Genomic DNA, 229,028 nt, shown 5'->3' with positions numbered 1-229,028 from the left:
ACCGCCGAATTCAGCGTGGCGTAGAAATTGTCCGAGGTCGGCACGACCGAGCCGAGATATTTCTTCACCAGTTCCGGGTGCTCGCGGATGGCTTCCGAGATCGAGCAGAAGATGACGCCGGCCTGCGCCAGCTCCTTCTTGAAGGTGGTGACGACGGACACGGAATCGAACACGGCGTCGACGGCGACGCGGCCCGACTTGTAGACATTGTCGCTGGCTTCCTCGAGTTCCGACGCGTCGGTCTTCTGCACACCGGCGAGGATCTCCTGTTCCCTCAGCGGGATACCGAGCTTTTCATAGACCCTCAACAGTTCGGGATCGACGTCGCTCAGCGAGGTCGGTCCCGGCGTGCTCTTGGGCGCCGCATAATAGTGGAGGTCCTGGAAATCGATCTTCGGATAATGGACGCGCGCCCATTTCGGCTCGTCAAGCGTCACCCAGCGCCGATAGGCTTCCAGACGCCATTCCAGCATCCAGGACGGCTCGTCCTTCTTCGCCGAAATGAAGCGGATAATGTCTTCGCTCAGGCCCTTTGGGGCCTTGTCCATCGCGATTTCGGTCTGGAATCCGTATTTGTATTGGTCGACGTCGATCTTTCGGACCCGATCGATCGTGTCCTGCACTGCAGGCATTAGCGTTCTCCATCCACGCCGGGGTCAAGGCCCGGCAGTTTTCAAACTATGGCACTGCGAAACGAGCGCCTTAAAGGCGACCGACGCGGCGTAAGTTCCATATAGTGCGTCCCTGCCGGGAATTCACCCGGCCACCACAAGACGCACGGCTCTATCAGGCAAAAAAGCCTGCGTTTGTTTGCCGCGCTCAGGCGGCTTCGTCCCTGCCTGCGCGGCGTGAGGCAATACCGACCAGCGCTGTGCGGAACAGTTCGATATCCTCGGCGCTGGTTGCATGACCAATGGACACGCGCAAAGCGCCAAGGCTGTCATTGTATCCCATGGCTTTCAGCACATGACTCGGGCCGACCTTGCCCGACGAACAGGCGGAGCCGGCCGATAGCGCCACGCCGGCGAGGTCGAAGGCGATCTGCGCCGTCTCGGCCTTGATGCCGGCAATAGCGAAGAATGTCGTATTGGCAAGCCTCGGCGCCCCGGTTCCGAAGATTTCCGCATCCGGCACCAGCGTTTTCACGATGGCCTCGATCTCGTCGCGGCGGCGAGCGACCGCATCGATGCGCTTCAACCCGATCAGGGCTTCGCGCGCCGCCGCGCCAAAACCGGCGATCGCGGCCAGATTTTCGGTGCCGCCACGATGACCCTTTTCCTGGCCACCGCCGGCGATCAAGGGCCTTGGCATCATCAGGTCCGCGGCGGCGACGATGGCGCCAACGCCCTTGGGGCCGCCGATCTTGTGCGACGACAGAATCAGGTAATCGGCGTAACCCGCTGACATATCGAGCGGAATGCGGCCGGCTGCCTGCACGGCGTCGACGATCAGGACGCCACCCGCCGCCTTGACGATTTCGGCGATGCGCTCGACCGGCTGGATGACGCCGGTCTCGTTGTTGGCGGCATGGATCGCCACCAGCGGCAGGCCGTCCGCCTTGTCATGACCGCCAAGTGCCGCCGCCAGCGCGTCCAGCCTGACCAGGCCGTCGGCGTCGACGCCGATGCGTATTACCTGGGTTGCCGGAAAGCGCCCGCCGTTCAGCACACAAGGATGATCGGCCTCGCAGACATAGAGCCGGCTCATGCGGACAGTGCCGCGCCCCATCTGCCAATCCGGCGTCAGCAGCGTCGAGGCGGCTTCCGTCGCACCGGAGGTGAACACGACATGCTCGGCGCTGGCGTTGACCAGCAGCGCCACATCGCGCCTCGCATTCTCGATCAGCCGCCGTGCGGCGCGGCCCTCGGCATGGACCGACGACGGGTTGGCGGCGACATCGAGCGCGGCAATCATTGCCGTGCGCGCCGCGGCAAGCAGCGGCGCGCTGGCATTGTAGTCGAGATAGGCGCGTCTTCCGGCCATTTTCGCTTCAACTGGTCCCGTCAAAAGCCGTTTCGCGAGGATAACGCGTTATTTCCTTGAAATTGCAAGGCAAGACATCCTATTTACGCGGCGTGCGGCGTGGGTAGCCGAGCTATTGCGTTTCGGCCACCCAGTTTTGAACAATTCTAAACTAGCTTCTAGAAAGACGCTCGCCCTGCGTCAAGGCCTGAGGCCAGAGGAAGAGTTGTTCCGACGCCGGGCACTCATGCCATGTGGAGTATTTTATGCCTGAGGTCATTTTCACCGGTCCGGCCGGCCGCCTGGAGGGTCGCTACCAGCCTTCCAAGGAAAAGAGCGCGCCGATCGCCATCATCCTGCACCCGCACCCCCAGTTCGGCGGCACGATGAACAACAAGATCGTCTACGACCTCTTCTACATGTTCCAGAAGCGGGATTTCACCACGCTGCGCTTCAATTTCCGCGGCATCGGCCGCAGCCAGGGCGAATTCGACCACGGCACCGGCGAATTGTCGGATGCGGCCGCGGCGCTTGACTGGGTGCAGTCGCTGCATCCGGATTCGAAGAGCTGCTGGGTCGCCGGCTATTCGTTCGGCTCGTGGATCGGCATGCAGCTTCTGATGCGCCGGCCGGAGATCGAAGGCTTCATCTCGATCGCGCCGCAGCCCAACACCTATGATTTCTCGTTCCTGGCGCCCTGCCCGTCGTCCGGCCTCATCATCCATGGCGACGCCGACAAGGTCGCGCCGCCAAAGGACGTGCAGGGGCTGGTCGACAAGCTGCACACGCAAAAGGGCATCACCATCACCCAGAAAACCTTGCCCGGCGCCAACCATTTCTTCTCCAACGACGCGGACCTCCTGCTCCAGGAATGCGCGGACTATCTCGATCGCCGTCTGGCCGGCGAGTTGTCCGACCCGCGGCCGAAGCGGTTGAGATAGGCGCCAACAGCGAAGATATCTCCGCCATCTCGCGCCGGCTCCCCGGCAAGCCCGAGGACAGGCCTCGCTCGGTCGGATGGACGCAAAACCGGATTCCCCTTTTGCTGACCGCCTTTGGGTGCTAAACGCCCGCGTTCACCCATAACACGCCCAATCCGCTGCGGTTGGGCGCTTTCGGGAAAGAAAAAATGTCCGCCTTCAAATCCGATTTCCTGCGCGTAATGAGCGAGCGCGGTTTCATCCACCAGATTTCGGATGATGCCGGCCTCGACCAGCTTTTCGCCAAGGAAACGGTGACCGCCTATGTCGGATACGACGCCACGGCGACCAGCCTGCATATCGGCAATCTGATTTCCGCGACCATGCTCTACTGGCTGCAGGAGACCGGCCACCGGCCGATCGCGCTGATGGGCGGCGGCACCTCGATGATCGGCGATCCTTCCTTCCGCGACGACCAGCGCCAGCTTTTGACGCCTGAGGCCATCGCCACCAACATCGAGGGCATCAAGCGCATCTTCGGCCGCATCCTGCGTTTCGGCGACGGTGCGAACGACGCGATCATGGTCAACAATGCCGACTGGCTGATGAAGCTCAATTATGTCGAGTTCCTGCGCGATGTCGGCCGGCATTTTTCGGTCAACCGTATGCTGACCTTCGACAGCGTCAAGCTGAGGCTCGAGCGCGAGCAATCGCTCTCCTTCCTCGAATTCAATTACATGATCCTGCAGGGCTATGATTTCGTCGAGCTCAGCCGGCGCTATGGCTGCCGCCTGCAGATGGGCGGATCGGACCAGTGGGGCAATATCATCAACGGCGTCGATCTCGGCCACCGCATGGGCACGCCGCAGCTTTATGCCCTGACCACACCGCTGCTGACGACGTCGTCAGGCGCCAAGATGGGCAAATCGGCCAAGGGCGCAGTCTGGCTGAACGGCGATCTCTACTCGCCCTATGATTTCTGGCAGTACTGGCGCAACACCGAGGACGCCGACGTCACGCGCTTCCTCAAGATTTTCACCCGCCTGCCGCTCAGCGAGATCGCGCGGCTCGCCGCGCTTGGCGGCTCCGAGATCAACGAGGCCAAGAAGGTCCTGGCCACGGAAACGACGGCCATCGTGCACGGCCGCGAGGCGGCCGAGCAAGCCGAGGAAACCGCGCGCAAGACGTTTGAAGAAGGCGCGCTGGCCGAAACGCTGCCGACCGTCGAGGTCGGCAAGGCCGATCTGGAAAGCGGCGTCGGCATATTGTCGCTGTTCGTTGCCGCCGGGCTCGCCGCGTCCAACGGCGAGGCGCGGCGACACATCCAGGGCGGCGCGGTGCGGCTGAACGACCAGTCCGTGTCCGACGATCGCCGGTTGGTGACACTTGAGGATCTAGGTCCGGAACAGGTCGTAAAGCTGTCGCTCGGCAAGAAAAAACACGTCCTGGTGCGGCCGGTCTGACTAGCGCCTGATCCACCCCCTCTCCTGCTGCTGCGGTAGGAAGACTTCTCGATTCAGCCACATGCCCAAATTGCTGGATTTGGCAGCCCAGGAAGGATAGGCTTGGTTTTTGGTCCAAGCGATGGAACAGAGACTGGCCGCAATTCTGGCTGCCGATATGGCGGGCTACAGTCGGCTGATGGAGGCCGACGAACCCGGCACGCTCGCACGCCTTCGGACGCATCGCATAGAACTGCTCGACCCCGCCATCGCGAAGAACAAGGGCCGGATCATCAAGACCACCGGAGACGGCATGCTCGTGGAGTTCCAGAGCGTGGCCGACGCCGTGAAATGCGCCGTGGAAATCCAACAGCGCATGAAACGGCGCAATTCGGATGTGCCGCAAGAACGGCGTATCGAATTCAGGATCGGCATAAATCTCGGCGACATCATTTTCGACGATGAGGACATTTTCGGCGACGGCGTCAATATTGCCTCGCGCATCGAGCAACTCGCCGACGTCGGCGGTATCTGCGTGACCGCAGCGGTGGCGACCCAAATTGCCGACCGTCTCGAAATTACCATGGAGGACCTGGGCGAGAAGACGCTAAAGAACATCAGCCGCCCGGTTCGCCTCTATCGCATTGGGCTTGACAGTCCTGTCCTGCCAGAAGTCGGGGCAAAGCGATCCATCTCGAAACCTTCGATAGTGGTGCTGCCATTCAACAACATGAGCGGCGACCCCGAGCAGGAATTTTTCGCGGACGGACTGACCGAGGACATCATCACCGAACTGTCCCGCCACCATGAGCTGTTCGTCATTTCGCGCAATTCCAGCTTCGTCTACAAGAACCGCGCCGTGAATGTGCGCGAGGTGGCCGAGAAACTCGACGTCCAATACCTGGTGGAGGGAAGCGTCCGCAAGATCGGCGACAGGGTGCGCGTGACGGTTCAGCTCATCGACACGGCGAATGACGCCCATATTTGGGCAGACAAATATGACCGGAGGCTGGACGACATATTCGCGATTCAGGATGAGGTGACCGCGGCGATCTCAGCCACGCTGCCCGGTCGTGTCGAGGCGGCTCAGCGGGACCAGCTCGCGCGGGCGAAACCCGCAAACATGGCCGCGTATGAATGTGTTCTTGCTGCCAAGGTGCTGCATCACCGAAGCACGATTGCGGATAATGAACGCGCGCAAACCTTGATAGAAAGGGCCGTCGCGCTCGACCCCGATTATGCCCATGCCCATGCCTGGCGGGCCTGCATTCTTGGCCAGGCCTGGGTCTATAACTGGTGCCAAGACAGGGATGCCGTCTGGAACGAAATCATGGCAGCGCTGGACAGGGCGCTGGCGCTGGACGACAACGATGCCGATGTCCACCGCATCCTCGCCGCAGTGAACGTCAACAACAATGAGCTGACCACAGCGCGCTACCATCAAGAGCGCGCCCTCGCCCTCAATCCCAATTACGACCTCGTGGTGGTGCAGCAAGGCGAGTTGTTGACGTGGCTGGGGAGGCCGGAAGAGGGAATCGAATGGATCCGCAAGGCAATGCAGTTGAACCCGCACCATCCGGAGAGGTTCTGGAGCCATCTGGGCAAGGCGCATTTCGCCGCGCGCCAGTATGGCGAGGCGATCGAAGCTTTCATGCATCTGTCAACCATGGACTCGGTTCAGCACGCTTTCGCCGCTGCCTGCTACGGCTGGCTAGGCGACGAAATCGCCGCCGCGGCGCATCTACGCAAGATCAAAACGCTCGATCCCCAGTTCGACCTCGATTCATTTATCGCCACCCTGCACTATGCCCAGAAGCCCGATGTGCAGCACATCCGCGAAGGACTGCTGAAAGCCGGTATTGCCCACCTGTAGCCAGCCGGTAGCTGCGAACCGGATCCAATCGGGGGACAGGCAAAAAAGACCGCCCCCCAACACGATGCAGACCTTGCGGCATGACCGGACGACGGGCGGCTCAGGGTCACGGGCGTGAATTCGGCCGGGGCAAGCCAGAGTCCGCCCTAGGTCAAGACTCGGTCGCTCGAAATGATTGGGTTTTGACCTCAGCGGTACTCGAAGATCGACCTGAAAATTCCGGGCGCGATCACCGACAGCGGATTGACGTCCAGCTTCGGCTTGTTGGCATTGCCTCTGAGCCGGTAAGTCACGCCGATCAGCCCGCGATCGCGGCCATTGCCGAGCAGCGCGCCGAACAGCGGCAGTTCGCCAAAAATGCGGTTGATGCCGTAGACCGGCATGAAGGTGCCGGTCATGTCCATGTTGTTGTTCCGGTCATAGAGCGTGCCCTGGAACGTGGTGCCGATGCGCGGGCCGCGCAGCACGCCATTGGCCAGCTTCAGATAGCCGGCGCCCTTTTCGATCTCGGAAAAGCCGCGCTCGAACATCACTCTCGACGTGTCGATATTGGCTTTGACGGCCTCGTTGAGGCTGCGGCTGTCGCCGGCCGGCGTCGTCGATACCAGCGAGGCGAGTTTCGGCTCGTTGACCACGAAGAAATCATGCGAGTCGACCTGGCCCTTCATCGGCCCATCGCTTGGCCCGGCGAGCGCCAGGGTGATCGAACCGCCCTCCATATGCTCGTAGATGTTGAGAAACCGCAGGATGGCGCCGGCATCGGCCGACCGCACGTTGAGGGCGCGCCTGCCGGCGCCGGTCGCGTTGCTGATGCTGATGGCAGCACCCGAACTTGCCGTGGCGCTGACCTTGAGCCCGTTCACCCTCGAGCCGGCGGCGCTGTAGTCGAGCTTCAGGTTCGACAGCGTCTCGTTGTGGAAGCCGGTCAGCGAGTTGACATCGGCGCTGACCGAAATCGCATCGGAACCCGTGGCCTTGGTGGCGGTGTCGACATCGGACGTGAATTGCTTGATCAGCGAGCGCGCGTCCAGCGCGCTGCCGCTGATGTCGATCGCGTAGCCCTTGCCCGATCGTTTCACCGAAACGGCAACGTCGTCTCCCCGGTTCAGCTTGACGTTGCTGAACCGCGCCGAAGACAGGGCGCCGTTGACCAGCACCACGCCGCCATCGATCGAAAAGGTCTTTCCATTCAGGTCGAAGTCGGACAGCGTCGTGGTGTCGCCGGATTTGGCCATGACAAATGTGACATTGGCTGGAATGCCGGGGCCCTTGCTCCAGCCTGCCCAGGGAATGTCCAGCCTGGCATTGGTCAGGTCCGCCGAAACAGTCTGGCTGACCGTGTTGCCCGTGCCGCTCTTGTCGATCTCAACCTTGACGGTTCCGGAAAGCAGCTCCGACAGGCCAGGCATGGCGGCCGCACGTATCTTGTCGTCGAGCATCAGCGCCACTTTCCGGCTGCGTGGCGGTCCGCCATCCCTGAGCGGTTCGATCAGGTCGAGTTCGGCTGGAATGCCGTTGAGCAGCGCCTTGGCTGATATCACCGCCTTCTCGCGTTCGACCGTGATCGAACCATCCGCGTCCGTCACCGTCTGGTCTTCGAACGGCTTGCCCAGCGACAGGTCTTTGTAATCGAGCGTCACCAGCCAATCGAGTTTCGAGCTGTCGACGCCGCGCTGCAGCGGAATATCCGCCTTGACGTGGCCGGTCACCGTGCCGGACAGGTCGTCGGGCAGCAGGCCGACATGGCGCATGGCATCGATCGGCTCGTAGGAGGCGAGCTCGGCGATCGCGGACGCCTCCCCGGCAACATCGATATCGAGCGCGCCGATCACCGGCGGGCGGTTCGCCGCCTTGACCGTCATCGTGCCGTTGCTTGCCGCGACCGTGCGGCCGCTGGCCATATAGACGTTGCCCGACGACAAGGCGATGTCGACGTCATTGCCGTGGAATTCGACGACGCCGACGGCATCGCGTATCGGCGGAATGTGACCGGCTGTATCGAAGCGCGATCCTTCGACCTGGAAACGGCCGAATACCTCATCTGATGAAAGCGGGATGCCGTTGCCAAGGCGCCCGGGTACGACCTGGAACTGCAGGCTCGCGTCGACGACACGGCCGCCGAAAAGGTTTTTCAGCACCCACAGGCGAGCGTTTCGCGCCGCAAACCAGGGCCACAACTGCTTGACATGCGAGACCGGCATGTCGTGCACGTTGAAGGCTACAGATATGCCCGGCACCTTTCCCCTGGCGAACTCGACCGAAGCCGTGCCCAGCGCCTCGCTGGCGGACCCCGACCTGATCCCGATCTGCTCGGCCACCAGCTTGCGGCTGCGGGTCTGATAGACGCCGGCCACCCGGGCGATGAAATCGAGCGCAGGTTCGGAGGATTCCGAAGGCGCCAGCGTCGAGCCGTCGCTGGTCAGGTCGTAGCGATAGGACGGCTCCTCGCCTGCTGTTCCAGTCGCCGGCTTGGGCCCGATCGAACCGGCGAACTCGAATGTCGAGCGACCGGTCCTCACTTGCAGCCGGTCCACCTGGACCTTGTTGGCGCCGGCGACAAGCGTCGCAGCGAGATCGACATCGGCTGGAAGCATCCCGCGCGAACCGAGATCGAGCACGGAACCGGCGAACGACAACGAGGCCGTCAGCCGCGACGCGTTCTCGCCGGATCCTTCCGATCCCGCCAGCTTCAAGGCAATCGCACCAAGCGTCCTGCCCGGCGCTGCCGCAGCCTCGTCAAGCTGCGCTATCTCGACACTGGCATCCAACGCCGTCACACGCCGCGTCGTCGTATCGCGGCTGGCTGAGGCGGCGATGGTGAGTGCCCTGCCGTCGACAGCCGCGTCGGATGAAAACTCCATGCCACCCGGCCCCGACTGCGCAGCGGTAGCATCCGCGATCCTGACCAGTTTGACCAACCCGGCCTCGGGCGGAACGAGGTCGACATTGCGCAGCTCGATCCGGCGCATCTGCTCCTCGCGCACTGCATCAAGCGCGTGACCGATGCTGGCAAAGACCGTGGCGGCCAGCCTATCCGGATCGATGAGGCCGTCGTCATTGCGCAGCGCCGCCGTCCAGTCGCCCCCCGACGGCAGCGCCGACATCACGATGCGCGCGTCGGAAATCCTGGCACTGGTAAGCCGCACCTCGCCCGAAAGCAGCGGTATCAGCCTTACGCCGAAGCGGACACGGCCGGCATCGGCCATCGGCTTGCCGTCGGCGGTCTTGACGCTGACGTCGCTGACCTGCAGCGCAATGAAGCTCGATCCGTCGAGCGTGAGACGGGCCGGCCCGACCGCAACGTCGAGGTCGACGCCGGCCAATTTCTCGATGGCTGTTTCCGCTTCGGCCCGCAGCCGCTCGGCGCCGAAGCCGGACATGCCGATCGCATAGACAGCGGCGGTCGTCAGCAGCACAAGGGCCAAAAAGCCGGCAAACAGCCGCGCAAGAAAACCAACGCCGCGGCCTTGGCCGAGCGGCGGTATGCGGCACGCGGACGGGAAGGCCCCCAGGTCGGTGATTTCATCACGCCTGAATCTGATCTTCTCGTGCTGCGGCTGCTCCTGATCCACACAATTTTCCGTTGAACGAACTCGACCGTGGACGACTCCCGGTGCGACAATATATCGATGGGGCCTCGCGCGTAACCACAAACAAGGGCACCGATATGGCTGATCTCGACGTCGGCGACGTTGCGCCGCAGTTCGACCTTCCCCGAGACGGCGGCGGGTCGCTCAGCCTCGCGTCATTGCTGGGAAAGCCGGTCGTGCTTTACTTCTATCCACAGGACGACACCACCGGCTGCACCAATGAGGCGATCGGCTTTTCGCAGTTGAAGCCGGAATTCGAAAAGCTCGGCGCTGTCGTGATCGGCCTGTCGCCGGACAGTGTCCGAAAACACGACAAATTCAAGGCGAAATACGATCTGACCGTCGACCTCGTCGCCGACGAGGAGCGCAAAGTGATCGAAGCCTATCACCTGTGGGTCGAGAAGCAGCTCTATGGCCGCCGCTATATGGGTGTTGAGCGCGCAACGTTCCTGATCGGCAGCGACGGACGGATCGCCCGGATCTGGCGAAACGTTCGCGTCAAAGGCCATGCCGAGGCGGTGCTGGAGGCCGTGCGCGCGCTTTGACGTCAATTTCGGCTGTGGCCTGAACACGTCTGAAGCACGGGGCGCCGAAGCAATCCGGCTGCAACCCATGGGCTGCAAGCTGGGCGCCAGCAACCGACCGTTAACCTTAATGATGTGTAATGAGGCTTGTCGTTGGTGTCGTAACGAAAGCTTGGTCCTGTGAACGTAGCCAGTCAGTCAACGGTCTTTGGCAGGCGCAAGGAGCCCCATACGGTCATTATCGCCCGCGGCAACGAGATCAGGCATTTCACCATACGGCCATGGGTTGCCGCATTTTGCGGCTCCGCGCTGGCGGCGATGGCCATAGGCTATCTGCTGGCGACGTCCTATCTCGTGCTGCGCGACGACCTGATCGGCGCGACCACGGCACGGCAGGCGCGCATGCAGCAGGCCTATGAGGACCGCATCTCGGCACTGCGCGCCCAGGTCGACCGGATCACCAGCCGCCAACTGCTCGACCAGCAGCTCATGGAAACCAAAGTTGGCGAGTTGCTGGACCGACAGACCCAGCTCAGCCTGCGCCATGGCCGCCTCGGCCCGCTCCTCGAACGCGCCGAGAGCGATGTCGGAACGCCGCCTGCCACAGGCGCCGGCGCGTCCGCCATGCCGGATAAACGCGCCGAGGTGACCGACGCCCAGCCGCAGCCCTATGCGGTCGCCAGCCTCGGCGCCGACCCTGGCGCTGGCGATGATGCCAGGCCGTTCTCGCTGTGGTCGACCCGCTCCGATCCGCTGCCGAGCGACACGGCGGCCGATCGTGCCGACAGGCTGTTCGTGTCGATCAACGCCGCGCTCAAGGCGATAGAGAGCCAGCAGCTCACCCGCATCGCCACGCTCGCCGACAACGCCTACAGAAACGCCGATGCGATTTCTCAGGCGCTCGAGGCGGCCGGCCTGCCGGTCGACGGCGATTTCGGCGAGAGCGATGCCGGCGGTCCGCTGATACCACTCGACAGTTCGATGACGTTCGACAGCAAGGTAAGGGAACTCGACGAGGCGCTGGATGCGCTCGACCGGCTGAAGACGGAGGCGCGACGGCTGCCGCTCGCCAACCCTGCCCCCGGTCGCTCGGTCACCAGCCCGTTCGGCGTGCGCACCGATCCGCTGCTCGGCACCGCCGCGCTGCATTCGGGGATGGATTTCAGGGCGCCGACCGGAATGCCTGCCAAAGTGACGGCGCCCGGCGTCGTCGTCAAAGCCGGCTGGAACGGCGGCTACGGCCGCATGGTCGAGGTCGACCATGGCAATGGCTTTGCGACGCGCTATGGCCATCTCAGCAAAATCGACGTGACCGTCGGCAAGAGGCTCAACGCCGGCGACGTCATCGGCAAGACCGGCAGCAGTGGCCGCTCGACCGGCCCGCATCTGCATTACGAAGTCCGCCACAATGGCGAGGCCATCGACCCGCTGCGCTTCCTGAGGGTCGGCAAGAAGGTCGCTCGGTATCTTTAGTGGCTGCAGCCATCGCCCAGGCTGCAAAAGAGTGCCGTCGGAAAAAACTGCCGATCTCCCCCCTTGCGGGGGAGATGTCCGGCAGGACAGAGGGGGGTGCTGTCCCGCCGGCCTGTCAACCAATAGCAGGCGCGTTCTTGAATTGGCTTGGCGGTCAGAGGGCGACTAACTCGAAAATTGGCGATCCTTCCCACCCCCTCTGGCCTGCCGGCCATCTCCCCCGCAAGGGGGGAGATCCGCAGCTTCGGCGCTCTGCCCCGCACTTCGCCCCACTTTCTTTTTTGAATTCCATTTGACTGAATAAATATTCGGTGCGAACCTGTTGTCTCCCAGGGATGCAAGACATGGCGCTGCGGGGGACCAATCAGGAGTTTGGGCGGCCTTACAACAGGCGCATCGTCCTTGAGTCCATCCGCCTTCACGGTCCGATTGCCCGCGGCGACATTGCCAAGCGGGTCGGGCTCACCGTGCAAACGGTCTCGACCATCGTTCGCGAGCTGGAAGAACATGGCTACGTTCTGTCGATGCGCGAAGAGCCGCGGGGGCGCGGGCTGCCTCCGGCGACGCTGCGGATCAACCCGGAGGGCGGCTATGCCGTCGGCATCCACGTCACCCCGCTGGGTATCCATGCGGCGCTGATCAATTTGAGCGGAGACGTGATCGAGAGCGCCTACCGCGAGGCCCCCAACGCGACGCCAGACCATGCCTTCGATCAGATCGGCGCGATGGTGCTTGAATTGACCGGACCGCGGCCGGGCGGTCGCGTTCTCGGCATCGGCATGGCGCTGCCCGGCCCTTTCGGCGTCGAGTCGATGAGCTTTGTCGGCCCGACGACGATGACCGGCTGGAAGGACGTGGCGCTTCGGGAACGGCTGGAGGCCTCGACCGGGCTGCCCGCGTTTTTCGAGACCGACATGGCGGCCGCGGCAATGGGCGAGCGCCTGTATGGCCTCGGGACGGGGTATTCCGAATACTACTATCTCTATTTCGGCGTCGGTCTTGGCGGGGTCATGGTGCATGACGGAAGCGCGTTGCGCGGCGCCTGGGGAAATGCCGGCGAGATCGGACATATCCCTGTCGTGCCGGGTGGCGAGCCGTGCCCCTGCGGCAATCGCGGCTGCCTCGAACGATACCTCTCGCTCGAGGCGCTGCGGCGCCGGAACGTCAGCGACGCCGATTGGGTTGATGAAGTCGGGCCGATCTTCCGCAACGCCATCACCATGGTCGAGAACCTGTTCGATCCCGAAACCATCATCCTCGGCGGACTGGCTTCCACCGATCTGCTTGAACGGCTGGCCGGTTCGGTTGCCAGGCTTCCCAACTCGATCTCGGCGCGAAACGACCGCACGGCGCCGCGTGTCACCGTCGCACGCGGCGGCCAGCATGCGGTATTGCGCGGGGCCGCAGCACTTGCCGTCTCAGGCGTGCTTTCGCCACGCTTCGGCCAGATATTCACCGCCGAGCGCGAACGCGGGCGAGATATCCTGCAAGGCAAGGGGATCGCGGCATGAGCGCAGCTCAGCCTGGCATGAGCGAACCCCTGCTGGTGCTCGACAACGTCACCAAGAATTTTGGCGCGATCGAAGCGCTCAAGGGCATCAGCTTCTCGATCGGCAAGGGCGAGGTGGTGGCGCTTCTGGGCGACAATGGCGCCGGCAAATCGACACTGGTCAAGATCATCGCCGGCGGCCTGGAGCCGACCTCCGGCCGCATGCTGTTCGAGGGCAAGGAATTTCTCGCCAAATCTCCCGCCGAGGCCAAGGCGGCGGGGATCGAGACCGTCTACCAGGATCTCTCGCTTTGCACCAATGTCGACGTGGTGGCCAATTTCTTCATGGGCCGCGAGATCACCAGGAAATTTCTTGGCGTTCCCGTGCTCGACGAACCCGCCATGGAGCAGGTGGTCGAAAAGGCTTTGGCCAGCGCCGGCACGCGCATCCCTTCGCTCAGAACCAATGTCGAGCACCTCTCGGGCGGCCAGCGGCAGGCCATCGAGCTCAACCGGTTCGTGCATTTTGGCGGCAAGCTCGTGCTTCTCGACGAGCCATTCGCAGCACTCGGTGTCGAGCAGACGCGGCGCGGTCTCGACATGATCCGCCAGGTGGCGAGCCAAGGTATCGGCGTCGTCATCATCACCCATATCATGCAGCAGGCCTTCCAGGTCGCCGACCGGATCGTGGTGATACGGCAAGGCGTCGTGGCGGGCGATGTCGCGCGCAACAAGACTAGTCCCGACGCGGTGGTCGACATGATCACCGGAGAGACGCTCGCCGGTGCCGGACCGGCAGGCTGAGGGACGAATGAGGGGTCCGGCGCAAGAGGAGCGAACGACATGAAGAAAATACTTCTTTCCGTCTTCGGTATCCTGGCACTGGCCTTTGCCACGCTCACGCCGGCATTCGCCCAGTCCAAGGGCACCGTCTACTATCTGGTGCCGACATTGCTCGATGAATTCCAGACCGGCTCGGTGAGCGCTCTGGAGATGTTCCTGAAGCAGGTCGGCTACGAGATGAAGACGCTGAACGCCGACAACAAGACCGACGCTCAGCAATCGCAGATGAACGACGTCATTGCGCTCAAGCCGTCGGCGATCATTCTTGCTGCCGTCGATTTCAATGCGTTGAAGCCGTCCATCGAGGCGGCCCGCGCCGCCGGCATCCCGGTCGTCGAGTTCGATCGCCAGATCACCTCGACACCATCCGACTTCACCTCGGTGGCGGGTACGGTCGAGATCGGCCAGATTGCCGCCGACCAGGCCGAGAAGCTCTTGAAGGCGAAGCACGGGGCGGTGAAAGGCAAGATCCTCCAGGTGCTCGGCGATCCCGGCGACCCCTACACGCTCGACATCCAGAAGGGTTTCGAGGAGAAGATGAAGGCGTTCCCGGACGTCACGATCATCTCGGTGCCGGCCATGCAATGGGCGGCGGATGCAGCCGGAACCATCGTCAACGACCAGATGCTCGCCAACCCTGATATCGACCTGATCTTCAGCCACGCGGCGCATCTCTCGGTCGCCGCCGTCGCCTCGCTCGAGGCCGCCGGCAAGAAGCCCGGCGACGTCATGATGATGAGCTCGAACGGTGCGCCGGTCGGTCTCGACCTGATTCGCAAGGGCTGGCTCAACGTCGAAGTCGAGCAGCCGCTCTACGCTCAGGCCGCCGCCGTCGCCATGTTCATGGACAAGGTCGTCAACAAGCAGGAGATCAAGCCGGGCGAGTACGACGTGCTCGGCCTGAAGTCGACCCTGACCATCGAAGCCTGGGGACCGAATATAAAAATCCCGGGCGCTGCGATCACCAAGGAAAACGTCGACAACCCGGCCTTCTGGGGCAACATGAAGCCGCCCTCGGGCACCGTGAAGCCGGTCGAATAGCAAAGTCGCCCAGGGCTTCGGGCCGCGCTGGCCCGGAGCTCGAGCCCTTTGCCACTCGGCGCGTTCGAACGGACGCGCAGGGCAGACTGCAGCAATTTTTCAATCCGCGCATGATGCTTTCCGAGGATCGATGCGCCAGCCGGATCAGCACATGAACCCCCGCACGCGCCGCGCCCTCGAGTTCGTCCTCGACAACCTCGTCTGGTTCATGCTGGTCGTCGTGCTGGTGGTCTTCTCCATCGCCATTCCGAACTATTTCCAGCTCGGCATCTTCGCCAACATCATCGAGGCGTCGAGCGTGCTTGGCGTCATGTCGATCGGCCTGGCGCTGGTCATCATCACCGGCCACATGGACCTGTCGGTCGAATCGGTGGCGGCGCTCGGCGCCATGGCGGTCGGCATCCTGTTCTGCTCGGCGGGTATCGGCCTTGGCGTTCAATTGCACCCGGAATGGCTGATGGTTCCGGTTTCGCTGCTGATCGCCCTTGCTGTCGGCGGCATCATCGGCGCCATCAACGGCTACCTGGTTGTCAAGGTGAAGATGAGTGCCTTCATCATCACGCTGGCGTCCTACATCTGGGTGCGCGGCCTCGTGCTGGTCATTTCCGGCGGCCGCTCGGCGCAGGACCTTGCGCCGGCAATCCGCTGGTTCGGCATTCAGCGCCTGCTTGGCCTGCCGCTCACCGCCTGGATCGCGATTTCGTGTTTCGTGGTCTTCTCGCTGATCATGGCCAAGACCCCCTTCGGCAGGCATCTGATCATGATCGGCGGCAACGAGACCGCAACCTTCCGCGCCGGCATCCGGGTGAACCGCAACCTCGTCATCGCCTTCGTTCTCGCTGGCGCCATCGCCGGCCTTGCCGGCTGGCTGCTGGTGATCCGCACCTCCGGCGCCACCGCCAACCTCGGCGTCGGCCTGCTGTTCAATGCCTTCGCCGCCGTCGTCATCGGCGGTGTCAGCCTGAAGGGCGGCGTCGGCACCCTGCCCGGCGTCTATGCCGGCGTGCTTTTGCTGTCGGCCATCAACACGGCGATCAACCTCATGGGCCTGCCGGCCAACTTCACCCAGGTGATCCACGGCTTGCTGGTGCTTGCCGCCGTGCTGCTCGACGCGTTCAAGCAAACCATCCGCCAAAGACTGGCATGAGAAGGGGGCTGGCATGACCGGGCGTCTCGAAGACAAGGTCGCGCTGATCGTCGGCAGTGCGCGCGGCATCGGCAAGGGCATCGCACAACGCTTTGCCGAAGAGGGTGCCAAGCTGGTGCTGGCCGATACCGAGGTCGAGGCCGGGCAAGCGGCCGCGGACGAGCTTAGCGCTGCCTTCATCGGCACCGACATCTCGCAGATGGCCGAAGCCGAGGCCGCCGTTGCACTGGCGCTCGACCATCACGGCCGTCTCGACATCATGGTCCAGAATGCCGGCATCTATCCCTGGCAATTGCTGGAAAACACCAGTCCGGAGGACTGGGACCGTGTCATGGCAGTCAATTTGCGCGGCAGCTTCAATGCCGCCCGTGCCGCGCTGGTTCCGATGAAGGCCCAGCATTTTGGCCGCATGCTGTTCACCTCCTCGATCACCGGCCCGCACGTCACCAGCCCCGGTCACGGCCATTATTCGGCGACCAAGGCCGGCATCAACGGCCTGATCCGTTCAGCCGCTCTCGAATTCTCGGCCTATGGCATCACCGTCAACGGCGTCGAGCCCGGCAATATCCTCACCGAAGCCATCCAGCTGCATCGCGGCGCCGCCTATATCAAGAACATGGAGGACTCCATACCGCTCGGCCGCCTCGGCAGCCCGCGCGACGTGGCCAACGCCTTCCTGTTCCTGGCCTCGGACGACGCCAGCTACATCACCGGCACGACCATCATCGTCGACGGCGGGCAGCTGCTGCCCGAAGGCAAGGATTTTCGGCTGCTTCCGCCATGATTTTTTCGGCGCCGGTTTCGCCAGTCGTGCCGCGGCGCGACGAAACAAAGCTGCGCCCTGCCAATGCTTCAAGATCGGTTTACCCGAAGCTGGTAACAGCAACGGCGATCGTTTTCATGATCAAGCAAAGGGCCTGACCTTGCCGCAGCATCATAGCTCTCTTTTCGGCAACCTGAGCGAGTGCAACTGGAGATTGCAGCCCTGCCAACAGCTGACGTTCGGGAGCCAGGGCTCCGACGCCAGGAGCCCGGCTTGAGCATCGTTCGCGCCCTGGAAGGCGCCGACCTTCCGGCAGTCGCCGGCATGTTCCAACGCGTGCTGCGCAAGGAGCGGACCGAAGCGCCGGCCTCGCTCATCGACTATATGAGACGGTTTTATCTGGAGGCGCCGGGTTGCGGAGGCGATCTCCGCTCGCTTGTCCATGTCAACGACGCCGGCCGCATCTCCGGGTTTGTCGGCGTCCACGTATTGCCGATGCAGTTCAACGGCCGGCAATTACGCGCCGCCATTTGCAGTTCGCTGATGGTCGAGGATCATGATCGCGACCCGATGGCCGGCGCCCGCCTGTTGAAGGCTTTTCTGGATGGCCCGCAGGATATCTCGTTCAGCGAGACGGCCAACGATATTTCCACAAAATTGTGGACCCGGCTGCGCGGCGTTGTCCTGCCGCAATACAGTCTCGACTGGGTGCGCGTGATGCGGCCGTCGAGCTTTGTGCTCGGCCTTTCCGCCAGTCGCAAGAAGCTTGCCCGAATGCTCAATCCGTTTGCCCATGCCGTCGACCGATTTTATTGCAGGCGAATGACGTCCAGCGAACGACGCTGGTCCGGCGTGGCGGCAGACGGGGCCGGTCATGGCGCCTTTCGGACATCGCAAATCGACGGCGACGCATTTGCCAGGCTCGTCGAACCGTTGACCGCCCATTTCGCCCTGCGCCCGGCGTGGGCGAAAGGCCAGCTCGATCATATGCTGACCGACGCGGCACAAAAGCCGGATTTCGGCGAGCTTGTCTATGCTTCCGTGGCATCGCCGGTCGGCACCAATGTCGGCGCATTCGCCTATCACGCACGTGCCGGTGGAATCGGTCGCGTGCTGCAGATCCTCGCCCTCCCCGGCCAGGCGGGTTCCGTCATCGACTGCCTGATAGATGAGGGGTCGGTTCCGGCTGAGTGTGAAATGACACCCTAAGCGGCAAGGACACGCTTGCCATAGTCGCGAAGGTGGCCGGTAGGATCGACGTATCGATACAATGTCACCGGTTTGATCCCGAGTTCCTGGCAAAGTTCGGAGACGGCGGTGTCGCGATTTGCCATCGCGGCTTGCGCTAGCCGAACTTGGGCCTTGGTAAGGGCGAATTTTCTCCCGCCCTTTCGGCCTCTGGCGCGTGCGGCCTGCAGGCCGGCGATCGTTCGTTCGCGAATAAGTTCGCTTTCAAACTCGGCCAGGGCGGCGAAGATGCCGAAAGAAAGCCGCCCGGCTGGCGTTGTCGTGTCGATTTGCGCCCCTTGACCGGTCAAGACCTTCAGGCCGACACCGCGATCGGTGAGCTCGGTTACGGTTTTGACCAGATGATGCAGGCTGCGGCCCAGCCGATCGAGCTTCCAGATGACAAGCACGTCACCACTACGGAGTGCTTTGAGACAGGCCTCCAAACCGGGACGGTCATCTCTCGTGCCTGATGCACGGTCAGAATAGATGTGCTGTTCTGTAATGCCGGCACTGAGGAGCGCATCGCGCTGGAGGTCGAGCGACTGGCTTCCATCGGCTTTGGAGACGCGGGCGTATCCGATCAGCATGTTTCACAAACGAGTGTTTGAGGCATTGACGCGCAACCAGGTGCGATAACCATTGTGAATATACCTTATTCCATTTCACAAACAAGAATTCTCAATCCTTTCCTCGGGATAAAAAAGAAACATGGCTCATCGTTCCGTTCTGACTGATCGCCAACGCGCTACCCTCTTCGACCTGCCGACCGACGAAGTCTCACTTTTGCGGCACTACACTTTGGCCGACGACGATCTGGTCCATATTCGGGAACGGCGGCGTCCCGAGAACAGACTGGGATTTGCGCTTCAGCTTTGCGCGCTGAGATATCCCGGGCGGACGCTTTATCAGGGCGAGGTCATTCCTGACCAGGTTCTTGCGTTCATCGCCGCGCAGATCGGCGTGGCCGGCGACGCGCTGCTCAACTATGCCGTTCGCCGGCAAACGCGCCAGCAGCATATGGAGGCCTTGCGCGCTATCTACGGCTACAAGAATTTCGCAGGCCGCGGCGCACGGGAACTGAAAGAGTCGCTTGACGCGCAGGCCGAAGATTCCCGCTCCAATGAAGATCTCGCACGGCGATTTGTCGATGGATGCCGCCAAACTCAAACCATCTTGCCGGCGATTTCGATGATTGAGCGACTCTGCGCCGACGCCCTTGTGGCAGCCGAACGCCGGATCGAGATGCGGATTACCGATCGCCTCGATCAGCCGATCCGCGATCGGCTCGATATGCTGCTGACAGAAATGACGGAGGGCAATGTCAGCCGCTTCGTCTGGCTGCGCAGAACCGAACCGGGTGACAACTCTGCCTTGGCGAACCGTCTGCTCGACCGCCTTGAATTTCTGGCAGGGCTAGGATTGAAGCCACAGGTTCTCGATGATGTTCCGCCACATCGGATCGCCCGTCTGCGACGGCAGGGCGAGAGATATTTCGCCGATGGCTTGCGCGATATCGGAACGGAGCGGCGCCTGGCTATTCTTGCCGTTTGCGTAGTGGAGTGGGCCGCGGCGATTGGCGATGCTGTTGTGGAGACGCATGACCGGATCGTCGGCAAGACCTGGCGAGAGGCCAAACGGCTTTGCGATGGACGCGTTGCTGATGCCAAAACGGCCGTAACCGACACCTTGCGCGCCTTCTCCGGTCTCGGCACGGCAATGCTCGAAGCACGAAACGACGGCATTTCGCTTGAAACGGCGATTGCCACATCGCCAGGCTGGCCGGAGCTGGAGAAACTGGTCGCTACGGCATCTCAATTGACCGACACCCTTGCCGCCGATCCACTGGCTCATGTCATCCAGGGCTTTCATCGCTTCCGCCGCTATGCGCCGCGCATGCTGCGCTGCCTGGAAATACAGGCGGCAAGCGTGGCCGAACCGCTCATGCGAGCAATCGCCCTGATCCGGGAAAAGCGCGAAACACCGTCGCAACCGACAACTTTTCTGCGTCCCACATCAAAATGGAACCGCCATCTCAAGGCGCAGGATGACGGCGACCATCGCTTGTGGGAAGTAGCGGTCCTCTTCCATTTACGCGACGCGTTCCGGTCCGGCGACGTATGGCTCGCCCATTCCCGCCGCTATGCCGATCTCAAACAAGCGCTGGTGCCGATGTCGGCTGCTCTGGCCACAACAAGGCTGGCGGTCCCGTTCGAACCCGGCTCATGGCTTGCCGATCGCAAGGCCAGAATGGCGGATGGACTGAAGCGGCTGGCCAGAGCCGCCCGGAGCGGCACCATTCCGCTCGGCAGCATCGAAGACGGTACCTTGCATCTTGAACGGCTGACTGCGGCAACACCGCAGGACGCCGACGAACTGATCCTCGATCTTTACCGGCGCATGCCGGAAGTGCGGATCACCGACATTCTTCTGGATGTCGATGCGGCAACCGGATTTACGGAAGCCTTCACCCATCTACGAACCGGTGCTCCCTGCCAGGACAAGATCGGCCTTCTGAACGTACTGCTGGCCGAAGGGCTCAATCTGGGCTTAAGAAAGATGGCGGAAGCGTCCAATACCCACGACTACTGGCAATTGTCTCGCCTTTCGCGCTGGCATGTCGAAAGCGACGCCATCGACCAGGCGCTCGCCATGGTGGTCGCGGCTCAAGGCCGTCTGCCGATGGCCCAATTCTGGGGAATGGGAGCGACCGCTTCCAGTGACGGCCAGTTCTTCCCGACCGCGCGACAGGGCGAGGCGATGAATCTCATCAACGCCAAATATGGCAACGAACCAGGTGTAAAGGCATATACACACCTGTCCGATCAGTTCGCCCCTTTCGCGACCCAGCTCATTCCGGCGACCGTCAGCGAGGCGCCTTATATTCTTGACGGTCTCCTCATGAATGAAGCCGGCCAGCGTGTCCGTGAACAATACGCCGATACCGGCGGCTTCACCGACCATGTCTTCGCCACCGCCTCGATCCTGGGTTACCGGTTCATTCCGCATATCCGGGATTTGCCGTCGAAGCGTCTTTACGTGTTCAATCCTGCCGGCACACCTAGCGAGTTGCGCGGCCTCGTCGGCGGCAAGATCAGAGAGGACCTCATCGTCTCGAACTGGTCCGACATTTTGCGTAGTGCTGCGACCATGGTCGCCGGCATCATGGCGCCCAGTCAGCTGCTGCGCAAATTCGCTTCCTATCCGCGCCAACACGATCTTGCGCTCGCCCTTCGCGAGGTCGGCCGCATTGAGCGCACGCTGTTCATCATTGAATGGATCCTCGATGTCGACATGCAGCGTCGTGCGCGCATCGGTCTCAATAAAGGCGAGGCACATCACGCGCTCAAGAACGCCCTGCGGATAGGCCGGCAAGGCGAGATTCGTGACCGGACCACGGAAGGCCAGCACTATCGCATAGCGGGTCTCAATCTGCTTGCCGCCATCATCATCTACTGGAACACGGTTCATCTCGGGCGAGCCGTCCTGCAGCGCAGAAATACGGGGCTCGACGTGCCGCCGGAACTGCTTGCCCATATCTCGCCGCTCGGCTGGGCGCATATCCTGCTCACCGGCGAGTACCGATGGCCCAAGCCCACCAAGCGAGTTGAGGCCATCCTTCGCGCTGCTCCATGACAAAAACGGCCCGGCGCGAAAATCAATGTGGCGGAGTATCTTCGCCCACCGCGCGACCGAGAGTCGCGCCCTCTATCGTTTTTTGTGCGCAACTGGAGATTGCCCACTATCTTTGGGCCCGGGCGCGATTATGATGGCAGTCGATGCGGTTACGAGGGGCCTATGCATCGCACCGTCGCAAAGCTCGGCTTGACGCTGTTTCTCGTCGTAGCGACGTGGCCGGCTATTGCCGGCGAGGCGCAATCGCCAGTCACCTTCGTGCGCTCGATCCTCAATGCCCCCGCCAGCGAGATGAGCTTCGCCCGCACCAAAATCGCGGTCGACAGGTTCGCCGATCCGTCGATTAATGAAGCGGCCACGATTGCTGAACTCGACGGCATGGTGGCGATTGTCGGCAAGATGCTGTCCACCTTGCCGCCGGCCGAGGCGGCAACCGACATGGAAAAGATGAAGGCTCTGAGGGCGTTCATCTATGAGCCGGGACACTGGAACGATCAGAAACCGTTCCAGTACGATCTGGCCGATCCTTTCGGCCAGCAGTTCGGCGCGCAGATGCTGACGCGCTACCTTGCCACGAAAAAGGGCAATTGCGTTTCTATGCCGATGCTGTTCCTCGCCCTTGGCGAAAAGCTCGGCCTCGATCTCGCCCTCTCGACAGCGCCGCTCCATGTGTTCGTAAAGTTCACCGACCGAGCGACAGGCAAGACATGGAATCTTGAAACGACAAGCGGGGCCGGCTTCGCCCGCGACGAACACTATCGCAAGATTGCGCCAATGACAGACCAGGCGGTTGCCAATGGCGTCTATCTCAAGACACTGAATCGCCACGAAACACTTGCGCTGATCGCGACCGGCGCTCTCGATGCTCTGCTGGCGGCAGGCCGCTATGACGAAGCCATCGCCGTTGCCGATGTGCTGATCGAAGCCAATCCGGCCGATGCCTACTCGCTGACCAAGAAAGGCACGGCCTACTATCGGCTGCTCGAACGCGACTTCATTCGCAAATATCCGGCCGAGAAAGACATTCCGCCGGCAGAAATGCCGCGCGCCATTGAGCTTTCACGTGCCAATCAGGACGCCTTCGCCAAGGCAGAAGCGCTTGGCTGGCGCGAGCCGAAACTGAACTGAATACCGAATACCATTTGAAGAGGCAGGGGACTGAAAATGGGAGTTGGAAGGATCGTTCAACGCTTGCTGGCGGTCATGCTGGCGATCTCGATGACGGTCGCCGGCACGGCCGGCGGTTACGCCGCTTCGGCATTCAGACCACACTTGTTGCCACTTTCCAGCGGGGCTCAGGCTACTCCGGTGCGTTTCATATCTCCCGACACGATGGACCCGACAATGCCGGGGGTCGGAACAAACAGATACGCCTACGCCGAAAATGATCCTGTCAATAAAAGCGATCCAAATGGTCATATTTGAGGGTGGGTCGCCGGTGCGATAGTAGGCTACTTCGCTTCTACCACCGAAGCCAATACCCCCACCACGCCTGACGATATAGCGCAGACAAGTGAGACGGAAGCGTTGGCAAATATGGCGCTTGGCGCTGCGTCTGCTCCTACCGGCGGCGTCGCTTTGGGTATCGGCCAAGGCATGGCTAGAGCAAGCACCTTAAGGGGCCTAAGCTACGCTCAACGGACATTTAGCGAAACATTCAGCTCGTTCGGCAGAGCACAATATTCAAAATTGGCTGGAACGAAAATAAGTACGATTGATGACCTCGCCTCTGCGATAAAAAGTGGACAAGTAAAACCAAGCCAACTCTCGGTTGAAACCGGGAGAGTTAATGGAAAAGGGTATATTATGAACACCCGCACGGCGACTGCTTTGGAGCGCGCCAATGTACCGCGGTCACAATGGAATATTGTAGATAAGACGAAGGACAAGTACGCAATGGATCGATTGAGAGCTCAGCTTGAAAGAAACAACATACCTCCTGGGCAGACCATTTCTGCGCCAAAGAGCGAGAGTTCAGGTGCATCTGCCGGAAGTGCGAGTGCGTCTAACGGGAATTCGGGTGGCGGACTTCTAGGCGCAATAGGTCGTGCAACCGGTCTCTGGTAAGAGTAGGCAAGTCTCATGAAAGAATTCCTGCAATTGCCTTATGACTCAAGTGGGTATGGGGACTTTGGCGTCTCCTATGTCGGTACCGATGCGAGGGTGCATTTTAGGTATCGGGCCGGCGGAAAGGATCGCATTCCCGAATTGTATTTTGAGTTTTGCATACATATGTCGGTAAATGGCATTCTAAATAGCCAGAAGCAGCTTCCGTACGATGTTGTTCTGGCAGAAAATTATAAAAATGAGGAATATGAAGGATTCTCTAGATTTTTATTTATGCTAAGCGGGAGCGATTTTCAGTTCGAAATTATCGCCAAGAATTGTACTTTTGCAGAATCCACGGAGAAAAGCACGCTTGTCGAATGAAGACACGGCAATCTCGAATCGTCGCCGTCTTCATGACAAGAACATTGCCACAGTGTTGATGAGAACGTAGGTCTGCCTCCTCCAGAATGGACCCTATTATGGCAAGCTCGTCCTTGCCGCTTAGGGTGTCATTTCGCACTCAGCCGGAACCGACCCCAATATGTCCGACGAGGCGGGGCAAGAGACCTTTACTGATGGCATGACCGATGACTTGATCACCGACCTTTCAAAGGTTTCCGGCCTATTCGTAATCGCGCGAAACTCGACATTCGCTTACCGCGGCAAGCCGGTGAAAATCAGTCAGGTCGCGGAAGAACTTGGCGTGCGTTACGTTCTCGAGGGGAGCGTACGGCGAGCCGGCGAGCAGGTGCGAGTCAACGCACAGCTCATCGATGCCCTCACCGGCGGGCATGTGTGGGCGGACAGGTTCGATGGAAACGTCGCTGATATTTTTGCGATCCAGGACGTTTTTGTCGCAAAGATCGTCGAAGCGTTGAAGGTCAATCTCACCACCACCGAAAAAACGGAAATCGCCCGCGCCAAGCCGGACAACATTGCAGCCAAGGAAGCTTTCGAAGAGGGTTGGAGCCTTTATCTCCGTTACACCGCAAAGGACACAGCTGCCGCCATTACTTCCTTGAAAGAAGCAGCCGAATTCGATCCCGAATATGGCCGCGCTTATGCCGCCCTGGCGCTGGCCTACTTCCGCGTCGTTGAGTCACTCTGGGGTAAAGAACTCGGAAGGGACGAACCATATTTCTGGTGGGGAGCTCACGATTACGCAGAGTTGGCCCAGAAATATCCAACGTCACTGTCTTACACGGTCGAGGCATTGCGGGACGTCTATCAAGGTCTGGCCGAAGATGCACGCAGGAATGCCGGTCGAGCGATTGCTTTGGATCCCAACGACCCCGAGGCACACATCGCAACGGCTTGGGCGCTGACGATCTCAGGCGAACCTGCAGAGGCGCTGAATTTCGTCGCGACCGCCATGCGGCTCAACCCGAACTATCCAAGCCACTACGTTCTCGCGCGTGGATTGGCGCTTTTTGCAACGGGCGATCTGAAACAAGCGGCTGAGGTGCTCGGAGAAGGCGTCAGGCGAAACCCAGACGCAACTGCGCTCTTTCTACCTCTCAGTTCCGTGCTGGCGCAGCTCGGCCGCCGGGAAGAAGCCAGGCAAATGCTGGTGAAGTTCCGGCCCGGCATAGGCCAGAAGGGCCTCGAAAACATTCCCGACACCATACACCTCTCGTTCAAATGGGATTATGAACACGCAAGCGTCCGGGAGCGCCTGAATGACGGTGTCCGTATCGCTGCGCTGCCGCTGGACGTCACCGTTACGAGCCTGGAAGCAGAGCTTGAGACCGGCAATCTCTTTTCCCAGCAATATGCAGTAAAGCGACTGGGCTGGTTTGGACCAGCGGCAACACAAGCCGTTCCGGCTCTGGTTGAGGCGCTCAAGGTCGAGCATCTCCGCCGGGAGGCCATCGAGGCGCTGGGAAAGATCGGGCCTCCGGCACGGGCTGCGATACCTGCGCTCGTGGCACTCCAGAATGAAGCTCTGGTTGGCATTTACGCAAAGAACGCGCTGTCCAAGATCAGAGGCAATTGATGGACCCCGGATGCGCTCCAGGGACTTCCGCTTGTGGGCAACTCGGACCTGCTTGCGATGTCCGCTCCGGAGCCGCTGCTGGGGGACAAGGAGGCATCAAACGCGTGCAGCCCGCCATCCCAATTTATGAGTACACGGCCTAGGTGAACCACCAGCGTTCGGCGATCTTCAGCCCGTCCATCGGCCAGTTCGATGCCACCTCGCCATGGGCGAGAGCCTTGGTGTGGGCATCGACATAGGAGTTGAAGACCAGGTTCACCAGGCCGCCGTCGTCATGCAGCAATTGCTGCATTTCGGCATACATGCCGGCACGCTTGGTATCGTCGGTCTCCGATCGGGCGGCGACGAGCAGCTCATTAAAGCGCGAATTTTTCCAAGACGTTTCGTTCCACACCGCATCCGCCGCATAGGCGGTGGTGAACATCCAGTCGCACCCCGGCCGGCCGGCCCAGTAAGAGGCGAAGAACGGCTTCTTGAGCCAGACATTGTCCCAGTAGCCGTCATTGGGCTCCCTGATCACATTCAGGTTGAGCCCGGCGGCCCGGGCATGCTCCTGCCAAAGGAGGGCGGAGTCGGTCGCACCCGCGAAGGCGGCATCCGCGACCGACAGGTCGAACCGGGTGTTCTCGGCCCCCGCCTTCTTGAGGAGGCTCTTGACCATGTCGGGGTCGTAGACGTGCTTCGGCTGCGGATCGATCGCGAACTTGACGGTCGGTGCGATCGGATTGTCGTTGCCGACGGCGCCGTGGCCGAGAAACACCTTCTGCACGATCTCGTCGCGTTTGAGCGAGTATTTGATCGCATTCCGCACATCGGGATTGTCGAAGGGCGCCTTCTGGACGTTCATGACATAGACGTAATGGCCGTAGCCCGTCGTCTCCAAGATCACGAGATCGGGGTTCTGCTTCAGAATGTCGAGCGTCTTCAGATCGCAGCGATCCATGTAGTGGACCTCGCCGGTGTAGAGCGCGTTGGTGCGCGCCGTTACATCATTGATCGCCAGGCATTCGACACGGTCGAACCAGCCCTTGTCGGATTTGAAGTAGCTCGGGTTCTTGTTGAAGGTGGCGATGACGCCGGGCTCGAATTTCTCGAGCATGTAGGGGCCGGTGCGGATGCCCGACTCCCAGTCGACGCCGCCCTCTTTCGCCGGCATGACCGGGATGTCCGACATGATGTAGGGGAAGTCGGCATTGCCGCCGTCGAGTTCGAACACCACCGTCTCGGCACCGTCGGCGACGACATTCTTGACCGAAGCCAAGAGCGATTTCATCACCGAATTCGTGCCCTCGACGTTATGATGCCTGACAGAGGCCACGACATCGTCGGCGGTAACCGTCTTGCCATTGTGAAAGGTGGCTCCTTTCCTCAGTTTGAACGCCCACTTCTTGGCGCCGTCTGACGGCTCAAAGCTCTCGGCGAGGTCGGGGACCACGTTGCCCTTGGAATCGATCTCGGTCAGGCTGTTCGACAAGGTTCCAAATAGCGCGGTGCCGGTGAACCGGTTGACGTTGGTACTACCCGGGTCCAGTGAATCGGTGGCGGCGGCATCGCCGATGCCGATCTTCAAGGTGCCGCCCTTCTTGGGCTCGGCGCGCACCGTCTGGACGAACATCGCATTGGCGGCCGTGGCGGTAAGACCGGCGGCGAGGGCCAGCTGAACAAAGTCGCGACGCGAAACCCTGCCTTTCGCGGCAAGCTTGGCGGCCAACTTCAGTTTCGTTTCAAATTCCGTCACAGATGCTCTCTCCCTCGAACGGAAGATCATGCGTGACCCTTGGCGGCCCGAGAGACTTTAGGACGATAGCACAACAGGCATTCCCCAGCTAACGAGGAACCTCCGGCAGCGCACGGTCGGACTCGTGTCCTCTCGCTTGCTCCCGCGCGGACTTGGGCCTTGCCCGGGGCGGATGGATCGGTCGATATCCAGTTCGTTGGCTGCGACGGAAAGATTGCCAACTGTATTTCGATTACACCTGGCTGGAGTTACTGGGTCCGCCTCTATCACCCGCGCACGCAAATTTAGATCGCACATGGTATTCTCGGAGCCGAAGCTGATGAATTGATATGAGGATGTCGAATGTCCGCTCTTCCAAAGCTGCCCTGGAATCGCTTTCGCTAATGTCCGTTTCTGGCGCTACTTACCCGTTCAGGTGGCCGCTACAGTTGATTGCGAGCGACCCTGGGCAGTCTTTCGAAACGAACGCACAACAGAATCATCATTTGTTCTCGCTCAGCGTTGTTTGGCGTACCTTCAACGCGATGCCCTCCGCATGATCTTGCGTGATTGAACAATCAGGCTGCTTCGGCGTCCCTTCCGCTAAAATCGACTGCAGCGAAAGCCGCCTTCAGCACATCCGGTCCGGCGCCGGGCTTTGTCGCATCGGTCGAAAGAATCTGCCGGTAACGGCGCGCGCCGGGCAGGCCGTGAAACAGGCCGACCATGTGACGGGTGACATGGCCAAGCCGCCCGCCCCGTTCGATATGGCGCGCTGCATATTCCGCCATGGCATCGATCAGCGCGACAAAATCGAAGGTTTTGGGTGTGTCGCCGTAAAACGCCGCGTCGACGCCTGCCAGAATGCCCGGCGTGTGATAGGCGGCGCGGCCGAGCATGGCGCCATCGACATGATCAATGTGGTCAAGCGCCTCTTCAAGAGATTGAATTCCACCGTTGATGCCGATGAATTTGTTTGGATTTTTGGCCTTCAGCCGATACACCCTGTTGTAGTCGAGCGGCGGGATGTCGCGGTTTTCCTTCGGGCTCAGCCCTTCCAGCCACGCCTTGCGGGCATGCACCCACAGTGCGTCGGCGCCGGCCGCGAAAACCCCTTCCGCCAAGGTATCGAGCGCCGGCTCGGGATCCTGCTCGTCGACGCCGATGCGGCATTTGACGGTAACCGGAATGCTGACCGAAGCCTTCATCGCTGCGACGCAATCGGCGACCAGGTCCGGTGCTTTCATCAGGCAGGCGCCGAACGTACCCGACTGGACGCGGTCGGACGGGCAGCCGACATTGAGGTTGATCTCGTCATAGCCGAAGGCTTCGCCGATGCGCGCCGCCTCGGCGAGCTTCTGCGGATCGGAGCCGCCGAGCTGCAACGCCACCGGATGTTCCGTATCATCGAAGCCGAGCAAGCGCTCGCGCTCGCCGTGGATGACCGCGTCGGCGACGACCATCTCGGTGTAGAGCAATGCCCGGCGCGTCAACTGGCGATGCAGGAACCGGCAATGCCGGTCCGTCCAGTCCATCATAGGTGCGATGGCAAACTTCCTGCTTAAGTCGTTCATTACGTCACACTTTTTCTAGTCGGCCCAATGCCCATTGGACCGACCGATAAGAGGTTCCCATATCATATCCAAAAGCACGCTTAACAGGGACGGCAGCTTTGAGAAGCGGCGCTTGAGCCCGGATTTGTGATCGGCGTGCACGAAAGCGGCGGTCACCCCGAGGCGGTTTCCTCGCTGAGAAGGAAAGCGGGAAGCAGGAAATGTTGTCGCAAAAGTTGAGTTCTGCGAGTGTGCAAAAGTCAGTTGCAAAACCGTCCCTTTGATCGGGAGTTTTCGCGACAAGGGAAGGTCGCGAGAGGTGGTTTTCCCGTAGCCTCCCTCGATCGGAACGAGAGAAAGAAGCGCCATTTGCCGCCATTCAGGAGCCGCTCCAATCCTGCCATTCGTGCTACCACCAAATGCGACCCGACGCGATCATCAGCGATGGGTACGGTTCGGTTGAGGCATGCAAGCAGCTACGGGCCCATGACCGCCGTGAGCTAATCGACAGTTCGACTAAGTCCTGCTTGTCCGCGACCGCGCCGTTCCGGGAGTTCGGCTGCCCCTTTCCATCCGAAGACGCCGCAGGCCGGACGTTACCCCGGCGGCTATCGACCCTGGCCAGCCGGCGCGCGTCGCCGGGCGGTCGTTGGCGTGGCTCAGAATGGCTTCACCAGGAGCCGCGACGCTCCTCTGCGGACCAGTGATGATGTAGCAATCGCACACTCAGCGGCAACCTGTCCTCGCCCGATTTCGTGCCAGTGGCCAACCGCGCGAGCCACGGGTGCAGTGTTCATCTACGAACCTGAGCGGAAATTCGTTTGCCGAGGCCAGAGGTCTTAGCGTTGGCTTCCACACTAACGCTAATGGATCAGAATGGATGATTGCCTACCCCGAGGTCCCGGCGCTAGCCGATCGCACGCATCGATACGCAGCATTCAGCCGCCTTCCCAGGTAAATTTGTCCACGGGCTTGAAAAGCGTGTTGTAATTCGCTGTTAGATCAAGGCAGGAAAACAGGCATCAAAATGTCCTTCGAGCAACTCTGGAACAGCTTCTTTCTCCAGGTGCGGGATGCAGTCCATGCGGTGGCGTCGCCGTTCATCGTCTTGGCGCGGCAAGTTGGTCTGGAGCTCAACGCCGCCCAGGTCTGGATGCTTTTCTTCACCCTGCTGTTTCTGGGCTTTGCCCTGTCTTTTCTCTATGACGAATTCGTTCTTGTCCGCCGCGGCCGGCGGACAACCGGAACGGTCGTGGGAATCGATCCCGGCGACGAGTCGCCTGACCGCCCCATCATCGAATTCCATGACCAGTCTGGCCGCAAGGTGATATTTACGTCCTATCGTGGCGTCAACGCCAAGACCGGAACAATCGGGGCCCGGGTCGACATTGTCTTCGATCCTCTGCGTCCGAAACGGGCCCGCGAGGCGGACCTGACCGGTATATTGTCACTTTACTTTCTTTTTCTGGTGTTTTTCGTCGGCGCTATGGCCTTCGCGACAGTAACGGCCAAGGACGCTATCTACTAGCTAGCCAATTGGGAAATGTTGCTGAAGCTCGCCCTGCAAATGGCTCGAGACGACTTCGAGGATCGCCGCGAACGCCAGAGGCAAGGCATCGAGTTGGCTAAGGCGGGCGGGGAATATGCCGGACGCCAAGCTGATCTGGTGATGCACGAATCCATTATTGTCTTCCGGTCTGGCGGCAACAGTATCAGCAGGACGGCGAAGCTGACCGGCTGCAGCGAAGCGCAGGTGGCAGGACATGTTGTCGCAAAAGTTGAGTTCTGCGAGTGTGCAAAAGTCAGTTGCAAAACCGTCGCTTTGATCGGGAGTTTTCGCGACAAGGGAAGGTCGCGAGAGGTGGTTTTCTTCCGTAGCCTCCCTCGATCGGAATGAGAGAAAGAAGCGTCGTAAGCGGTCGTTGACCGTTAAACCGATAGGCCCGCCTTCCGAAGCCCATCAAACAGGCGTTCGCGAGCCGCCAAGTCTTTTGCTCGGAATTCCCTCGCCCAGTATTGGCGCCATTCATCCGAACTAACGCCCTTCGGTGCCCAAGGCAGTTCCGCGACCCGCCTGAGAAACGTATCTACCATTACGCTTGCTTCATCTGTCCGACCGAGTTGAGCGTATGCAGCCGCCATCCATGCATAGCACCCCACACTGGGTTGCAGCATTCGCCCGAATGCTATGACCGATCCGGGATAGTTCCCAGCCAGGTACTCGGCGACGAGTCGGGTCTCTAAACAACCGTCCGAAACCAAAGGGCTGCGCCGCAGTGCCTCGTTAGAACACGCCACCGCATGTTCCAGCTCACCTGAGCACACATAGAGCCATCCGTCGAAACAGTAATTGTAATAGTCGTTGGGGTTCAGTGCCAGCGCCTGGTCAACCTGTATTTTGGCGAGGTCAAAATCGCCCTTCACCTCAAAGTAGCTCCACGCCAACTCCAGGTGTGTCCGGCTATCATAGGGATCTAGTTCGACCGCCCGGCGGCTCAACTCGAATATCCGATCGGCCACAGCTTCTCGCGACACCGTCCACGGCGAATAATATTCCGCGTAGTATGATTGCGCTAGGTCGACATATGCAGATGCGTAGGTTGGATCAAGCTCAATAGCCTTCTCAAAGTGCATCCTCGCCTGCAGCACGTCGTCTTTAGAGCTGCTTTTGTTCAGGAAATACCTGCCGCGGAGCCAATGGTCGTATGCAGAAAAGCTTTCGGTCGGCCTCTGCAGCGCGCGCGCCCACTCGGCTCCTTCTACGGGGCCAGGCAAGCTCGCTACGATAGTGCGGGTGATCTCGTCCTGCACGCTGAAGATGTCCTCAACATGCCGATCGTAGCGCTCGGCCCATAGATGCTTGCCAGTGGCGGCTTCAACGAGTTGGGCTGTAACCCTGATTCGATCACGTGCTCGTCGTACACTTCCCTCAAGAATGTATTGAACCCCGAGTTCGCGTCCAATATCGCGTACGTTGACCGAACGGTTCTTGTATACGAATGACGAGTTTCGGGCGATGACACAGAACGAACGGAACCGGCTCAGCTCCGTAATGATATCTTCAGCGATGCCATCCGCGAAGTACCCGTACTCTGCGTCGGTGCTCATGTTGAGGAATGGAAGTACAGCAATGGAAGGTTTGTCGATTAGAGCTTCGGGCGCTGTGACCGGCACCCGCGGTGTGCCGCCAACGCGGTAGACACGCACTGGTTCGGAAATGTTCTTCAGCTTTTGCGTGCCGAGATCTTCGAAGTTCGCATCGACCTTGTTTTTGATGTAGTCGAATGCAGTGCCGGAAAGCAGGACGCCACCGGGCTCAGCGAGGCCTTCCAGGCGTGCTGCGATGTTGACACCGTCACCATAAAGGTCACTCCCCTCGACGATCACGTCGCCCAAGTTCACGCCGATGCGCAGCACAATGTGGCGAGCCTCTGGCAACTCACAATTCGCCTTGGCCATGTTGCGCTGCAATTCGATCGCGCACTGAACAGCCCTGACGGCGCTGTTGAACTCAATCAGGACACTGTCACCAGCGATCTTAAAGATGCGCCCCTGGTGGTGGGACACAAGAGGCTCCAACACCCGCCGCCGCCGAGCCTTGAGCGTCGTCAACGTGCTTGTCTCGTCCTGTTCCATGAGACGGCTAAATCCGACTACATCAGCAGCCAAAATGGCGGCGAGACGGCGTCGAGTGGGTTCTTCGGCCATGTGGGCGAGCGTCCTAGCGGGCTCGGCATGCATTCTATTTGCCCAGGAGTCTGGAGTCTATGTACGGCTGTAATCCCTAATGGGTTAGGAGTTCTGGTCCGGGCGAAGGCCTGCTTTCTGGTGACGTCTTGGCTCATGAAAGGCAGCAAAGGGTCACGAATGTGCACGAAAGCGACGAATGCCAGTTTGTCGGAAAGCTGACCACCCAGCGCGTCCCGATATCACTGGGATTTAGCCTGGCCATCGCCGCGCATCCTGCGGAGTCGCCGCTGCCGCATTTCCTGCGGTTTCCGCCGCGCAGGACGACAGATTGTTGCAGGCCCATGGCCAGGGCCGCACCTCACGGCGCCGGAGCGGAGCTACACTTCATCCTGTCGGCGGCCGACGAGCGCGAGAGGTGTTCAAGATGAAGTTTGCCTCCTATTGGCACGATACGTCGAAAGCCTTTGCCGGGGCGACCCGCGAAACCCTGTCAGGCGATTTCGAAGTCGCCGTAATCGGGGCGGGCTTCACCGGTCTCAATGCCGCGCGCAAACTGGCCAAGTCTGGCGTGAAGGTCGCGCTCATCGAGGCCGAGCATGTCGGATATGGTGCATCGGGGCGCAATGGCGGGCACCTCAACAGTGGCCACTTCGCCAGTTTTGGCGCCGCCAAGGCCCACTTTGGAGAGGCCAAGGCTCATCGGTTCTGGCGCTCCTACGACGACTCGATCGACATGATCGAAGCCATCATTGCGGAAGAAGGCATCGACTGCAGCTTCCGCAGAGGCGGCAAGCTCAAGCTTGCATCCAAGCCATCGCATGTGAAGGGGCTGCAGGCCATGTGCGAGGAGCTTCGCCGCGAAGTGGATCCCTCGGTGGAGTGGCTCTCACGTGGCGATGTCCGCAACGAACTGTGTTCGGAGGCCTTTCACGGCGCGGTGCTGTCACCCAAGTCGGCGATGATGCATATGGGCCAGTATGCCAATGGCATGGCGGAAGCCGCCGCTCGCCATGGTGCGACGATCTGGGAGCACAATCCCGTCCAGTCCTGCATCCGGGTGTCAGATGGCTGGCGGATCAGTTCGCCGACCGGCTCGCTCGCTGCCCGCCAGGTCATCCTTGCGACCGACGCCTATACGTCAGAGAATTTCGACTACTATCGGCGACGGATGATGCCAATTGCATCTTTCATCGTCGTGACGCGCCCGCTTACCCCAGAGGAGGTCGCGGCAACCCTGCCCGGCAATCGGAATTACACGAACTCGCTCAACATCGCCAACTACTTCCGGCTTACCCCGGACAACCGACTCTTGTTCGGCGGGCGCGCGAAGTTCTCGGCTGCCTCGAACCAGAAGACAGACGTGCGTTCCGGCGAGCTTTTGCGCAAGCAGATGCTCGATGTGTTCCCGCAACTGGCCGATGTCGAAATCGACTATTGCTGGGGCGGTCTCGTCGGCTGCACGCAAGACCGCTATCCGCGCGCCGGCACCGCCGATGGCCTGATCTACGGCATGGGCTATTCAGGACATGGCGCGCAGCTCTCGACGCTGATCGGAAATGTCCTGGCGGACATTGCAATGGGCCGCACGGATACCAATCCAATCGGCGGCATGGACTGGAATGCCGTCCCGTTGCATACCGGCAAGCCGTGGTTCCTGCCAATGGTGGGCACCTATTATCGGCTGAAGGATATGCTTGCCTGATCCCGCCGACAGGCCCAACTGGCCGACCGACACCGCCAATCTCGGCACGCTTTGAACCAGGACCTGGGAACCAGGACCTGGCCATCTGGTCAAAGGCATGAGGTCCAGGCCGTAGACTCATAAGCACGGAGCCACAGCCGCATTGAGGCAAGCTGGATCACAGCGAGGAAGTTTGCGGCGAGCTTGTCATAGCGGGTGGCGACGCGGCGAAAGTGCTTCAGCTTTGAGAAGAAGCGTTCGATCAGGTTGCGCTCGCGGTAGAGCCGCTTGCTGAAGCACGGCTTCCATTTGCGGTTGCTCTTGGGCGGGATGTTTGGCGTGGCGCCGTGCTCCCGGATCAGATCCCGGATGCGATCGGCGTCCTATGCCTTATCGGCCAGCACAATGGTGCGCGGACGAAGGTGATCAAGCAGGCGGTCAACGATCTGCCCGTCATGCGTCTGCCCTGCGGTCAGGCCAAGCCGGATCGGGGGCCCCTGGGCGTCGACAACGACGTGGATCTTGGTCGTGAGCCCGCCACGCGATCGACCGAGAAAATGATCTGGGCCCCCTTTTGCCGTCGCAGCCTGCTGGTGCGCCCGGATGGAAGTGCTGTCGATCATTTGGATGGCGCTGTCGTGAGCGGCGCTGATGGCATCCATCAGCCGGTCCCACACGCCTGCCTTCCGCCACCGCACGATGCGGTTATAGCAGGTGGTGCGTGGGCCATAACGCTCGGGCAGGTCTCGCCATGGCGCGCCGGATCGCAACACCCAGAAAATGCCGTTCAGCACGCGGCGGTCGTCAACGCGCGGCACGCCTCGGGGCTTGTTGGGCAGGAGTGGCTCGATCACGCGCCACTCGAAGTCGGTCAGTTCGTATCGGCTCATGGTGAGCCTGAATCAGAATCCGACGCGATATGAAAGCCGCCAGTCGGCAAATGCCTCAGAATCAAGCGTATTCTGCGTCTTGCCCGATAGCTGCCGCTTTATCCGGCCCATCCGCTCACCCAATCGCATAGACGTTACTGGTCTTAAGTAAGCGGTCAGCCGATAACGTCAGGCCTAAAGTTCCAAGGCATGAGCATTTCGATTTCGGATGCCGGCCAGCCTTGAGCGATGCGGGTCAAGGTCTGCGAGAGCCAGTCGAGCGGATCGACGCTGTTCATTTTGCAGGTTTGCAGCAAGGTGGCTACCGTCGCCCAGGTTCGTCCACCGCCGTGGCTGCCGGCGAATAGACTATTCTTTCGCGTGATCGTCTGGGGCCTGATTGCACGCTCGACGATATTGGAGTCGATTTCGATGCGACCGTCCATCAGAAAGCGTTCCAGCGCCTCCCGCCGGGTGAGCGCGTAGCGGATCGCCTCGGCGGTCTTGGATTTTCCGGAGACCTTGCCCAGTTCCGCTTCCCATAGATCGAAGAGGCTCGCGACAATGGCCACGGACTTTTCCTGACGTAGCGCGGCGCGGCTTCCGGCATCCTTGCCGCGGACCTCGTCCTCGACCTTCCACAATTCGGTCATGGCGATGATCGAATCCGTCGCGGCCTGCGAGACCCCGCTGATGTGCAGGTCGTAGAATTTGCGCCGCAGGTGAGCCCAGCACCCGGCGAGCCGGATTGTTTCATTGCTGCCGGCTTTGGCCCGTGCCTTGACCAGGTTGGTATAGGCCGAGTAGCCATCCACTTGCAGGATACCGCTGAATCCGGCGAGGTGGCGCGCCACGCAATCCGCACCTCTGCTGTCTTCAAAACGATAGGCAACCATTGGCGGACTGGTTCCGCCATAGGGTCGGTCATCCCGTGCGTAGGCCCACAACCAGGCTTTCGTGGTTTTCCCGGAACCAGGGGCAAGGGTGGGCAAGGTCGTCTCGTCGGCGAAGACCCTTTCGCCCTCCTTGATGCGCTCCAGTATGTAATCAGCAAGCATCTGCAGCTCGAAGCCCAGATGCCCCATCCACTGCGCCATCAACGACCGGCTGATCTCGACGCCGTCGCGCAGATAGATCGCCTCCTGCCGATAAAGCGGGAGGCCGTCGGCGTATTTGGAGACGGCGATATAGGCGAGCAGCCGCTCCGTCGGCAGCCCGCTTTCGATGATGTGCGCCGGCGCCAGAGCCTGGACCACGCCGTCACGGCCCCGGAAGGCGTATTTGGGACGGCGCGTGACGATGACCTGGAACTTCGGCGGCACGACGTCCAGCCGCTCGGATCGATCCTCGCCGATCAGAACCTTTTCAAGCCCCTCGCAGTCGGCCGGGATTTCCGGCTCGACGACCTCCTCGATGCGTTCGAGGTGGGCAGCAAAGCCCTTGCGCGGACGCGGGGCGCGCTTCGGCTTGTTCCCGACCGCGCGGTCGAGTTCGCTCCGGATTTCCGAAAGGCCGGTCTCGACCTCTTCGAAGGCAAAGGAGGCCTGCTCGTCGTCGATGGCCAGGCGTAGCCGCTCGGAACGCGTGCCATGTTGCGTGCGCTGTAAAACTTTCAGGATTGACGTGAGATTGGCGATCCGCTCGCTGGCGCTTTTCTCGACAGCTTTCAGCCGGGCGACCTCCGCCTCAGATGCTGCGATCCGAGCGTCGGCGACTGCGATCCGGGCCTCGCTTGCAGCCTGCTCGCGAGCCATGGAAAGGATCATCGCCTTCAGCGCATCAACGTCGTCGGGAAGGGCAAGACCCGGTAGAACCATGGCAAGCAACAGAGCACAAAAACAGCCGCTTTCCCAACCGTTCCAGCCGCATGATTCATCTTGCCGCAGGCCGGTTTCAGCCCGTCGATAACGGCCGCCTGACCCTGGCCGGACGAATCTTTTTCCAGTCCAGTCCGGCCAGAAGCGCCATCAACTGGGCGTGGTCGAGACGCATGCGCGCGGCCGATATCCCCGGCCAGCAGAAGCTGTGATCTTCCAGAGTCTTCGAATAAAGACAAACCCCGCTGCCGTCCCACCACACGATGCGAACCCGGTCCGCACGCTTCGAACGGAATACGTGAAGTGCCCCCGAGAATGGGTCCAGGCCGCCATCCCTGACCAGCGCCATCAAAGATGCCGCGCCCTTGCGGAAGTCGACCGGCTGGCACGACACGTAAACCACCACACCGGAAGCGATCATGCCTTACGAACCGCGCGGATGATCCTCGCCAGGCGATCGGGATCGACATCGCCGCCGGCGCGCACCACTGCGTCGCCAATGACGATTTCCACCGTGTCGCTGCCCACCGCTTCAAAGCGCGTGAACTTCGCCGGCTTGCTCGCTCCCTCCGTCAGTGGCGCAACCATGCCCGACGAAAGCGCCTTGCGGCGCCACGCATAGAGCTGCGAGGGGTCCAGCCCCTCGGAACGCGCAACCGCCGAGACATTGCCCCCTGGCGAGAACGCTTCGGCGACAAGCCGTGCCTTCTCTTCGTCCGACCGATGGCGCGGCTTGCGTCGGGACGGCACAGGCTCCGCCGTCAAAATCTCGAATGTTCGATGATGGCTCATACTGTCGCTCATAGGATTCTCCGCATGATTCATGCTGAAAATGAGCGATCAACCGCCTGCACGCTACGTGGGGACGCCTACGCGCTTACGGTCTTAATTGAGCGTAGCACGATGTAGGAGCGCAGGGCAGCAAGGCCCCCGCTCACCTTGATCAAACGGTCGATGAACTCGGCGAGTGCTTCCAGGTCGCGCACCGCGACCTTCATCAGCAGGTCAGCGTCGCCGCTTTGCATATAGCTTTCCAGCACCTCCGGCGCGTCGTTGATGAAGCGCCGAAACGCGTCGTTCTGCGCACCTTCGTGTGCCTGCAAGCTGATAAGCACATGCGCGAGCACGTCTAAGCCCAGGCGCTCGCGGTTCAGAATGGCAACGGTGCGCTCAATATAGCCTGCAGCGCGTAGGCGATCGAGACGGCGAGCGCATTGGCTAGGAGACAAGTGGACCCGCTCGGCAAGCTCGGCATGGGTGAGGTCGGCCACCTCTTGAATCGATCTCAAGATGCGTTGATCGTACACGTCCATGAACTCTCCTGTCAGAAATCCGCATGATTGAGGCGATGGGTGCAGAATTTTCCCGGTTTCGATAGTGCCGTCAAGGAACTTTGCGCGCAAATTGTGCGGTTCGTGCAGCAAGATTCGTTCACCTCAGCCCGATCGGAGTCTTACCTTGTTGCTCACGCCCCATCGAACTCGCCGCATTTGCCGGTGCCGCCACTCTGCTCGCTCTCGCGCCGGGACCGGACTTGCTGTTCGTGCTCACAGAAGGAATGTTGCGCGGGCGCCGCGCTGGCCTGGTCGGAACGCTCGGACTCTGTAGCGGGCTGATCTTCCATATCGGCGCGGTCACGTTTGGTGTCGCTGCCCTCGTGCAGGCTTCCCCAGCCGCCTTCGCCGCCTTGCGCTACGTCGGCGCCGCCTATCTTCTCTATCTCGCCTGGAAGGCGTTCTCGGCTCGCAATGCTGCACGTGTGAATGACGGTGGGGCGCCAGCCGCGCTCGGCGGTATCTATCGACGAGCCATCCTGATGAATGTCACCAATCCAAAGGTGGCGATCTTCTTCTTGGCCCTTCTACCGCAGTTCGCTCACCCTGAGCGCGGGAAGGTGGCAGTGCAGATGCTTATGCTGGGCGGCACCTTCATGGTCTGCTCGCTGCTCTGCTTCGCGGCGATTGCATTTCTTGCCGATCCGGTAGGCGCCTGGCTGCGGCAGTCTGCGTCGCGTGAAGCCAAACTCCATGTCACCGCCTCGCTCATCTTCGTCGCTTTGTCAGCTAAGCTTGTTCTGGCCTGAAGGCGATAAACATCGGCTGCCATACTAGGTGCCAAGAGACCGAGTTCAGCCCATTCCCGTTTATGCGTTCACGACCTAGCCTGCGACCTTGACGAGCGCCCGCTCCATGGCGGCAAGGAAGAGGTCGACATGCTCGGCCTGGCAAACGAGCGGCGGGCGCACTTTGAGCGAATCCTCATTAGCCCCTGTCGTGCTGACAAGGACGCCGTCATCGCGCAGTGCGTTCACGACATCCAGCGCCATTGCTCGCCGGCTTGCCGCCGGGGCGCCCTCAGGCCCGATGTCGACGCCAAAGAAGAGACCGGCGTTTCGGATAGCACGAACTCCATATGGCTGCTGCGCGATTTTCTCCAGCCCGGCTCGCAGGCGCTGGCTCATCGCAAGCGCGTTCTGGGGGATCTGGTCGCGCTGCAGGATCGTCAGCACGGCGTCCGCGGTCGCGATGCCAACCGTATTTCCGGCGAACGTGTTCGAGTAGCGAGCGGTGGCGCCAAATTGCTCCATCGGTGCTTTGCGACCAACGACCGCGCCAATTGGAAATCCGTTGCCCATCGGCTTGCCGAGGGTAACGAGATCGGGAACGATCCGGTGCCGTTCAAAGCCCCACATATGAGCGCCGGTTCGCCCAAAACCCGGCTGAACTTCGTCGGCGATGACGAGACCACCTGCCTCCCGCACCGCCGCAACTCCACTGGCAATGAAGCCAGGAGGATCGACCCACACGCCATCGCTGGAAAAAATACTGTCGATGAGCAGGGCCGCAACGCCGATCCCACGACGGTTCAGATCTACAATGGCCGCGCGTACTTGCGCCCCGAAAAAGTCCGCAGCTTGTGATTCCGGCACACCCGCCGGCCCCGGCAACGAGACCATGCGCACGAATGGGCTGAGCTTGACGGCGTCGCCCAGGTTCGGGGAAACCGCGGCGACAGCCGCGCTGGTGCCGTGATAGGCGTAGCTCGAGACGATCACGCCTTCATTGCCGCTCGCAAATCGCGCGATACGCAGGGCCAGATCGTTGGATTCACTCCCCGTGCAAGTAAAAACCACCCGGTCGAGCTCGCTTGGGAAAGTGTCGACCAGTCGCTCGGCATAGTCGACAAGTTTTGGCTCGAGATAGCGCGTGTTGGCGTTTATCCGGCCCGCCTGCTCAGCCATCGCGGCGTTTACTTCGGGATGGCAATGGCCGAGCGACGGCACGTTGTTATAGAAATCAAGATAGGCACGCCCGTCAGGGTCGTAGAGCCACATGCCTTCGCCGCGAACGAAGTGCACGGGCCGGCGGTACTGGAGCCGATAGGAGGCCGCAAGTACTTCGTCACGGCGAGCAATTAGCTCGGACTCGCGCCTCGGAAGGTCGGATTCGCCGGGCCTGTAGCGATTAGGCATGAGATCTGTGGACATGTGCTGCTGCCTATCTGAAAGAGTACCTTGATCAATTCGCGGTTCGTCTTTTGGCTACCGTGCCGGTCGAGCGAACCGAAATGCGTTACGGCTGATACGACGACATTGCCGCCAGGACGACCACCTCGCCCGATGCGACACCAAGAGGCGCCAGGATGGAAAGTCCGTGCTCGGCACGCGCGACATTCTTTTTGATGTACTGGGCATCGGCCGGAAAAAGGTGGGATCGCCAGTAGTTGACCAGGATCAACGCGCTTTGTCGCGCCCGCATCAGTCCGACGAGCAGTTTTGCTTCCAGTGCCGAAAGTGCAATGACAGAGGCGTAGCCGGCAATAAGATGCTCGGCTCCACCCAAAGGAAGTGTCGAATCCCTTACGACGTGACTTGCTGCGATCGCCAGGTCCTGGATCCTGGGGCTCCAGCAGCCATCGCCGAAATCGATGAAACCCATTCCCTCGCCTGTCACCATCATGTTGAACGGGCTGGGATCATTATGAGTTACCTGCCACGCCACGTCAGAGATTTGTGGCTCAACGAACTCCGCATACTCCGCCATCGCGACGCGTACGTTATCGGCAATGCTCCCGGATGGCAGGTATTGCTCCAATTCCATCAATCTCGACCAGCAACCGACATGCCAAAGAACGGGACGGTGAGCCGCGGGCACACTGACCAGCTCAAGAGCCAGGTCCAGCCGGGCAAGAGCACTGCCGGTTCGAAAAAGCAGGTCGGGAGTTGGCGTCGCCTGGTGCAGCGGAATGCCCTCGATCCGGGTCTGCAAGTACCCGCATGTCCCCTCTTGCTCAAACATCAACGCGCCGCTGGTCGTGCGGAGCACTTCGGGTGCAACGAAGCCCGTGAACCCTTGCAATCCGGCCATAGCGGCGGTTTGAAAACGAAAGCTGTCGACCGCCTCCGCTGTTGTCGACGTCTTGAGGATCAACCGGCGGCCGTCCGACAGGTTGACGTCAACGGTGCGCTCAACCTCGGAAGACAATGTCGCGATCGATCCCGTCAATCCGTAGTGGCGCTTCAGTAGTGCCGCCGACATGTCCGGTTCGGAAGCGCCCGGCCGCATCGCCAGGCTTGCGGCGGCAGCGCGAAAATAGGCTTCGGTTGAAGCTGCCGCGTAAGCCAGATGGTCGCGTCCTGCCGCCATAGAGCCATCGAGTTGACCTGCTTCTTCATCGGGAACCAGATCACCATAAGCACCCAATTCGAAGGTCCTCGCCTGTTGGGGATGGTTGTTCTTCATGCTTCTACAGATGGAGCGCTTCAGCGATGACGCTCCGCAGTTCCATTTCTCGCGGTCTTTGAGACGGCGCCGCTGGGCCGCCCTCGCAAAATGGGCGCGGTGCTCTGCCGTCTCCGGCCTATCCTCGCCCCTCAGAGTCCGAAAACGCCTGGCAGCTGCGTCACATCGCGGATTTCGGTGTATTCGTAAAAGGGATTGGCCGGCTCGTGGCCGCGATTGACCCAGACCTTGCTCTTGATCCCCAGATCATAGGCGGACATCAGGTCGTGGCGGAACGACGAGGACACATGCGTGATATCCTCCGGGCCGCAACCCAGCATGTCGAACATGTATTCGAACGCCTTGAAGTGCGGCTTGTAGGCACCCGCCTCTTCAGCGGTCAAGACGGCATGGAAGGGCGCACCGAGCTTTGCCACATTCGACGTAATCTGGGCCACCATGGAGTTCGTCAGGGTAACCAGCGGAATTTCCTTGGCCAGTTTGGCCAATCCCGCGGGGACGTCGGGATGCGGTCCCCAGGTCGGGATGCGGTTGTAGATCGTTTCGGCGTCTTCGGCGCGGAATGGCACGCTGTTGCGGCGGCAGGTGCGCTCGAGCGCATTGTGAACGACATCCGCATAAGGCTTCCAGTCCTGCATCACCTCGTCGAGGCGGTAACCCTGGAAGTTTTTGACGAATTCGTCCATGCGCGGCCCATCCAGAAGATGACCGAACAAATCCCTGGCGGCTTCCGCCATTTGGAAATTGATGAGCGTGCCGTGGCAATCAAACGTCACGTATTTCGGCCGGAAGCGATCCATGTCTTTGGTTCCTGTCAATCTGCCCTATCAGCCCAGCATAATCGCAGGCGTTTAGCAGATTGTGCGGCAATGCATGGTCATTCAGCAGAAGGCCCTTCGGTCGACCGCCAAACCAGCACGCCGTTTCACAGTGCTGTCTCTTTCGCCCCGCCAGCTGAACCGTGGGCTGGGCTTGGGAGACAGAGGAGCAGAAAGGGCCGCTTTCGGGAGACGAGAAAGTCCGCCTCAGCGACTGGGATGGGCGGGTAGGATGATTTGGTCGGCGGGAGCGCCGCGGTCATGATTCTGCAGTGGATCTATTGGGAGGGCGCGACGATGGGGCGCAGACCGACGCGCACAGCTGTTCTACGAGTTCCGGCTCGACGATCATCGATCACCTGCTGCGGAGCATCGATCGGTTCCTCGATCTGAACTGCGTCCGGCTCACAACGGATTCAAAATCGGCGCCGTAAATCTGTGACCGCCTCAGGGCTGAGGCATTTTACGGGCCTGTCCCCCAGCAGAAAAAAGAGCTTTGCTGTTTCTTCCAATTCCTCAAGCGCATATTGTGCCTCGTGCAATGTCCTGCCGGAGACGACGGGGCCATGATTGGCAAGAAGCAGCGCGTGATGCGATTTCGCCGCTAGACCAACGGCTTCGCCCAACATCTCGTCGCCGGGAGGATAGTAGAGAACAAGAGGCAGGGTACCGACCCGCATGACGTAATAGGCTGTCAGTGGCGGCAGCACATCCTCGTGATTGGTTCCATCGAGAACGCTTAAAGCGACACAATGGATCGAATGCGTGTGGATGACCGCACTGTCGCGTGGCCGCGCACAGTACATGCAGCGGTGCAGGAACGCCTCCTTGGTCGGCTTGTCTCACTTGACATGCGTGCCATCTGGCGACAGCAGCGACAAGCGGGCGGGATCCAGCCTGCCAAGCGAGGCATTGGTCGGCGTCGTCAGGGTGGAGCCGTCCGACAGGCGGGCGCTGATATTGCCGGTGGAGCCTGCCGTGAGGCAGCGCTCGAAAAGCGAGGTGGAAACCTCGCAAATCTGGTCGCGCAATTTCGTTTCTTCGGAAAGGACGGCGGCGTGCCGATCGTCTGCAGTGCGCGCATGCCTCCTCGCGACAGCATGAGGGCAAGGTCGGTTGCGCCGGTCAAATCGTCTGCGATTGCGCCGAGCAACATGAAACAATTCTCCCTCTTGAAGCGGTCAGGATGAAGTGTAGCTCCGCTACGGCGCTATGAAGTGCGGCCGAGGCATGGGCGCCCGCAACAATCAGCCTTCGTTGCGGCGAAAACCGCAGGAAATGTGGGGCGTCGCAAGCTGCGCAGGAGCCAAAGTCCCTTGTTAGCCGGCCGCCTCCTGGCCTGCCATGAAACGGGCTTGGCAGCCGAATTCGTTTGCTCGCAATCCGGAGTCAGCGGTTTCACTTGCCGGATGCCGGCGATATTTGGTGCAAAATACCGAAATGCCGCTGCAGTCAGTGCATTCTGCGGCACCGGTCGCCGATACTGCTATCTCTCCCTGATCGTCGAGGCTGCCATGTCCCCTTTAATCCACCACATCAGCAGCGATGAAACGCTGCCCAAGTCGGCGGACGTTGTGGTGATCGGCGGCGGGATTGTCGGCGTTCCGCCAACTTCAGCAACTTGATGGAAAACCACATGCCAGATCAAACCACGAGCGCCTCCGCCAGAAAGCTGGCTTTCATCCACACGGTTTCCGGTCTTGTTTCCGAGTTCGAGGGCCTCGCCAAAGAACACATGCCCGGCTGGAAGCCGTTCGCGATCCTCGACGAGAGCCTCCTGAGAAATACCATTGAGCGCGGGTTGCTAACCGATCTGACGAAACGAAGGCTTGCTACCTACGTATGGTCGGCAGTCGACGCCGGGGCGGATGCGATTGTCGTCACATGCTCGACTCTCGGACCGGCCGTCGATGCCATTGCGCCGCTTTGCCCAGTACCGCTGTTCCGTATTGATGAAGGCATGGCCAAAGCCGCTGTCGAGCATGGAAACCGCATAGGTGTCCTGGCGACCTTGTCGACAACGCTGGTGCCGACCGTGGATCTGTTGAAGCGCAAGGCACGCGAGGCGGGCAAGGATGTAGCGATCGACGATGTGCTTGTTGAGGGAGCGTTTCAACTCCTCGCCGGCGGCGACGTCGAAGCCCATGACGCGCAAATCCGCCTGGCTCTCGAAGAGCTGTCGCAGAAGGTCGATGTGGTCGTTTTTGCGCAGGCCTCGATGGCTCGTGCGGTGCGGGGCACGACCTACTGTCTTCCAGTTTTGACAAGCCCCGTACTTGGGGTTGAAAACGTGAAACGGCGTTTGGAGCGGTGAGCGCCCGCAACTGGTGATAGATCTCGCTTCTTGAGCCGACATCCACGCTGCGGCGACAGGCGCAGCGAGCCGCGCAGTCCTCACTCAACTGAATAACGATCCGCCCGGCCTATAGCCGTAGACGGCGCCAGCCGCGCCCTCTGCGCCTGCAAAAATGTCGCCTAGAAATAGCCGAGGATGGATTTGACCTCGAGATACTCCAGCATGCCTTCGATGCCATATTCGCGTCCGTTTCCGGACTGCTTGAAACCGCCAAACGGGGCGTGCGGATCCCAGGCCGGGTAGTTGAGATGAACCTGACCGGCGCGAATCCGCGAGGCAACGTCCCTGACGGCGTCCATATCCTCGCCCTGCACATGAGCTCCCAGGCCGTAGACCGTATCGTTGGCGATGGTGACGGCCTCTTCGACTGTGTCGTAGGGGATGATGCAAAGAACTGGCCCGAAGACCTCTTCCTGGGCAATGCGCATGCCTGTGCGCACGTCGGAAAAGATGGTCGGCTTCACATAGAACCCGACGCTCAGATCGTCAGCGCGACCCGACCCGCCGGTGAGGAGCCTGGCGCCCTCCGAAATGCCGACGCCGATCATGGTTTGGATGCGGTCGAACTGGGAACGGTTGGCGATTGCACCGTGGGTGGTGGCTTCTGAAAGCGGATCGCCGACGATGATCTGGGCTGCGGCCCGCTTGGCAATTGCCTCGATCTCGGACAGGCGCGCGCGGGGCACGATCATCCGCGTCGGGGCGCTACAGGATTGGCCGAGATTGCGGAAGGCGGCGGCTACGCCCAGCGAAACGGCACGATCGAGATCGGCGTCGGGCAAAATCACGTTCGGCGACTTGCCGCCGAGTTCCTGCGCGACGCGCTTGACCGTCGGCGCGGCGGCCTGGGCCACCGCGATGCCGGCACGGGTGGAGCCGGTAATGGAGATCATGTCGACATCCGTGTGGGAGGCGAGACCCATACCCACGCCTGGGCCGTCACCGTTGACGAGGTTGAAGACACCGGCAGGGAAGCCGGCTTCCTCTATCGCCTCGGCAAACAGCAGCGCGTCCAAAGGAGAGAGCTCGCTTGGCTTCAGCACGACCGTGCAGCCTGCTGCGAGCGCCGGCGCAACCTTGGCGGTGATCTGGTAGAGTGGCCAGTTCCAGGGCGTGATCAGCGCGCAGACACCGATCGGTTCGTGGGTGACGGCGGTGCGGCCGCGCTGCTCGACAAAGGGGAAGGTTTTCAGGACGTCGCCAGCGACCTGCACATGGGCGATCGCGAGCGGCACCTGCGCGGTGCGCGCGTATCCGATCGCCGCGCCCATTTCGAGGCTCAAGCATTGCGCAAGCAGTTCATTGCGCGCTTCGAGCAGCGCCTGCAGGCGATCAAGCAGACCCACGCGGTATCCCGGCCTGGTACGGCTCCAGGTGGTGAACGCCCGGCGGGCCGCTGCAACGGCCGCGTCGACGTCCCCGCTGTTTCCGAGCGGAAACTTGGCCACGACCTCTTCGGTGGCGGGATTCACGACGACGCCCTCGGCGGTGCCCTTCGGCTCGACCCATTGACCGTCGATGAAGAACTTGTCCAGGCGGCCGTTACGGGACAGGTGTTCGAGGGGCGACATCATGTGACAAGGTCCTTCATGCGGTAATAGGCGCCGAGGATCGGCAGGAACCAGGGACGCCCGAAATATCCAGGGATCGCCGGCCAGTCGAAATCCTTCCAGGGGTTCAGGTCGGGACCCCCGTCCATGACATCGGCCATGATGCTGCCCATCAGCGTCGACATCTGGGTACCGTGGCCGCTATAGCCCATGGAGTAGTAGATTCCGTTGCGCTCCCCGGCGCGCGGCAGGCGGTCGCGCGTCATGTCGACCATGCCGCCCCAGCAGTAATCGATGCGGATGTCGGCCAGTTCCGGATAGACATCGACCATCGCCGCTTTCAAGATCCGGCCACTCTTCTCGTCGGACTGCGGGTTGGATACTGCAAACCGGGCCCGCCCGCCGAACAGCATGCGATTGTCCGGCGTCAGCCGCCAATAGACGACGAGATTGCGCGTGTCGACGACATTGCGTCGGGTCGGCATCAGGCGCTCGAGTTGCGAGGGCGACAGCGGTTCCGTCACGACGAGGAAGGCGCCGACCGGCACGATCCGGCGGCGGATCCATCCGAGCGGACCGACCTGGGAAATGCCGCTCGCCAGCAGGACCTGCCGCGCGACGATCTTGCCTCGCGGGGTCTCGAACTCATGCCCGTCGGCGACCTTGCGCAGAGCCATGACGGGGGCGTTTTCATAGACCTCTGCGCCCCGCCGCGCCGCCGCGGTCGCCAGACCCCGGACGAAACGGCCGACATGCATGCTGGCGCTCTTGGGAAACAGCAGCCCACCATAGTAGCGGCTGGTGCCGACTTCGGTTCGCAGGTCGGCGCGCGCGATCATCCTCGTTCCGGGATCGACATTGGTCGAAAGGAGTTCCTGGCTGCGCGCCAGCACGTCGTAGTGCTCGGGCTTGGCGGCAAGCTTGAGCTTGCCGACGCGGGCGAAACTGCAGTCGATCTTTTCTTCCTGGACCAGCCGCTCGACCATATCGACGCCGGCGTCGAAAGCCTTGTAGAGCGCGTTTGCGGCCGGCTTGCCGTGCTTGCCGGCCATGATTGCATAGTTCTGGGCAAAACCATTGTTGCACATCCCGCCATTGCGGCCTGATGCGGCGTTGCCGATCGTTTCGGCCTCCAACAGCGCAACCCGGGCGCCCTTTTTGGCAAGGGCCAGCGCCGCGGATGATCCAGTCAAGCCGCCGCCCACAACTGCTGCATCGTAGTGGCCTTCGAGCGGTTTGGACGACCCATGATCGAACGGCTGAGACGTATCCAGCCAGTAAGAGGTAAGTTTCATTTTGCACAACCAGTGCGTCAGTTTGCATGGGCGCCATGCAAAGCGTAAAAATTTAAGCCCCTACCAGCCGCGAATCCGCTCCCACCGCGCTTCAATCTCGGGGCTCTCACCATTGACGACGCTGTAGAAGTCGTGCTGGGCGGCCATGGCGCAGGCATGGTTGGGCAGAATCCGGACCCGAGACCCGAGCGGCAAGTCGGGCATGGACTTTCCAGAACCGGCACGAATGGCGAGGATACCGTGTTCCTGGCTGGCCTGCGCCACGATCACATCTTCAAGCACCCGCCCCTTTTCGTCGCAGACCACGCCGTAACCCTGGTCGATCTTCTGGTTTGCGGTTCCGCGGTCGCGCGAAAGCGCCATCCACCCGGCGTCGACCAGCACCCATCCCTTTTCCGGCTTGGACCCGATCACCGTGGCCAACACCGAAATCGCGATATCGTCGATGGCACAGACCCCCACCCCGTGCTGGACGAGATCGAAGAACATGTAGACCCCGGCGCGCAGCTCCGTGACGCCTTCGAGGTCCTCGGCGAAATGCGCCGTCGGCGTAGAGCCGAGGCTGACGATCGGGCAGGCATGGCCGTGGGCGCGCAAGGTTTCGGCGGCGCGCACGGTGGCAAAACGCTCGTCCTCGGCTGCCTTGACCAGTGCATCGGCCGTGCTCAAGCCATAGGACTCGCCGGCATGGGCGAGGACGCCGACCAGCTTGGCGCCCGCTGCGACAACCCTGTTGGCCACCTGGAGCAGCTTGGGATCGTCCGGCTTCAATCCGCCGCGATGGTCGTCGCAGTCCAGTTCGATGAAGACTGATGGCGTTATGCCGGTGGCTTCACGCACGCCGGCCAGGGCGTCGGCCTGCTCCACGGAATCGAGCAACAGCTTCACATCAGCGCCGGTGCGGCGACAAAGCTCCATGGCGCGGACGGCCGAAGCCGGCGACATGCCGACTGCATAGGTGATGTCGCGAAAGCCGTGGCCGGCGAAATACTCCGCCTCGGCGATCGTCGAGACCGTGATCGGACCGGGTTCGCCGGGGAACACATGTCGGGCGACGTCGATGCTTTTGGCCGTCTTCATATGCGGGCGCAGCACCACGCCAAGCTTTCTGGCATGCTCGGCCAGGCGCTGGATATTGCGCTCGAGCCGCCCCCGGTCCAGAAGCAGCGACGGGGTGATGAGGGCATCGATCGTTTGGACCGCCTCACGCATCTTTACATTCGTCGTATCCATCGCTCCCTCTTCCTTAACCGAACGACTGATTTGCCACGGCATACATGCGGGCCGTCCCGTCGCAGGCGGGCCGTCGCCCCTTGACCATCGCAATCGCATCGCCGACACGGGCGAGGCCCAGGCTTTCCAGCCAGTCGCCCAATCCGTGTTCGGCATAGACGTCGATGCGCACGAATTGGCCGTGAAGCGTCGCAAGCTGGGCCAGGATCAGGAGTCGCGCGTCTTGGGCGCTTTCAGCAGCAACAGGGCCGACGACATAGCCGCGACCGAACCGCCTGGCGATGGCGTATCCTGCAATACGCCCCGCGCGTTCGATGACCAAAACACTGCCCGCTTCAGCGAGGCCAGCCACCATCGACGGCCGGGGCATGCCTGTCGCCCGTTCGTCGAGGGCCTGGATCGTCGCGAGATCAGAGACCGTCGCCTGACGGATGTCGTCGCGGGTACTCTGCGTCACGGCAACGGTCAGCGGGCCCTGGTGCTGAAGCACCGCGCCCCAGGCTGTGAAGCCGCGTCGCTTGTACAGCGCGAGCCCCTCTTGCGTCGAATTGAGCAGCACGTTGCGCCCGTCCATGGCCTGAAGCAACCCGTCAAACAGCCGGGAGCCGTTGCCACCGCCCTGCGCTGAGCCGGTGACTATGATCATCCCGGCAGTGGCATAGGCCTGTCCGTAATTCCAGGACATGGCAGTGCCGATCACCTGTCCTGCCCGCTCGAGGACCAAGCCATTGCCGACCGTCACGGCAAATTCCCAGTCCTCCTGGCGATAAGGCCAGCCCATCTCCTGCGACAGCTTCAGCGCGCCCGGCACATGGCGGGTCTCGAATTTCATCAGCTCGGTCGGGGCGCTGACGCTATCTCTGTCATGATCAACGGCCATAAGTGCAACGCTGTCGCTTGATCCAAAGCCAGATTGAAGTCGGACCTTAGAGTCGCGCCAGGCGGGCAGATTTGGCTGCTGTTTTGCCCTTTCAATTCAGCGGGATCATTCGTTTTGAGCCGTCTGTCGGCATTAACGTCAATGCAGTTTGAGACGCGGACGGACAACCCGGTTGACATGGCCGACCAGGATAAGAGCCAAGCCCTTGATCCAGCCATGTATGGCCACCAGGTGCATGCGGTACAAAGACACGTAGATCATCCTGGCCAGCCGCCCCTCGATCGCCATCCGCCCTCCGACGAGGTTTCCCATCAAGCTACCGACGGTGGAAAACCGGCTCAACGACACTAGCGAGCCCTTGTCCCGATAGACAAATGCTTCTGGCGTTTCCCCGGCAATCAAGTGAAGAATGTTGCGATAAGCCGTCGATGCCATCTGGTGGGCAGCCTGAGCTCGTGGTGGCACCGGGCCGCCCGCCCCTTCTGGCTTGAAAAAGCAGCAATCGCCGATAGCGAAGATGCGCTCGTCGCGGCTCGTTTGGAGGGTGGGAAGGACGACAAGTTGCCTGCTGCGCGCCACCTCGAGTCCGTCGAGCTCTCCTAAAATATTTGCCCCCTGCACTCCTGCAGCCCAGACGCAAATATCGGCGTGTATCTGCTCCCCGTTGGCACACCTCAATCCCTTTTCGCTTGCTTCGGATACAGCTGTCTTTGCGAGCACCCGGACGCCGAGGGCCTCAAGCTCCTGATGCGCGGCCTTTGCTAAGGCATCTGGGAGAGCCGGAAGAATCCGCGGCCCGGCCTCTATCAAAGTGACCCTCAACCGGGTCTCGTCGAAGATTTCCAGGCCATAGTGTCTGAGAGATGATGCAGCATTGTAGAGTTCAGCAGCGAGTTCGACGCCTGTCGCACCGCCACCTACGATAGCTATATCGACAAAGGCGTCGTCGGTAGGATCAGCTGACATTGTCCTGGAAACTCGAAGACAATGATTCAACAACTTCAATCGAAAGCGATCCGCTTGATGACGGTCTTCGAGGAAAAGGCAATGATCCTTGACTCCGGGAGTACCGAAGTCGTTTGAAACCGACCCGATTGCGATAACGAGGTAATCGTATCGGAGCCGATGTCGACCAACCAGTTCCGACCCGTCATCGTCGTAGATCGGCGCCACTATCACCTGCCGCGCTGTTCGATCAATGGCCTCCAACGAGCCGTAGAAGAAGCGGTAGCCCCACCGATGCCCGTGGCTGCGATAGCCAACCTCGTCAAGATTGGCGTCGAGCGATCCAGCCGCAACCTCATGAAGAAGCGGCTTCCAGACATGGGTGTGGTTCCGCTCGACAAGGATGATGTCGAAATCCTTACGGCCGAGCCGCGCTCCGAGCCATCGCACAAGCTCTAGGCCCCCAGCGCCACCGCCAACGACGACTATTTGAATCTTCATTTCGTGCTTGCCCGGTCGTAGACGAATGCTCCTCAGAAAGTATATACGCCTGTCAGCGGCTGGCGCGCCACCAGGTGATACGGTCCTGCAGGGCGTAGCCCTTGATAACGGCCGGGATGAACCACGGATTGCCACGATAGAGCGGGATCGCCGCAGGCGGTCGGAAATCGAATGCGGTGCGCGCCTGCTCGCCATGTCCCATCAGCTTGTGAGCCGCACGCGTGCCGACCCATGGCGCCCAGACCACGCCCGAACCGCAGAAGCCCGTGGCATAGACCACGCCGTCCTTCTCGAAGATCCTGGGCAGCATGTCGCGGTGCATCGCCACATTGCCGAACCAGCTATGCGAGAGGCGAACCTTCTCCAGTTCAGGGAAAAGCTCGACCAGCCCGTTGCGCAGGCGGAGCGTCGGGGCTGCCGGATCGCCTGCACGCGAGCTGTCGCGCCCGCCGAGCAGGATGCGTCTGCCGTCCGGCGAAGGGCGGTAATAGAAGCCAAGCTCGCGGCCCTCGCCCATCATCATCAGCTTCGGCATCAGGCGCGACATCACTTCAGGCGCGAGTTCCTCGGTGGCAATGATCCGGCTGCGAACCGGCACCAGCCGACGGCGCAGAAAGGGACTGGCGCCATCCGTGTAGCCATTTGTGCAGACCAGCACCTGCCGCGCCTGCACCGTACCGGCCGAAGTGGCGACGCGGAACCCGGAGCCATCCCTTTCAATCGAGGTCACGGGCGTGTTCGAATGCACCGCCAGTCCCGAAGCGAGCGCCACCCGCAGCAGTTCGGCATGGAACTTGGCCGGGTGCAGCCCACCGATGTCCATACGAACCGTGCCGCCGCGATAGAAGTCGGTGCCGACGTAGTTGCGCTGCTTTGCATATGGAACAGCGTAGGATTCGATTCCCAGTTTCCGCGCAAACGCCTCGGCGCCGCGGGCCATCTTCTCGTATTGTTCATATCCGATGGCGCCCTTGAACAGGCCAACCTGTTGAAAGTCGCAGTCGAGCTTTTCCGACTTGATGAAGTCGTAAAGGAATTCGCGCGCGACCTTGCCCTCGGCCTCGATCGCCATGGCTTTTTCTTCGCCGAAGCGCCGGGTGATCGTGGCGTAGTCCAGCCGGATGCTCCCGCTGGTAATTCCGCCGTTGCGCGACGAGGCCCCCTCGCCCGGATTCATCGCATCAAAAGCTGCAACCGAACGCCCCCCGCGCGCCAGCGCAAGCCCGGCCGAAAGCCCGGCATAACCGGCGCCGACGATCGCCACGTCGAGCTTCCTGGCCAGGGGCTGCGGCGGCAGCGGCATGACGGGCGCCGCTTCCCACCAGTAGGGTGTGCTCTTGTCGGCGACTTTGGGCTCGTGCACGTGACTGACTTCTCGTTGCGGTTTCAGGAGGCTGGGACGGTCCATGCCGGCGAGATCAGACACGGTCGTCCCGCACGTCGAGCGCATCGCGCAACCCGTCGCCGATGAAATTGAAACTTGTCACGGCGATGGTGATGGCGGCCCCGGGAATGATCGCCAGCCAGGGCGCACTGTCCAGGTACTGCTGGGCGCCCTCGAGCATGTTGCCCCAGCTGGGCAGCGGCGGCTGAATGCCATAACCCAGGAAGCTGATATAGGCTTCCAGGAGAATGGCGTGCGCGACGGTCAGCGTCGCGGCCACGATGATCGGGCCCATGGCGTTGGGCAGGATCTCGCGGAACATGATATGCGCGCCGCTAAGCCCCAGCATGCGCCCGGCCAGCACAAACTCGCGCTCGCGCAACGACCGCACCTCGGCCTCGACAATCCGAGCTACCTCCATCCAGCTGGTGACAGCGACGATCACGGTGACCATGGCCGGGCTCGGCTTCAGTGCCGCGGCCAGGGCCAGCAGCAGGAAGATCGAGGGGAATGACAGGAAGCCGTCGACCGTGCGCATCAGCGCTGCGCCGATCCAGCCGCCGCGGTAGCCCGCGATCACGCCGACGAGCGTTCCGATCATCGTCGACAGCAGCATGGCAAAGAAAGCCACCAGCAGTGAGGTCCTCCCGGCCATGAACAGTCGCGCCGCCACGTCCCGCCCCAAAGGATCGGTCCCGAGATAGTGGTCGCCGGTCAGCGGCGGTGAAAAGCGGGCGCGCAAATCGATGTAGAGGGAATCATAGGGCAGGAGATGAGGACCGAAGACGCATGCCAGCGTCAGGAGGGTGATCATCGCCACTCCCAGCAACGCCAGATGATGGCTCGTGAAACGGCGCACCGTGCGGCTGCGCCACCAGCGGCTTGGTCCTGCATTTGCGGCGAGAGCGGTCATTTCGGGTGCCTCCTGTTGGGCGTGAGGTTAGGCGCTCAACCCAGACGAATGCGCGGGTCGACGATCGCCACGGCAATATCTGCGATCAAGTTGCCCAGGATGACGAGGATGGCCGAGAACATCAGCAGTCCCATCACGACCGGGTAGTCGCTGTAGCCGAGGCTGTCCAGGAACAGTCGACCCATCCCCGGCCAGGTAAACACTGTCTCCGTCACCAGCGCGCCGGTCAGGATGCTGGGAAGCTGGACCCCGGCCAGTGTGATCATCGGCAAAAGCGCATTGCCGACGACGTGCTTCATGATGACTCGGCGCTCGCTCAGGCCCTTGGCGCGGGCGGTCTTGACGAAATCCTGGCTGATGGCGTCGAGCGTCGCCGTGCGCATGTAGCGGCTCCAGATCGCGACATGCACCAGCGACAGCACGATGCTTGGCAGGATCAGGTGATGCAGGTAGTTCAGGATCGAACCGTCGCCGATCGTGTACATGTTGCCTGCAGGCAGCCAGCCCAGCTGCAGGGAGAAGATGTAGATGCCGACGAGCCCGAACCAGAAGGTCGGGATCGACAGCGCGACCATCGCTCCGATCGTCGCCATATGGTCGAACAGCGAATAGCGGTGCGTGGCGCCACGAATGCCGATCCAGGTGCCGATGGCGATTGCGATGGCGGTGGACGTCCCCATCAGCAGCAGCGTCGCAGGGACGTGCCGGCCAATCACTGCCAGCACAGGCGCGCCGTCGCGGAAGGAGTGGCCCCAGTCGCCTTGGAGCAGCCGCCAGGCCCAGTCGAAATATTGCACCAAAAGCGGACGGTTCAGCCCCAATTGCTCTTTCAGGCGCTCGAGATCGTCCTGCGTCATGCCGGGATCGAGCCCGAATTGCGCCAGCGGCCCACCCGGCAGCAGGTTCAGGACGAGGAACCCGATGATCGAGACGATCAGGAGCAGGATGAGACTCTGTGAGAGCCGGTTGAGCAGGAAGCCACGCATTCATCTCTCCTCTTTCAAGATGGCGCCGATGACTGGCCGCCGCCGCGAGGCGGCGGCGGCGCCGTATGGATGTCAGGCCTTCCAATGCCATCCGGCGGCATGCCAGGATGCGACGCGGGTGTTGGAATTTGCCTCGAAACCCTCCAGCCCTTGCTTGCGGCCGAACACGTTGGTGTAGGCAAACAGAGGCAGGAACGGCAGATCCTGACGAACGATTTCCTGCACACGCAGATAGATGGCGCGGCGCTGTTCCCGATCGAAGGTGCGGGCGCCTTTCTCGAGCAGCGCATCGACCTCCGGGTTGGAGTATTGGCCGGTGTTCGAGCCCTTTCCGCCCTTGGCGACGATCGCCCTGGTGTGCAGCCGATTGGAAACGTCGGGGTCGCCCGCGATGACATTGGTTACACCGGAGATGGCTGACTCGAACTGCGATTTGAGCCAGAAATCGCCCCACATGACGGCGGCCGGTAGGTTCGAGATGGTCATCTCGACGCCGATCTCGGCGAATGTCTGCTGCAGGAACTGCTGCGTCTGCTCACGCAAATGGTTGCCGGAGGTGGTGGAGTTGGCGAACGACAGACGCACTCCGTCCTTCACCCGTATTCCATCGGCTCCGGGTACCCAGCCGGCCTCGTCGAGGATCTGGCCCGCGCGCTCGAGGTTGAACTCCTGTGCCGGCAGGTTCGGATTGTAGTAGTAGGAATTCTGCGGCATGAACGTCTCGGTGGGTTTGTGGACCCCGTAATAGAGTGCTTCGAGGATCGCCTTCCTGTCGATTGCCGCGTAGAGCGCCTGGCGGACCGCCGGGTCCTTGAATTGCGGCTTCTCAAGATTGAGATAGATCGACTCGACCGATGCCCCAGGCTCCAGCTTGACGATACGATCCGATAGTTGGCTGGCTTCCGCGTAGTGGTCGGCGGTTATGAATGCCTGGTCGACGAGATCGATGTCGCCGCTCTTGAACTGGGTGTAGAGCACCGTCATGTCTGGGATGTATTTGAAGACGAGCCGCTCCAAATAAGGGCCCTCCCCGGCATAATCCGCATTCGCGACGAGTTCGATATGATCGCCGGCAACGCGCTGCGCCCACTTGAATGCGCCAGTGCCGACAGGCGCCTGATTGAAGGCGGCGGCGTTCGGGTCGGCCTCTTTCTCGAGGATGTGCTTTGGAACCATGAAGGTTTCGGCGAGAAACGACTGGTAGGGGGCGAAAGCCTCCTCCATCCGCCAGGTCAGCTCGGTCGGCGAGACCACCTTGATATCGCGCACCAGCGAATGGCCCGCCGTTCGCCACGCGCGGAATTTCGGATTGGTGATGAGCTCAAGAGTGAATTTCACGTCCTCGGCCGTGAAGGGCTTGCCATCGTGCCAGCGGACATCGTCACGCAGGCGGATGCGCCACACAAGTCCGTCCTCTGAGATGCCGCCGTTTTTCTGGCTGGGCACTTCGACCGCAAGATTGGGCTGAAGAACGCCCTTGGGATCCATGCGAACGAGTGCATCAAACACCGAGAAATGCACAGCGTCGTCGCACTCGGTATGCGGCATCAGTGGATTGAAGACGGTGGGTTCCTGCGAAAATCCGACGACGACGCGGCCGGTTGGGCTCGTCGGCGGGTTCTGGGCGAAAGCGGGTTTGCCCAACAGATTGGGCGCAATGAGGCCTGCAGCCCCGCCTATCGCCATCAATCGCAGTGCATCGCGTCGCGAGTAGTTTGATTTGGTGTTTGAGCGTTCAGTCATTGGAATTCCCCTTGTTTTGGCGGTGTCCGCCGTGGCTATTATCCGTTTGCTGCAACCGGACGGGTCGTTCCCGGCTGCTCTCCAGGAATCGCCGCCACCAGCTCACGTGTGTAGGCTGATTGCGGGTCGAGGAAGATTTGCGATGGCGGTCCGCGTTCAACGATCCGCCCCTTCTGCATCACCGCGATTTCGTCGCAGATCTGGCTGGCGACGCGCAGATCGTGGGTGATGAAGATCATCGACACGCCGGTCTCCCGCTGGATCTGGTCGAGCAGCTGCAGGATCTGGGCCTGGATCGACACGTCCAGCGCCGACACCGCTTCATCGGCGATCAGCAGCTTCGGCTTGAACATCAATGCCCGAGCGATGCCGATGCGCTGGCGCTGCCCACCGGAAAATTCATGCGGAAAACGATCAAAGGCACCGGCATCGAGGCCGACATGGGCCAGGAGCGCTTTCGCCTCTTCACGCGCCTGGGCATAGGGCGTCCCGTGCGCGACTGGGCCAACGGTCAAGATGTGGCCGATCGTCGAGCGCGGGTTGAGCGAGGCGAAGGGATCCTGGAAGATCATCTGGACCCGCGGCCGCAGCGGGCGGAATTCGGCTTCGGAAAGCTTGGCGATGTCGCGGCCCTCGAACAGAATCCCGCCGCCGTCGCTGTCCAGCAGCTTGATCAAAAGCCGACCAAGCGACGATTTGCCGGAACCGCTTTCGCCCACAACGCCCAGCGTGCGCCCCGGCGCCAGATCGAACGACACCTCGTTGACCGCGGGCACGACGCGCTGCGCGCTGAACAGCGAACTGCCGCTGCGGTAGGTCTTCATCAGGCCTTCGACCTTCAGGATCGGCGCTTTGTCGGCCGTCTCCAGAGGAACCCGGTCCTCACCGGTCAGATGCGGGACGGCTGCGATAAGACGCCTTGTGTAGGGATGGCCAGGCGACTTCAGGACCTGTTGAGCGCTGCCCTGCTCAACGATGTGGCCCTTCTCCATCACCACGACGCTATCGGCGATCTCGGCCACCACCCCGAAGTCATGGGTGATGAACATGACGCTCATTCCCTTGCGGCGCTGAATGTCGCGGATCAGCCACAGAATCTGCGCCTGGGTGGTCACGTCGAGCGCGGTCGTCGGTTCATCCGCGATCAGGATCGTCGGCTCGAGCGCCAGCGCCATGGCGATCATCACCCGCTGCCGCTGCCCGCCGGAGAGGCGGAATGGATACTGGTGGTACATGAGTTCCGGATCCGGCAGCCCGACCTCGGTCAGCAAATCGACGGCCCGGCCGCGACGGGATTTCGGGGTGCCGACGCCATGCGCCGCCATGACTTCATCGATCTGAGCGCCCACGGTCATCAATGGATTGAGCGCCGAGAGCGGGTCCTGGAAGATCATCGACACCACCCGGCCGCGCAGGCCGCGTAGCTTGTCCTGCGGCATGCCTATGATGTTCGTCCCATCGAGGTGGATGGCGCCCGAGGAGACGTGGATCACCCGAGGCAGCAGCCCCATGATGGCGTTGGCGGTGACCGACTTGCCGGATCCCGACTCGCCAATGACGCACAGGATCTGGCCGCGTTTCAGATCAAAGGAGATATTCTCGACGGCATAAGTCCGTTCCATGCCTTTCGGCAAATTCACCGTGAGGTCGCGCACCGAAAGCGCCACATCGTGGGGGGCTACAGGCTGGATGCTTGCGACCATTGCGATCATCTCCCGTTTGAACCGAGCGGGTCCACGTTGGTGCGGACCACATCATCGCGCTTTGAGCAGAAGCGCCTCACCATAGCGTCCGTCGTCGGGCCGTCTCGGCGCTTCGAGCGCTGCGGCTGCGAGAGACTGATCCTGCTCATCCTGGCGGCTCCCTTGATGAAATTCCGGTCCGTGGACCGGACGCTGTTCCCTTTTCTTGGAGAACTCTCCGAAGGCGTAAGCCCTGCCTATCGGAAGTCCTCTGGAGCTTGCCCGCTATAAGGGGTTGCTCCGTTCTTTCAGCCAGTTTGACTGTTCTGTATCCGCATAGTCGTCGAAATTTGGCCCTCGGGCGGCAGGAACTTCTGAAAAGAACGTCACGTTCGGCATTTCACTCTGCTCCCGTTCCGGCGCAGAAACCGGGATCAGACAACCAGGTCTTTCATCCGGCATTTCGTGTGCGACAGGCTTGCGTCACTGCGCGCCGCGGACCGAAAAGCCCATGCCGCAGATCGCGCGACTGGATGAAGTTTACTCCTGCTTGCCCCGGCGGGTTGGGCGCCGGCAAAACTTTTTTCGGCAACAATTACCTGTTCCATGGGCCGCAAACCGCAGGAAATTCCGTCCAGGCATGAACTCCGCAGCCTGCCTCTGCGGGCCGCAGGTTAGGATGCTTTAAAGTTACCGGAGTCCCGTTCCATGCCCGCACCGCTCATGCACATCGATACCAGCCCATCCCTGCCTCGCGAGGCGGACGTCGTCGTCATCGGCGGCGGCGTCGTAGGGGTTTTCGCGGCCTATTATCTCGCACGCCGCGGCGTCAGCGTTGCCCTGCTGGAAAAGGGGCGCGTTGCCGCCGAACAGTCCAGCCGCAACTGGGGCTGGTGCCGCCAGCAGAACCGCGACGCGCGCGAGTTGCCGATGGCAACCAAGAGCCTCGATCTCTGGGAAAAAGTGGCGCAGGAGACCGGCGAGGACACCGGATTCCGCCGCTGCGGCCTGCTCTATCTCTCGCAGGACGAAAACGAGTTGGCAGGCTGGGCAAAGTGGCGCGATTTCGCCAGGACGGTTGGCGTCACGACGCATGTGCTGAGCGCGGAAGAAGCCACCGAACGGGGCAAGGCGACCGGCCGCAAATGGAAAGGCGGCGTGTTCTCGCCAACTGACGGAACGGCGGATCCCTCAAAGGCGGTGCCTATCGCCGCGCGCGGCATCATGGCGGCCGGCGGCACGGTACATCAGAATTGCGCGGCGCGCGGGCTGGAGTTGAGCGCCGGCCGGGTCAGCGGCGTCGTTACAGAAGCGGGAACCATCCGGACAACGACCGTGGTCATGGCCGGAGGCGCGTGGGCTTCCTCCTTCTGCAACCAGCTTGGTATTCGTTTCCCGCAGGCTGCCGTGCGTCAGTCCATTCTAGCCGTAGCGCCGGGCGCAAATGGCCTGCCGGATGCCCTGCATACCGCGCGCGTCTCGCTGACGCGGCGCAGCAACGGTGGCTACGCGCTGGCGATCAGCGGGCGGGCGCGAGTCGATCCAACGCCGCAGCAGCTCAGGTTCAGCCGCCAGTTCGTGCCCATGTTCGCCCGCCGCTGGCGCAGTCTGGCCCCCGGAGCGTTCGAGGGCTGGCGTCAAGGTCATGAAAGCCTGGGGAAATGGGGCCTTGACAAGGTCACACCAATGGAACGGAATCGGATTCTCGACCCGAAGCCGGACACTAGGCAGATTCGGCTGACCTATCAAAGAGCCTGCGAATTGCTGCCCGAATTCCAGCGCGTCGCGATTTCTCATGCTTGGGCGGGCTATGTCGACAGCACGCCCGATGGCGTCCCGGCAATCGGTGAAGTGGAGGGAATTCCGGGCTTCATTCTCGCCGCGGGATTTAGCGGCCACGGCTTCGGGATCGGCCCCGGTGCTGGGCATATGATCGCCGATGTCATCACCGGCAGCGAGCCGATTGTCGATCCGCGTCCCTATCGGCCGGAGCGTCTGAAGACAGCTGCGTGGGGCAAGGTCGCTGAATTCTGAAGACCGTTTGCCAAGTTGCAATTGGTCGCACACGAGATCGAGGCCGCGAGGCGGCCAGCACTGAAGGGAAAGTGACGATGCGCGAATATGAGATTGCCGCCATTCCTGCCGACGGCCGGCGCAGTCACGGCCGCGAAAGCTCCTGACAGTTGTTACAAAATCCTACGCGCAGCGTCACGGCATGGTAATGTAGGGACGAAATCGCTGCCGAGGTGGCGGCCGGAATTCCCGGACGTCGCTTGGGACGAGATGCTAGTAGATGCTATGACAGTGCGTATGACGTTGAAATCTCGGAGCCTCGATACGATCGTCGCCACCAACCTTCACGCCGACATATTGCCGGACCTTGCAGGCGCGCTCGCGGGCAGTCTCGGCGTTGCACCGACCGCCAACATTGATCCCGAGCGGCGCTATCTCTCGATGATCGAGCCAATTCACGGCTCGGCATTCGACATCGCCGGCAAGGATATTGCCAACCCGGTCGCCACCTTCTGGACCGCTGCCCAGATGCTCGAACATCTGGGCGAGAGCGCAGTTTCCGTCCGGTTGATGAACGCTGTGGAATCGGTGACGCGTGAGGGCGTGCTGACGCCGGACGTGGGAGGGACTGCGACCACCGAGGTGACGGACGCCGTCTGCCGGACGATCCGCGGTTCGAACGTATGACAGGTTTCCAATGAAGCTCGACAAGATCGACATCAAGATCTTATCCCAACTGCAAAAGAACGGACGGGTCACGAATGTCGAACTCGCCGACCTGGTGAACCTTTCACCGAGCCCTTGCCTGATGCGGGTGAAGAAGCTTCAGGCGGAAGGCTTCATCACCGGCTATTCCGCCCAGATCGATGTGTCCAAGCTCGGGCAGACTCTGACGATCTTCACCGAAGTCACGCTCAAGCACCACCAGCAGAACGACTTCGCGAGATTTCTCACCGCAATTCAGAAAGTCGATTCTGTTATCGAATGCCATCTGGTTTCAGGCGGTTACGACTATCTTGTGAAGTTTGTCACCGGGGGCATCAGCGAGTACCAGACGATCATGGAGCGCATGATCGAACTGGATATCGGAATCGACAAATATTTCAGCTTCGTCGTGCTGAAGTCACCCATCGTCAAATCCCATTTGCCTCTCGACGTCATTTTCGACAGGTGAGACGTTCCGCGGCCTTGACCTGGAGAGCCGCGCGCCGGCGCTCCCTCTTGCTGCTTTTCGCTGCGATAACGACTTGCATGAAAAACGAGACCTTAAAGCGCGCGTTGCATGAATGCATTCGAACGCGACGCGCTTTAGGCGTTTACCAAATTGACCGAGGGCGCTTCTGCGATGGCAATGATCATCCCTTCATCGCAGACCGCACGTCCTGGTCCTCGAGGGTTTGATTGAGGGTCACCCGGGTGCGTTCGAGGATTCCATCAATATCGTCATCGGTGCAGCAGAGCGGCGGCGCAAAGCCGAGAATGCCGCTGTTGAAGGCGCGGATGACAAGGCCGTTCGCCCACGCGCGCTCGAAGATGCGGCGCCCCGGATCGGCCGCTGCCGGCAGCGGCGTCTTGCGCTCCTTGTCGGTGACCAACTCGATTGCTGCCAGCATGCCGCGGCCGCGAATGTCGCCAACCAGCGGGTGGTCGGCGAGCGAGCGAAGGCCTTCCATCAGGCGCTTGCCGGCCTTGCGCCCGTTCTCGAGCAAGCTGTCTTCGTAGAGACGCAGGCATTCGAGCCCGACCGCCGCGCTCACGGGATGGGCCGAATAGGTATAGCCATGGCCGACAGGCGCTTTGCCGGCTCCGTCTGCGATCGTATTGTACACACGGTCCGAGATGAAGACGGCGCCCATCGGCACGTAGCCCGAGGTCAGTCCCTTCGCCGTGGTCATGAAATCCGGCACGACCTCATCTTCCTCACAGGCAAAGAGAGGACCGGTACGGCCAAAGGCAGTGATGACTTCGTCGACAACGAACAGAATGTCGTGTTCCTTGCACACGGCGTGCAGAGCCTTCAGCCAACCTGTCGGTGGAACGAGGACACCGCCGGAACCCTGGATGGGTTCGGCGTAAAATGCCGCAACGCGGCCCGCGCCGAGTTGCGCGATTTTGGCGCGCAGGGCCGCGACCGATGCATCGATGATCGCCTGCGGGTCGGAACCGACAGGATTGCGATAGGCGTAGTGCGAGGGAATTTTGTGCTGCCAGTCGTAAGGCACGCCGAAACCCGCATGGAAAGCCGGGATCGCGGTCAGACCTGACCCTGCCGTCGAGGATCCATGGTAGCCATGCTCGACCGAGATGAACTGGTCCTTTTGCGGCGTGCCCTTGGCATGGTAGTAGTAGCGGATGAAACGGATCGTGCTGTCGATTGCATCGGAACCGCCCAGCGTGAAATAGACATGGTTCAAATCGCCGGGCGCCAGTTCGGCAAGCCTGGCAGCAAGGCGAATGGCAGGCTCGGATCCCAGCCCGAAATATCCCGTCGCATAAGGAAGCTCCCTTAGCTGCTTGGCGGCTGCTTCAACGACACTTTCCTGGCCGTAGCCGATGTTCACACACCATAGACCGGCGAATCCGTCGAGCAGGCTTTTCCCGCTTGCATCGGTCACCGTTGCGCCCTTGGCGGATTTGAGCACCCGCACGCCCGTCTCCTCGTGGCTCCGATAGCACGAAAACGGGTGAACCAGATGTGCGCGATCGAGTTCGATCAGTGAATTTGCCAGCATTTCTTCCTCCGATTCAACCGAGTGCCTGATTTAACCAAGTGCCTGACTGACCAACGCATATGTGCGGTGATGCGCCGGCTTGCTTTCCTTATGCCTGACCATGGAGCGTCGCATCGTGATCCCACCGCCAACGTGCGCGAGGCCGCGCCCGATGAGCCATTCGGCAAGATCCGTTGAAACGTCGGTATCGACACGGACGAACTTGCCCTGATGATGGGCGAGCAGAAAGTCGATCAGGGCCTTGGCCTCGGCACCGCTTCTCGCCACCACCGGCCCGATGACCAGCCCCCGGCCGAATGGCCGGATGGCGGAAAAGGCCTGGATATCGCCTTCATCGCGAATGACAGCGAACTTCGCGCGCTCGAAAAGCTGCTTCATCAGCGCCGAACGGTCATGGCCAAATGCCTCGCGATCCAGCACCTCGAGGCGGGCAAGATCGCCGCTCTCTGCCCAGGATACACGGGCCGGCGCCGAAACTGCCAACGCCTCGCCCTGATGCTGGACGATCTCGCCAGTCGTGACGAAGCCCAGCTTCTCATAGAGCGGCAGGCCTTCCCGTGTCGCCGTCAGGCAACAGGTGCGCTCACCCGCCTTGGCAAGCGCCTCTTCCATCATCTTTCGGCCGAGTCCGCGGCCGCGCATGGCCGCATCGACGATCACCATGTTGATGGCGGCGGCATTGTCGCCGTAGGGGGTCATCATGATGGTCGCCACCACGCGTTCTTGTTCCAGGGCGACGATCCCCCGGCTGACCGACTGGGCCAGTTCCCAATCCTCGCGACGATGCGGCCATTCAACTTGGCGAGACAACTCGACAGCGCCTTCCAGGTGCCCCGCCGTCATCTCTTCAAGGATGATCTGTCGTGTGGTCATGATGAATTTCCAGCCTTCGTCTTCAGGTGCTAACGGTAAACCACCAAAGACAGCAGTTCCTCCCGACCGGAAGCCATGCGCGACGCGTTTTCACTATCCTTAGCCGCTCGCGCCGCATCTTCTGCCGAAGCATGGCCGACAGGCCGCGCTGCTCCCAAAGCTCGAAAAGACACCTGGCGCAACACTCTGCCAAACCGGCGATGCAATACGAAACGATCTGCTTCAGGTCGCCGCGAATGCGGCCGTTAGTCTTCCAGATCTCCGACTATGCTGATTGTGGTACAGGCACGCTGTGCCGAAAAAACCAGGAGGATAGTCGCGATGTCGACGTTCAGACCGAAATACATCACCTTCGACTGCTACGGTACGCTCACCAATTTCGATATGGCCGGCGCGGCGCGGCGCGTCTACGGCGAGCGCCTCTCCCCAGAGGCGATGGCCAACTTCGTCGAGGCTTTTAGAGGCTATCGCCTTGACGAGGTTATGGGGCCATGGAAACCCTTCCTCGAGGTGGTACAGAATTCCATCGAACGCAGCTGCAAGCGCATCGGTATCCAGTTCAAACCCGAAGACGCCCAACGCATCTATGACGAAGTGCCGACCTGGGGTCCGCACCCCGACGTCCCGGCTGGCCTGTCCAGAGTGGCCAAGGAAATCCCACTGGTGATCCTGTCAAACTCCATGAACAGCCTGATCATGTCGAATGTGGAAAAGCTCGGCGCGCCCTTTCACACCGTCATCACCGCCGAACAGGTTGGCGCCTATAAGCCGCTGATGAAGGGCTTTGAATACATGCTCGACAAGCTCGGCTGCGGCCCGGAGGACATCACTCATGTGTCGTCCTCCTTCCGCTACGATCTGATGACCGCCTACGATCTCGGCATCAAGAGCAAGGTGTGGGTGAACCGCGGCCACGAGCCTGCAAACCCCTTCTACGAATATACCGAGATCAAGGATATCGGCGGGCTGGCCGCCGCAGTCGGCCTGGAGCCCGTTCGGGAAGTTGCTTGAGGCTGGCGCGCCTCCGGCAATCGCGGCCTTCGAAGTATCTAAATGAAAAAGGGGCGGTTCGACCGCCCCTTTTTTATTCTGGTGCCGCTGTTGCGACTTCCGGAAAAGCCTCTAGTTCAACCCGCCGACATGGAGCGTCTTGACCTCGAGATATTCCTCGATGCCGAGCTGCGATCCTTCCCGCCCCACGCCTGACTGCTTGACACCGCCGAAAGGCGCAACCTCGGTCGAGATCAGGCCGGTATTGAGCCCGACCATGCCGAACTCCAGCGCCTCGGCAACACGCCATGACCGCTTGAGGTCGTCGGTGTAGAAGTAGGCGGCAAGGCCGAACGGCGTACCGTTAGCGATCGTGATGGCCTCTTCCTCTGTCTCGAAGCGAAAAAGCGGCGCCACCGGACCGAAGGTCTCTTCCGATGCCAGGAGCATCTCGGTCGTAGCCTCCCCCAGGACGATGGGCCGTGCATACTGCCTGCCTTCGGGCACTGCTTCGCTTTGGGCGAGGATCTGAGCGCCTTTCGTCTTCGCATCCGCGATGTGACGCTCGATCTTGTCGATCGCGGCCGCATTGATCATCGGGCCGATCTCAGTGCCTTCGTCGGTCCCCGCGCCAACCTTCATCCGCGTGACGCGCCGGCTCAGCTTTTCGGCGAAAGCGTCGTAAACGCCTTCCTGCACGAGAATCCGGTTCGCGCAGACGCAGGTTTGACCGCCATTGCGGAACTTGGATACGATCACCCCTTCAACTGCGTTATCCAGATCGGCGTCGTCAAAGACGATAAAGGGCGCGTTGCCGCCAAGCTCCAGGCTCAGCCGCTTGATGCTATCGGCCGCGCCACGCATGAGCAGCGCACCAACGCGGGTCGAACCGGTGAACGAGATCTTGCGTACCGTCTCGTTGGCCATCAGCTCTTTGCCGATCTCTCCCGGCATGCCGGTCACGATGTTGATAACGCCTGCCGGGATCCCCGCCCGCTCCGCCAGGACGCCGAGCGCGAGCGCCGAAAAGGGTGTGAACTCCGACGGCTTGATCACCACCGTGCAGCCGGCGGCAAGGGCGGGCGCCACCTTGCGCGTGATCATCGCATTGGGGAAATTCCACGGCGTGATGACGGCACAGACGCCGACTGCTTCCTTGAGGACCAGAATGCGGCGATCGGCGGTGGGTGACGGAATGGTCGAGCCACCGATCCGGCGCGCCTCCTCCGCAAACCATTTCACAAAAGCTGCGCCGTAGCGGATTTCCGCCGACGCCTCGGCAAGCGGCTTACCCTGTTCCAGCGTCAGCAGAAGCGCCAAATCCTGTTCGTGCTGGCGAATGAGGTCGTGCCAGCGCTCCAGCAGTCCGGCACGCTCGGCATGGGTCGTCTTCTTCCAGCTTTTGAATGCCTCGGCCGCAGCAGCGATCGCGGCCCTGGTCTCGTCGCCGCCCATGTCGGGAACGCTGCCAAGAACATTCAGGGTGGCAGGATTGGTCACATCGACGACGGCCTTTGTATCCGCTTCCCGCCACACACCGCCAATCAACGCCTGCTGGCGCAAAAGGTCCGCATCGTCAAACGTGCCAATCTTCGTTATCGCATTCATGGTCTTTTTCCTCTGCCCTTTCAGCTCAATGCCGCAAGCACGGCTTGCGTGATTGTTTCAGTCCGGTCCTTGCCCGCGATCGTGCCTATGCCCTGCGCGGTTACGGACTCGATCGCCGACATCACTTCTGCCGCAGCATCCCCCTCGCCCAGATGCTCGAGCATCATCGCACCCGACCAGATCGCGGCGATCGGATTGGCGACGCCGAGATGCGCGATGTCGGGCGCCGAACCATGGACCGGCTCGAACATGGAAGGCGCGCTGCGATCGGGATTGATGTTGGCGGAGGCGGCGTAACCCAGCCCGCCCTGAATGGCCGCTCCAATATCCGTAAGGATGTCGCCAAACAGGTTCGAGGCGACGATCACGTCGAGGCTTTCCGGCGCCAGCACCATGCGGGCGGCAATAGCGTCGATGTGGTAGTGCGAAACCTCGACATCGGCATAGTCCTTCGCCACCTCGCGGGTGACCTCATCCCAGAAAACCATGGAATGTTTCTGTGCGTTGGATTTGGTGACGGATGCGAGCTTCTTGCGGCGCGCCCGTGCTTGTTCGAAACCGAAACGCATGATCCGTTCGACACCCGCGCGCGTGAAGATTGCTGTCTCGATCGCGACCTCATTGGCTGTGCCGGAATGAACGCGTCCACCGGCGCCGGAATATTCGCCTTCCGTATTCTCGCGGATGCACAGGATGTCGAATCCCTCGGAGCGGAGGGGGCCCTGAACGCCCGGCAACAGCCTGTGCGGCCGTATGTTGGCGTACTGCGTGAACCCTTTGCGGATTGGCAGGAGCAGCCCGTGAAGCGATACTGAGTCCGGCACTTCCACGGGCCAGCCGACAGCGCCGAGATAGATCGCATCGAATTTTCGAAGGGTCTCAATGCCATCTGGCGGCATCATTGCGCCGGTTTCGAGGTAGTAGGCGCAGGACCATGGGAAGCGTGTGCCGTCAAGGGCGAAACCGCCCTGTTTGGCCGCGGCCTGCATCACTTGCCAGGCCGCCCCGGTCACCTCCTTGCCGATGCCGTCGCCGGGGATGAGCGCTATGTCATAGGTCTTCATTGATCGAGGTCCTCATTCGCATTCGCGGAACCATAGCGGGCCTCGCGCCGCATTTTTCGTTGAGGATGAGCGGCCCGACAGCGTCGAATCGCGTCGGGCGGGACTTGGAAAGTCGATTGTTCTGGAACCGCCGCGCGCTCTACTCGGCCGGACCTTGAGCACTGAACTCAGTCATAAACGCAGACGTAGATCTTGCGCACGGTCTCGATCGTGCGCCAGACGCCGACGAAACCGGGCTTCATCACGAAACTGTCGCCGGCGCGGTAAGTCTTGGTCTCACCGCCCTTCTCCTCGATTTCGATGAGACCCGAAATGATGTGGCAGAACTCGTAGGTAGTGCCCTTGATAGAATGCGTCTCGCCCGGCGTCGCTTCCCAGACGCCGGTCAGAACCTTCTCACCTTTCGAGGCATCCTGTGCCCAGGTCTTGAAGGATGGAGTTCCGGAAATGAGCCGCTCCGGCAGCGGCATGGCCTCCTTGGGCGTGAAGGCGGGATTTGTGTCGATCGTGGTAAGCAGTGACATGTTGGGTTTCCCTGTTAGTAGCCGAGTGTCCGATCGACGAGGCCGATCAGTTCTTCGCCGGCGCGGTGGCGCCGGACGTTGTCGACGGCGGCTTGAGCCGCCGTATGCGGTTGTGTCACCGAGGCAATGTGCGGCGTTATCATCACCTTCGGATGCGACCACAGCGGATGGTCTTCCGGGAGCGGCTCTGGATCCGTGACATCAAGCATCGCCGCGGATAGGTGACCGCTGTCGAGCGCGTCGATCAGCGCAGCCTGGTCGAGTTGCGGACCCCTGCCGACATGCAGCAGCCGCGCCCCGGCTGGCAGCAAGGAGAAGAGTTTTGCATCGAGAATGCCGCTGGTTTCCTGCGTCAGCGGTAGCAGGCAGACGAGAATATCCGTCTGCTGCAGAAAGCCGGGCAACTGATCGGCGCCGTGAAAACAGGCGACCCCCTCTATCCGCTTTTGGCTGCGGCTCCACCCGGCAAGCGGGAACTGGAACGGCTTCAAGCGCTCGATTGCCGCTTGCGCCAGCATGCCAAGACCAAGAAAACCGACCCGGCGCTCGGCCGCCTGTCGAGCGGCAATCGGTTGCCAGAGGCACCTTTTCTGCTGATCGAGATAGGCGGGCATCTCCCGGTGCAGCGCCAACACGCCAAGCGCGACGTATTCCTGCATCATGCGGACGATGCCATCCTCGACCATGCGCACAAGCTTCACATGGCCTGGCACCACGTCCTGCCTGAACTGGTCGACGCCGGCTCCGATCGAAAACAGCACTTCCAGATTGCGGTAGCGCGAGATGTCGTCCGGCACCGTCCAGGTGATGAGATAGCGAACCTTGTCCGGCTCCAACTCCTCGCCGAAATGGAAAAATTCCAGATCGGGGAGTTCGCGCGCAAAAATCTCGCGGAACACCGCAGCACGCGCCGCATCGGAACGGAAAAGAAATGCCATGGAACCCGCTCCTTGCTCAGGCCGCGAGACGCGCGCCGAGATCCTCGATCATGCTCTGGCAGGCAGCAAGTTCACCGATCTCGATGTATTCATTGGGACGATGCGCGCGGGAAATTTCGCCAGGGCCGCAAATGATCGCATCGATACCGACCTGCTGATAAAGCCCGGCCTCCGTGCCGTAACTCACCGCTGTGAGCGGCTCCTGCCCTGTCATCTCGGTCAGAACGGCCGCTAGCTTGCTCCCATCCGCCGGCGCAAGGGCGGGATAGGAACTCAACTCGTGCCAAGCGACCTCGAAGCCGCTGTCGCGTAGATCGAAAAGCCGGGCTTTGACAGGCTCAAGCAGGGATGCCGGGGAAACGCCCGGCACCGCACGCACCTCGATATCGGCTGTGCAGTGGCCAGCGATGATGTTGACTGCTTGTCCACCGGCGATGACGCCCACCTGCAAGGAAGAATATGGAGGCTCGAAATTTTGATCGAGCGGACCGCCGGCGAGGGATTGGCCGTAGGCCACGGCGTGCGAGATGACGCCGGCCATGGCGTGCACGGCATTGAGGCCGAGATCGGGGCGCGACGAATGGCCGGATCGCCCGATCACCTCGAGCCGCGCGGCGGCCTTCCCCTTGTGCGCGCGCACCGGCTGCAGCCGGCTCGGCTCGCCGACAATCGCGCCAAGCGGCCTCTCGCATAGGCTCGGCAATGCAGCCAGGAGATGCGGCACACCACGGCACCCCGCCTCTTCATCGTAGGAGAATGCGAGATGAACTGGCTGCCGCAGGTTCATCGCCGCAAGTCCTGGCAGCGCGGCCAATGCGCAGGCGAGAAAGCCCTTCATGTCGGTGGTGCCGCGGCCGTAAAGCCTGCCGCCCTCGCGACGCAGGACGAACGGATCCGAGCTCCATTCCGGTTCGCCGGCCGGCACGACATCCATATGTCCGGAGATGATGTAGCCCCGACCGGCACGCGGGCCGACCGTGACGAACAGGTTGGACCGGTCGCCCTCGGGACCGGGCAGAACCGTCACCTCGGCGCCGGCTGCCTGACTGTAGTCGCGGATCCAATCGACGATCGCGCCGTTTGGCGTGCCCACAACAGAGGGAAATGCAATCAGGGTCGCGAGGATTTCTTCCACGTTCATGGCGGTCCGCTCTGCTTGCACTGTTACCGGGTGCGACCAGCCTATCCCTGCGCAGCAGTGTTCCCTGCCGAATCGCGTCGTGCTTTGGCTGAAGATTGCGAAAAAACGCCTCGAACCAGCGAAACCTGCTGGCTTTCCCATGTAATGCTGCGGCAAATGAGACCTGTCGCAAACATGGCTATCGGCGCCAGGATTTAACACCGCATGCCTTGGGGCATTCGTTAAAGGACTGGGGCATTCGTTGAAGGAGCGGATCGACTGGGATGCAGAGATCAGTACGCCTGAAATCCTTTGAACTGGTCGCGCGCGACATCAATGACGTCGACGTTGATCTGCTGCATGCGCTATCGATTTCGGTCCACTGGCCGCATCGTCCCAAGGACTGGGATTTGTTGCGCCGCGCCGGCCGTGGCATCGTCGCCGTTGACGGAATTGGGCGCGTCTTCGGAAGCGCGATGTGGTTTCCCCAAGGGGACGATTTTGCCACCATCGGCCTGGTGATCACCACGCCTCGCGCACAGGCGCAGGGAGGCGGCCGATGGCTCATGGACCAGGTCCTCGAGCAGTGCGGGGATCGCAACCTGGCCCTGAATGCCACCCATGCCGCCTATCCTCTATATGCGTCGCTCGGCTTCACGAAAGAGGCGATCGTTTACATGCGCCAGGGAGAGGTCCAACAAACTCTCCCGCCATTGCCGGTTTTGGATGGTGAACTGAGTGAGCTGTCCAGCGGCCGACTCGGCGAGATCACCGAGCTGGACGCGCGCGCATTCGGGACAAACCGCGCGAGGCTGCTTGCGTTGCTCTCGGAGGAGGCCTCGACAGCCATTCTGAGCCGCGGTGGCGAGGTTGTTGGCTATTCCATGTGCCGTGAGTTCGGGCGCGGCCATGTGATTGGTCCCATAACAGCCCGAAACGACCAGGACGCGGTCCATCTCACAGCCGTCCATCTGAAGAAACTGACAGGTCGATTCGCCCGCGTCGATACGCGCGAGAAGGATGGCGTGTTTGCCGAGTTTCTGCAGCAGAGCGGACTCGGCATTGCCGAGACCGTGACGACGATGTCCAAAGGCCGCCGCTTTCTGAACCGGGAAAGCAACGAGCCCTGGGTCTATGGATTGGCCAGCCACGCCTGGAGCTGAATGCAAGCACGCTATCGCCGATGCCCCGCAGGGCCGCTCCGGTCCCGTCAAGCTCTCACAACGACTCCAGCGCCCTGGACATACGTTCGAGCCCCCTCCGCAACAGCGGACGAGGGCAACCGACGTTGAGGCGAATGAAGCCTTCACCGCCGGGTCCATAGACGCGCCCGTCGTACAAATTGACACCGGCTCGGTCGACGAAAAAACGTTGAACGCCTCCGACCTTCCGATCAAGCCCGCGCGCATCCAGCCACACCAGGAAGGAAGCGTCCGGCCGCATCGGTGTGATGCCCGGCAGGCGATCCTCGGCGAATTTCAGGACGAAATCGACATTACCGCCGATGTAGCGCGTCAGTTGATCCAGCCACGGCGCGCCGGTGCTGTAGGCGACCTCTAGCGCCAGCCGTCCAAAGAAGTTGGCATTGACCATGAACGATGCCTGCATGGTAGCCAGAAGCGCCTCGCGCCGCTGCTTGTTGGCCACCGACACGGTTGCGGAGGGCACGCCGGCCAGATTGAAGGTCTTCGTTGGAGCCGTGCAGACGAATGACTTTTCGGCGGCATCCTCCGAGAGGGACGAGAAGACGATGTGCGGGCGATCCGACAATCTGATGTCGCAATGGATGTCATCAGATATGACAAGGATGCCGCAGCGCTCGCAGACATCGTTCAGCGCCGTCAATTCCCCGCGCGTCCACGCCTTTCCAGCTGGATTGTGCGGATTACACAGCAGGAAGGCCTTGGCGCCGGCTGCCAGTTTCGCGAAGTCCTCCAGGTCGAGCTCGTATCGGTTGTCTTGCAACCTTAGCCGGTTGACCAGCAGCTTCCTTCCGTTGCCCTGAATCACCTCGAAATAGGGCGAGTAGATGGGAGACTGCACGATCACCCCGTCCCCAGGCTTGGTGAAGGTCCGAAGCATCGCGGCTACCGACGGCATGATCGCAGGCGCCGGCAGCAGCGATTCCAGTGCCGGCGACCAGTCGTGCCGACGCGCGAACCATGATTGCACAATCTCGTAGTGACGGGGGTCGCGGCGGGTATAGCCATAGATCCCATGGTCCGCCGCTTCACGCAGCCGCGCGATGACGGTTTCAGGCGCGCGAAAATCCATATCCGCGGTCCACAGCGAAAGCAGATCTTCGCCCTCGACCCGAGGCGAGAATTCGTCCCACTGATTGGCCCATTTGACTGACCCAAACTGGTGGCGATCATAGATCCTGTCGAAGTCGATCATTCCAATATTTCTTTCCGCAACCGTAGATTGCGATGCATCCGTACAAGTCATTGCTTGGTTTCCGGGTGTGGTTTTGTCGCTCGCGGCTGCTCGAACTTTTGGCGGGCTATTGGGGGATTTGCGCCACGTGCCTCGTTGCTGAAACTGCCTGTCGCATGCTCCGCTTCCTAGCTCTTGTGGCCGCGCGCCAACGCGCGCTCCATCGATTGCGAGTACCGGGACATTCCAAAGCAGAAGATCCAGTAGACCAGCCCGGCGAAGAGATAGCCGGTCGAGGAGATCGTCGGCCCAGCCCAGTTCGGGTCGACTCGCGCTGTTTCGACGGCTCTCAGGAAGTCCGCAATGCCGACGATCGCTACCAGCGTCGTGTCCTTGAACAGCCCGATGAAGGTAGAAACGATGCCTGGGATGACGATAGTGAGCGCCTGCGGCAGGATGATCAGACGCATCATGGTGAAATAGCTGACGCCGAGCGCCTTTGCCGCCTCATATTGCCCCTTCGGAATCGCCTGAAGGCCTGCGCGCACCACCTCGGCCATGTAGGCGGATGAGAACAGCGCTATTGCAATCAGCGGACGCAGCAGCCGATCGGGCGTCAGATAGTCGGGCACGAAGAGCGGCATCATGAAATTCGCCATGAACAGCACCGTGATGAACGGCACACCCCTGACGACCTCGATGAAGATCACACACACCGCTCTGACGAAGGGAAGCTCCGATCTTCGGCCAAGCGCGAGAAGCACACCGAGCGGGAGCGAGAAGACGATGCCCACGATCGACATGAGCAGCGTGATGAGCAGCCCACCCCACAACACGGTATCGATGACCGGCAGATCGAGCGACGCGATGCCCCTCAACAGAACAAAGGCGACGACCGGGTAGGCAACAAAGAACAGCAGCGCCGCCACGTTGCGCCGCGGCGCCCGTTTCCACAGCAGCCAGACGATCAGCACGGCGCCGATTGCCAGCGTCAGGTCCACCCGCCAGCGCTCGGAAACCGGATATGCCCCGTAACGGAGATAGTCGAATTTCTCCACGATGAACGGCCAACAGGCGCCGTCAGGGTTGGCGCGGCATTCTTCCTGTCCGCCGGCCCAGACGGCGTCCAGGACTGCAAAACTTACGAATTGATGCAAAAGCCATGCGGCGAGAATTGTGAAGCAAATCGTGAGCACGCCGGAGAACGGTGTCGAGAACAGGTTCTTTCTGATCCAGGTCGCCGGGCTCGGCCGGATTCCAGAAGGCGGCGCCATAGGCGGCAAAAGCGCAGCGCTAACTAAGGACGGATGCAGGGACAGGCCGCTCATGCATCACCTCTCGACGATCGCGAAACGTTGGTTGAAAGCGTTCATGGCCATCGACATGACGAGGGAGATCGCGAGATAGACCGACAGCGTGATCGCCATCACCTGGACGGCGGCGCCGGTCTGGTTGAGCACCGTTCCCGCGAAAATCTGAACGAGGTCCGGGTAGCCGATGAACACGGCGAGTGAGGAATTCTTCGTGAGATTCAGGTACTGGCTGGTCAGGGGCGGTATGATGATGCGCAGTGCCTGCGGAACGATGACCAGGCGAAGCGTTTTGCCCGGCGCAAGCCCGAGCGCATGAGCGGCTTCGGTCTGGCCTCTCGGCACAGCCTGGATTCCGCTGCGGACAATTTCCGCGATAAAGGAAGCGGTGTAGACGGACAGGCCGATCAGAAGCGCGGCGAACTCCGGATAAAGCTGGTGTCCACCCCGGTAATTGAATCCTTTCAACTCCGGGGTCACGAACGACACCGGCGAGTCGACCAGGAGGGAGACGATCAGAGGCAATCCAGTCAAGGCAGCGAGGCTGACCCACAGCACGGGCAGCTGTTTTCCGGTGCGGTTCTGCGCGCGCCTGGCGTAGAACCAAAAAGCGACGCAGAAGATGCTGGCCGCCAGGAACGCAAGTCCCACCGTACCTGCTCCTGCGTAGAGCTGGATTTCCGGAATGATGAGACCGCGATTGTTCAGATAGATGCCGCCGGGCAGTTCGATCGACGCCCTCGGCGCGGGCAGCGCTTTCAGAACTGCATTGTACCAGAACAAAAGCTGCAGCAATAACGGGATATTGCGTATAATCTCGACATACGAGGCCGCGACCTTTGAAACGATCCAGTTCGGCGACAGGCGGGCAATGCCGACGACAAAGCCCAAGACTGTGGCCAACACGATTCCAAGCAAGCTCACATAGAGCGTATTGACCACACCCACCCAGAACGCTTGGCCGTAGGTGGAGAGCGTGTCGTAGGGGATCAGCGTCTGATTGATGTCGAAGCCGGCAGCCTCGTTCCAGAAGCCGAAAGACAGCGGAATCCCGCGTGCCCTCATGTTCGACGCCGTCTGAACGGCAATGCCCACGGCCAATGCCAGCAGGCTGCCCGCTAGCAAAAGCTGATAGATGATGCCCCGGACCTTGGCGTCGTGCAGGGACAGGCTCCTGCGCGAGGGCGCGGCGAGCAGCACATCGGACATGACCCTGTTCCTGTGTTGGTGAAGAGAGACGCCGCGCAATCGCCGGCGGCTTGTGACCGACCCAGCCTAGCGGATCGGCGGGGCGTACTGGAGACCGCCCTCACTCCAAAGAGCGTTCAGGCCGCGCTCCATCTTGAGCGGCGAGGCCTTGCCGATATTGCGATCGAACACTTCGCCATAGTTGCCGACCTGCTTGATAACGTCCACGGACCAGGTATCGCCAAGCCCGAGATCCTTTCCGAGGCTGCCCTCCGCTCCGAGCAGCCGGCGAATGTTCGGGTTGTCCGACGACTTCATTTCATCGACATTCTTAGAGGTTACGCCCAATTCTTCGGCAGCGACCATGACAAGGAGCGTCCATTTGGCCACGTTGAGCCAATGATCATCTCCCTGCCGCACGGCAGGCCCAAGCGGCTCCTTGGAGATAAGTTCGGGAAGCACGACGCTGTCGTCGGCCCTCGCCATGCGCTGGCGCGACGCATTCAAGGTCGACGTGTCGGCGGAGAGGACGTCGCAGCGGCCTTCGTCGTAGGCCTTTACGACGGCTTCTTCATCGGCAAACCCGACGGTCGAATACGTCATCGAATGCGACCGGAAGTAATCGGCGAGATTCAACTCGGTCGTCGTGCCCTGAGTGACGCAGATGGACGCGCCATCCAGATCTTTGGCCGAACCGATGTTCTCCGCTTTGCGGACCATGAAGCCCTGGCCATCGTAGAAATACGTGCCCGCAAAAAGTATTCCGAGAGACGTGTCGCGCGATGACGTCCAGGTTGCGTTATGTGCGAGTATATCGATCTCGCCCGACTGAAGCGCGGTGAAGCGGTCCTTCGGCGTAAGCGGAATGAACCTTACCTTCTGCGCATCGCCCAGAACCGCTGCTGCAACAGCGCGACAATAGTCGACCACGAACCCGGTCCATTTGCCCTCATTGTCGGGAAGGCTGAATCCGGCTGTCGCTGAGTTGGTTCCGCAGGTCAGAACTCCGTTCTTCCTGACATTTTCGATCGTCGCGGCGGATGCGTTGGACACAACGAGCCCTACCGCTGCTCCGACCAGTCCTTTGAGAATTGCTTGCATTCTGGTTCCCCTTATTTTCTTGTGGAGCACCAAGGTTGCGCAGGCCTCATTATTGGTCAAATTCATTCTCGTCATGGTGAATATGACGTCTGCTCATGGGCCATGGCTACGCTCGTAAGGGTTGCGGCCGTTTGTCCTTGTCCGAAAGCATATCCTGCATATCAGCGTACTTCGCTAAAGCAACGCGCCGTGTGTCTCCTGTTTATTTCCTCTGTTCTCTCTCAGAAACAATTTCTCTCTTTTTAATCTGCGACTCAGAGTAGATATTTGAGAGAACGTCTTTGAGCCAGATCGTCCCGGGGTCCGTGGCCATCTGCGGATGAAGGGTAAGCGCGTAGGCGTCCCCACGTAGCGTGCAGGCGGTTGATCGCTCATTTTCAGCATGAATCATGCGGAGAATCCTATGAGCGACAGTATGAGCCATCATCGAACATTCGAGATTTTGACGGCGGAGCCTGTGCCGTCCCGACGCAAGCCGCGCCATCGGTCGGACGAAGAGAAGGCACGGCTTGTCGCCGAAGCGTTCTCGCCAGGGGGCAATGTCTCGGCGGTTGCGCGTTCCGAGGGGCTGGACCCCTCGCAGCTCTATGCGTGGCGCCGCAAGGCGCTTTCGTCGGGCATGGTTGCGCCACTGACGGAGGGAGCGAGCAAGCCGGCGAAGTTCACGCGCTTTGAAGCGGTGGGCAGCGACACGGTGGAAATCGTCATTGGCGACGCAGTGGTGCGCGCCGGCGGCGATGTCGATCCCGATCGCCTGGCGAGGATCATCCGCGCGGTTCGTAAGGCATGATCGCTTCCGGTGTGGTGGTTTACGTGTCGTGCCAGCCGGTCGACTTCCGCAAGGGCGCGGCATCTTTGATGGCGCTGGTCAGGGATGGCGGCCTGGACCCATTCTCGGGGGCACTTCACGTATTCCGTTCGAAGCGTGCGGACCGGGTTCGCATCGTGTGGTGGGACGGCAGCGGGGTTTGTCTTTATTCGAAGACTCTGGAAGATCACAGCTTCTGCTGGCCGGGGATATCGGCCGCGCGCATGCGTCTCGACCACGCCCAGTTGATGGCGCTTCTGGCCGGACTGGACTGGAAAAAGATTCGTCCGGCCAGGGTCAGGCGGCCGTTATCGACGGGCTGAAACCGGCCTGCGGCAAGATGAATCATGCGGCTGGAACGGTTGGGAAAGCGGCTGTTTTTGTGCTCTGTTGCTTGCCATGGTTCTACCGGGTCTTGCCCTTCCCGACGACGTTGATGCGCTGAAGGCGATGATCCTTTCCATGGCTCGCGAGCAGGCTGCAAGCGAGGCCCGGATCGCAGTCGCCGACGCTCGGATCGCAGCATCTGAGGCGGAGGTCGCCCGGCTGAAAGCTGTCGAGAAAAGCGCCAGCGAGCGGATCGCCAATCTCACGTCAATCCTGAAAGTTTTACAGCGCACGCAACATGGCACGCGTTCCGAGCGGCTACGCCTGGCCATCGACGACGAGCAGGCCTCCTTTGCCTTCGAAGAGGTCGAGACCGGCCTTTCGGAAATCCGGAGCGAACTCGACCGCGCGGTCGGGAACAAGCCGAAGCGCGCCCCGCGTCCGCGCAAGGGCTTTGCTGCCCACCTCGAACGCATCGAGGAGGTCGTCGAGCCGGAAATCCCGGCCGACTGCGAGGGGCTTGAAAAGGTTCTGATCGGCGAGGATCGATCCGAGCGGCTGGACGTCGTGCCGCCGAAGTTCCAGGTCATCGTCACGCGCCGTCCCAAATACGCCTTCCGGGGCCGTGACGGCGTGGTCCAGGCTCTGGCGCCGGCGCACATCATCGAAAGCGGGCTGCCGACGGAGCGGCTGCTCGCCTATATCGCCGTCTCCAAATACGCCGACGGCCTCCCGCTTTATCGGCAGGAGGCGATCTATCTGCGCGACGGCGTCGAGATCAGCCGGTCGTTGATGGCGCAGTGGATGGGGCATCTGGGCTTCGAGCTGCAGATGCTTGCTGATTACATACTGGAGCGCATCAAGGAGGGCGAAAGGGTCTTCGCCGACGAGACGACCTTGCCCACCCTTGCCCCTGGTTCCGGGAAAACCACGAAAGCCTGGTTGTGGGCCTACGCACGGGATGACCGACCCTATGGCGGAACCAGTCCGCCAATGGTTGCCTATCGTTTTGAAGACAGCAGAGGTGCGGATTGCGTGGCGCGCCACCTCGCCGGATTCAGCGGTATCCTGCAAGTGGATGGCTACTCGGCCTATACCAACCTGGTCAAGGCACGGGCCAAAGCCGGCAGCAATGAAACAATCCGGCTCGCCGGGTGCTGGGCTCACCTGCGGCGCAAATTCTACGACCTGCACATCAGCGGGGTCTCGCAGGCCGCGACGGATTCGATCATCGCCATGACCGAATTGTGGAAGGTCGAGGACGAGGTCCGCGGCAAGGATGCCGGAAGCCGCGCCGCGCTACGTCAGGAAAAGTCCGTGGCCATTGTCGCGAGCCTCTTCGATCTATGGGAAGCGGAACTGGGCAAGGTCTCCGGAAAATCCAAGACCGCCGAGGCGATCCGCTACGCGCTCACCCGGCGGGAGGCGCTGGAACGCTTTCTGATGGACGGTCGCATCGAAATCGACTCCAATATCGTCGAGCGTGCAATCAGGCCCCAGACGATCACGCGAAAGAATAGTCTATTCGCCGGCAGCCACGGCGGTGGACGAACCTGGGCGACGGTAGCCACCTTGCTGCAAACCTGCAAAATGAACAGCGTCGATCCGCTCGACTGGCTCTCGCAGACCTTGACCCGCATCGCTCAAGGCTGGCCGGCATCCGAAATCGAAATGCTCATGCCTTGGAACTTTAGGCCTGACGTTATCGGCTGACCGCTTACGATGAAGGAGCAGCCACGCACTCACATTTGGGATCGGCAGCGGCGGCGACAGGAGCGTCACTTCACTCGCCTTATCAAGGATCTGGAGGATTCCGTCACCACAATGAGCAACAAGTTCGGTGCCTCGCAGAACCCACGGAAGTGCCAGATAATTCGATATCGTCGCGACGACGTTCCGCCGCAAACCAAGCTCCTTGAGGGCGGCATCCGCAAGCCCGCTGGAAACACCATCGGCGGAAATCTGCAAATGAGACGCTGACAGATATGTCTCCAATGACATCGCCGAACTTGCGATCTGGCTGCCGCTCCAAACTGCGCAGAAGAGACGATCCTGGCCCAGTTCGATCTTCAAGAGGCTTGGGTCGTCCTTGATCACTGCTCCGGTCAATGCACAGTCGATCTGTCGAAGATGAACCGAGGACGGGATGTCGAGCCGGTTCGCTGGAATGATATTCAACGTGGCACCGGGCGCCTGCCTGGAAAACTCCCGGAGAAGACGCGGTATGATGATCATCGCATGGTAGTCGGTGAGTCCGACACGAAAATTCCGCCGAGTGGTTGCGGGATCGAAAGTTTGATGGCGATCGATCGAGGCTCGGATCGTTGCCAATCCGGCCGAAATGTCTGGCAGAAGCTCGACCGCCCGCGGGGTTGGCCTCATAACGCCTCCATCGCGCGTGAACAGCTTGTCGCCGAAAAGGTGCCGCAACCTGGACAAGGAATGGCTGATCGCAGATTGCGTTCTTCCCAATTCGCATGCGGTACGCGTAACGCTTCTTTCGCGCATCATGACGTCGAACACGCGCAGCAAATTCAGGTCGAGGTCATCGAAGCTCATGAGATTGCCCATGAATGGTTTGTCATGAATCGCAGCGAAAAAAATGACCGCCACAAAGAGCCGATAAGGCCTTGGTTTTTCATCATGAGGCGAGAACGCCCAGCAGGCACGCGCGCCTCGCTTGCTAGCCCTCGCCACGGATTTGCAAGCACATTATGCGCTTGCTCGGGGCCTCGGCTCTGACGGTTTACATCCGTAGGAATCGACACCGGATTCAAATGTATTGAGTGCTGCTTACGTGGGCGGCGCTCAATACAGTTTCCCGCGGATCTCACCGATGTTCACGGCGTGCCTCCTTTCCTCGCTGTTCTGCTCCTCACCACCGTCGGGACGGTTGATGGTCACCGTGCACGCAATCAGGGTGTTCCAGTCCGGGCCGTGCTCGATGATGTTATGAAGCTCGGAAATCTCTTCAAGATAATGTTCGATCGTAATCGGGCCGTTCTGGTGGCCGTAGACAAGAACCGCTTTCCAGCGCTTGTCACCATGCAGCTTTACCACGTTACTCATGCCGAATATCTCCTGCGGTCATCGGACAAATCCGGCCGGATTTGCCGCGGGCCAAAAGCTAGCGGAACCGACCGGCATGCAGCCGGTTGAATCGGCATGAAGAGTCCACCTCTGACAACCAGCAATGCAGGCTACATTATGAGCATTCTGCAGAGTACCAAGAAAGCTGTCGAGCGGGTTACCGGTGTCGCAAGACCGGGCAAGCAAGGAGTAACCGATCTCGTAAGGCGGCGAAAAGCGAATGAGTTTCGGTTCAAGGATGATGGCGTGGTGCCCAATCATCCGTTTTGGCCGCTTGTCGTCTATCGCGGCGTCGTGAGACTGCCCGAAGAATTTGATCCTGCAGCCGTCCTGGAGGAGCTTTTCGAGGTTAATGGATGGGGGGACAGCTGGCGGAATGGCATCTACGACTATGTTCACTACCATTCGCGAATACATGAGGTGCTCGGAGTTGCGGCCGGAACGGCCAAAGTCCGATTTGGAGGCAAAAAGGGACGAACCCTGTCACTGAAGGCCGGCGACGTCGCGGTTCTGCCGGCCGGCACCGGGCACCAATGTCTTTCGGCATCCGACGATTTTCTGGTGGTTGGCGCCTACCCTCCATTTGGGACCTATGATGAATGCACGACTGCCCAGGAGCATGATGGCGCGCTGGCGACGATCCGGAAGGTAGGTCGTCCACGCAAGGATCCCGTCTATGGGAGCAAAGGCCCGCTTCTGCAAATTTGGAAGAAGACCTGAACCAGGCGCAGATCGATCGAAGACCCACAAGCACAGAACGCACGAGCGGGGGAGCGCGCAGCTCAGGCTACCGGCCAAGCGCCGCATTGCAATCAACTCCCTCGGCCGACAGGTGAACGATCATCCGCAATCCGGCATCACGGCCGCACGGCCGGCGTCTCGACGAGAAGGCCGCGGGCCCGCTCCGTCAGATGGAGCTCCAGGTCGACGAGTTCGGGCGCACCGAAGGCGAACGGCTCGGCTCTGACCCCGATCATGCAGTTGCGCAGTCGCCGCTGCAGCGAACCGACCGTCTGCCACTCCAGTCGGTAGAGCGGATAGCCGGTCGGATGCGCCTGCGGGATGACACTGCCGCCGAGCCGTTTGCCCCAATTGTCGTCGTGGCAGGAGGCGCAGGAGAGCTCGAGCTGGCCAATGCGGCTCTGGAACAGACGCCGGCCGTTGTCGCGAAACGGCGCGAGCCGGGCGTCGGTCGCCGGAGTGATTGGCATGCCGCGCGACTGATGCGTCACATAGGCCGTCAGCGCGAGCAAAGCGTCGGACTCCGGCGCCAGCGGCTCGGCCTGCTGCCGCTCCGCTCGGCAGGAGTTGATGCGCCCGGCAAGGTCGATCGGCCGGCCCGTCGCCGCGTCAAAGGCCGGGTAGCGCGCGGCAACGCCGCGCATCGTCTGACGCGCATCGTCATGGCAGCCGGAGCAGGCGACATCCGCCCTGCCCTGCGCCTGTTGCCAGAGCTGCTCGCCCTGCAGCACCCACAGCATGCCGGGATTGCTCATGTCGTCGGCCTGCAGCGCCTGCGTCTGCGGCGTCATGAAGTCGAAGCCGGAGCGCTTCTCGCCGACTTCGATGCCGGCGGCAGAGACAATGCCGCAGATTGCGACGACACCGACGGCTGCAAGCCGCCAGAGCGCATGCATCAGTTCACCGTGATTTCGGCCGACGCCGTTTGGATCTTCCCGGCATCGTCCGTCCAGGTGAAGTCGATCGTGCCGCTCGTCGTCGCAACCAGCGTGAAGACAATGAACGGATTGGCCGATACCGCTGGAAAGAGATCGGCCGAAAACACCTCCTCGCCGTTGTAGGTGCAGGTGAAACGGCGGATGATGTCGCGGGGGATTTTGGAGCCGTTCGGGCCGATACGATAGCCGGTCTCCATCGGATGGGCGATCATCGCCTTGATCTCGACGACTTCGCCCTGCTTGGCCGCTTTTGGCACATTGACGAGCGCACGCGCCATTATGAAAGGTCCTCGATACAGGCGGCCAGGGTGACGATGGCGCTCGCCCGGCTCGACCAGAAGCTGCCGTCGCTCATCTGCGCGACCGCGACGACGACCTGCGAGGTCGCGAGCCGGATCCGCGCCGAGACCATGGCGCGGCCGGAGCGCGCCCCGAGGTGGAAAACCGCGACATTCGCCTCCGGGTTTTTCTCGTTGAAGACCGCGATGCGCCGGACATGGTCGTCCTCGGTCATCGGGCTTTCGGCGACGACTGTGATCCCGACCCCGTTGCCGTTCTCGACCAGAGGCGGCAGGTCGAGCCGGACGCGGCCGTCGAGAACGTCGGCTCCCCCGGTGAAGGTCCTGATCGCTTCATCGAGGCTCGGACGGGCAACGGCCCACCGCGGCAGGCTGATCGCCAGCAGGCCAGTCATGCCGGCCCGAAGAAACTGCCGCCGTCCGACCAGGCCTGCGTAAACTCGAAGCGGGTCTTGGTGCATGATCACCCCTTCAGCGTCGTGAGATAGGCGACGATATCCTCGATATCGGCGCCGCCCAGGATCGGCCTGCTGCGCCAGACGGTGGCGACGCGCCGGCCTTGCTCATCCGCGACCCGATAGTAGGAAGGCATGATCGTGTCCGGCACGAGCCGCTTCATGTCGACCACGCGCAGCCGGATCTGGCCTTCCGAAAGTCTTGCCCCGACGCCGGTCAGGTCGGGCGCCAGCGTGCCGTGCAAATGCGCGTCGGGAAACGGCCCGCTGTGGCAGAGCGTGCAGAGGCTGCGCTGCCGGTCAGCGATCAGCGCGGCGCCGCGCGCCGGATCACCCTTGCCGCCGACCAGAGGCTGCATGATCGCATCGCCGGTCACGACATAAGATCGCGTCTCCTCGCCGGCAGCGGGCGAGGCGGCAAGCTGCAATCCCATAAGAGCCAGAAAAGCCGCCCGCATCATCCGAACACTTCACTGGTGATCGTCCGGAACCAGTCCTGCGCATAGGCCGCTTCCAGTTCGCGGACGGAAAGCGGCGCTTCGAGCGGGCTGGTGCCGCCCGCACCCTCCACCTCGGCAAGCAAGCCGTCACGCGGCTGGTAGACGCCGGCGATCGAAATGCCATAGCCGGGCGCGACCAGGCTGTAGCAGGTGTTGATGAGTTTCGGCTGCGCCGGCCGCCGCTCCCTGACCAGCGCGGCGACCGCCGCGGCGCAGGCTTTTGCCTGGGCGTTGGCGCTGAAGGCGGATTTCGGCATCGCCCCGCCGATCGCCGCGTCGCCGATGACGTGGATCGCCGGCTGCAGGCGGGACTCGAAGGTGACCGGGTCGATCGGGCACCAGCCCGTCTGATCGGCAACACCGGCCGACTGCGCAATCGCGCCCGCACGCTGCGGCGGGATCACGTTGGCGACATCGGCCTGGTGATTGCCGAACTCGGTCACCAGCGTCCTCGTTGCCGGGTCGACTTCCGTCACCCTGCCCCCCGACGACAGCGGCACCCATTCGATCAAGCCGGGATAGAGCTCTTGCCATGCCGCTTCGAACAGCCGCTGCTTCGAAAAGGCGTCCTTGGCGTCGAGGATGATCAGCTTGGAGCGCGGCTTGCTGGTCTTGAGATAATGCGCGATCAGGCTTGCCCGCTCGTAGGGCCCAGGCGGGCAGCGGAACGGATTGGGCGGCACGGAGAGGATGACGACACCACCGTCCGGCATCGCCGCGAGCTGGTCGCGCAGCAGCAGCGTCTGCGCCCCAGCCTTCCAGGCATGCGGCATGATCGCCGACGCCGCCTCGTCGTAGCCCGGCAAGGCGTCGAAGCGCAGGTCGACGCCGGGCGCCAGCACCAGCCTGGTGTAGCCGATGTCCGTACCATCATCCAGCCGAACGCGCCGGCGCTCGGCATCGACGCCGACGGCCCGCTTGCGGATCAGCGCGATGTCGCCGAACCGGTCATAGCTGCCAAACTGGTCATAGCTGAAAGTCTGCGCCTCGATGCCGCGCAGCCCGGCAATCACGGCATTGGAGAACGGGCAGGCCAGATAGGCGGCCTCCGGCTCGATCAGCGTCACGGCAAGGTCGCGATCCATCCGTTTCAGCGCGCGGGCGCAGCTTGCCCCGGCAAAGCCGCCGCCGACGACGATCACGCCGGGCTGCGTCTGTGCGCGCACCTCCGGCGCGGCAAGGACGGCCGCGGCGACGCTGGCCGCCACGCCGCCGATCAGGGCTCTACGGCTGGGCATGGCGTGCCGCCTCCGGCTTGGCGAGCCATTCGGCGATGGCGCGCGTCTCCTCCTCGGAAAATCCCCTGGCAATGCGGTCCATGACCGTCGCCTTGCGCTCGCCGGAACGGAAGGCGTGCATCTGGGCGACGATCTCGTCTGCCGCATGGCCGTCGAGCGAGGGGATGGCTGAGCTGAGCGCTGCCGGCCCGTGACAGCCGCTGCATGCCGCAGCACCAGGCGCCGCGTCGGCCCATGCCGGTGCGCTGGCCACAAGCGCCGCAAGCAGGACAATCGCCGCAAGCGGGACAGGCGCCGCAAGCAGGACAGGCGCGGGCGATCGTCCGCCGCGCCTGTGCTTCGCACGTCTCATATTCGTATCATGCGAGGTCATGGTTCTTCAGCGGCAGTGTGCGGATGCGTTTTCCGGTGGCGGCGAAGATCGCATTGAGGACAGCTGGTGCTGCGACCGCGATGGTCGGCTCGCCGACCCCACCCCAAAAACCGCCGGACGGAATGATGATCGTCTCCACCTCAGGCATTTCGGCCATGCGCAGGACCTCGTAGCTGTCGAAGTTTTCCTGCTCCATGCGGCCGCCATTGACGGTGCATTCGCCGTAGATACAGGCGGAAAGGCCATAGACGAAGGAGCCCTCGACCTGCCGCTCCACCTGTGCGGGGTTGACGACATGACCCGGATCGGTGGCCGCCACGATGCGATGGATCCTGAGCTGCCCATCGGTGACCGAAACCTCAGCCGCCGCCGCCACATAACTGCCGAAGCCCATGATCTGCGCCAGGCCGCGGTGAACGCCGGCCGCGGGCGGGGTGTCCCAGCCGATCCGTTCGGCGACCGCCTCCAGCACGGCGAGATGTTTTGGATGTTTGGCCATCAGCTTGCGGCGGAAGGCGAGCGGGTCGACGCCGGCCGCATGGGCGAGTTCGTCCATGAAACACTCGACGTAGAGCGCGTTCTGGTTGAGGTTGACGCCGCGCCAGAAGCCCGGCGGGATCGGCGGGTTGCGCATGGCATGGTCGACAAGCAGATTGTCCACCGTATATCCAAGCGTGCCTTCCGTGCCGCTGAGGACGAGGCCTTGGAAGACCACCGGGTCCATACCGTTCTGCATGCCTTGCGGCCGCACCGCGGCAAGGATCGACTGGCCGGATATGCGCATGTGCAGAGCTGTCAAATTGCCGTCCGCGTCGAGCGCGCCGGTCAGCCGGCATCGGGTGGTCGGGTGGTATGCGCCGTGCAGCATGTCTTCCTCGCGCGACCACATGAGCTTTACAGGCGTTCCCGGCACCTGCTTGGCAATGCTCACCGCCTGGCGCACATAGTCCTGGAAATTGCCGCGCCGGCCGAAGCCGCCGCCAAGATGGATCTTGTGCACCTCGCATTGCTGCACCGGCAGGCCGGCGGCCTCGGCCGCTGCAGCAAGGCTCGCCTCGCCATTCTGGGTGGGCACCCATACCTCGCAGCGCTCCGGCGTGTAGAGCGCCGTCGCGTTCATCGGCTCCATGGTCGCGTGGTTCTGGTAGGGGAAGGCATAGGTCGCCGTGACCGTCCGGGCGGCTGCGGACAGCACGGCATCGGCGTCACCTTGCCTGGCGCCGACGAAAGCGTCGTTTGCGGCGAGCCCCTCTTCCAGCATCGCCGCGATCGAGGCGCTGGTGACCTGCCTGTTGGGGCCTTCGTCCCAGACGATCGGCAAGGCATCGAGAGCCGTCTTCGCCCGCCACCAGGTGTCGGCGACAACCGCAACGGCGGTTTCGTCGACCTGAACGACAGTGCGCACGCCCGGCATGCCGGCGACCGCCGCCGCATCAAAACTCTCCACCTTGCCGCCGAAATACGGGCAGGCCCGGATCGTCGCGTTGAGCATGTTCGGCAGCTTGAGATCGGCGCCGTAGACCTGGCTGCCGTTGAGCTTGTCGGCCGTGTCGAGCCGCGGCAGCGGCCTGCCGGCTATGGTCCAATCCTTCGGGTCCTTCAGGGTGACGTTGGTGGGCGGCGTCATTTTCGCGGCGGCGGCAGCCAGCTGTCCGTAAAAGGTGGCGCGATCTGATGCTGCATGCGTGACCACGCCCGTCCTTGCGGTGCATTCGCTGGCCGGCACGCCCCATTCGGCGGCCGCTGCGGCAATCAGCATCTCGCGCGCAACGGCGCCACCAATGCGCACATATTCGTGCGACTCGCGGATGCCGCGGCTGCCGCCGGTCGAGAAATTGCCCCACACGCGATCACGCGTCAGGTTCTGGGCCGGCGACGGATATTCGGTGGTGACCTTGGACCAGTCGCAGTTCAGCTCCTCGGCGACGAGTTGCGCCAGGCCGGTCAACGTCCCCTGCCCCATCTCGGAGCGGGCGATGCGGATGACCACCGTATCGTCGGGCCTGATCACCACCCAGGCATTGATCTCCGGCGCCGCCTCGCCGCCCTCGGCCAGTGCCGGCTTGATGAACGGCACGTTGAATCCGAGGGACAAGCCGCCGGCCGTGGAGGCTACGCCGATGATGAAGCTGCGGCGCGAGAGGGAAATTGTGGCGTTCATGACAGTTCTCCTCAACCGCGTTGCGTGGCTTCGCCGGCTTTGGCGGCCAGCTTGATCGCAGCGCGCACCCGGTTGTAGGTGCCGCAGCGGCAGATGTTGGTGATCTCCGCGTTGATGTCCTCGTCCGCCGGGTTCGGGTTCTGCATGAGCAGACCCGCCGCAGCCATGATCATGCCGGCCTGGCAGTAGCCGCATTGCGGCACATCGAGCGCCAGCCAGGCCTGCTGGACCGGATGCGAGCTGTCCGGCGAAAGCCCTTCTATGGTGGTGATTTGCTGGTCGGGCTCGACCGCGCTCACCGGAAGCACGCAGGAGCGCGTGGCGACGCCATCTATATGGATGGTGCAGGCGCCGCAGGCGGCAACGCCGCAACCATACTTCGTTCCGGTAAGCCCGATCTGCTCGCGGATCACCCACAGCAGCGGCGTGTCCGGATCGACCTCGATGTCACGTGGCGTGCCGTTGATAATCAATCTGGCCATTGTGCAATCCTTTCGATCAAAGGCTGGCGAGGACCGGGGTCTGGATGCCGCCCCTGGCGACGAAGACCGGACGTCCCGGCTAGCGACGAGGCCAAGTTAGGCGGGAGCTGTCGCAGAACCTTGTCCCGAACACCGGCAGTTCATCGCAAGTTGTCGCGGGCTCTGCGCTCTGATACATTTTGTTACACTTCTCACGCTTTGTTGATGTCGGGCGAGATTGCCGCCATGGCGCGGAAGGTGATCATCCGTGTAGACGCAAACTAGATATCGTCGATACTGACCGACTATTCAGCGGCGACCTTGGAGCATTGCATGGAAGTGGCGCAGCACATCGCGGTCGTCGACGACCACAGGGACATCCGCGATCTCGTGGGGAAATACCTCACCCAGCAGGGTTATCGCGTCAGCGTCGCCGACAGCACGGCCGCGCTCAAGCGTCTGCTCGACCGCAGCCTGCCCGATCTTATCGTCCTCGACGTCATGATGCCGGGCGAAGACGGCATTGCCGCCTGCCGGCACGTGCGCGGAACGGTCGACGTTCCGATCATCTTCCTTACCGCCATGGCCGAGGAGGTCGACCGGATCGTCGGCCTCGAGATCGGGGCCGACGACTACCTGACCAAGCCGTTCAATCCTCGGGAACTGCTGGCGCGGATCAAGGCGGTGCTCAGGCGCGTCCACAGCCTGCCGCCGCAGCGCGGTCGGCTCAAATCGAACGCGCTGCGCTTCGACCGCTGGACGCTGAATGTCGGCCGCCGCGAACTGGTCGGGCTCGACGGCGTGGCGGTCGCGCTCAGCACGGCCGAATTCAGCCTTCTCACCGCCTTTATCGAGCATGTCGGGATCGTGCTCAGCCGGGATCAGTTGCTCGACCTCACCGTCGGGCGCTCGGCCGACGGTTTCGACCGGGCCGTCGACAACCAAGTGAGCCGGCTGCGCAAGAAGATCGAGGCAGACCCGAAGAATCCGATGCTGATCAAGACGCACTGGGGCGGCGGCTACTGCTTCACCGCCGAGGTGGCCCAGGCATGATGCTGTTGTGGAGACGCAGCCTGGCGGCCCGCTTCCTCATTCTGGTGCTGCTTGCGCTCGGCCTGTCGCAGGCGATCACCTTCCTGATCTCGTGGGACGAGCGCGGGCAAGCCCTGCAGGCGGCGGCCAAGGGCGAGTTCGTCAGCCGCACGTCCTCGCTTGCCATTTTGCTGGACACGACGCCGCCCTCGCTTCGGCCCGACATCCTCACCGTCAGCGGCACGGCCTATACGCGCTTCTGGACCTCGCACGACGGGCCGAGCAATCCCCTCGCCTGGCAACAGGAGGCGTTGACGCAACTCGCCAAGCCGCTGCCAGGGGTTGCCGCCAAATATGCAGCCTACATGAATGGGCAGGCCTCGAACGCGGTCGCTGCCGCCGATCCTTCGGTGCCGCCGCGCATGCTGAACCTGTCCGGCAATGGCAGCCCGTTCACGCGACCTGCCAAGTTCCTTTATCTGGACGGCGCCCCAAACGGCATGGGGCTTTCCGTCCGCCTCGATGACAGCACCTGGCTGAACGCCGCCTACGCCAAGGTGATGCCGAGCGCCTTCTGGACGACGCAATCGGCGATATCGCTGGCGCTCACCGCACTCATCCTGTCCGCCATAGCGATTTTCGGGGCGCAGGCAATCGCGCGTCCGCTGCGACGGCTCGCCCATGCCGCCGAACTGTTCGGCCGCGGCGAGGCCGTGCCGCGGCTGCCGGAATCCGGGCCGGACGACATCCGCCAGACCGCCGAGGCGTTCAACCGCATGCAGGAGCGCCTGCAGCGCTTCGTCGAGGACCGCACGCGCATGCTGGCGGCGATCAGCCATGACCTGCGCACGCCGTTGACCTCGCTCCGGCTGCGCGCCGAGTTCGTCCAGGATCACGATCTCCAGGAGAAGATGCTGAAGACCATCGAGGAAATCCAGACGATGACGGAGGCGGCGCTCGCCTTCGCGCGCGAGGACGCCGCGGTGGAGGAGACGCGAACCGTCGATCTTTCGGCGCTGGTCGGCAGCCTCTGCGACGACCTCGAGGAGCTGGGCCAAAACGTCACCGTCAGCGACGGGCCCAAGGTGCTGTACCGCTGCCGGCCGGACTCGCTGCGCCGGGCGATCCGCAACCTCGTCGAAAATGCCATCCGCTACGGCGAGCAGGCCAAGGTAAGCCTGGTCAGGCGTACCGACAGTCTGGACATTGTGGTCGAGGACGCCGGGCCAGGCATTCCGCCAGGCGAAATGGAACAGGTATTCGCGCCCTTCTTCCGCCTGGAGCAGTCACGCAACCGGGAGACCGGCGGCGTCGGGCTCGGCCTGTCCATTGCCCGCGCCATCGCCCGCCACCACGGCGGCGACATCGTGCTGGAAAACCGCAGCAACGGCCTTCGCGCGGTCATCAGGCTGCCGCTGATCGACATGGCCAGGCAGCTTGCCCCGGCGCCTGTGCCCGAGACGAGCCCTCCGACCGGACTGCGATCCTTGCCGGCTTGACCGAAACCCATCCCGCGATCGGAACTCCCGCGCTGTCGCGGCGTGGTCGATCGATGTCGTCGAAACGAAGGGAAAGTCGTCACCCGTATATCCTCCCCGGCGCCTCCCCGAACCAGCCGCCGCCCTCGCTGTTGAGCGGCTGGTCCTGCCGGAAGCTTCCGGCCACCAGCAAAGCCCCTCCCTTCAACGTTCCGCAGAGGTCATCCGATGAGCCATTCACAAGCCACGACACGCAACCAATTTGTTTCCGTTGGAGTTGCGACCGCATCCCCGGCTACGTCGATCACGCGAGCGCGTGCGTTCCTGGCTGCGCTCTGGGCCGCCGGCCTGCTGTTGCCGGACGCCGCTTCCGCGCAGCAGGCCGACGGCGAGCGGCTGTTCCGGCAGCGCTGCGCGGCCTGCCACAGCCTGGAGCCCGGCCAGACCAGGGCCGGCCCGCATCTGTCGGGCATCATCGGCCGCGCGGCCGGCAGCGTCGAGGGCGCCCGCTATTCGGCCGCGTTGCGCGAGTCTGATATCGTCTGGGACGGCGGTACGCTTGATGCCTTCCTCGCTGCTCCGCGCCAGAGGGTTCCGGGCACGTCGATGACCGTTGGCGTTCCCAATGCCGCCCAGCGCGCCGCCATCATCGGCTATCTGGAAGGTGCACTCGTGCAATAGTATGCGCTGGTGAACCAAATCAATGTCCGCGATTCGGTCTTACATTAGGCCCAGCACTGCTCCGGCGACAAGCAGATAGCGCGAAACCTTCGCCAGGGCGACGATAGCGACAAAGCTCCATAGCGGCTCGCGCAAAACCCCAGCGACCACGGTCAGTGGGTCGCCGACGATCGGCATCCAGCTTAACAAGAGCGACCATCTTCCATAGCGGTGATACCAGTTCGTGGCGCGGTTGAGCCTCGCGGGGCGCAGCGGAAACCAGGGCTTGTCCCGGAAGCGTTCGATCCCTCGACCAAGACCCCAGTTCACTGCCGAACCAAGGATGTTCCCTGTGCTGGCGACAACAACCAGCATTGCGGGCGAGAAGGAATCCATGGCGAGAAGCCCGGCAAGGGCGGTCTCCGACTGCGCCGGGAGGATGGTCGCCGCAGCGAAGGCAACAGCAAACAGGCCGCCGTAAGCGGCAAAGTCATCCATCTATGTTTTCGCTTTGCGCAGAGGCTTTTGGAGGTGCCCGCCGTCCGCCGACGCCGACGGAAAAGTGAGGCACCGCCGCATCAGCCATTCCCGAATCTGGATAACATAGTCGTGGACTGCCGCAATCTCGTTCTGGGGATTGGCGGGATCAACGTACGTCGTAGAACCGAGCACCCGCTGGCGGTGTCGTGCGAGTGATAGAAAGTAAGCCCCGATTGGCCCGCCGTGAGGCAATGGCCAACAGCGGCGCGGGAAAGCTACATCTCCGGCAGGCGTGGCAAGTACTACAAATCTGTCGCATCGAAAACCGCCGCCACCCAGTCGAGGAAAACCCGCACACGTGGCGATAGCTGACGGTTCTGCGGATAATAGGCAGCGAGCGGCAGTGGTGGCGGGCGCTGGGCCGGCAGGACCTCGACAAGTGCGCCTCGCGCCAGATCCTCCCGGAAGCGATAGCGCGGCGCCTGAATCAGCCCGTAGCCCATCCGTGCGAGATGATGCGCCGTCTCCGCCTCGTTGGCAGTCACGCGGCAGGGAAGTATCACCTCCCTGATTCCCTCGGCGGTCTGGAACTCCATCGGCATCACACGGCCCGTGCGCGACGACACGAAGCCGATCATCTGGTGTCGGTCGAGATCATCGACCGAAGCGGGCATCCCGTGATGCTCGATATACTGGGGGCTAGCGCAGGTCTGCTCCGGGATATCGGGGAGCCTACGCATGATCAGGCCGCTGTCATCCGGTTCGCCCGCCCGGATGACGCAATCCACCCCCTCGCGCACCAGATCGACCAGCCTGTCGCCCTGGCCGATCTGCAACCTGATCTGTGGGTATGCTTCCAGGAAGCCCGGCAGGCGCGGCAGCAGGAAGGCCCGCGTCAATGCGCCGTGCGCATCGATGCGGAGCACCCCCGAGGGTTCACCGCCCCGCAAGGCGCCCTCCGCTTCGTCGATATCGGCGAGGATCGACAGGCACCGCCGGTAATAGGCTTCGCCATCCGGCGTGGGCGCCACATGCCGGGTGGTGCGTTCCAACAGCCGGCTGCCGAGATGGCGCTCGAGCCGCCTGATCGCTTCGGTGGCCGTCGAACGTGGGATGCCAAGATCGGCCGCCGCGGCCGTGAAGCTGCGACGGTCGATGACCCGCACGAAAAGACGCATTGCCTCGAGGCGATCCATGATTGTTCGGATTAGCCGAATTTTGTTGCCCGCAAAAGGGCGATTATCCCGCCTCTAACACTCCTTACCTTCTTGCCGAGCAACGGAGGTCAAGAAATGAGACTGAAAGACAAAACCGCAATCGTGACCGGCGCCGGCAAGGGCATCGGCGCGGCAATCGCACGACGGCTCGCCCAGGAGGGTTGTGCTGTCGCGGTGAACTATACGCGCGATGAGGCTGCTGCCCATCAGGTCGTGCAGGACATCGAGCAGGCGGGCGGCAAGGCGGTCGCGGTGCAGGCTGACGTCGGCGATCCGGCTGGCATGCCCGCGCTGTTCGATGCGGCTGAAGCCGCGTTCGGCCCGGTCGATCTACTGGTCAACAATGCAGGCATGATGCGGCTCTCACCCGTGGCCGACGCGACGGACGCGGACATCGAAGACCACTGCGCCATCAATCTTGGCGGCACGTTCCGCGGCATGCGCGAAGGCGCCAAGCGGCTGCGCGATGGCGGGCGGATCATCAGCGTGTCCTCAAGCGTGGTGGGCTTCTACCAGCCCGGTTACGGATTGTATGCCGCGACGAAAGCCGGGATCGAGGCGTTGACGCACGTGCTTGCCAAGGAGTTGGGCCCGCGCGGGATTACCGTGAACGCGATCGCGCCCGGCCCGGTCGAGACCGATTTCTTCATGCGCGGCAAGTCCGAGGAACTGGTCGCCAGCATCACGCGGATGATCCCGCTCGGCCGCCTCGGTCGTCCCGATGACATCGCGGAGACCGTCGCCTTCCTGGCTGGGCCGGAAAGCGGCTGGATCAACGGCCAAACCATCCGCGCCAATGGCGGCGCGCTCTAATCGCAAACCCTCAAATCCAAGGAACACACCATGCCTTTCGCGAACTACAAACTGCCCCAGGCCTCGCTTTCGACGGCGCAGAAGGAAGACCTGATCCACAAGACGACCGAACTCATGGTCGGCTATTTCGGGGAGGTCGTGCGTCCGACCACGATGGTCCTGATCGAGGAAGTGCCCGACGGCGGATACGGACGTGCGGACGAGGTCTTCGTCATGCCGGAAGAGTACCGGGCCAAGGACTGACGCCTAAGAGGCTGCCGATTACAGGGAGACGCGTGATGGAGACTGAAAAGACAGCATGCACCGATAGGCGCGATTTGCTGAAGCTGACGGTCCTGGCTGGACTGGCGGGAATGATTCCGATCCGCGCAAGCGCCCAAGAGCAGGACACGTTGCAACCGGCCGCGCGGCCAATACCGGCTGTGGATACGCGTTTTCCGGCGGAGATGGCGCCAGGTGTCTTTCTTATACCCGACAAGCGCATCCCGCTCGTTCCGAATATCGGCATCATCGTCGGCACAGAAAGCGTGCTGGTGGTAGACTGCGGTCTTGGTATCGAGAGCGCCGAGAACGTCCTGCGCCTGACGCGAGAAATCGCAGTGGGACGGCAGATCATCCTGACGGTAACCCACGCCCATCCGGAACACGGCTTCGGTGCCCAAGTGTTCAGGAGCGACGCACGCATCTACTACAACAGTGCACAACGGGACTATTTACAGCGCTCGGGTCAGACCTTGCTGGACGGCTTCAGAGCCGGCATCCTGCCGGAAGGGCAGAAGCATCTACTGGACGGGATCAAACTGACGCCACCGCATGAGACATACGACACCGCGGAGACCGTGATCGATCTCGGCGGCCGTGAGGTCCGGCTTCGGACCTGGGGCACCGCCCATTCTCCGGGGGATCAGATCGTCTTCTTGCCTTCGGAGCGCATCCTGTTCGCAGGAGACCTCCTCGAAGAGCGGATGTTTCCGATCGTCCCGTTCTTTGCGCCTATGATCGGTGCCGGCGACATTGACGTTGCAAAGTGGGAAACCGCTCTCAATGATATGATGCAGTTGCAGCCGCGTCTCATTGTGCCCGGGCACGGAAATCTCGGCGACGCCGAGCTTCCTGAGGCCGTGCTTGGCTATTTCCAAACGGTACGTGGAATGCTCGCCGAGGCCGGTCCCCAGGCCGCCAATCTTCCGTCGCTCCTTCGCACGCGTTATGCAACGTGGGAGAATCCGGAGTTCATTTCGCCAGTACTCCGATATTTTCAGCAGAGAGCCTAATCAGCAACTGCTGTAACAGGGGAATCTCGCCGATGCAGATAGCGCTGGCATGGCTCCTCGCCCCGATCGCCCAGCATCTCGTCGATGCCGGGCGCCCTAGCAGCTACCTTAGGCCAACCTTGTTCGTCACAGCCACATCTTATGCGCCGGCGATAGATCAAGGTGTTGCCGGAAACGTGACGACGAAGCAGGCGCCGCCGCCGGATGGCGTTTCGTGTTGCACGGTTGCGCCATGATGCAAGGCGATCTGGCGCACCAGCGACAGGCCGAGGCCCCAACCGCCGGCCGTCTCGCTCCGGCCCTGTGGCCGGAAAAACGGCTCGAAGACGCGCTCACCGGTTCCTTCCGGCAGGCCCGGTCCGTGATCGCGCACCTTGAGCACCACCGAGCCGCCTTCGGTCCCCACATGCGCGGTGATCGGCGGACCGCCATGTCTGTGCGCGTTCTGCATGAGATTGCGCACCAACCGCGTGAGCAGTGTCGGGTCGCCCGATACGACGCCGGGTTCGCCCGAGACGTCGACGCCGGAGCGCGCGCCTTCCTCGGCCGTGAGCGCCAGCAGATCCACCAATTCCACCCGTTCCAGTTTCTCGATATGGTCGAGCCGGCTGGCAAGCAGGATTTCCTCCACCAGCGCGTCGAGTTCGGCGAGGTCGCGCACGATTTCGTCGCGCGCCGGGCCGCTTTGTCCGTCCGCATGAAGGTCGATCGCCATGCGCAGGCGCGCGAGCGGCGAGCGCAACTCGTGGCTGGCATTGGCAAGCAGCGAGCGGTGCGCGGCAAGCAGCCGCTCGATCTGCTCGGCGGCGCGGTTGAAGCTTGCCGCCACCGCCGCCACCTCGTCCTTGCCGTTCACGGCAACGCGCGTATCGAGAGCACCTTCACCCCAGCGGTCCACGCCCTGGCGCAACGCTTCAAGGCGGCGTGTAAGGTGACGCACCACCGGAAACGCGGCGAGCCCTATCACCCCGGCGATCAGCACGAGATAAGCAAGGGGGTTGCGGCGTCCAGGGCTGAACGGCATTCTCGGCCGCGCCGCGACAACCCTTCCGTCCGGCAACCGGTTAACCAACAGGTGATGCCCGCCGGAATGCATCCTGCGGTGGAATCCGATCTCGCGTTCGGGAATCGGCCGGCCGGCCGCCGCAAGCAGCCGTCCCTGCGGGCTGTAGACCGAGATGTCGGCGTCGACGGCCGCGGAGAGCCGTTGGACCGTCGCCTGCAGCAAAGCGGGGTCGGAACCTGCCGGCAGCATCGCCGCGATGAAGGCATCGCGCCTGCCGCTCCAGCCGGCATATTCGCGTTCCTGGCCCATGCGCACGAAGATCGCGCTGGCAATCGCTACCACCGCGAGGCTGGCCAGCACTGTAAGATAGATCTTGACGAAAAGGCTGTTGCGCATGGCCTATTTGTCACCGTCCTGGAACCGGGCAAAGACATAGCCCGCGCCGCGTACGGTGATGATGCGGCGAGGATGTTTCGGATCGGTCTCGATGGCGGCGCGGATGCGCGAGACATGCACGTCGATCGACCGGTCGAACGCTTCCAGTTCCTCGCCCTTGACCATATCCATGAGTTGTTCGCGCGACAGCGTGCGTCCGGCATTTTCGGCGAGTGCCACCAGCAGGTCGAACTGGTAGCTGGTCATAGGACGGTCGCGCCCGTCGACGCGAGCCGAGCGCGACGCGGGATCGATCTCCAGCCGTCCGAATCGCAGGATGCGCGGGGAGCCGTTCGTGCCGGCGTTGCGGCGGCGCAGGATTGCCTTCAGCCGCGCCAGCAGTTCGCGTGGATTGAATGGCTTTGGCAAGTAGTCGTCGGCGCCGATCTCCAGCCCCACGATGCGGTCGGTCTCGTCGCCTCGCGCCGTCAGCATCAGCACCGGTACGTCGGAATTCGCGCGGATGCGTTTGAGCGCCTCGAAGCCATCCATGTCGGGCAGCATGACGTCAAGAATCACGGCATCGGGCGACAGCCGCGCGATCTCGACAATGCCTGCGCCCGCCGTCTCCGCCGCCTGCACACGAAAGCCATTGCCCGTCAGATATTCTGCAAGCATGGCGGACAGGCGCCTGTCGTCGTCGACGATGAGAACCTGGTCCGCCATGCCGGTTTATTTGCTCCGATTCGAAACTGTGCCGGCAGAGAGCTTACCAGCGGCGGTGCCAGCCGCGATCCTCGGAACGTTCGGCCAGTTCCGCCCGCTGCTCGGCCGTGAGCACATCGGCGGCGTCGAGCAGGGCGGTCGTCAGCTTGCGCGAGGCCTCGTCGACCGCCGCAACGCGCTCGGCGCGCAGCTTCTCCGCCGCCCCGCGGTCGATGGTTGCGGCGCCGAGTAGCTTGGCGACATCGTCGCGTGTGTCGCGAAAGCCGCGCATGATCGGGCGCACATCGTCATGAAGCTTGTCCACGATCGCTTCCAACTTCTTTTCCTGCTCAGGTGTGGCGTCGATCTCGTCGAGCATGCGCTCGAAGTGGTGCCCGCCGAAACCTGGGCCGCCAAACCCCATGCCGTGGCGGAAATTGGCCTGCATGTGCATGCCGGGTCCGCCGTCGCCCCAGCCCATGCCGAAGCGCTGCATGCGCTCGTAATCCTGACTGAGCGCGCCAGCGACGCCGACGCCGGCAAGAGCCGCTATCGCAATGCCGCCGATGGCGATGCGCTTGCCCCAGCTCTTCTTCTGCGGGGCCGGTTCCGGATGGTTCGTTTCCATGATGCTGGTCCTTTCGCTAAAGCGGCATCCCTGCCGCGACTGGGCCAGACTAGGAGCGCAACGTTTCGGCTGTTGCGGGCGAATGTAAAGTTGTGTGAAGCCGGCAAGGCGCTATTGCGGCGCGGCTATGCTGCGAAGGTTCTCCAACCTAGCTGAAATCCGGCATCTTCATGCGACGAGTCCGTCCAGTCAAAGTCGGGCGACACGCAACGCTATGTCTTGAATGATCCATCCCCAGGCATCCGTTCAGGGATTATCGATTGCTCGCAACCAGGTGCCAGATCCATCACCGCACTGCGCGTCGCCATATCGACGGGTAGCGAAACATGCTCATGCGCAATACGCCAGGTGCCGGCCATCCTTCGCAGACCATTGGTCGTGCGAACCCAGTACTTCACATCTCGCCCGCCCTTCAGTGTGCCGCGTGCCTCGATGAGCATGAAAGCTGTCGCCACATCAACGCCCGAGATGATCTGCAAGCGGTCGACGCGCTGGCCGATCGGACTTTCCCAACGTCCGAACCAATCCAGGAAACGCGCCCTCAGCGATGCTGCACCGGAGTAGGAAAGCGGCGGCACAAGGTCGAAGTAGACGACGTCGGTCGTATAAACTGCCATCAGGCGCTCGATATCGCGCGCCGCCATTGCCGCGGCCCGCTCCTCCATCACCGCCTCAATCTGTGCTTCGTTGGAAGCCATTCCAGTCTCCTCCAAATGAAGTGTTCGACATTCTCATCACTGTCCAACATGTCAAATGTGGGCCAGCACGCTTCTAACGGCATGCTCACGGCTCTTCCGCCATTTCCCTGTTTTTCTTCGCCACAGTACGACGATCGGTTGTTGTACCGCCCTGATCCGCCGACTATCGAGCACCCTTCCCGCAAGCGTCTCGTAGGTGGTGATGATCTGCTCGTGAGGCCTGGAGAGATGAAGGCGGAACAGATGACATTGGGCGCGCCGCTAGAACAATCCGAGCTTCTTGGAGTCCGCCTTCCACTGCACCAGACGGCGCGTCGCCTCACTCTCGTTCGCCGTGGCGGCCGATCCACCATCAGGCTCAGCGCTGCAACGTTGCCGATCGTGGATTCTAAAACAGACCGGTCCTCGAAGGGACATATATCGCCGCGTCGGCGATGTCCCAGCTCCAGTGGCAATTCGTCGGATACGATGTTACGGCGCGGCCGGGTCGATATGCCGGGCTATGGATCCCGTCGCGCTGAAGAAGTGCTCGGATAGGTTTTGGTTCCCTTCAGCCTGCCTAAAGCGCTGGTGCGCATTCGCGCGCCGCATTGCGGCGATGCGCAGTTCGTTCCCTGCTGCTTGACTTTCCGTGTTTTTCGCGGCACTTTCATCAATAGGTCAGACCAATTTACCGATCCGGGATCAGTCCAGATGATTCCCTTGAAGTAGAACTGGGTAACAATGCCGATCCAGGCCGTTGAACCGCGTCGACTTTACCGACAGATCGCCGATCAGCTCAGGCAGCTGATCGACGCGGGCGAGTTCGCAGTCGGCGATCGGCTGCCGACCGAGCGCGAACTGGCCGATCAGCTTGGCATCTCCCGCCCGACTGTGCGTGAAGCGCTGATCGCGCTCGAGGTCGAGGGACGCATACGCATTCGCGTCGGTTCCGGCATCTACGTCACCGAACCGCCGCGCGCCGAAATTTTGACGGCAGAAATGGATGAAGGCCCGTTCGAGCTGTTACGGGCACGCGAATTCATCGAAGGCGCGATCGCCGCCGAAGCCGCCCTCCAGGCTCGGCCGATCGACATCGAACATATGGACGACGTGCTGCGCCGCATGGAGGACATACCTCACCCGACCAGGATGACGATCGCGCTCGACCGCGAGTTCCATACGATGGTGGCGGGCATTCTGGGAAACGCCGTGCTGGTGCGATGCATCGGCGAGCTTTTCGACCAGCGCATGAACCCATATTTCGAACGCCTGTCGAGCTATTTCGAAAACAGGGAGTCCTGGCGGGCCGCCGCGGAGGAGCATCGCGCGGTGCGTGACGCGATCGCGGCGCGCGAGCCTGAACGGGCCAAGGCCGCGATGCAGGAACATCTGCGTCAGTCGCAACTGAGATTCTCACGCAATTTCGGTGAGAAATCCTCGGCCAGGGAGGTCGCGGAATAGAGCATCGGACCCAAAAGCCTGCCCTCGGGCCGGGGTGGGAAGCGGTTTTGGGAAATCCGATGCTTGAACTAAGAAGGTCTAGTCAGCCGACCGGGAGGATCCTGTCGGCACCGTCAATCCATTCACAGGGAGGAATATGATGTTGAGGAAATACGTCGTTCTGCTCGGCACGATCGCCGCAATCGCTCTGCCCATGGCTTCGGCCTCTGCACAAACCGCGCTGAAATGGGCCCACGTCTACGAAACCTCCGAACCCTTCCACACGGAGTCGGTGTGGGCGGCGGAAGAAATCAAGAAGCGCACCGACGGCCGCTATACGATCGATGTCTTCCCGGCCTCGCAACTCGGCAAGGAAGCCGACATCAACCAGGGGCTGACCCTCGGCACGGTCGACATCATCATCTCCGGATCGAGCTTCGCCGCCCGCGAATACCCGCCGATCGGCGTGACCTACTTCCCGTTCACTTTCCGCGACGCTGATCACCTGCTCGCTTACACCAAGAGCGACAAATACAAGGAGTTGACCGCTGGCTACGAAGAGGCCTCCGGCCATCACATCACCGCGACCACCTACTACGGCACGCGTCACACCACCTCCAACCGGCCCATCGAGAAATGTGCCGACATGCAAGGCCTGAAGATCCGCGTGCCTGATGTGCCGGCCTATCTCGCCATGCCGCGCGCCTGCGGCGCCAACACCGCGCCGATCGCCTTCGCCGAGGTCTATCTCGCCCTGCAGCAGGGCACGGTGGAAGCGCAGGAAAACCCGCTGACGACGATCGACGCCAAAAAATTCTACGAAGTGCAAAAGCACATTATCCTGACCGGGCACATCGTCGATCATCTCAACACGGTCGTGTCGCAATCGCGCTGGTCGCAATTGTCGGACGAGGACAAGGCGATCTTCACCGAGGTGATGCAGGAAGCTGCCGCGCGAGCGACCAAGATCATCGTCGATCGCGAGAAAGCCCTGGTTGAGACCTTCAAGGAGCGCGGTCTCACCGTCACCGAAGTCGATCGCGCCGATTTCGAAAAGAACGTGATGGAGAAGGTGACGTTCGAGGAGTTCGGCTACCGCAAGGAGGATTGGGAGGCGATCCGCGCCGTCAAGTAAGCCGCATCGATCCGGGCCCGGCGCGACAAGCGCGTCGGGTCTGTCGAGTCCGCTGTCCAACAGTGCCCGGAGCTTGCCGATGACCCAAGAGGTCCACACCCAGGTTACCCCAGAAGAACTGGCGCATGCCTTCGAGGAAGAAGCGCCGCCCATCGATCTGTCGCGATACGCGGTCGAGGACTGGGTCACGCTCGCCGTGTTCTGGGGCATGTCGTTCTGCGTGTTTCTGCAGTTCTTCACGCGCTACGTCATGAACAACAGTTTTGCCTGGACCGAGGAGATCGCCATCAACTGCCTCGTCGTCGTGGTCTTCCTGGGCTCGGTGATGTGCACGCGCACCACGCGCCACATCCATGTCGACGTGCTCTATCATTATCTCCCCGCTGGGGCGGGGCGCTACCTGGCGCTCGCGGTCAATGTGATTACCATCTGCTTCTTCGCCTACATGTCTTGGCTCCTCTGGCGCTATGTCGGGATCGTCCACCGCGAGCGGATGGTCACCATCAACCTGCCGCGCAACGTCGTCTTCTACGCCGTCTTCGCCGGTTTCGTGCTGATGATGCTGCGCGCCATCCAGGTCTTCATCGGCAACGTTCGCCGCGGCTACTCGGCGCTGGAGCGCCCCGCCGCGTTCGACGGATTGGGGGAATAGGCCATGCTGCTTCTGATCGGAGCCTTTCTCGTCCTGATGCTGGTCGGCGTGCCTGTCGCTGTGTCGATGGCGGTGTCGTCGCTGCTCTATCTCGTCTTCTATGGCGTGGCGCCCGACATCATCGCCGCGCAGCGCATGATCGCCGGCGTCGAGAGCTTTCCGCTGCTTGCCGTGCCGTTCTTCATCTTCGCCGGCAATCTGATGAACATCGCCGGTGTCACCGGGCGGATCTATTCCTTCGCGCTGGCGCTTGTCGGCTGGATGAAGGGCGGCCTCGCGCAGGTGAACATCGTCGGATCGGTGGTCTTCGCCGGCATGTCGGGCGCAGCCCTTGCCGACGCCGCCGGCATCGGCACCATCGAGATCAAGGCCATGCGCGACCATGGTTATCCCGTGGAGGCGGCGGTCGGTGTCACTGCCGCCTCCTCGACGCTCGGCCCGATCTTCCCGCCGTCGCTGCCCTTCGTCATCTACGGCATGATGGCCAACGTCTCGATCGGCGCGCTGTTCATGGCCGGCATCCTGCCCGGCGTCGTCATGACGGTGCTGATGATGGTGACGGTCGCGATCTTCGCCCACCGCCGGGGCTGGGGGTCGGACACGCCGTTCAAACTGAACCGGCTTGCCGCCGCCTCGATCGAGGTCGCCGTGGTGTGCTGCTTTCCGCTGGCCGTTTATGTCCTTGTCCAGATGGGACTGTCGCTCAACATTGCCGTTGGCATCGCGCTCGTTATCCTGATCGCCTGCGACTGGTATTTCGATTTCTCCGCCGTCATGGCGCTGATGACACCGATCATCCTGATCGGCGGCATGACCATGGGCTGGTTCACGCCGACCGAAGCGGCCATGGCCGCCGTCATCTGGTCGTTGTTTCTCGGGCTCGTGCGCTATCGCACGATGACACTCGCAGCCCTCGCCAAGGCCAGTTTCGACACGATCGAGACGACCGCGTCGGTCCTCTTCATCGTCACCGCCGCGTCGATCTTCGCCTGGTTGCTCACCGTCAGCCAGGCGGCGCAGCTGTTTTCGGTCTTCATCACATCGCTGACCGAAAACAAATGGGTGTTCCTGATCCTGGTCAACATCCTGATGCTGGTCGTCGGTTGTTTCCTCGACACGATCGCCGCCATCACGATCCTTGTGCCGATCCTCCTGCCGATCGTAGTCCTCTACGGCATCGATCCTGTGCATTTCGGTCTGATCATGACGCTTAACCTGATGATCGGTCTCCTCCATCCGCCGCTTGGCATGGTGCTGTTCGTCCTCTCACGGGTCGCCAAACTGTCGGTCGAGCGTACGACCATGGCAATTCTGCCCTGGCTCGTCCCGTTGATCGTCGCGCTGATCCTGATCACCTTCATCCCCGCCATCACGCTGTGGCTGCCGACGCAAATGGGACTGATCCGTTGATCGACAGTGCAATCGCCGCAACGCTGTTCGGCCCCGAGGATCTACGCCTCGTCGAGCATCCGCTCGGCCCCCTCGCGCCGGGAATGGTGCGCGTGCGCTTCGGCGCAGGCGGCATCTGTGGTTCTGACCTGCACTATTTCCGCCATGCGCGGACCGGCGATTTCGTCGTCACCTCGCCGCTCGTGCTCGGCCACGAGGTCGCCGGAGAGATCGTCGAAATCAGCGCGGACGCGCCAGGACTTGCCGTCGGCGATCGCGTGGCGGTCAACCCGTCGCGCTGGTGCGGACAATGCGCGCGATGCGCCGAGGGTCGCGTCAATCTCTGTGAAAACATTTATTTCATGGGCTCGGCGTCGAAAACGCCGCACATGCAAGGCGGTTTTGCCAGCCTGTTCGATGCCACGCCGGCGCAATGCGTCAAGATTCCGCCCGATGTCTCCTACCAGGCCGCGGCACTCGCCGAACCGCTCGCCGTCAGCCTGCATGCTGTCGCACGGGCCGGCGACATCGCCGGCCGCAACGTCATCCTGTTCGGCGCCGGCCCTATCGGGCTGCTGACCATGCTCGCCGCCAAGCTCAACGGATGCGGCGAGCTGACCGTCGCCGACATAGCAGAGGCGCCGCTCGCCTTCGCCAGCAGACTTGGAGCAAACAGGACGATCGACCTGTCTGGCGGCGACGACGAGCTCAAGGCGCTCGCGGCCGGCAAGGCGATCGATGTCGCGTTCGAGATTTCAGGCACCGCAGCCGGTCTCGCCGCGGCGATCGCCAGCGTCCGGCGCGGCGGCACGGTCGTTCAGCTTGGCAATCTGCCGGGTGGCCAGATCCCGGTGGCCGCCAACGCGGTGATGGCCAAGGAAATCAATCTGAACGGCACGTTCCGTTTCGGTGCGGAATTCAACCAGGCGGTCGATCTCATCGTCAGCGGGGATATAGATGTCCTGAAGCTGGTGACCGCCGAACGCCCCCTCGCCTCGGCCTGCGATGCCTTTCGGCTGGCCGCCGACCGCTCGCAGAGCGTCAAGGTCGTGCTGACCGCCGACTGAGGACTTTTTCACCGGGCCTCAAACGTTTCCGTCTCAGCGCGCCGGACCGGCTTCCTTCCTGTTCGCCTGCTTGCGCGCCCGCGCGAACTGCAGCCCGGCAACGCCGGCGGTCGCAGCGAGCGCCAGGCCGATCGGAATGAGGCTCGATGGCTGGTCGGCCTTTCTCAGCACCCCCACCACGTCATACCCGACATCCAGCCCGATGCGCTTGGCGTAGGATCCGAAATCGACATTGCTGATCATCAGCGCATCGCCCGCCTGCGTGATGGTAAGGCCGATGCCGCGCAGCCGCTCCAGCGGCTCGCCCGGCTCACCGAGCGGCACGTTGACGGTCTTGCGTACATCTTCGCCCATGAGGTCGACACCCTCGACGACGAAATTGATGCGGCCATCGGCCGGCGCCTGCGCGACTGCCGACAGGAACTCGCTCGCCGGCAGCTCCTCGTAAGGCGGCGACACCTGATTGAGCCACCAGTCCGGCCGAAACAGCGTGAAGCAGATGAGAAGCAGGGCCGCACTTTCCCAAAGTCGGCTTTTCGTCACGAACCAGTTCATGGTCGCGGCCGAAAACAGCAGTATGGCGATCAGCGACACCGTCGCCACCCAGATCGTCTGCGGCCACGTGTCGACTCCGATCAGCAGCATCGCCGGATTGAAGATGAAGACGAACGGCAGGATCGCCGTGCGCAGCGAATAGAGCGCGCCCTGGAAACCGGTGGCGATCGGATCCTCCTTGGAGATCGCCGCCGCCGCGAACGCTGCCAGCCCGACGGGCGGGGTGATATCGGCCATTATTCCGAAATAGAAGACGAACAGGTGGACCGCGATCAGCGGGATCGGCAAGCCGGCCTGCGCGCCGAGATCGACCACGACCGGGGCCATCAGCGTGGCGACCAGGATGTAGTTCGCGGTGGTCGGAATGCCCATGCCGAGCACAAGGCTGATCGCGGCGATCAGGATCAGCATCAGGATGACATTGCCGCCGGAGATGAACTCGACGAGTTCCGTCATCATCAGGCCGAGACCGGTCAGCGTGATCGTGCCGACGACGATGCCGGCGGTGGCCGTGGCGATACCGATGCCGATCATGTTGCGGGCGCCGAGCGCCAGCCCATCGATCAGATCGTCCCAGGCAGCCCGCACTGAGGCCGCGAGATTTTCTTTGCGGAACAGCGCCATCAGCGGCTTGCGGGTGGCGACTATGCCGAGGATTGAAACTGTCGCCCAGAACGCCGAGAGACCGGGCGACATCTGCTCGACCATAAGGCACCACAGAAGCACCGCGATCGGGATGAGGAAGTCGAGCCCGGTCCGCGTGACGTCCCAGGCGCGCGGCAGTTCGAGGATTGGCGCGTTCGGATCGTCGAGTGCGAGGTCCGGATAGCGCGAGGAATACCAGACCGAGGCGACGTAGAGAGCGACGCCGGCGATTGCGAGCAGCGGCGGCGCGGCCCCGCCGAAGACAGCCTGGATAGCAACGATCCCGTAATAGACGATACAGACTGCGAGAACGCTGCTCGACAGTCCCAGCCCCATCCGCAGCATCCGTTCTCTTGCCGGCGTCGGACGCTGCGGGATCGTCTTCAGGCCCATTTTTATCGCTTCGAGATGAACCATGTAGAGCAGCGCGATATAAGAGAAGACCGCCGGCAGCAGCGCGTGCTTGACGATCTCCGCATAGGGAATGCCGACATATTCGACCATCAGGAACGCGGCCGCGCCCATGACCGGCGGCATGATCTGGCCGTTGATCGAGGCCGAAGCCTCAATGGCGCCCGCCTTGACGCCGGAAAGGCCGGTGCGCTTCATCAGCGGGATGGTGAAGATGCCGCCTGAAACCACGTTGGAGACGGACGAGCCGGACACGACGCCGTTGAGGGCCGACGAGACCACCGCGACTTTCGCCGGGCCGCCTCGCAGATGGCCGAGCAGCGCAATGGAGATCTGCATCATCCAGTTGCCGGCGCCTGCCTTTTCCAGAAGCGTGCCGAACAGGACGAACAGAAAGACGAAGCTCGTCGACACGCCAAGTGCAATGCCGAAGACGCCTTCGGTTGTCAGCCATTGATGGTTGAGAAACTTGGTGAGTGATGCGCCGCGATGCTGAATCACGTCCGGCATGTACTGGCCGGCAAAGGTGTAGAAGATGAAGGTACAGGCCACGACCACCATCGGCAGGCCGAGCGCACGGCGCGTCGCCTCGAGCAGCAACAGGATGCCAACGGTGCCGGTCACCAGATCGAGCGTGGTCGGCTGGCCCGGCCGTCCGGACAGCACGACGTAAAAGAGAAAGAGGTAGGCGCCGGCAAATCCGCCGGCCACGGCCAGCACCCAGTCGAGCAGCGGCACGTGATCGCGGGGCGAGGATCTCAGCGCCGGATAGGCGAGGAAGGTCAAGAACAGCGCAAAGCCGAGATGGATGGCGCGCGCTTCCGTGTCGTTGAGAATGCCGAAGCCGAACACGAACGGCAACGGCGAAGCGTACCAGAGCTGGAAAAGCGACCACGCGACTGCAACCCAGAGCAGGACTCGTCCGACCGTGCCAGCCGGATGCCGGCCACCCGTGTCGGCCTCCGCGACGAGTTGTTCGAGCTCTTCGAGATCGACGCCGGCCGGTTGTGCCTTCACTTCGCTCATGACGTCGTCTCCTGTTGCGGATGGCCCCGGCGGATCAGCTGGACCCGCCGGACCGTCGTCAGGTCACGAAGCCTACTTCAACCAGCCCTTCTCCTTGAAGTATTTTTCAGCACCCGGATGCAGCGGCGCGGAATTTCCTTCCGCAACCATCTTGGCCGGATCGAGATTGGCGAAGGCCGGATGCAGCGACTTGAATTCGTCGAAGTTCTCGAACACCGCCCTGGTCAGCTGATAGACGCTCTCGTCGGGAACCTTGGCCGAAGTGACCAGCGTGGCGAGCACGCCGAAAGTCTCGGTATCGTTGGGATTGTTGGCGTAGAGCCCGCCCGGAATGGTCGCCTTGGCGTAGTACGGATTCTCGGCGACAAGCTTGTCCACGACCTCACCGGTCAACGGCACCAGCTTGGCACCGCAGGTGGTCGTCGGATCCTGGATGTTGGCCGAGGGATGACCGACGCCGTAGAAAAACCCGTCGATCTTGCCGTCGCAGAGCGCCGGTCCGTGCTCGTCAGCCTTCAGCTCCGATGCGAGCGAAAAGTCGGCCAACGTCCAGCCCATCGCGCCGAGCAGACGCTCCATCGAAGCGCGCGTCCCGGAACCGGGATTGCCGACGTTGAAACGCTTGCCCTTGAAATCCTCGAACTTCGTTACGCCGGCATTGGGATGCGCCAGCACCGTGAACGGCTCCGGATGGATCGAGAAAACCGCGCGCAAATCGGTATGGGCGCCTCCGTCCTTGAACGATTCCAGCCCCTTGTAGGCGTTGTACTGGACGTCCGACTGGGCCATGCCGAAGTCGAGTTCGCCTTCCTTGATCGTGTTCACGTTGAATGCCGACCCGCCGGTCGATTCGACCGAGCAGCGGATGCCGTGTGTCTTGCGATCCTTGTTGAGCAGGCGGCAGATAGCGCCGCCGGCGGCATAGTAGACGCCGGTGACGCCGCCGGTGCCGATGGTAACGAAATTCTGCTGCGCCATTGCGCTGGCCGAAAACAGCAGCGCCGCCGACAAGGCGGCGATCTGCGCTCCGAGGCGTGCAGTCCGGGCATGTTTCATCTGGTTCTCCCTTGGTATTTTGCGTGCCGTCGCGGCCGTCCGGTGTTTTGGTGTCAAGGCACGTCGATGCATGCTACGATTGTTGCGCTTTATCAATCAAGGGAAATGCTTGTTACAATGAATAGTCGGGAGATGGGTTTCGACGCGCTGCTGGCGCGCATACTGACCGAACTCCCCGAATTGAGCTCGGAACTGCGCAAGGCGGCGCGCTTCCTAGTCGATCATCCCGACGAGGTGGCGCTGGTTTCCATGCGGGTGCTGGCCTCGCGATCAGAGGTGACACCGACGACCTTCGTGCGACTGGCGCGGCGGCTGGGCTTCGGCGATTGGGCGGCGCTGCGCAAGCCGTTCGAGGATCGGCTGCGCTCCGGCAAGGCGCCTTTCGCGGCAAGGGCCGATGCGCTTGTCAGGCGCCGGTCGGAGGCGATCTTCGCCGAATCGCTGAGGACGACGGTGGCCAATCTGGCGGCGGCCGAAGCGGTCAACGGCAGCGAAGAAATCGCAAGGGCCTGCTCGATACTGGAGAAGGCTCAGCGCATACGTGTCGCCGGTTTCCGAAGCTGCCGCGCGCCCGCCCACGCGCTCGTCTATCTCTGCCGCATGTTTCGGCGCGACGTCACGCTGCTCGGCGGCGACGGCGGTGCGATCGAAGCGGAACTCGCAGCGCTTGGAAAGAGGGAAGCAGTCGTCGCGATCGGCTTTTCGCCCTATTCGCGTGAACTCGGGCCGGTGGTCGAGGCTGCACAACGACACAGCGTTCCGATTGTCGCGATCGTCGACAGCATGGCCGCTCCGATCGCGCGGCATGCACAGGTTGTCTTGCGATTCTCGACCGACAGCCCGTCTTTCTTTCCATCGGTAGCCGCAGCCATGGCTATCGTGGAAGCGCTGGCTGCAACGATGCTGGCGCGCAGCGGACCGGCCGCCGCGGCTCGCGTCAGGGAGACGGAACTGGAATTACAGGCGTTCGGCGCCTATCTGCCGGAATGAGGGTCGCTGGCTATGCCACCGCAGCGTCTATCGCGTCGCCAAGCCGTTCAACAACAGCGTCGATTGCCGCGGCGTCAATGATGAAGGGCGGCGCGAGCAGCACATGATCGCCGCGCATTCCGTCGATCGTGCCTCCGGCGGGATAGACCAGCAGGCCGCGCGCCATCGCCTCGCGCTTGATCTTCGCATTGAGCTTCCGCTTCGGTTCGAAGGGCGCCTTGGTAGAGCGATCCTCGACCAGCTCTACACCCATGAAAAGGCCACGGCCGCGGATGTCGCCGACATGGGCGTGATTGCCGAACCGTTCGCCCAGTCGCCGCGAAAGATGAGCCCCCATCGCCCGGACGTTGGCGAGCAGATCGTCGCGAACGATCACCTCCTGGACGGCGAGCGCCGCCGCGCAGGCCATCGGGTGGCACATATAGGTGTGGCCGTGCTGGAAGAAGCCGGAGCCTTCGGCGAAAGCGTCGAAGATGCGGCGTGAAAGCAGCACCGCACCAATGGGCTGGTAGCCGCCGCCGAGGCCTTTGGCGATTGTCATCAGGTCGGGCGCGACGCCGTCCTGCTCGCAGGCGTGCAGCGTGCCGGTGCGGCCCATGCCGCACATCACCTCGTCGAGGATGAGGAGCACGCCGTAGCGGTCGCAGATTTCGCGAACGCGTCTGAAATAGCCGCGAACCGCGGGCACCGCTCCTGCTGTCGCGCCGACCACAGGTTCCGCGACGAAGGCCATGACGGTGTCCGGACCGAGTTCGAGAATCTTATCCTCGAGCGCCTGGGCAGCGCGCAGTCCGTAGGCCGCCTCGCTCTCACCGGCTTCCTGGTAGCGGTAGGCATAGCATGGGTCGATGTGATGCGTGTCGATCAGCAAAGGGCGGAATTGGGCACGGCGCCACTCATTGCCGCCGGCGGCGAGAGCGCCGAGCGTGTTGCCATGATAGCTCTGGCGGCGGGCGATGACGTTTCGCCGCTCAGGCCTGCCGGTCTCGACGAAAAACTGCCGGGCCATCTTGAGCGCCGCCTCCACCGCCTCGGAGCCGCCGGACACGAAGTAGACGTGGCTAATTCCTTGTGGCGCGCCGGCGACAAGCTTGTCGGCCAATGCCTCGGCCGGCTCGTTGGTGAAGAAGCTGGTGTGGGCATAGGCGAGCTTGTCGGCCTGCGCATGGAGCGCGGCCGTCACGTCGGGATGGCCGTGGCCGAGGCAGGAAACCGCCGCGCCGCCTGACGCGTCGATATAGGCGCGGCCATCGCGGTCGAAGAGTTCGATCCCCTTGCCGCCGGCCGCGACGGGCAGGCTCGCATGGATCTGGCGATGCAGGATGTGTGTCATGCCGTCCCCGATTTGACGATCGCGCGATTTGCAGCGAACCTATCATGCAACATATGTTACATACTGCGCAATACTGAAACGATTGGACTGAGCCTATGACCGTCGACGTGGACGTGACCGGCCCCGGACTTAACCCGCTGGCGACAATCGCCGTTGCGCCGAATGGTGGACGGCGTGGCAAGCAAGACCACCCTGCCCTGCCGATCGGCCCCCGGGAACTGGCCCGGACCGCCGCCGCCTGCCTCGAGGCGGGCGCCGCCATGATCCATACCCATGTCCGCGACCGCGACGGCGGCCATTTGCTCGACGCGCAGGCTTATCGCGAAACGACGAAAGCGATACGTGATGCGGTGGGCGAGCGGCTGATCGTCCAGATCACCAGCGAGGCGGTCGGCCGCTACCAGCCGGCCGAGCAGATGGCGGTGGTGCGCGCTGCCCGCCCTGAGGCGGTTTCGCTGGCGCTGCGCGAACTGGTGCCGGACGCTGCCCATGAGACCGCTTTCGCGCAGTTCCTGGCGTGGTTGGAGAGCGAGCGGATCGCCCCTCAGATCATCCTTTACGCGCCCGAAGAAGCGTCGGCCCTGGCCGCCATGCAGCAGCGCGGGCTGGTGCCTTTCGACGACATTCCGGTGCTGTATGTGCTCGGCCGCTACACGCCGGGACAGGTTTCGCGACCGGCCGACCTGCTGCCCTTCCTTGCAGAGGACCGGCCGCGCTTCGCGCACTGGATGGTCTGCGCCTTCGGTCGGCAGGAGACCGCCTGCGTAACGGCCGGTACGCTGCTGGGCGGTCATGCCCGCGTCGGCTTCGAGAACAATTTTACGCTGCCCGACGGCACGACTGCCAAGGGCAACGCCGCGCTCGTGACAGCGACCAAAGGCGCTCTGACTGCTTGCGGCGTCAGGATCGCCCAAGCCAACGACCTGCGCGCCGCTTGGTCGATCCACGGCTAACCCTCGCCCGCACGCCTTGAATCGGGCTTCCGTTCTCATCAAATGCGCCGGCAGAGGCCTGTTCGGTTCGTCACATTTGTCGAAAATCTCTTTGCTACGCTGCAACCGAACTCTTTGGCTGACGTTTGGGTTGCAATGGGCGCTGGGGAGGCCTTTATGCAGACGTACCTCGTCGAACAAATGGAGGGCGATGACGTGATTACGGTGCGGGTCATCGACGCGCCGAGCCCCTTCAAAGCCGCCGCCATGTCGACAGATCGACACGTTACGCTCCGGACATGGGAAAAGGATTGGATCCGAGTAACCGACGAGAACCGGGGACACATCTTTGCATACAGCTTTGTCTCCGACGCAAACCCGGACAGCAGCGGGCTTGTAATGGCACCGAACAGATCAAGAAAAGCCCAAAAAGCCGATCAGGGACGCGAGTAAGCGCCAATTTTTACTGTTTGCTGGAGCACGCATGAACCGTGACACCGCGAATTTGAGCCAGCAGTTGCGGCATGGCTGACGCTCACGGCGTGGTATGTCCCACCACCACCCTTCCCTCGCCGGCTTCGTTCGTGACCGCCCGGATCCCCACGAAGGACTTGGAGCGCTCGAGCAAACGCATGACCTGCCGGTCTTGGCCGAGACCGACCTCGAAGAGCAGGATGCCTCCGCGCCGCAAGTAGCGCGGCGCGTCCTTGATCACCCGCATATGGATGCTCAGGCCGTAGGGGCCGGCTGCAAACGCTTCACGCGGCTCGAGCTCGGTCAGATGCGCGCGGTCGCCCTCGAGCCGCTTTTCCGAAATGTAAGGCGGGTTGCAGACGATCACGTCGATCGTGCTGTCGAGCTCCAAGTTCGAGAAAGCACTGAACAAGTCACCCCTCAGCACCGACACGCGATCCGCCATGTCGTGATGGGCGACGTTACGGCGCGCGACCTCGACGCATCCATCGGTGAGATCGCTCGCCCAGACCTGCGCGGCAGGAGCGTAATGCGCGATGGCGCAGGCCAGATTGCCGGCCCCGCAGCACATGTCGACAACGCGCGGCGCCGACAGGTTCATCCGCCTCAGAACATCAAGTGCTGTCGTGCCGAGCAACTCCGTCTCCGGCCGGGGAACGAGCGCACCGGGCGCGATGAGCAACTCCAGCCCCATGAAGATAGTGCGGCCTTTGCGGTAGGCTTCGGCGACACTGATCTCTTCGCTCACGACAGCCCCCTTCCGTCTCGCCGGTCGCGGTACCCGACAATTGTGTGGAAGTTAAATCACTAAGTTACCGATCGGCAAACGAAAAACACGCCTCGCCATCGGCATTGGCGATCGCGAGCTATCGGCAGTCTCAAGGCGTTGGCACATGGTCCCTAGAGGATAGGAACGGATGATTCGACGTGTTCAGCAGCTCCCGTTGGCAGGCTTCAAAAAAAGAGGAGCCTTACCTGCCTTTTCGGATTATATTAGCAATCAGGGCTTGCGGTGTTGGGGCACCGCTGGCGTTGACTGGATGAATTGACGAGTGATTGGCCACGACTCCAAAGGCCCGTGACCGTTCAATCCATTCAGGTTTCGTTGGGGTAGTTCAATGTATCGAATCGTCATCGCCGACGATCACGGCCTGTATCGTCGTGGCCTGCGATTGGCTCTGAGCGCAGGCATTCCAGGTGTGGAAATTTTTGAGGCGTCGTGTTTCGACGCCGCGCTCAATCTGCTGGCCGAGCAGGCGTCCGTTGATCTTGCGATCCTGGACCTGAACATGCCGGGATTGTTCAATCAGGAAGTGCTCAGCGGCATTCTGACAGCTTATCCGGATACCCGATTTGCCATCGTTTCCGGGAACGATTCACGCTCGGAGATACTCACGGCTCTGTCGATCGGTCTCCACGGCTATATCGTAAAGTCGCAAAAAGACGAGGAGGTCGTTATGGCCGTCAACGAAATCCTCTCGGGCCGCATCTACGTCCCTGCACTTCTGTCGCGCCCCGGTGCTGCGCCAACAACTCACGCACCTGCTCCCACCGAGCAGGTCCCGCACCGACGCACCACCACCGGCAATCTTGGCAGGCTGACCTCGAGGCAAAAGGAGGTCCTCAAGCTGATGGCGGAAGGATATTCGAACAAGGAAATCGCGCGCGATCTGGAGATCGCCGAAGCGACGACGAAAATCCATGCCGCTGCGGTTCTGCGTGAGCTTGGGGTGCGGAATCGGACGGAGGCTGCCGTTATGCTGAAGACTTGGTTAACTAGGGATGTCAGTTAGTTAGAGCGACGCGTTCTTTTTATACGCGAGCGGCGCTGTTAAACGCTTCCGGTCTTGGCCGGCTGACGTCAAGGGCCGATTTCCTTGCGCGACAGCCGCAGCGAATATCGCAGCCCGTGATCCGTCATTTCCAGCTTGGGAGAGTGACCGACAAGCGGCGCCCCATCCACTCCGATTATCATTGAACCGAAACCATGGCGGACAACTTTTGAAGGTCGCCGCCGCCCTGATTCCAGCCAATCGAACACGATGTCACCGCCCGCATCTGCCGATGCGAACGTCCAATTTACCTCGACCCGGCCTTTTGAATCGCCAAGCGCTCCATGCTTCAAGGAATTGGTCGTAAGCTCGTGAACAATCATCGCAAAGCTCTCGGCGGCGCCTCCCGACATCGTAACCGAGGGACCGCTGACAGATATTTCGCGTGTCCCCATATACGGTTGCAACTCCTGGACAACGAGATCGTGAAGCATCCCCGACCCGCTGCTGTTGCCCGAAAGGAGCAGATGCGTTGCCTCGAGCGAACGAATCCTGTCGATGAGCGTCTCCTTGAACCTGGCGACATTGTTCTCGGGAACATTGACCATGTTCACCAGTGCCGTGATCACCGGGAACAGGTTGATGAACCTGTGGCGTTGCTCGAGCATGATGCGCTCCCGCTTCTTTGCCGCGGCACGCAGCAGCGTGGTTTGCCGTCGCTCGGTCAGGTCGGCGGCGACACCGAGCCGCTGTAGACGATCATCGTATTTCTCTTCCCTTCCGCGCAGAGCAACCCAGCGGATATGTCCATCCGGTCGTCGAACGCGAATCTCGACGTCGTAGTTGGTGACCGATGCGAGCTTTCTCGATACAGCCAGCTTTGGCCAGTCGGCCGGATGAACGACGGCCGACAGTTCCTCCAACCGGCGGCTGCCGGCCGGGGGCAGTCCGAGAATGTCCCAGAATGCGCCCGAACCGGTGACGATGCCGTCCTTAAGGTCGATCCGCCACGTCGCCAGGCGTCCAGCGGACAAAGCGAGATCCAGCCACTCCTTCTGGGCCCGAAGCGCTTCATGCACGGCTCGTCGTCCCGAGATATCGTCGACCACCACGAAAATGGTCTCTGAGAGAACCCCGTCGGGCACCGACGAAGACAGCGTTAGCCGCGCCCAGAAGGCCGTGCCGTTCTTTCGTAACAGGCGCACCTCCGACGAGAACGAAGCAGAGCCTTTGCCCAGGCCAGCCAGCAATTGCGCCAAGGCATCACGGTCGTCCGGATGGACGAGTGTCTCCAGCTGCAGTTGGGCAAGCTCCTCCTCCCCGTAGCCTGTCATCTCGCTGAGGCGTCTGTTGGATTGCAGCAACTCACCTTTCTCGTTGGTGTTTGCGAACCCCATGGCGGCGCGTTCGAATGCCCAACGATAGCGGCTTTCGGTTGCTTCGACGGCAGCGAGCCTGGCTTCGGCTACCTCCAGCAGCTCACGCAGGTCCTGCCGCAGCCGATGGAATGTCATGGCAATCACGCCACCGGAAATCAGAAGCAGAACGGCGCGCGCCCAGTCTTCGCCGGAGATCTGGCCATGCAGGGTGCTTCGTGTCCACAAGCCGGCGGCCACCATCAGGACCGTCGCCGCAAGCGCAGGACCACGGTCTTCAAGGTAGGAAATGATAATGATAGCTGGAATAAATTCCAGGAAACTCGACCCTTCTCCGATGTATACTGACGCTTTTGTTTCAAAGATCAGTGTAGCAGCCAGTACCGATGCGGAGGCCAGGTGAGTTAGCAGTCTGCCTGTTGGGTTCAAATCCGACCTGCGCGACTGCCGGTTCATCGACATAGATTACTACCTTTTGACTAGGCCGTCGAGACTAGAGCAAAAAACGTACAACCTAGTCCGACTGCGGGATTGCCATACCACTATCACAGCGCGCATTTTATCAAACAGGGGCGAACAGGTTCATCAGAATATAACGAGTTTCACGATAGTAGGGAGCGCATTTTTTGCGAGCCCTATGCAAGAAGACTGTTCGTAAATCCCGGACACGTTATTGCGGGCTGAAGGACCTTTGGGGAGGTTGAAAAATGACTATGATCGGTAGATACAGTGATGCCGTTGCGGGCGACCGGTACATCACGCCAGGAGCCAAGTATAACCCTGACGCGCAGGTGACGCGGCCGTTATATGCTTATCCTTCAGCTCGTGCATCAGATCGGCCGGAGACAGGGGGCGACGAACCAAAGAGACGCAGCCTGGAATCCGTCACCGGCATGCTTGATCGCCTCGGCTGTGGTTATCTCGTACTAAACCGCGACAGAAAAGTAATCGAATGGAACGCGGCCGCTCTAACCACGCTGGAGCGCCCCACGCCGGAGCACAAAGGCGAAGCGGCTGATACAGCCAGTGAGCTTTCGGCAGCCTTGAGACGGCTGGTCGCAAATGTTCCGGCGCCTTTCCTGCCGGGCTCGCTTTCCTGGGTGGTGATCCGCAGCACAGGTGACAAGCCGGTGATCCTGAAAGAGAACGGTCTTATCGCCCCCGACGGAACGAGCATCGTGGCATTGCTTGGCCGTGTGAACAGGTCAGGGCCAAATCCTCAGACACTGCAAAGGATGTTTGGCTTGACGAGCGCGGAAACGCATCTGGCTCTGCGTTTGGCTCAGGGCGATGCGCCTTTGGAGATCGCCCGCAGTTGGCGGCTCAGCCGCACCACGATCCGCTCACAGCTTGCCTCGCTGTTCGCCAAGACCGAAACGAGACGTCAGGCGGAACTGGTGGCTCTCCTGGGGCGCATTTCGGTCTTGCCATAAGTTTGGGCCTTGATTTTGGGCTCGGCCTGGATCTAGGAGCCCGTGCATCCTGCGCACCGACGCAAATCGCCCGGTATCGCGGTGATGCTGCTCGCCAACTGGGCTGGTCGGTAACCGGCACCTGGGAGCGCCGGCGTCTATCGCCGAGGCGTGTATGCGCTGTCCATCCTTTCGCCGCGTATCGGCAGCGCCATGTCGTCATCCAGGAGCCGGGTGATCCGGGCAAAGCCCGTAAAAGCCTTTCTTGCTTCCTCGGCAGACATCCGACCTGCCAGTGCCGCAGCGCAGCAGTTCAGCGCGCATTGATACACCGGGCCGCGCCTGCCCTTCGGCCAGTGGCGCAAAAACGTCATCGCTTCGCCGACGTTGTCGATTTCTTCGACAGGTTCTCCGTGCCCGCGCGCAATTCGCACCGGCGTAAAGAATTCTAGGCGATTCATCTTTTCCTCCCGTCGATCGCGATGCGTTCGATCGAACCTTATTAAATTCACGGCCAGCCAATTGGTTCCCGAAAAAGCGCGAGAAATGGTAGCGGGCCGGCTGGCTCAATCGCCACTCATCACCCGAGTTCTCGCCCCCGACTTCTTGGTCGTCGCGGGAACGTTCGGGGGATTGGTGCATTTCGACACCAGCGACGATCTTTCAGGGAAATGCCAGCCTATGAAAATAGCCCATGTGGCGCCGCTCCACGAATCCGTGCCGCCTCGACTCTATGGAGGCACGGAGCGCATTGTCTCCTATCTGACTGAAGAGTTGGTCGAGCTGGGCCATGACGTAACTTTGTTCGCCAGCGGCGATACAAGGACCTCGGCAAAATTAGTGCCATGTCGCGAGCGTGCGCTGCGTCTTGACCCAAGCCCGCTGAAATCCGAGACAGCCGCGCACCTTTCGATGCTTTCCGAGGTGAGGAAACGAGCTCAAGAATTTGAGATCATTCACTTCCATCTCAGCCATTTCCTGCATTTTTCCTTCTTCGAGCACATGCATGAGCGGACGGTGACGACGCCGCATGGCAGGCTCGACTACGTCGATCTGGCACCGGCCTATGAGCGTTTTCCGCGCTTTCCGATGATCTCCGTGTCCCGCAGCCAAAGGGCGGGGCTGGCCGACGCCAACTGGCTGGCGACGATCCACCACGGGCTGCCGACCGACCTCTACCAGCCGGTTTTCGCGCCGAGCCCAGGAGAGCCCTACCTCGCCTTCCTTGGCCGGATGTCACGCGATAAGCGTCCGGATCGTGCCATCGAGATCGCGCTACGCTCGGGGCTGAAACTGAAGCTTGCAGCAAAGATCGGCGACGACGACCGGGCTTATTTCCGCAAAATGGTCGAGCCGCTGGTCGACGGCGATCGTGTCGACTATGTTGGCGAGATCGAGGAAGACAAGAAGGCGGAATTCCTCGGCAACGCGGCCGGCCTCGTATTCCCGATCGACTGGCCGGAGCCGTTCGGTCTTGCCGTCATAGAAGCGATGGCCTGCGGCACGCCCGTGATCGGCTGGAACTGCGGCGCCTTGCCGGAAATCGTCGATCAAGGCGTGACCGGTTTTATCGTGGATTCCATGCAAGCCGCGGTTGCCTCGGTGCCCGACTTGCTGCGACTCGACAGGCGGAAGGTGCGAGCTGTCTTCGAAAGGCGGTTTTCTGCCAAGAGAATGACCCGCGACTATTTTTCCGCCTATGCGCGCCTGATCGGCGCCTCGGCCGAAGCAAGAGCGTCGTGAGCGGCATTATTTCGGGGAGGCGAAACGAGGGAGATATGTAGACAATGGCCCAACTCGACGAGCCCAGGCTTGATCCCGCGGTAGCACTTGCGTCCCTGGACGCCACCGCACCTCGAGAGCCGCATCGGCTGTTCGCTCTCAAGCAGGGCGATTGTTTTGCCGTGGCCGACGCCTACGGCGATATCCGCGGCGCCGGCGATGGTTTCTTCCGTGACGACACGCGAGTGCTTTCCGAATTCCGGCTGACCGTCGGCGACCGGCAGACATCGCTGCTCGGTGCGTCGCTCAGCCAGGACAATGTGCTGTTCACCTCCAACCTGACCAATCTGCCGATGCAGAGCGTCCGCGGCCGGGACATTCCGCAGGGCGCGATCCATATCGAACGCGTCAGGCTGCTTTGGCAGGACCGGCTGTTTGAACGCATCACCCTTTCCAACTACAGCCAGGAACAGTCCACCATCCGCGTTTCGCTGCATTTTGCCGCCGATTTCCGCGACATGTTCGAAGTGCGCGGCTCGACAAGACCGAAGCGCGGCATGGCCCATGCTGCCAAGACGGATGCGACCTGCGTGCTGCTTCGCTACGACGGGTTGGATGGGCTGGCGCGGATGTCGGCGATATCGTTCTCGCAGGCGCCGGACCAGCTGTCCGCCGACCGTGCGGATTTCCTGATTGCCGTGACGAGGCGCAGCCGCAAGATGCTGTATGTCGAAGTCGGTCCCGAAATGACGGAAACGCCGAACCGTGATCGCTTCCGCGCCGCCGCGGCCCGGGCTCGCTTCGGCATGCGGGCCAAGCGCCGCCATGGTGCTACGGTGCACAGTTCCGGGCGCGTCTTCAACGATTGGGTCGAGCGTGCCCGCGCCGATGTGGCGCTGCTGACCACCGAGCTTTCGACCGGACCCTACCCCTATGCGGGCATCCCCTGGTTTTCGACGGCGTTCGGCCGCGACGGCGTGATCTCCGCCTTGCAGATGCTGTGGCTCAACCCGGGCCTGGCGCGAGGCGTGCTGGCCTTCCTTGCCCAGCACCAGGCGACGGAGACATCGCCGTTCAGCGATTCTCAGCCGGGCAAGATCATGCACGAGACCCGCAAAGGCGAAATGGCGGCGCTGCGGGAGCTCCCCTTCGGCCGCTACTATGGCGGTGTCGACACGACGCCACTCTACATCCATCTCGCCTGCGCCTATGCGGACCGTACCGGAGACATGGCGTTCGTCGATAGCCTGTGGCCGTCGCTCTGCGCTGCGGCTGAATGGACCGAGGAGGCAAGCCGGCCGACCGGCTTCGTCACCTATCAGCGTGCCGCCGAGTCCGGCCTCGCCAACCAGGGATGGAAGGACAGCCACGATTCCGTCTTCCATGCCGACGGCCGAACCCCCAGGGGACCGATCGCCCTGGTGGAGGTGCAAGGCTATGCCTTTGCCGCGTTCCGGGGCTTGGCGGCGCTCGCCCGCCGCCGCGGCGAGATCGACAGGGCCGATCATTGGGAGAGCAGCGCCGAGGCCATGCGCGCCGCTGTCGAACGCTATTTCTGGCTGGACGATCTCGGCTTCTATGCCTTGGCGATCGACGGCGCCGGCGAGCCCTGCAAGGTGCGGACGTCCAATGTCGGGCACCTTCTGTATGTCGGCCTCCCCGCGCCGGCACGGGCGCAGATGGTCGCCGACCAGCTGCTTTCAGCCTCCTTCCATTCGGGCTGGGGGCTGCGGACGCTCGCCGACGATGCTGTGTTCTTCAACCCGATGTCATACCACAACGGCTCGATCTGGCCGCATGACACCGCCATTTGCGGCGCCGGTCTGGCACGCTTTGGCGAGCGTGAACACGTGATCCGGCTGATGAGCAGCACCTTCGAATCGGCTGTCCATTTCAACATGCGGTTGCCCGAACTGTTCTGCGGCTTTACGCGCGCGCCGGGCGAGGCGCCGATCGCCTATCCCGTCGCCTGCCTGCCGCAGGCATGGTCGGCTGGGTCTGCCTTCATGCTGATGCAGGCCTGCCTCGGCCTCGAGATCGACGGCTGGGACGGCGAAATCCACGTCACCCGTCCCAGGCTGCCGATTGGTATCGACACGCTCACGCTGAGGCATCTTGGCGTTGGCACCAGGAAGGTGGATCTGACATTCCAGCGTGTCGGCGACAGGGTTGTCGCCTTTCTCGCCGAACGGCATGAGGGGTTGGTGCCGCTCGTCGTGCGGACCTAGTTTGGCTTTTCGCATGGAACCAGCCGCGGGACTGCAATTAGCGGAACCGATGGCCCATCCGAGCGTTCCGACGCACGGCAGCTTGTCACGATTGGCGGGCTGCGAATTCGAAACAGACAAAATGGCCACCGACCGGCCGGAGAATCGTTGTTCCAATGTCAGATTTTGGCATCGAAGTACTCTGGGTTCTGATCATTGTAAGCCTTGGCCTTTCCGCTGTTGCGCTGGTGCTTTCGATATCCCACCGGCGCCACATACCTGCGGCCGCATCCTCCGCAGGCGATGACGTGGTTTCGGAAGCGGCTCGCACGCTGCTGCGGGAGTTTGAAAAGAATGGCCACTCGACCGATGCAGCGCTGATCACATGGTCGCCCGACACGTTGCGCAAGATCCTGGCCGACGATCTGCCGGAGACGCAGGTGATCGTCGTATCCAACCGCGAGCCCTACATCCACAACACCAGGGATGATGGCATCGAGCTCCTGGTGCCGGCCAGCGGGCTGGTTTCGGCACTTGAGCCGATCACCCGCGCCTGTGCCGGCACCTGGATTGCGTATGGCGGCGGAACAGCGGACCGTCTCACCGTCGACGAGAACGACCGGGTTGAGGTGCCGCCCGGCAATCCGTCCTACACGCTGCGAAGGGTCTGGCTGACCGAGGAAGAATACCAGGCCTATTATTTAGGCTTCGCCAATGAAGGTCTGTGGCCGCTTTGTCATATCGCCTTCACCCGCCCGATTTTTCGCGCGTCGGACTGGCAGGCCTATGAGGCCGTCAACCGCAAGTTCGCCGACACGGTGGTTGCCGAAGCGCGCAACGAGCGGCCGATCGTGCTGGTCCAGGATTACCACTTCGCGCTCTTGCCGCGCATGATCCGTGAGCGCCTGCCCGAGGCGATCATCATTACTTTCTGGCATATCCCATGGCCGAACTCGGAAGTGTACAGCATCTGTCCATGGCGTGAACGGATCCTGGAAGGTTTGCTTGGCAGCTCCATCATCGGCTTCCATACGCAGTTTCATGCCAATAATTTCACCGAAAGCGTCGATCGCATCCTGGAAAGCCGGATAGAACGGGCGGACGCGGCGATCTCCTATGGCGGGCAAACGACTTTGGTCCACGCTTACCCCATCTCCATAGAATGGCCGGCCGAACTGCTGGCAAGATTGCCGGCTGTCGAGGAATGCCGTGCCCGTGTCCGAGAAAGATTCGGGCTGCCTGCGAACGTCAAATTGTGCGTCGGCGTCGAGCGCCTCGACTACACCAAAGGCATTCCCGATCGCTTTCATGCCCTGGACGAATTGTTCACGCGATATCCCGAATGGCTAGGCAAAGTGGTTTTCCTGCAAGTCGCGGCGCCCAGCCGAGGCACTTTGCCGGCCTACCGGCAACTTCATGAGGAATGCCTTCGCTATGCCGAAGAGCTCAACCAGCGCTACGGCAGCGAGACCTACAATCCCGTCCTGATGCTCGCCGAACATCACTCGCAGGAGCAGGTCTACGAGATCTATCGGGCCGCCGACATATGCATGGTCACCAGCCTGCACGACGGCATGAACCTGGTGGCCAAGGAATTCGTCGCGGCGCGCGACGACGAACAGGGCGTGCTGCTGCTCAGCACCTTTGCCGGCGCTTCGCGCGAACTGCTGGAGGCACTGATCGTCAACCCTTATGATGCGACCATGATGGGCGAAGCGCTGCTGCAGGCGCTGACCATGACGCCGGACGAGCAGCGCGAGCGCATGCGGCCGATGCGCGAGATGATCCGCGACAACAATGTCTACCGCTGGGCCGGCAGCATGCTCTTGGACGCTGCGCGCCTTCGCAAACGCGGGGTGACCGGCAACGGCGAGCGGCCATCCAACAGCAACAACGTCGTTTCCATCTTCGAGCGGGCACGAAAGGCGGCGTCGTGACCGACCTTCGACTGCCGCTGGCCCCCGACCTGCCGGACGGGCAATGGGCGCTTTTTCTCGATATCGACGGCACCTTGCTGGAACACGCCGCTCATCCCGACGCTGTCTTCGTCGGTGATGAATTGCGTCAGCTTCTCGGAAATATCGAACGAAGGCTGGGCGGCGCCCTCGCCTTCATCACCGGGCGTTCGGTTTCCGCCGTGGACAGATTGTTTAACCCCCTGAAACTGCGCATTGCAGGGCTGTACGGACTCGAGCATCGGTTGACGGCGGACGGTCAAGTCGACATTGCCGACGCTCCGGCGGATATCGCGGCCCTTGCCGACGAGATTGAGGCCGAACTGGGTGGAGGCAAGGTCTACGTCGAGCGCAAGGGACCGGTCCTGGCCATCCATACCCGCGCGGCGCCGCAACTGCTTGCCCGGGCAACGCAGCTTGTCGAACAGGCATTGACGCAGCTTCCGCGGGGGTACCGGGTGATTGCCGGAAACGCTGGCGTTGAACTCATGCCGCTGGAAGCCGTCAAAGGGGCTGCCATCCGGCGTTTCATGGAAATCCAGCCCTTTGCCGGCCGGCGGCCCGTATTCCTCGGAGATGACACCTCGGATGAAAACGGTTTCGAGGCAATAAACGAGACCAACGGCATCTCTATCCGCGTGAAGCCGCGTGGGCCGACGGTTGCAAGCTACGGTCTTGATGACGTGACCGAGGCAATAGCCTGGCTCGAGGCCAATTTCGGCGCGGCGCAGGTGTCCTGATCACGATCCCGCGATCAATTGCACAGGCTCGCGCCATGCCTGATCCCATCAAGGGCGATTGGTTCCGGTTCAGCCGATCTTCCCGTCCACGATGTGAATGCGGCGATCCATGCGCGCCGCCATGTCGAGATCATGGGTAACGGCCACGACGGTCTTGCCGCGCTCGCGCACCAGATTCTCCAGAATTGCGAAGACCTGCTCGGAGCTCTTGCTGTCGAGGCTCCCCGTCGGCTCATCGGCGAGGATGAGCGGCGGATCGTTGGCGAGCGAGCGTGCCACCGCGACGCGCTGACGCTGGCCGCCAGAGAGTTGGTCAGGCCGCTTGTCGAGATGTTCGCCGAGCCCGAGGGATGACAGCAGCTCCCCGGCCCGTTCGCGCATCTGAGGCCGCGCCAGCCGGCCAAGCTTGCGCATTGGGATTTCGACATTTTCGCGCGCCGTGAACTCCGGCAGCAGAAAATGAAACTGGAACACGAAGCCCAGCATCGAAAGCCTGGTCCGCGCGCGCTCCCTTTCATTCATCGGCTGGGCTTCGCGGCCGCCTATTGTCAACGTGCCGGCGGTCGGCCGGTCGAGCAGCCCGAGCAGATAGAGCAATGACGATTTTCCCGAGCCGGAGGGACCGGTGACGGCGACGAATTCCCTTTCGTTAATCGCCAACGTGATGTCCTTGACCAGCGTGACGGGAACCGTCTCGGGCAACACGCGCGTCAGTTTCCTGGTCTCGATGAGGACGCTCATGACGCGCCTCTGATGATCTCGACGGGGTTCAGGCGCGCCGCACGACGCGCCGGCAGGTAGCCGGCCACTGCCGCCGAGCCCAGCGCAAAAGCCGACGCGATGACGTAGTGCATCAAGCTCCAGGCGATCGGTAGCCGGGTCATCTCCTGGCCGGTCGCGGCGATCTCGAAACGCACCAGCGACAGCGCATAGGTCATGGAGACGCCGAGCAGCCCGCCGAGCACGGAGCCGGCAGCGCCGATCGCAACGCCTTCCAGCAGAAAGAGCCGGCGCATGTCGGCCTCCGGAAAGCCAAGCGACTTCATGATGGCGATGTCGCGCGCCTTTTCGTGCGTGATGGTGGAGATGATGTTGTAGATGCCGAAGCCAGCGACCAGCATGATCGCGCCGACAACGGTGTACATGATGACGTTGCGTACGACGAGCGCTTCGAGAATCGATTCATTGGCCTCCTGCCACGCCACCGCCTTGTAGCCCAGTTCGGCTTCGGCACGCTGCGCCACCGCCGGAGCGCGGTCAGGATCGTCGAGCTTGATGCGGATCTCGTTGATGGCGTTCGGACGCGCCGAGAGGATCTGCGCGTTTTTCAAAAGCACATAGGCCTCGCCTTCGTCGCGCGCGGTGGTGCCGGTGTGGAACAGCCCAGCGATCTTGAAGTTACGCGTCAGTCCCTCGGCGGAGACCGCAATTATCGTGTCGCCGAACCCGGCGCCGAGCCGGCTCGCCATCGTGTCGCCGATGAGCACGTTGTTGCCGCCCGCGGCAAGCGCCGAAAAGCTGCCTTCGACGAAGTCTCCGACAATCGGCGACACGCCGGGCTCGCGCTCCGGTTCGATGCCAATGATCGCCGCGCCGACTTCGCGGCTGGAAAAACGGATCACACCCTGCGTTTTGAGGCTTGCCGCGAACCGGCCGGGAATCCAGCTTTCAAGCCAGGAGGTCGCGGCCGTCGGGTTGATGATGCCGCGTCGATCGTCGCGCGGCCTGAGCCCGGAAATCGCGACAGTCGCGAAGGCCTCCTCGGCTGGCTGACGGCGGGCCGTGCGCTGCTCGTCGGTGATGTCGACATGCGGCATCGTGTCGACGAGTTGCCTGACGAAATCGTCCTGCCCACCCTGCATCAGCGCCGCCATGGCAATGGAGAATCCGACCCCGACCGCAACGCCGATCACGGCAACCAGCGTCTGGCGACCGCGGCCGGCAATATGCGTGAGGGCGATGTCGAAGATGAGCGGCATCGTTGCTTCATCACTCCTGGGCGCCGGTGATGCTCACGCGGGCGCCATCGGCGAGCTCGGCGGGATAGGGCGAGACGACGCGAGCCTTCTCATCGAGCCCCGACAGAACCTCGATGCCATTGGTGCCGCGAATGCCGGTTCGGATTTCACGTCGCCAGGCCGCGTCGCCTTCGACGGCGAACACCTTGTTTCCGTCCACGGCAACCGACGGGATCAACAGCGCATTTTTCGAAACGCTGATGACGATGTTCACGTCGGTCGACATGCCGATACGAAGCGGCGTATCGTCCGGCAGGCGGAAACGGACGCGATAGGTCTTCGTCACCGGATCGCCCTTGGGTGTGATGCTGTCGACCACCGCTTCCAGGTCCTGCTGGCGGAACGCGTCGGATTTAAGCAGCGCGCGCTGGCCGACCTCGACCCGGGGTATGTCCTCCTCGTTGACTTCGGCGACCACCAAGAGCGGCCTGGGCTCGCCGACCCAGAATAACACCGTGCCGAGTTCGGCTACCTCACCCACCTCGCCGTCCTGCCTGAGCACGACGCCGGCGCTCGGCGCGCGTAACACGTAGGAGTCAAGTCGCGCCTTCTGTCCGGCGACCAGCGCTTCGATCTGACCGAGCTCGCTCTGCGCACGATCGAGAGCCTGCTGGCTCGCCGCACGCCTTTCGGCAAGCACCGTCAGCCGCCGGAGCTCTTCCTGGGCAAGCGCTTGACGCGCCTCTAGTTCGCCAAGCACGGCCCGGGCCTCGCTGTCGTCGAGCCTGGCGAGCACGTCGCCTTGTGCAACCCTCGACCCCTCGCAATTGCATTGCTCGACGATCCTTTCGCGAACCACGGGAGTTACCTTGGCCCAGGTTCGCGGCTCGACGGAGCCACTCGCGTAAACGATTTCCGCCGCGTCGCCGCGTTGTGGCGTCACTACCGAGACCTTGGCCGGTTGCCACAGATACCAGGCGCCGAAAGCAGCCGCGGCCGCGACAACAACGATGCTGGCCGTCCAGCGTATCCGTCGCAAGAGACTCTCCTTCATGATCGAATCCGAATATCCCGCGGTGACAGATAATAGCACCAGACCGACCGTCGGTCTATAAAAGTTGCATAAAGCTCCGGTTCGTGCTCCTCTTGCTCCACCTGTTTTATGAGGTTCGATTTGCCCCGAGTGATAAAGTCGCCGGAGATACGATCCGCCGAGCTCCTCGACTGCGCCCAGCGGCTTTTCTTCGAGCACGGCTACGACAACACGACGGTGAACGACATCATCCGCGAGGCTGGCCTGTCGAAGGGCGCGTTCTACCACTATTTCGCATCGAAAGAGGCCCTGCTGGAGGCGCTCGCCACACGTCTCGCCCGCGACAGCTTCACCGAGCTGCAGCCCGTGCTCAACGATCCCTCACTCGATGGGCTTGGCCGGCTCAATGCCCTGTTTGCCGGCTCGCGGCGGCTGAACGTCGAGCTTGCCCCGCAAATGCGCAAGACATTTTTCGTCCTGTTCCGGCCCGAGAACCTTGCCCTCTTCCATCGGGTCGACCAGGCGGCCAGGGAGTTGGCCATGCCGATAATCACCGATCTGCTCAGGAAAGGCAGCGACGAAGGCATTTTCGACGTGCCCGACCCGGAAGCCTTCGCCGAGATGTTCTTGCAGCTGCGGCTGATCTTTCGGGATGTAATGCACCGCGCCCTGCTGAAGGCCGAGCAGGGCAATATCGAGGAAGCGGCGCGGCTGCTCGACGAGCGGCTGCGGCTCTACGGCATCGCAATCGACCGGCTTTTGAAGCTGCCCGATGGAACGATAGAAGCTGCGCAACCCGGGTTTGCCCGGGCTTTCCTCGAAGCAGGCCCGTGAGCGGCCGAGCCAGGCCACCCCGCAGCGATTCGTTATCCTGTTTTTGACCATGCGCCGACAAAGGGCGGCAGCATAATGCACATTTTCTGCTCGACAGCCTCGCCGCGCAGTCGCTCGGCGATCGTATCGACCCTCATTTCGGCGGCGGTCGCGGCGCCGACGGCCTCGGCCATCGGCAGCAGGCTGCGCAAGGTCTCGGCAACATAGTCGTAGATCGGCGAGTCGGGCCCGCTACCGGCGAGGCCGGCGGAATTCATCTGCGGCGCCGGCAGCCCTGCGCCGGCGAAGACCATCGGTAGCCTGCCACCCATGTCGACCTCGAAACCCGCCCGCTCTATCGTCTCGATAATCCAGCCGCGGCATTTGCTGAACAGCGGCGCCTCGGGAAAACTGCGGGTGAGCGGCATCGCCATTTCCTGGAAGGCAATGATGCCGCCCGGCCGAAGAAACCCGACAAGCCTGCGCAGGGTTGCGGCGGGATCGGGCAGATACATCAGGACGAGCCTGCCGATCACCGCATCGAAAGTCTCGTCGGGCGAGAATGTATCAAGCTCGCCTGTGGTAAAGCGTGTCCAGTAACACTGGCCGGATTCGGTGGCGCGCCGCTCGGCTACATCTACCGCCCCCGCCGAGCGATCGACGCCGAGTACTCTTCCCGAGGGCCCGACCAGCAAGGAGACGTCGCCGAGCACGCGCAACTCGGCAGCCCGCCGGAAGTGCCGCCCATCATCCTCATCACCGGCCACAGGCGCGACGAGGTGGATCGCGTCGTCGGCCTGGAACTCGGGGCTGACGACTATATCACCAAGCCCTTCAGCCTCAGGGAACTGCTTGCGCGCGTTCGCGCCGTGCTGCGGCGATCGGGGTCAACGCGCCAGCAGTCGCCTGGCAAGAAGCCCAGGCGCTACCGCTTTGCCGGCTGGGAACTCGATATGCGGATGCGGCGCCTGAGCTCGCCCGCCGGCGAAGCGACGCCGCTGACCGCCGGCGAGTTCAACCTGCTGGCAGCCTTCCTGCAATCGCCGCAACAAATCCTGAGCCGCGAGCAACTTCTCGCTGCCAGCAGGATTCACGACGAAGAGGTGTTTGACCGCAGTATCGATGTGCAGATATTGCGACTGCGCCGCAAGCTCGAGGTCAGCCCGAGCGAGCCGAAACTCATCGTCACCGAGCGGGGCGCCGGCTACGTCTTCGCTACCCCGGTCGAGGTGCTGTGACGTTGCCGACGCCCGTTACTGGCAAGGGTCAAATAGGTACGTTCATCGCCTCAGCGCATGAACGCTATGAAGATTGCCGCCACCTATCGGCAGTGCCATGTCTCCGTCGAGCAGGCGCGTGATGCGGGCGAATCCGGTAAAAGCCTTCCTTGCTTCCTCTGCCGACATCCGGCCGGCCAGAGCCGCGGAACAGCAATTCACTGCGCATCGGTAGACCGGCCCACGCCGGCCGGTTGGCCATCTGCGCAAGAACTCCATCGCGTCGGCTACGCTATCAACTTCTTCGGCAGGACTTTCCTGCCCGAGCGAAATACGCACAGGCGTAAAGAATTGCAGGCGATCCATTATTTCCTCCCGGTCGATCGTTATGTGCCTGATCGAACCTTTTGAACTTGCTGCTGACCATGTGTTTCCGGCAAACAGAACCCGATGATGAAAAAACTCGGGCCAAAAACGAAGTCTTTCACATCACTCGACCGAAATCGAATCACCAAACGTGACAAGCGTGTGACGAACCGTTGCCCGCCGCCGCACTGGACTTTAATTTTCCCGGGCCGGAGGGTCGTGTCCCACCGCGTAGTGTGGGTCGGCGGTAGCCAAGCCGGATTTGGCTAGCCGCAGCAGACCCCTTTGGGATCGGTAAGATTTCCGCGCTGTAGTCCGTCACGGTGCCCTGCAGCCATGCCATTAGAGCGGGATGAGATTTATGGGAGTCGTGGGATTCCCAAATCAGCGATGATCTGATTCAACCTTGCTGCTGGGCAGGAGGCCAGCATTGATGGTTGGATATTCAATGGACCTGCGCGAACGGGTTGTTGCGGCGGTCAAGGTTGAAGGGCTTTCGCGGCGCGCGGCGGCTGCTCGATTTGGCGTCAGCTACAGCGCGGCGATCGAGTGGCTGAAGCGGGTGGAACAGACGGGGAGCGTGGCGCCCCGCCAAGTGGGCGGCTACAAGCCGAAGAAGATATCGGGAGCGTGGCGCGACTGGCTTGTCGAGCGCTGCCGGGAGAAGGACTTCACCTTGCGCGGGCTTGTGGCCGAACTTGGCGAGCGTGGCCTGAAGGTTGACTACCGCTCGGTGTGGGAGTTCGTGCACGCCGAGAAGCTGTCTCACAAAAAAAGACGCTGATCGCCGCCGAGCAAGATCGTCCCGATGTTGCGCGCCGACGGAGGCAATGGGTTCTGTATCAGGACCGGATCGACCCCGCCCGCCTGGTGTTCATCGACGAGACCTGGACCAAGACCAACATGGCCCCGCTCAGGGGTTGGGCACCGGTCGGACAGCGGATCAAGGCCAAAGTTCCCAATGGCCACTGGAAGACAATGACCTTTCTGGCTGCGCTGCGTCATGATCGCGTCGAAGCGCCCTGGCTCATCGACGGGCCGATCAACGGCGAGAGGTTCCTCCTCTATGTCGAGAAGGTTCTCGTGCCCACTCTCCAGCCGGGCGACATCGTTGTGATGGACAATCTCGGCAGCCACAAAGGCAAGGCCGTGCGTCGCGCCATCCGAAAGGCCGGCGCGAGGCTCTTCTTCCTGCCGAAATACTCGCCTGACCTCAATCCGATCGAACAGCTCTTCGCCAAGCTCAAGCACTGGCTGCGAAAGGCCGCAAAGCGCACCGTTGAAACGGTCTGCAACGCCATCGGCCAGATTCTCAACCGCGTCACACCGCTCGAGTGCTCAAATTACTTCGCAAACTCAGGCTATGACCGCAGGTAATCTCATCCCGCTCTAGCGTCTGAGCCTGCGCCGTGGCTCCCGAGCGGTCGAGCTTGGCGATGCCTCTCCGAAGTTCGTGGAGGGCAAAGGCAGGCACAAACAAGTTGCCCGTCTGCTGCAATAGCCAAGCTGCCGCATCCGGGGGCAGCGGAGGCTTTCCCGGCGCGGTCGCCGACAGCACCGAGGTGTCGAAAAGGTATGAGGTCAAAGGTTAACCTCGCGGCTTTGCTGGGTGCGGTCGCGCTCCGGTATACTCTCCCTGGGAGAAGGGAAGCCCTATCCGCCGACCATCTCGGCCAGCCTGCGCACGGTGTTCCAGTTGCGTGAGGTGCCGACGCCGAGCCGTTTATTGCCTATCGCCGCCACAAGCCGCGAGCTTTGCGTCTCGCGCGAAAAGAAGATCCAGATGTCACCGCCGACGGCCTGCATCCGCTCATCCTTGCCGACATAGGCCTCCAGTGCCGCGACGGCCTCAGCGGCAACAGGCTTGCGCATCACGCGCACCGCTACCTGATCCGCGGCGGCAGCCGATTCGGCGGGAAACGGATTGCCTGCCGCAAGCTTCAACCAGTCGTCCGCACGGCGCACGATGATGTCGACATGGCGGCCGAAGGTCTTTTGGAACGCCGCCTCCAATCGGCGCTCCAGCGCGGCAACCTCTGTTGCTTTCGTCTCGAAAACCAGATTGCCGGTCGCCACCAGCGTGCGCGGGTTGTTCAGGCCCAGGCCTTCTGTCATGGCCCTGAGATCGGACATGACGACACGCCGCCCCTCGCCCAGGACGATGCTGTAAAGCAGAGCGACGTAGGTTTGCATGGCAGCCCGGATATCTTCACCATAGCCTGTCGATTTAGACCAGGCGGCTCTGCTCCACTGCCGCTTCGATGAAGCTGGCGAACAGCGGGTGCGGGTCAAGCGGCCGGCTTTTCAGCTCGGGATGATATTGCACGCCGATGAACCAGGGATGGTCGGGATATTCGACCGTTTCCGGCAGTACGCCGTCCGGCGACATGCCGGCAAAGACCAGGCCGCAATCCTCGAGCCGCTCCTTGTAGTCGACATTGACCTCGTAGCGATGGCGGTGGCGCTCGGAAATCTGCGTATCGCCATAGATTTCGGCGATCTTCGAGCCCTTGGCGAGGTCCGCCTGATAGGCACCGAGCCGCATCGTGCCGCCGAGATCGCCGGTTTCCCTGCGCTTCTCCAGCATGTTGCCTTTCAGCCATTCCGTCATCAGGCCGACGACCGGTTCCTCGGTCGGACCGAATTCGGTCGACGAGGCATGCTTGACGCCGGCCAGCGAACGCGCTGCCTCGATGCAGGCCATCTGCATGCCGAAGCAGATGCCGAAATACGGCACTTTTCGTTCGCGGGCGAACTTCGCCGCAAGGATCTTGCCTTCCGCGCCGCGCTCGCCAAAACCGCCGGGGACCAGAATGCCGTGGACCTTTTCCAGCCACGGCGCCGGGTCTTCTTTCTCGAATATCTCGCTTTCGATCCAGTCGAGCTTGACCTTGACGTCGTTGGCGAGACCGCCATGCGACAGCGCCTCGATCAGCGATTTGTAAGCGTCCTTGAGGCCGGTATATTTGCCGACGACGGCGATGGTCACCTCGCCTTCCGGATTGTGGATGCGTTTGGACACTGCTTGCCAGGGCTCCATCCGTGGCTTCGGCGCCGGATCGATGCCGAAAGCGGCGAGCACTTCCGAATCCAGGCCTTCATTGTGATAGGCCATCGGCACGTCGTAGATGTGCGGCACGTCGAGCGCCTGGATGACGGCGCTCTCGCGCACATTGCAAAACAGCGACAGTTTGCGGCGCTCTTCCCTGGGGATGGGGCGGTCGGCGCGGACCAGCAGGATGTCGGGCGCGATGCCGATGCCGCGCAATTCCTTGACCGAATGCTGGGTCGGCTTGGTCTTCAATTCGCCCGCCGTTGGAATGTAGGGCATCAGCGTCAGGTGCACGTAGACGGCGTTGTTGCGCGGCAGGTCGTTGCCAAGTTGGCGGATCGCCTCCAGAAACGGCATCGCCTCGATGTCGCCGACGGTGCCGCCGATCTCGCACAGGACGAAGTCATAGTCGTCATTGCCGTTGAGGATGAAATTCTTGATCTCGTCGGTGACGTGCGGAATGACCTGCACGGTGGCGCCAAGATAGTCGCCGCGTCGCTCGCGCTCGATGATGTTCTTGTAGATGCGACCCGTGGTGATGTTGTCCTGCTGGTTGGCCGAGCGGCCGGTGAAGCGCTCATAATGGCCAAGATCGAGATCGGTCTCGGCGCCGTCATCCGTCACGAAGACTTCGCCATGCTGGTATGGCGACATCGTGCCGGGATCGACATTGAGATAGGGATCAAGCTTCTTGATGCGCGCGCGATAGCCTCGCGCCTGCAAGAGAGCCCCAAGGGCCGCTGCAGCGATGCCTTTTCCGAGTGAGGAAACCACGCCGCCTGTGATGAATACATATCGCGCCATGGGAGTCATCGCTTAACGCGGCCGAATTGATTCCGCCAGAGAAAAAACCGCCGCGAAGGCTTTTTCCAGAGAAGGCGCCGTGGTGATGCTCGAAGCAAAACAAAAGGGCCGGCGAGGCCGGCCCTTTTGTTTGACCCTTCAAGGTGTCAGATGATGACGACCTTGGTGCCCACTTTCACCCTGCGATAAAGGTCCATGACGTGCTCGTTGATCATGCGGAAACAGCCGTTGGAAGAGCTCGTCCCGATCGTCTGCGGCGCAATGGTACCGTGAATGCGCAGATGGGTGTCCTTCTTGCCGTCGTAGAGATAGATGGCGCGCGCGCCGAGCGGGTTGTCGCCGCCGCCGGGCATGCCGTCCTTGTACCGGCCGTAATTCTTCGGTTCACGCTTCTGCATGTCGAGCGTCGGGATCCAGCGCGGCCATTCCTGCTTGTCGCCAACGGCGACCGTGCCCTTGAACTGCAGGCCGTCACGACCGACCGCAATCGCATAACGGCGGGCGGTCCACGACGATTCGACGAGATAGAGGCGGCGCGCACTCGTATCGATGACAATGGTGCCGGGGCTATAGCCGGTGAACTCGACCTCTTGCGGCACGAACTCCGGCTTCACCTTGAACTGCTTCCTGGCTTCCTTCCTGGCGAGCGCGGCATCGAGGGCGCGGGTTTCGGGGAGCAGCGACATCGATGAGGACGTGCCGCCGAACAGGCCGGCGAACAGCCCGACCCGCTGCGGCTTCTGTCCTACCGGCTCGCTGCGCAATTCCCCGTTGTTGCCGGTCAGCGCGACGTTCATGGCTTCGGCGGGAATTGCCTCGGCCGACTGGATTGCTGCGATGGGCTGCACCGGTTCGATGATCTTGACCGGCCTGGCGTCAGCCAGCCTGGCCTGGCCAGCGGACTTATCCTTCCTGGCGAGGCCCTTCCTGGCAAGAAACGCCTGCCGTTCCGCGTCCGACCTGGCTTTGGCCGCCTCGCGCATCGCCAGCTTCCTTGCCTCGATAGCCTTTAATCGAGCAGCCTGCTTGTCGGCCGCGATCTTAACTTCGAGCTTCCTGATCTGGGCAAGATCAGCCGGGCTCGGGTCTTTTTTCTTCTTGAGGAGCCTTAGTTGCGCCGTGTCGCTTTTGGCGGCGACGTTGACGACGTCAGTTGTGACTGCGGATTTAGGGGCCGAATTGCCCGCCGGCATGGCCGCGTAAGCGGGCGCACCAAGGCTGAGCACGGCCCAAAGGCCGGCTGAAATGAAGCTGCGAAGCTGCATGGCGAAGATCCGATCGTTCAATGCTTGTTGCCACGGCGTCGCCCGGCATCCCCCAAGGACCCCGAAAGTGCCGCGCGCAATCTATAATCGATTAATCGGAGACGCCTCAAGCGCCCTGGCATGCCGCGCCCGGTCGAATCCTCGCGATCGTGCGGCATTTGCCGCGACTGTGTTCAAACAACAACAGATCGCGGCGCCGGACGTCTGCTGATTACTGGTTTGGAACCTGCGGCGTTACTGGCTGGGTGGCGCCGTTTGTGGCCGGCGGCGTGGGCGCTGGCGGTGCAGCGGGAGCCGGGGCTGCGGCATCATTGCCGGAAGGCGGTGTTGGCGCCGTATTGCCGGACGGCGGTGCCGGCGTCGTGGTGCCAGGCAACTGGTCGAGCACGCCGCCCCCGCCGTTCGTCACAGGCACGCGATCGAGAATATCGATCGGCTTCTCGCCGTAACGGGCAACGATCGACAGGGTCAGCGAGGTGGCGAAGAACGCCGCCGCCAGGATCGCCGTCGCCCGCGTCAGCGCGTTGGCGGCGCCGCGCGCGGTCATGAAACCCGATCCGCCGCCGATGCCGAGGCCGCCGCCTTCGGAGCGCTGCAGCAGCACCACGCCGACAAGAGCGAGCACGACCATGAGGTGGACGACGATCAGTACGGTTTCCATAATTTATCCTGGCAAAGCCTTGCGCGGCCGCGGATACGACCGGTGATTTGGACGCGGCTCATACAATGCTTTGACGGCATTTCCAAGCCCGTGGCCGGAATATGGGAAGCAATGCGGCCGTTGCAACGTTTTCCGCTGCAGCACAGTATCCGAAGTGGCCGACAGCCTTTCGATGCTTAAGAGATATTTCGATAGGCTTCGGCGATGCCGAGAAAATCCGCCGCCTTCAGGCTGGCGCCGCCGACCAGCGCGCCGTCGACATTGTTCACGCCGAGCAGTTCGACCGCGTTCGACGGCTTGACCGAGCCGCCATAGAGGATGCGCATCTTCGCCGCCGCGCTGCCAAGCTTTTCCGACAGTTTTTCGCGAATGTGCGCATGCGCCTCGGCAACATCGGCGGCGGTCGGCGTCAGTCCCGTGCCGATCGCCCATACCGGCTCGTAGGCGATGACGGTATTCGATGCCGTGGCGTTGGGCGGCACCGAGCCGGCGACCTGGCGCGACAGAACGTCAAGCGTAGCGCCCGCCTCGCGCTCGGCTCTCGTCTCGCCGATGCAGATGATGGCAACCAGCCCGGCGCGCCACGCGGCGGACGCCTTTGCCTGGACAATGGCGTCGTCCTCATTGTGATCGGCGCGGCGTTCGGAATGGCCGACGATGACGTGGCTGGCGCCCGCATCTTTCAGCATCTCGGCCGAAATACAGCCGGTATGGGCGCCGCTCTCCTTTGTGTGGCAATCCTCGCCCCCGGCCCGGACCGGCGTGCGCGACAAAATCTCCGCGGCATGCGCAAGCAGCGTCGCCGGAACGCAGACCAGCGCTTCGGTCTCCGCATCGAGCCCGCTCATGAAGCCGTTGCCGATCATCCTGAGTTCGTTGAGCGAGGCGCTGGTGCCGTTCATTTTCCAGTTGCCGGCGACCAGCGGGCGGATTCCAGGCGTCATGGGATTTGCTTCTCCAGGCAATATTCGGCTGCGTCCTCACTACCAAACTCAGCCCACAAAGCAATCGACAGTGGGCCGGAAGGACGCTATTGCGCTTGTTTCAGACTCGGCGCATGCGAAAATGCGCGAAAAATCGGAAGTGACCATGCTTAGTGTCTTGAGAAGCGCGGCGGGAACCTGGATCGCGAAAGCGCTGCTGATATTGTTGGTGTTGAGCTTCGCCGTCTGGGGCATTTCCGGACAGATGGTCGGTGGTTTTGCCGGCCACGATGCCGTTGTCACGGCCGGAGGCACCAAAGTGTCGATCAACGAGTATCGGCTGGCCTATGACCGGCAGATCAGCGTGATGTCGCAACAATTCGGCCAGCGCATCAGCCGCGAGCAGGCGACGGCGCTCGGCCTCGACAACCAGGTGCTGGCGCAGCTCGTGTCGGGGGCAGTCCTCGATGAGCAGGCCCGCAAGCTCGGGCTTGGGCTGTCCAAGGACCGGCTGGCCCAACTCACGCATGAAGACCCGGCCTTCAAGGGTCCCGGCGGCAGCTTCGACAGAAGGACTTTCGAATACATACTGCAACAGGTCGGCATGCGGCCGGAAGACTATCTCAGGAATCGCGCCCAGGTGGCTGTGCGCCAACAGATCGTCGAGGCGGTTTCGGACGGCCTCAAGGCCCCGAACACGTTCTTGAAGGCGGTCGCGCTTTATCGTGGCGAAGACCGCACCATCGACTACGTGACCTTGCCGAAATCGCTGGTCGAGCCGATCGAAGCGCCATCCGAAACTACGCTTTCGGCCTATTTTGAGGAAAACAAGAAGACCTATGCGGCGCCCGAATACCGCAAATTCTCCTATGTCAGGCTCGAGCCGGAAGACATCATGGATGTAAGTGCCGTGACCGACCAACAGGTCAGCGACGACTACAACAAGAACAAGGGGCGCTACACCACGCCGGAAACGCGCACCATCGAACAGCTCGTGTTCAAGACGCCCGATGCCGCGAAGGCCGCGCTCGATTCACTCAAGACCGGCGCGACCTTCGACAAACTCGTCGCCGCCGAGGGCAAGACGCAGGCCGACACGCTGCTCGGCACGCTGTCCAAGGACAAGATCGCCGACAAAGCGGTGGCGGATGCGGCGTTTGCGCTCAACGTCAATGAAGTCAGCCCGGTCGTTCAGGGCGCCTTCGGTCCGGTGCTGCTGCGCGTCACCGAGATCAAACCCGAAGTGGTGAAGCCGCTGGCCGAAGTGGCCGCCGACATCCGCAAGGACCTGGCGCTGGGCGAGGCAAGCCGCATTCTGCTCGACGTGCACGACAGTTACGAAGATAGCCGCGCTTCGGGCAGCACGCTCAAGCAAGCGGCCGAAAAACTGAAGCTGAAGGTCGTCACCGTCGACGCGATCGATCGCACCGGCCTGCGGTCGGACGGCAGCATCGTCAAGGATCTGCCGGAATCGCCGGAGCTCATCAAGGCGGTGTTCGATGCCGAACCCGGAACCGAGAATCCCGACCTCACCACCGCCAACAACGGCTTCGTGTTCTACGAGGTGGATTCGATCACGCCGGCCCGCGACCGCACGCTGGATGAAGTCCGCCAGAAGGTGGTGGCCGACTGGATGGCGGCGGAAACGACCAAGCGGCTCACCGCAAAAGCGCAGGAGCTCGAAAAGCGTCTCGAGGCCGGCACCACGCTCGACGTGATCGCCAGCGAGCTCAAGCTTGAGAAGCAGACCAAGCGCGGCGTCAAGCGCGGGGCCGACGACGCCGATTTCGGCAAGGAAGGGGCGGCTGCGATGTTCGGCGAAGGCGAAGGCGGGACCGGATTGATCGCCTCGCCCACCGGCGACGGACAGATCCTGTTCAGGATCGCCGAAGTGTTCGAGCCTGCCGGAGCCGACGCCAGCTCGGTGCCGGACGACGCGCAGAAATCGTTCACCGCCGGCATGTCCGACGACCTGCTTGACCAGCTGGTGGCGCAGCTGCAGACGCAATATGACGTTCGCATCGACCAGACCGCCGTTGCCCAAGCCCTGACCAGATGAGCGCGCTCAAGACCCACATCGCCAAGGTCGCCGCCGGCAGCTCGCTTTCCTTCGAGGAAGCGCGCGATGCCTTCGACATCATCATGTCGGGCGACGCCACGCCCGGCCAGATCGGCGGCTTCCTGATGGCGCTGCGCGTGCGCGGCGAGACGGTGAGCGAGATTTCCGGCGCCGTCGCCACCATGCGCGCCAAGATGCTGCGCGTCGACGCGCCGGCTGGCGCCATCGACATCGTCGGCACCGGCGGCGACAATTCGCACAGCGTCAACATCTCGACCGCATCCGCCTTCGTCATCGCCGCCTGCGGCGTGCCGGTGGCCAAGCACGGCAATCGCGGACTATCCTCGCAGACCGGCGCCGCCGACGTGCTGACCGCGCTCGGCGTCAAACTCGACATCCCGCCGGAAACGATCGGCCGCTGCATCCACGACGCAGGCGTCGGCCTCATGTTCGCGCCGGCACATCATCCGGCGATGAAGCATGTCGGCCCGATCCGGGTCGAGCTCGGCACCCGCACCATCTTCAACCTGCTTGGCCCGCTCTCCAATCCGGCAGGTGTCGTCAGGCAGATGGTTGGCGTCTTCCTGCCGGAATGGATCATGCCGGTGGCCGAGACGCTGAAGGCACTGGGCGCCGACCACGCCTGGGTCGCCCATGGCGACGGCTATGACGAGATCACCACCACCGGCGAAACCCAAGTGGCCGAACTGGTCGGCGGCGAGATCCGCAGCTTTACGCTGACCCCGGAAGCGGTCGGGCTGAAGCGGCATACCAAGGACGAATTGCGCGGTGGCGATGCCGCCTACAACGCCCAGGCGCTGCGCGACATGCTGGGCGGCGCTGCCGGCGCCTTTCGCGATACGGTGCTGATGAACGCCGGCGCCGGACTGGTGGTGGCGGGCAAGGCGACGACGCTTGCCGATGGCATGGCGACGGCGGCGCAAGCCATCGACAGCGGCCGGGCGCTGAAAGTGCTTGACCGGCTGGTCGAGATTTCGAACGGATAGCCCCGTGTCTGATATCCTGCGCAAGATCGAAGCCTACAAGCGCGACGAGATCGCCGCGGCGAAGGCGCGCGTGCCGCTTGCCGAAATCAAGGCACGGGCAAAGGCTGCCGACGCACCACGCGGTTTTCTCTCGGCCCTTGAAGCCAAACGCAGATCCGGCAGTTTCGCGCTGATCGCCGAAATCAAGAAGGCGAGCCCGTCCAAGGGCCTGATCCGCGCCGATTTCGATCCGCCGGCGCTGGCCTGGGCCTATGCCAAAGGTGGGGCTGCCTGCCTCTCGGTGCTGACCGATGCGCCGTCCTTCCAGGGGGCGCCTGAATTCCTCACCGATGCGCGCAGCGCCGTGACATTGCCGGCTTTGCGCAAGGATTTTCTGTTCGAGCCCTATCAGGTGTTCGAGGCCCGTGCGTGGGGCGCGGACGCCATCCTGATCATCATGGCGAGCGTCGATGACACCGTGGCCAGGGAACTCGAAACGACGGCTTTCGAGCTTGGCATGGACGCGCTGGTCGAGGTGCATGACGAGGCCGAGACTGAACGCGCGCTGAAACTGTCGTCGCGGCTGATCGGCATCAACAACCGCAATCTCCGGACGTTCGAAACCAGCATCGAGACATCGGAGCGGCTCGCGGCGATGGTGCCTGCCGACCGGCTGCTGGTCAGCGAGAGCGGTATTTTCTCGCACCAGGACTGCCGCAGGCTGGAACGGAGCGACATTGGCACGTTCCTCGTCGGCGAGAGCCTTATGCGGCAACAGGACGTGGCCACTGCGACGCACCTGCTTTTGACGGGCAAGGCGCCCGCCAATGCATCCGCCCGAAAATCGGAATCGATTTTCGGAGAGCATGATGCCTAGATACAAAGCGTTAGAGCGTAGTTTGTGCGTCCAAATGGTCGCACGTCGCGCCAAGGTGACCTGACGATGTCGGCCGCCCTCACCCATCTTGGCGCGGAAGGCGAAGCCAATATGGTCGATGTCGGCGACAAGGCGGAGACGACCCGCACGGCAATCGCCGAAGGTCTTGTCTCGATGCGGCCTGAAACGCTGAAAATGATTCTCGACGGCGATGCCAGGAAAGGCGACGTGCTGGGCACGGCGCGCATCGCCGGCATCATGGCGGCCAAGAGGACGCATGAGCTGATCCCGCTCTGCCATCCGCTGCTGTTGACCAAGATATCGGTAGACATTGAACCGGACGCCAACCTGCCCGGCCTGAAGGTCACGGCGCTGGCCCGCGTCACCGGCAAGACCGGGGTCGAGATGGAAGCGCTGACTGCCGTCTCGGTCGCCTGCCTGACCATCTATGACATGGCCAAGGCGGTCGATCGCGGCATGGCGATCTCCGGCATCAGGCTGGTGGAAAAGACCGGCGGCAAATCCGGCGACTACAAGGCGGATGCCCAGGGGGCAGGCCAATAATGGCGCTGCTTGCGGTCGCCGAGGCGCTTGAGCACCTGCTTCAGGATGCTGCGCCCTTGCAGGCTGAAAGCGTCGCCCTGATGGACGCCGCCGACCGCGTGCTGGCGGGGCCGCTCGTGGCGCTCCGCACCCAGCCGCCATTCAACGCGTCGGCAATGGACGGCTATGCCGTGCGGGCCGAGGATGTCGCGTCCGTGCCGGCGAGACTCTCGGTGATCGGCATGGCGCCGGCCGGACGCGGCTTTGCCGGAACAGTCAGCCCGGCGCAGGCCGTGCGCATCTTCACCGGCGCGCCGCTTCCCGCGGGCGCCGACACCATCGTCATCCAGGAGAATGTCCGCGACCTCGGCGGCGGCATGGTCGAAGTGACCGCGCCGACGGTTGAAGGCCGCAACATCCGCCGCATCGGGCTCGATTTCTCGCAGGGCGACGTGCTGCTGGAGAAAGGCCGCCAGCTTGATCCGGCGGCATTGTCGCTGGCGGCATCGGCCAACCACCGGCAGGTCAGCGTGGCGAAACGGCCACTGGTCGCCATCATCGCCACCGGCGACGAATTGCTGCCGCCGGGCAGCGAGCTTGGCGCCGACCAGATCATCTCCTCCAATGCCTATGGCGTCGCCGCCGCTGTCCGCTCGGTCGGCGCCTGCGCACTCGATCTCGGCATCGCCCCCGACCGCAAGGAGGCGATCGCCGCGCTGGTGAAAAAAGCGGTCGACGCAGGCGCCGACGTCGTCGTCACGCTGGGCGGCGCCTCGGTCGGCGACCACGACCTCGTCCATGACGTGCTGACCGGCGAAGGCATGGCGCTCGATTTCTGGAAAATCGCCATGCGGCCCGGCAAGCCACTGATGTTCGGGCGGCTGGGCGACATCCGCTGCATCGGCCTGCCCGGCAATCCGGTGGCCAGCCTGGTCTGCACGCAGCTCTTTCTGAAGCCTCTGCTGGCGCGGCTCGGCGGCCGCGCCTTCCGCCAGGACATGCGTCAGGCGCGGCTCGGCGCCGCCATGCCGGCCAACGATCTCAGGCAGGACTATGTACGCGCGGTGGTTAAGGAAGAAGCTGGCACGCTTGAGGCAATGCCGTTCAGTATCCAGGATTCCTCGATGCTCAGAATGCTGGCCGACGCCAACGGACTGATCGTGCGCGAGCCATTCGCTCCCGCAGCCGAAGCGGGCGCCGCCTGCAGCGTGCTGATGCTACGCTGAACAAAACGTCAACGCATTCATTAAACTTTAAATGGTTGCGGAACACAACTGGAACAGATAGTGTTTGTTCTGGGTTTGTTTTTCTGATTCTATTGGGGGTCGCGATGCTGACACGCAAACAACATGAACTGCTGATGTTCATCCACGAGCGGCTGAAGGAAAGCGGCATTCCGCCCTCGTTCGACGAGATGAAGGAAGCGCTCGACCTCGCCTCCAAATCGGGTATCCATCGGCTGATCACGGCGCTGGAGGAGCGCGGTTTCATTCGCCGCCTGCCCAACCGCGCCCGCGCGCTGGAGGTGCTGCGCCTGCCCGATTCGATCGCGCCGGGCCTCAATGCGGCGCGCAAATTCTCGCCGAGCGTCATTCAGGGCAGCCTTGGGCAGGGCGGCCTCGGACGCCAGATCAAGCCGGCGCCGTCGCGCATGCGTGCGGCCGGCAATGACGACGACGTCGTTGCCACCGTCTCCATACCGGTGATGGGCCGCATTGCTGCCGGTGTGCCGATCGACGCCATCCAGCACCAGACCCATTCGATCTCGGTGCCACCGGACATGATCACCGGCGGCACGCACTACGCGCTGGAGGTCAAGGGTGATTCGATGATCGAGGCCGGCATCTTCGACGGCGACACGGTCATCATCCGCAACGCCGACACGGCCCAGCCTGGTGAGATCATTGTCGCTCTGGTCGACGAGGAAGAAGCGACGCTGAAGCGATTCCGCCGCAAAGGTGCCTCGATCGCACTGGAAGCCGCCAATCCGGCCTACGAGACGCGCATCTTCGGGCCGGACCGCGTCAAGGTGCAGGGCAAGCTCGTCGGACTGATCCGGCGTTACTGAGCGGCAGGTTTTTTGGGTTTCTCGGCCCTCTGGTATGGCGGCAGGCCCCTCGCCTCGCGCGAAAATCGCCGCTGCTCATGCCAGGGCCTGTATGGCTGTCTGACGGCAAAACGGATTTCTGCGCGCGTCGTCGCCGATAGCGGATCGAAGAAGACGGCGGCACTGCCCATGCGAGCGAGCTGCCGTTTGGTGACGACGAGAACCAGCGGATTGCGGCAGGGTTTGTAATAGGCTGTGGCATCGTCGATGACGATCAAATCAGCAAAGGCACAGGCCGGCCGCGCGGTTTTGCGGTTGTCGGCGAGCGCGATGAGCGCGCCGGACGGATGCCGGGCCAGGCACAGGCCGGCAGTGCAGCTGAAAGGCGCTCCCGGCGGCAGGTCGGCCGGGTCGGCGATGTCGAACCGCACATCTCCTTTTTCGAATGTCTCCGGCTCGACGATCGTTGTTGAAACCAGCGCATGTTTCCAGTTGTCGGTGGTGAATTCGTTCGAACGCACCCGGTTGACGGCAAGTTCGCCGCCGCCGATCGGCAGCGCCACCAGATGCGCATCCTCCGAGATCAGCACGTCGGGGGTGCGCGTCCCGGAAATCGTCAGCAGGCCGGCGAGCGCAAAGGGAAGTGCCGCAAGCCGCAGCCATGTCGTCGCCATCGTGGCGATGACCAGGGCGACCGTCACCAGCAGAACCGATTGCAACGAAATCAGTCCGACTGCATCGATTGGCGAACGCTCCGAGATCCATCCCGAAATTGCGATCATGGCCGTCAGGCCCTTGCCCATCATGTAGAGGAAAGGGCCGTCGAGGCCGAAAGGCATCGCCAAGGCGCTGAGGACGGCCAGGAACATGACGATGGTGACGATCGGCATGACGGCCAGATTGGCGAACAGGCTGAGCGGCGAGACGCGCTGGAAGTGCCATATGGCGAAGAGCGCAGTGGCGCTGCCGGCAATGATGGAGGTCATTGCGATGGTGCCTGCCCCAGCGACGAGTTTGCGCGTGACGAAAGCGACCGGTGACCGTCGCTGTCGCGGCGTCGTGGCCTTGTCGGCACGATAGTCGGACCAACCGGCGTAGGCGCCCACGAGAGCCGCAGTCGCGGCGAAGGACATCTGGAAGCTTGCGCCGACCACCTCATGCGGCGACACGACGATGACGGCGATGGCCGAAATCGCCAGGTTCCGCATCGTGAGTGCCGCCCGGTCGAACAGCACGGCGACAAGCATTACCGCCAGCATGATGAAGCTGCGTTCAGCCGCGACCACGATACCGGAGAAAATCAGATAGGCAGCGATGGAGACGAGTGCGGCAGCAGCCGCATATTTTTTGACCGGCCGGCGCGACGAAAAGTCGGGAAACAGCGCAAAGGCGCCGCGCAGCAATCCCATGACAGTGCCGGCGACAAGCGCCATGTGCAGGCCGGAAATGGAGATGATGTGGTAGATGCCGGTGCGCCGCATCGATTCGTTTATCTCTTCGGGGATGCCGGCACGCACGCCGACGATCAACGCAGCGGCAATCTCCCCCTCGGCACCACCGATGCTGTCCCTGATATGGTCGGCGATGGTTTCCCGCGCCTTCTCGATCGACGAAGAAAGGCGTGTGGTTAACGGTGCATCTTCCGAGACGACGATCTTTGGACTGCCGAGGAAAAAGCCACTGGCACCGATACCGGCGAAATAGCTGTCAAAGGAGAAGTCAAAGCTGTCCGGTCTGACCGGGCCAGTCGGAGGCAGAAGCCTCACATAGCCGGTTGCCACCGAGCCTGCGGTCATCTCAGCGGGAATCTTGCGTGCCGATACCCTGACACGTTCGGGCGCATAACGCAGTGTCGGCCGGGCGGTCGATATCACGTCGATGGTCAGCCTGATCCGGCCGTTCGCCATCTGGTCGAGCCTGACGACACGGCCGGTCAGCTGGGTCTGGATTTCCGAACCGAGCATCCTCGTTCCGGCGCGCCAGGTTTCAACCTTGGCGGCGAGCACACCGAGCGCGCACAGCAACGCTGCCATGAAGCAAGATGCGTTTTGCAGCGTGAGCGCGTGACGGCCGCACACAATGCCGTGAGGACCACGACGGCAATCGGCTGGGCAAAGTCCGGTTCGACGGCAAGCGAAAAATAGACGATCACCCCGCTTGCCAGAAAAACCGGCACCAGCAGGAAGGCGACGCCGCGGTCGAGTTCCAGGCCGGCTGCCGAGGCCACGCTGTTGCGGATACCGGACGGTGAAAAATGGCTGAGCTGTCGGCGAAAACGAATGACAGGCCAGGGTGCTGGAGCCGCTACCGGCGCGGAGCGATGCGGCGAAAGAGGCTGAATGCCTGGCGTCGATGCAGGCGGCGAAACGGGTAGCGGCTCAGCGTCGGGAACGCCGGCAAACAGCGATCGTTCGCTGACGCTTGCGATCGCGCCCTCGCTCTCGTCCACGCCGCGGCCTGGTCCAGCCATAGGGTTCGCCCCTTGCGCCCTTGACCTCCTATGCTACATGAACGCGCGACGCGCGAAAGTCCGCGCAACCCTATCCGTTTTCTGCGCTTGCCCCGAGAGTTCCATGTCCGACAAGGTCGTCACCCGTTTTGCCCCTTCGCCCACCGGTTTCCTGCATATTGGCGGGGCGCGCACGGCGCTGTTCAACTGGCTGTATGCGAAACACACCGGTGGCAAGATGCTGCTGCGCATCGAGGACACCGATCGCGAGCGTTCGACCGATGCGGCAACCGCTGCCATCCTCGATGGGCTCTCCTGGCTCGGCCTGACCTGGGACGGCGAGCCGGTATCGCAGTTCGAGCGCGCGCCGCGCCACCGCGCGGTCGCCGAGGAACTGGTGCGCCTCGGCAAAGCCTATTACTGCTATGCGACGCCGGCTGAGCTGGAGGCGATGCGCGAGAGCGCGCGGGCCAAGGGCTTGCCGCCCCGCTATGACGGCCGTTGGCGCGACCGCGACCCGTCAGAGGCGCCGGTTGGCGCCAGGGGCGCGATCCGCATCAAGGCGCCGGCCGACGGCGAGACGGTGGTGCATGACCGCGTGCAGGGTGAAGTCCGCTTCCCCAACAAGGATCTCGACGATTTCATCATCCTGCGCTCGGACGGCAACCCGACCTATATGCATGCCGTCGTCGTCGACGATCATGACATGGGCATTACCCACATCATCCGCGGCGACGACCATCTGACCAACGCCGCCCGCCAGATGGTGATCTATCGAGCCATGGGCTGGGACGTGCCGTCGATGGCGCATATCCCGCTGATCCATGGCGCCGACGGCGCCAAGCTGTCGAAGCGGCATGGCGCCCTCGGCGTCGAAGCCTATCGCGCCATGGGCTATCTGCCCGAGGCACTGCTCAACTACCTGGCGCGGCTTGGCTGGAGCCACGGCGACGACGAGGTGATGTCGATCGCCGAGATGATTGCCTGGTTTGACATCGGCGATGTCAACAAGGGAGCCGCCCGCTTCGACTTCGCCAAGCTCGAGGCACTGAACGGCGTGCATATGCGGCGCATGAACGACGCCGAATTGCTCGATATCTTCATCGCCACCTTGCCCTATCTCGAATTCGGCCCGGCGATCGCAGCGCGCCTCGACAACACACGCAAGGCGCAGTTGCTAGCCGCCCTGCCCGGCTTGAAGGAGCGCGCCAAGACGCTGGTCGAGTTGGTTGACGGTGCGGCCTTCCTGTTCGCCGAGCGGCCGCTGCCGATCGACGAGAAGGCGGCGGCTCTGCTCGGCGGTGAGGCGCGCGAGATCCTGCGGGGCGCCCATGCGGCGCTGAAGGCGATTTCAGGAGATTGGACGGCCGCAGCGGCGGAAGCGGCGATCCGCGAATTTGCGCTGGCCGGCGGCCATAAGCTAGGCGCTGTGGCCCAACCTTTGCGCGTCGCGCTCACCGGCAAAAGCACCTCGCCCGGCGTATTCGACGTGCTTGCCGTGCTTGGCCGCGAGGAAAGCCTGGCGCGCGTCGCGGATCAAATCGATTAGCAAAACTGGCCCAAGAAGATTGGCATTGAAAGGTGGGTTTCGCAGTGCAACATTAGGTCTTGGCCCAATTTGGCACGCAAATCCAATTGCGGGCGCAAACGCGCGAACTCCGATACTTTCGACGTGTTGCGTTGCAGAAATTTTGCCTTTGCCGACATGAGAAAACAAAAGGAGTTTGCAATGTCCGAAGCTGCGACAAAAATGGAATATGGCGGCAAAACCCACGCGTCGACTGCGAAACTTGAATTCGGCGGCAAAACTCACGAACTCAAGGTGCGAAGCGGTTCGGTCGGACCTGACGTCATCGATATCGGCTCGCTTTACAGCACCACCGGGGCCTTCACCTATGATCCCGGCTTCACGTCGACGGCAAGCTGCGAGTCGGAAATCACCTTCATCGATGGCGACGCCGGCATCCTTTTGCATCGCGGCTATCCGATCGACCAGTTGGCCGAGCACGGCGACTTCCTCGAAGTCTGCTATCTCTTGCTCTACGGCGAACTGCCGACCAAGGCGCAGAAGGACGATTTCGACTACCGGGTGACGCGCCACACCATGGTGCACGAGCAGATGTCGCGCTTCTTCACCGGCTTTCGCCGCGACGCCCACCCGATGGCGGTGATGTGCGGCGTGGTCGGCGCGCTGTCAGCCTTCTATCACGATTCCACCGACATCTCGGACCCCTACCAGCGCATGGTCGCGTCGATGCGGTTGATCGCCAAGATGCCGACGATCGCGGCGATGGCCTACAAATATCACATCGGCCAACCGTTCATTTACCCGAAGAACGAGCTGAATTTCGCGGCCAACTTCTTGCATATGTGTTTTGCCGTACCGTGCGAGGAATACAAGATCAACCCGGTGCTGGCGCGTGCGATGGAGCGCATCTTCATTCTGCACGCCGATCACGAGCAGAACGCCTCGACCTCGACCGTTCGCCTCGCCGGCTCGTCGGGCGCCAATCCGTTCGCCTGCATCGCCGCCGGCATCGCCTGCCTGTGGGGACCGGCCCATGGCGGCGCCAACGAGGCAGCCTTGAACATGCTGGGCGAAATCGGCCATGTCGACCACATCCCGGAATTCATCGCCCGCGCCAAGGATAAGAACGATCCGTTCCGATTGATGGGATTTGGCCACCGCGTCTACAAAAACTACGATCCGCGCGCCAAGATCATGCAGAAGACCGCACATGAGGTTTTGGGCGAACTCGGCATCAAGGACGATCCGCTGCTCGACATCGCCATGGAACTGGAAAGGATCGCCCTGACCGATTCCTATTTCATCGAGAAGAAGCTATATCCGAACGTCGATTTCTATTCCGGCATCACGCTGAAGGCGCTGGGCTTCCCCACCACCATGTTCACGGTGCTGTTCGCGGTCGCCCGCACCGTCGGCTGGATCGCGCAGTGGAAAGAGATGATCGAGGATCCGCATCAGAAGATCGGCCGCCCGCGCCAGCTCTACACAGGTGCGCCGGAACGGGATTATGTGCCGATTGCGAAACGGTAAGATCGAGCGAGTAGCGAAAGCGAGTAGCGAATAGGGAATAGCGAGTAGGGATAAAGTTGCGTCTGCGGCGATCCACTCCTCGCTATTCGCTACTCCCTATTCGCTCCTTTGATACACCTAATCACGACCCCCGCAGCGATGTCGCCGGACGGTCTGTGGACGGCCTAGCGAATAGGGAATAGCGAGTAGGGATAGAGTTGCGTCTGCGGCGATCCACTCCTCGCTATTCGCTACTCCCTACTCCCTATTCGCTCCTTTGATACACCTCATCACGACCCCCGCAGCGATGTCGCCGGACGGTCTGTCGACGGCCATGCGTCTGGCCACCTCGGCAAAACCGTCCTTCTGCCATGCGCGATAGGGGGTGTTGGAAAACAGCGCCTCCAACTGCCGCGCCAGATAATGCGGTCGCACATATTCGTTGTAGCTTTCCGGCACGATCGCGCGGTCGGCGATGAGATTGGGCAAGGAGGCGCTCCATACGGTGATCAGGCGTTGGGCTATCCGCATGACCGGATCGAGCCGGTAGCAGGAGATCATCGGCACACCCGACAGAGCCAATTCCAGCGACACCGTTCCCGATGCGATCAGCGCTGCATCGGCCTTGCCGATGGCCTGCCATTTGCGCTCGGAATCAAGGATGATCTCCGGCTTCTCGTCCCAGCTTGCCACCGAAGCCCTGACCAGGTCGGCGACATGCGGCACCGTCGGCAACAGCAGGCGCAAGCGGTGTCCGCGCGCACGCAGGATCGAGATCGTCTTGCCGAACGGGCCGGCCAGCCGTCGCACCTCGCCGCGACGCGAGCCGGGCAGCACAAGCAGCGTCTTCACACGATCATCGGACAGATCGCGCGGCAGGCTTTGCGCCTTGGCGGCGCCGAGCACGCCCGGATCGTGGGAAAGGCGATGGCCGACATAGGTGCCGGTCGGACCGCCGAGGCGGGCGAGCTCCCTCACTTCGAAAGGCAGGATGCAGAGGACGTGGTCGACATACGGTTTCATCGCCACCGCCCTGCCCGGCCGCCATGCCCAGACGCTCGGGCAGACATAGTGGACGATCGGGATTGCCGGATCGGCGGCACGCACCTTTTTCGCCACGCGCAGCGAAAAATCAGGGCTGTCGATGGTGATGAGGCAGTCGGGCTTTTCGTTGGCCACCGCACCGGCCGTCTGGCTGATCCGTCGTATCAAGCGCGGCAGATCGCGCAGGATGGCGCTCAATCCCATCAGCGCGATCTCGCCGCCGTCGAACAGCGGCGTGAGGCCGAGCGCCTGCAAATGCCGGCCGCCGATGCCGACGAGCCGGACCTCGCGGCCGGTGGCGCGCTTGAGCGCCTCTACGATGTCGGCGCCAAGCAGATCGCCCGATTCCTCTCCGGCAACGATGGCTATCTTCAGCGGTCGCTCAGTCGCCATGCACCGGCTCCGCAGCAGGCAGGCCGATCACGAACAGGCCGAGCGCGTTGGCGCGAGCGACGACTGTCGGGCCTTCCAGAACCAGCGAGCGGCCGGCTTCGACGGCAATGCCGGCAAGTCCGGCGGCATGCGCCGCCTCGATCGTCTGCGGGCCGATGGAGGGTAGATCGGCGCGCAACTCCTGGCCAGGCTTGGCGCATTTGACCAGGACGCCACGCGATTTGCCGGCCAACCTGCCATGGCCGCGCAACTGCCGTGTTCGATCGAGCAATCCGTTGGTACCCTCGATGCCTTCCAGCGCGATTGCGCGGCCGCCGATCGCAACAGCCGCCTGGCCGATATCCAGCGCGCCGATGGCCATCGCAGCTGCGTGGGCCGCCTTGATGTCGCGCCAGTCGGATTTCTGCGGCGCTGCCTTGGTCAGCGCGCCTTCGGCGGCGACCAGTTCCGGCACGATCTCATGGGCGCCGACCACCTTGACGCCACGCGCCTCCAGGGCCCGCGTCAAGACCTTCAGCAGGCCGTCGTCGCCACGGGCAAGCGCCATGACCACCGAAGGCACCACGGCAAGCAAGCCAAGGCTCGGGCGCATGTCGATCAGCCGAGGCCGGCGCCTGATCTCGCCGGCAAGAACCAGATGGCTGATCCGTCGACGCTTCAGCAACGAAGCAAGCGAACCGATATCTTCCAGAGCGAGGCTGTCATGCTCGTAGCCGCCGAGGTCGGATTTGCGGTCGGCTTCGCCCTCGATCAGGATAATGACGGGCGGATAGCCTTGTGCAGCCAGGCTGATCGCAACTTCGACCGGCAAGCTGCCGCCGCCGGCAATGATGCCGACCCTGGCGTCTGGCGCGAGATCAAGGCCCATCCGGCTGGCCTCAATCTTCGTCATCTGCCCTCAATCTTCGTCATCTGCATCGTCGCCGCCGCCAGCCTTGAGCGACGGGACGGCATAGTGCCGCTTACCGCGACTGGCGATGAAATCGATGATCTTCATGGCGGTCGGTGACGAGGCGAACTCCGCCTTGGCGAGTTCGACGTTCTCGCCGACGGTTCGGGAGCGATCGAAGATCGTCCTGTAGGCCTTGCGCAGCGTGTGGATCTCGGAGCGCGGCAGGCCCGTGCGCTTCAGGCCGATGATGTTGAGGCCGCGAAGGCTGGCGCGATTGCCGACGGCGATGGCGTAGGGAATGACGTCGCCGACGATTGCCGAGCAACCGCCGAGAAAGGCGTTGTCGCCGACGCGGACAAACTGATGAACGGCGGTAAGGCCACCGATATAGACGTTGTCGCCGATCTCGCAATGGCCGCCCAGCGTCGCCTGATTGGCGAAGGTGGCGTTCTTGCCGACGATGCAGTCATGCGCGATGTGGGCGTAGGCAAGGAAGTTGCCGTTGTCGCCGATCGTCGTCTCGCCGCGGCTGGAATCGGTGCCGAGGTGCATGGTCACGCCTTCGCGGATCGTGCAGTTCTCACCGATGACCAGCGTGGTACGACCGCCCTTGTGCTTGTTGTTCTGCGGCGGCGCGCCCAGCGTCGCCATCGGATAGACCTTGGTCGACGCACCGATGGTGGTCGCGCCGATCACCGAGACGTGGCCGACCATTTCGACGCGGTCGCCGATCACCGCGTCGGCGCTGATGTGGCAGAACGGCCCGATGCGGACGCCCTCGCCGATTTTAGCGCCGGCCTCGATGACCGAAGATGGATGGATGACTGTCTGGATTTTCATAAGCATTCGATCGTCAGTCGCTCGTAACCATCATCGCCGAGATCTCGGCTTCCGCGGCCTTGACGCCGTCGACCAGAGCCTCGCAGGCGAATTTGAGAAGGTTGCCGCGTTTCTTGATTTTCTTCACATGGATCTTCAACTGGTCGCCGGGAACGACCGGTTTACGGAATTTGGCATTGTCGATGGTCAGGAAATAGACCAACGACGGTTTTTCGGTACCAAGGCTGCGGATGCAGATGGCGCCGGCCGTCTGCGCCATCGCCTCGACGATCAGCACGCCGGGCATGACCGGCTGATCCGGGAAATGACCTTGGAAATGCGGCTCGTTTATGGTCACGTTCTTGATGCCGGTGGCGGACTCGTCGCCGTCGACATCGATGATGCGGTCGATCATCAGGAACGGATAGCGATGCGGCAGGAGCTTCATCAGCCCCAATATGTCGACCGCCTCGAGCGTCGTCGCCGCAACCATCTCAGCTCTTGCCTCCGTCGCCCGACTTGCGCGCCCTGGCCAGTCTTCGCAGAGCCGCGATCTCCCGCATGGCTTCCGCCATCGGCTGCGCCGGGTAGCCTCCCCAAATCTCGCCCGCGGGGACGTTGCTCATGAACCCGCTTCTTGCAGCAAGCTTGGCCCCTGTTCCTACGGTCAGGTGATCCGCAAGGCCGACACCGCCACCCATGGTGACGTTGTCGCCCACCGTTACGGAACCGGAAATACCCGAGAGGCCGGCGATTATGCAATTGCGGCCGATGCGGACGTTATGAGCGATCTGGACCAGATTGTCGATCTTGGTGCCTTGACCGATAATCGTGTCGGACATGGCGCCTCGATCGACCGTGGTGTTGGAGCCGATCTCGACGTCGTCCTGGATGACGACCCGGCCGATTTGCGGCACGCGCTCCGGGCCCTTGGCGCCGGCCACGAAGCCAAAACCGTCCTGGCCGATGCGGGCGCCGCCATGAATGATGACGCGGTTGCCGATCAGCGCGTACTGGATGCTGGCGCCTGGGCCGACATAGCCGTCGCGGCCGAACTGACAGGAGGGACCGATAACGGCATGAGGGGCAATGACGGTTCCGCTGCCGATCGAAGCGCGAGGGCCGATGATCGCGCCGGCCTCGACGATTGCGCCGGCCTCGATACGCGCCGATGGATCGATATGGGCATGCGGCGAGATACCGGTTTCGCCGGTCATCGGCGCCGGTGTCGCAGCCGCCGGGAAAAGCAGGCGTCCGACCATCGCGAAAGCCTGTTGCGGGCGCGGATGGACCAGGACCGCGATGCCAGCCGGCGCTTTGCCGGCAAATTCGGCAGGGCATAGCACCGCCGCCGCTCGCAGCGATTGCATCAACGCGAAGTTGCGTCTGCCATCGACGAAGACAAGAGCGTGCTCGCCGCCTTCGCTTGCCGGCGCCAAGGCTTCGATCGATCTATCGGAGAGGCCGGAATCGACAAGCACGGAGCCGGTCAGATTCGCGACTTCGCCAGCCGTATACCGGCGTGATGGCGCGAAGAACACCGGATCGGTCATTCCAGAAGCTATATCCAGCTAGCGCACGACCCCGAAAATCGGAATCGATTTTCGGAAAGGATCATGCGCAAAAATCAAAGTCCTGCAGCGTCCTATGCGCGTCCAGAGGACGCGCGGCGCCGTAGTGTCGAATTACTTTCTTCCGGCCCCCTACGGCCCGGAAGTATCGTTGCCCGCCGATCAGAAGCGGGACGATATGCCGAAGTTGAATTCCTGCACGTCGTCGGTGTCCTCCTTGAGGACCGGGATCGCATAGTCGATGCGGATCGGGCCAAAGGGCGACGCCCACATCAGGCCGACGCCGGCAGAGGCGCGCCACTGCATGTCGGTCGTCGATGGATCGACACCCGCCACATCGTTGCCATAAAGTGTCGCCGCATCGGCAAAGACCGCGCCGCGCAGGCCGAAGCTCTCCGGAATGACCGGCATCGGAAACTGAGCTTCCGCCGAGGCATTGAAATAGGTGGTGCCACCGAGATGGTCGTCAAAGCCCTGGTTGTCGACAGGACCGATGCCGCCATAGGCGAAGCCGCGGATCATGCGGTCGCTACTCTGGAAATGATCGAAGATGCGCAGGTCGTCATTGCCGAAGCCCTGGATATGGCCAGCCCCGCCCGAAATCAAACCAACCAGATCAAGCTGCTCCGACAACGTCTGGTAGACACTGCCACGCGCCGTCACCTTGACGAATTTGGCGTCGCCGCCGAGGCCGGCGAATTCCGTGGTGACATTGGCGAAGATGCCTTCATGCGGGTTCTTCATGTCATCGATGGTATTGTAGGCCAGACCGAGACTGACCGACGACTTGAGCCACGGGCTTTGCGCAATGCCGTCCAGGATAGCCGTAGAGACGGTGCAGCCAGGGAGATCGCAATCATCGTCGAGCTTATACTTCTCCTGCGAGATATTGTACGCCAGCTGCGTCGAGATGTCGTCGGTGATCGGCAGGCCAAAGCGCACTGTCGCGCCTAGCGTTTCGCTCTTGTAGTCGTCGTATTCCCTAGTCCGGTTGAAGATATCGAAACCGGCGGCAATGCGCCGCCCGAGGAAATAGGGCTCGGTGAAGGAGAAGCTGTAGTCGCGCGAATTCTTGCCGCCGCCCGCCGATAGCTTGATGAACTGGCCGCGTCCGAGGAAGTTGCGTTCGGTGATCGATCCTTCGACGGATGGGCCTTCGGTGTCGCCGCCTGTCGAATAGCCGGCGCCGACCGAGAACTCTCCAGTCGATTTCTCGACCACGTCGACCACCAGCACAACCTGGTCCGGCTCAGAGCCGGGCACGGTCGAAACCTCGACTTTCTCAAAAAAATCGAGCGCTTCCAGCCGTTTTTTCGCGCGCTGAATGAGAACCTGGTTGAAGGCATCGCCCTCACTCACGTCGAATTCGCGACGAATGACATAGTCGCGTGTCCGGTCGTTGCCGCGAATCTCGATGCGCTCGACATAGGCCTTGGTGCCCTGGTCGATCGTATAGACCACTGAAATGGTGTGGTTCTCGAAATTGCGATCGCCGCGCGGCGTCACCTGGGCGAAGGGATAGCCGGAACCGGCGACCCTCTCGGTCAATGCGATGATGGTGTCTTCGACATTCTCGGCGTTGTAGACGTCGCCCTTGTGGGTTTCGACCACCGACTGCAGCGATGCGGGGTCGACCTCGGGAATCGTGCTCTCGACGCTGACGTCGCCGAAGGTGTAGCGCTCGCCCTCCTGCACGGTGATGGTCACCGTGTATTTATTAGTGGTTTCGTCGAGTTCGCCGACCGCGGATATCACCTGGAAGTCGGCATAGCCGTGATTGTAATAGAAACGGCGCAGCAGTTCCTCGTCGGCGCGCAGCTTGTCTTCGTCAAAGACGTCGTCGCGCAGCACGAACGAAAGAATGGACGAGCGCTTGGTCGAGATGACGTCGGACAGGCGGCGGCTCGAATAGGCGCTGTTGCCGACGAAATTGATCGCGGCGATCTGCGTGCGGCCGCCTTCATTGATGTTGAAGATCACATTCACGCGGTTGTCGCCGAGATCCATGATCTGGGTCGTCACGGCGGCGTCGTCGCGGCCGATACGCCTGTAGGCGGCCTTGACCGCTTCGACATCGGCATCGAGCGCCTGCTGCGAGAACGTTCCACGTGGCTTCAACTGGACCGCTGCCGCAAGGGCGTTGTCCTTGAGCTTCTTGTTGCCCTGGAACAGCACCTGGTTGACGACCTGATATTCGGAAACCTTGATGACCAGCGTCGAACCGACCTGGTTGATCTGGACGTCCGAGAACAGTCCGGTGCCGAACAGCGCCTTGACCGCTTCGTCAATATCGGCGCTGGAAAACGGCTTGCCGGGCTTGATCGTGACGTAGTTGCGGATCGTGTCGGCGTCGACACGCTGATTGCCGCTGACTTCAACTCTTGAAACAACAGCGGCCTCGGCCGCCGATGTGGCAACGAACTGCACTGCGAGCGCACCTGGGACGACCAGGGCGGCGGACAGGGCCACCGCGGACGCGGCGCTCAGAAACTTGGATGCCTTCATCGGGCTTTTGTACCTTTTCTCGAAGTCCCCACGGCGAGAAAACCGGACGTGCGGTAATTTCCCCTACCGTATTAACCGGATTTTCCCTACACGCAAGGCTCCTGGTTAATTTGTATTTACTTAACCCAATTGCGTGGCTTTCGCGTCACGCATATCCCCACGCATGGTAAACGGCGTCTCAATATTGGCTGTGCTGAAGCCAAATTTCTTCATGATTTCAGCATCCAAACAGATCGTTCCAGAAAACGAACCCCATGAAGGCCAAGACGAGAAACAGGCCGACCCTGTAGCCCAACTCCATCATCCGTTCCGACACCGGTCGCCGAATGACGGCCTCCACGCCGTAGAACAGGAGATGGCCGCCGTCGAGCGGGGGAATCGGCAAAAGGTTCAGAATACCGATCCCGACCGACAGCAGCGCAACAAGTTGCACAAGCCAGTCGAAGCCAAGTTTTGCCGCCTGCCCCGACATCTGTGCGATCTTGATTGGGCCGCCCAGCTGGCATTTGTCTTCGCGACCGACAACGAAACGCTGCAGGAACTGACCGGTGCGCTGAATGATGTATCCCGTCTCCTCGACCGCCGCCCCCACCGCTGCGACCGGGTTGTAAGTGATCAGCCTGGGCTGGCCGAATTCCTGGTTGTTGACGACGCCGATCACCGCCACCTTGACCTTGTTGCCCAGCCCATCCTGCTGCTCCATCAATTCCGGCGTCGCCGTAACGGTGATCTCCTTGCCGTCGCGCAGCATGACGAAGGTGATGGGGTCGCCGCCGCGGCCCGAGACCCGGCGCTGGACGTCGGCGAAGGTCTGGACCTTTTTGCCGTCGACGCTGACGAATCGGTCGCCGGGCAGGATACCGGCCCTGGCCGCTGGGCTGCCCGCGGTGACTTCAGCCACCATAGGCTCCAGGACGGGCCGGCCATAGGCGGAAAACAGCACCGCAAAGACGGCGATCGTCAGCAGAAAATTGAACAGCGGGCCAGCCACCACAGTTGCCGCGCGCTTCCAGACCGGCTGCGTGTGAAAAGCGACCTTGCGTTCGGCAGCCGTCAGCGTTTCGATCTCCTCCGAGCTGGGCTGGCTCGAGGTGGCGTTCATGTCGCCGACGAATTTGACGTAGCCGCCGAGTGGTATGGCGCAGAGTTTCCAGCGCGTGCCATGGCTGTCGTTAAAGCCGAAGAGCTCCGGGCCGAAGCCGATCGAAAAGACCTTCACGCCGATGCCGCACCAGCGGCCGACGAGATAATGGCCCATCTCGTGAACGAACACGACGACGGTCAGCACGAACAGGAAAGGCACCAGCGTGCCGAGGACAAAGCCCTCCGTGCTGAACACCGCGTGAAGAATCTCGTTCAACTCATGTCCTCAAAATTCGTCCGCAGCACGGTGGTACCGCGACTGTGGCATCAATCCAGGCGAATCCATGGCGCATCCTGCGCAGGTCAGGAAACCAGGCCCCCGAATCAATACCGATAAACAATCAATGCCGATCAAACTGGAAACAGCCCCTGTGCCGGATGGTCGGCGGTCGCCGAAATCCAGCCGATGACGTACAGGGCGAACGCCGCCGCGACAAGACCGTCGACCCGGTCCATGACGCCGCCATGGCCCGGTATCAGCGTGCCCGAATCCTTGCAGTTGTGGCGCCGCTTCACCCATGATTCGAAAAGGTCGCCCACCTGGGAGACGAGCGAAAGCACCAGCGCGACGACGCCGAGCACTGCCAGATTGCCGGCTCCGGCCGCGGCGGCCAGAAGCAGCCCGGCAACCACGCCGCCGACGGCGCCGCCGAGTGCCCCGCTCTGCGTCTTGCCGGGTGAGATAGACGGCGCCAGCTTCGGCCCGCCAACAGCGCGGCCGACAAAATAAGCTGCTATGTCGGTCGCCCAAACAACCGCGAACAGGAAGAGAATGGCGACGAGGCCGGAATGGTCGCCGTCGCGCAAAAGAGCAAGTGACAGTCCGGCAATGGCGGCATAGGCAAGGCCGGACGCGTCCCACTGTCCCGCCTGGTGCATCGAAGGCTGGCCCATCGAACCCACCACCACGGTGACAACGACCATCACCGCCACAAGAAGCAGCAGCCAGGACGCCGGCAGGCCGGCGACCAAGGCGCCGACGAAAACCAGAAGCAGCGCTTCCGGCAGAAGACCAAAACCCGTGGCGGCGACCGGGCGGCACATTCGCGTCCATTCGTAGAAGATCAGGATCGTCATGGCGGCGCAAAGCAGCCGGAAGGGCAGTCCGCCGAGCCAGGTCAGGCCGAGCGTGACGACCGCAAGCACGACAGCAGAAACAACGCGAAGCTGGAGGTTGCTCATCCCTTGGCTGTCACGGCGACGTCTTCAGCGCCAAGCCCGCCGAAGCGGCGCTCGCGACCGGCAAAGTCGCGCAATGCGTCAGCCAAATGCTCGCGGCTGAAATCGGGCCAGTAGCAAGGCAGGAAGACAAGCTCGCTGTAAGCCGCTTGCCACAGAAGGAAATTCGACAGCCTGAGCTCGCCGCTGGTGCGGATGACCAGTTCCGGATCCGGAATACCCTGGGTGTCGAGAGAGCCGGCAAAGGATTCGGCAGTGATCCCCTCGCTGTCGAGCTCGCCGCGCGCCACCGCCGTGGCAAGCTTGCGCGCGGTGCGCACGATCTCGTCGCGCCCGCCATAGTTGAAAGCGATGACCAGGGTCAGCGCTTCGTTGCGGACGGTCAGCGTTTCGGCCTCTTCAAGCAGGCTCCTGATGTCAGGCTGCAGCCCTGCCCTGTCGCCGATGATCCTGACCCGCACGCCATTTTGGTGCAGTTCGGCGAGATCGCGGCGGATGAAGATTTTCAACAGGCCCATCAGGTCGCTGACTTCGGACTTCGGCCGCGACCAGTTTTCCGACGAGAAGGCGTAGACGGTCAGGAACGAGATGCCGAGGCCAGGAGCGGCGCGCACCGTGTTGCGCAGCGCCTCGACTCCGGCACGATGCCCAGCAAGCCGCGGCAAGCCACGCGCCTTCGCCCAGCGTCCGTTTCCGTCCATGATGATCGCGACATGCGCGGGGCTTGTCATGTTCTCGCTTTCGAGCCAGCAGTGGCCAGACCCTAAACCTGCATGATTTCAGCTTCCTTATCGGAAAGCAGATGGTCGATGGTGCCGATCATCTCGTCGGTGAGCTTCTGGACCTGGTCGGACCGCTTGCGATGATCGTCTTCGCTGATATCGCCGTCCTTTTCCGCCTTTTTGAGAAACTCCATGCCGTCCCGGCGCACGTGGCGCACGGCGATGCGCGCATTCTCGGCATAACCATGCGAGATCTTGACCAGCTCCTTGCGGCGCTGTTCGTTGAGCTCGGGCAGCGGAATTCTGAGATTGGTGCCGTCGACGATCGGATTGAAGCCGAGATTGGATTCGCGGATGGCGCGATCGACCGCGCCGACCATCGACTTGTCCCAGACCGAAACCGAAATCATGCGCGGCTCCGGCACCGAGACGTTTGCCACCTGGTTGATCGGCATCGTGGTGCCGTAGGCCTGCACCTGGATCGCGTCGAGCAGGTTGCTCGAAGCGCGGCCGGTCCGCAGCGAAGCCAGATCGTGCTTGAACGCAGCGATCGCCCCGTCCATGCGCCGTTTGAGATCATCGTATTCGCCACTCATCATCGTCTCCTCGACCCGTTAGCCGGGTTCACTTAAGGGTAACCCCTATTCAAGCCTCGATCCAAAAACCGGTTCCCGTTTTTCGCTTGCGGAAAACCTTCGCTTCGGGACCGGGCTCCCGATCAGTCGTCCGTGACGACCGTGCAACGGCCGCCGCCCCTCAGAATATCACCGAAACCACCCTTCTCGTGGATCGAATAGACGATTATCGGGATGTTGTTTTCGCGCGCAAGTGCAATCGCGGCCGTATCCATGATCGAAAGACCGCGTTTTATGACTTCGCCATGGCTGATGCGCTCGAAGCGGGTCGCATGCGGGTCCTTCTTGGGATCGGCGGAATAGACGCCGTCGACCTGAGTGCCCTTGAACAGCGCGTCGGCGCCGATTTCCGCCGCGCGCAGCGCCGCGGCCGAATCGGTGGTGAAGAACGGATTGCCAGTGCCGCCGGCAAAGATGACGACCTTGCCCTGGTTCATGTAGGCGGTCGCCTGGCGCTGCGAAAAGCTCTCGCAAAGCTCAGGCATGGCGATTGCCGACAGCACCACCGCGTCAACGCCGATCTTGTTCAGCGAGGTGCGCAACGCCAGCGAGTTGATGACGGTAGCGAGCATGCCCATGTGGTCGCCGGTGACGCGATCTCCGCCCTTGGAGGCAACGGCGACGCCGCGAAAGATGTTGCCGCCGCCGATGACGACCCCAACCTCGATGCCCAGGGTACGGGCCTCGGCGATGTCGGCGGCGATGCGATCGACCACCGACACGTCGATGCCGAAATGCTGCTCACCCATCAGCGCTTCGCCCGACGCTTTCAGCAAGACACGTCGGTAGAGGGGCTTCACCGTCATCTGGGTCCTCATTATCGTGCGTGTGACGCGCCTCGGGCTGCCGCCGCGCAGGCGCTGCCCCGAAACATTGGGTTCCGATACACGAAGGGCGCCGCGATGTCACGCGGGGCCCAAACCGGAAAACTCTCTTCCAGTCGTTAGCTTACGCCGGCAAATGCATCTTGCACGAGCAGATCCGGGCACGAGCAGATCCGGCAGGTAGCCAGCCGGCTGTCCTTGCATTAGCAATTCCTGTCGCCGACGCCTGGCCTTCATCGATGCCGCGCAAGAAATCGGCCGGGCATCCTCGCGAACACCCGGCCGTAAAGTCTTTTCAGAAAGAGCGTTTTACTTCTTGACCGCCGCCGCGACTTCCGCCGCAAAATCGGTCTCGTCCTTCTCGATGCCCTCGCCGAGCGCGAATCGCAGATAGGCAGTGATCTTGGCCGATGCGCCGATTTCCTTCTCGGCATCCTGCAGCGCCTTCTCGACGGTGATGTCAGGATTGAGCACGAACGCCTGCTTGAGCAGCACGACCTCTTCGTAGAACTTGCGCAGACGGCCCTCGACCATCTTCTCGATGATCGCTTCCGGCTTGCCGGACTGGCGTGCCTGGTCGGCGAAGATCGCCTTCTCGCGCTCGACCGCCGCCGGATCGAGTTCTTCCGTGGTCAGCGCCATCGGATTGGTGGCGGCGACATGCATGGCGACCTGACGCGCAAAGGCGTTGGCGGCCTGCGCGTTGCCAGATGTCTCGATGGCGACCAGCACGCCGAGCTTGCCAAGGCCGTCGGCAACCGCGTTGTGGACGTAGGTTGCGACGGCGCCCTGCTCGACGGTGAGCTTGGCCGAACGGCGAAAGCCAAGATTCTCACCGATGGTGCCGACAGCGTCCTTGATGGTGTCGGCAACCGACTTGTCAGAACCCGGATACGGGGCGGCTGCGACGACCTCGGTCTTGCCGCCATAGGCGAGCGCCACCTTGGCAACGTTGGCGACGATCTCCTGGAAGGCAGCATTGCGGGCAACGAAGTCGGTTTCGGAATTGACCTCGACGACCGCCGCCTCACGCACGCCGGAATCGACGCCGATGAGGCCTTCGGCCGCGGTACGGCCGGCCTTCTTGTCGGCCTTGGAGATGCCCTTCTTGCGCAGCCAGTCGACGGCCTCTTCCATGTTGCCGTTGGTCTCGTTCAACGCCATCTTGCAGTCCATCATGCCCGCGCCGGTCAAGTCGCGGAGTTCTTTGACCTGTGCAGCCGAAATGCTCATTGTCGCCTCTTTGTTTAAAATGCACCGACGCACCACCGGTCCTCGATGATGCGCCTGGCGCCAGCGCTTAGCGCGCCAAAATATGAGAAAGATGAAGGCCGAAACCGGCCTTCGCTGTTACGCTTCCGGTGTCTGGGGGGCCGGAGTCTCGGCGGTCGGCGTCGGCTCGAGTGCCGGCTCGATCGGAGCCTCGGCCAAAGCGCCGACATCGACGCCAAGCGCGCCCTGCTGGCGAGCAATGCCGTCGATTGCCGCCTTGGCGATCAGATCACAATAGAGCTGGATGGCGCGGGCCGCGTCGTCATTGCCAGGAATCGGGAAATCGATCTTGTCCGGGTCGCAGTTGGAATCGATGATGGCGACGACCGGGATACCGAGACGCTTGGCCTCGAGGATGGCGATCGCTTCCTTGTTGGTATCGATCACGAACATCAGGTCGGGCGTCGAGCCCATGTCCTTGATGCCGCCCAGCGCCTTGTCGAGCTTCTCGCGCTCGCGGTCGAGGTTGAGGCGCTCCTTCTTGGTGAGCCCCTGGGCCTCGCCGGCCAGCATCTCGTCAAGCTTGCGCAGGCGCTGGATGGAGTTCGAGATCGTCTTCCAGTTGGTCATCATGCCGCCGAGCCAGCGGGAGTTGACATAGTACTGGGCCGAGCGCTGCGCGGCGTCGGCAACGATATCGGACGCCTGGCGCTTGGTGCCGACGAACAGCACGCGGCCACCCTTGGCGACGGTATCGGAAACCTGCTTCAGCGCCTGGTGCAGCAGCGGCACCGTCTGCGAGAGGTCGATGATGTGGATGTTGTTGCGGGCGCCATAGATATAGGGCGCCATCTTCGGGTTCCAGCGGTGGGTCTGGTGGCCGAAGTGAATGCCAGCTTCCAAAAGCTGGCGCATGCTGAAATCAGGCAGAGCCATTCTTATGTCCTTTTCCGGTTAGCCTCCACGGACACAGGCATTTCTGGACTTTGTCCTCGAACGCCACCGGAGGTTTCAGCCGGATTTCTCCCGGGCAGACACCAAAGTCCGTGTGTGGAATGAGCGCGCATATAGAGGGGTTGCACGGCAAACGCAAGCGCTGCGGTGTCCTGCGGCTCAACGTGCGGCGATCAGCGCACCGGTGCCGATCATGGCGCCGCCGGCAAACCTGTTCATCAAGCGCATCCGCCTTGGCGTCTTGAACCAGCTCGAAGCCTGCCCGGCAAGCACCGCATAGACGCCCATGGTGATAATGTTGACGCCGATCACGACCGCAATCACGAGCAGCCCCTCGGCGAAGCTCATCGTGTTGAGATCGAGGATCAACGGCATGATGGAGGCGTGGAACAGAATCGCCTTGGGGTTGCCCAATGCGATGGAGATGCCGAGGTAAAACGATCGAGACAGTCTTGCCTGCGTTGCCCGCAGTCCATCTGCTCGCGCGGAAGCCGATCGCCACATCCTGATGCCAAGAAACATCAGATAGGCAGCACCCGCATATTTCAGGATGAGAAAAACCCATTCGAAGGTCTGTGCCAGGGCCGCGAGACCGAGCAGCGCCAAACTCACCAGCACCGCGTCGCCAGCGGCGATGCCGAGCCCAGCCAGGAAAGCGCGAACGAACCCGCGCGAGACGCCGCTGGCGATAACCGTGAACATCGCTGGGCCAGGCGTGGCGGCGGCAAATGTGATTGCGGCGCAATAAGCCAGAAATGCCGTCAAAGTCATGGTCGTATCTTCCCCCTCGGCACGCGGACCCGCCGGAAAACAGCAACGATCTCCTCGCGGTTGCATTCGATGGCGCCTAGCCGCACCGCGCGGTCGCGCTCGAAGCCGGTTATGTCATAATGCGGCGCCGATGTCTTCGGCGGCCCCTGATAGGACGAGCGCTTGACGCCGAGCTGTGCTGCAAAACGATGCAGCTCGTCGGTATCGTCGGCCAGCAGGTGACACCAGCGGTGGCCGACCCATTTCCAGATCGCCGCGTCGACATAGACCGCCATGAGGCTTGCCGCACTCCTTCATCTTTCGCCGACCAGCGGAGCCGCAACTCACCCGCAGCCGAGATCCAACGTTAGCGATGCCAATGCTAGCGATGCCAATCCTAGCGATGATAGAAGGGATTCGGATAGAAAATGAAGCTGCCGGCGGCTTCGAGTTCGGCCACGGTCGTGGTGACCGCCGCCTGCATGCGGCTGTGCAGTTCGGCAAGCGCATCGTCGATCGAGTCAGGATAGGCGTGCAATCCCAGCGGCTCCGGCACCCGGATATGCGCGCAGCGCGGCCCGGCCGGCTGCGGCACGAAGCAATTGACCGTGTCGCGCAGCGTGCCCTTGCAATAGTCGTTGCGAATGCGCTTCAGATGCTCTGCGATCTCCTCTTGCGTGATGCGCGGATTGGCTGAGGCCCACGGTCCAACGCGTTGGAGACGCTGGATCGTGTCCGCCAGCGTGCGGATCTGTTTTTGTCGCTCGGCGTCGCCGGTGCCTTCCCGCAGCCAGCGGCGCGACCGGCGCAAAAGCTCGGCGATCTCGCTGGTGCCGGGATCGACCGAAATACCCTCCCCCAGGCGCCGGCTCAATTCGAGCAGCAACTGCGTCTGACGCGTAGTGTACGAGGCCCGTTCGTCGGGCGCCGTACCGCAGGCAATCTCATCGCGCGACAGCAGCGTCGCATAGATATGGTGGACGCGCTCCGGCAGCGTATCGGCGGCACGGCGTTCGATCTTCAGGCTCTTCTCGACATAGGCGCATTCCTGCGCCAGCGCCGGCTCGACATTTTTGGTGAAGGCGAGCTTCCAGACAACCGGCCCGATCCAGACTTTGAAATCCTGATCCGTAGCGCGACCGCGCTTGAGCGCTTCGAACCCCATCTCGACCGCGCCCGGGAGAAGCGGAGCGACGACATTGGCATGCCAGCCGACGCCGCCCTCGGGATGCAAGAGAACGCCATGCCCTTTCAGCGCCCAGGCGATCGAGTGTTCCTTGGCAGCACCGCTGTTGCCGGGTATCTGGGCGATCAGATTGTTGGCCAGCCAGAATTTCTGCATGATCCGGCCGAGGCCGTTGACGACGTCATGCGTGGCCCAGGATGCCGCGAGCGGACTGACCTGCGAGACGATCTCCTTGTCGATCATCCAATCGGTGAAGAATTCCGGATGGTTGGGCGTGATGAATGTTGCTTTGCCTGCGCCGCAACAGGCCTTCAGCCGCTGCCGGTCGTCGTCGGGAAAGTCGATATGGCGGACATTGGCGACACCGCGCAATCCGGCCACGCGGTTGAACGGCAACAGGTCACGAAAACCGGGAATGCCATGCAGCATGACGACGCGGTTGACGACAGTCATGATCCTGATCAGCGCCGGATTGGGCGTCGGCGCCACGAACACATCGATTTTGCTCAACCCACCCCCCGATCGATCCCTCGGAGTAGAGGTTGAAATGCAATTGCGGCGTGTTCAAGTCATGGCGCATGACCTCAACAATCGGAATCGATTTTCGGAAAGGACCATGCGCAAAATCAAAGTGCTACAGCGACCTTTGCGCGTCCAAGGACGCGCGGCGGTGTAGGCGCCGCCCTGCGGCGTGGCTAAGCTGACGCTCTATTTCGGCGGACAGGGTTTCGTTTGATCGAACAGCGAAAGATTGACCAGCTTGCCGGTCATCGAGAAGTCGTTGTAGTCCATGAGCAGGTCGCGCGTGATGCCGTTCTCATGCAACTTGAAGCTGATCCGGTATTCCGGCACCTCCTCGCCTGACTTGTCGGTGCTGTCGAAATAGGCGATGTCGACTGGCCAGTATTTGTCGGTGGCGAGTTTAGCCAGTACCGGCACTTCCGGATCGGTCTTGTCGGCATCGGCTTTCTTGCCGACGACGACGGTGGTGGTCATCACCTTGTTGGCATCTTCCGAACCGTCGAACAGATTGGTTTCGTAGAAATTTTCGCCCTTTTCGGCCTTGTCGATCAGTTCGACCAGATGCTGCGTCGGAAACTGGGTGGCCGGCAGTTCGACGCTGCTCGTCTCCGGCTTGTCGATGTCGACCTTGAGGCCGTTTGTCTGCTTCGTCGCGGTGCCCTTGACCTCCTTGTCGAGATTCTGGTCGACGAAGGATTTTGTCACGAACGAGAAGGTCTTGCCTTCGGCGTCCTCGAAAGTGGTCGTCTGCTGGTCGGTGAGCCTTGTATTCTCGTTGGTGACGATCTGGGTGACGAAACGGAACTTCACCGTATAGCCTTCGCAAGGCGAGCCGTTGAACTCATAGACCATGCGGCCGGAAATGCCGGTGATGCCGGAGCGGTCGGAAGCCTTGTCCAAGGTCAGATCATAGACCGCGCGATGCGCCTGCAGCGCCGGTACGGCAAAAGCCGGCGCCATCGAGAACACCGCTGGCAGCAGGACAGCGTGGAATGCGAGGCGTGTTGCGCGCATGAGGGGCTCCGATCATCGCGCCTGATGGCAGGCCGCAGGGAAAGAGGGTCCAGCTTAAAAAAAGTCGTGGCGGAAGCGAGGCAAAAATTGCAATTTCGGCCCGGCCTGCGCAGCGTCATCAAGCAATAGGGAAATACCATGAGTGAAACAATCGAAAAGCGGCTAAGCGATCTCGGCGTGACGCTTCCGGTCGCTGCCGCGCCCGCCGCCAATTACGTGCCCTATTGCAGGTCAGGCAATCTGCTGTTCATCGCCGGACAGCTGCCGCTCCAGCAGGGCAAGCTGCAGGCGAGCGGGCTGCTCGGCGGTGATGTTGACATCGCAATTGGCCAGGAAGCGGCAAAATACTGCGCGATCAACATATTGGCGCAGGCCAAGGCAGCACTTGGCGATCTCGAGAAAATCCGCCGCGTGGTGAAGATCACCGTCTTCGTCGCCTCGGCGCCGGATTTTTTCGAGCAGCACCTGGTTGCCAACGGCGCCTCGGATCTTCTGGTTGCAGTGCTCGGCGACCCCGGCAAGCATGCCCGCGCCGCCGTCGGTGCCGCCTCCCTGCCGCTTAATGCCGCAGTGGAAATCGAAGCCATCTTCGAAGTCGAATGAGCCCGGCATGACCGACCTTTCCTGGCTGACCGCCCGACCCATTGCCCATCGCGGCCTCCACGACATGAACAAGTCGCGCTGGGAGAACACGCTTTCCGCCTTTGCCGCTGCGGCTGAACGCGGCTATGCGATCGAATGCGATGTGCATCTGTCGTCAGACCGCATCCCGGTGATCATCCACGATAGCGATCTGAGGCGGCTGACCGGCCAGGACGGTTTTGTCTGGCAGCGCACGGCGGCAGAAATGACGGCCCTCAAGATCGGCGGCACATCGGATCGTCTGCCGACGCTGCAGCAGGCCCTCGACCTGGTCGACGGCCGCGTGCCGGTGGTCGTCGAACTGAAAGGGGTTCCCGGCCGCGACGAAGGCTTGGTGGAAAGCGTCGGCAAGATGCTCAAAAACTACAGGGGCAAGGCGGCGATCATGTCGTTCGACCATTGGCTGATCCGCAATTTCCCGAAACACGCGCCCGGCATTCCGGGCGGGCTGACCGCTTATGGCAACGAAGTCAAGTTGATCGAGGCGCATTTCGCCATGCTGGCGCACGACATCGCCTTCACCTCCTATGCCGCAGGCGACCTGCCGAACCGGTTTGTCAGTTTTGTGCGCGAAAGGCTCAAAATGCCGGTAATCACCTGGACCGTGCTCGACCAACCGGCGGTCGACCTGACCTTCAGATATGCCGACCAGATGACGTTCGAAGGATTTGAGCCGGATCTCGTGCAGGTCGCTTGAACCGAGCTTGCATGGACCGGCACGGAGCTTAAATAGGCCTCATGGATCAAGGCGATGAAGGCGACGGGCAAACGGCGAATGGAGCGTATGCGATCCGGATTGCCTCCGGCATCGGCGCCTTTACCTGCGCCGAATGGGATGGCCTCGGCGGGACCTCGCGCGGCGATATAGAAAACGGCTACAACCCACTTGTTTCATTCGCCTTTTTGAGCGCGCTTGAGGATTCCGGCTGCGCTGTGCGGCGCACCGGCTGGCAGGGCCATCATCTCAGGCTCGAGACAGCGCAGGGAAAGCTGCTCGGTGCCATTCCCTGCTACCTGAAATCGCACAGCCAGGGCGAATATGTTTTCGATCACGGCTGGTCGGACGCGTTCGAGCGCGCCGGCGGGCGTTACTATCCAAAACTGCAGTGCGCCGTGCCGTTCACGCCGGTCACCGGCCCTCGCCTGCTGGTCGACAAGGGCGAGGACAGTCGCGCCGTGAAGGCCGGCTTGGCAGCCGGCCTGAAGGCAGTGACGGACAAGCTCGGCGTTTCCTCCGCGCACGTGACCTTCGCGCAGCTGAGGGATGTCGAGGCGCTGGAAGCGGCGGGTTTTTTGCACCGCACCGACCAGCAGTTTCACTTCTTCAACGAGGGTTATTCGACCTACGACGATTTTCTCGCCACTCTGGCATCGCGCAAGCGCAAGGCGATGAAGAAGGAGCGGCGCGAGGCGCTCGCTCACGGCATCTCGATCGACTGGTTGACCGGCAAAGACCTGACCGAAAGGGTCTGGGACGACTTCTTTGCCTTCTACATGGATACCGGCAGCAGGAAATGGGGGCGGCCCTATCTCAGCCGCGAGTTTTTCTCGATGATCGGCGAGCGCTTGGCCGACGACATCCTGCTGGTGATGGCCAGGCGCAATGGACGCTACATTGCCGGCGCTATCAATTTCATCGGTTCCGATGCGCTCTACGGGCGCAACTGGGGCTGCATCGAGGACCACCCCTTCCTGCATTTCGAGGTCTGCTATCACCAGGCGATCGACTTCGCCATCGACCGTAAGCTGAAGGTGGTCGAAGCCGGCGCGCAAGGCGAGCACAAGCTGGCGCGCGGCTACAGGCCGGTGACCACGCATTCGGCGCATTACATCGCGCATCCCGGCTTGCGTAACGCGGTCGCCGACTATCTCAGGCGCGAGCGCCGCGAAGTCGAGCGGATGGCCGGCTATCTCGAAGAGCACACCCCGTTCCGCAAGGATCTGGCGGACGATTAAAGTTAGAGCAAGCAACAATGCGGAGGGCACGCCATGGCCAAAAAAACCATCTACGACAGCAACAATATCTTCGCGAAAATCCTGCGCGCTGAAATCCCGTCGCATCGCGTCTATGAAGATGACGCTGTTGTCGCCTTCATGGATGTGATGCCGCAAGGGCCGGGTCATACGCTGGTTGTGCCGAAGGCGCCATCGCGCAACCTGCTTGACGCGGATCCTGCAACATTCGGCTCACTCTTCGCCATCGTGCAAAAGGTGGCGGTGGCGGTGAAGAAGGCTTTCGACGCCGATGGTGTCACCATCCTGCAGTTCAACGAGCCCGCTTCTGGCCAGACCGTCTACCACCTCCATGTCCATGTCATTCCACGCTTCGAGGACATCCCTTTGAAGCCGCATAGTGGGCAGATGGAGAAGCCGGACGTGTTGGCTGAGCACGCGGGCAAGATACGGACGGCGCTGGCAAACTGACGTCGGGCGTCGCGCGTCCGGCCACCCACCAGTTCCTCAACGTAAAAAAGCCCCGTTTCCGGGGCTTTTTTTCTTTCAGGCCATCATCCCTTGCGGGGCAGTTGCGGCACCAGGCTGCGCTTGCTGCCATCCTTGCCCTTGGGCTGCGCGACCGCCTTTTTCGCGGCCGGCTTCCTGCCGGCAGCTTTCCTGGGCTTCGGCGTGTCGTCCGGTTCTTCCTTCTTCGGCTTGACCGGCGCCTCGTCGGCGAGTGACTCGAGCTTCAGCCCGGTTTCGCCGGTCTCTTTCCTGTCGACGGTGACACGCACCGTGCCGCCCTTCTTGAGCTTGCCGAACAGCACCTCGTCGGCCAGCGGCTTCTTGATGTGCTCCTGGATGACGCGGCCGAGCGGCCGTGCTCCCATGCGCTCGTCATAGCCCTTCTCGGCCAGCCAGGCGATCGCCTCCTGCGACAGGTCGAAGGTGACGCCACGCTCGGAGAGCTGGGCCTCGAGCTGCATGACGAACTTCTGCACCACCTGGTGGATGACCGGCACCGGCAGCGATCCGAACGGGATGATCGCATCGAGACGGTTGCGGAACTCCGGCGTGAACAGCCGGTTGATCGCTTCGATGTCGTCGCCTTCGCGCTTGGTCGAGCCGAAACCGATCGCCGCGCGCTGCGCATCCGAGGCGCCCGCATTGGTGGTCATGATCAGGATGACGTTGCGGAAGTCGATCTGCTTGCCGTTGTGATCGGTCAGCTTGCCATGGTCCATGACCTGCAACAGGATGTTGAACAGATCCGGATGCGCCTTCTCGACCTCGTCCAGCAGCAGCACGCAATGCGGATGCTGGTCGACGCCGTCGGTCAAAAGGCCGCCCTGGTCGAAGCCGACATAGCCGGGAGGCGCGCCGATCAGCCGCGAGACGGTGTGGCGTTCCATGTATTCGGACATGTCGAAGCGGATCAGCTCGACACCGAGCGAGGCGGCGAGCTGCTTTGCCACTTCGGTCTTGCCGACGCCGGTCGGCCCCGAGAACAGGTAGGAGCCGATCGGCTTCTCCGGTTCGCGCAGGCCGGCCCGCGCCAACTTGATCGCCGAGGTCAAAGCCGTGATCGCGGTGTCCTGACCGTAGACGACGCGCTTCAGCTCGACGTCGAGACCGGCCAGCACCTTCTCGTCGTCGGCGGAAACCGTCTTCGGCGGAATGCGGGCGATGGTGGCGATCGTCGCTTCGATCTCCTTGATGCCGATGGTCTTCTTGCGCTTGGCCTCCGGCACCAGCATCTGCGAGGCACCGGTCTCGTCGATCACGTCGATCGCCTTGTCCGGCAGCTTGCGGTCGTTGATGTAGCGCGCCGACAGTTCGACCGAAGCCTTAATCGCCTCAGACGTGTAGCGAACCTTGTGGAACTCCTCGAAATACGGCTTGAGACCCTTCATGATCTCGATGGCGTCCTCGATGGTCGGTTCGTTGACGTCGATCTTCTGGAAGCGCCGCACCAAGGCGCGGTCCTTCTCGAAGAACTGGCGGAACTCCTTGTAGGTGGTCGAGCCGATGCAGCGGATCGTCCCGGACGACAGCGCCGGCTTCAACAGGTTCGACGCATCCATGGCGCCGCCAGACGTCGCCCCTGCCCCGATCACGGTGTGGATCTCATCGATGAACAGAACCGCGCCCGGATAATCCTCGAGCTCCTTGACGACCTGCTTCAGCCGCTCCTCGAAATCACCGCGATAGCGGGTGCCGGCCAGCAATGTCCCCATGTCGAGCGCGAAGATGGTGGCGTTGTGCAGCACTTCCGGCACGTCGCCCTCGACGATGCGCTTGGCGAGGCCCTCGGCGATCGCCGTCTTGCCGACGCCAGGGTCGCCGACATAGAGCGGATTGTTCTTGGAGCGGCGGCACAGCACCTGGATGGTGCGGTTGATCTCGGACTCGCGGCCGATCAGCGGATCGATCTTGCCGGCCTTGGCCTTGTTGTTCAGATTGATGCAATAGGCGGTCAGCGCGTCCTGCTGCTGCTTTTTCTTGCCGCCGTCCTCTTGCGGCTCGGCGCCGCTCTGGCCTTGCTCGTCATCGGCGCCGCGCGGCGACCGCGTCTCGGATGCGCCGGGCCGCTTGGCAATGCCATGCGAGATGTAGTTGACCGCGTCGTAGCGGGTCATCTGCTGTTCTTGCAGGAAATAGGCGGCATGGCTCTCGCGCTCGGCGAAGATGGCGACGAGCACGTTGGCGCCGGAGACTTCCTCGCGGCCGGACGACTGCACATGGATCACCGCGCGCTGGATGACGCGCTGGAAACCGGCCGTCGGCTTGGAATCCTCGTCATAGCCGGTAACGAGATTGTCGAGCTCGGTGTCGATGTAGGTGAGAACCGTATGCTTCAACTCGTCAAGATCGACGTTGCAGGCGCGCATGACCGCGGCCGCCTCGGTGTCGTCGATGAGCGCGAGCAGCAAATGTTCAAGGGTTGCGTATTCGTGGTGCCGCTCATTGGCGAGCGTCAGCGCCTGGTGAAGCGCCTTTTCCAGGCCTTGGGAGAAAGCCGGCATGTTACCTCACTTCTTCTCCATCACGCATTGCAGCGGATGCTGATTCTGTCGGGCGAAATCCATGACCTGAGACACTTTGGTCTCGGCCACCTCGAATGTATAGACCCCGCACTCGCCCACTCCATGATTGTGAACATGAAGCATGATGCGTGTGGCGGCTTCACGGTCCTTCTGAAAAAAACGCTCCAGCACGTGAACCACGAATTCCATGGGCGTGTAGTCGTCGTTGAGAATGAGGACCCGATAAAGGCTAGGTTTCTTGGTCTTGGTTTTGGTGCGCGTGATGACAGCCGTGCCGCGACCGGTCTCGTTGCCGTCGCTGCCGTTCTGCATCCGCGCCACGTCTGTTGTGGCAGTCAAACCTGTAGTCACCTAGTCCTGCCTTTTTCGAATCCCTAGCGCCTTCGACATGTAGGTGTTCGATGAATGATTTTAAGCCCTTCTGTTTAGCTGACAATATGGCTAGGTGGCCAAACTTGACCGATTTTTCGAAATCGTGAAGGCAGCGGAGCCCCTGATTTCAAAATCGAGGGCATCGGCAAGATCCGACAGGCGTCGAGCACTTACGGTTTATCGTGGATGCGTCAGCTAACAGCCGCGCTTTAGGAGCCAGCGAGACTGTCAAGGCCGAACACACCTAGGATTTCCATCGTCCAAAACGAGCGAGAATGGCGACAGGCAAGGTGCCGACGAGAACTATGGCAAGTGCCGCGATCGACGCTTCCTCGTAGGTTCCGCGCGCCGCCTCGCCGTAGAGATGCGTCGCCAGGGTCTCGAAATTAAGCGGCCTCAGCAGAAGCGCCGCCGGCAATTCTTTCATGCAATCGACAAACACGAGCAAGCCCGCAGCGACGAGCGACGGTTTCGAAAGCGGCAGATGAACATGCCGGAATGTGCCAGTCACATTCTGGCCGAGGCTGCGCGCGGCGTGATCGAACGAGCGCGGAATGCGGCTGAAGCCCGCCTCCACCGAACCGACCGCAATCGCCAGGAAGCGTGCGACATAGGCGTAGCCGAGCGCTGCTCCGGACCCGATCAGCAGCAGGCCGGTTGGCGCGCCCAGCCATGCCAGCGCGGCTCGGTCGATCATCTGGTCAAGCGCCGCGACGGGCAACAATATTCCGATGGCAACCACGGTGCCGGGCATCGCATAGCCGACCGTGGTAATCCGCTGCAAAGCCGCCGTGATGCGGCCGGGAAGCGAGCGCGCGGTATAGGCGATGACCACGCCAAAGAGGAGGATTGCGAGCGTAGCCATGGCCGACAGGGTGACGGTGTTGAGCGTTTCCGATAAAAGCCGGGGCGACAGCCCTGCGAAACGGACGCGCTTCCATGCCTCGACGACGAGATAGCTCGCCGGGGCGATGAACCCGATGAACACCGGCAAAAGGCCGAGTGCAAAAACCACCAGACCGGAAACGGTGCCGAGACGATGCGGTGTGAAACTCCGCGCCTTTTGTGGGCTCGACCAATAACGCTGACGACGGCGCGCCCAACGCTCGATGGTGACGAGCGCGACCACCAATGACAGCATCGCGAGCGCAATCTGCGCCGCGCCCGGCAGGTCGGACCGCGTCACCCATGTCGTGTAGACCGAGACCGTCAGTGTCTTCACGCCGAGGAACTCCGAGGCACCGATGTCGTTCAGCGCCTCCATCAGCGCCAGGCTGACGCCGACAGCGATCGCCGGGCGCGCCAGCGGCAGCGCGACGCGCCAGAAGACGCCGCCTCGGCCACTTCCAAGCGTGCGCGACACCTCGACCAGATTGGCCGCCTGGGTGAGAAACATCGCCCGTGTCGTCAGGTATACATAGGGGTAGAGCACGAAGCCGAGCAGCACGATGCAGCCGGCCATCGACCGGATGTCGGGAAGGCGGAATTCGTGCGGGCTGGTGTAGCCAAGTGCTGCTCTGACCGCACCCTGGATCAAGCCGATCGGATGGAGAAGGTCGAGATAGACGTAGGCGATTATGTAGGTCGGCACCGCGAGCGGGAGCAGCAGCGCCCATTCGAGAAACCTGCGGCCGGGAAAGTCATAGGCGGTGACAAGCCAGGCCGTCGAGGTGCCAAGAAGCGTGACGAGGACACCGACGCCGACGAGCAGCGTCGTGGTCTGCTGGAAGGCCTGCGGCAGCACGTAAGCGAGTAGATGCTGCCAGAGCCCGCTCGACCCCCGCAGCGCCTGCCAGACAAGGGCGAGAACCGGAGTGGCCACCAGCACAGCGACAAGCACGGTCGCCGTGAACCACAGTCGCCCGGACCTGTACCGGGCGACCAAGGGAGTGGAGGCATTAGGCAGGTCGACATCCGACATCGGGAGATCACCGGGCGCAGCACTGCCCACGCCCGGATCGCCCATCAGTTGTCGAAGCCGACCTTCTCGGCCAGTTCGCTTGCCTGCTTGCGATGCTTGACGATTTCCGTCATCGGCACGGGATCGACCTTCAACTCGCCAAACGAGGCGATGATCGGGTCGATCGGAGCGCCGGCCTTGACCGGGTATTCGAAATTTGCCTTGGCATAGAGTTTCTGGGCGTCGTCGGAGACCAGATATTCCAGCAGCTTCACCGCCTCACCCTTGTTCGGCGCATGCTTTGCGACGGCCGCGCCGCTGACGTTGACCTGCGTGCCGCCATCCCTAAACGTTGGCAGGACGACCTTGATCGCGTCGCCCCAGGCGACCTGCTCCTCACCGCCCTTACCGGAGCGCATCAGTCCGACGTAATAGGAATTGGCGATGCCTATCTGGCAAATGCCGCCGAGGATGTCCTTGGCCACATCGCGGTCGCCGCCGCCCGCCTTGCGGGCGAGATTCCCTTTGACGGCAGCAAGCCATGCTTCCGTCGCCTCGGCGCCGTGATGTGCCATGTAATCGGCGAAAAGAGCGGTGTTGTAGGGATGCTGGCCGGAACGGATGCAGACCTTGCCCTTCCATTTTGGATCGGACAGGTCCTCGTAGTTGAACGCGGCAAGATCGAGATCCTTGGCAGCGTAGAGCACACGGGCCCGCATCGACAGAGCAAACCAGTTGTTGGCCGGGTCACGCAGGTTGTCCGGCACCGCGGCTTTCAGAACATCTGATACGACCGGCTGCGTCAGGCCTTTTTCGGCCAGGTCGGCGAGGTTGCCGACGTCGACCGTCATGAGGATGTCGGCAGGTGAGCTTTCCCCTTCCGAGGCGACACGCTCCGCAAGACCATCTTTCATGAAGACTGTATTGACCTTGACGCCGCTCGAGGCGGTGAAGGCGTCAAGCAGCGGCTGGATCAGCCCAGGCTCACGCGTGGTGTAGATGTTCAGTTCGGCCGCCATGGCGCTGACCCCGCCAGCGAGGGCGAAGACGCCGCCCACCAGGGCGAGTCGCAATGTGGAAAGGCTCTTCATGAAGCGGTCCTCCATTAATTGATTGGTGCGGCTGGCATTGTTGACAGCCCGAGAATTGCTCGATCATATGTGACTAATTTAGTCAAGTTACTTTGCGACCAAAGCGCTTGCGACTTATGCCGCAGCGAATATCAGGACGCCGCCTGCATCGATGGTCAGGTGGATCGGCTCACCCGGCTTTACATCGATCCGGCTTGTGGTGCGCAAGCGCAAGGGGTCAGCAACGCCCTCGATCCTGACCAACAATTGTTCGATCTCACCCAGAAAAGAACGGTTGACGACAAGCGCCGGCAGACCTTCATCGGGACCGAAAAGGCAGAGAGCCTGCGGGCGGATGCAGGCAAATACTTTGCCGCCTTCCGGAAGATCGAGCCGGGCTGGAAAGATGCCCAGCACCGTTTCGACCCGGCCATCGCGGTAGATACCCTCTACCCTGTTGCACGGGCACAGGAATTCGGCGGCGTAGAGCGAATTGGGATGATCATAGATATCGTATCCCGTCCCGACCTGCACAACACGACCCTCCTGCATCAGCACAACTCGGTCACCGACGGAAAGGGCCTCCTCTGGGTCGTGCGTGACGAGGATCGCCGTCGTCCCCAAGGCTCTCAACGTCGAAATGGTCTCCTCGCGCACCCGCTCCCGCAGGCCACGATCAAGATTCGAGAAAGGCTCGTCCATCAGCAGGATGACGGGTTTTGGGGCAAGCGCCCGCGCCAGTGCGACTCGCTGCTGCTCGCCACCCGAAAGCGTGTGTGGATAGCGGCCGGAAAGCGCCTGGATGCCGATTCGGGCGATCACCTCGGCCGCACGGGCGCTCGCCTCGCGCCGCGACAGTCGCCCGAGGCCGAAGGCCACATTCTCCTCGACGGTCAAGTGCGGGAAAAGGGCGTAATCCTGGAACATGAAACCGATGTTGCGGTCTTCGGGCTCGACAAAGCTGTTCGCGCCCGCGATCTCAGTGCCATTGAGCAGAATTCTTCCGCTGTCGGCAGTATCGACTCCTGAAATGATCCGCAAAAGCGAGGATTTGCCGCAACCGGACTGGCCGACCAGGCAGACGATCTCTCCGGGCGCAATCGAAAGCGAAACATCATCCAGCGCCAGGGTGTCGCCGAAGCGTCGGCTGATGTGTTCCAGCGTTAGCGGAGCGCCGGCATCACTTATCGACCCATGCATCATTCGCCCCTCAGCTAAACCGACAACCCGGCTCATTGCTGTTTAGATCAGCGTTGATTGGCTGGAAACCAACGATATGCGCTCAAATTTCCATGAAAAAAACCCGGCCGCACATTCGCGACCGGGTCCGTCTTGCAGGCCCAAGGGCCATGCTCACATCTTATAGCGAGATTATTTCGCCTTTGCGACCATTGATTCGAACGGCTTGTAGGCTTCCTTGGCGAGTTCGGCATAGAGATCACCGATCTTGGTGGCTTCGGTGACGAAGGATTCGTACGACTGCCTGGCAAAATCGGACTGGATCTCGATCGCCTTCTCCAGCGACTTGGCCGACAGAAGTTTCTCGGCTGCTGCGCTGCCGGCCTCGAAGCTTTTCTTGGTGTACTCGCCCGCCTCGGTGGCGATGGCCTGCGCACCCTTCGAAAGGGACGCGAAGCTCTTCAAGCCGTTATCCGCAAATTCCTTGCCGTATTTGCTGAAATCTTCATAGGTCTGGGTCATTCACGCAATCCCTTGACAGTTGTCGTTGAGCGGTGGACGCGGCCTTGTCCCGGGCCGCGCTGTGCAATGCAAGTAATATATTGTGCACTGCACAAAAGTCAAGGTTTCACCGACTCCGCGTTTCACCAGGTGCGGCCCGGCCATCCGGCAGCAGGCCGGCGCAACCATCGGGTAATGGCTAAAATTCGAATAAAGAAAAGCTCAAGCTCGAAGAAAATGGTGAACGCCGCGGTTACCATAAACGGATTGGTAACGCTGACTGCGATAGCTTGGCTTGAAGTGAGGCAGGACCCCTTTGCCGCCTCCACCGCAACAAAAAATTCAAAGGAACCATCGGTGCGTCAGGCGTTGTCGGGCATTCTCTCCAAATCCGCGTCCTCTTTGAAAACGATCATGATCCTCGCTTTGGCGATGACGTTCGTCGTTGCCGACGCTGCTTCGTCCATGGCGGCGAGGTCGGCGTCCATCGTCATCGACGCCAAGACCGGCAAGGTCCTTTACTCCCAGAATGCCGATGGCCGACGCTATCCCGCCTCGCTCACCAAGATGATGACGCTTTACCTGGCCTTCGAGGCCATGGCGAACGGCAAGATCAGCAAGAGCTCCCGGGTCGTCTTCTCGGCGAATGCTGCTGCCGAGCCGCCGACCAAGCTCGGCGTCAAACGGGGCGGCGCGATCACCGTCGAGACCGCGATCCTGTCGATGGTGACCAAGTCGGCAAACGACTCGGCAACCGCAATCGGCGAGCTTCTTGGCGGCAATGAAGCCAATTTCGCCCACATGATGACAGCCAAGGCGCGGGCGCTGGGCATGAAGGGGACCGTTTTCCGCAACGCCCACGGCTTGCCAAATCCCGGTCAGTTCACCACCGCGCGCGACATGGCGGTGCTCGGCATCGCGCTGCGGGAGCATTTTCCCCAATATTACGGCTATTTCTCGCAGCGTTCCTTTCTCTACGGCCGCAGGCGCATCAACGGCCACAACCGCCTGCTGGGACGCATCAAGGGCGTCGACGGCATCAAGACTGGCTACACCCGCGCCTCCGGCTACAATCTCGTCTCCTCGGTCGACGACGGCGATCGCCGCATCGTCGCGGTGGTCATAGGCGGCAAGTCCGGCGGCAGCCGCGACAATCAGATGGCAGGCTTGATCAAAACCTACCTGCCGAAGGCGTCGTCGCGCGGCAGCGGCATGCTGATCGCCAAGGCTGGCGGTGGCAACCCGATCACCGCGCTGGCGAAAGTATTCCTGCCCAAGCGCGACGCGCCGACGCCGGACAGCAGGCCCGACGGCGATGCCCCGAATTACGATGCCCAAGATGGCGATGCCCAGGACGGCGATGCCATTGCCTCCCTGGTGGAGGAGGCCGAGCCCGTCGTTGACGAAGCCACCCCCGTGGAGACCAGGCCCGTCTCTCAGACCAGTAAGGTCGAGACAGTGGCCGCGGCGACGGCGGACGATTTGGCGACCGCACGGGTCGCAGCAGCCTATGCCGAACCGGCAAAGGTCGATCCCGTCAACACGGCGTCGGTGCCGTCCGGCTGGGCAGTCCAGGTAGCCTCTTCGCCAAAACAGTCCGAAGCCCAGGCTCTCCTGGACGAGACGAGCAAACAGGCGCCTTCGGTCCTGGCCGATGCTGTGGGCTTCACCGTCGCCTTCGAAAAGGGCGGCGTCACCTACTACCGCGCCCGGTTCGGTTTTGGCTCGAAGACTGCCGCCTGGAAAGCCTGCAACGCCCTGAAGAAAAAGAAGATCGAGTGCTACGCCGTCCACCAGTAGGAGGCGTCGAAACATCTCCCGGAAGAATTCTGCGTCGAAGGAGACTAGTTGTGATTGGAGAGCAAGACGTCCTTGGCTTCGTTGATCCGCGCCGCCAGAAAAGAAGTGCCGCCGAGATCGGGGTGCAGGCGCTGCATCAGGCGGCGGTGCGCCTTGCGGACATCCGCCGCGGCGGCCCCCGCTTCAAGACCAAGGATCTTGTAGGCCTCCTCCTTAGTCATGGCGCCCGAACCTGGCGAAACACCCAGCCCGTCGCCACCATTCGCCTCCGCGTCTTTGCGCCAGATGGGAAATCTGCCGTCAAGATACGTCTCTAGGAGCTGGCGGCTCTCCGGGTCGCCGGGAAGTTCGCGATAAAGCTGCTGCAATTCCGCAAGGCTCATCGTGCCTAGCATCTTGCCTTCATGGCGGCCGGCCAGCACGAGGCCCTCCAGATTGCCGGTATCGTGATCGAGCTCCATTTCGAGTGCCGCGGTGCGCACCGTCGAATACTTGCCCGGCTCCAGTTTCGCCGTCGGCCGCTTCATCCGCATCGAGCCCCACCAGGCGAGCGCCGTCGACAGGATCAAGCCGCCGAGGCCTGTGCGTCCAACCAGAAGCGCAGCGACGCCGATCAGCGCCAGCAGCGCGGGCCCAACTGTCCTCATCCAGATTGCGAGTTTCCCGGGGTCGGCGCGCAGAAACACCGCGGCCGCGCCGAGCAGCGCCAAAAGCAACGCCACGAATGCGATAGTCGCGCCCATCATTTCCTGCCGCTCCGCAGATGCTCGATCATCAGCCGGTCTTCCGGCCTGCCCCTGGCCTCCAGAGCCTTCAGCCCGCCGGTCGCAAACACCGCGACCGCCGATAGCAGGCTGGCCAAGGTTGCGGCGGCCCGCCGATCAAATCGGAACCAGGCGCCTTTGGACAACCGCGCAATTTCCTTGAACGCCTTTTCCGCGCCGGCATCATGGCCCTCCTGAAAGACGAAGACAGGAACGCCGTGCAGGCCGAGGCTGCCGGCCTTTTCCGCCAGATCGTCGATGTTTTCCTCCATCGCATCGCCGATATAGACCAGCGCGTTGACCTTGGCCGCCGCCGTCTGTTTCAGCGCATGCGCGAGCACCTTGCCGATCTGGGTGTGGCCGCTTCGGCATTCGATCCGCGTCATCAGCTGCTTCAGCGCGTTCGTATCAGTGACGAATGCGGATGAGCGGCACTCGCCAAGACCGCGAAAATAAACCAGTTGGACCTTGAGCGCCCCGGCCTTGCCGACGGCGTCGAACATCTCGCCCTGCAGCGCACAGGCGAGATCCCAGGTCGGCTGGCGGCTCATTGTCGCATCGAGGGACAGGATCAGCCTGCCGGTACCGGTCGCGGACGCAGCCAGCGTCCTTGCCTGACGGATAAACGCATCGATCTCGCCGGTGCTCGATTGGGGTTCGACCGGCGCAGGATTGGCCTTTGCGGGCACGGGCTGCTTCTTGTCACTCATGACATTCAAGATGTGGCGTTGTCGCACAGCTTGCAAGCCCAGCATGGGGCGATCTGGAGGGCCGGCGATCACCGCAGCTTGAATTTTGGGGCCTTCCTAGAGCAGGCCGAGATCGGCAAGCTCGCGCCTGAGTTTCGGCGGCATTTCGACCAATCCCGCTTTGCCCTTGGAGAGATCGGCCGGTGCGTCCGACGGTTTCAAATAGCGCCAGCCTTGAAAGGCGCGGCGCGGCTGCCATTCGGTCAGCACGACCGCGGGATCGAGGATCAGGTGACAGCGGCCGATACCCTCGTCATCGGTGAAAGGACGGATTTCGGTGATCAACTGGCGGCATTGCACATTGCCCTTGATCACCCAGTAGAGGGAACCGCCATCGGTGACCTCGGCGCTGCGCGTCGGCGTCATGCGGGTGGTATGGTAGTGCTCGACCGGTTCACCGGCGCGCCGCCGTTCATCGAGGCGGAAGGCGATCCACTCTTCGAGATCTTCGACGCTGTCGCAGCCAACGCAGAGCTTTATGAGATTGAGGGACATGGATTAAGGTTTAGTCCGCGGCGCAAAGGCGTCAACCGGCCCAATCGACTTTCTCCACAGTGCCGACTTTCTCCCCAGTGCCGCTGTTCTCCACGGCGTCAATCCCCAGTGCAAAGTTTGGCCACAGTGCAAAGTTTGGCCATAGTGCAAAGTCTGGCTCAGCATTCCACGATATTGACGGCCAGGCCGCCGAGGCTGGTTTCCTTGTATTTCTCGTTCATGTCGAGGCCGGTCTGGCGCATGGTCTCGATTGCGGCATCGAGCGGCACGAAATGAACGCCGTCGCCCTTGATGGCCAGCGACGCGGCAGTCACCGCCTTGACGGCGCCGAGCGCGTTGCGCTCGATGCAAGGCACCTGCACCAGCCCGCCGACCGGATCGCAGGTCATGCCGAGATGATGCTCGAGCGCGATCTCGGCGGCGTTCTCGACCTGCTCGGGCGTGCCGCCCATCACGGCGCACAGCCCCGCTGCCGCCATCGCCGAAGCCGAACCGACCTCGCCCTGGCAGCCGACTTCGGCGCCCGAGATCGAAGCGTTGGTCTTGATGATGCCGCCGATCGCTGCCGCGGTCAGCAGAAAGTCGCGGATGCTAGGCTGGTCGGCCTCGGGGTGGAAATGCAGCCAATAGCGCAGCACCGCCGGCAGCGTGCCTGCAGCACCATTGGTCGGCGCGGTGACGACGCGCCCGCCGGCGGCGTTCTCCTCGTTCACCGCCATGGCATAGATCGACAGCCAGTCGTTGGCGAGCAGCGGATTGGGCCGGTTCTGCCGCCACTGCTCCTGCAGCCTGTCATGCAACTGCCGCGCGCGTCGGCGCACCTTCAGGCCGCCCGGCATGATGCCATCCTGCGACAGGCCGCGCTCGATGCAGCCCTTCATGGCGCTCCAGATGCCGTCGAGGCCGGCGTCGAGCTCCTCGCGCGTCATCTGCGTCTCTTCGTTGACGCGTTTCATGTCGGCGATGGAAAGACCGCTTTTCGCGGCCATCGACAGCATCTCGACAGCATTCTTGAAGGGGTATGGAACCTTCTTGCCTTCGCTCGTCGCCGAGCCCTTCGCCTTCATCCGCTGCAGTTCTTCCTCGGAAACAACGAAGCCGCCACCGATCGAATAGTAGATGCGCTTGAGCAGCAGGCGGTCGTCGGCATCATAGGCGCAGAAAGCCAGGCCGTTGGCGTGGCCGGAAAGCGGCGTCTTGCGATCCAGCACCAGATCCGTGGCCGGGTCGAAGCGATAGGATGGGTGGCCGGGCGGCGAAATCCGCTTCTCGGCGGCGATACGCTCGACGATGCTGTCCGCCTGATCGGGGTCTACCGTCTGCGGCGTCTGGCCGGCAAGGCCGAGCACGACGGCGCGATCTGAACCATGGCCGATGCCGGTATAGGCAAGCGAGCCGTGCAGGCTGGCGGCGATGCGATCAACCTTGGCGCCGGCCGGGCGCGGCCAGTCATCCCCCGCGACCTCGTCGAGAAAACGCCGCGCAGCCGTCATCGGTCCCATCGTGTGCGAACTCGATGGTCCAATGCCGATCTTGAACAGGTCGAAAACCGAAAGGAACACGCGCCGCTCTCTCCTATTGGAATTTACATATAGGAATTCCTGTGATGTTTCCGCTCTTTCGAAGATTGCGGCGCTGCACCTGCCGACCTTGTTTGCTCCGCCAGCGACATCGTTGCGTTCCGCCATCGAAGCACCACCACCGCTTGTGGTAAGAGGGTTGCATGGGCGATTCCTTCCATTTGTCGACGGCAGACCTCGTTGCGCTGGGTTTCTTCCTTTTCGTGTGGGTGATGCATACGCTCGCCTCCGACGGAAAGCTGGTCAGGCGCATGTCGCTGACGACGGCGATGAACGTCCAGCGTCAAGCCTGGATGCGGAACATGGCCGAACGCGAAGTCCGCATTGTCGACACCGCCATCATGGCCGGCCTTCAACAGGGAACCGCCTTCTTCGCCTCCAGTTCGCTGATTGCGATCGGCGGCTGCTTTGCCCTGCTCGGCGCCTCCGAGCAGGTTGTCTCGGTGCTGAGCGACCTGCCGCTCGGCGCGACTTCGTCCCGCTCCGCCTTTCAGATGCCGGCTTTTCAGATGAAGGTGTTCGGATTGGTGCTGATCCTTGCCTATTCCTTTTTCAAGTTCGGCTGGGCCTACCGGCTGTTCAACTATTGCTCGATCCTGATCGGTGCGGTGCCGATCCCGCACGGAGAGGCTTCACACAACCCGGTCAGCGAGACAGCAGTATGGCGGGCGGCGCGCATGAACATGCTGGCCGGAAAACATTTCAATTCCGGCATGCGCGGCGTGTTCTTCTCGATCGGCTATCTCGGCTGGTTCGTCGACCCAAAAGTGTTCGTGCTGTCGACGCTGCTGTTGCTGGCGGTTCTGGTGCGTCGCCAGTTCTTCTCGGCGGCGCGGCAAGCCGTGATCGGTCAGCCACCCGAGCCGACACCCGGTCCGGGAAAAAGCCGATCGATGCGGCCCGACAGCCGGTAGGCGACGAGCCCGATCCATTCGCGGACCGCCGTGCTGGTGGTCTGCAGCGAATTGAAGGGATCGTCGCGAGACAGGCCTATGCCTTCCTTGCCGGAGGTGCGGTAATCGACCGGCCAGGGAACGGTGGCAAAGCCGACCTTGTCGAACAGCGCCTTGGCGCGCGGCATGTGGAAGGCCGAGGTCACCAGCAGCCAGGTCTCGCCCGGTTTTGGGGTGACCAGTCCCCGGGTGAAGGCGGCGTTCTCGTCGGTGTTGCGGGATTTTTTCTCGAGGATCAGCCGATCGGCCGTCACACCAAGCGCGGCGAACAGCCGCGGCGCTGTCTCTGCATCGCCCTCACCATCGCCGATCATTGCGATGCCGCCCCCAGAGATTACGACTTTCGCTGTCGGATAATGCCGCGCCAGCACGGCCGCCGCAACCATCCGATCGCCGCTTGCGCTCAGTTCATAGCCGCCACGCACGAAATTGACGGCGCCCTCCATGCCGCCCCCCAGCACGACGATGCCATCGACCTTTTCCGGCAGCGGCGGGCGCGGAAAACGTTCTTCCAACGGATTGAGCAACAGTGCTCCGAGCGAGGTCCAGGTCGAGAGGGCGAGGACGAGAAACGCCAGCCCGCTGCCGAGGGCAAACAGCTTTCTGCGCCGGACCAACGCAGCAAGCAAAGCAACCAGCAGCAGGATGATCGCCAGGTTCAATGGCTGGACGAGGAGCCAGAATATTTTGGAAAGATAGTAGAACATCCCTCACCCTTCAGATGGGAGATGACACTACCACCACCACTTTTCCGGCTGGAACGTGCCCGCCGCCTGTTCGATGACATGGGCGGTCTGGAACAAGGTTTCCTCGTCGAACGGCCGGCCGATGAGCTGCAGGCCAAGCGGCAGGCCCTTGGCGTCAAGCCCTGCGGGCACGGCGATGCCCGGCAGTCCGGCCATGTTCACGGTCACCGTGAAGATGTCGTTGAGGTACATCTTGACCGGGTCGGCGGCCATGTCCTCGTCGGCGATGCCGAAGGCTGCCGACGGCGTTGCCGGTGTCAGGATGACATCGACGCCGGCAGTGAATGCGTTTTCGAAATCCCGCTTGATGAGGTTGCGCACCTTCTGCGCCTGCAGATAGTAGGCGTCGTAGTAGCCGGCGGAGAGCACATAGGTGCCGATCATGATGCGGCGCTTGACCTCGCGGCCGAAGCCGGCGGCGCGGGTCTTTTCGTACATGTCGACGATATCCTTGCCCGGCACGCGCAGCCCGTAGCGAACGCCGTCATAGCGGGCGAGGTTCGACGACGCTTCGGCGGGCGCGACGATGTAATAGGCCGGCAGCGCGTATTTGGTATGCGGAAGCGAAATGTCGACGATCTCGGCGCCGGCATCTTTCAGCCAGGCAATGCCTTTCTGCCACAGCGCCTCGATCTCGTCGGGCATGCCGTCGACGCGATATTCCCTGGGGATGCCGACCTTCATGCCCCTGATCGGCTTGCCGATCACCGCTTCGTAGTCCGGCACCGGGCGGTCGACCGAGGTGGTGTCCTTCGGATCGACCGAGGCCATCGATTTCAAGAGGATCGCGGCGTCACGCACGTCGCGGGCGATCGGTCCGGCCTGGTCGAGCGACGAAGCGAAGGCGACGATGCCCCAGCGCGAGCAGCGGCCGTAGGTCGGCTTGATGCCGACCGTGCCGGTGAAGGCGGCGGGCTGGCGGATCGAGCCGCCGGTGTCGGTGGCGGTGGCGCCGGCACACAGGAGCGCCGAAACGGCGGAGGCCGAGCCACCCGACGAGCCGCCCGGCACGAGCCGGGCATTATCCAGCGTGCGCGCGGTCCTGGTGCCGCCGGCCGAGACAAAACCGCCATCGCCCTGATGCGTGGTCGGCATCACCATCGTGTCGACGCGTGAACGCCGCCACGGATTGACGACTGGGCCGTAGTAGGAGCTCTCATTGGACGAGCCCATGGCGAACTCGTCCATGTTGAGCTTGCCGAGCATGACGGCGCCGTCGGCCCACAGATTGGCGGTGACGGTCGATTCGTAGTGCGGCTTGAACCCATCCAGCACATGGCTGCAGGCCTGGGTGTGGATGCCTTCGGTGCCGAACAGGTCCTTGATGCCGAGCGGAATGCCTTCGAGCGACCTGCCCTCGCCCTTCGCCAGCTTTGCGTCCGAGGCCTTGGCCATGTCGCGCGCCTTGTCATCGGTTACCACGACATAGGCATTGAGCGTCGGATTGGCCCGCTCGATCGCCTGGAGATAGGCTTCGGTGATCTCGGATGCGGTGATTTCCCTGGCGCGCAGCTTGGCGCGGGCCTGCGAAATCGTCAGCTGGGTCAGGTCGCTCATCAGGCAAGGCTCTTTTCGTAAAATACCGACCACCCGGAATCGGGATAGTCCAGCACCGGGCCGCAGCGCGAAAATCCGGCGCGTTCATAGACGGTCCACGCGGCCGGATGGCGGTCGCCGGTTTCCAGCACCAGACGCTTCAGCCCTTCATTGCGCGCCAGCGCCTCGATCCGCTCGACGATCCTTGCGCCGATCTTCTGTCCGCGATGCGAAGGCCGCGTGTACATGCGCTTGACCTCGCCGACGGCACCGTCGTGGCGCTTCAGCGCGCCGCAGCCGATGGCGAGGCCGTTGTCGCGAGCGATGAAGACAGTCGTGTCGTTGTCGGCCATCTGCTCGACGGTCATGTGAGAGCAGTGCTCCGGCGGCGTCAATTCCAGCAGCGTGGCGTTGAGCTCCTTGACCAGCCCGCGTACGTCGTCCTGCAGCGGCGTTTCGATGGCGATCTGGATTGCCATCGGTCCGCTACTCCACGACCTTCGGAACGAGGAAGAAATTCTCTTCGGTCGCCGGTGCGTTGGCGACGATGTCGGCAGCCTTGCTGCCGTCGGTGACGACGTCCGGACGCTTCTTCATCTCCATCGGAATGACCGACGTCATCGGCTCGACGCCGGAGACGTCGACCTCGTTCAACTGCTCGACAAAACCGAGAATGGCGTTCAACTCGCCGGTCATGCGCTCGGCATCCGTCTCGCTCACCGCAATGCGGGCGAGACGCGCGACGCGCTTCACTGTTTGCAGATCAACGGACATATTTGCTTGTGCCTCGGGAAAACCAGTCCGCGCTATAGCGGCGCGGCGCGTGCCGCGCAACATGCATCGTGCCGAGAACCGGCCCGGAAGGTCGATGGCAGCACAACGCAGTCGGCGAATTTGCCAGCCGGGCTGGTGGCCGACCAGATGCACGCCGCCCTGCAAGCCAAGGTGGCGGCCATCAAGATCGGCATGCTCGCGACGGAGCACATCATTGCCGGCGTTGCGGCTGTGCTGCGCGGAAAATCGGCATATCCCGGCCGTGCTCGACCCGGTGCTGGCCTCCTCTTCGGGCGGACCGCTTCTGGAGGCAAGCGCGATCGGCTCGCTGACACGAAATCTCATGCCGCTCTGCCGTCTCGTCACACCCGACCTCGTCGAGCTGGCCATCCTCGCCGGCTCACGACCGGCGGTGGACGACTGCGAGATCTTGCGCCAAGGACAAGGATTGCTGGCCACCGGGTCGCAGATCGTGCTGGCCAAGGGCGGGCACGCAACGGGGCCTCGGTCCACGGAAATTCTGCTGCGTTCCGGTCAAGAACCCATCAGCTTCGATGCGCCGCGCCTTGCCGGATCGATGCGCGGAACGGGCTGCATGTTGGCCTGCGCGATTGCCGCGCACCTGGCGAATGGGAGGTCGCTTGAACACGCCGTCGGCCAAGCCAAGCAGTTTGTTTTCGCAAAGCTTTAAAAAATCGGTTCCCCGGGACTGACGGCTCCGGAACCCGCATGCGTCGACTTCGTGCCTTAGTTCAAGCCCGCGTTTGTGAGGCATCGTAGCACTCCTTTATCACGCAGACCCGGAGCCTGCCCACGCTGCTGAGCTGATGCCGCCACCGACATCACGTGGCTTGACACAGAACTCGGAGGTGTGGCCGTCCACCACATCACCTCTATGCGCGAATGAACGGGTCCTGCGGCCGCTATCCCAATTTGGATTAGCTCAATTTGCCAAAGCAACGCCATTGCGTTGCGCATCGCGGATGACGTTTTCCGAGAAACCTCCTCGAAGAGCCTCCTCGACAAATTCGCGCACCAGGAGACCCGCCGCTGGATGGGAACAACTGACAGCGATCGTTTGTCTGATAACGAGGAATGGTTCCGCTAGGACGCGGAAACCCTCACGCGCGCTCGCAAAGCGCTCAAGCGCTTGCCGCACACCCGCCGCGGCGTGATGTTTGCCTTCGACAAACATTTCAAGGGCTTCCCCTGGGGTAGACGAATGAACGATTTTGGCATGCGCGAGACGCCGCGACAAATAAAGGTCATAAGCAGCGTTTCGTGTGGCGCAAATTTCCACGCCCTGCGCGTCGACGTCTTGAAACGTGTGATACGGTGTTGCCTCTCGAACCACAAGCGTGCCCTCGATCAGCGCATAGGCAGGCGAAAACAGCAGCCTGTCTTCGCGCGCCGGGTCGGCGGCCAGGAAAGCGATGTCCCACTCGTCCTGATCGACCCGCTCCAGGATGCTGGCTGCCGACGGATAGACGACGAATTCGACGCGACAACCGAGGCGCTCTGAAAACTCTCTGGCGAGTTGTGGGCTGACACCTTCAAAGACTCCTGTATTCGAATCGAACTGCACCAAAGCGATATTGGCGAGGTTTACCGCCGCGCGCAGATAGCCTTTGGGGATCAGTGCGGTGAGCGGAGCTGCGATATCGTCGGTCATGTCTCGATCTCCCGCCGGACAGTGCAATCTTGCGGTCACTGTTGCCTGAATTTCGCTGCCAGCGCCTCGGTTCCGCGTGCGAGAAGGCCGGCGTCGACACCGACCGCGGTAAAGGTGGTGCCAAGTTCGATACAGCGTGCAGCGAAGGTGATGTCGGGCGTCAGGATGCCTGCGGGCTTACCGAGAGCCGCAAGGCGGCGGATCGCACCCTCGACGGCAGCCACGACCTCAGGATGGCCGGGCTCCCCCGGATATCCAAGGATGGCGGCAAGATCCGCCGGGCCGATGAAGACACCATCGACACCATCTACCTGTGCAATGGCCTCTAACGCCTCCACTGCCGCACGGGTTTCCAACTGCACCAGCAGGCACAGCTCCTCCTCTGCCCGCTTAGCGTAGCCGGTGACACGCCCAAACCGCGTCGCCCGCGTCAGCCCCGACACACCGCGGATACCGGCAGGTGGGTAGCGCATGGCGGAAGCCGCGGCTTCGGCTTCTTCCCGGTTCTGCACATAGGGAATGAGCAGTGTCTGCGCACCGATGTCGAGATAGCGCTTGATCAGCACCGCATCGTTGCTGGCAGGGCGCACGATGGGCGAGACGTCGTAGGCCGCAACTGCCTGCAACTGCGGCAAGACCGTCAGGACGTCGCCCGGCGAGTGCTCGGTGTCGAACAGCAGCCAGTCGAACCCGGAGGGCGCGACGATTTCGGCGGCATAGCTGCCCGGGAGGCTGCACCAGAGACCGATTTGCTGCCTTTTCTCGGCCAGTGCACGCTTGAAGCGGTTTTTCGGAAGATTCACGACACCACCTATAAGAACGATACTCCGAGCGCGCCGATCGGACCGTAATCCGCCTGGACGACATCGCCGGCGGCGATATCGACGGGCCGCGTAAACGAGCCCGCAAGCACGATCTGCCCCTTTTCCAGCTTGCCCCCGACCGCATGGAGCTTATTGACAAGCCAGGCGACACCCGCTGCGGGATGCCCCATGACGGCGGCCGAAACACCCGATTCCTCGATGATCCCGTTCTTGGAAAGCGTTGCCCCGATCCACCGGATGTCGATGTCCATCGGACGGATGACGCGACCTCCGACGACGATGGCGCCGAAGGCTGCGTTATCCGCGATGGTATCAGTGATCGCGCGCGGAACCTCGGTTCTGTAGTCGATGATTTCGAGCGCCGGCACAATGAATTCGGTGGCGCGCATAACGTCGTAGATTCGGGTGCTCGGGCCCTCGAGATTCTCGCCCATGATGAAGGCAAGTTCCACTTCGAGGCGCGGCTTGATGAAGAGGTCGGCCCTGATCTGGGCGCCGTCATTGAAAAGAGCATCATCAAGGATGCGCCCGTAATCCGGCTCGGTCATCTTCGATGCCATCTGCATGGCTCTTGATGTCAGGCCGATCTTGTGGCCCGCGACGCGCGCACCTTTGGCAATCCTGCCCTCCGCCCAAAGATCCTGGATGCGATAGGCATCCTCGATCTCAATCTGGGGATAGGTCTTGCTGAGTTGCGGGATCGGCACCCGGCTTTCCTCGGCGCCCAGCAATGCCTGCGCCGCGCTGCGTCGTTCTTCATCCGTCAACATGATGTGGTTCTCCCGTTTGTTTATTTGATTGGCGCGCGCGGCAGAACCGCTTCGCCCGGCTCCATCACGTATGTGTATTCCAGGGAAAACCAGGGAACGTTCACATTCGGATCGTCCGGATGTGGTTCGTCATGCTGCACGAAATCGCCCGTCAGCGCGGACGTCACCCCGAACTGCACGTCGGTATCGATGTTCGGATCGCTGGGGTCGAAGACCTGCGAAATCAGGGTCTTGTAACCTTGCTTGAAGATCAGCGCGTGCAGATGCGCCGGGCGATAAGGGTGACGTCCTTGCGCCTTCAAAAGCCGACCGACGACACCGTCCACCGGGATCGGATATCCGATCATCTTCACCGTGCTGAACCAGAAGCGGCCCTCCGCATCCGTCGTGAATTTACCTCGCAGATTCATTTCGGCCTGATCGGGATCCTGGTTCTCGTAGAGGCCGACGGGCGAGGCATGCCAGACGTCCACGTCGGCGCCGGCGATCGGACTTCCGTGTCTGTCAACAACCAAGCCCCGCACAAACAGCGGAGACCCGGGCGTATCCGAACGGATAATCGTGCCGCCGTTGTCGACCCGCGGTGAGTTGAGGCGCCAGAAGGGACCAAGCAGCGACTGGGACGTTTCCGTCTGTCCCCGATCGCCGTTGTTGAGCAGGCAGACCAGCGTCGAAACGCCCAGCGAGCCCGAGATCAGGACGAACTCGTTATGGCTGTCCGTTTGCAATTGGCCGATTTCGTTGAGGACCGCCGTGGCATCGCGAAACTCCGGCTCCGTCAAGCGGACTTCACGAACAAAGGCGTGCAGATGCTTCACCAGCGCCGTCAGGATCTCGCGAAGCCGGTGGTCCGAGGTCTGCTCCATAGCCTTCAGAACAGCCGCCGTCACATCCTCTTGGGTCCGTATCACCATCTCACACCTCCCTGTGGGCGTGCCTGTTTTGATAAATCATCGATTATTTGTCAAGCCGACATTGCTTTACGGCCGGGAGATTCTCCCTAAATTCTCTTTATAGAATCACGATTGTTGTCCGTATAGAATTGATTTCATTATATAAAATTCCACTTCTGGCAATTCTAATGGAGGCTCAACTCCACATTTCACCAAAACTGTTTGACAAAAATAATCGTTTATTATATGGATCGTCGATCAATGAATCCGCTACCAGAAAACGTGGCGGGAACCATCTGGGGAGGATGTCAATTGCGATCAGGGCCCGGGAGCCTCATTTTGGAAAGTGGCGCGGAGGCGGCAACGCCATCCTTTCCCGATGACGGCAAGAACACGATCGCCAGTCAGCTTGTTTCACGTCTGCGCGAAGCGATCATTTCCGGCCAGCTCGAGGCGGGCAGCAAGATCAATCTCGATCGCGCAAAGCAAAGCTTTAACGTCAGTCTCAGTCCTTTGCGGGAGGCGTTGGCGCGTTTGATTTCGGACGGGTTGGTCGAGTTCGAAGACAATCGCGGCTACCGCGTGTCGCCCGTTTCACTTTCGAACCTCGAAGAGATCACCAGTTTGCGTGAGGAATTCGAAACCTACGCGCTGCGGGAATCCATGCGCGTCGGCGATGTCGATTGGGAAGGCAATGTCATGCGTGCGCTGCACCGCCTGAACCGCACGGAACGGGATGCAGCAAAACCCGAAACGCTTGAGCAGTGGGAAGCCGTCCACCGGGAGTTTCATCTCACCCTGATTGCGGGCTGCCGTAAACCGCTGCTTCTCAGCTTCTGCAAGACCATGCTGAACTTGAACGACCGCTACCGGCGCACCTTTCTTACCCGCACGTCCGGCGACCGCAATGTCAGCGTTGAACATAGTGAAATCGCGCAAGGGACCGTGGCGCGGGATATGGACTATGCCTGCGACCGGCTGCGCGAGCACATCCATCGTACCGGCACAAATCTGCGACGGCATCTCGCTGAAAAGGGAATTGCCTGAATGGAGACCCGGGAGGAAACCATACCACCCAACGCTTCGGCATCGCCGCTGGGGGTCGCGCATTTCTCAGCGATTGATGTCGCGCCGGCGAAGTTCGTGTCGCTTGCCGCGGCCACCGGTTTTTCATCGGTTGGCCTGCGCCTTCATCCGGCTTTTCCCGGCGCTCCCTATTATGAGTTGCCGGTGGGAAGCGACGCAGCTCGCGACGTAAAAGCCCGCCTCGATGGCGAAGGTATTTCGCTCTATGACATCGAATTCGTTGTCATCGGGCCGCACTTCGATGTCATTGCCCTGGTGTCAATGCTTGAAGCCGCCAGCGCGCTCGGTGCGCGACGTCTCAGCGTTTGCGGCGACGACCCGGATCGGGGGCGCCTGATTGCCAATTTTGCAGCGCTTTGCGACCTCGCGGCCACCTTCGGCATGGGCGTCGACCTGGAGAACATGGGCTGGCGCACCGTCGCCAGCTTTCATGACAGCCTGTCGATCGTGCAGGGATCGAGCCGGGACAATGCCGGCGCGCTGGTCGATGCGCTGCACTTCTTCCGCAATGGCGGCCAAGCCAAGGATGTCTTAGCTGCCCCTCAAGGCATGGTCAGGAGCATTCAGCTCTGCGATGCGCGGGGACCTGCGCCGATAACGGCGGATCAAAAGGTCAGCGAGGCCAGAACGGGACGTTTTGCGCCGGGGCTGGGTGAGCTTCCCGTTGCGAGCCTGATGAGGGTGTTGCCCGCAGGCGCCGCCGTCTCGGTAGAGGTGCCTATCCATTCCAGCCAGGCGCCGGAGGAGCATTTGCGTCACCTGCATGATGCCGCCCGTGCGTTGGCCGGCTAAGCACGAGCAACGGCGCAACAGCTAACTACGACACGGAGACAGGCTGAGGAGCCTGTCGGCGGAGAGAGATATTGTCATGAACTACGTGCTGGATTTCAGCGTTGTCTTCGAAAAGATGCCCGACCTGCTGATGGCGGCTCTGGCGACGATCGGTCTTGCCCTGGCCGGCATGTCTCTGGCGCTGGTGATCGGTGTGATCGGCGTCGCGGCCCGGTCATCGAATATCCGTCCCTTGCAAGCGGCGGTCATCGCCTTCGTTGAAGTGGTCCGCAATACCCCTTTCCTGGTGCAAATCTTCTTCATTTTCTTCGCCCTGCCTATGATGGGTGTTCGCCTCAATCCCACTGTCACGGCGATCATCGCGCTCGCCATCAATGGCGGCGCCTATGCCATCGAAATCATTCGTGGCGGTGTCGACAGCATCCACAAAGGTCAGGTTGAAGCCGGGCTCGCACTCGGCCTTCACAAGGCGCAGGTGTTTCGCCTGATCGTTCTGAAACCGGCGCTCAGGGCAATTTACCCCTCGCTGACCAGCCAGTTCATCATGCTGACGCTGACGACATCGGTCTGCACGTCTATCGCGGCTTACGAGCTGACCTCCGTCGCGCAGATCATCGAGTCCGACACGTTCCGCAGCTTCGAGGTCTATTTCACGATCACGCTGATGTACCTCGTCATTTCCTGGATGATGATGGGGCTGTTTGCGCTGATCTCGCGGCATTTCTTCAGCTATCCGGTGCGGTAGGGACAGGACAATGGGTGTTATCGGCCAAAACGAAATGCTATTCCTGCTGCAGGGCCTGAAGTGGACATTGCTTCTATCTGCGATCGGCTTCATCGGCGGCGGGGTATTCGGACTCGTCATCGCGCTTGCCCGCACATCTGAACTCTCAGCCCTCCGCAAGACGGCGGCGGGCTATATCTCAGTCTTCCAGGGTACACCGCTGCTGATGCAGCTCTTCGTCGTCTACTACGGGATCGCGCTTCTCGGCGTCAGCGTCGAGGCCTGGGTGGCTGTCGCGATCGCCTTCACGCTGCATGCGAGCGCATTCCTGGGCGAGGTCTGGCGTGGTGGTATCCAGGCAATCCCGAGGGGCCAGACCGAGGCCGCCAATGCGCTGGGGCTTCACTATGTGTCGCGGATGAAGGACGTGGTCCTTCCGCAGGCGTTCAAAGTATCGTTGCCGGCAACCATCGGTTTTCTCGTTCAGCTCATCAAAGGCACGTCGCTTGCCGCCATCGTCGGCTTCATCGAGCTCGCCCGCGCCGGACAGATCGTCTCGAACCAGACGTACCGGCCGTTGCTTATCTTCGGCATCGTCGGCGCGATTTACTTCATCATTTGCTGGCCTTTGTCTCTCTACGGGGCCCGGCTCGAAAATCGGATGGCAAAGGCCGTCCGGTAAGTTGGCAATCCAACGAACGCATAAGCTCTATCAACCAAGGAGGAGAGCGTAATGATCAGCAGCTTTAATACCGGTCTGAAGCGCCGTGGAATTCTGTTCGCAGTAGCAGCTCTGATGATGGCCCCGTGGCTATCGCCGATGTCTGCCCAAGCCGCGACGGTGGAGGAGGTCAAAGCCAAGGGCAAGATCATCGTCGGCATTCAGGGCGACAACGCGCCCTGGGGCTTTGTCAATTCGAGCGGCGTTCAGGACGGTTTCGATGCCGACATCGCCAAGCTCTTCGCCAAGGAACTGGGCGTGGAGGTCGAATTCGCACCGCTCGCGGTCGCCAACCGCATTCCGGCGCTTGTCACCGGCAAGGTCGATATCCTGTTTGCCACCATGGCAATGACGGAGGAACGGGCCAAGTCGATCCAGTACAGCAAGCCATATGCTGGCAACACGATTTCGCTTTACGGACCGAAGGACAAGAAGATGGCCGAGATCGCGGATCTGGCAGGCGTCGAAATCGGCGTCCCACGCTCAAGCTCTCAGGATAAGGCGGTGACCGACGCGGTCGGCTCCAACGCAACGGTACGCCGCTTCGACGATGATGCGGCCACCATCCAGGCGCTGCTTTCCGGCCAGGTGCAGGCGGTCGGCGGCAACCAGTTCTACCTCGACCGTCTGGAAGCAGCCAGTGCCGGCACATATGAACGCAAGATCGATTTCCTCACGACATTCAATGGCGTCGGAACACGACTTGGCGAGAAGGACTGGAATGAAACCGTCAACGCCTTCCTCGACAAGATCCTGTCGAACGGCGAGCACGCCAAGGTCTATGCGAAGTGGATGAAGGTGGAAGTTCCGAAGTTCCCCGAATCCATTCCGAACATCCCCTTCACCATCAACTGAACACGTTCTACGCAGGAGATCGCCGTGCCGCACGCCGCTGACACGCAAAGCCCGCTTCTTTCCATGGAAGCCGTGGATAAATGGTACGGCGAATTCCATGCGTTGAAGAACATCAACCTTACGGTTCGCAAAGGCGAGAGAATCGTCCTTTGCGGACCGTCCGGATCTGGCAAGTCCACGCTTATCCGCTGCATCAATGCGCTCGAGAAAATCGAGAAGGGCATGATCATGGTCGAGGGGACAAAGCTGGATGACAGTGGCAAATCGATCGACGCCGTCCGGCGCGAAGTCGGCATGGTGTTCCAGAGCTTCAATCTTTTTCCGCACATGACAATCCTGGAAAACTGCACGCTTGCGCCGATGCGGGTGCGTGGAACAGGCAAGGCCGAAGCGGAGAAAATCGCCCGTAAATATCTAGAGCGCGTTCGCATTCTCGATCAGGCCGACAAGTACCCAGCCCAACTCTCCGGCGGGCAACAGCAGCGTGTTGCCATTGCACGTGCGCTCTGCATGGAGCCGAAAGCCATGCTGTTCGATGAGCCGACCAGTGCGCTCGACCCTGAGATGGTCAAGGAAGTCCTCGACACGATGATCGGTCTGGCCAGAGACGGCATGACGATGATTTGTGTCACCCATGAAATGGGCTTTGCCCGGCAGGTGGCCGACCGCGTGATCTTCATGGCCTCCGGCGAAATCATCGAAGAAGCGCCGCCGGAAACATTCTTCCGCAATCCGTCGCATCCGCGCACCCGGGCCTTTCTCGGCGAAATCCTGGCTCATCATTAAGGCGATCCGCAGATGACGGTTTCAACCGAAACGACAAAACGCGCTGTGTTGGTGGGACTGATCGGCGCGGATATTCAGATGTCGAAATCTCCTGCCCTGCACGAGCGCGAAGGGGCGCTTCAGGGGCTCGACTATCGCTATGAACTCCTCGACCTTGCGGAGCGCGGCCTTACGGCCACCGCCCTGCCTGATCTCCTTGCGGAACAGGAAGCGCGTGGCTTTGCCGGCAGCAACATCACCCATCCCTGCAAGCAGACGGTGATTCCGCATCTGGCGGATCTGTCCGAGGACGCCCGCATGCTGGGCGCGGTCAACACGGTCGTGTTCAAGGATGGAAAACGAACCGGCCACAACACCGACTGGCACGGTTTTTACGAAAATTTCGGGCGCGGCCTTCCAGACGTTCCGCGGCATCGGGCTGTCCTTCTCGGCGCGGGCGGCGCCGGCGTCGCGGTCGCGCATGCCGCGATGAAACTCGGCATCGAGCGTCTCGCGATTTTCGATCAGGATGTTTCTCGCGCAGATCGCTTGGCCGAAGATCTGAACCGCCGGTTTTCCGCCGACCGGGCCTTTGCGATCATCGATGTCGAGGAAGCGATGAGGACTGCCGACGGACTCATCCACGCCACCCCGACCGGCATGAAGAACCATCCGGGCTTGCCCATCGAAGAGAGCTGGCTGGAACCCCGCCACTGGGTCGCCGACATCGTTTACATGCCGCTGGTAACCGAGCTTCTTGCGCTTGCAACCCGGCTTGGCTGCCGCACCCTGCCGGGTGGCGGGATGACGGTGTTTCAGGCGGCCGCCGCGTTCAAGCTCTTCAGCGGAATCGAACCCGACGCCGAACGCATGAGCAGCCATTTCACCGCACTTTGCAAAGCCTCTTGATCCAGGCTGGCAAAGGAGAAACACAATGCCGCACATCGTGATCGAATACAGCGAGGGAGCCGGGAGCCGCATCGACATGCCGGCGCTGGTGAAGGCCGTTCATCGCAGCGTGCGAGACAGCGGCGCGGTCAAGCCGAATGCCGTGCGCACCTTTGCGCGAGGCCACGCATTCGCTGGTCGCCGACGAGCATCCCGCCAACCAGTTCGTGCAGATCATCCTACGCATCGCGCCCGGACGCTCGGCGGCCGAACAGCGAGCGATATTGCAGACGGTCTATGACGCAGCCGAAGGCGTCGCACGTTCGGCACTCGATGAGGGACGCTGCGCCCTGCGTGCCGATCTCATCCAGTCGGATCCCGATTTTGCGATCCACGAGACCACGCTGCCGTGACCATTCCGGCGATTCGAAAGGAAGAAGAATGAGCCTGATCTATGTTCTCAACGGTCCGAATCTCAATCTGCTCGGCAAGCGCCAGCCGCATATCTACGGCCACGAAACGCTCGCCGATGTCGAAGCCGATTGCCGCCGGCTCGCCTCTGAACTCGGTCACGACGTCCGCTTTCACCAGAGCAACCGCGAATACGAAATCATCGACTGGATCCATGAGGCGCGCGAGGACGGCGCCGGCATCGTCATCAATCCAGCCGCCTTCACCCATACCTCCGTTGCTATTCTCGATGCGCTGAATACCTTCGAGCAGCCGGTGATCGAGGTGCATATTTCCAACGTCCACAAGCGCGAACCCTTCCGCCATCATTCCTTCGTCTCGCACCGCGCCGACGGCGTGATCGCCGGTCTTGGCACCGAAGGCTATCAGCTTGCGATCCGAAGGCTGGCAAGCCTGATCACGTCTGCCGAGAAGAAGTGACGGGAAGCGGCTCGGCATGGATCGGAAAGTAAGGCTTGCGGTGCTCGGCGCCGGCCTGATCGGCAAGCGACATATCCAGCACGTGCTTGCCGAGCCGCAGGCGGAACTTCTTGCCGTCGTCGACCCGATGCCGCTCGGGCAGCAGATCGCGCAGGAATCCGGCGCTAAATGGTTTGCGAGCTTTGCCGCAATGATCGAGACGGATCGTCCCGACGGCATTATCGTCGCGACGCCCAACCAGGTCCATGTCGCCAATGGTCTCGAAGCCGTTGCCGCCGGTGTGCCGGCGCTGATCGAAAAGCCGATCGCCGATGATATCGCTGCCGGTGAAAACCTGATCGGCGCGGCAGAAGCCGCCGGCGTTCCCCTTCTGGTCGGCCACCATCGCCGCCACAATCCGATGATCCAGAAGGCGAAAGAGATCATCGACAGCGGCGAGCTTGGCCGCATCCTCGTGGCCAATGCGATGTTCTGGCTGTTCAAGCCGGACGACTATTTCGACATCGACTGGCGGCGCCAGGCCGGCGCCGGCCCGGTCTTCCTCAACTTGATCCACGACGTCGACAACCTGCGCTACCTTTTCGGCGACATCGTTGCCGTCCAGGCGCGCGAATCCAGCGCCGTCCGCGGCAATGCTGTCGAGGAGACCTCAGTGATCCTGATGGAATTCGAAAGCGGTCTTCTTGCCACGGCGTCCGTTTCGGACTCCGTCGTCGCGCCCTGGAGCTGGGAGATGACGGCGGGCGAAAACCCAGCTTACCCGAAAACGGAAGAGGCATGTTACGCAATCGGCGGGACCCACGGATCCCTGACGATCCCGGCGCTGGACGTGTGGACGAACGGTATAAGACGCAGCTGGTGGGAGCCCTTCCAAAAGCGCCGCGTAGCCGTTCAAGACGAAGATCCGCTGGTGCTGCAGATCCGGCAGTTCTGCAAGGTGATCCGCGGTAAAGAACCGCCGCTGGTCAGCGGTCGCGAAGGGCTGAACACGCTGAAGGTTATTATGGCCGTTAAACAATCGGCGGCAAGCGGCGAACGCATCGTTCTAGGATAGAAAGGAAATTGCTTGCGCCTTTGGCATGCTCTGCAAGGTGCATGCTCTATAAGGCGATTGTCCCGCCGATCTCCGGCAACGCCACCTTCACACCGGAACCCTCCAACCCCGCGACAAACTTGTCGGCGGTCTGGTCGATGATCGGAAATGTGCCGAAGTGACTGGGGATGACCGTCTCGAACTGAAAGAAGCGCCGGCAGGCAAGGGCTGCCACCGCGCCGCCCATGGTGAAGCGATCGCCGATCGGCACGATGCCGATCTTCGGCTCATGCAGTTCGTTGATCAGCGCCATGTCGGAAAAGATGTCGGTGTCGCCCATATGATAGAGCGTCTTGTCTTCCTCGAAATGCAGGACAAGGCCGCCGGGATTGCCGAGATAGGTGTTCTGGCCCTTGTCGCCCGGGAACGACGAGGAATGCAGCGCCTGGACGAAGGTGGTGGTGAAGCCGCCGCAATCGACAGTGCCGCCAATATTGCCGGGATTGATCTTCTTGTCGCTGACGCCCTTGCCGACCAGGTACATGCAGATCTCGAAATTGGCGACCAGCATGGCGCCGCTTTTCCCAAGCACTTCAAGCGCACCGCTGATGTGGTCGCTGTGGCCGTGGGTCAACAGAACATGCGTGACCCCTTCCGCCGGCTCTTCCCAGCCGCCCGTCCATGACGGATTACCGATCAGGTAGGGATCGATGAGGATTTTCGCCTCGGCGGTTTCGACGCGAAATGCGGAATGTCCGTACCAGGTCAGTTTCATGAATGCCTTCCTCGATTTTTGCTTCGGCAAAGGATAGAACGCCGGCAGTGAAATTAAAGTCCCACAGCGTCCTTTGCGGCGTAAAGTCCGAGGAAAGCCGTTGAGCATCATCACCATCGAGGAGTTGCCGGCGCGGCTCGGCGGCGGCAAGACGCTGGCCGGGCTCGACCTTGGCGACAAGACGATCGGCGTGGCGGTTTCCGACCGGGGCTTTGCCTTCGCCCACCCGCGTCCCGTCATCATGCGCAGGAAATTCTCGCTGGATGCCACAGTGCTGCTCGACTTGCTGGAGAAAGAGAATGTCGGGGCCGTGGTGCTCGGCCTGCCGGTCAACATGGACGGGTCGGAAGGCCCGCGCGCCCAGAAATCCCGCGCCTTCGCCCGCAACATGGCTGGTTTGACCGACCTGCCCTTCGTCTTGTGGGACGAGCGGCTGTCGACGGTGGCGGCCGAGCGGACGCTGATCGAGATGGACTTTTCGCGCCGCAAACGCGCCGGCAAGATCGATTCGGCCGCGGCGGCCTTTATTTTGCAGGGCGTTCTCGACCGGCTTCAAAGTCTGCTTGCAAACTCTACTCTGCCGGACACCTGACGGCTTTCTGCGCTACTACAGCGCCACGCGTCCTTTCGGACGCGCAAAGGACGCTGTAGCACTTTTTAATTTTGCGCATGATCCTCTCCGAAAATCGACTCCGATTTTCGGGGTCATGCGCGAAGCTCACCGACCTGGTGTCGGCTCCGCTCCGGTTCTCGAAACCCAAATCATCCGCCTCGGCATAGCGAGTTATCAAACAGACTTCAGGCGCTCGGCGTCGAGGCCTGGTCGAAATAGCGGTCGCGCATTATCCTGATCCAGCTAGCGATCACGCGGCGGCGGCGAAATGCCCAGAACGCCATGAGCAGCAGGCTGTCGACGATGCAGGCCTTCGCCACCATGCCGGGAATGAGCGCCGGATCGATGCCAAGCATCTCGCCATACAGCTGGAAGACGAGGTCATGCAATTGGCGGCTCAGCATGACATAGCCGAAATTGATGTCGTTGAGGGACAGGAAGAACCAGCCCCAGAACAGGGCGAGCGGCGCCGCCCACAGCGCGAACAAGGTGCGCATCAGCGGTCCCTCAAGTAAGTGTCCGGCCTCAATTCGGTGTCCAGCCGGCCGGAAATGCGCAAGAGCGCCGGCGCCGCCGCCTTCGCCATCATATGCGCGGCGGCACTGACTTCTCCGGTGCCCGGAACCGCTGCAGCCAGGGCCGACCGCCGCTCTGCCAGCATGGCGACATAGGAAGCCAGCAGTGCCGCCAGTTGCACCGCGACGGCCATGAACAGCCCGTTGATGCCTTGCGCGGCGCCGCCGACGACGATCAGCGACAGCACGCCGGAGGCGGAGATGAAGGCGACCCGCACGACGCTATCGGTCGCGTCCGGATTCTTCGGGTCGCTAAACAGAGCCTCGACAAAGGCCCAGCAGAACAGCACCGCGACGACCAGCAGCGCCACGGCAAGCAGCGCCACCACGACGGCGTTTTCGAGGGCGCCGAAGCGGGTGTTCTGGACGGCGACGCCGAGCACGTCGAGCGCTGCCGCAACACCGCGATTCCCATCGATGCAGATGAACGCCAGCAGGGCGAAAACGACCGCCCAGTGCAAGGCCAGAAAGGAGCTCAATATATGCCGCATAGCGTTCCTGCTTCCGTAACAGGACAGTGGGCTTTGCGGCCTGCCGCCGCAATGGAAACCATTTGTTAAGGTTAACGGCAATCCACAGCGGTGGTGAACGTTATCTCGCCTGATACGCTCGTGATCGCGGAGAATTCTCGGAACGGCCGGGAAGTGGTAAGGACGTACCAGACGCTTGATACCTCAGCTTCAGCTGCTGACCTTGATGTCGTTATCCGCGCACCAGGTCTTCAACGCTTCTTCCGTGGCTTTTTGCTCGAAGTCGTACCATCGATCAACGGCGCCCCTGTGCTCCAAAAGATCCTTGAAGCGGGCATAGGCACCCGCCCGGCTGAAGATCTCTCGAACCTTGTCGAAATCGTCGGGCAGGTGGTGGCGCGCGAATGCCAGCACCAGCGGTTTGCTGAGATCGAGTTCGCGCTTGTCCGGGATGGCGATGTATCTTTCGTCGTCCTCGACGTCGTCAGGCAGTTCTTCAACATCGTCCGCCCATTCGGAATGCCAGTAGATCTTGCCTGTCTCCTTGCACAGATAGGCCTCATTTTCGCCGGCTCCGCCGGTGTTCACGAATTCGAACGCGTCCAGAAGCTCGCTGAAATTGACTGCCATTGGCATCTCGCTGCGCACCTCAGGTGACCGGTGGGTAGAGAGTATCGATGATCATACGCGCGTCATGGCGTGAGTCGAGCATACCATAGGTGTTGCGCCACTGGCCGGCGAGGCGCGTCTCGACGAAGGCGTCGGCGATCCGCCCTGCCCCCAGCCTGCGAAGCTCCGCCGCCGCCGCCGACAGCGCCAGTTGCTCGGTGAGCAGACGCGCCGAGCCCTCATCGGTTGCCGCGACCTGCATTGCTGCCTTGAGCACACCGACGGTGCCGCGTCCGCCGGCGCCGAGATCGCGATCGATGCCGGCCAGCACCTCCTCGAACAGGCCGGGTGCGCGGCCCAGCACGCGCAGCACGTCCAGCGCCATGACGTTGCCGGATCCCTCCCAGATCGCGTTGACCGGAGCCTCGCGATAGTAGCGGGCGAGCGGCGCCTCCTCGACATAGCCATTGCCGCCGAGGCACTCCATCGCCTCATAGAGCAGCGGCGGCGCGATCTTGCAGACCCAGTATTTGACCACCGGCGTCATGGCGCGGGCGAAGGCCGCCTCGCCGCGGTCGCCCGCCGCCTCGTCGAAGGAGCGCGCCAGTCGGAATGACAGCGCGGTGGCGGCGGCGACGTCGAGCGCCATGTCGGCCAGCACGCGCTGCATCAGCGGCTGCTCGATCAGATTTGTTCCAAACACCTGGCGGTGACGGCTGTGGTGGACGGCTTCGGCCAGCCCGGCTCGCATGATCGCCGACGAGGCGATCGCGCAGTCGAGCCGGGTCAGCGTCACCATATCCATGATCGTCTTGACGCCTGCCCCGGGCTCGCCGACCATCTCGCCGATGGCATTGACGAACTCGACTTCGGACGAGGCGTTGGAGCGGTTGCCAAGCTTGTCCTTCAGCCGCTGGAAGCGGAAGCCGTTGCCCGAGCCATCGCCGAGAATGCGGGGAACGAGAAAGCACGAAAGCCCTTCCGGCGCCTGTCCAAGCACCAGGAACGCATCCGACATCGGCGCCGACATGAACCATTTGTGGCCGGTCAGCCGATAGAAGCTGCTTCCGGCGCGCTCGGCCCTGGTGACGTTGGCGCGGACGTCGGTGCCGCCCTGCTTCTCAGTCATGCCCATGCCGAGCGTCAGCCCGCCCTTTTCGACCGGCGGCTTCTGGCTCTGGTCGTATTTGCGTGTCGTCACCCGTGGCGCCCATTCGCGAAACAGTTTGGGGCTTGCCATCAGCGCTGCCAGCGAGGCGCTGGTCATGGTGATGGGACAGAGATGCCCGGTTTCGAGCTGCGCCGTCAGGTAGAAACGGGCGGCGCGCACCTGATGGCGGCGGCCGATCTCGGCATCGCCATTTTCCCAGACCGACGAATGCAGCCCATTCGCCACCGACCGGCGCATCAGCGCATGATAGGCTGGATGGAACTCGACCAGATCGATGCGCCGGCCCTGGCGGTCATGGGTCCTGAGCTTCGGCGTCTCGACATTGGCGAGGCGAGCCAGTTCCTGCGCCTCCTGCGTCAGCACGAAACGGCCAAGCCCATCGATATCCTTGCGCACCGGATCGGAAAAACGCTCGGCAAGCTGGATCAGCAACGGATCGCCCCGCCAGGCGTTGCCGCCTGCCAGCGGCGGCGGCTGGTTCGTCACGTCGTCGGTCACACACTGTCCTTATCGTCACACAAGGCCACGAATCCGAAGCCATCAGCTAGATATAGCCCAAGCCGCGCAACGAACGCGACGAAAATACCGGGGAGAAAGGCCGCAATGCAAAGCTGGTGCTTGCAGCCAAAGGTCCTCCACCCTATAGCAGCGCCTTGAGATGACCGACGCTTCGTCCCTGCCACTCTATCCCCACCGCCATCTTCTGGGCATCCGCGATCTTTCCCCTGCCGATATCGAGCTTTTGCTGGACAGGGCGGACCGGTCGGTGGCGATCTCGCGGCAGTCGGAGAAGAAGGCCTCGACGCTGCGTGGCCGCACCCAGATCAACCTCTTCTACGAAGCTTCGACCCGGACGCAATCGTCGTTCGAACTGGCCGGAAAACGGCTCGGCGCCGACGTCATGAACATGTCGGTGGCCAGTTCTTCGGTGAAGAAGGGCGAGACGTTGATCGACACGGCGATGACGCTGAACGCCATGCACCCCGACATCCTGATCATCCGCCACCAGTCGGCGGGTGCCGCCGCGCTGCTGGCGCAAAAGGTCGGCTGCTCGGTGATCAATGCCGGCGACGGCGCCCATGAGCACCCGACGCAGGCGCTGCTCGACGCGCTGACCATCCGCCGCGCCAGGGGCCCGCTGTCGAAGCTGATCGTGGCGATCTGCGGCGACATCCTGCATTCGCGCGTGGCGCGTTCCAACATCATGCTGCTCAATGCGCTCGGCGCGCAGGTGCGCGTCGTGGCGCCATCGACGCTTTTGCCCGCCGGCATCGAGAAAATGGGCGTGATCGTCACCCGTTCGATGGCCGAAGGGATCAAGGACGCGGATGTGGTGATGATGCTGCGGCTGCAGCGCGAGCGGATGGAAGGCGCCTTCGTACCTTCGGTGCGTGAGTATTTCCACTATTTCGGCCTCGACGCCGAAAAACTGAAGGCGGCCAAGGACGGCGCTCTGGTCATGCATCCCGGCCCGATGAACCGCGGCGTCGAGATCGCCTCGGAAATCGCCGACGGTCCGCAGAGCGTCATCCAGGAACAGGTGGAGATGGGTGTCGCCGTGCGCATGGCGGTGATGGAAGCGCTGCTCGATCCCCGTCGCAACCGCGAAGCTGCCCGATGAGCACAACGGTGTTCAGCCGGGCCCGCATTGTCGATCCGTCGCGCGGCATCGACGAGGTCGGCACGGTCATTGTCGAGGGCCGCAAGATCGTCGCCGCCGGCAAGGCGGCCTTGAACCAGGGCGCCGCGCAGGATGCTACCGTCATCGACTGCGCCGGCAAAACAATCATTCCCGGCCTGATCGATGCGCGCGTCTTCATCGGCGAACCGGGCGGCGAGCACCGCGAGACCATCGCCTCGGCCAGCGTGGCGGCGGCCGCCGGCGGCGTCACTTCCATCGTCATGATGCCCGACACCGACCCGGTGATCGACAATGTCGCGCTGGTCGAATTCGTGCTGCGCACCGCCAAGGACACGGCCGTCGTCAATATCTTTCCGGCGGCGGCGATCACCAAAGGCCTCGAAGGCCGCGAGATGACCGAATTCGGCCTGCTGCGCGAGGCCGGCGCGATCGCCTTCACTGACGGGCGGCACACCATATCGAGCGCACTGGTGATGCGCCGTGCGCTGACCTATGCGCGCGATTTCGGCGGCGTGATCGCGCATGAAACCCAAGACGCCGACCTCGCTTCATCAGGCGTCATGAACGAAGGCCTCTATGCCAGCTGGCTCGGCCTTGCCGGCATTCCGCGCGAGGCCGAGTCCATTCCTCTGGAGCGCGATCTTGCGCTGGCGCGGCTGACCGGCGGCGCCTATCACGCGGCCAAGATTTCGACTGCCATGGCGGCAAACGCGGTAACGAGGGCCAAGGCCGACGGCGCCAACGTCACAGCAGGCGTCTCGATCCACAATCTGTCGCTCAATGAGAACGATGTCGGCGAATACCGCACCTTCTTCCGGCTGACGCCGCCGCTGCGCGCCGAGGAAGACCGGCTGGCGATGATCGAAGCGGTCAAGGACGGCACGATCGACATCATCGTATCGTCGCACGACCCGCAGGACGTCGACACCAAGCGCCTGCCTTTCGCCGACGCCGCGGCCGGTGCCATCGGACTGGAAACGCTGCTCGGCGCGGCGCTGCGGCTCTATCACAATGGCGATATGACGCTGCTCAGGTTGGTTGAGACCTTGTCCACTGCCCCGGCAAGACTGTTCGGCCTGTCCGGCGGCACGCTGAAGCCGGGTGCGGTCGCCGATCTAGCGCTGGTCGATCTCGACGAGCCATGGATCGTCAGCGAAAGCGGCATCCGTTCGCGCTCGAAAAACACCTGTTTCGAAGGCGCGCGGCTGCAGGGCAAGGTCTTGCAAACGATGGTTGCGGGCCGCACAGTGTTTTCGGCCTAGAGGCTAGCTGGGGGAACAATGGCTTACGGCATCGTCTTGGCGCTGGTGTTCGGCTATCTGCTCGGCTCGATCCCGTTCGGCCTTCTGATCACCCGTGCTGCCGGCCTTGGCGACGTCCGCAACATCGGCTCCGGCAATATCGGCGCCACCAATGTGCTGCGCACCGGCAACAAGGGCCTGGCCGCCGCCACGCTGCTGCTCGACGCGCTGAAAGGCACGGCGGCGGTGCTGATCGCCGGTTATTTTGCCCCGGAGCTCGGGCTCTGGGCCGGCCTCGGCGCCTTTCTCGGACATCTCTTCCCGGTCTGGCTCGGTTTCAAGGGCGGCAAGGGGGTCGCCACCTATCTCGGCGTGCTGATCGCGCTTGCCTGGCAGGTGGCGCTGATCTTCGCCCTCGTCTGGCTGGCCATGGCTTTCCTGTTCCGCTATTCCTCGCTGGCGGCGCTGACGGCAGCAATCGTCGTTCCGATCGCGCTCTATGTCCTCAGCACGCCTGAGATTGCCGGGCTGTTCGCGCTGATGAGTCTCATCGTCTTCGTAAAACACCGGGCCAACATTACCCGGCTGCTGGCCGGCACCGAGAACAAGATCGGGGCCAAGGAGTGAGCCAGCGCGCCGCCGGGACGCGGCTCAGCGACCGGCAGCGGTTGAGCTGGCTTCGTTTGATCCGTACGCCGAATGTCGGCCCGGCTACCTTTCGCGACCTGATCAACCGATTTGGCTCGGCCGAGACGGCGCTCGAGATGCTGCCCGAGCTGATGGTTTCGGGCGGCGCCAGAAAAGTCGTCGGCATTCCGACGATGGCCGAGGCCGAGGCGGAACTGGAGACTGCCCGGCGCGCCGGCGCCCGCTTCGTCGGCATTGGCGAGGCCGACTATCCGCCGCTGATGAAAAGCATGGACCATCCGCCGCCGCTGCTCGCGGTCAAGGGCGAAGGCGCGGTGTTCCGGCTGCCGGCGGTCGCCATAGTCGGCGCCCGCAACGCCTCGCTGGCCGGCATCAAGATGGCGCGGACGCTCGCCGCCGAACTCGGCCGCGACGGCTTCGGCATCGTCTCCGGCCTGGCGCGCGGCATCGACACGGCAGCCCATCAGGGCAGCCTTGCGTCAGGCACGATCGGTGTGCTGGCCGGCGGCCTCGACCTGCCCTACCCGCCCGAGAATGCCGGCCTATGCAACGAGATTGCCGAGCGCGGCGGCGCCATCATTTCAGAGATGCCGTTCGGCTGGCAGCCGCGCGCCCAGGATTTTCCGCGCCGCAACCGCCTTGTCGCCGGTGCGGCATTGGGGCTGGTCGTGGTCGAGGCGGCGCTACGTTCCGGCTCGCTGATCAGCGCCAGGCTTGCCGGCGAGATGGGCCGGCTGGTCTTCGCCGTCCCCGGCTCGCCGCTCGATCCGCGCGCCGCCGGCGCCAACGCCTTGCTCAAAGACGGCGCCACCCTGGTCACCGAAGCATCGGACATTACCGGTGCGATCGCGCCGCTGGTCGGCGCACTGGCGCCAAGGACGCCGCTGCTCGAAGAGCCGCCCGACTTTTCGGCAACGCCGCCACCCGGCGAAGACGACCGCGCCCGCGTCATCGAAGCGCTCGGCCCGACGCCGGTGGCGGTCGACGAAATCATCCGTCACACCGGCCTGCATCCCGCCCAAGTTTTCATGGTGCTGCTGGAACTCGACCTCGCCGGCCGGCTGGAGCGCCACGCCGGCGGCAATGTCTCGCTGGTGTGATCGAGATTTTCCGGATGTCTCAGCACACGAACCTTATGAGAACCTGTTCCGATGTTGGCACCATCCGGCTATTGCCGGTCGCGTTTGTCGCGGCAGATCAATCTTTGCTTGCAAATCCCGGTCGCCGCCTTCGAACGAGACAGATCCTGTGCCTTGCCTTTTGCCATGCCGAAAACCTCCTGTGGTTGCCGGCAGAATAGACGTCGGGCACAATCGTTAATTGCAGGGTGCGGAAATTGCGGGTTTGACTGTTCGGCGTTGCCAGCGCTTATCGTGCCCCCAAAAGGGCATCTGGGGGCTCAAGGAAATGCGACTTGACAGCATTCAGGTGGGGCGCGGAGCCGCAGCGGTCTTGGTTGTTCTGCTGCATTCGGAACTCGCCGTCACCAAATATTTCGGCGCGCCCATCACGAATGGCGCGCTGCTCTTTGGCAAGGCAGGGGTCGACTTCTTCTTCGTCCTGTCAGGTTTCATCATTTGGTGGGTGCACAGCCGCGACATCGGGTACAAGTCCAGGCTAGCAAACTATACGATGAGGCGTTTGCGCAGAATCTATCCGACCTATTGGGTCGCCCTGGCCTGTGTGATTTCGATTTTTGCCGTGATGCCGGAAGCGGGAACTGGCAGCGAATTGGAGGCGTCGTCTCTGTTCCGCGCGATCTTGTTATTCCCCAATCCAGACGGGCAGATTCTCGGCGTCGCGTGGACACTTTGCTACGAGATGCTTTTCTATACCCTGTTCGGCATCTTGATATTCGCGCCGATAGCCGGAATCGTCTTAATGGCTGGCTGGCTGTTGGGCGCCATGGCCTTTCCCGACGCGAACTCCTTCATTTTCGCGCCCTATCCTGCTCATTTCGCCATGGGTATGGCGGCCGCGCTCCAATCGAGGGGCTTAAACCTTCGCTATGGCGTCGCTATCGCGGCAGGTGGAGTGTGCCTCTTTGCTGCTTGTGCCGTTGCCGAACAGCATCTCGGCGAGGTGGCTCGCCACTTGTGCTACGCCGTCTCCAGCATGGTGATCATTGTCGGTCTTTGCAGCATGGACCTGAAATCGCCCACTTCATGGCCAAAGCCATTGCTGCTGTTGGGCGCGGCGTCCTACTCCTTGTACCTGGTTCACTATCCAACGCTCATCGGAACCAACAAGCTGCTCTCAAAGCTGTATCCAGAACTTTCTCCGTCGATCGCGCTCATTTGCGCGATCGCTGCGGCAACTGGAGCCGGGATTACTTTCCATCTCGTGGTTGAGCGACCAATCAGTGACTTCCTACAGCGTCGAGACTCGCGAATGGCGCAAGCGGCGCCTGGTTAGGCTGCCAGGAGCGGCATGTTCTTGAAGACATGCGCGGCGCGGCCCCTCTGCCACGCTCAAATCAACGGCGGTGTTCACAAAAGCCGGCGTTCCGCGAGATTGCCGCACTCGATGTTGATCGCCGCGCCGCCCCCTGCGGGCCGATGACGAAACCACGATGGCCGCAATCAGGGCAGTGGCCTTCGGCGTCGTCCTTCCCTCTTTCCGACTTGGAACCAAATTTGGAACCAAATTCGATTCGGAGCCAAAAGCCGTTTTGGTTCCATTCGCTATTTCATTGGTTTTCTTGATGTTTTTGGTGAGCGCGCAGGGATTCGAACCCTGGACCTACTGATTAAAAGTCAGTTGCTCTACCGGCTGAGCTACGCGCTCCCGCGGGCTCAGGATGCCGCCCTCGAAATTGCGCGGAACATAGGGAGAGTGTCTCGAACGGTCAACCGGAAAAAGAGGCCTCGCAAGCCGGACTTTTCGCAGTCTCCTGACGCCTCTCAAACCGTCACGACAAGATCGCAGTGGCTGTCTCGCACAAAAGCCGAGACCTATTACAAATCAGCAGCTTGCTTTTTTTCGCGGAACAATTGCGCAACCTGCCCGTTTTTGTCGGCACAAGGGACGACGCTTTCAAGGAGAAGACTATGAACAGGATCATGTCGGGCTTGTTGGCGACCGCGCTGTCAGCGTCATTCATTGTAGCAGGGATCGCGCCTGTCAACGCCCAGCCTATCTACGTGCCACTAGGCCAGAGCGTCTCGTCGGATGTCCAGACTGTCGAGCACAGGCGGTGGAGACGTTTCGACGGCGATTTCCGTCGTGATTTCCGTCGCGGCGACTTCCGCCGTGATTTCCGTCGCGACTTCCGCCGTGGCGAATTCCGCCGTGATTTCCGTCGCGATTTTGCCCGTCGCGATTTTTCCCGCCGCGATTTTCGTCGTTTCGCCCGTGATGACGATTTCAGGTATTGGCGCGGCTATCGCGGCTATCGCTACTATCGTCCTGGCTATCGTCGCTACAACGACTACTGGTTCCCGCTGGCGGCCTTCGCCACCGGCGCACTGATCACCGGCGCGATCATCAACAGTCAGCCCCGCCGCATCTATCGCGGCGATGCGCATGTGGAGTGGTGCTACAGCCGCTACAGATCTTACCGAGCATGGGACAACACGTATCAGCCTTACTACGGTCCCCGCCGGCAGTGCATCTCGCCCTATTGATAAGCCGGGGCAGAGCTGAACAAGAGCCGTTGAAGAGAAGAGCCTGCGCTGGCAACGCGCAGGCTTTTTCTATTCGGTGCGCCAATCTACAGCGTGCTCAGTGTCCGGCGCACAGCATGGCGCCAACCCGCCAGCTTTGCGGAACGGACCAACGCATCCATGTCCGGTCGAAACCGTCGCTCCAGCGCCCAGCTCCTGGCGAATTCCCTTGTCTTCGGCCAGACGCCGGCCTTCGAGCCGGCCAGCCATGCCGCGCCGAGCGCCGTCGTCTCCAGGATGGTCGGACGGTCGACCGGCGCATCGAGGATGTCGGCAAGCCGCTGCATCGTCCAGTCCGACGCCACCATGCCGCCATCGACCCTGAGAACGGTCTTCGCTGACGTGCCCTTCCAGTCCCTGCGCATCGCATCGAGCAGGTCGCGCGTCTGGAACGCAACGGATTCGAGTGCGGCACGGGCAAATTCCGCCGGGCCTGAATTGCGGGTCAGCCCGAAGATGGCGCCGCGCGCCTCGGCGTCCCAATGCGGCGCGCCAAGCCCGACGAAAGCCGGCACCAGGTAGACTTGTTGAGCCGGGTCGGCGCTCGCCGCCAGCACGCCGCTCTGCTCGGCCTTGCCGATCACCTTGATGCCGTCGCGCAGCCATTGCACGGCAGCACCTGCGATGAAGATCGACCCTTCCAGCGCATAGGTGGTCTTGCCGTTCAGCCTGTAGGCAATGGTCGTCAGCAGACGGTTCTTCGAGCGCACCAGATCGCTGCCGGTGTTGAGCAGCGCGAAGCAGCCGGTGCCATAGGTCGATTTCATCATGCCCGGCTCGAAACAGGCCTGGCCGATGGTCGCTGCGTGCTGGTCGCCAGCCACACCGAGAATCCTTATCTCTGCGCCGAACAGGCTTTTCTCTGTGATTCCATAGTCGTCGGCGCAATCCTTCACCTGCGGCAGCATTCTTGCCGGTATGCCGAGGATGGCCAGGAGCTCGTCCTCCCAGGCATTCTTTTCGATGTTGTAGACCAGCGTGCGCGAGGCGTTGGTGGCATCGGTAGCGTGAACCTTGCCGCCGGTCAGCCGCCAGATCAGAAAGCTGTCGACGGTGCCGGCCAGCAATTCGCCGTTCTCGGCACGTTTTCTGGCGCCCTTCACCTTGTCCAGCATCCAGGCGATCTTGGTGCCGGAGAAATAGGGATCGAGCAGCAGGCCGGTCTTCTTGGTGAACTTCTTCTCCAGACCCTGCTTCTTCAATTTCTGGCACAGCGGCGCGGTGCGGCGGTCCTGCCAGACAATCGCGTTATGGATCGGCTTGCCGGTCGCCCTGTCCCAGATGACGACGGTCTCGCGCTGGTTGGTGATGCCGATTGCCGCGATGTCCGACGCGTCGCGGCCGGCGCTGTTCAGCGCAGCCTTCGCCGTCGCCACGACACTCGACCAGATTTCCTCCGGATCATGCTCTACCCAGCCGGAGGCCGGATAATGCTGGGTAAACTCTTTCTGTCCGCTGCCAATGACCTGCATGTCACAGTCGAACAGGATCGCCCGGCTCGACGTCGTCCCCTGGTCGATTGCTAGGATAAGGCCACTCATTCTCACTCCCTCGGCGCCACGGCTTCACTCCCTGGCGCAAACAGGGGAGACGGCAATTTGCCGCCTCCCCCGATCGTTGCTATGCGGGCGCGGACGCCCGGACCGATGCTCAGTTGCTCCAGCTCTTGACCAGCTCGTCGTAGTTGACGGTCTGCGGCTTGTCCTTCTCCGGCTCGATCTTCAGCTGCGGCGCGAGATTGCCCTTGGCGACGGCATCGGCGTTCCACTCCTCCAGGGTCTTTTCCTCGGCCAGTTTCGGTCCGATATCGCCTTGGATGCCGGCACGCTCAAGGCGCTCTAGCACCTTTTCCTGCTCGCCGCAGAGCGAGTCCATCGCCTCCTGGGCGGTCTTGGCGCCCGACGAGGCGTCGCCGATCGCCTGCCACCAGAGCTGCGCCAGCTTCGGATAGTCAGGAACGTTGGTGCCGGTCGGAGTCCACTGGACGCGAGCCGGCGAGCGGTAGAACTCGATCAGGCCGCCGAGCTTCGGCGCGCGCTCGGTAAAGCTCGGATGCTGGAGCGTCGATTCGCGGATGAAGGTCAGGCCGACATGGCTCTTCTTCACGTCCACGGTCTTCGAGGTAACGAACTGCGCATAGAGCCAGGCGGCCTTGGCGCGGTCGTCCGGGGTCGACTTCATCAGCGTCCACGAACCGGCGTCCTGATAGCCGAGTTTCATGCCGTCTTTCCAGTAGACGCCATGTGGCGAAGGCGCCATGCGCCATTTCGGCGTGCCGTCGTCGTTGAGCACCGGACCGGGCTTGACCATGTCGGCGGTGAAGGCGGTGTACCAGAAGATCTGCTGAGCGATCGCTCCCTGCGCCGGGACCGGGCCGGATTCGGAGAAGGTCATGCCCTGGGCTTCCGGCGGCGCATAGGCCTTCAGCCACTCCAGGTATTTTTCGATCGAATAGACGCCAGCCGGGCCGTTGGTGTCGCCGCCGCGCGTTACGCAGGAGCCGACCGGCTGCGACTTCTCGTTGACCTTGATGCCCCATTCATCGACCGGTCGCCCGTTCGGAATACCCTTGTCGCCGTTGCCGGCCATCGACAGCCAGGCGTCGGTGAAGCGCCAGCCGAGCGACGGGTCCTTCTTGCCGTAGTCCATGTGGCCATAGACCTTCTTGCCGTCGATCTCGCGGCCGGTGAAGAAGGCGGCGATGTCCTCATAGGCCGACCAGTTGACAGGAACGCCGAGGTCGTAGCCGTACTTCGCCTTGAAATCGGCCTTGTTCTTCTCGTCGTTGAACCAGTCGTAGCGGAACCAGTAGAGGTTGGCGAACTGCTGGTCGGGAAGCTGGTAGAGCTTGCCGTCCGGCGCCGTGGTGAACGACTTGCCGATGAAATCGTCGATGTCGATATTCGGGTTGGTGACGTCCTTGCCTTCATTGGCCATCCAGTCGGTCAGGCTGCGCGCCTGCTGGTAGCGCCAGTGCGTGCCGATCAGGTCGGAGTCGTTGATGTAGGCGTCGTAGATGTTTTCGCCCGACTGCATCTGCGTCTGCAGCTTCTCGACGACGTCGCCTTCACCGATCAGATCGTGGGTGATCTTGATGCCGGTGATGTCGGTGAACGCCTTGGCCAGCGTCTTGGACTCGTATTCGTGGGTGGTGATGGTTTCCGAGACCACCTTGATGTCCATGCCGGCGAAAGGTTTCGCGGCATCGATGAACCATTGCATCTCGGCTTCCTGGCCGGCGCGGTCGAGCGTCGACAGGTCCTTGATCTCGGCATCGAGAAACGCCTTGGCTTCGTCCATTCCGGCATAGGCCTGGCCCGCTCCAAGGAGCAGGACCAGAGCGGTCGTTGACGTCAGAAATTGCCTTCGCATGTGTTTCCTCCACTGTTCAGTTCCAAGTGCTATCTGGAGCAGCCCCCGGGCATGCTCCAACAGTTTCCCCCTCTATACGTAGCGGAACACGCCGATGGCGTAGACCACGGAGAGAGCGAGAGCCCACCACAGGTTGGGTCCGACAAGACCCAGCCAAGCGAGATGGATAAAGGCGCTGCCAAGCAGCGATAGGAAGAGACGGTCGCCGCGCGTCGTCTCGAAGCGCAAGACGCCGATGCGCGGATTGCCGCCCGGCGAGGCGTATTCCCAGACCGCCATGCCGCAGAGCAGCAGGAAGATGGTGCCGAAGAAGGCGGCGGTCGGCCAAGTCCAGGCCATCCAGGAGAAGCTCATGATCACACCCTCCCCAGGGCAAAGCCCTTGGCGATATAATTTCGCACGAACCAGATGACGAGCGCGCCCGGTATGATGGTGAGCACGCCGGCTGCGGCCAGCACGCCCCAGTCGAGGCCCGAGGCCGAGACCGTGCGCGTCATGATCGCGGCGATCGGTTTTGCCGCGGTCGTGGTCAGCGTCCGCGCGATCAGCAGTTCCACCCACGAGAACATGAAGCAGAAGAAAGCCGCGACGCCAACGCCGCTCGCGATCAGCGGCATGAATATCTTCAGGAAGAAGCGCGGGAAGGAATAGCCGTCGATATAGGCGGTCTCGTCGATTTCCTTCGGCACGCCCGACATGAAGCCTTCCAAGATCCAGACCGCCAGCGGCACGTTGAACAGGCAGTGGGCCAGCGCCACGGCGATGTGGGTGTCGATCAGGCCGAAAGCCGAATAGAGCTGGAAGAACGGCAGCGCGAACACCGCCGGCGGCGCCATGCGGTTGGTCAGCAGCCAGAAGAACAGATGCTTGTCGCCGAGAAAACGGTAGCGCGAGAAGGCATAGGCTGCCGGAAGCGCCACGGCGACGGAAATCACCGTGTTCATAACCACATAGATGATCGAGTTGATGTAACCCCTGTACCAGGACGGATCATTGAAAATGACCGCGTAATTGGCAAGCGTCGGGTTTCTCGGCCACAGCGAGAAGGCGCCGAGGATCTCCTGGTTGGTCTTGAAGCTCATATTGACCAGCCAGTAGATCGGCAGCATCAGGAAGATGATGTAGATTGTCGGCACCAGCCACCAGAACCGTGACTCCTCGCCCCGCCGCCGCATCTTGCGGGCCAGCGTGGCGTTCGCCGTCTGCGCTTCCGCTGTAGCGGGGGTCTGCCGCATCAGCGTTCGTTCGTTGGCCGTGGTTTCTTCGAGGCGCGCCATTTCACCGCTCCGCATCGTAGGCTGTCATGACGGTGTAGAACACCCAGGACAGGAGCATGATGATCAGGAAGTAGACGATCGACATGGCCGCCGCCTCACCCAGGTTGAACTCGCCGATGGCCAGCTTGACCAGATCGATCGACAGGAAAGTGGTGGTGTTGCCAGGCCCGCCGCCGGTGACGACGAACGGCTCGGTGTAGATCATGAAACTGTCCATGAAGCGCAGCAGAACCGCGATCAGCAGCACACGGTTCATCTTCGGCAGCTGGATGTAGCGGAAGATCGCCCAGCGCGACGCCCCGTCGATCTTGGCCGCCTGGTAATAGGCATCGGGGATCGAGACCAACCCTGCGTAGCAGAGCAGGACGACGAGGCTCGTCCAATGCCAGACATCCATGACGATGACTGTGATCCAAGCATCGAACGGGTCGTTGACATAGTTGTAGTTGAAGCCGAGCGCCCGCAGCGAATATCCGAGCAGGCCGATGTCGACGCGGCCGAACACCTGCCAGATCGTGCCGACGACGTTCCACGGGATGAGCAGCGGCAGCGCCATCAGCACCAGGCAGACCGGAACGCCCCAGCCCTTCTTCGGCATGTTGAGCGCAATGAAGATGCCGAGCGGAATCTCTATGACCAGAATGATGGCCGAGAAGATCAGGTTGCGGCCCATCGCTTCCCAGAACCGGTCGGAATGCAGGATTTCCTCGAACCATTCCGAGCCCGCCCAAAAGAAGACGTTGTTGCCGAAAGTGTCCTGCACAGAATAGTTCACGACCGTCATCAGCGGGATGATCGCCGAGAAAGCCACCAGCAACAGCACCGGCAGCACCATGAACCAGGCCTTGTTGTTCCAGGTCCTTTCCATGCTCAGCCTCCCATCTCGACGCGCCAGGAATCGGCATAGATGTTGATGCCGGCCGGGTCGAAAGCGATCTTCGGATCGGCGGGAATGTCCTCGTCCTCGCCGATGATCGCCGCAATGGCGCGGCCTTCGAAACTGGCGCGCACCACCTTGTGGCGGCCGATATCCTCGACCTTGCGGATTGAAACCGGCATGCCGCTGGCGCCAAGCCTGATATATTCAGGGCGGATACCGAGTTCGATCGCACCGGTGATCCCGGCCTTGGGCGCGCCCGGCAATTCGATGGTCTGGCTGCCGAGCCGCGCGCTCCTGCCTTCGACCGCGACCGGCATGACGTTCATGCCCGGCGAGCCGATGAAATAGCCGACGAATGTATGCTTGGGGCGCTCGAACAGTTCGGCTGGAGAGCCGATCTGCACGATCTCGCCCTCATACATGACGACGACGTTTTCGGCGAAGGTGAGCGCCTCGGTCTGGTCGTGCGTGACATAGACCATGGTGAAACCGAAGCGCCTGTGCAACTGCTTCAACTGCGAGCGCAGCACCCACTTCATATGCGGGTCGATGACGGTCAGCGGCTCGTCGAACAGGATCGCGTTGACGTCGGAGCGCACCAGCCCGCGTCCGAGCGAGATCTTCTGCTTCTGGTCAGCGGTCAGTCCCCTCGCCTTTCGCTTAGCCATGTCGGCCAGACCGGTCATGTCAAGGGTTTCGCGCACCTTGCGGTCGACGTCGGGTTCCGCAACGCCGCGGTTGCGCAGCGGGAAGGCCAGATTGTCGTAGACGGTCATGGTGTCGTAGATGACCGGGAACTGGAACACCTGAGCTATGTTGCGCTCCTGCGTCGACAGATTGGTCACGTCCTTGCCGTCGAACAGAAGCCCGCCGTGCGACGGATACAACAGGCCGGAAATGATGTTGAGCAGCGTGGTCTTGCCGCAGCCCGACGGCCCGAGCAGCGCATAGGCGCCGCCGTCCTCGAAGGTGTGATGCACCTCCTTCAGCGCATAGTCCTTGTCCGACTTCGGATGCGGTCCGTAGGCGTGGCGGATGTGATTGCAGTCGATGCGCGCCATGTGCCCTCCTCCTCAAGCCGCCAGCATCTGTGTCGGCGCGGCCGAGCGGCCGTTCGCGTCGAACACCATGATGTGCCGCGGATCGATGAATACCTCGATGGTCTGGTCCGGCTCGAACACCAGGATGCCGTGCTCCAGCATCACCCAGCGGACATCGGCGAAATCGAGATGCACAAAACTTTCAGAACCGGTGATCTCGGTGACCGACACCTTGGCTCTCACCGGCACCGCCGACGGGCTCGGCCGGGCAAGGGAAAGATGGTGGGGCTGGAAGCCGATCGTGTAACTCGTATCGGCAATACCGGCGAGTTCGGCCGGCACCGGGAGGCTCACCCCACCTTCAAGAAGGAAGCTCGAACCGCTCTTCTTCAGCACGATCGTGTTGAGCGGCGGATCGGCGAACGTCCTGGCTGTGACGAGGTCGTTCGGCCTGCGGAAGACGTCGATCGTCGGGCCGAACTGGGTGATGCGGCCTTCGGAGAGCGTCGCCGTGTTGCCGCCGAGCAGCAAGGCTTCGTGCGGTTCGGTCGTGGCGTAGACGAAGATGGTGCCGGTTGCCGCGAAGATTTTCGGCAATTCCGCACGCAACTCCTCGCGCAGCTTGTAGTCGAGGTTGGCGAGCGGCTCGTCGAGCAGCACGAGGCTGGCGTTCTTGACGATTGCGCGCGCCAGCGCGGTGCGCTGCTGCTGGCCGCCGGAGAGGCTGAGCGGTGTGCGGTCGAGAAAGGGCGTCAGTTTGAGAAGGGCTGCGGCATTGCGCACCTCCTTGTCGATCTTTGCCCGCTCGGCACCGGCCACCCTCAGCGGCGAAGCGATGTTCTCGTAAACCGTCATCGCCGGATAGTTGATGAACTGCTGGTAGACCATGGCGACGTTTCGCTTCTGCACCGGGATGCCGGTGACATCCTTGCCATCGAACCAGACCGAGCCGGATGTCGGCACGTCAAGGCCGGCCATCAGCCGCATCAGGCTGGTCTTGCCGGAAAGCGTCGGTCCGAGAAGGACGTTGAGCGAGCCGTGCTGAAGCGTCAGCGAGACGTCGCGTATATGCTCCGTCGCGCCGACCGTCTTCGACACGTTTCTCAGTTCCAGCATGATGCCTCCTCCCAGGCTTTCTGCATGACTATTCGGCAGCCGCGACATGGCGCCGGCTTATCCCGCGCATGAATTCGTCGAGCGCTGCCGCCTGTTCGCGGCTCAGTTGCAGGCCGCGCTTGGTCCTGCGCCACAATACATCTTCGGCGGTCATCGCCCATTCATTTTGAACGAGGTAGCGCACCTCTGCCTCGTAGAGATCGGCGCCAAAGTTGCGGCCAAGGTCGGCATTCGATCTGGCGAGGCCCAGCAGCATCCTTGCGCGAGTTCCGTAAAGCCGGGTCAGGCGGCGCGCCAGACGCGTATCGAGGAACGGATAGGCCGTCTTCAGTTTCGCCACTTCGGCGTCGAAGCCGCTGACCGGGAAATCGCCGCCCGGCAGCGGCGCGTTTGCCGTCCACGGCTTGCCGCGCTTGCCGAGAAAACCTTCGATTTTCTCGAGCATCGATTCCGCCAGCCGGCGATAGGTGGTGATCTTGCCGCCGAAGGTGTTGATGATCGGCGCCATGCCTTCGCCGCCGTCGGTCTTCAGCACATAGTCGCGGGTCGCTTCCTGCGCCTTCGAGGCGCCGTCGTCATAAAGCGGACGCACGGCGGAATAGGTCCAGACGATGTCGGAACGCTTGACCGGCTGCGTGAAATATTCGCTCGCCGCAGCACAGAGGTAATCGATCTCGGCGTCGCTGATCTTCACGTCGCGCGGGTCGCCGGAAAAGTCCTGGTCGGTGGTGCCGATCAGCGTGAACTCATCCTCGTAGGGGATGGCGAAGATGATGCGGCCATCCTTGTTCTGAAAGAAATAGGCGCGCGGATCGTCGAATTTCTTGCTGATGACGATGTGGCTGCCCTGTACCAGCCGGACATTATGCACGTCGTTCAAGCCGACCGTAGCCGACAGCACGTGGTCGACCCATGGGCCGGCGGCGTTGACCAAAAGCCGCGCCTTGATCTCCTCGGTGTCGCCGGTTCGCGTGTTTTCCAGCCTGACCGTCCAAAACTCGCCTTCACGGCGTGCGCTGACGACTTTCGTGCGGGTTCGGATCGTCGCGCCGCGATCGGCTGCGTCGCGAGCGTTCAGAGCCACCAGCCGCGCATCGTTGACCCAGCCGTCGGAATATTCGAAGGCCTTGCCAAACAAAGGCTTCAGCGGCTTGCCGGCTGGGTCCCTTGCCATGTCCAGCGTCTTGGTCGCCGGCAGCAATTTGCGCCCGCCAATGTGGTCGTAAAGGAAAAGACCGAGCCTGATCAGCCAGGCCGGACGCAGGCCCCTGGCATAGGGCAGCACGAAGCGCATCGGCCAGATGATGTGCGGCGCGTTCTTCCAGAGGATCTCGCGCTCCATCAGCGCCTCGCGCACCAGGCGAAACTCGTAAAACTCAAGATAGCGCAAGCCGCCATGGATCAGTTTGGTCGAGCCGGAAGACGTGCCGCTGGCCAGATCGTTCATTTCGGCAAGGAAGACCGAGAAGCCGCGCCCAACCGCGTCGCGGGCAATGCCGCAGCCGTTGATACCGCCACCGATGACGAAGATGTCATGGATCGGGGATGCGCTCACAAAAAGTCCCTCCCGGATTTCGCATTGCAGCATTTTTAGGTTTTTACGAAACCGTGATGGGATTATTTCGAAATTAGAACGAATGTCAAACGAAATATAAACAGCAGCGGTTGCCGCAACGGCATCTCTAGGAGAGCGCAGTTTCGATCAGTTGAACCTCTGCTTCCTGGCATATCTTGCGCACCGACGGGATGTCGCAGCGGTCGGTGATGAAAGTGTTGACCTGCGACAGGTGGCCGATGCGAACCGGCGCCGTCCGCTCGAACTTGGTCTGGTCGGAAACCAGGATGACATGCCGGGCATTGGCGATGATCGCCTGCGCCACCTTCACCTCGCGAAAATCGAAATCGAGCAACGCACCGTCAAGGTCGATCGCCGAGGCGCCGATCACCGCGTAGTCGACCTTGAACTGCCTGATGAAATCGACCGCCGCCTCGCCGACCACACCGCCGTCGGAACCACGCACGACGCCGCCGGCAATAACGACTTCGATGGAAGGATATATGCGCATCCTATTGGCAACATTGATATTATTGGTGATGACCATCAGGCCGGCATGATCGAGAAGCGCCTTGCTGACCGCCTCCGTCGTGGTGCCGATATTGATGAACAGCGAGGCGTTGTCGGGGATCAGCCTGGCTGCGGCGCGGCCGATCGCCTCCTTCTCGTCGGCGGCGATCTTGCGCCTCGCTTCATATTCCATGTTCTCGATGCCCGAAGGGAACAGCGCCCCGCCATGGATACGGGAAAGCAGCCGCTGGTCGCACAGATCATTGAGATCCTTGCGGATGGTCTGCGGCGTCACGTTGAAATGCGTTGCCAGGTCGTCGACCAGCACGCGGCCATTGTCCTTGGCCATCTGAATGATTTCGGAATGACGCGGCGACAGATACATTGATGACCTCCCGTTTTCGTTTTTCTTGTCTATAGCGCAAAACGAAAGTGATGAACAGGCACAAGCCGGATAACGAAACGACATGCGTCGAAAGACAAACCTCGACGCAACCTGCCGACCAGTTTCAGGTCAGCCCGCGGGCGATTTCGGTGATGACCTCGAAAGCGATGTCGACATCCGCCGCCGTCGTCTCGAACTGACCGACCTGAAAGCGGATCGCGACTTGGCCGTCCACCCGTGTCTGCGTCAGGTAGATGCGGCCATCGTCGTTGATCGCATTGACCAACCGCAGATTGTGTTGGTCCGAATCGGTGCCGGCCACCAGATGCCGGAACGAGAACAGCGACAGCATCGGCTCCGTGACGATCTCGAAATCCGGTTCCCCCGCCAGCCGCTCGGCCAGCCCTGCGCTCCAGGCGACATGGTTGCGGATCATCGTCCGCAGATTTTCCAGCCCGTGGGCGCGCAGCAGGAACCAGAGTTTCAGTGCGCGAAAGCGCCGCCCGAGCGGCACCGACCATTCGGAATAGTTGATGATGCCGTCGCGCCCATGCGTCTCCAGGTAATCCGGTTTGATGGCCAGCGTCCGCACCAGGTCTTCCGGCCGGCGGATGAACTGCATCGAGCAGTCGAACTGCGCGCCCAGCCATTTATGCGGGTTGAAGACGATGGAATCCGCCTGCTCCACACCCGCCCAGAAATGCCGATATTCCGGGCATATCATCGCCGATCCGGCCCAGGCGGCATCGACATGCAGATAGAGCCCCTGCCGTTTCGCCACCGCGGCGACGCCGGCGATATCATCGGTGCCGCCGGTGCTGGTGCCGCCGACGCAGGCGATGATGCCGGCCGGCAGCATGCCGGCTTGCCGGTCGGCGACGATAGCCGCTTCGAGAGCTGCGACATCCATGGCGCGGAAGCGGCCGGCAACCGGAATGCGCACGAGATTGTCCTCGCCGACGCCCGACACCCAGATTGCCCGATCGATCGAGGTGTGGACCTGATCGGAACAATAGACGCGCAATATCGGCTGGCCTTGCAGGCCCATCCTGTTGCCCTGCCAGTCGAGCGCGCGCTCGCGCATGGTCAGCACGGCGGCGAGCGTCGCCGACGATGCCGAATCCTGCATGACGCCGGAAAACCCTTCCGGCAGGCCAAGCGCCTGACGCATCCAGTCGACGACGCGCGTCTCGAGTTCGGTCGCTGCCGGCGAGGTTTGCCAGAGCATGCATTGCGCGGCCATCGCCGAGACCAGATATTCGGCCACCACTGAGACCGGTGCGGCATTGGCCGGGAAATAGGCGAAGAAGCGCGGATGCTGCCAATGCGTCATGCCGGGCAGGATTTTTCGCTCGAAATCGGTGAAGATTGCCTGCATCGTTTCGCCATGTTCCGGCGGCGAGACGTCGATGCTTCTAAAAATTTCGCCCGGCTCGACGAGCGGCCGCACCGGTCTTTCGCGAAGTGTGCTCCTGTAGTCGGCACCCCATTCGGCCGCGCGCAGCGACCATTCCCGGAATTCGTTGCTATTCATCTTGCTCTCCGTCGCATTAGCGATCAAAGAGCACGAAAAACCGAGGCTTTCACTCGGGAAAATCGGGCAGGCTCGCAAAAGCAGCCTTCAGTGCATTCGACCAGCCGTCCGAGATCGTCCGATAATATTGGTCGTCGTGGGCTATCCGCTTCTTCAGGCTGACTTTAAGGCGTCCTTTTCGTAGAACAGCAGGTCGAGCGGCAGGCCGACCGACAGGTTCGATTTCAGCGTCGAGTCGAACGACACCAGCAGCAGTTTCACCGTCTCGGCGAAACTCATCGCCTTCTCATAGGCGCGGATGATGATCGGCTTGCCGTATTTGGTCTCGCCGATCTGGAAGAACGGCGTGTCTTCGGTCGATTCGATGAAATTGCCTTCCGGATAGATCATGAACAGCCGCGGCGCGCTGCCCTTGATCTGGCCGCCGAGGATGAAGGAGGCATTGAAATAGGAATCGGCCTTTTCGCCAGCCGGCGTCGAACTGGCGATGACTTCCTTAACGGTGTCGCCGACCAGCCGCACCGTCTGGTACATCGACGGCGTTTCAAGCAGCGTGGCGTGGCGATCGGCCACCGCCTTGGTGCGTTCGTCGAGCAGGCTGACGACAGCTTGCGTCGTCGCCAGATTGCCGGCCGACATCAGCACGATGACGCGCTCGCCCGGCTCCTCCCAGACATGCATCTTCTTGAAGGTCGAGATCGAATCCATGCCGGCATTGGTGCGTGTGTCCGACATGAACACGAGCCCGCGATCGATCTTCAGGCCGACGCAATAGGTCATCGAATCCCTTTGGCAGCAAATCTTGCCAGGGATTACTGCTCCACGGTGACGGTCACCGCAAGCAGTTCTTCCGCTTGTCCCAGTCGAATTCCTGATACGGGCGTGGCGTCGCGGTAATCACGGCCGGTTGCTACCTTCACATAGCGTTCGTCGGGCGAAATGCCGTTGGCGACGTCGAACGCGACCCAGCCAAGGCCCGCAACATGCGCTTCGGCCCAGGCATGGCTCGCCGCCTGCTCGACCGCGGCATCCATCATCAAATAGCCGCTGACGTAGCGGGCCGGAAACCCCATGGCTCGCGCGGCGGCGGCAAAGATGTGGCTGTGGTCCTGGCAGACGCCGGTCTTGAGCGCCAGCGCGTCCTCGGCCGGGGTCGCCGCGTTGGTGGTGCCCGGCGTATAGGCGACGCGCTCGCCGATCACCGCCATCAGCCGGTGCAATCTTTCGATATCGGCCCCCTCGCCGACCGAGGCCGCGAGTTCGCGAATGCCGCTGCCGATCGTGGTCAACGGCGTTTCCTGGTCAAACAGCCAGAGCGGCGCGAAACCCTGATGTGGCCCGCAAACGCCTGATGTGTCGCGTGTAACCACCTCACCCGATGCCTCGACGGTGATGAAATCGCGCTCGCCTTCGACGCTCAAAAGCCGCGTGTCGTTGCCGAAATGGTCGGTGAAACGCACTTCTTCGCGCGCCCCTTCGATCTTCAGCGTCCAGGACAAGACGGTCTGCGTCGGTCCGCTGACTGGAAGCAGCCGCAACCGCTGCAACAGATAGTGCACCGGCGCATCATAGCGGTATTCGGTCCGGTGGGTGATCTTCAGCCGCATTGCTCTCGTCCCCTGAGCATGATCTTTTCCGGCAACCGGCTTCCACTTTCCGGGATCATGCTCGTCCCCCTGAGCATGATCTCTTCCGGCAACCGGCTTCCACTTTCCGGGATCATGCTCGTCCCCCTGAGCATGATCTTTTCCGGAAACCGCCTTCCACTTTCCGGGATCATGCTAATAAAACCTGTAGTCCTGCGCGATCTCGTCGCCGAGCCTGATGTTGTCGCGGATGAAATTGGCCAGGAATTCATGCAGGCCGGCGTCGAATATGTCTTTGATCGAGCCGGCGGCCAGCATCGCCTGGGTCTTGCCGGCCGTCACATGACAGGCATGGCGCTCGCCATAATCATCGCCAAGGAATCTGAGATGCTCCGTCAGGAAACGGTAGCAGAAGGTCAGCGAGCGCGGCATGCGAACGTTGAGGATCAGATAGTCGGCGATGTTGCTCGGCTTGTAGTCGGCCTCGTAGACCCAGCGATAGGAACGGTGCGCCGACACCGAGCGCAGGATCGATTCCCACTGGTAATTGTCGAGCGTGGAGCCGACCCACGAGATCGACGGCAACAGCACGTAGTATTTCACGTCCAGGATGCGGGCCGTATTGTCGGCGCGTTCGACATAAGTGCCGAGCTGCGAGAAATCAAAAATCTCGTTGCGCAGCATGGTGCCGTAGAACGCGCCGCGGATCAGCGCAGTTTCGCGCTTGATCGCGTCGAGTACGCTGGGCAAATCACGTTCGTCGATCGGCTTGGCCAGCATGCGCTTCAGTGACATCCAGGCCTCGTTGATGCTTTCCCAGGTTTCACGCGTCAGCGCGGTGCGCACCATGCGGGCATTGTTACGGGCCGTTTCGATCGAAGCCATCGTGCTCGACGGATTGGATGTGTCGCGCAGCAGGAAATCGGCGACATTGGCGGCGGTATAGTCGGAATATTTCTGCGTGAAGGCAGCGTCCGAACCAGCACTGAGCAGCACCGAATTCCATTCTTCGGAAGCGTTCTGGGTTCGGGTAAGCGCCATGCGCAGCCCGGCATCGACCAGCCGCGCCATGTTTTCCGCCCGCTCGATGTAGCGGTTCATCCAGTAGAGCCCGTTGGCGGTGCGGCCGAGAAGCATGGAAAAGGGCCCTTCGGGCTAGTGAGTAGTGAATAGTGGGTAGTGGGTAGTGGGTAGTGAGTGTTTGGATTTCGACGGAGTATGGCATTGTTCTTTCCCTGACTACTGACTACTGACTACTCACTCTCTAATCATCCAGCACCCACGTATCCTTCGTCCCGCCGCCCTGGGACGAATTGACCACCAGCGAGCCTTCCTTCAGCGCCACACGCGTCAGCCCGCCCGGCACGATCTGGATGCGATCGGAAACCAGCACGTAGGGCCTGAGATCGACATGGCGCGGCGCCAGCCCTTTGTCGGTCAGGATCGGACAGGTCGACAGTGCCAGCGTCGGCTGGGCGATGTAGTTCGACGGTTTTGCCGCGAGTTTCCTGGAAAACTCCTCGCATTCCTTCTTGGTCGCCGCCGGCCCGACCAGCATGCCGTAGCCGCCGGAGCCATGCACCTCCTTCACTACCAACTCGTCGATATGTTCGAGCACGTATTTCAGGCTGTCCGGCTCCGAGCAGCGCCAGGTCGGGATGTTGCCGAGGATCGCTTTGCGGCCGGTGTAGAATTCGACGATCTCGGGCATGTAGGAATAGATCGCCTTGTCGTCGGCGATGCCGGTTCCCGGTGCATTGGCGATGGTGATGTTGCCGGCCCGGTAGACGTCCATGATGCCCGGCACACCCAGTGCCGAGTCGGGACGGAAGGTCAGCGGATCGAGGAAAGAATCGTCCACCCTTCGATAAAGCACGTCGATCTGCTTGTAGCCTTCGGTTGTGCGCATCGCGACGTGGCCATCGACGACGCGCAGATCCTGCCCCTCGACAAGCTGCACACCCATCTGGTCGGCAAGGAAGGCATGTTCGAAATAGGCGGAGTTGAAGCTGCCCGGCGTCAGCACGGCGATGGTCGGCGCGCCCTTGGTGCCATGCGGCCGCACTGCCGCCAGCGACTGGCGCAAGAGCTGGGGATAGTTTTCCACCGGCCGCACCTTGATCTGCTGGAACAGCTCGGGAAAGAGCTGCATCATCGTCTCGCGGTTCTCCAGCATGTAGGAGACGCCGGACGGCGTGCGCGCATTGTCCTCCAGCACGTAGAATTCGTTCTCGCTGATGCGAACGATATCGACGCCGATGATATGGGTGTAGACGCCGGCCGGCGGCCGCACTCCGATCATCTCCGGCAGGAACGCCTCGTTCTTGGCGATCAATTCCTTGGGGACGCGCCCGGCGCGCAAAATCTCCTGGCGGTGGTAGATATCGTCGAGAAAAGCGTTCAGCGCCTGGACGCGCTGCTCGATGCCTTGCGTCAGCCGTCGCCATTCATTGCCGGAAATGATGCGCGGAACGATGTCGAAGGGAATAAGGCGCTCGGAGGCTTCCTGCTCGCCATAGACGGCAAAGGTGATGCCGGTCTTGCGAAAGACGCGTTCGGCGTCCTGCATCTTTTCGCTAAGCCTGGCCGGATCCTGCTCCTTCAGCCAGCGATCGTAAGCCGAATACGGTTTTCTCAATCCGGAGATTTCCGGAAGCATTTCGTCGAACGCTGCCAATGGCATACTCCCCTGTGAGGCCATTTCACTGGCGTCACCGGAGAAAATCAAGCGCAATCGGTGATTTGGAGGATGTTGGCGCTCAGTATGTCGCGGCCTGCCTAAAATTAGGGCAGCGCCGATAGGCCTGGGTCAGGCTTTGCCTTGTGCCCGGGCAGGCGGCCGGCGTCGCTCAGAGACTGTTTCGAAATTCGCTCTGGCGAGTCATATGGTGGTGGTTTCGAGAACCGGCGCGCAGCGGACATTAGAGCGCCGCGCGTCCAATTGGACGCGCAAGGGACGCTCTAACACTCTGCATTTTCGCATGATCCTTTCCGGAAACCGAAATGGGTTTCCGGGGTCATTCGCTGGTCCGTGAGCACCGGAAGCGCAGAAAACGCCATCAGATGGCCGCCAGAGTAGAGTTTCCAAACGGTCTCTCAGAACGCGCGGAAGGTGACGACTGTAAACGTGTCCTTGATGCCTGGAAGAATCTGCACCTTCTCGTTGACGAAGTGGCCGATGTCCTCCTCGTCGTCGACATAGAATTTGGCGAGCAGATCGTAATCGCCGGCTGTCGAGTAGATTTCCGAGGCGATCTCGGCATCGGCCAATGCGCCGGCAACCTCATAGGACTTGCCCAGATCGCACTTTATCTGCACGAAAAATGCCTTCATTGCCGGATCCTGCTCAAGCTTGCACGCATAGGCCGCCCTTGTGGCAGAGTGCCGCCCGGCTTTCAAGCTTCAGGACGGAGCCCAGGCAGAACGCGGCTTGGGTGAGCCATTCGCCGAAATGTGCCGATCGTCGGGCCGGACGGCAAGGATTGCTCAACGGCAGTTTCCGCATCACTGGCAGCATCCTGCGCACGGTACTTCGCTGAGCACCGGAGCGCTCGCTCACATCGCCGGAATATCGCCCCTCGCCCAGCCGTCGGAGATCTCTGCCGCCCGTGCCTCGAACGCGCCGGCCTCGATGGCGGCACGAATGTCCTGCATCAGCTTCTGATAGTAGGAAAGATTGTTCCAGGTCAGAAGCATCGCTCCCAGCGCCTCTTGCGAGCGGACGAGATGGTGCAGATAGGCACGTGAATAATCCCTGGCGGCCGGGCAGTCACTATCCTCGTCAAGCGGGCGCGGATCGTCGGCATGGCGGGCGTTGCGCAGATTGACCTTGCCGCGCCTTGTGTAGGCTAGGCCATGACGGCCGGCGCGTGTCGGCATCACGCAATCGAACATGTCGATGCCGCGCGCCACCGATTTCAATATGTCGTCGGGCGTGCCGACACCCATCAGATAGCGCGGCCTGTCCGCCGGGAGCTCCGGGCAGGTGATGTCGAGCATTTCGAGCATCACCGCTTGCGGCTCGCCGACCGCCAGCCCGCCGATCGCGTAGCCCTTGAGATCCATCGCTTTCAGCGCCTGCGCTGAGCGCAGCCGCAGGCCCGGTATGTCGCCGCCCTGGACGATGCCGAACATTGCCTTGCCCTGCTGGTCGCCGAACGCCGTCCTGCAACGCTCGGCCCAGCGCAGCGACAGCTCCATCGCCCGCTCGATCTCCTTCTCCATGGCCGGCAGCGCGGTGCATTCGTCGAGCTGCATCTGGATGTCGGCGCCGAGCAGTCCCTGGATTTCGATCGAGCGCTCGGGCGACATCTCATAGGCGGCGCCGTCGATATGGGAGCGGAAGGTGACGCCTTTTTCGGTCAGTTTCCTCAGCTTCGACAGCGACATCACCTGGAAGCCGCCGCTGTCGGTCAGAATCGGATGCGGCCAGCGGGCGAATTCATGCAGACCGCCAAGCCGCGCCACACGCTCGGCGCCCGGCCGCAGCATCAGATGATAGGTGTTGCCAAGGATGATGTCCGAGCCGACGCCGCGCACCTGATCCATATACATGGTCTTGACCGTGCCGCCGGTGCCGACCGGCATGAAGGCCGGCGTGCGGATTTCTCCGCGCGGCATGGTGATGGAGCCGCGCCGCGCTTTGCCGTCGGTCGCCAGCACCTTGAAGGTGAACGCCTTAGTCATTGAATTCCCTGTTCTATACCGGGCGCGCGTCCATCGTTCTCCGCTTTGAACAGAAGGCTTGCATCTCCGTAGGAGTAGAACCTGTAGCGGTTCTCGATGGCATGCGCATAGGCCGCACGCATCGTTTCCAGACCGCAAAACGCCGAAACCAGCATGAACAGCGTCGAGCGCGGCAGATGGAAATTGGTCATCAGCATGTCGGCGGCCTTAAAACGGTAGCCGGGGGTGATGAAGATGTCGGTCGGACCCGACCATCCGGCCAGCATGCCGTCCTCCCGCGCGGCGCTCTCCAGCAGGCGCAGCGACGTCGTGCCGACGGCGATGATGCGCCCGCCACGCGCCTTTGCCGCGTTCAGCGCCTTGGCAGTTTCCGGGCTGACCGAACCGATCTCGGCATGCATCTTATGATCGGCGGTGTCGTCGACTTTCACCGGCAGAAACGTGCCGGCGCCGACATGCAGGGTGACGAAGCGCCGTTCGACGCCCTTGGCATCGAGCGCAGCGAAAAGCTCGGGCGTGAAATGCAAGCCGGCAGTGGGGGCCGCCACAGCCCCCTCCTCCCTGGCATAGATCGTCTGGTAGTCGCTGCGGTCGCGTTCGTCGTCGTCGCGCTTCGAAGCGATATAAGGCGGCAGCGGAATGTGGCCGACGGCGTGCAGCGCCTCGTCGAGAAACGGACCTGAGAGGTCAAAACGAAGCAAAGCCTCGCCGGCCTCGCCCTTCTCGATCACCGTGGCATCGAGCTGGCCGAGAAAGCAGGAATTGGCGTCATGGCCGAAATGGATGCGGTCACCAGCGGCGATGCGCTTGCCCGGCCTCATGAAAGCCAGCCAGCGATCCGGCGCCACCCGCATGTGTAGCGTGGCTTCGATTTGCGCCGCCGCTTCGCCGCGCCGCCTGATGCCCTTCAGCTGTGCCGGAATGACCTTGGTGTCGTTGAAGACCAGCACGTCACCGGTCTCGAGCAGCGACGGCAGCTCGCGCACCGTCCGGTCTTCGAGGCCCTCATCCGGCCTGACAACCAGCATTTTGGCGCTGTCGCGCGGTTCTGCCGGTCGAAGCGCGATGCGCTCCTCCGGCAAATCAAAGTCGAAAAGATCGACGCGCAAGAAAATCCCGCTTCAAAGTTCCGGGCAGGTCATCGCCGGCTGCAGACGACCGATTCCGTCGCCAGCGGCGGAGCGGCCGCCGCGGCAAGCATCACAGTGATAGCCGCGACAGCCCGGTAGGTCATTCCACGTCAGCCGCGACCTTCAGCGACACGATCTTATCGGGATCCGGCACCGGCTCGCCGCGCTTGATCTTGTCGACATTGTCCATGCCTTCGATGACCTGGCCCCAGACCGTGTATTGGCGGTTGAGGAAGGCGGCATCGTCGAAGCAGATAAAGAACTGCGAGTTGGCCGAGTTCGGGTTCTGCGAGCGGGCCATCGAGCAGGTGCCGCGGCCGTGATTGGCGTTGGAGAACTCTGCCTTCAGGTCGGGCTTGTCGGAGCCGCCGGTGCCGGCGCGCGCCGGTGCGAAAGAGGGCTTGCTGGAATTGCCGAATTTCACGTCGCCGGTCTGCGCCATGAAACCGTCGATGACGCGGTGGAACACCACCCCGTCATAAGCGCCTTCGCGCGCCAGTTCCTTGATGCGGCCGACATGGCCAGGCGCCAGATCGGGAAACAGTTCGATGACGACCTTGCCCTTGGTCGTTTCCATGATGAGCGCGTTCTCGCGGTCCTTGATCTCGGCCATGTCAGAATATCCTTTGCAACAAATGGGGTTTACTTGCCGTCGGCGGCGATGCGCACCTTGATCATGCGATCGGGATCGGTGACGACCCCGTTCTGCGCCGCGTCGCCTTTCTTGATCTTGTCCACCAACGCCATCCCGTTCTCGACATTGCCGACGATGGTGTACTGGCCATCGAGCGGCGGCGCCGGCGCGAACATGATGAAGAACTGCGAATTGGCGGAATCCGGGTCCTGCGAGCGGGCCATCCCGACCACGCCACGCTCATAGCGCTCGGTCTTCGAGAATTCAGCCGGCAGGTCGGGAAGATCGGAACCGCCGGTGCCGACAGCGTCGGCGCTGAAGCCGCTCTTCATGTTGCCGAACTTCACGTCGCCGGTCTGCGCCATGAAGCCGTCAATGACACGGTGGAAAGCGACGTTGTCATAAGCGCCCTGGCGCACCAGCTTCTTGATCTGCTCGACATGCTTCGGCGCGAGGTCGGGCCTGAGCGCGACGGTCACGTCGCCGTCCTTCAGCGTGATGATCATGGTGTTTTCCGGATCGGCGGCGTACGCCGAAACGGAGGCGGTCACAAGGCCGAAAAGAACGACAAGGCAGGTGGCGAGCCTTTTGAGCTGCATGGATCTTTCTCCGAAAACCTTTGTTTCACGCATGTCGTTGCCCCAAAACCGGTTCCACGTTTGGACGACATGCATCATTTCGCAAATTTGGCGGTGAGTGCGCCAGCCACGGCCGCCGGCACGAAGGGGCGGATGTCGCCGCCCATCGAGGCTATCTGACGGACAAGTGTGGCGGTAATGGTTCGCACCGAAGGGCTGGCGGGCAGAAAAACCGTCTGCAGTTCAGGCGCCATGGTTTCGTTCATACCGGCCATCTGCATCTCGTAGTCGAGATCGGTGCCGTCGCGCAGACCACGGATCATGATCGAGGCGCCCTGCTTCCTGGCAGCGTCGATGACCAGCCCATCGAAAGCAACGACCTTGATCCGCGCGCCGTCGCGGCCGAATTCGGCCTTCGTCGCTGCTTCGATGAGGCCGACCCGTTCCTCGAACGAAAACAGCGGCTTCTTGCCGGGATGAATGCCGATCGCCGCATAGACGGTGTCCGCCACGGCCAGCGACGCCTTCAGCACGTCGAGATGGCCGTTGGTCGGCGGGTCGAAGGAGCCGGCATAAAGGGCGATGCGTTCGGTCATGGCAGGTGCTTCTAGCGAGCCTCTCTCACAAAGGCAAATCCGATCGGCGAGCCGCCAATGCAGGTCGCCGCAAAAGCCTGCTCTTGGGCCTGACCCAAGGGTCTGACCGAGGGTGCGCAGCCGTTTGGAACAACTGCATCCACCCAAACGGGGACTTCAAAGCGCATCGCCTGAGCCACGGTAATCGCGATGCGTTTCGAGTGAACCTTTTGGCCGAGATGAACGACCAATGAATGGGTCGATCACGAAGGCCTCACGCAGCGTTCATTAGATTGCAGCTTCAGAAGATGAAACCAAAACCCCATTTGATCGTTGCTAGGTGCAGGAGAACTCGCACATGCTGATCTACATGCTCGCCACCGCAATGACCGTCGCCATGCTGATCGCCACCGTATTCGGGCTACATCAGGAAGCAGAGCGCGTCCGCGCCAAGTCCAATGCCAAGCGGTTCGGAGGCTTCGGTATCCGCAAGCCTTCACGCCACTTCTAAACCGGCCGCCATCTGTTGACGGCGCCGGTCCGTCGGGCCGGCATTGCTATCAAGACCTACTCGGCGTTGTTTTCCGGGCCAATGCCTTCGGTACCGGTATCCAGAGTTGCGTCGCCCGCGACACTCTCTTCGGCTTCCTCGTCCGATTGCGGTTCGGATATCCGCTCCACTGAAACGACCTTCTCGCCGTCGGCCGTGTTGAAGATGGTCACGCCCTTGGTGGCGCGGCTGGCGAAGCGAATTCCATTGACCGGCACGCGGATCACGGTGCCGCCATCCGAGACGAGCATGATCTGGTCGTCATTGCCGACCGGGAAAGTCGCCACCAGACGGCCGATCTCAGCCACTTTCGACACATCGGTGGCGCGGATGCCCTTGCCGCCGCGCCCTGTCAGGCGGAAATCATAGGACGATGAGCGCTTGCCGTAGCCATACTCCGTCACCGTCAGCACGAACTGCTCGTGTGCCTTGAGGAATTCGTAGCGCTCCTCGGAAAGCTCCGTCTCCTCGCCGACCTCCTCATTGGTGAGCTGGAAGTCTTCGTCCTCGCCCGCCGCAATGCCGGCGGCGAGCCGCCGTTCGGCCGCCACCCGCTTGAGATAGGCGGCGCGCTCGGCCGGCGACGCATCGACATGTTCGA

213 protein-coding genes, 1 tRNA gene and 7 pseudogenes (2 of these 221 only partly in view) are annotated in these 229,028 nt (G+C 62.0%); 87 read left to right on the top strand and 134 right to left on the bottom strand.

Features of this window, described 5'->3' with window-relative positions; all coding sequences use genetic code 11:
- Positions 1–632 carry the beginning of a Fe-S cluster assembly protein SufB gene (gene sufB, locus JG739_RS18365; protein ID WP_202362826.1) on the bottom strand. The gene continues 886 nt to the left of window position 1, outside the view, so the window shows 632 of its 1,518 coding nt (coding positions 1–632); it begins with the start codon at positions 630–632; its stop codon lies beyond the left edge, outside the window.
- A 187-nt stretch (positions 633–819) separates the two neighbouring features.
- Complete coding sequence (locus JG739_RS18360) at positions 820–1,983, bottom strand: cysteine desulfurase family protein (protein WP_202362825.1); 1,164 nt, start codon at positions 1,981–1,983, stop codon at positions 820–822.
- A 245-nt stretch (positions 1,984–2,228) separates the two neighbouring features.
- Here JG739_RS18360 and JG739_RS18355 point away from each other — a divergent pair, with 245 nt between their 5' ends.
- The 3 genes from JG739_RS18355 to JG739_RS18345 all read left to right on the top strand — a co-directional run bounded on the left by JG739_RS18355 (position 2,229) and on the right by JG739_RS18345 (position 6,197).
- Positions 2,229–2,903 carry an alpha/beta hydrolase gene (locus tag JG739_RS18355; protein WP_027154148.1) on the top strand — a complete coding sequence of 225 codons (675 nt, stop codon included), beginning with the start codon at positions 2,229–2,231 and terminating at the stop codon, positions 2,901–2,903.
- Positions 2,904–3,091: 188 nt separating this feature from the next.
- Positions 3,092–4,345 (top strand): tyrosine--tRNA ligase, encoded by a 1,254-nt coding sequence (tyrS, locus tag JG739_RS18350; protein WP_202362824.1) that lies wholly within the window; start codon positions 3,092–3,094, stop codon positions 4,343–4,345.
- Positions 4,346–4,466: 121 nt separating this feature from the next.
- The gene (locus JG739_RS18345; RefSeq protein WP_202362823.1) at positions 4,467–6,197 is read left to right on the top strand and encodes an adenylate/guanylate cyclase domain-containing protein; all 1,731 of its coding nucleotides are present in this window, start codon (positions 4,467–4,469) and stop codon (positions 6,195–6,197) included.
- A gap of 188 nt (positions 6,198–6,385) precedes the next feature.
- Here the strand turns inward: JG739_RS18345 and JG739_RS18340 are convergent, their stop codons facing one another.
- Positions 6,386–9,769, bottom strand: a complete 3,384-nt coding sequence (locus JG739_RS18340; RefSeq protein ID WP_202362822.1) for a YhdP family protein — start codon at positions 9,767–9,769, stop codon at positions 6,386–6,388.
- A 95-nt stretch (positions 9,770–9,864) separates the two neighbouring features.
- Here JG739_RS18340 and JG739_RS18335 point away from each other — a divergent pair, with 95 nt between their 5' ends.
- The 8 genes from JG739_RS18335 (at position 9,865) to JG739_RS18300 (ending at position 18,276) form a co-directional block, all read left to right on the top strand.
- Positions 9,865–10,332, top strand: a complete 468-nt coding sequence (locus tag JG739_RS18335) for a peroxiredoxin (protein WP_202362821.1) — start codon at positions 9,865–9,867, stop codon at positions 10,330–10,332.
- A gap of 159 nt (positions 10,333–10,491) precedes the next feature.
- A complete protein-coding gene (locus JG739_RS18330; RefSeq protein ID WP_202362820.1) occupies positions 10,492–11,784 on the top strand; it encodes a M23 family metallopeptidase in 1,293 nt (430 codons plus the stop codon).
- A gap of 344 nt (positions 11,785–12,128) precedes the next feature.
- Positions 12,129–13,295 carry an ROK family transcriptional regulator gene (locus JG739_RS18325; protein WP_202362819.1) on the top strand — a complete coding sequence of 389 codons (1,167 nt, stop codon included), beginning with the start codon at positions 12,129–12,131 and terminating at the stop codon, positions 13,293–13,295.
- A gap of 17 nt (positions 13,296–13,312) precedes the next feature.
- Positions 13,313–14,077 carry an ATP-binding cassette domain-containing protein gene (locus JG739_RS18320; RefSeq protein WP_202367518.1) on the top strand — a complete coding sequence of 255 codons (765 nt, stop codon included), beginning with the start codon at positions 13,313–13,315 and terminating at the stop codon, positions 14,075–14,077.
- Positions 14,078–14,116: 39 nt separating this feature from the next.
- The gene (locus JG739_RS18315) at positions 14,117–15,157 is read left to right on the top strand and encodes a sugar ABC transporter substrate-binding protein (RefSeq protein ID WP_202362818.1); all 1,041 of its coding nucleotides are present in this window, start codon (positions 14,117–14,119) and stop codon (positions 15,155–15,157) included.
- Positions 15,158–15,308: 151 nt separating this feature from the next.
- The gene (locus tag JG739_RS18310; protein ID WP_202362817.1) at positions 15,309–16,304 is read left to right on the top strand and encodes an ABC transporter permease; all 996 of its coding nucleotides are present in this window, start codon (positions 15,309–15,311) and stop codon (positions 16,302–16,304) included.
- A 13-nt stretch (positions 16,305–16,317) separates the two neighbouring features.
- The gene (locus JG739_RS18305; protein WP_202362816.1) at positions 16,318–17,088 is read left to right on the top strand and encodes an SDR family oxidoreductase; all 771 of its coding nucleotides are present in this window, start codon (positions 16,318–16,320) and stop codon (positions 17,086–17,088) included.
- 252 nt (positions 17,089–17,340) lie between these two features.
- A complete protein-coding gene (locus tag JG739_RS18300; RefSeq protein WP_244749476.1) occupies positions 17,341–18,276 on the top strand; it encodes a hypothetical protein in 936 nt (311 codons plus the stop codon).
- Here JG739_RS18300 and JG739_RS18295 read toward each other — a convergent pair.
- Complete coding sequence (locus JG739_RS18295; protein WP_199202860.1) at positions 18,273–18,884, bottom strand: recombinase family protein; 612 nt, start codon at positions 18,882–18,884, stop codon at positions 18,273–18,275. The two genes, JG739_RS18300 and JG739_RS18295, sit on opposite strands and share 4 nt — an antisense overlap.
- A 121-nt stretch (positions 18,885–19,005) precedes the next feature.
- Between JG739_RS18295 and JG739_RS18290 the strand changes: the two genes are divergently transcribed.
- The 5 genes from JG739_RS18290 (at position 19,006) to JG739_RS18270 (ending at position 25,975) form a co-directional block, all read left to right on the top strand.
- Positions 19,006–21,930 (top strand): Tn3 family transposase, encoded by a 2,925-nt coding sequence (locus tag JG739_RS18290; RefSeq protein ID WP_199202861.1) that lies wholly within the window; start codon positions 19,006–19,008, stop codon positions 21,928–21,930.
- A gap of 162 nt (positions 21,931–22,092) precedes the next feature.
- Entirely contained in the window at positions 22,093–23,058 is a 966-nt protein-coding gene (locus tag JG739_RS18285) for a transglutaminase family protein (protein WP_199202862.1), read from the top strand.
- 63 nt (positions 23,059–23,121) lie between these two features.
- Positions 23,122–23,355 carry an RHS repeat-associated core domain-containing protein gene (locus JG739_RS18280; RefSeq protein ID WP_202362815.1) on the top strand — a complete coding sequence of 78 codons (234 nt, stop codon included), beginning with the start codon at positions 23,122–23,124 and terminating at the stop codon, positions 23,353–23,355.
- A gap of 657 nt (positions 23,356–24,012) precedes the next feature.
- Positions 24,013–24,360 (top strand): hypothetical protein, encoded by a 348-nt coding sequence (locus JG739_RS18275; RefSeq protein WP_202362814.1) that lies wholly within the window; start codon positions 24,013–24,015, stop codon positions 24,358–24,360.
- Positions 24,361–24,520: 160 nt separating this feature from the next.
- Complete coding sequence (locus JG739_RS18270) at positions 24,521–25,975, top strand: tetratricopeptide repeat protein (protein ID WP_202362813.1); 1,455 nt, start codon at positions 24,521–24,523, stop codon at positions 25,973–25,975.
- A 139-nt stretch (positions 25,976–26,114) separates the two neighbouring features.
- Here JG739_RS18270 and JG739_RS18265 read toward each other — a convergent pair whose 3' ends face one another.
- Positions 26,115–27,713: an ABC transporter substrate-binding protein gene (locus tag JG739_RS18265; protein WP_202362812.1), complete on the bottom strand. Its 1,599-nt coding sequence runs from the start codon at positions 27,711–27,713 to the stop codon at positions 26,115–26,117.
- A 557-nt stretch (positions 27,714–28,270) separates the two neighbouring features.
- Entirely contained in the window at positions 28,271–29,266 is a 996-nt protein-coding gene (gene dusA, locus JG739_RS18260) for a tRNA dihydrouridine(20/20a) synthase DusA (protein WP_202362811.1), read from the bottom strand.
- 1,066 nt (positions 29,267–30,332) lie between these two features.
- Between dusA and JG739_RS18255 the strand changes: the two genes are divergently transcribed.
- Positions 30,333–30,773, top strand: a complete 441-nt coding sequence (locus JG739_RS18255) for a DUF3592 domain-containing protein (RefSeq protein ID WP_202362810.1) — start codon at positions 30,333–30,335, stop codon at positions 30,771–30,773.
- Positions 30,774–30,788: 15 nt separating this feature from the next.
- The gene (locus tag JG739_RS18250; RefSeq protein WP_202362809.1) at positions 30,789–31,142 is read left to right on the top strand and encodes a recombinase family protein; all 354 of its coding nucleotides are present in this window, start codon (positions 30,789–30,791) and stop codon (positions 31,140–31,142) included.
- 32 nt (positions 31,143–31,174) lie between these two features.
- Here the strand turns inward: JG739_RS18250 and JG739_RS18245 are convergent, their stop codons facing one another.
- The gene (locus JG739_RS18245; protein ID WP_202362808.1) at positions 31,175–32,953 is read right to left on the bottom strand and encodes an adenylate/guanylate cyclase domain-containing protein; all 1,779 of its coding nucleotides are present in this window, start codon (positions 32,951–32,953) and stop codon (positions 31,175–31,177) included.
- Positions 32,954–33,359: 406 nt separating this feature from the next.
- Between JG739_RS18245 and JG739_RS18240 the strand changes: the two genes are divergently transcribed.
- Positions 33,360–34,637 (top strand): NAD(P)/FAD-dependent oxidoreductase, encoded by a 1,278-nt coding sequence (locus tag JG739_RS18240; RefSeq protein ID WP_202362807.1) that lies wholly within the window; start codon positions 33,360–33,362, stop codon positions 34,635–34,637.
- 89 nt (positions 34,638–34,726) lie between these two features.
- Here the strand turns inward: JG739_RS18240 and JG739_RS18235 are convergent.
- The 5 genes and pseudogenes from JG739_RS18235 to JG739_RS18215 form a co-directional block, all read right to left on the bottom strand.
- Positions 34,727–35,506, bottom strand: a pseudogene (locus tag JG739_RS18235) (IS5 family transposase).
- Positions 35,507–35,661: 155 nt separating this feature from the next.
- A complete protein-coding gene (tnpC, locus tag JG739_RS18230; protein WP_183445373.1) occupies positions 35,662–37,302 on the bottom strand; it encodes an IS66 family transposase in 1,641 nt (546 codons plus the stop codon).
- 76 nt (positions 37,303–37,378) lie between these two features.
- A complete protein-coding gene (gene tnpB / locus JG739_RS18225; RefSeq protein ID WP_183445374.1) occupies positions 37,379–37,723 on the bottom strand; it encodes an IS66 family insertion sequence element accessory protein TnpB in 345 nt (114 codons plus the stop codon).
- A complete protein-coding gene (locus tag JG739_RS18220; RefSeq protein ID WP_183445375.1) occupies positions 37,720–38,106 on the bottom strand; it encodes a transposase in 387 nt (128 codons plus the stop codon). The genes tnpB (JG739_RS18225) and JG739_RS18220 overlap by 4 nt, the downstream gene beginning before the upstream one ends.
- A 65-nt stretch (positions 38,107–38,171) precedes the next feature.
- Positions 38,172–38,726 (bottom strand): Lrp/AsnC family transcriptional regulator, encoded by a 555-nt coding sequence (locus JG739_RS18215; RefSeq protein ID WP_244749475.1) that lies wholly within the window; start codon positions 38,724–38,726, stop codon positions 38,172–38,174.
- Positions 38,727–38,845: 119 nt separating this feature from the next.
- On the opposite strand from JG739_RS18215, the gene JG739_RS18210 reads away from it, so the two are divergent.
- Positions 38,846–39,385, top strand: a complete 540-nt coding sequence (locus tag JG739_RS18210; protein ID WP_244749958.1) for a LysE family translocator — start codon at positions 38,846–38,848, stop codon at positions 39,383–39,385.
- A 75-nt stretch (positions 39,386–39,460) separates the two neighbouring features.
- Here the strand turns inward: JG739_RS18210 and JG739_RS18205 are convergent, their stop codons facing one another.
- The 5 genes and pseudogenes from JG739_RS18205 to JG739_RS18185 all read right to left on the bottom strand — a co-directional run bounded on the left by JG739_RS18205 (position 39,461) and on the right by JG739_RS18185 (position 44,018).
- Complete coding sequence (locus tag JG739_RS18205) at positions 39,461–40,789, bottom strand: aspartate aminotransferase family protein (protein WP_202362805.1); 1,329 nt, start codon at positions 40,787–40,789, stop codon at positions 39,461–39,463.
- 85 nt (positions 40,790–40,874) lie between these two features.
- Positions 40,875–42,044, bottom strand: coding sequence for a phosphotransferase enzyme family protein (locus tag JG739_RS18200; protein WP_202362804.1), 1,170 nt, complete (start codon positions 42,042–42,044; stop codon positions 40,875–40,877).
- Positions 42,045–42,175: 131 nt separating this feature from the next.
- Positions 42,176–42,844 carry a haloacid dehalogenase type II gene (locus JG739_RS18195; protein ID WP_202362803.1) on the bottom strand — a complete coding sequence of 223 codons (669 nt, stop codon included), beginning with the start codon at positions 42,842–42,844 and terminating at the stop codon, positions 42,176–42,178.
- Between the two features lie 434 nt (positions 42,845–43,278).
- Positions 43,279–43,893 (bottom strand): annotated as a pseudogene (gene otnC / locus JG739_RS18190) (3-oxo-tetronate 4-phosphate decarboxylase).
- Complete coding sequence (locus JG739_RS18185) at positions 43,788–44,018, bottom strand: four-carbon acid sugar kinase family protein (RefSeq protein WP_202362802.1); 231 nt, start codon at positions 44,016–44,018, stop codon at positions 43,788–43,790. The pseudogene otnC and the gene JG739_RS18185 overlap by 106 nt, the downstream one beginning before the upstream one ends.
- A gap of 199 nt (positions 44,019–44,217) precedes the next feature.
- On the opposite strand from JG739_RS18185, the gene JG739_RS18180 reads away from it, so the two are divergent.
- Both JG739_RS18180 and JG739_RS18175 read left to right on the top strand, forming a co-directional pair.
- A complete protein-coding gene (locus JG739_RS18180; RefSeq protein ID WP_202362801.1) occupies positions 44,218–44,487 on the top strand; it encodes a hypothetical protein in 270 nt (89 codons plus the stop codon).
- Between the two features lie 11 nt (positions 44,488–44,498).
- On the top strand, positions 44,499–45,176 hold the full coding sequence (locus JG739_RS18175; protein ID WP_202367516.1) for an aspartate/glutamate racemase family protein: 678 nt from the start codon (positions 44,499–44,501) through the stop codon (positions 45,174–45,176).
- A 161-nt stretch (positions 45,177–45,337) separates the two neighbouring features.
- Here the strand turns inward: JG739_RS18175 and JG739_RS18170 are convergent, their stop codons facing one another.
- From JG739_RS18170 to JG739_RS18125, 10 genes are all read right to left on the bottom strand, one after another.
- Entirely contained in the window at positions 45,338–46,792 is a 1,455-nt protein-coding gene (locus JG739_RS18170) for an aldehyde dehydrogenase family protein (RefSeq protein ID WP_202362800.1), read from the bottom strand.
- Positions 46,789–48,063: an NAD(P)/FAD-dependent oxidoreductase gene (locus JG739_RS18165; RefSeq protein WP_202362799.1), complete on the bottom strand. Its 1,275-nt coding sequence runs from the start codon at positions 48,061–48,063 to the stop codon at positions 46,789–46,791. The genes JG739_RS18170 and JG739_RS18165 overlap by 4 nt, the downstream gene beginning before the upstream one ends.
- A gap of 60 nt (positions 48,064–48,123) precedes the next feature.
- Positions 48,124–49,296 carry an alanine racemase gene (locus JG739_RS18160; protein WP_202362798.1) on the bottom strand — a complete coding sequence of 391 codons (1,173 nt, stop codon included), beginning with the start codon at positions 49,294–49,296 and terminating at the stop codon, positions 48,124–48,126.
- Between the two features lie 13 nt (positions 49,297–49,309).
- Entirely contained in the window at positions 49,310–50,176 is an 867-nt protein-coding gene (locus JG739_RS18155; RefSeq protein ID WP_202362797.1) for a GNAT family N-acetyltransferase, read from the bottom strand.
- A gap of 138 nt (positions 50,177–50,314) precedes the next feature.
- On the bottom strand, positions 50,315–51,622 hold the full coding sequence (locus JG739_RS18150; RefSeq protein ID WP_202362796.1) for an NAD(P)/FAD-dependent oxidoreductase: 1,308 nt from the start codon (positions 51,620–51,622) through the stop codon (positions 50,315–50,317).
- Between the two features lie 52 nt (positions 51,623–51,674).
- Positions 51,675–53,030, bottom strand: a complete 1,356-nt coding sequence (locus tag JG739_RS18145; RefSeq protein ID WP_446720569.1) for an NAD(P)/FAD-dependent oxidoreductase — start codon at positions 53,028–53,030, stop codon at positions 51,675–51,677.
- Between the two features lie 10 nt (positions 53,031–53,040).
- A complete protein-coding gene (locus JG739_RS18140) occupies positions 53,041–53,919 on the bottom strand; it encodes an ABC transporter permease (protein WP_202362794.1) in 879 nt (292 codons plus the stop codon).
- 35 nt (positions 53,920–53,954) lie between these two features.
- Entirely contained in the window at positions 53,955–54,905 is a 951-nt protein-coding gene (locus JG739_RS18135; protein WP_202362793.1) for an ABC transporter permease, read from the bottom strand.
- A 72-nt stretch (positions 54,906–54,977) separates the two neighbouring features.
- Positions 54,978–56,648, bottom strand: coding sequence for a peptide ABC transporter substrate-binding protein (locus JG739_RS18130; RefSeq protein WP_202362792.1), 1,671 nt, complete (start codon positions 56,646–56,648; stop codon positions 54,978–54,980).
- A 38-nt stretch (positions 56,649–56,686) separates the two neighbouring features.
- On the bottom strand, positions 56,687–58,351 hold the full coding sequence (locus tag JG739_RS18125; RefSeq protein ID WP_202362791.1) for an ABC transporter ATP-binding protein: 1,665 nt from the start codon (positions 58,349–58,351) through the stop codon (positions 56,687–56,689).
- A gap of 687 nt (positions 58,352–59,038) precedes the next feature.
- Here JG739_RS18125 and JG739_RS18120 point away from each other — a divergent pair.
- The 3 genes and pseudogenes from JG739_RS18120 (at position 59,039) to JG739_RS18110 (ending at position 61,517) form a co-directional block, all read left to right on the top strand.
- Entirely contained in the window at positions 59,039–60,364 is a 1,326-nt protein-coding gene (locus JG739_RS18120) for an NAD(P)/FAD-dependent oxidoreductase (protein WP_202362790.1), read from the top strand.
- Positions 60,365–60,482: 118 nt separating this feature from the next.
- Positions 60,483–61,030 (top strand): annotated as a pseudogene (locus JG739_RS18115) (isocitrate/isopropylmalate family dehydrogenase); the annotation flags it as partial.
- Positions 61,031–61,040: 10 nt separating this feature from the next.
- Positions 61,041–61,517, top strand: a complete 477-nt coding sequence (locus JG739_RS18110; protein WP_202362789.1) for an Lrp/AsnC family transcriptional regulator — start codon at positions 61,041–61,043, stop codon at positions 61,515–61,517.
- A gap of 181 nt (positions 61,518–61,698) precedes the next feature.
- On the opposite strand, the gene JG739_RS18105 is transcribed toward JG739_RS18110, so the two are convergent.
- Together JG739_RS18105 and JG739_RS18100 are read right to left on the bottom strand one after the other, a co-directional pair.
- Entirely contained in the window at positions 61,699–63,075 is a 1,377-nt protein-coding gene (locus JG739_RS18105) for an aspartate aminotransferase family protein (protein WP_202362788.1), read from the bottom strand.
- Between the two features lie 30 nt (positions 63,076–63,105).
- Positions 63,106–63,948: a GNAT family N-acetyltransferase gene (locus JG739_RS18100; RefSeq protein ID WP_202362787.1), complete on the bottom strand. Its 843-nt coding sequence runs from the start codon at positions 63,946–63,948 to the stop codon at positions 63,106–63,108.
- A 321-nt stretch (positions 63,949–64,269) separates the two neighbouring features.
- On the opposite strand from JG739_RS18100, the gene JG739_RS18095 reads away from it, so the two are divergent.
- Positions 64,270–64,959 (top strand): haloacid dehalogenase type II, encoded by a 690-nt coding sequence (locus tag JG739_RS18095; protein ID WP_202362786.1) that lies wholly within the window; start codon positions 64,270–64,272, stop codon positions 64,957–64,959.
- 111 nt (positions 64,960–65,070) lie between these two features.
- On the opposite strand, the gene JG739_RS18090 is transcribed toward JG739_RS18095, so the two are convergent.
- From JG739_RS18090 to argE, 5 genes are all read right to left on the bottom strand, one after another.
- Positions 65,071–66,546 carry an NAD-dependent succinate-semialdehyde dehydrogenase gene (locus JG739_RS18090; RefSeq protein ID WP_202362785.1) on the bottom strand — a complete coding sequence of 492 codons (1,476 nt, stop codon included), beginning with the start codon at positions 66,544–66,546 and terminating at the stop codon, positions 65,071–65,073.
- 20 nt (positions 66,547–66,566) lie between these two features.
- Positions 66,567–67,610, bottom strand: coding sequence for a tartrate dehydrogenase (locus tag JG739_RS18085; RefSeq protein ID WP_202362784.1), 1,044 nt, complete (start codon positions 67,608–67,610; stop codon positions 66,567–66,569).
- A gap of 167 nt (positions 67,611–67,777) precedes the next feature.
- Complete coding sequence (locus tag JG739_RS18080) at positions 67,778–68,134, bottom strand: cupin domain-containing protein (RefSeq protein ID WP_202362783.1); 357 nt, start codon at positions 68,132–68,134, stop codon at positions 67,778–67,780.
- 14 nt (positions 68,135–68,148) lie between these two features.
- Positions 68,149–69,072, bottom strand: a complete 924-nt coding sequence (locus JG739_RS18075) for a 2-hydroxyacid dehydrogenase (RefSeq protein WP_202362782.1) — start codon at positions 69,070–69,072, stop codon at positions 68,149–68,151.
- Between the two features lie 16 nt (positions 69,073–69,088).
- Positions 69,089–70,213: an acetylornithine deacetylase gene (gene argE, locus JG739_RS18070; RefSeq protein ID WP_202362781.1), complete on the bottom strand. Its 1,125-nt coding sequence runs from the start codon at positions 70,211–70,213 to the stop codon at positions 69,089–69,091.
- Between the two features lie 263 nt (positions 70,214–70,476).
- Between argE and JG739_RS18065 the strand changes: the two genes are divergently transcribed.
- Positions 70,477–71,355, top strand: a complete 879-nt coding sequence (locus tag JG739_RS18065; protein WP_202362780.1) for a GNAT family N-acetyltransferase — start codon at positions 70,477–70,479, stop codon at positions 71,353–71,355.
- Positions 71,356–71,410: 55 nt separating this feature from the next.
- On the opposite strand, the gene JG739_RS18060 is transcribed toward JG739_RS18065, so the two are convergent.
- From JG739_RS18060 to JG739_RS18045, 4 genes are all read right to left on the bottom strand, one after another.
- On the bottom strand, positions 71,411–72,589 hold the full coding sequence (locus tag JG739_RS18060; RefSeq protein WP_202362779.1) for a MalY/PatB family protein: 1,179 nt from the start codon (positions 72,587–72,589) through the stop codon (positions 71,411–71,413).
- A 167-nt stretch (positions 72,590–72,756) separates the two neighbouring features.
- On the bottom strand, positions 72,757–73,896 hold the full coding sequence (locus JG739_RS18055; protein ID WP_202362778.1) for an amino acid ABC transporter permease: 1,140 nt from the start codon (positions 73,894–73,896) through the stop codon (positions 72,757–72,759).
- Positions 73,897–73,899: 3 nt separating this feature from the next.
- Positions 73,900–75,087, bottom strand: a complete 1,188-nt coding sequence (locus JG739_RS18050; RefSeq protein WP_202362777.1) for an amino acid ABC transporter permease — start codon at positions 75,085–75,087, stop codon at positions 73,900–73,902.
- Between the two features lie 66 nt (positions 75,088–75,153).
- On the bottom strand, positions 75,154–76,167 hold the full coding sequence (locus JG739_RS18045) for an amino acid ABC transporter substrate-binding protein (RefSeq protein ID WP_202362776.1): 1,014 nt from the start codon (positions 76,165–76,167) through the stop codon (positions 75,154–75,156).
- Positions 76,168–76,570: 403 nt separating this feature from the next.
- On the opposite strand from JG739_RS18045, the gene JG739_RS18040 reads away from it, so the two are divergent.
- The 3 genes from JG739_RS18040 to tnpC (JG739_RS35390) all read left to right on the top strand — a co-directional run bounded on the left by JG739_RS18040 (position 76,571) and on the right by tnpC (JG739_RS35390) (position 79,015).
- Positions 76,571–76,957, top strand: coding sequence for a transposase (locus JG739_RS18040; RefSeq protein WP_183445375.1), 387 nt, complete (start codon positions 76,571–76,573; stop codon positions 76,955–76,957).
- Positions 76,954–77,298 carry an IS66 family insertion sequence element accessory protein TnpB gene (tnpB, locus tag JG739_RS18035; protein WP_183445374.1) on the top strand — a complete coding sequence of 115 codons (345 nt, stop codon included), beginning with the start codon at positions 76,954–76,956 and terminating at the stop codon, positions 77,296–77,298. Before JG739_RS18040 ends, tnpB (JG739_RS18035) begins: the two co-directional genes overlap by 4 nt.
- Before the next feature lie 76 nt (positions 77,299–77,374).
- Positions 77,375–79,015: an IS66 family transposase gene (gene tnpC / locus JG739_RS35390; RefSeq protein WP_183445373.1), complete on the top strand. Its 1,641-nt coding sequence runs from the start codon at positions 77,375–77,377 to the stop codon at positions 79,013–79,015.
- A 57-nt stretch (positions 79,016–79,072) separates the two neighbouring features.
- On the opposite strand, the pseudogene JG739_RS18030 reads toward tnpC (JG739_RS35390), so the two are convergent.
- Positions 79,073–79,810: pseudogene (locus tag JG739_RS18030) on the bottom strand (LysR family transcriptional regulator); the annotation flags it as partial.
- Positions 79,811–80,110: 300 nt separating this feature from the next.
- Entirely contained in the window at positions 80,111–80,371 is a 261-nt protein-coding gene (locus tag JG739_RS18025; protein WP_202362774.1) for a hypothetical protein, read from the bottom strand.
- 138 nt (positions 80,372–80,509) lie between these two features.
- Between JG739_RS18025 and JG739_RS18020 the strand changes: the two genes are divergently transcribed.
- Positions 80,510–81,112, top strand: coding sequence for a cupin domain-containing protein (locus JG739_RS18020; protein ID WP_202362773.1), 603 nt, complete (start codon positions 80,510–80,512; stop codon positions 81,110–81,112).
- Positions 81,113–81,249: 137 nt separating this feature from the next.
- On the opposite strand, the gene soxA is transcribed toward JG739_RS18020, so the two are convergent.
- From soxA to JG739_RS17980, 8 genes are read right to left on the bottom strand one after another with little or no spacing between them, the layout of a single operon-like run.
- The gene (gene soxA, locus JG739_RS18015) at positions 81,250–82,029 is read right to left on the bottom strand and encodes a sulfur oxidation c-type cytochrome SoxA (RefSeq protein WP_202362772.1); all 780 of its coding nucleotides are present in this window, start codon (positions 82,027–82,029) and stop codon (positions 81,250–81,252) included.
- Positions 82,029–82,349, bottom strand: coding sequence for a thiosulfate oxidation carrier complex protein SoxZ (gene soxZ / locus JG739_RS18010; protein WP_202362771.1), 321 nt, complete (start codon positions 82,347–82,349; stop codon positions 82,029–82,031). The genes soxA and soxZ overlap by 1 nt, the downstream gene beginning before the upstream one ends.
- On the bottom strand, positions 82,349–82,831 hold the full coding sequence (locus JG739_RS18005) for a SoxY-related AACIE arm protein (RefSeq protein WP_202362770.1): 483 nt from the start codon (positions 82,829–82,831) through the stop codon (positions 82,349–82,351). Before JG739_RS18005 ends, soxZ begins: the two co-directional genes overlap by 1 nt.
- A gap of 2 nt (positions 82,832–82,833) precedes the next feature.
- Complete coding sequence (soxX, locus tag JG739_RS18000; RefSeq protein WP_446720501.1) at positions 82,834–83,286, bottom strand: sulfur oxidation c-type cytochrome SoxX; 453 nt, start codon at positions 83,284–83,286, stop codon at positions 82,834–82,836.
- Complete coding sequence (locus JG739_RS17995; RefSeq protein ID WP_202362769.1) at positions 83,283–84,563, bottom strand: NAD(P)/FAD-dependent oxidoreductase; 1,281 nt, start codon at positions 84,561–84,563, stop codon at positions 83,283–83,285. The genes soxX and JG739_RS17995 overlap by 4 nt, the downstream gene beginning before the upstream one ends.
- On the bottom strand, positions 84,550–84,915 hold the full coding sequence (locus JG739_RS17990) for a c-type cytochrome (RefSeq protein ID WP_244749474.1): 366 nt from the start codon (positions 84,913–84,915) through the stop codon (positions 84,550–84,552). The genes JG739_RS17995 and JG739_RS17990 overlap by 14 nt, the downstream gene beginning before the upstream one ends.
- A 7-nt stretch (positions 84,916–84,922) precedes the next feature.
- Entirely contained in the window at positions 84,923–87,097 is a 2,175-nt protein-coding gene (locus tag JG739_RS17985) for a xanthine dehydrogenase family protein molybdopterin-binding subunit (protein ID WP_202362768.1), read from the bottom strand.
- 11 nt (positions 87,098–87,108) lie between these two features.
- Entirely contained in the window at positions 87,109–87,579 is a 471-nt protein-coding gene (locus JG739_RS17980; protein WP_023798506.1) for a (2Fe-2S)-binding protein, read from the bottom strand.
- A 312-nt stretch (positions 87,580–87,891) separates the two neighbouring features.
- Here JG739_RS17980 and JG739_RS17975 point away from each other — a divergent pair, with 312 nt between their 5' ends.
- The 3 genes from JG739_RS17975 to JG739_RS17965 all read left to right on the top strand — a co-directional run bounded on the left by JG739_RS17975 (position 87,892) and on the right by JG739_RS17965 (position 90,749).
- On the top strand, positions 87,892–88,611 hold the full coding sequence (locus JG739_RS17975; RefSeq protein ID WP_202362767.1) for a response regulator: 720 nt from the start codon (positions 87,892–87,894) through the stop codon (positions 88,609–88,611).
- The gene (locus tag JG739_RS17970; protein ID WP_202362766.1) at positions 88,608–90,089 is read left to right on the top strand and encodes an ATP-binding protein; all 1,482 of its coding nucleotides are present in this window, start codon (positions 88,608–88,610) and stop codon (positions 90,087–90,089) included. The genes JG739_RS17975 and JG739_RS17970 overlap by 4 nt, the downstream gene beginning before the upstream one ends.
- Positions 90,090–90,296: 207 nt before the next feature.
- Entirely contained in the window at positions 90,297–90,749 is a 453-nt protein-coding gene (locus JG739_RS17965) for a c-type cytochrome (protein WP_202362765.1), read from the top strand.
- 39 nt (positions 90,750–90,788) lie between these two features.
- Here JG739_RS17965 and JG739_RS17960 read toward each other — a convergent pair whose 3' ends face one another.
- Positions 90,789–91,226, bottom strand: coding sequence for a YqaA family protein (locus JG739_RS17960; RefSeq protein ID WP_202362764.1), 438 nt, complete (start codon positions 91,224–91,226; stop codon positions 90,789–90,791).
- A gap of 284 nt (positions 91,227–91,510) precedes the next feature.
- Positions 91,511–92,404: a LysR family transcriptional regulator gene (locus tag JG739_RS17955; RefSeq protein WP_202362763.1), complete on the bottom strand. Its 894-nt coding sequence runs from the start codon at positions 92,402–92,404 to the stop codon at positions 91,511–91,513.
- 96 nt (positions 92,405–92,500) lie between these two features.
- On the opposite strand from JG739_RS17955, the gene JG739_RS17950 reads away from it, so the two are divergent.
- The 3 genes from JG739_RS17950 to JG739_RS17940 are packed head-to-tail and all read left to right on the top strand — an operon-like array spanning position 92,501 to position 94,512.
- Positions 92,501–93,238, top strand: coding sequence for an SDR family oxidoreductase (locus JG739_RS17950; protein ID WP_202362762.1), 738 nt, complete (start codon positions 92,501–92,503; stop codon positions 93,236–93,238).
- 30 nt (positions 93,239–93,268) lie between these two features.
- Entirely contained in the window at positions 93,269–93,481 is a 213-nt protein-coding gene (locus JG739_RS17945; RefSeq protein WP_037381523.1) for a tautomerase family protein, read from the top strand.
- Positions 93,482–93,516: 35 nt separating this feature from the next.
- Positions 93,517–94,512, top strand: a complete 996-nt coding sequence (locus JG739_RS17940) for an MBL fold metallo-hydrolase (protein WP_202362761.1) — start codon at positions 93,517–93,519, stop codon at positions 94,510–94,512.
- Positions 94,513–94,669: 157 nt separating this feature from the next.
- Here the strand turns inward: JG739_RS17940 and JG739_RS17935 are convergent, their stop codons facing one another.
- The 4 genes from JG739_RS17935 to JG739_RS17920 all read right to left on the bottom strand — a co-directional run bounded on the left by JG739_RS17935 (position 94,670) and on the right by JG739_RS17920 (position 97,924).
- The gene (locus JG739_RS17935) at positions 94,670–95,914 is read right to left on the bottom strand and encodes an ATP-binding protein (RefSeq protein WP_202362760.1); all 1,245 of its coding nucleotides are present in this window, start codon (positions 95,912–95,914) and stop codon (positions 94,670–94,672) included.
- A 3-nt stretch (positions 95,915–95,917) separates the two neighbouring features.
- Positions 95,918–96,619 carry a response regulator gene (locus tag JG739_RS17930; protein ID WP_202362759.1) on the bottom strand — a complete coding sequence of 234 codons (702 nt, stop codon included), beginning with the start codon at positions 96,617–96,619 and terminating at the stop codon, positions 95,918–95,920.
- Between the two features lie 43 nt (positions 96,620–96,662).
- Positions 96,663–97,226 (bottom strand): Spy/CpxP family protein refolding chaperone, encoded by a 564-nt coding sequence (locus JG739_RS17925; RefSeq protein ID WP_202362758.1) that lies wholly within the window; start codon positions 97,224–97,226, stop codon positions 96,663–96,665.
- Between the two features lie 212 nt (positions 97,227–97,438).
- Complete coding sequence (locus tag JG739_RS17920; RefSeq protein ID WP_202362757.1) at positions 97,439–97,924, bottom strand: YybH family protein; 486 nt, start codon at positions 97,922–97,924, stop codon at positions 97,439–97,441.
- 723 nt (positions 97,925–98,647) lie between these two features.
- Here JG739_RS17920 and JG739_RS17915 point away from each other — a divergent pair.
- The 5 genes from JG739_RS17915 to JG739_RS17895 all read left to right on the top strand — a co-directional run bounded on the left by JG739_RS17915 (position 98,648) and on the right by JG739_RS17895 (position 103,589).
- Positions 98,648–99,367, top strand: coding sequence for a FadR/GntR family transcriptional regulator (locus JG739_RS17915; RefSeq protein WP_202362756.1), 720 nt, complete (start codon positions 98,648–98,650; stop codon positions 99,365–99,367).
- A 139-nt stretch (positions 99,368–99,506) separates the two neighbouring features.
- Positions 99,507–100,481: a sialic acid TRAP transporter substrate-binding protein SiaP gene (locus JG739_RS17910; RefSeq protein WP_202367513.1), complete on the top strand. Its 975-nt coding sequence runs from the start codon at positions 99,507–99,509 to the stop codon at positions 100,479–100,481.
- Positions 100,482–100,560: 79 nt separating this feature from the next.
- Positions 100,561–101,133, top strand: coding sequence for a TRAP transporter small permease (locus tag JG739_RS17905; protein ID WP_202362755.1), 573 nt, complete (start codon positions 100,561–100,563; stop codon positions 101,131–101,133).
- Between the two features lie 3 nt (positions 101,134–101,136).
- Positions 101,137–102,543 (top strand): TRAP transporter large permease, encoded by a 1,407-nt coding sequence (locus tag JG739_RS17900; RefSeq protein WP_202362754.1) that lies wholly within the window; start codon positions 101,137–101,139, stop codon positions 102,541–102,543.
- Entirely contained in the window at positions 102,540–103,589 is a 1,050-nt protein-coding gene (locus JG739_RS17895) for an L-idonate 5-dehydrogenase (RefSeq protein ID WP_202362753.1), read from the top strand. Before JG739_RS17900 ends, JG739_RS17895 begins: the two co-directional genes overlap by 4 nt.
- Before the next feature lie 33 nt (positions 103,590–103,622).
- Here the strand turns inward: JG739_RS17895 and JG739_RS17890 are convergent, their stop codons facing one another.
- Entirely contained in the window at positions 103,623–106,226 is a 2,604-nt protein-coding gene (locus JG739_RS17890) for a TRAP transporter permease (RefSeq protein WP_202362752.1), read from the bottom strand.
- A gap of 72 nt (positions 106,227–106,298) precedes the next feature.
- Positions 106,299–107,282: a TAXI family TRAP transporter solute-binding subunit gene (locus tag JG739_RS17885; protein ID WP_202362751.1), complete on the bottom strand. Its 984-nt coding sequence runs from the start codon at positions 107,280–107,282 to the stop codon at positions 106,299–106,301.
- 117 nt (positions 107,283–107,399) lie between these two features.
- Here JG739_RS17885 and JG739_RS17880 point away from each other — a divergent pair, with 117 nt between their 5' ends.
- On the top strand, positions 107,400–108,272 hold the full coding sequence (locus JG739_RS17880) for a MurR/RpiR family transcriptional regulator (RefSeq protein ID WP_202362750.1): 873 nt from the start codon (positions 107,400–107,402) through the stop codon (positions 108,270–108,272).
- A gap of 10 nt (positions 108,273–108,282) precedes the next feature.
- On the opposite strand, the gene JG739_RS17875 is transcribed toward JG739_RS17880, so the two are convergent.
- On the bottom strand, positions 108,283–109,605 hold the full coding sequence (locus tag JG739_RS17875; protein WP_202362749.1) for an aspartate aminotransferase family protein: 1,323 nt from the start codon (positions 109,603–109,605) through the stop codon (positions 108,283–108,285).
- A gap of 95 nt (positions 109,606–109,700) precedes the next feature.
- On the opposite strand from JG739_RS17875, the gene JG739_RS17870 reads away from it, so the two are divergent.
- Both JG739_RS17870 and JG739_RS17865 read left to right on the top strand, forming a co-directional pair.
- Positions 109,701–110,558 (top strand): 3-keto-5-aminohexanoate cleavage protein, encoded by an 858-nt coding sequence (locus tag JG739_RS17870; RefSeq protein WP_202362748.1) that lies wholly within the window; start codon positions 109,701–109,703, stop codon positions 110,556–110,558.
- 156 nt (positions 110,559–110,714) lie between these two features.
- A complete protein-coding gene (locus JG739_RS17865; protein ID WP_202362747.1) occupies positions 110,715–110,990 on the top strand; it encodes a hypothetical protein in 276 nt (91 codons plus the stop codon).
- 82 nt (positions 110,991–111,072) lie between these two features.
- On the opposite strand, the gene JG739_RS17860 is transcribed toward JG739_RS17865, so the two are convergent.
- Positions 111,073–111,759, bottom strand: a complete 687-nt coding sequence (locus tag JG739_RS17860; protein WP_202362746.1) for a N5-glutamine methyltransferase family protein — start codon at positions 111,757–111,759, stop codon at positions 111,073–111,075.
- Between the two features lie 370 nt (positions 111,760–112,129).
- Between JG739_RS17860 and JG739_RS17855 the strand changes: the two genes are divergently transcribed.
- Positions 112,130–112,804 (top strand): LuxR C-terminal-related transcriptional regulator, encoded by a 675-nt coding sequence (locus JG739_RS17855; RefSeq protein WP_202362745.1) that lies wholly within the window; start codon positions 112,130–112,132, stop codon positions 112,802–112,804.
- A 68-nt stretch (positions 112,805–112,872) separates the two neighbouring features.
- On the opposite strand, the gene JG739_RS17850 is transcribed toward JG739_RS17855, so the two are convergent.
- Positions 112,873–114,621, bottom strand: coding sequence for a PAS domain S-box protein (locus JG739_RS17850; RefSeq protein WP_244749473.1), 1,749 nt, complete (start codon positions 114,619–114,621; stop codon positions 112,873–112,875).
- A gap of 245 nt (positions 114,622–114,866) precedes the next feature.
- Here JG739_RS17850 and JG739_RS17845 point away from each other — a divergent pair, with 245 nt between their 5' ends.
- On the top strand, positions 114,867–115,592 hold the full coding sequence (locus JG739_RS17845; RefSeq protein ID WP_202362744.1) for a helix-turn-helix transcriptional regulator: 726 nt from the start codon (positions 114,867–114,869) through the stop codon (positions 115,590–115,592).
- Positions 115,593–115,729: 137 nt separating this feature from the next.
- Here the strand turns inward: JG739_RS17845 and JG739_RS17840 are convergent, their stop codons facing one another.
- Entirely contained in the window at positions 115,730–116,032 is a 303-nt protein-coding gene (locus tag JG739_RS17840) for a DUF982 domain-containing protein (RefSeq protein WP_202362743.1), read from the bottom strand.
- 220 nt (positions 116,033–116,252) lie between these two features.
- Between JG739_RS17840 and JG739_RS17835 the strand changes: the two genes are divergently transcribed.
- The 4 genes from JG739_RS17835 (at position 116,253) to otsB (ending at position 122,195) form a co-directional block, all read left to right on the top strand.
- Positions 116,253–117,314: a glycosyltransferase family 4 protein gene (locus JG739_RS17835; RefSeq protein ID WP_202362742.1), complete on the top strand. Its 1,062-nt coding sequence runs from the start codon at positions 116,253–116,255 to the stop codon at positions 117,312–117,314.
- 44 nt (positions 117,315–117,358) lie between these two features.
- Positions 117,359–119,521: an amylo-alpha-1,6-glucosidase gene (locus tag JG739_RS17830; RefSeq protein WP_202362741.1), complete on the top strand. Its 2,163-nt coding sequence runs from the start codon at positions 117,359–117,361 to the stop codon at positions 119,519–119,521.
- Positions 119,522–119,676: 155 nt separating this feature from the next.
- The gene (locus JG739_RS17825; protein WP_202362740.1) at positions 119,677–121,437 is read left to right on the top strand and encodes an alpha,alpha-trehalose-phosphate synthase (UDP-forming); all 1,761 of its coding nucleotides are present in this window, start codon (positions 119,677–119,679) and stop codon (positions 121,435–121,437) included.
- Positions 121,434–122,195: a trehalose-phosphatase gene (otsB, locus tag JG739_RS17820; RefSeq protein ID WP_202362739.1), complete on the top strand. Its 762-nt coding sequence runs from the start codon at positions 121,434–121,436 to the stop codon at positions 122,193–122,195. Before JG739_RS17825 ends, otsB begins: the two co-directional genes overlap by 4 nt.
- A 69-nt stretch (positions 122,196–122,264) precedes the next feature.
- On the opposite strand, the gene JG739_RS17815 is transcribed toward otsB, so the two are convergent.
- Genes JG739_RS17815 through JG739_RS17805 form a run of 3 tightly spaced genes read right to left on the bottom strand, consistent with a single transcriptional unit; the run spans position 122,265 to position 125,207 of the window.
- Complete coding sequence (locus JG739_RS17815; protein ID WP_202362738.1) at positions 122,265–122,936, bottom strand: ABC transporter ATP-binding protein; 672 nt, start codon at positions 122,934–122,936, stop codon at positions 122,265–122,267.
- Entirely contained in the window at positions 122,933–124,174 is a 1,242-nt protein-coding gene (locus JG739_RS17810) for an ABC transporter permease (protein WP_202362737.1), read from the bottom strand. The genes JG739_RS17815 and JG739_RS17810 overlap by 4 nt, the downstream gene beginning before the upstream one ends.
- 10 nt (positions 124,175–124,184) lie before the next feature.
- Positions 124,185–125,207, bottom strand: a complete 1,023-nt coding sequence (locus tag JG739_RS17805; RefSeq protein ID WP_202362736.1) for an efflux RND transporter periplasmic adaptor subunit — start codon at positions 125,205–125,207, stop codon at positions 124,185–124,187.
- A gap of 129 nt (positions 125,208–125,336) precedes the next feature.
- Here JG739_RS17805 and JG739_RS17800 point away from each other — a divergent pair, with 129 nt between their 5' ends.
- Positions 125,337–126,020, top strand: coding sequence for a TetR/AcrR family transcriptional regulator (locus JG739_RS17800; protein ID WP_244749957.1), 684 nt, complete (start codon positions 125,337–125,339; stop codon positions 126,018–126,020).
- 32 nt (positions 126,021–126,052) lie between these two features.
- Here JG739_RS17800 and JG739_RS17795 read toward each other — a convergent pair whose 3' ends face one another.
- Positions 126,053–126,712, bottom strand: coding sequence for a class I SAM-dependent methyltransferase (locus JG739_RS17795; protein WP_202362734.1), 660 nt, complete (start codon positions 126,710–126,712; stop codon positions 126,053–126,055).
- A gap of 30 nt (positions 126,713–126,742) precedes the next feature.
- On the opposite strand from JG739_RS17795, the pseudogene JG739_RS17790 reads away from it, so the two are divergent.
- A pseudogene (locus JG739_RS17790) lies at positions 126,743–127,237 on the top strand (winged helix-turn-helix domain-containing protein); the annotation flags it as partial.
- Between the two features lie 42 nt (positions 127,238–127,279).
- Here the strand turns inward: JG739_RS17790 and JG739_RS17785 are convergent.
- Complete coding sequence (locus JG739_RS17785) at positions 127,280–127,582, bottom strand: DUF982 domain-containing protein (RefSeq protein ID WP_202362733.1); 303 nt, start codon at positions 127,580–127,582, stop codon at positions 127,280–127,282.
- A gap of 433 nt (positions 127,583–128,015) precedes the next feature.
- Here JG739_RS17785 and JG739_RS17780 point away from each other — a divergent pair.
- Positions 128,016–128,959 (top strand): IS630 family transposase gene (locus JG739_RS17780; RefSeq protein ID WP_446720497.1). Its coding sequence is split into 2 segments (ribosomal slippage): positions 128,016–128,352 and positions 128,352–128,959, totalling 945 coding nucleotides; the frame shifts between segments, so codons are not numbered across the junction.
- Here the strand turns inward: JG739_RS17780 and JG739_RS36390 are convergent.
- From JG739_RS36390 to tpiA, 6 genes are all read right to left on the bottom strand, one after another.
- Positions 128,904–129,140: a hypothetical protein gene (locus tag JG739_RS36390; protein ID WP_446720568.1), complete on the bottom strand. Its 237-nt coding sequence runs from the start codon at positions 129,138–129,140 to the stop codon at positions 128,904–128,906. The genes JG739_RS17780 and JG739_RS36390 overlap by 56 nt on opposite strands.
- Before the next feature lie 95 nt (positions 129,141–129,235).
- A complete protein-coding gene (locus tag JG739_RS17775; protein ID WP_202362732.1) occupies positions 129,236–129,775 on the bottom strand; it encodes a DUF1697 domain-containing protein in 540 nt (179 codons plus the stop codon).
- A 34-nt stretch (positions 129,776–129,809) separates the two neighbouring features.
- Positions 129,810–131,447 carry a CTP synthase gene (locus JG739_RS17770; RefSeq protein ID WP_274609389.1) on the bottom strand — a complete coding sequence of 546 codons (1,638 nt, stop codon included), beginning with the start codon at positions 131,445–131,447 and terminating at the stop codon, positions 129,810–129,812.
- 137 nt (positions 131,448–131,584) lie between these two features.
- Positions 131,585–132,703, bottom strand: coding sequence for a L,D-transpeptidase family protein (locus JG739_RS17765; RefSeq protein WP_202362730.1), 1,119 nt, complete (start codon positions 132,701–132,703; stop codon positions 131,585–131,587).
- Between the two features lie 211 nt (positions 132,704–132,914).
- Positions 132,915–133,364 (bottom strand): preprotein translocase subunit SecG, encoded by a 450-nt coding sequence (gene secG / locus JG739_RS17760; protein ID WP_202362729.1) that lies wholly within the window; start codon positions 133,362–133,364, stop codon positions 132,915–132,917.
- A 176-nt stretch (positions 133,365–133,540) separates the two neighbouring features.
- Positions 133,541–134,308, bottom strand: a complete 768-nt coding sequence (gene tpiA / locus JG739_RS17755) for a triose-phosphate isomerase (protein WP_202362728.1) — start codon at positions 134,306–134,308, stop codon at positions 133,541–133,543.
- Between the two features lie 145 nt (positions 134,309–134,453).
- On the opposite strand from tpiA, the gene JG739_RS17750 reads away from it, so the two are divergent.
- From JG739_RS17750 to lexA, 6 genes are all read left to right on the top strand, one after another.
- A complete protein-coding gene (locus JG739_RS17750; protein WP_202362727.1) occupies positions 134,454–136,346 on the top strand; it encodes a SurA N-terminal domain-containing protein in 1,893 nt (630 codons plus the stop codon).
- Positions 136,343–137,353 carry an anthranilate phosphoribosyltransferase gene (trpD, locus tag JG739_RS17745; protein WP_202362726.1) on the top strand — a complete coding sequence of 337 codons (1,011 nt, stop codon included), beginning with the start codon at positions 136,343–136,345 and terminating at the stop codon, positions 137,351–137,353. Before JG739_RS17750 ends, trpD begins: the two co-directional genes overlap by 4 nt.
- A 4-nt stretch (positions 137,354–137,357) precedes the next feature.
- Positions 137,358–138,209, top strand: a complete 852-nt coding sequence (gene trpC, locus JG739_RS17740) for an indole-3-glycerol phosphate synthase TrpC (protein WP_202362725.1) — start codon at positions 137,358–137,360, stop codon at positions 138,207–138,209.
- A gap of 66 nt (positions 138,210–138,275) precedes the next feature.
- Positions 138,276–138,773, top strand: a complete 498-nt coding sequence (gene moaC / locus JG739_RS17735; RefSeq protein ID WP_202362724.1) for a cyclic pyranopterin monophosphate synthase MoaC — start codon at positions 138,276–138,278, stop codon at positions 138,771–138,773.
- The gene (locus tag JG739_RS17730; RefSeq protein ID WP_202362723.1) at positions 138,773–139,978 is read left to right on the top strand and encodes a molybdopterin molybdotransferase MoeA; all 1,206 of its coding nucleotides are present in this window, start codon (positions 138,773–138,775) and stop codon (positions 139,976–139,978) included. Before moaC ends, JG739_RS17730 begins: the two co-directional genes overlap by 1 nt.
- 104 nt (positions 139,979–140,082) lie before the next feature.
- On the top strand, positions 140,083–140,820 hold the full coding sequence (gene lexA / locus JG739_RS17725; RefSeq protein WP_023801235.1) for a transcriptional repressor LexA: 738 nt from the start codon (positions 140,083–140,085) through the stop codon (positions 140,818–140,820).
- Here lexA and JG739_RS17720 read toward each other — a convergent pair.
- A pseudogene (locus JG739_RS17720) lies at positions 140,814–143,269 on the bottom strand (ComEC/Rec2 family competence protein). The gene lexA and the pseudogene JG739_RS17720 sit on opposite strands and share 7 nt — an antisense overlap.
- Before the next feature lie 103 nt (positions 143,270–143,372).
- Between JG739_RS17720 and gltX the strand changes: the two are divergent.
- Positions 143,373–144,797 (top strand): glutamate--tRNA ligase, encoded by a 1,425-nt coding sequence (gene gltX, locus JG739_RS17715; RefSeq protein ID WP_202362722.1) that lies wholly within the window; start codon positions 143,373–143,375, stop codon positions 144,795–144,797.
- Between the two features lie 180 nt (positions 144,798–144,977).
- Positions 144,978–146,306 (top strand): citrate synthase, encoded by a 1,329-nt coding sequence (gene gltA / locus JG739_RS17710; RefSeq protein WP_202362721.1) that lies wholly within the window; start codon positions 144,978–144,980, stop codon positions 146,304–146,306.
- Between the two features lie 237 nt (positions 146,307–146,543).
- Here gltA and lpxB read toward each other — a convergent pair whose 3' ends face one another.
- The 17 genes from lpxB to JG739_RS17625 all read right to left on the bottom strand — a co-directional run bounded on the left by lpxB (position 146,544) and on the right by JG739_RS17625 (position 163,650).
- A complete protein-coding gene (gene lpxB / locus JG739_RS17705; RefSeq protein ID WP_202362720.1) occupies positions 146,544–147,722 on the bottom strand; it encodes a lipid-A-disaccharide synthase in 1,179 nt (392 codons plus the stop codon).
- Complete coding sequence (locus tag JG739_RS17700) at positions 147,712–148,614, bottom strand: LpxI family protein (RefSeq protein WP_202362719.1); 903 nt, start codon at positions 148,612–148,614, stop codon at positions 147,712–147,714. The genes lpxB and JG739_RS17700 overlap by 11 nt, the downstream gene beginning before the upstream one ends.
- 6 nt (positions 148,615–148,620) lie before the next feature.
- Positions 148,621–149,454, bottom strand: coding sequence for an acyl-ACP--UDP-N-acetylglucosamine O-acyltransferase (gene lpxA / locus JG739_RS17695; RefSeq protein WP_202362718.1), 834 nt, complete (start codon positions 149,452–149,454; stop codon positions 148,621–148,623).
- A gap of 13 nt (positions 149,455–149,467) precedes the next feature.
- A complete protein-coding gene (gene fabZ, locus JG739_RS17690) occupies positions 149,468–149,926 on the bottom strand; it encodes a 3-hydroxyacyl-ACP dehydratase FabZ (RefSeq protein ID WP_202362717.1) in 459 nt (152 codons plus the stop codon).
- Between the two features lies 1 nt (position 149,927).
- The gene (gene lpxD / locus JG739_RS17685; protein ID WP_202362716.1) at positions 149,928–150,986 is read right to left on the bottom strand and encodes a UDP-3-O-(3-hydroxymyristoyl)glucosamine N-acyltransferase; all 1,059 of its coding nucleotides are present in this window, start codon (positions 150,984–150,986) and stop codon (positions 149,928–149,930) included.
- Positions 150,987–151,166: 180 nt separating this feature from the next.
- Entirely contained in the window at positions 151,167–153,509 is a 2,343-nt protein-coding gene (gene bamA / locus JG739_RS17680; RefSeq protein ID WP_202362715.1) for an outer membrane protein assembly factor BamA, read from the bottom strand.
- Positions 153,510–153,726: 217 nt separating this feature from the next.
- Positions 153,727–154,869 (bottom strand): RIP metalloprotease RseP, encoded by a 1,143-nt coding sequence (gene rseP / locus JG739_RS17675; protein WP_202362714.1) that lies wholly within the window; start codon positions 154,867–154,869, stop codon positions 153,727–153,729.
- 134 nt (positions 154,870–155,003) lie between these two features.
- On the bottom strand, positions 155,004–155,834 hold the full coding sequence (locus JG739_RS17670) for a phosphatidate cytidylyltransferase (protein WP_202362713.1): 831 nt from the start codon (positions 155,832–155,834) through the stop codon (positions 155,004–155,006).
- Positions 155,831–156,562: an isoprenyl transferase gene (locus tag JG739_RS17665; protein WP_202362712.1), complete on the bottom strand. Its 732-nt coding sequence runs from the start codon at positions 156,560–156,562 to the stop codon at positions 155,831–155,833. Before JG739_RS17665 ends, JG739_RS17670 begins: the two co-directional genes overlap by 4 nt.
- A 32-nt stretch (positions 156,563–156,594) precedes the next feature.
- On the bottom strand, positions 156,595–157,149 hold the full coding sequence (gene frr / locus JG739_RS17660) for a ribosome recycling factor (RefSeq protein ID WP_077384157.1): 555 nt from the start codon (positions 157,147–157,149) through the stop codon (positions 156,595–156,597).
- A gap of 122 nt (positions 157,150–157,271) precedes the next feature.
- Positions 157,272–157,994: a UMP kinase gene (pyrH, locus tag JG739_RS17655; protein WP_023801221.1), complete on the bottom strand. Its 723-nt coding sequence runs from the start codon at positions 157,992–157,994 to the stop codon at positions 157,272–157,274.
- Between the two features lie 327 nt (positions 157,995–158,321).
- Positions 158,322–159,245, bottom strand: coding sequence for a translation elongation factor Ts (gene tsf, locus JG739_RS17650; RefSeq protein ID WP_202362711.1), 924 nt, complete (start codon positions 159,243–159,245; stop codon positions 158,322–158,324).
- Between the two features lie 117 nt (positions 159,246–159,362).
- Positions 159,363–160,160 (bottom strand): 30S ribosomal protein S2, encoded by a 798-nt coding sequence (gene rpsB / locus JG739_RS17645; protein WP_202362710.1) that lies wholly within the window; start codon positions 160,158–160,160, stop codon positions 159,363–159,365.
- A 177-nt stretch (positions 160,161–160,337) separates the two neighbouring features.
- Positions 160,338–160,949 (bottom strand): LysE family translocator, encoded by a 612-nt coding sequence (locus tag JG739_RS17640; protein ID WP_202362709.1) that lies wholly within the window; start codon positions 160,947–160,949, stop codon positions 160,338–160,340.
- Positions 160,946–161,224 (bottom strand): DUF4031 domain-containing protein, encoded by a 279-nt coding sequence (locus JG739_RS17635; RefSeq protein WP_202362708.1) that lies wholly within the window; start codon positions 161,222–161,224, stop codon positions 160,946–160,948. Before JG739_RS17635 ends, JG739_RS17640 begins: the two co-directional genes overlap by 4 nt.
- Before the next feature lie 101 nt (positions 161,225–161,325).
- On the bottom strand, positions 161,326–162,624 hold the full coding sequence (locus tag JG739_RS17630) for a hypothetical protein (protein ID WP_202362707.1): 1,299 nt from the start codon (positions 162,622–162,624) through the stop codon (positions 161,326–161,328).
- A 198-nt stretch (positions 162,625–162,822) separates the two neighbouring features.
- Positions 162,823–163,650: a cell envelope integrity EipB family protein gene (locus JG739_RS17625; protein ID WP_202362706.1), complete on the bottom strand. Its 828-nt coding sequence runs from the start codon at positions 163,648–163,650 to the stop codon at positions 162,823–162,825.
- A 138-nt stretch (positions 163,651–163,788) separates the two neighbouring features.
- On the opposite strand from JG739_RS17625, the gene JG739_RS17620 reads away from it, so the two are divergent.
- The 4 genes from JG739_RS17620 to JG739_RS17605 are packed head-to-tail and all read left to right on the top strand — an operon-like array spanning position 163,789 to position 166,716.
- Positions 163,789–164,253, top strand: coding sequence for a RidA family protein (locus JG739_RS17620; protein ID WP_202362705.1), 465 nt, complete (start codon positions 163,789–163,791; stop codon positions 164,251–164,253).
- Positions 164,254–164,260: 7 nt separating this feature from the next.
- Complete coding sequence (locus JG739_RS17615; protein WP_202362704.1) at positions 164,261–164,989, top strand: glycerophosphodiester phosphodiesterase; 729 nt, start codon at positions 164,261–164,263, stop codon at positions 164,987–164,989.
- A gap of 41 nt (positions 164,990–165,030) precedes the next feature.
- Entirely contained in the window at positions 165,031–166,248 is a 1,218-nt protein-coding gene (locus tag JG739_RS17610; protein ID WP_202362703.1) for a GNAT family N-acetyltransferase, read from the top strand.
- 33 nt (positions 166,249–166,281) lie between these two features.
- Positions 166,282–166,716, top strand: a complete 435-nt coding sequence (locus JG739_RS17605; RefSeq protein ID WP_202362702.1) for an HIT family protein — start codon at positions 166,282–166,284, stop codon at positions 166,714–166,716.
- Between the two features lie 83 nt (positions 166,717–166,799).
- On the opposite strand, the gene clpA is transcribed toward JG739_RS17605, so the two are convergent.
- The 6 genes from clpA to JG739_RS17575 form a co-directional block, all read right to left on the bottom strand.
- Positions 166,800–169,256, bottom strand: coding sequence for an ATP-dependent Clp protease ATP-binding subunit ClpA (clpA, locus tag JG739_RS17600; RefSeq protein WP_202362701.1), 2,457 nt, complete (start codon positions 169,254–169,256; stop codon positions 166,800–166,802).
- A 6-nt stretch (positions 169,257–169,262) separates the two neighbouring features.
- Positions 169,263–169,589, bottom strand: a complete 327-nt coding sequence (clpS, locus tag JG739_RS17595; protein ID WP_023801212.1) for an ATP-dependent Clp protease adapter ClpS — start codon at positions 169,587–169,589, stop codon at positions 169,263–169,265.
- A gap of 304 nt (positions 169,590–169,893) precedes the next feature.
- On the bottom strand, positions 169,894–171,570 hold the full coding sequence (locus JG739_RS17590) for an ABC transporter permease (RefSeq protein ID WP_202362700.1): 1,677 nt from the start codon (positions 171,568–171,570) through the stop codon (positions 169,894–169,896).
- 44 nt (positions 171,571–171,614) lie between these two features.
- Positions 171,615–172,640: a Fe(3+) ABC transporter substrate-binding protein gene (locus tag JG739_RS17585; RefSeq protein ID WP_202362699.1), complete on the bottom strand. Its 1,026-nt coding sequence runs from the start codon at positions 172,638–172,640 to the stop codon at positions 171,615–171,617.
- Positions 172,641–172,754: 114 nt separating this feature from the next.
- Positions 172,755–173,822 (bottom strand): ABC transporter ATP-binding protein, encoded by a 1,068-nt coding sequence (locus JG739_RS17580; RefSeq protein WP_244749472.1) that lies wholly within the window; start codon positions 173,820–173,822, stop codon positions 172,755–172,757.
- A gap of 168 nt (positions 173,823–173,990) precedes the next feature.
- A complete protein-coding gene (locus tag JG739_RS17575) occupies positions 173,991–174,320 on the bottom strand; it encodes a phasin family protein (RefSeq protein WP_202362698.1) in 330 nt (109 codons plus the stop codon).
- Between the two features lie 393 nt (positions 174,321–174,713).
- Here JG739_RS17575 and JG739_RS17570 point away from each other — a divergent pair, with 393 nt between their 5' ends.
- Complete coding sequence (locus JG739_RS17570) at positions 174,714–176,099, top strand: SPOR domain-containing protein (protein ID WP_446720500.1); 1,386 nt, start codon at positions 174,714–174,716, stop codon at positions 176,097–176,099.
- A 44-nt stretch (positions 176,100–176,143) separates the two neighbouring features.
- On the opposite strand, the gene JG739_RS17565 is transcribed toward JG739_RS17570, so the two are convergent.
- From JG739_RS17565 to JG739_RS17550, 4 genes are all read right to left on the bottom strand, one after another.
- Complete coding sequence (locus tag JG739_RS17565; protein WP_202367509.1) at positions 176,144–176,842, bottom strand: DnaJ domain-containing protein; 699 nt, start codon at positions 176,840–176,842, stop codon at positions 176,144–176,146.
- Positions 176,842–177,573 carry a VWA domain-containing protein gene (locus tag JG739_RS17560; RefSeq protein ID WP_202362696.1) on the bottom strand — a complete coding sequence of 244 codons (732 nt, stop codon included), beginning with the start codon at positions 177,571–177,573 and terminating at the stop codon, positions 176,842–176,844. The genes JG739_RS17565 and JG739_RS17560 overlap by 1 nt, the downstream gene beginning before the upstream one ends.
- 96 nt (positions 177,574–177,669) lie before the next feature.
- Positions 177,670–178,107: a DUF1489 family protein gene (locus tag JG739_RS17555; protein ID WP_202362695.1), complete on the bottom strand. Its 438-nt coding sequence runs from the start codon at positions 178,105–178,107 to the stop codon at positions 177,670–177,672.
- 158 nt (positions 178,108–178,265) lie between these two features.
- Positions 178,266–179,669 (bottom strand): L-serine ammonia-lyase, encoded by a 1,404-nt coding sequence (locus JG739_RS17550; RefSeq protein WP_202362694.1) that lies wholly within the window; start codon positions 179,667–179,669, stop codon positions 178,266–178,268.
- Between the two features lie 161 nt (positions 179,670–179,830).
- Here JG739_RS17550 and JG739_RS17545 point away from each other — a divergent pair, with 161 nt between their 5' ends.
- Positions 179,831–180,601, top strand: a complete 771-nt coding sequence (locus tag JG739_RS17545) for a DUF599 domain-containing protein (RefSeq protein WP_202362693.1) — start codon at positions 179,831–179,833, stop codon at positions 180,599–180,601.
- Here JG739_RS17545 and JG739_RS17540 read toward each other — a convergent pair.
- Genes JG739_RS17540 through gatC form a run of 4 tightly spaced genes read right to left on the bottom strand, consistent with a single transcriptional unit; the run spans position 180,538 to position 183,696 of the window.
- Entirely contained in the window at positions 180,538–181,347 is an 810-nt protein-coding gene (locus JG739_RS17540; RefSeq protein WP_202362692.1) for a YdcF family protein, read from the bottom strand. The two genes, JG739_RS17545 and JG739_RS17540, sit on opposite strands and share 64 nt — an antisense overlap.
- A gap of 27 nt (positions 181,348–181,374) precedes the next feature.
- Positions 181,375–182,943, bottom strand: a complete 1,569-nt coding sequence (locus tag JG739_RS17535; RefSeq protein WP_202362691.1) for an amidase — start codon at positions 182,941–182,943, stop codon at positions 181,375–181,377.
- Positions 182,943–183,401, bottom strand: a complete 459-nt coding sequence (locus JG739_RS17530; protein WP_202362690.1) for a GNAT family N-acetyltransferase — start codon at positions 183,399–183,401, stop codon at positions 182,943–182,945. Before JG739_RS17530 ends, JG739_RS17535 begins: the two co-directional genes overlap by 1 nt.
- 7 nt (positions 183,402–183,408) lie before the next feature.
- Complete coding sequence (gene gatC, locus JG739_RS17525; protein WP_202362689.1) at positions 183,409–183,696, bottom strand: Asp-tRNA(Asn)/Glu-tRNA(Gln) amidotransferase subunit GatC; 288 nt, start codon at positions 183,694–183,696, stop codon at positions 183,409–183,411.
- A 214-nt stretch (positions 183,697–183,910) separates the two neighbouring features.
- Here gatC and thiD point away from each other — a divergent pair, with 214 nt between their 5' ends.
- Positions 183,911–184,387: a bifunctional hydroxymethylpyrimidine kinase/phosphomethylpyrimidine kinase gene (gene thiD / locus JG739_RS17520; protein ID WP_244749470.1), complete on the top strand. Its 477-nt coding sequence runs from the start codon at positions 183,911–183,913 to the stop codon at positions 184,385–184,387.
- 252 nt (positions 184,388–184,639) lie between these two features.
- Here thiD and JG739_RS17515 read toward each other — a convergent pair whose 3' ends face one another.
- Genes JG739_RS17515 through JG739_RS17500 form a run of 4 tightly spaced genes read right to left on the bottom strand, consistent with a single transcriptional unit; the run spans position 184,640 to position 187,876 of the window.
- Entirely contained in the window at positions 184,640–185,368 is a 729-nt protein-coding gene (locus JG739_RS17515) for a transporter substrate-binding domain-containing protein (protein ID WP_202362688.1), read from the bottom strand.
- 35 nt (positions 185,369–185,403) lie between these two features.
- The gene (gene hpaI / locus JG739_RS17510) at positions 185,404–186,171 is read right to left on the bottom strand and encodes a 4-hydroxy-2-oxoheptanedioate aldolase (protein WP_202362687.1); all 768 of its coding nucleotides are present in this window, start codon (positions 186,169–186,171) and stop codon (positions 185,404–185,406) included.
- 8 nt (positions 186,172–186,179) lie between these two features.
- A complete protein-coding gene (hpaH, locus tag JG739_RS17505; RefSeq protein WP_202362686.1) occupies positions 186,180–186,962 on the bottom strand; it encodes a 2-oxo-hept-4-ene-1,7-dioate hydratase in 783 nt (260 codons plus the stop codon).
- A gap of 20 nt (positions 186,963–186,982) precedes the next feature.
- Entirely contained in the window at positions 186,983–187,876 is an 894-nt protein-coding gene (locus tag JG739_RS17500) for a dioxygenase family protein (protein WP_202362685.1), read from the bottom strand.
- 318 nt (positions 187,877–188,194) lie between these two features.
- Between JG739_RS17500 and JG739_RS17495 the strand changes: the two genes are divergently transcribed.
- From JG739_RS17495 to JG739_RS17450, 10 genes are all read left to right on the top strand, one after another.
- On the top strand, positions 188,195–188,902 hold the full coding sequence (locus tag JG739_RS17495) for a GntR family transcriptional regulator (protein WP_244749469.1): 708 nt from the start codon (positions 188,195–188,197) through the stop codon (positions 188,900–188,902).
- Positions 188,903–189,733 carry a sugar phosphate isomerase/epimerase family protein gene (locus JG739_RS17490; RefSeq protein ID WP_202362684.1) on the top strand — a complete coding sequence of 277 codons (831 nt, stop codon included), beginning with the start codon at positions 188,903–188,905 and terminating at the stop codon, positions 189,731–189,733.
- A gap of 76 nt (positions 189,734–189,809) precedes the next feature.
- Positions 189,810–190,478 (top strand): amino acid ABC transporter permease, encoded by a 669-nt coding sequence (locus tag JG739_RS17485; RefSeq protein WP_202362683.1) that lies wholly within the window; start codon positions 189,810–189,812, stop codon positions 190,476–190,478.
- A gap of 10 nt (positions 190,479–190,488) precedes the next feature.
- Positions 190,489–191,139, top strand: a complete 651-nt coding sequence (locus tag JG739_RS17480) for an amino acid ABC transporter permease (protein WP_202362682.1) — start codon at positions 190,489–190,491, stop codon at positions 191,137–191,139.
- 51 nt (positions 191,140–191,190) lie between these two features.
- On the top strand, positions 191,191–192,033 hold the full coding sequence (locus JG739_RS17475) for a transporter substrate-binding domain-containing protein (protein ID WP_202362681.1): 843 nt from the start codon (positions 191,191–191,193) through the stop codon (positions 192,031–192,033).
- Positions 192,034–192,096: 63 nt separating this feature from the next.
- A complete protein-coding gene (locus JG739_RS17470; RefSeq protein ID WP_202367507.1) occupies positions 192,097–192,819 on the top strand; it encodes an amino acid ABC transporter ATP-binding protein in 723 nt (240 codons plus the stop codon).
- A gap of 12 nt (positions 192,820–192,831) precedes the next feature.
- Entirely contained in the window at positions 192,832–193,707 is an 876-nt protein-coding gene (locus tag JG739_RS17465) for a shikimate dehydrogenase (protein WP_202362680.1), read from the top strand.
- A gap of 137 nt (positions 193,708–193,844) precedes the next feature.
- The gene (locus JG739_RS17460; protein ID WP_244749468.1) at positions 193,845–194,099 is read left to right on the top strand and encodes a hypothetical protein; all 255 of its coding nucleotides are present in this window, start codon (positions 193,845–193,847) and stop codon (positions 194,097–194,099) included.
- Between the two features lie 28 nt (positions 194,100–194,127).
- A complete protein-coding gene (gene aroQ / locus JG739_RS17455) occupies positions 194,128–194,577 on the top strand; it encodes a type II 3-dehydroquinate dehydratase (RefSeq protein WP_202362679.1) in 450 nt (149 codons plus the stop codon).
- A 16-nt stretch (positions 194,578–194,593) separates the two neighbouring features.
- Positions 194,594–195,631, top strand: a complete 1,038-nt coding sequence (locus tag JG739_RS17450; protein WP_202362678.1) for a Gfo/Idh/MocA family protein — start codon at positions 194,594–194,596, stop codon at positions 195,629–195,631.
- 46 nt (positions 195,632–195,677) lie between these two features.
- Here JG739_RS17450 and JG739_RS17445 read toward each other — a convergent pair whose 3' ends face one another.
- Complete coding sequence (locus JG739_RS17445) at positions 195,678–196,385, bottom strand: metal-dependent hydrolase (protein ID WP_202362677.1); 708 nt, start codon at positions 196,383–196,385, stop codon at positions 195,678–195,680.
- A 100-nt stretch (positions 196,386–196,485) separates the two neighbouring features.
- Between JG739_RS17445 and ruvX the strand changes: the two genes are divergently transcribed.
- Entirely contained in the window at positions 196,486–196,977 is a 492-nt protein-coding gene (gene ruvX / locus JG739_RS17440) for a Holliday junction resolvase RuvX (protein WP_202362676.1), read from the top strand.
- A gap of 206 nt (positions 196,978–197,183) precedes the next feature.
- On the opposite strand, the gene JG739_RS17435 is transcribed toward ruvX, so the two are convergent.
- The 4 genes from JG739_RS17435 to JG739_RS17420 all read right to left on the bottom strand — a co-directional run bounded on the left by JG739_RS17435 (position 197,184) and on the right by JG739_RS17420 (position 200,321).
- The gene (locus tag JG739_RS17435; protein ID WP_202362675.1) at positions 197,184–197,495 is read right to left on the bottom strand and encodes a DUF6105 family protein; all 312 of its coding nucleotides are present in this window, start codon (positions 197,493–197,495) and stop codon (positions 197,184–197,186) included.
- A complete protein-coding gene (locus JG739_RS17430; protein ID WP_202362674.1) occupies positions 197,495–198,064 on the bottom strand; it encodes a hypothetical protein in 570 nt (189 codons plus the stop codon). Before JG739_RS17430 ends, JG739_RS17435 begins: the two co-directional genes overlap by 1 nt.
- Before the next feature lie 189 nt (positions 198,065–198,253).
- Positions 198,254–198,673 (bottom strand): UPF0158 family protein, encoded by a 420-nt coding sequence (locus JG739_RS17425; protein ID WP_202362673.1) that lies wholly within the window; start codon positions 198,671–198,673, stop codon positions 198,254–198,256.
- A gap of 19 nt (positions 198,674–198,692) precedes the next feature.
- Positions 198,693–200,321 carry a DNA alkylation response protein gene (locus JG739_RS17420; protein ID WP_202362672.1) on the bottom strand — a complete coding sequence of 543 codons (1,629 nt, stop codon included), beginning with the start codon at positions 200,319–200,321 and terminating at the stop codon, positions 198,693–198,695.
- A gap of 160 nt (positions 200,322–200,481) precedes the next feature.
- On the opposite strand from JG739_RS17420, the gene JG739_RS17415 reads away from it, so the two are divergent.
- From JG739_RS17415 to JG739_RS17395, 5 genes are all read left to right on the top strand, one after another.
- Positions 200,482–201,444 carry an aspartate carbamoyltransferase catalytic subunit gene (locus JG739_RS17415; RefSeq protein WP_202362671.1) on the top strand — a complete coding sequence of 321 codons (963 nt, stop codon included), beginning with the start codon at positions 200,482–200,484 and terminating at the stop codon, positions 201,442–201,444.
- Entirely contained in the window at positions 201,441–202,727 is a 1,287-nt protein-coding gene (locus JG739_RS17410; RefSeq protein ID WP_202362670.1) for a dihydroorotase, read from the top strand. Before JG739_RS17415 ends, JG739_RS17410 begins: the two co-directional genes overlap by 4 nt.
- Positions 202,728–202,745: 18 nt before the next feature.
- The gene (plsY, locus tag JG739_RS17405) at positions 202,746–203,333 is read left to right on the top strand and encodes a glycerol-3-phosphate 1-O-acyltransferase PlsY (RefSeq protein ID WP_202362669.1); all 588 of its coding nucleotides are present in this window, start codon (positions 202,746–202,748) and stop codon (positions 203,331–203,333) included.
- Entirely contained in the window at positions 203,330–204,454 is a 1,125-nt protein-coding gene (gene dprA, locus JG739_RS17400) for a DNA-processing protein DprA (protein WP_202362668.1), read from the top strand. The genes plsY and dprA overlap by 4 nt, the downstream gene beginning before the upstream one ends.
- Before the next feature lie 352 nt (positions 204,455–204,806).
- Entirely contained in the window at positions 204,807–205,769 is a 963-nt protein-coding gene (locus JG739_RS17395) for an acyltransferase family protein (protein ID WP_202362667.1), read from the top strand.
- Between the two features lie 296 nt (positions 205,770–206,065).
- Here JG739_RS17395 and JG739_RS17390 read toward each other — a convergent pair.
- Positions 206,066–206,141, bottom strand: a tRNA-Lys gene (locus JG739_RS17390).
- Between the two features lie 263 nt (positions 206,142–206,404).
- Here JG739_RS17390 and JG739_RS17385 point away from each other — a divergent pair.
- Positions 206,405–206,980 (top strand): BA14K family protein, encoded by a 576-nt coding sequence (locus tag JG739_RS17385; RefSeq protein WP_202362666.1) that lies wholly within the window; start codon positions 206,405–206,407, stop codon positions 206,978–206,980.
- An 86-nt stretch (positions 206,981–207,066) separates the two neighbouring features.
- On the opposite strand, the gene glpK is transcribed toward JG739_RS17385, so the two are convergent.
- From glpK to coaD, 20 genes and pseudogenes are all read right to left on the bottom strand, one after another.
- Complete coding sequence (glpK, locus tag JG739_RS17380; protein WP_202362665.1) at positions 207,067–208,560, bottom strand: glycerol kinase GlpK; 1,494 nt, start codon at positions 208,558–208,560, stop codon at positions 207,067–207,069.
- Between the two features lie 109 nt (positions 208,561–208,669).
- The gene (locus tag JG739_RS17375; RefSeq protein ID WP_202362664.1) at positions 208,670–210,391 is read right to left on the bottom strand and encodes an ABC transporter substrate-binding protein; all 1,722 of its coding nucleotides are present in this window, start codon (positions 210,389–210,391) and stop codon (positions 208,670–208,672) included.
- 72 nt (positions 210,392–210,463) lie between these two features.
- Positions 210,464–210,745, bottom strand: coding sequence for a DUF2160 domain-containing protein (locus JG739_RS17370; RefSeq protein WP_023801186.1), 282 nt, complete (start codon positions 210,743–210,745; stop codon positions 210,464–210,466).
- Positions 210,746–210,747: 2 nt separating this feature from the next.
- Complete coding sequence (locus JG739_RS17365; protein WP_370463398.1) at positions 210,748–211,626, bottom strand: carbohydrate ABC transporter permease; 879 nt, start codon at positions 211,624–211,626, stop codon at positions 210,748–210,750.
- Between the two features lie 43 nt (positions 211,627–211,669).
- A complete protein-coding gene (locus JG739_RS17360; RefSeq protein ID WP_202362662.1) occupies positions 211,670–212,536 on the bottom strand; it encodes a carbohydrate ABC transporter permease in 867 nt (288 codons plus the stop codon).
- 2 nt (positions 212,537–212,538) lie between these two features.
- On the bottom strand, positions 212,539–213,609 hold the full coding sequence (locus JG739_RS17355) for an ABC transporter ATP-binding protein (RefSeq protein WP_202362661.1): 1,071 nt from the start codon (positions 213,607–213,609) through the stop codon (positions 212,539–212,541).
- Positions 213,610–213,621: 12 nt separating this feature from the next.
- The gene (locus tag JG739_RS17350; protein ID WP_202362660.1) at positions 213,622–214,704 is read right to left on the bottom strand and encodes an ABC transporter ATP-binding protein; all 1,083 of its coding nucleotides are present in this window, start codon (positions 214,702–214,704) and stop codon (positions 213,622–213,624) included.
- Between the two features lie 28 nt (positions 214,705–214,732).
- Positions 214,733–216,259, bottom strand: coding sequence for a glycerol-3-phosphate dehydrogenase (gene glpD / locus JG739_RS17345; RefSeq protein ID WP_202362659.1), 1,527 nt, complete (start codon positions 216,257–216,259; stop codon positions 214,733–214,735).
- A 127-nt stretch (positions 216,260–216,386) separates the two neighbouring features.
- Positions 216,387–217,154 (bottom strand): DeoR/GlpR family DNA-binding transcription regulator, encoded by a 768-nt coding sequence (locus JG739_RS17340; RefSeq protein ID WP_202362658.1) that lies wholly within the window; start codon positions 217,152–217,154, stop codon positions 216,387–216,389.
- 124 nt (positions 217,155–217,278) lie between these two features.
- Positions 217,279–218,688, bottom strand: a complete 1,410-nt coding sequence (locus tag JG739_RS17335) for a pyridoxal phosphate-dependent decarboxylase family protein (protein WP_202362657.1) — start codon at positions 218,686–218,688, stop codon at positions 217,279–217,281.
- A 49-nt stretch (positions 218,689–218,737) separates the two neighbouring features.
- Positions 218,738–219,468 (bottom strand): annotated as a pseudogene (locus JG739_RS17330) (peptidase).
- Between the two features lie 32 nt (positions 219,469–219,500).
- Positions 219,501–220,295, bottom strand: coding sequence for a transglutaminase family protein (locus tag JG739_RS17325; RefSeq protein WP_202362656.1), 795 nt, complete (start codon positions 220,293–220,295; stop codon positions 219,501–219,503).
- A gap of 174 nt (positions 220,296–220,469) precedes the next feature.
- Complete coding sequence (locus tag JG739_RS17320) at positions 220,470–221,411, bottom strand: alpha-E domain-containing protein (protein ID WP_202362655.1); 942 nt, start codon at positions 221,409–221,411, stop codon at positions 220,470–220,472.
- 127 nt (positions 221,412–221,538) lie between these two features.
- Positions 221,539–222,951, bottom strand: a complete 1,413-nt coding sequence (locus JG739_RS17315) for a circularly permuted type 2 ATP-grasp protein (protein ID WP_202362654.1) — start codon at positions 222,949–222,951, stop codon at positions 221,539–221,541.
- A gap of 419 nt (positions 222,952–223,370) precedes the next feature.
- Complete coding sequence (locus JG739_RS17310) at positions 223,371–223,607, bottom strand: Lrp/AsnC ligand binding domain-containing protein (RefSeq protein WP_202362653.1); 237 nt, start codon at positions 223,605–223,607, stop codon at positions 223,371–223,373.
- A gap of 222 nt (positions 223,608–223,829) precedes the next feature.
- Entirely contained in the window at positions 223,830–224,960 is a 1,131-nt protein-coding gene (gene tgt, locus JG739_RS17305; protein WP_202362652.1) for a tRNA guanosine(34) transglycosylase Tgt, read from the bottom strand.
- Entirely contained in the window at positions 224,957–226,069 is a 1,113-nt protein-coding gene (queA, locus tag JG739_RS17300; RefSeq protein WP_202362651.1) for a tRNA preQ1(34) S-adenosylmethionine ribosyltransferase-isomerase QueA, read from the bottom strand. Before queA ends, tgt begins: the two co-directional genes overlap by 4 nt.
- A 121-nt stretch (positions 226,070–226,190) precedes the next feature.
- The gene (locus JG739_RS17295) at positions 226,191–226,703 is read right to left on the bottom strand and encodes a peptidylprolyl isomerase (protein WP_077384031.1); all 513 of its coding nucleotides are present in this window, start codon (positions 226,701–226,703) and stop codon (positions 226,191–226,193) included.
- A 29-nt stretch (positions 226,704–226,732) separates the two neighbouring features.
- On the bottom strand, positions 226,733–227,323 hold the full coding sequence (locus tag JG739_RS17290) for a peptidylprolyl isomerase (protein WP_202362650.1): 591 nt from the start codon (positions 227,321–227,323) through the stop codon (positions 226,733–226,735).
- Between the two features lie 74 nt (positions 227,324–227,397).
- Positions 227,398–227,898 (bottom strand): pantetheine-phosphate adenylyltransferase, encoded by a 501-nt coding sequence (gene coaD, locus JG739_RS17285; RefSeq protein WP_027151950.1) that lies wholly within the window; start codon positions 227,896–227,898, stop codon positions 227,398–227,400.
- 337 nt (positions 227,899–228,235) lie between these two features.
- On the opposite strand from coaD, the gene JG739_RS17280 reads away from it, so the two are divergent.
- A complete protein-coding gene (locus JG739_RS17280) occupies positions 228,236–228,388 on the top strand; it encodes a hypothetical protein (protein ID WP_128168117.1) in 153 nt (50 codons plus the stop codon).
- Positions 228,389–228,444: 56 nt separating this feature from the next.
- Here JG739_RS17280 and gyrA read toward each other — a convergent pair whose 3' ends face one another.
- A protein-coding gene (gene gyrA / locus JG739_RS17275; RefSeq protein ID WP_202362649.1) for a DNA gyrase subunit A crosses the window boundary here: on the bottom strand, positions 228,445–229,028 show its end. It continues 2,227 nt past the right edge of the window; 584 of the gene's 2,811 nt are visible here — the last part of the coding sequence; the start codon falls outside the window, past its right edge; its stop codon occupies positions 228,445–228,447.

Source organism: Mesorhizobium sp. L-2-11, assembly GCF_016756595.1.
Classification (GTDB): Bacteria; Pseudomonadota; Alphaproteobacteria; order Rhizobiales; family Rhizobiaceae; genus Mesorhizobium.
This window is presented reverse-complemented; position numbering and strand designations above follow the sequence as displayed.

Excerpts from the sequence above, each read along its gene's own strand:
- JG739_RS18360 (WP_202362825.1), bottom strand. The coding sequence starts at position 1,983 with ATGGCCGGAAGACGCGCCTATCTCGACTACAATGCCAGCGCGCCGCTG.
- JG739_RS18355 (WP_027154148.1), top strand. The coding sequence starts at position 2,229 with ATGCCTGAGGTCATTTTCACCGGTCCGGCCGGCCGCCTGGAGGGTCGC.
- tyrS (WP_202362824.1), top strand. The coding sequence starts at position 3,092 with ATGTCCGCCTTCAAATCCGATTTCCTGCGCGTAATGAGCGAGCGCGGT.
- JG739_RS18345 (WP_202362823.1), top strand. The coding sequence starts at position 4,467 with ATGGAACAGAGACTGGCCGCAATTCTGGCTGCCGATATGGCGGGCTAC.
- JG739_RS18335 (WP_202362821.1), top strand. The coding sequence starts at position 9,865 with ATGGCTGATCTCGACGTCGGCGACGTTGCGCCGCAGTTCGACCTTCCC.
- JG739_RS18325 (WP_202362819.1), top strand. The coding sequence starts at position 12,129 with ATGGCGCTGCGGGGGACCAATCAGGAGTTTGGGCGGCCTTACAACAGG.
- JG739_RS18320 (WP_202367518.1), top strand. The coding sequence starts at position 13,313 with ATGAGCGAACCCCTGCTGGTGCTCGACAACGTCACCAAGAATTTTGGC.
- JG739_RS18315 (WP_202362818.1), top strand. The coding sequence starts at position 14,117 with ATGAAGAAAATACTTCTTTCCGTCTTCGGTATCCTGGCACTGGCCTTT.
- JG739_RS18310 (WP_202362817.1), top strand. The coding sequence starts at position 15,309 with ATGAACCCCCGCACGCGCCGCGCCCTCGAGTTCGTCCTCGACAACCTC.
- JG739_RS18305 (WP_202362816.1), top strand. The coding sequence starts at position 16,318 with ATGACCGGGCGTCTCGAAGACAAGGTCGCGCTGATCGTCGGCAGTGCG.
- JG739_RS18295 (WP_199202860.1), bottom strand. The coding sequence starts at position 18,884 with ATGCTGATCGGATACGCCCGCGTCTCCAAAGCCGATGGAAGCCAGTCG.
- JG739_RS18290 (WP_199202861.1), top strand. The coding sequence starts at position 19,006 with ATGGCTCATCGTTCCGTTCTGACTGATCGCCAACGCGCTACCCTCTTC.
- JG739_RS18285 (WP_199202862.1), top strand. The coding sequence starts at position 22,093 with ATGCATCGCACCGTCGCAAAGCTCGGCTTGACGCTGTTTCTCGTCGTA.
- JG739_RS18275 (WP_202362814.1), top strand. The coding sequence starts at position 24,013 with ATGAAAGAATTCCTGCAATTGCCTTATGACTCAAGTGGGTATGGGGAC.
- JG739_RS18270 (WP_202362813.1), top strand. The coding sequence starts at position 24,521 with ATGTCCGACGAGGCGGGGCAAGAGACCTTTACTGATGGCATGACCGAT.
- dusA (WP_202362811.1), bottom strand. The coding sequence starts at position 29,266 with ATGAACGACTTAAGCAGGAAGTTTGCCATCGCACCTATGATGGACTGG.
- JG739_RS18250 (WP_202362809.1), top strand. The coding sequence starts at position 30,789 with ATGTTGCTGAAGCTCGCCCTGCAAATGGCTCGAGACGACTTCGAGGAT.
- JG739_RS18245 (WP_202362808.1), bottom strand. The coding sequence starts at position 32,953 with ATGGCCGAAGAACCCACTCGACGCCGTCTCGCCGCCATTTTGGCTGCT.
- JG739_RS18240 (WP_202362807.1), top strand. The coding sequence starts at position 33,360 with ATGAAGTTTGCCTCCTATTGGCACGATACGTCGAAAGCCTTTGCCGGG.
- tnpC (WP_183445373.1), bottom strand. The coding sequence starts at position 37,302 with ATGGTTCTACCGGGTCTTGCCCTTCCCGACGACGTTGATGCGCTGAAG.
- tnpB (WP_183445374.1), bottom strand. The coding sequence starts at position 37,723 with ATGATCGCTTCCGGTGTGGTGGTTTACGTGTCGTGCCAGCCGGTCGAC.
- JG739_RS18220 (WP_183445375.1), bottom strand. The coding sequence starts at position 38,106 with ATGAGCGACAGTATGAGCCATCATCGAACATTCGAGATTTTGACGGCG.
- JG739_RS18205 (WP_202362805.1), bottom strand. The coding sequence starts at position 40,789 with ATGTCCACAGATCTCATGCCTAATCGCTACAGGCCCGGCGAATCCGAC.
- JG739_RS18200 (WP_202362804.1), bottom strand. The coding sequence starts at position 42,044 with ATGAAGAACAACCATCCCCAACAGGCGAGGACCTTCGAATTGGGTGCT.
- JG739_RS18195 (WP_202362803.1), bottom strand. The coding sequence starts at position 42,844 with ATGGATCGCTTCCGGCCGAAATACGTGACGTTTGATTGCCACGGCACG.
- JG739_RS18185 (WP_202362802.1), bottom strand. The coding sequence starts at position 44,018 with ATGTTGCTCGGCGCAATCGCAGACGATTTGACCGGCGCAACCGACCTT.
- JG739_RS18175 (WP_202367516.1), top strand. The coding sequence starts at position 44,499 with ATGCCAGATCAAACCACGAGCGCCTCCGCCAGAAAGCTGGCTTTCATC.
- JG739_RS18170 (WP_202362800.1), bottom strand. The coding sequence starts at position 46,792 with ATGATGTCGCCCCTCGAACACCTGTCCCGTAACGGCCGCCTGGACAAG.
- JG739_RS18165 (WP_202362799.1), bottom strand. The coding sequence starts at position 48,063 with ATGAAACTTACCTCTTACTGGCTGGATACGTCTCAGCCGTTCGATCAT.
- JG739_RS18160 (WP_202362798.1), bottom strand. The coding sequence starts at position 49,296 with ATGGATACGACGAATGTAAAGATGCGTGAGGCGGTCCAAACGATCGAT.
- JG739_RS18155 (WP_202362797.1), bottom strand. The coding sequence starts at position 50,176 with ATGGCCGTTGATCATGACAGAGATAGCGTCAGCGCCCCGACCGAGCTG.
- JG739_RS18150 (WP_202362796.1), bottom strand. The coding sequence starts at position 51,622 with ATGAAGATTCAAATAGTCGTCGTTGGCGGTGGCGCTGGGGGCCTAGAG.
- JG739_RS18145 (WP_446720569.1), bottom strand. The coding sequence starts at position 53,030 with ATGGACCGTCCCAGCCTCCTGAAACCGCAACGAGAAGTCAGTCACGTG.
- JG739_RS18140 (WP_202362794.1), bottom strand. The coding sequence starts at position 53,919 with ATGACCGCTCTCGCCGCAAATGCAGGACCAAGCCGCTGGTGGCGCAGC.
- JG739_RS18135 (WP_202362793.1), bottom strand. The coding sequence starts at position 54,905 with ATGCGTGGCTTCCTGCTCAACCGGCTCTCACAGAGTCTCATCCTGCTC.
- JG739_RS18130 (WP_202362792.1), bottom strand. The coding sequence starts at position 56,648 with ATGACTGAACGCTCAAACACCAAATCAAACTACTCGCGACGCGATGCA.
- JG739_RS18125 (WP_202362791.1), bottom strand. The coding sequence starts at position 58,351 with ATGGTCGCAAGCATCCAGCCTGTAGCCCCCCACGATGTGGCGCTTTCG.
- JG739_RS18120 (WP_202362790.1), top strand. The coding sequence starts at position 59,039 with ATGCCCGCACCGCTCATGCACATCGATACCAGCCCATCCCTGCCTCGC.
- JG739_RS18110 (WP_202362789.1), top strand. The coding sequence starts at position 61,041 with ATGAAGCTCGACAAGATCGACATCAAGATCTTATCCCAACTGCAAAAG.
- JG739_RS18105 (WP_202362788.1), bottom strand. The coding sequence starts at position 63,075 with ATGCTGGCAAATTCACTGATCGAACTCGATCGCGCACATCTGGTTCAC.
- JG739_RS18100 (WP_202362787.1), bottom strand. The coding sequence starts at position 63,948 with ATGACCACACGACAGATCATCCTTGAAGAGATGACGGCGGGGCACCTG.
- JG739_RS18095 (WP_202362786.1), top strand. The coding sequence starts at position 64,270 with ATGTCGACGTTCAGACCGAAATACATCACCTTCGACTGCTACGGTACG.
- JG739_RS18090 (WP_202362785.1), bottom strand. The coding sequence starts at position 66,546 with ATGAATGCGATAACGAAGATTGGCACGTTTGACGATGCGGACCTTTTG.
- JG739_RS18085 (WP_202362784.1), bottom strand. The coding sequence starts at position 67,610 with ATGAAGACCTATGACATAGCGCTCATCCCCGGCGACGGCATCGGCAAG.
- JG739_RS18080 (WP_202362783.1), bottom strand. The coding sequence starts at position 68,134 with ATGTCACTGCTTACCACGATCGACACAAATCCCGCCTTCACGCCCAAG.
- JG739_RS18075 (WP_202362782.1), bottom strand. The coding sequence starts at position 69,072 with ATGGCATTTCTTTTCCGTTCCGATGCGGCGCGTGCTGCGGTGTTCCGC.
- argE (WP_202362781.1), bottom strand. The coding sequence starts at position 70,213 with ATGAACGTGGAAGAAATCCTCGCGACCCTGATTGCATTTCCCTCTGTT.
- JG739_RS18065 (WP_202362780.1), top strand. The coding sequence starts at position 70,477 with ATGCAGAGATCAGTACGCCTGAAATCCTTTGAACTGGTCGCGCGCGAC.
- JG739_RS18060 (WP_202362779.1), bottom strand. The coding sequence starts at position 72,589 with ATGATCGACTTCGACAGGATCTATGATCGCCACCAGTTTGGGTCAGTC.
- JG739_RS18055 (WP_202362778.1), bottom strand. The coding sequence starts at position 73,896 with ATGAGCGGCCTGTCCCTGCATCCGTCCTTAGTTAGCGCTGCGCTTTTG.
- JG739_RS18050 (WP_202362777.1), bottom strand. The coding sequence starts at position 75,087 with ATGTCCGATGTGCTGCTCGCCGCGCCCTCGCGCAGGAGCCTGTCCCTG.
- JG739_RS18045 (WP_202362776.1), bottom strand. The coding sequence starts at position 76,167 with ATGCAAGCAATTCTCAAAGGACTGGTCGGAGCAGCGGTAGGGCTCGTT.
- JG739_RS18040 (WP_183445375.1), top strand. The coding sequence starts at position 76,571 with ATGAGCGACAGTATGAGCCATCATCGAACATTCGAGATTTTGACGGCG.
- tnpB (WP_183445374.1), top strand. The coding sequence starts at position 76,954 with ATGATCGCTTCCGGTGTGGTGGTTTACGTGTCGTGCCAGCCGGTCGAC.
- tnpC (WP_183445373.1), top strand. The coding sequence starts at position 77,375 with ATGGTTCTACCGGGTCTTGCCCTTCCCGACGACGTTGATGCGCTGAAG.
- JG739_RS18025 (WP_202362774.1), bottom strand. The coding sequence starts at position 80,371 with ATGAGTAACGTGGTAAAGCTGCATGGTGACAAGCGCTGGAAAGCGGTT.
- JG739_RS18020 (WP_202362773.1), top strand. The coding sequence starts at position 80,510 with ATGAGCATTCTGCAGAGTACCAAGAAAGCTGTCGAGCGGGTTACCGGT.
- soxA (WP_202362772.1), bottom strand. The coding sequence starts at position 82,029 with ATGCATGCGCTCTGGCGGCTTGCAGCCGTCGGTGTCGTCGCAATCTGC.
- soxZ (WP_202362771.1), bottom strand. The coding sequence starts at position 82,349 with ATGGCGCGTGCGCTCGTCAATGTGCCAAAAGCGGCCAAGCAGGGCGAA.
- JG739_RS18005 (WP_202362770.1), bottom strand. The coding sequence starts at position 82,831 with ATGCACCAAGACCCGCTTCGAGTTTACGCAGGCCTGGTCGGACGGCGG.
- soxX (WP_446720501.1), bottom strand. The coding sequence starts at position 83,286 with ATGATGCGGGCGGCTTTTCTGGCTCTTATGGGATTGCAGCTTGCCGCC.
- JG739_RS17995 (WP_202362769.1), bottom strand. The coding sequence starts at position 84,563 with ATGCCCAGCCGTAGAGCCCTGATCGGCGGCGTGGCGGCCAGCGTCGCC.
- JG739_RS17990 (WP_244749474.1), bottom strand. The coding sequence starts at position 84,915 with ATGAGACGTGCGAAGCACAGGCGCGGCGGACGATCGCCCGCGCCTGTC.
- JG739_RS17985 (WP_202362768.1), bottom strand. The coding sequence starts at position 87,097 with ATGAACGCCACAATTTCCCTCTCGCGCCGCAGCTTCATCATCGGCGTA.
- JG739_RS17980 (WP_023798506.1), bottom strand. The coding sequence starts at position 87,579 with ATGGCCAGATTGATTATCAACGGCACGCCACGTGACATCGAGGTCGAT.
- JG739_RS17975 (WP_202362767.1), top strand. The coding sequence starts at position 87,892 with ATGGAAGTGGCGCAGCACATCGCGGTCGTCGACGACCACAGGGACATC.
- JG739_RS17970 (WP_202362766.1), top strand. The coding sequence starts at position 88,608 with ATGATGCTGTTGTGGAGACGCAGCCTGGCGGCCCGCTTCCTCATTCTG.
- JG739_RS17965 (WP_202362765.1), top strand. The coding sequence starts at position 90,297 with ATGAGCCATTCACAAGCCACGACACGCAACCAATTTGTTTCCGTTGGA.
- JG739_RS17960 (WP_202362764.1), bottom strand. The coding sequence starts at position 91,226 with ATGGATGACTTTGCCGCTTACGGCGGCCTGTTTGCTGTTGCCTTCGCT.
- JG739_RS17955 (WP_202362763.1), bottom strand. The coding sequence starts at position 92,404 with ATGGATCGCCTCGAGGCAATGCGTCTTTTCGTGCGGGTCATCGACCGT.
- JG739_RS17950 (WP_202362762.1), top strand. The coding sequence starts at position 92,501 with ATGAGACTGAAAGACAAAACCGCAATCGTGACCGGCGCCGGCAAGGGC.
- JG739_RS17945 (WP_037381523.1), top strand. The coding sequence starts at position 93,269 with ATGCCTTTCGCGAACTACAAACTGCCCCAGGCCTCGCTTTCGACGGCG.
- JG739_RS17940 (WP_202362761.1), top strand. The coding sequence starts at position 93,517 with ATGGAGACTGAAAAGACAGCATGCACCGATAGGCGCGATTTGCTGAAG.
- JG739_RS17935 (WP_202362760.1), bottom strand. The coding sequence starts at position 95,914 with ATGCGCAACAGCCTTTTCGTCAAGATCTATCTTACAGTGCTGGCCAGC.
- JG739_RS17930 (WP_202362759.1), bottom strand. The coding sequence starts at position 96,619 with ATGGCGGACCAGGTTCTCATCGTCGACGACGACAGGCGCCTGTCCGCC.
- JG739_RS17925 (WP_202362758.1), bottom strand. The coding sequence starts at position 97,226 with ATGGAAACGAACCATCCGGAACCGGCCCCGCAGAAGAAGAGCTGGGGC.
- JG739_RS17920 (WP_202362757.1), bottom strand. The coding sequence starts at position 97,924 with ATGGCTTCCAACGAAGCACAGATTGAGGCGGTGATGGAGGAGCGGGCC.
- JG739_RS17915 (WP_202362756.1), top strand. The coding sequence starts at position 98,648 with ATGCCGATCCAGGCCGTTGAACCGCGTCGACTTTACCGACAGATCGCC.
- JG739_RS17910 (WP_202367513.1), top strand. The coding sequence starts at position 99,507 with ATGTTGAGGAAATACGTCGTTCTGCTCGGCACGATCGCCGCAATCGCT.
- JG739_RS17905 (WP_202362755.1), top strand. The coding sequence starts at position 100,561 with ATGACCCAAGAGGTCCACACCCAGGTTACCCCAGAAGAACTGGCGCAT.
- JG739_RS17900 (WP_202362754.1), top strand. The coding sequence starts at position 101,137 with ATGCTGCTTCTGATCGGAGCCTTTCTCGTCCTGATGCTGGTCGGCGTG.
- JG739_RS17890 (WP_202362752.1), bottom strand. The coding sequence starts at position 106,226 with ATGAGCGAAGTGAAGGCACAACCGGCCGGCGTCGATCTCGAAGAGCTC.
- JG739_RS17885 (WP_202362751.1), bottom strand. The coding sequence starts at position 107,282 with ATGAAACATGCCCGGACTGCACGCCTCGGAGCGCAGATCGCCGCCTTG.
- JG739_RS17880 (WP_202362750.1), top strand. The coding sequence starts at position 107,400 with ATGAATAGTCGGGAGATGGGTTTCGACGCGCTGCTGGCGCGCATACTG.
- JG739_RS17875 (WP_202362749.1), bottom strand. The coding sequence starts at position 109,605 with ATGACACACATCCTGCATCGCCAGATCCATGCGAGCCTGCCCGTCGCG.
- JG739_RS17870 (WP_202362748.1), top strand. The coding sequence starts at position 109,701 with ATGACCGTCGACGTGGACGTGACCGGCCCCGGACTTAACCCGCTGGCG.
- JG739_RS17865 (WP_202362747.1), top strand. The coding sequence starts at position 110,715 with ATGCAGACGTACCTCGTCGAACAAATGGAGGGCGATGACGTGATTACG.
- JG739_RS17855 (WP_202362745.1), top strand. The coding sequence starts at position 112,130 with ATGTATCGAATCGTCATCGCCGACGATCACGGCCTGTATCGTCGTGGC.
- JG739_RS17850 (WP_244749473.1), bottom strand. The coding sequence starts at position 114,621 with ATGTCGATGAACCGGCAGTCGCGCAGGTCGGATTTGAACCCAACAGGC.
- JG739_RS17845 (WP_202362744.1), top strand. The coding sequence starts at position 114,867 with ATGACTATGATCGGTAGATACAGTGATGCCGTTGCGGGCGACCGGTAC.
- JG739_RS17840 (WP_202362743.1), bottom strand. The coding sequence starts at position 116,032 with ATGAATCGCCTAGAATTCTTTACGCCGGTGCGAATTGCGCGCGGGCAC.
- JG739_RS17835 (WP_202362742.1), top strand. The coding sequence starts at position 116,253 with ATGAAAATAGCCCATGTGGCGCCGCTCCACGAATCCGTGCCGCCTCGA.
- JG739_RS17830 (WP_202362741.1), top strand. The coding sequence starts at position 117,359 with ATGGCCCAACTCGACGAGCCCAGGCTTGATCCCGCGGTAGCACTTGCG.
- JG739_RS17825 (WP_202362740.1), top strand. The coding sequence starts at position 119,677 with ATGTCAGATTTTGGCATCGAAGTACTCTGGGTTCTGATCATTGTAAGC.
- JG739_RS17815 (WP_202362738.1), bottom strand. The coding sequence starts at position 122,936 with ATGAGCGTCCTCATCGAGACCAGGAAACTGACGCGCGTGTTGCCCGAG.
- JG739_RS17810 (WP_202362737.1), bottom strand. The coding sequence starts at position 124,174 with ATGCCGCTCATCTTCGACATCGCCCTCACGCATATTGCCGGCCGCGGT.
- JG739_RS17805 (WP_202362736.1), bottom strand. The coding sequence starts at position 125,207 with ATGAAGGAGAGTCTCTTGCGACGGATACGCTGGACGGCCAGCATCGTT.
- JG739_RS17785 (WP_202362733.1), bottom strand. The coding sequence starts at position 127,582 with ATGGATCGCCTGCAATTCTTTACGCCTGTGCGTATTTCGCTCGGGCAG.
- JG739_RS17775 (WP_202362732.1), bottom strand. The coding sequence starts at position 129,775 with ATGCAAACCTACGTCGCTCTGCTTTACAGCATCGTCCTGGGCGAGGGG.
- JG739_RS17770 (WP_274609389.1), bottom strand. The coding sequence starts at position 131,447 with ATGACTCCCATGGCGCGATATGTATTCATCACAGGCGGCGTGGTTTCC.
- JG739_RS17765 (WP_202362730.1), bottom strand. The coding sequence starts at position 132,703 with ATGCAGCTTCGCAGCTTCATTTCAGCCGGCCTTTGGGCCGTGCTCAGC.
- secG (WP_202362729.1), bottom strand. The coding sequence starts at position 133,364 with ATGGAAACCGTACTGATCGTCGTCCACCTCATGGTCGTGCTCGCTCTT.
- tpiA (WP_202362728.1), bottom strand. The coding sequence starts at position 134,308 with ATGACGCCTGGAATCCGCCCGCTGGTCGCCGGCAACTGGAAAATGAAC.
- JG739_RS17750 (WP_202362727.1), top strand. The coding sequence starts at position 134,454 with ATGCTTAGTGTCTTGAGAAGCGCGGCGGGAACCTGGATCGCGAAAGCG.
- trpD (WP_202362726.1), top strand. The coding sequence starts at position 136,343 with ATGAGCGCGCTCAAGACCCACATCGCCAAGGTCGCCGCCGGCAGCTCG.
- moaC (WP_202362724.1), top strand. The coding sequence starts at position 138,276 with ATGTCGGCCGCCCTCACCCATCTTGGCGCGGAAGGCGAAGCCAATATG.
- JG739_RS17730 (WP_202362723.1), top strand. The coding sequence starts at position 138,773 with ATGGCGCTGCTTGCGGTCGCCGAGGCGCTTGAGCACCTGCTTCAGGAT.
- lexA (WP_023801235.1), top strand. The coding sequence starts at position 140,083 with ATGCTGACACGCAAACAACATGAACTGCTGATGTTCATCCACGAGCGG.
- gltX (WP_202362722.1), top strand. The coding sequence starts at position 143,373 with ATGTCCGACAAGGTCGTCACCCGTTTTGCCCCTTCGCCCACCGGTTTC.
- gltA (WP_202362721.1), top strand. The coding sequence starts at position 144,978 with ATGTCCGAAGCTGCGACAAAAATGGAATATGGCGGCAAAACCCACGCG.
- lpxB (WP_202362720.1), bottom strand. The coding sequence starts at position 147,722 with ATGGCGACTGAGCGACCGCTGAAGATAGCCATCGTTGCCGGAGAGGAA.
- JG739_RS17700 (WP_202362719.1), bottom strand. The coding sequence starts at position 148,614 with ATGACGAAGATTGAGGCCAGCCGGATGGGCCTTGATCTCGCGCCAGAC.
- lpxA (WP_202362718.1), bottom strand. The coding sequence starts at position 149,454 with ATGAAAATCCAGACAGTCATCCATCCATCTTCGGTCATCGAGGCCGGC.
- fabZ (WP_202362717.1), bottom strand. The coding sequence starts at position 149,926 with ATGGTTGCGGCGACGACGCTCGAGGCGGTCGACATATTGGGGCTGATG.
- lpxD (WP_202362716.1), bottom strand. The coding sequence starts at position 150,986 with ATGACCGATCCGGTGTTCTTCGCGCCATCACGCCGGTATACGGCTGGC.
- bamA (WP_202362715.1), bottom strand. The coding sequence starts at position 153,509 with ATGAAGGCATCCAAGTTTCTGAGCGCCGCGTCCGCGGTGGCCCTGTCC.
- JG739_RS17670 (WP_202362713.1), bottom strand. The coding sequence starts at position 155,834 with ATGAGCAACCTCCAGCTTCGCGTTGTTTCTGCTGTCGTGCTTGCGGTC.
- JG739_RS17665 (WP_202362712.1), bottom strand. The coding sequence starts at position 156,562 with ATGACAAGCCCCGCGCATGTCGCGATCATCATGGACGGAAACGGACGC.
- frr (WP_077384157.1), bottom strand. The coding sequence starts at position 157,149 with ATGAGTGGCGAATACGATGATCTCAAACGGCGCATGGACGGGGCGATC.
- pyrH (WP_023801221.1), bottom strand. The coding sequence starts at position 157,994 with ATGACGGTGAAGCCCCTCTACCGACGTGTCTTGCTGAAAGCGTCGGGC.
- tsf (WP_202362711.1), bottom strand. The coding sequence starts at position 159,245 with ATGAGCATTTCGGCTGCACAGGTCAAAGAACTCCGCGACTTGACCGGC.
- rpsB (WP_202362710.1), bottom strand. The coding sequence starts at position 160,160 with ATGGCTCTGCCTGATTTCAGCATGCGCCAGCTTTTGGAAGCTGGCATT.
- JG739_RS17640 (WP_202362709.1), bottom strand. The coding sequence starts at position 160,949 with ATGACTTTGACGGCATTTCTGGCTTATTGCGCCGCAATCACATTTGCC.
- JG739_RS17635 (WP_202362708.1), bottom strand. The coding sequence starts at position 161,224 with ATGGCGGTCTATGTCGACGCGGCGATCTGGAAATGGGTCGGCCACCGC.
- JG739_RS17625 (WP_202362706.1), bottom strand. The coding sequence starts at position 163,650 with ATGCGCGCAACACGCCTCGCATTCCACGCTGTCCTGCTGCCAGCGGTG.
- JG739_RS17620 (WP_202362705.1), top strand. The coding sequence starts at position 163,789 with ATGAGTGAAACAATCGAAAAGCGGCTAAGCGATCTCGGCGTGACGCTT.
- JG739_RS17615 (WP_202362704.1), top strand. The coding sequence starts at position 164,261 with ATGACCGACCTTTCCTGGCTGACCGCCCGACCCATTGCCCATCGCGGC.
- JG739_RS17610 (WP_202362703.1), top strand. The coding sequence starts at position 165,031 with ATGGATCAAGGCGATGAAGGCGACGGGCAAACGGCGAATGGAGCGTAT.
- JG739_RS17605 (WP_202362702.1), top strand. The coding sequence starts at position 166,282 with ATGGCCAAAAAAACCATCTACGACAGCAACAATATCTTCGCGAAAATC.
- clpA (WP_202362701.1), bottom strand. The coding sequence starts at position 169,256 with ATGCCGGCTTTCTCCCAAGGCCTGGAAAAGGCGCTTCACCAGGCGCTG.
- clpS (WP_023801212.1), bottom strand. The coding sequence starts at position 169,589 with ATGCAGAACGGCAGCGACGGCAACGAGACCGGTCGCGGCACGGCTGTC.
- JG739_RS17590 (WP_202362700.1), bottom strand. The coding sequence starts at position 171,570 with ATGTCGGATGTCGACCTGCCTAATGCCTCCACTCCCTTGGTCGCCCGG.
- JG739_RS17585 (WP_202362699.1), bottom strand. The coding sequence starts at position 172,640 with ATGAAGAGCCTTTCCACATTGCGACTCGCCCTGGTGGGCGGCGTCTTC.
- JG739_RS17580 (WP_244749472.1), bottom strand. The coding sequence starts at position 173,822 with ATGATGCATGGGTCGATAAGTGATGCCGGCGCTCCGCTAACGCTGGAA.
- JG739_RS17575 (WP_202362698.1), bottom strand. The coding sequence starts at position 174,320 with ATGACCCAGACCTATGAAGATTTCAGCAAATACGGCAAGGAATTTGCG.
- JG739_RS17570 (WP_446720500.1), top strand. The coding sequence starts at position 174,714 with ATGATCCTCGCTTTGGCGATGACGTTCGTCGTTGCCGACGCTGCTTCG.
- JG739_RS17565 (WP_202367509.1), bottom strand. The coding sequence starts at position 176,842 with ATGGGCGCGACTATCGCATTCGTGGCGTTGCTTTTGGCGCTGCTCGGC.
- JG739_RS17560 (WP_202362696.1), bottom strand. The coding sequence starts at position 177,573 with ATGAGTGACAAGAAGCAGCCCGTGCCCGCAAAGGCCAATCCTGCGCCG.
- JG739_RS17555 (WP_202362695.1), bottom strand. The coding sequence starts at position 178,107 with ATGTCCCTCAATCTCATAAAGCTCTGCGTTGGCTGCGACAGCGTCGAA.
- JG739_RS17545 (WP_202362693.1), top strand. The coding sequence starts at position 179,831 with ATGGGCGATTCCTTCCATTTGTCGACGGCAGACCTCGTTGCGCTGGGT.
- JG739_RS17540 (WP_202362692.1), bottom strand. The coding sequence starts at position 181,347 with ATGTTCTACTATCTTTCCAAAATATTCTGGCTCCTCGTCCAGCCATTG.
- JG739_RS17535 (WP_202362691.1), bottom strand. The coding sequence starts at position 182,943 with ATGAGCGACCTGACCCAGCTGACGATTTCGCAGGCCCGCGCCAAGCTG.
- JG739_RS17530 (WP_202362690.1), bottom strand. The coding sequence starts at position 183,401 with ATGGCAATCCAGATCGCCATCGAAACGCCGCTGCAGGACGACGTACGC.
- gatC (WP_202362689.1), bottom strand. The coding sequence starts at position 183,696 with ATGTCCGTTGATCTGCAAACAGTGAAGCGCGTCGCGCGTCTCGCCCGC.
- JG739_RS17515 (WP_202362688.1), bottom strand. The coding sequence starts at position 185,368 with ATGACCGACGATATCGCAGCTCCGCTCACCGCACTGATCCCCAAAGGC.
- hpaH (WP_202362686.1), bottom strand. The coding sequence starts at position 186,962 with ATGTTGACGGATGAAGAACGACGCAGCGCGGCGCAGGCATTGCTGGGC.
- JG739_RS17500 (WP_202362685.1), bottom strand. The coding sequence starts at position 187,876 with ATGGTGATACGGACCCAAGAGGATGTGACGGCGGCTGTTCTGAAGGCT.
- JG739_RS17490 (WP_202362684.1), top strand. The coding sequence starts at position 188,903 with ATGGAGACCCGGGAGGAAACCATACCACCCAACGCTTCGGCATCGCCG.
- JG739_RS17485 (WP_202362683.1), top strand. The coding sequence starts at position 189,810 with ATGAACTACGTGCTGGATTTCAGCGTTGTCTTCGAAAAGATGCCCGAC.
- JG739_RS17480 (WP_202362682.1), top strand. The coding sequence starts at position 190,489 with ATGGGTGTTATCGGCCAAAACGAAATGCTATTCCTGCTGCAGGGCCTG.
- JG739_RS17475 (WP_202362681.1), top strand. The coding sequence starts at position 191,191 with ATGATCAGCAGCTTTAATACCGGTCTGAAGCGCCGTGGAATTCTGTTC.
- JG739_RS17470 (WP_202367507.1), top strand. The coding sequence starts at position 192,097 with ATGGAAGCCGTGGATAAATGGTACGGCGAATTCCATGCGTTGAAGAAC.
- JG739_RS17465 (WP_202362680.1), top strand. The coding sequence starts at position 192,832 with ATGACGGTTTCAACCGAAACGACAAAACGCGCTGTGTTGGTGGGACTG.
- JG739_RS17460 (WP_244749468.1), top strand. The coding sequence starts at position 193,845 with ATGCCGTGCGCACCTTTGCGCGAGGCCACGCATTCGCTGGTCGCCGAC.
- aroQ (WP_202362679.1), top strand. The coding sequence starts at position 194,128 with ATGAGCCTGATCTATGTTCTCAACGGTCCGAATCTCAATCTGCTCGGC.
- JG739_RS17450 (WP_202362678.1), top strand. The coding sequence starts at position 194,594 with ATGGATCGGAAAGTAAGGCTTGCGGTGCTCGGCGCCGGCCTGATCGGC.
- JG739_RS17445 (WP_202362677.1), bottom strand. The coding sequence starts at position 196,385 with ATGAAACTGACCTGGTACGGACATTCCGCATTTCGCGTCGAAACCGCC.
- JG739_RS17435 (WP_202362675.1), bottom strand. The coding sequence starts at position 197,495 with ATGCGCACCTTGTTCGCGCTGTGGGCGGCGCCGCTCGCCCTGTTCTGG.
- JG739_RS17430 (WP_202362674.1), bottom strand. The coding sequence starts at position 198,064 with ATGCGGCATATATTGAGCTCCTTTCTGGCCTTGCACTGGGCGGTCGTT.
- JG739_RS17425 (WP_202362673.1), bottom strand. The coding sequence starts at position 198,673 with ATGGCAGTCAATTTCAGCGAGCTTCTGGACGCGTTCGAATTCGTGAAC.
- JG739_RS17415 (WP_202362671.1), top strand. The coding sequence starts at position 200,482 with ATGACCGACGCTTCGTCCCTGCCACTCTATCCCCACCGCCATCTTCTG.
- JG739_RS17410 (WP_202362670.1), top strand. The coding sequence starts at position 201,441 with ATGAGCACAACGGTGTTCAGCCGGGCCCGCATTGTCGATCCGTCGCGC.
- plsY (WP_202362669.1), top strand. The coding sequence starts at position 202,746 with ATGGCTTACGGCATCGTCTTGGCGCTGGTGTTCGGCTATCTGCTCGGC.
- JG739_RS17385 (WP_202362666.1), top strand. The coding sequence starts at position 206,405 with ATGAACAGGATCATGTCGGGCTTGTTGGCGACCGCGCTGTCAGCGTCA.
- glpK (WP_202362665.1), bottom strand. The coding sequence starts at position 208,560 with ATGAGTGGCCTTATCCTAGCAATCGACCAGGGGACGACGTCGAGCCGG.
- JG739_RS17375 (WP_202362664.1), bottom strand. The coding sequence starts at position 210,391 with ATGCGAAGGCAATTTCTGACGTCAACGACCGCTCTGGTCCTGCTCCTT.
- JG739_RS17370 (WP_023801186.1), bottom strand. The coding sequence starts at position 210,745 with ATGAGCTTCTCCTGGATGGCCTGGACTTGGCCGACCGCCGCCTTCTTC.
- JG739_RS17365 (WP_370463398.1), bottom strand. The coding sequence starts at position 211,626 with ATGCGGCAGACCCCCGCTACAGCGGAAGCGCAGACGGCGAACGCCACG.
- JG739_RS17360 (WP_202362662.1), bottom strand. The coding sequence starts at position 212,536 with ATGGAAAGGACCTGGAACAACAAGGCCTGGTTCATGGTGCTGCCGGTG.
- JG739_RS17355 (WP_202362661.1), bottom strand. The coding sequence starts at position 213,609 with ATGGCGCGCATCGACTGCAATCACATCCGCCACGCCTACGGACCGCAT.
- JG739_RS17350 (WP_202362660.1), bottom strand. The coding sequence starts at position 214,704 with ATGCTGGAACTGAGAAACGTGTCGAAGACGGTCGGCGCGACGGAGCAT.
- JG739_RS17340 (WP_202362658.1), bottom strand. The coding sequence starts at position 217,154 with ATGTATCTGTCGCCGCGTCATTCCGAAATCATTCAGATGGCCAAGGAC.
- JG739_RS17335 (WP_202362657.1), bottom strand. The coding sequence starts at position 218,688 with ATGAATAGCAACGAATTCCGGGAATGGTCGCTGCGCGCGGCCGAATGG.
- JG739_RS17325 (WP_202362656.1), bottom strand. The coding sequence starts at position 220,295 with ATGCGGCTGAAGATCACCCACCGGACCGAATACCGCTATGATGCGCCG.
- JG739_RS17320 (WP_202362655.1), bottom strand. The coding sequence starts at position 221,411 with ATGCTTCTCGGCCGCACCGCCAACGGGCTCTACTGGATGAACCGCTAC.
- JG739_RS17310 (WP_202362653.1), bottom strand. The coding sequence starts at position 223,607 with ATGAAGGCATTTTTCGTGCAGATAAAGTGCGATCTGGGCAAGTCCTAT.
- tgt (WP_202362652.1), bottom strand. The coding sequence starts at position 224,960 with ATGACTAAGGCGTTCACCTTCAAGGTGCTGGCGACCGACGGCAAAGCG.
- JG739_RS17295 (WP_077384031.1), bottom strand. The coding sequence starts at position 226,703 with ATGGCCGAGATCAAGGACCGCGAGAACGCGCTCATCATGGAAACGACC.
- JG739_RS17290 (WP_202362650.1), bottom strand. The coding sequence starts at position 227,323 with ATGCAGCTCAAAAGGCTCGCCACCTGCCTTGTCGTTCTTTTCGGCCTT.
- coaD (WP_027151950.1), bottom strand. The coding sequence starts at position 227,898 with ATGACCGAACGCATCGCCCTTTATGCCGGCTCCTTCGACCCGCCGACC.
- JG739_RS17280 (WP_128168117.1), top strand. The coding sequence starts at position 228,236 with ATGCTGATCTACATGCTCGCCACCGCAATGACCGTCGCCATGCTGATC.